The organism is Pseudoxanthomonas sp. SL93 (genome assembly GCF_026625825.1).
Classification (GTDB): Bacteria; Pseudomonadota; Gammaproteobacteria; order Xanthomonadales; family Xanthomonadaceae; genus Pseudoxanthomonas_A.
Map to the genome: position 1 here is coordinate 1,247,023 of NZ_CP113065.1, position 226,687 is coordinate 1,473,709.

Genomic DNA, 226,687 nt, shown 5'->3' on the forward strand with positions numbered 1-226,687 from the left:
GCGCACGACCAGGTTGAACAGTTTCTCGCTGTCCCCCGGCAGGATGTTGGCGTTGTCCATCAGCACGGCCACGCCCAGTTCACCGGCGCGGCGCACCAGCGTTTCCACGCGCGGATCGGCGACGTCGAAGCCCTGCGTGTGGGCATGGATCTTCATGACTTTCACGCCCGCCGCGGCCACGCGGGCCAGTTCGGCCAGGGCGGCGTCGCCGTCGTACGGGTGCACGGTGGCGATGGGCAGCACGTCGGGATTGGCGGCGGCCAGGGCGATGACGCGGTCATTGCCGGCGCGGATCTTCGCCAGGTCGCCCTGCCTGGCCTGGTGTGGGCCACCGAACCACATCACGCCCATGCCGGACAGTTCCAGGCCGGCTTCGCGGACGGTCTCGCGGTATTCCCGCAGGGACGTTTCGCCGTCACGCAGGTGGACGTGCACGTCGAACACGGGGTTGGCGGCGATGGCGGTACCGGCGAACAGGCATGACGACAGGATCAGCGCACGCAGCATGCGTCTTCTCACAGAACAGAGGAGGCGCGATGGTGCCACGTATGCGCCGGCGATGCCCGCCTGCGCGTTCGCGTGAGGGGTGCCGATATCCATCAAAGCCCGCGCCGGATGACGCCGCCGTCATGGAGAAAGCACGCAACCCCACGACCATCCCGACGAGCGGCGGTTGACACATTTCGACGTTTAGCTAACTATCGCACCATGAGCCAGGTCTTCCGCGCCCTTTCCGATCCCACCCGCCGCCAGGTGCTGCAGTTGCTGCGCAAGGGGCCGATGAGTGCGGGCGAATTGAGCGACCAGTTCGACGTGTCCAAGCCGACCATGTCGGCGCATTTCGCGGTGCTGAAAGAAGCCGACCTGGTGCATGCGGAAAAGGTCGGCAAGTCCGTGATCTATCACCTGAAGCTGTCGGTGCTGGAAGACGCACTGCTTGGCTTCGTCCACTCCTTCGGTGCGGGCAGTGCCGCACCGAAGCCAAAGAAAGGGGCTGCGCGATGAACAGAGAAGTGCTTTCCAGTCTGGCGTGGGGCATCGGCATCGTGGTGCTGGCGCTGTGCGCGACCTTCGCCCGTTCGCAGGGCTACATCGACAGCGAGATGGTCGACCGCATCGTGATGGGCGCCATCGGGTTGATGGTGGCGTGGTTCGGCAACCAGATGCCCAAGCGCTTCGTGCCCACTGCGCGGGCGCGGCAGGCCACGCGGGTCGCCGGCTGGTCGATGGCGCTCAGCGGGCTGGCCTATGCGGGCTTCTGGATCGCGGCACCGAAGGATGTCGCCGTGATCGGCGGCTCGCTGGCGGTGCTGCTGGGCATCGCGGTGACGGTGACCTACTGCCTGTCGCTGCGGAACAAGGCGCGGATGTCCGGCGCCTGAGGGAACACAGGTGTGATTCGCTCCCTTCTCCCCGTGCAACGGGGAGAAGGACAGAAGCGCGACTGCCTGCCCTTCCCTTCTCCCCGTGACACGGGGAGAAGGTGCCGAAGGCGGATGAGGGGCGCTTTACCATCCGTGCACGCGAAGCGCGGACGCGCACTGGACTGGCCTCACCACTCCCGATCCCCGGGTGCGCTGCGCTTACCCGGGCTACATGGCGGCATCAACCCGGTATCGCATCATCCCTTCGGCTGATCGATGTTTATGCCATCCCCGCCCTCACCGCGTCCGCCAGCCGCGGATACAGCGGATGGAAACCCAGGTCTTCGCGCAGGCGGCGGCCGTCCATGACGGCGGCGAATGCTTTCGCGCGCTCGGGATCGGTGCCGTCGGGCGGTGGCTGTCCCACCGAGGCGAACAGGGTCGCGAGGTCCGGCGCTTCGTCGTCCGCCACGTTGTAGAGGCGGTGCGCCGGGGACGGCGCTTCCAGCAGGCGGATCACGGCCTGCGCCACGTCCGCGTGGTGGCCAATCGACATGCGCTGCGCGGGCGGGAAGGTGCGCATGAACGGCACCACGTCCTCGATGTGCGGGTCGCCATCGCCGTAGACGAACGGCAGGCGCAGGATGCGCACGTCCAGGCCGTCGATGGCCAGCAGCAGGCGTTCGGCCGCGAGCTTGCTCTGCGGGTAGGCGTCGATCGGCGCGCACGCATCATCCTCGTGCGCGGGCACGCCGCCGTTGGGGCCGTAGACCAGGCCGGTGCTGGTGAAGACGAAGCGCCCCACCCCCGCCGCGCGTGCCGCCTGCGCCAGGTGCTGCGTGCCGTGGTTGTTCACCGCATGCGCTTCTTCCGGCGTGGCGCCGCGGAAGAAGGCGGCGCAATGCACGACGGCCTCAACGCCGTTGACCGCCCCACGCAGCGAGTCCGGCCGCATCAGGTCGCCGGTGATCAGGTGGATGCCGTGGCCCGACAGGTCGGTCGCACGGGCGGGGTCGCGCACCAGGGCACGCACGGTATGTCCGTGCTGCACCAGCCGCTGGGCGAGTCTGCTGCCTACTTTTCCGGTCGCGCCGGTCACGAGTATGTTCATGCGGACCACGATAGGCCGCGCGTGGCCATTCGCATTGGAAAAAACGGCCATCGCCGCGCAGGTTGCGGCGTGGCGGACGCGGCGACCACAATGCCGGCATGCGCCCTGCCGCCGCCCCCGCCCCTGATGCCGTGATGCCCCCCGTGGCCGCGCTGCGCCCGATCGTGGCGATGACGGCGCGTCATTTCGCGGATGACCTGCAGCGGGTGGCGATGCCGCAGGTGGAGGCGCAGCTGGTGGCGCGCTTCGGGCCGTCGTTTCCAGGCGGTGTCGATCTGCATGCGATGGGCCCGCGCACGCAGGTGCACCGCAAGTTCATCCGCGGTGGGCAGCGGGCGGTGCTGGCACGGTTGCAGCCGGGCATGTATCCGGCGACGTTGGGTGTTTCCGCGGCGGAACTGAAAGGCGCGCCGGTGCCGCTGGAGGATCTGTGGGGGCACGCACGGGTGCAGCGCTTGCGGGAGCAGTTGGCGACAGCGCCGGATGCGCCTGCGGCCGGCGTGTGGTTGGCGCGGGCGGTGTCGGAACGGGTGGCGCGAACGGGCGGCGTCGGCGCGATGCCGTCATTCCTGAATGCGGCGCTGGCGCAGTTGCCGGAGTCCAATGTGGGCGCGGTGGCGCGCGCGTTGGGCGTCAGCGAACGCCATCTGCGGCGTGTGCTCCAGGAGGCGTTGGGCCTCGGCCCGAAGACGTATTCGCGGTTGAAGCGGTTCGGCCAGGCGGTGCGGGCGGCGCAGGCCGGCGGTGAGGTCAACTGGTCGGCGATCGCGGCGGATGCGGGGTACTACGACCAGGCACACCTGATCGCGGAGTTCCAGGCGATCGGGGGCAGCACGCCGCGCGGCTTGCTGGCGGAGTTGCAGGAAGGCGCCATCGCGCCGTTGTCGTAACGCGCGCCGCGCGTCAGCGGCACACGAAGAAGCAGCCCAGCATCGACTTGTCCAGGGTCACCTGCAGGGTCTCGCCGTCTTTCCTGATGTGCACGGTCTTGGAAAAGGTGGCCGGCTTCTTGACGTCTTCGAACCACACGGACAGGTGGTCGTTGGAGCCGATGTACTGGTTGCCGGCATACACGTCCGTGCGCCCCACCACCTCGCTGCGCGTGACCGTCTCCTTGTAGGAGAAGTCGGCGATCAGCAGGTATTCGCCGGCCGGCATGTTGGTGAAGCGGAAGCTGCCCTGGTCATCCAGGATGGTTGTGACCATGAAGTGGCGGGCGATGCGCTCGGGGATCGCGTCGGGCATCTTCTGGCTCTGCTTGACCGTCTCGAACCACTGCTTGAACTCGTCGGTCATCCAGATCAGGCCGACGGCTTGGCTGCCCTTGGGCGGGTACTGCTTCCTGGCCAATACGGCGCCCTTGAAGAACGCGGTGCCGGTGATGGTGGACGTGCCCACCGGGCGGATTTCGGCGGTGGCCTCGGCCAGGCTCTTGCCGCCGGTGAAGCGCTTGCCGGCCAGGCAATCGAGCATGGCGCTGCGCGCCTGGTCCAGGCCGTCGTAGGACAGGCCGAACACGTCCACGCCGCCCACCCGCACTTTCATGTTGGTTTCCCTGGGGCGCATGGAGGCCATGGTCTGTTTCAGGTCGCCGACCGGCACCATCAGGAAACCGCCCGCGCCGCCGGCGCCGGGCATCAGTGCGCCGCGCATCGTGGCCGGCGGCAGGGATTCCTGCTGCACTTCGATGCTGACTTCCTGTGCGGACGGGGGCGTGGCGATGCGCGGGCCGTGCATGAGGATGGCGGCGGTGCTGGACTTGGCGCTGGGGCCAACCAGCGCCATCTCGGCACGCTCTTTTTTTGCGGAGGTGAAGCGGGCCACGCAGCCTTTACCGGGCGATCCCTCGGGCTGTTGCAGGAACCAGGCGCCATCGGCGTTGCGGGTGATCAGGCGGCCTTCGTCTTCCGTGCCGGGGGTGGCGGACTTTGCGGTGAAGCTGCCGGTGGCGGCCAGCAGTACGAGCAGCGCGGGGGTCAGGAAGCGAGGCGTCATCAAGGTCATTCCATGTCCAGGTCGGCAAAATTGTGACAATTTTCCGCGGGGTTAACGAGGGGTGTTGATCGCCTTGCGGATGTGAGGAAGGGGCTTGAACACCCTGCCCGGCTCCCGGGTTTGATCCTTTCAGGTGGAACGTTGGATGTTTTTCGCTCTCGCGTGGATGTTTTTCGGTGTCGCGAGACTCTTTTTGGGTGTCGCGAGGACCTAAATGAGAGAAGAGAGACCCTTTTTTGCTCTCGGTTGGACCTAAATGAGAGAAGAGAGGACCTTTTTCGGTCTCGGTTGGACCTAAATGAGAGAAGAGAGACCCTTTTTCGGTCTCGGTTGGACCTAAATGAGAGAAGAGAGACCCTTTTTTGCTCTCGGTTGGATCTAAATGAGAGAAGAGAGACCCTTCTTCGGTCTCGGTTGGATCTAAATGAGAGAAGAGAGAGATCCTTCGAGCGTGTCGCGACACCCTTCTTGGGGTCGCGCGAGAACCTTAGTTTGAGAAGAGAGGGGCGTGGCAGCGGACCGACCACCGTAGGCGGGCTCAAGCCCGCTTTCCGGGTTGAACGTCTGCGCCGCCCTCGCCGCCCGAAATTCATAGCAACGCAGATCGACGTGCTCGACAGCAACCAGCGGCGACGCGCCAGCAGTTTCGCAGTGGAAAGAAGGTGCCGCTTGGCACCCATACACGTCGGTAATTCGACATGCCGGCAGCACGCCGGAGCCTTCATTGGATCACCGTCGTCGCATGCCGCAAACACACGCCGGACAAATCCGACCCGTGCAAGCCAAAACTGGTGGATCAAGGCCCAACCTACGATAAGTTCACTCACTGCAGCGACCTGGCTATCGCGCTCAGGCGTAGGGCGGCTCAAAGTCCGCCTTACAGATTCCCTTATGAGTTACATCCAAATGGCCTGACCGAGAACATTTCTAACCTTTTTTATCATCGCCTTTCCAACACTCGGGACCTCATCGAGATCTTCGTCGGAGGCATCCACCAAATCACCAACGGTCAGAAAACCGTGAGCTTTTAATGCCTCAATCTTCTGGTCTGTTAAGCCATACGGATACGCTTGGGATTTCTTCAGCCGATCAAGCCCTTCGAAGAATATTGCCAATTCTTCTACATCAGGGGTGGCTGGAACTGAAATCTCTGAAAGTTTTGATCCCTTACTGAACTGAACAGCCTCGACACGTCCGTCAAGCATCCAACTCTCAAAGAGCCTCCTTGTTAGACGAGGCTTCACCGATGACTCCAGAAGGCTGCATAGATTCAGAGCATACCTGGCTCCACGCCCGCCACTTTTCAATGCGCGAGAAGCCTCTCGCCTAGAAACGAATCCAGCATACTCGAGTATCTGAAGGGGCTTGGCGAGACGCTCATCCACATCCCGATGAATGAGGGCATCACGCGGACTGTCGAACTTCTGCCCACACTCGACAAAAATTAGCTCAGCAACATCTCGAGCTATATCGACCATTGGCGTATACATGCCGAGCTTAGGCCTAATCTCATCAAGTAATGGCCAGTAATAGTTGCCAGCTAACTCGATCAGAGTTTCGCCAAGCTCAGTAAGACCAATACTCCTCCCATCGGAGCAGCGCTGCTGCAAAGCATTACAGGCAAAGATGAAGCCACGCATGTTGCCAAGGCAAGCTTGGGCCAAGAATGAGGCCACGTTCAATTTATCAAGAGATGAGCTAAATCTCTTGTCCCCAAATTCATCTCCATAACGCGCTTCTAGCACCTCAAGAAATGATTCTGCAAAATCTGGAATCTCCTCACTACGCAAAAGATCAATAACGGTAGCGTCGTTATATACGTCAAACCTAACACCAAATCTCGTTACTCCCGGATAGATTGACGCCTTGCAAGAAACAGAGCTACTGGAAAACATTCGATAGATATCGAAAAACTCTTCGAGACTTGCCTCTCGACCGAGATGTGCCGCGTCATCAAAGTAGAGAACAATGCGCTTACCTAATTTCGCCGCCAATGCCATCAGAGCGGCCTGAACACTCTCGACATCAGGCGTCGGATCAAAATCTTTAGCGCGAATCCCGAGCGCCCGCTTGACTTCCCTAACCACAATCTCACAAAGGATGCGCCCGTACTTTTCACCTGTACTTTTCAAGAGGGGAGCATGCCGCAAGCTCATGTAGATACCGACAGCCGAAGAACTTGGATCAGCCGGATCCAACTGGCGAGAAGCCGCGATCATTAGCGCACTCTTACCGCTCCCTCTCCCGCCCCGGAGAAGGACGGGCCCATGAGCAAGAAGGCTGGAGATTATTCTCCGATCACTTTTCGACGTAAACCGATGCAACTCCTCGAAGTGCGCAGGCTCGCAATCTTCCGCCGCAAGAACCAAGCGGCCGCTCAACTCATCCGTCATGTCAGACCTCATAGCCCTCTAGGGCAAGAATTGCATCGAGCGCCGATTCAACATCAAGTCGATAAGGAATATGCGCCAACATATTCGCCAATACACCAAACTCCGAAAGAGTTTGGATCACTCTCGACAACATTTGCCGAGATGTCTCCCTATCATATGTACTGGTAACAGGCACGACGTACTCGTGATGTATTGCCTTTGAGCTTTCCGAAAACATTGACGACAGCGCGCTTCTGCGGGTACCAATGAATGCATCCTCTCCTAACCCTTGGAGACTAGCTAGCCAAGCCCCTTTACCAGCCACTGAAACATCACAGAGCCTCTTTAACGCTGGTTTCCAGTACAGCGCGGCGTAATAGTCTCCAATAAGCGCCCGCGTCATTTCCTTGGGATTTGCCCCCTCATGCCATAGGGAGTTGACCTTGTCAGCTACCACGTCACCCTGCCAACGAATTGCGGTTTTCCATACGCGGTCTGGAGCGTACGCAGGCATCTCTTGTACGCGCTTAACGAAAAGGAGCCGCGTTGGATCCAATCTGCAAATAAGTGCGGTAACCCCCAGTTCGAGAACTGTCCTCGCAGTGAAAGGTGCGAACTTCGCGACTCTTCCCTTACTTTGCCTCATGATCCACGGGATATCATCCACATGAGATGTCAGTGCTGATCTTAAATAGCTCAGCACTTCCGCAACCTCGCACCCATTATCGGAAGACTCCTCTGGCCTCCCGCAAAGAAGTAGACACAACTGCTCAGATATCGCCATGCACCATCCCCGACCGATAGTCTTCCATTAGCTGCGCGCCGACCAGTACTCGCAGAAGATACGACAGTAGCCGTCGACCGTGCACTTCTTCCCAGAAAATCCCAACTTCAGAGCGCCGGGTTTTTTTGGGGGGGTAGCAGTGCACCTATACTTCAACTGAAGAATTCAATGTAGCTGCCCCATGAAGTCTCCCACCCCCGCCGCCCTCATCCCCACATGAGCGACGCGCCAAGCCGCCGGCGCGCGGCGTTGCCTGGCCCGCTGGACAGGGAAGACGTCTTCATCAGACAGAGGGACCGCCGGATCGCCGCCCTGGCGAGCCTGCTGGTGCACGTGCTGTTCGTGATGGCGTTGCTGTATTCCTCGAAGATCACCCTGTCCGACCCCGAGGGCGGCAGCACCGGCGGCGCCCGGGTCAAAGTGGACTTCATCGGCGAGACCGACCAGGACGACCAGCGCACCCCCGTGCCCCCCACCGGCGTCAAAGCCCCCAACGAACGCCCCCGCCCCCTCAAACCCCTTGTGACCACCCCGGTCACCTCGCCCGTCGACGCCACCCGAGTGACCGAGGCCGAGAACCCCGTGGCCCCCGACGAAGCCCAGCCCACGCCCACCTCGCCCGAACAGGCCCTCCCCCTGCCACAGACCCGGCCGCCCGCCAGCCAACCCGCCTGGCGCCGCTCCGCCCGCTGGGGCCAACCGCCCGGCATGCTGTCCCGCGAGACCGCCCCCGAGAACACCGGCCCCACCGTCGGCAGCGGCCGCAGTCAGGGCCAGGGCCCGGCCGACGCCGCCACCCCCAGCATGGACGTGGACGGCCACCAGATCTATTACGACCTGCGTAACGAACTGCGCGTGCAGGAATGGCAGGACCGCGGCATGACCGAAGTCTTCTTTCCCCTGCCCGGCCGCCGCGAATACATGGTCTGCCCGCTGGAGATCGTCGCCCGCCGCGGCTCCGGCGGCTGCCGCCTGGTGCAACCCGAAGACCCCGCCATCGCCACCATCGGCGACGCCCGCGACGTGGTCACCGTCGTACGCGTCTACCGCCGCGGCGAACTGGTGTGGCGCGGGCCGGGGGCGTACCGCTGAGGCGGAGCCACTGCATTCCCTTCTCCCCGTTCACGGGGAGAAGGTGCCCGGAGGGCGGATGAGGGGCCGGGCGCGGTGCCTCATCAGGCGCCGAAACACACCCCCTCCGTTCGCCCCTCACCCGCCTTCGGCACCCTCTCCCCGCTGCGCAGGGAGAGGGAACTTCTTCAGGTCCGCGCGACTGGCAGGCAGGCCCTTTCTTTCCCTTCTCCCCGATGCGGGAGGAGGGAACAAAAAACCCGCCTTCCGGCGGGTTTTCCTTTTCCACGACAGCGGCGGACTACATGTTCCGCCGGTACTCGCCACCCACGTCGTACAGCGCGTGGCTGATCTGGCCGAGGCTGTGCGTCTTGACCGCTTCGACCAGGGCGACGAACACGTTGCGGCGTTCGCGCGCGGCGCGCTGCAGGTAGGCCAGGCCGTGGCCGTCGTGCACTTCCGGCGCGGCGTGTTCTTCCAGCGCGGTGGCGTGGCTGTGGTCGGTCTCGCCTTCGGGTGCCAGGGCGTTGCGGCTGGCCTGCCAGGCGCGGACGTTGGCGATCTGCTGGGCCTTCTCTTCTTCCGTCGAACGGATCAGCTCGATCTCGGTGGCGATCTCGCCGCCGTGCTCGCGCGGCAGGAAGGTGTTCACGCCCACCAGCGGCAGGCTGCCGTCGTGCTTCTTGTGCTCGTAGTACAGCGACTCTTCCTGGATCTTGCCGCGCTGGTACATGGTGTCCATGGCGCCGAGCACGCCGCCGCGCTCGCTGATGGCCTCGAATTCCTTGTAGACCGCCTCTTCCACGATGTCCGTCAGCTCGTCGACGACGAAGCTGCCCTGCCAGGGGTTCTCGTTGAAGTTCAGCCCCAGCTCCTTGTTGATGATCATCTGGATGGCCACCGCGCGGCGCACGCTCTCTTCCGTCGGCGTGGTGATCGCCTCGTCATAGGCATTGGTGTGCAGGCTGTTGCAGTTGTCGAACAGCGCGTACAACGCCTGCAGCGTGGTGCGGATGTCGTTGAACTGGATCTCCTGCGCGTGCAGCGACCGGCCGGAGGTCTGGATGTGGTACTTCATCATCTGGCTGCGTTCGTTGGCGCCGTAGCGCTCGCGCATGGCGCGGGCCCAGATGCGGCGGGCGACGCGGCCGATGACGGTGTACTCCGGGTCCATGCCGTTGCTGAAGAAGAACGACAGGTTGGGCGCGAAGTCGTCGATCTTCATGCCGCGGGCCAGGTAGTACTCCACGATGGTGAAGCCGTTGGACAGCGTGAAAGCGAGCTGGCTGATCGGGTTAGCCCCGGCCTCGGCGATGTGGTAACCGCTGATGCTCACCGAATAGAAGTTGCGCACCGCGTTGTCGACGAAGTACTGCTGGATGTCGCCCATCATGCGCAGGGCGAACTCGGTGCTGAAGATGCAGGTGTTCTGCGCCTGGTCTTCCTTCAGGATGTCGGCCTGCACGGTGCCGCGCACCGTGGCCAGCGTCTGCGCCTTTATGCGGGCGTAGGTGTCTTCGTCCACCAGCTGGTCGCCGGTGATGCCCAGCAGGCCCAGGCCAAGCCCGTTGTTGGTCGGCGGCAGCTCGCCGTGGTACTGCGGACGCACGCGCCCCTCGAAGAACGCCTCGATCTTCTGCTGCGCCTCGGCCCAGCGCGCGTCGTCGGCCTTCAGGTATTTCTCCACCTGCTGGTCGATGGCGGTGTTCATGAACATGGCCAGGATGATCGGCGCCGGGCCATTGATGGTCATCGACACCGAGGTGGTGGGCGCGCACAGGTCGAAGCCGGAGTACAGCTTCTTCATGTCGTCCAGCGTGGGGATGTTGACGCCGGAGTTGCCGATCTTGCCGTAGATGTCCGGGCGCGGTGCCGGGTCTTCGCCGTACAGCGTGACGCTGTCGAAGGCGGTGGACAGGCGCGCGGCCGGCTGGCCGACGCTCAGGTAATGGAAGCGGCGGTTGGTGCGTTCGGGCGTGCCCTCGCCGGCGAACATGCGGATGGGGTCCTCGCCGGTGCGGCGGTACGGATACACGCCGCCGGTGTACGGATAGCTGCCGGGCAGGTTTTCCTTCTGCAGGAACGTCAGCTGTTCGCCCCAGCTGCGGTAGCGCGGCGGGGCAATCTTCGGGATCTGCTGGTGGCTGAGCGAGGTGGTGTAGTTGTCGATGCGGATGGTCTTGCCGCGCACCTCGTATTCGTTGACCGGGTCGGTGACGGCCTTGAGCCGCGACGGCCACTCGCGCAGCAGCTTCAGCGCCTCGGACGACAGCGACTGGATGGCGTCGTTGTAGCGCTGGCGGAGGGTGAGCAGGGAGCGGTCGACGGGGTGTGCTTCCGTGGCAGCGACGTGAGTCGCGACTGACGTCGCTCCCACGACCGCATCGGCCGGGTAAAGCTCCAACGCCTTCGGCAACGCCGGATCGTCCAGGTCCTTCAGCGCGTTCCAGTAGTGCTGGGCGCGGCTGGCGGTTTCGGCTTCGGTCTCGATGCGGCGGTTGATGCCGCGGCCCTGCTCGGCGATCTCGGCCAGGTAGCGCACGCGCGCGCCGGGGATCAGCACGGTGGCGCGCGGCTCCTTCAGCGTGGTGTCGAGGTCCGGCGTCCACTTCTCCGCCGGCAGCTGCAGCTTGTCGCGCAGCAGGCGGCACAGGTTGGCGAACATCCAGCTGACGCCAGGGTCGTTGAACTGGCTGGCGATCGTGGGGTACACCGGCACGTCGGCGTCCGGGGTCTGGAACGCCACGCGGTTGCGCTTCCACTGCTTGCGGACGTCGCGCAGGGCGTCCTCGGCGCCGCGCTTGTCGTACTTGTTCAGCACGATGAGCTCGGCGAAGTCGATCATGTCGATCTTTTCCAGCTGGCTGGCCGCGCCGTAGTCGCTGGTCATCACGTACATGGGGAAGTCGACCAGGTCGACGATCTCCGAATCGCTCTGGCCGATGCCGGCGGTCTCGACGATGACCAGGTCGAAGCCGAGCGACTTCAGGAACGCGATGCAGTCCTTCAAGACGGCATTCGTGGCCACGTGCTGGCGACGGGTGGCCATGGAGCGCATGTAGATGCGTTCGCTGCGCAGCGCGTTCATGCGGATGCGGTCGCCCAGCAGCGCGCCACCGGTGCGGCGGCGGGTGGGGTCGACCGAGATCACCGCGATGTGCATCTGCGGGAAGCTGGCCAGGAAGCGGTTCATCAGTTCATCGGTGACCGACGACTTGCCGGCGCCGCCGGTGCCGGTGATGCCGATGACGGGGGTGGCGCGGGCGGGGAACGGCGCATGCGGGCCCTTGGCCCACTGCGCGCGCAGCTTCTCCAGCTCGGACTCGGACAGCACGCCGTCCTCGATGGTGCTGAGCATGCGGCCGATGCCGGCCTCGTCGGTGAGCGCGGGCGCGACCGACGTGTTCCATTCGCGCTGGCCGTCGACCGGGTCGCGCGCATCCTCGGCGCGCTTGACCACGTCCTGGATCATCTCCACCAGGCCCATCTTCATGCCGTCGTTGGGGTGGTAGATGCGCTCCACGCCGTAGGCCTGCAGTTCGGCGATCTCTTCCGGCGTGATGGTGCCGCCGCCGCCACCGAACACGCGCACGTGGCCGGCGCCGCGCTCCTTCAGCATGTCGACCATGTACTTGAAGTACTCGACGTGGCCGCCCTGGTAGCTGGACAGCGCAATGCCGTCGGCGTCTTCCTGCAGGGCGGCGCGCACCACGTCCTCCACGCTGCGGTTGTGGCCCAGGTGGACCACTTCCGCGCCCTCGCCCTGGATCAGCCGACGCATGATGTTGATGGCCGCGTCGTGGCCGTCGAACAGGCTGGCGGCGGTGACGAAGCGCAGCGGCGTGGCGTCTGCCTGGGCTGCGGGGACATTGGAAGCCGGGATGCTCATGCGCGCCCTCACGTGCATGTGGAAAAGACCGCGATTGTACCGTTCCCGGCGTGAGCGGCGCCCATGCGGTAGCGGTCGGTTACGATGCGCGGCATGCCGGAACCCTCTTCCACCCCGTCCCAGGCGCCCGCATCCGATGCGTCGGGCGAGGCCGATCGCCTGTTCCGGCAAGCGGTTGCGCTGGTCGGCGCGCAGCGGCACGAAGAGGCGTTTCCGCTGCACCTGCGTGCGGCGCAAGCCGGCCACGGGCACGCGCAGCTGGAACTGGCGCGCATGCTGCTGCATGGCGTGGGCACGGCGACGGACATTCCTGCGGCACTGCACTGGCTGCATACGGCGGAGCATGGTGGCAGCGCGGTGGCGGGCTACCACCTGGCGCTGCTGGGCTGCGGCGACCACGCGGTGCCGTTCGACGGCCAGGTGGACGCGCGCCTGCTGGCGGCGGTGAATGCGGGATATCCGCCGGCGCTGCTGGCGGCCGCGGTGCATTTCGGCCGGAAGCCGCATGCCGACGACCAGCAGCTGTGCCTGGCGCTGCTGGACCGCGCCGCGCAGGCGGGCAGCGCGGTAGCCGCGCAGCTGCTGGCCGAACGGCTGGCCGCGGGCGAAGGCACCGACGCCGACATGACCGCGGCCGAGGCGTTGTGGAAACAGCTGGACGCGCACGGCGTGGCGCGACTGCCGCGCATTTCCGTGCCCATTCCTGCGGGCACCACCTCCACGCCGCGTGCGCTGGTGCTGCAGGAGCTGTTCTCGCCGCCCGCGCTGAAGACGCTCAGCGACGCACCGCGCGTGGCCATCATCGACCACCTGCTGTCGGCGGACGAATGCCGCCTGCTGATCGCCAGCAGTACGCAGCGGTTGAAGCGCTCGCGTGCGGTGGACCCGCGCACCGGCCTGCCGATGGAAGTGGAACTGCGCACCAGCAGCGATGCCACCTTCGACCCGGTGGTGCAGGACCTGGCGCTGCGGCTGGTGCAGGCACGCATGGCCGCTGCCGCCGGCAGCCGGCTGGTGGATGCCGAACAACTGACCGTGCTGCGCTACCTGCCAGGCGAGGAGTACCGGCCGCATCGCGACTACGTGCCACCGGGCTCGCTGGAACGCGATCACCCGCAGGCGGGCAATCGCGTGCGCACGATCTGCGCCTACCTCAACACGGTGCCGGAAGGCGGCGAGACCGAATTCCCGCACGCCTCGTTGAAGGTGGCGGCGGTGGCGGGCCGCGTGGTGGTGTTCGACAACCTGCACGCGGACGGGCGACCGGACCCGGACAGCCTGCATGCCGGGCTGCCGGTGGTACGCGGCGAGAAATGGCTGGCCACCCTGTGGCTGCGCCAGCGCCGGTACCGGGATTTCTGAGTTTCAGCAGACGCCGAACGGCAGCGCGGCGGTGGACACCACGCGCTGGCCGACGTGTTCGCCCGCGAAGAAGCGCAACGCCGCCTGCATTACTTCGGGAGCGTTGGCGATGCGGTGGTGGCCCAGTCCGGTGGTACTGAGCAGCGTGGCCTGCGGCCAGTAGCGCGCGTAGCGTTCGCCTTCCGCCCAGGGCACTTCGGCATCTTCGATGTCGTGCACCACCAACGCGGGACGCGCGATGTGCGGCGAGGTGGCCTGGGCCTGGAAATCCGCGACCGACTGCGCGGTCATCGCTTCGTAGTCCTCGAAGATGCGCCGCGTCAGGTGCTGCGCCAGCCCGATGAAGCCGCCGAACCGCTGCGCGGCCGCGAACGGATCGGCCGCCGGCGCCAGCAGCAGCACGCGTTCCGCCTGCATGCCCCGGCTGAGCGCGACCGCCACGGCCGCACCGCCCAGCGAGTGCCCCACCACCGCCGCCAGCGGCCCGTAATGCGCGGCGATGCACTGCACGCCTTCGGCGAACATCGGCAGCGTGGCGCGATAGCCGCTGCTGCGGCCATGCGCGGGCTGGTCGAACGCGATGACGGCATAGCCCGCGCGTCGCAGCGGTTCCACCCACGGCAGGAAACGCAGGCCGAAGCTGGACCAGCCGTGTGCCAGCAGTATCCGTGGCTGGGTGTCGGGATCGCCCCAGGTGTAGACGGTCAGTTGTTCGCGACCGAACGGCAGCGTGTGCACGTGGGCGCCGCCGGTATCGCTGAGGCGGGCTTTCTCGCGCGCGGCCGACAGCGGCGTACCGAACAGATGGAACGCGCGATGCAACGTGCCGGCCGGCGACAGCCAGCTGCCCAGGCGGAAACGGGTCCGCAGCAGGGCAAGCTTCATGTTTTTGCGAACGGTCGTGCTATTCGGAGGCGTGACGACGGCGGCCATGGGGCACTCCTGCAGGGTCAGGCGGTGGGGGAACGGAGCTCGGGGGTGGCGCCGTAGGACGCCAGCAGGCGGTCCAGCGCGCGGAGCGCCAGCGAATGAGCCTGCACGGGGTCATACAGGCGGGCGTTGTGCAGGCCTTCGGTGATGGCGAACAGTTCGAAGGCCAGCAGGGTCACGTCGGTGCCGCGCGGCAGTTCGCGCGTCTCCACGCACATGCCGATGGCCTTGGCCAGTTGCTGGCGCCACTGCTGCAGCCAGTCGATCACACGGTCGCGCATCAGGCCCGGACGGGCGTCGTACTCGTTGGCCGCCGCCTGGATGACGCAGCCATCCGGATTGGCTTCCACCCAGTGGAACCAGCCTTCCATGATGGCGCGCAGCCGGGCCAGGCCACGCGGCTGGCGCAGGGCGGGCACGATGACGGCCTGGGTGAAGCGCTGCGCCGTCCACTCCAGCACGGTGAGCTGCAGGTCTTCGCGCGAGCCGAAATGGGCGAACACACCACTCTTGGACATGCCGGCGGCCGTGGCCAATTCGCCGATGGAGAGGCCTTCCAGCCCATGCCGGCAGGCAATCGCATACGCCCGCTCGACGATCATCTCGCGGGTGGCATTGCCTTTGCTGGTGGCGGCCTGGGGTACCATGGCGACAGAAATAGCACGGTCGTTCGATTGTGACAAGCGGGGTCTGCGACCTCTCGTCGGCAGGCCGGTCCGGGGGCAAATCGGCCCGTCGCGGTCGATTGGATTAAACTGGCGCCCTGCGACGACCACGGCCGTGTTCCGGAAACGTCGCTTTTTTCTTTTCTGACAACCCGTTAGCCAAGCCACAGGCCAGCCCGCGCCGGTCCCCACCCGCGCACCGGAGCTCACCCATGATTTTCGAAACCCTTGAAACCTCCGGCCACGAACAGGTCGTCTTCTGCCACAACCCCGATGCGGGGCTGAAGGCCATCATCGCGATCCACAGTACCGTGCTGGGCCCGGCACTGGGCGGCGTACGCCTGCGTCCCTACGCGGACAGCGCGCTGGCACTGACCGATGCGCTGCGGCTGAGCCGCACGATGACCTACAAGAACGCGCTGGCCGGCCTGAATGTCGGCGGCGGCAAGGCGGTGATCATCGGCGACAGCAGCAAGGACAAGACCGAGGTGCTGTTCCGCTCGTTCGGCCGCTACGTGGACTCGCTGGGCGGCCGCTACATCACCGCCGAGGACGTCGGTACCGACGTCAACGACATGGAGAACGTGTACCGCGAGACCGAATACGTGGTCGGCGTTCACCAGGTGCACGGCGGTTCGGGCGACCCGGCGCCGTTCACCGCCTACGGCGCGCTGCAGGGCCTGATGGCCACGCTGAACCGCAAGTTCGGCAACGAGGAGATCGGCAAGTACAGCTTCGCCGTGCAGGGCCTGGGCCACATCGGCATGGAGTACGTGAAGCTGCTGAAGGAACGCGGCGCCAAGCTGTTCGTCACCGACCTCAATCCGGCGCTGGTCGAACACGCGGTGGAGGAATACGGCGCCGAGGCGGTCAAACCCGACGAGATCTACGACCTGCCGGTGGATGTGTTCAGCCCCTGCGCGCTGGAATACGCCATCAACGAACAGACCCTGCCCCGCCTGAAGGCGAAGGTGATCTGCGGCACCGCCAACAACCAGATGTCGCACGTGACCGGCGTGGAAGCGGCCAAGCGCGGCATCCTGTATGCGCCGGATTACGCGGTCAACGCCGGTGGCGTGATGAACGTGTCGCTGGAGATCGACGGCTACAACCGCGAACGCGCCATGCGCATGATGCGGACCATCTACCACACCGTCGGCAAGATCTTCGACCTGTCCGAGAAGGAAGGCATCGCGCCGCAGTACGCCGCCGACCGCATCGCCGAGGCCCGCATGACGTCCATCGGCAAGCTGAAGCTGCCGCTGGGCCGCACCGCGCCACGCTTCATGGGGCATCTGCGCGGCGAGCACTGACGCACCGACAAAATTTCGTTTGGCCGCAATAGGAGGGAGGACCGAATGCGACCTGGTTCAATCGGCGGATTTCCGCTGGGAGAGGACATCGACGCGCTGCGCGAGGCCGTGCAGCGTTTCGCCGACGCCGAAATCGCACCACGTGCGGCGCAGATCGACCACGACAATGCGTTTCCGCAGGACCTGTGGCCCAAGCTGGGCGAGATGGGCCTGCTGGGCATCACCGTGGACCCCGAGTTCGGCGGCAGCGGCCTGGGCTACCTGGCCCACCTGGTCGCGATGGAGGAGATCTCGCGTGCGTCGGGCTCGGTGGGCCTGAGCTACGGCGCGCATTCGAACCTCTGCGTCTCCAACCTGTACCTCAACGGCAACGCCGCGCAACGCGCGAAGTACCTGCCGAAGCTGTGCAGCGGCGAGTGGAAAGGCGCGCTTGCGATGAGCGAACCGGGCGCCGGCTCGGACGTGGTGGGCTCGATGAGCTGCCGCGCCGAGCTGCGCGATGGCGTCTGGGTCGCCAACGGCAACAAGATGTGGATCACCAACGGGCCGGAAGCCGACGTGCTGCTGGTCTACATGCGCACGGCCGGCAAGGACGCGGGCAGCAAGTGCATGACCGCCTTCATCGTCGAAAAGGGCATGAAGGGCTTCTCCACCGCACAGAAGCTGGACAAGCTGGGCATGCGCGGCAGCAACACCTGCGAACTGGTGTTCGAGAACTGCGAGATTCCGCAGGAAAACGTGCTGGGCGACGTGCACCAGGGCGTGCGCGTGCTGATGAGCGGCCTGAACACCGAGCGCCTGGTGCTGAGCGGCGGCCCGATCGGGCTGATGCAGGCGGCCCTGGACATCACCCTGCCCTACGTGCGGGAACGCAAGCAGTTCGACGCCGCCATCGGCACGTTCGGCCTGATGCAGGGCAAGCTGTCCGACATGTACACCGCGCTGCAGTCCAGCCGCGCTTTCGCTTACCAGGTGGCGCGTGATTTCGACGCCGGGCATGCGTCGCGCGCGGCGGCGGCGGGCTGCCTGCTGCATGCTTCGGAAGCGGCGGTGCAGGTGGCGCTGGAAGCGATCCAGTCGCTGGGCGGCAACGGCTACATCAACGAGTATCCGGCAGGCCGCCTGCTGCGCGACGCCAAGCTGTACGCCATCGGTGCCGGCACCAACGAGATCCGCCGCATGCTGATCGGCCGCGAACTGTTCGAAGGGCGGGGCTGACCCCCGCAACGCTGGCACGCACCGTTCCCCGACCTGTCCCAACGTCCGATTGCCGCACCCCGGGACAGGCCGGATAATCCCGATATCCCTGTATTACGTGAGGTTACCCATGTCCGACATCGTCATCGCCGCCGCCAAGCGCACCGCCATCGGCTCGTTCCTGGGCCAGTTCAATGGCGTCCCCACGCCGACGCTGGGTGCGGCCGCCATCGCCGCGGCGCTGGAGCAGTCGGGCATTCCCGCCGCCGACGTGTCCGAGGTCATCATGGGCTGCGTGCTGCCGGCCAACCTGGGCCAGGCGCCCGCGCGCCAGGCGTCGCGCGCGGCCGGCATCCCCGATGCCGCCGGTGCCACCACCATCAACAAGGTGTGCGGCTCGGGCATGAAGGCGATCATGCTGGGCCACGATCTGATCAAGGCCGGGTCGGCCACGGTGGTCATCGCCGGCGGCATGGAATCCATGAGCAACGCGCCGCACCTGATCCCCAACTCGCGCACCGGCAACCGGTACGGCAACTTCCAGGCAGTGGACCACATGGCGTGGGATGGCCTGACCAACCCTTATGACGGACAGGCCATGGGCGTGTTCGCCGAAGCCACGGTGGCCAAGTTCGGCTTCACCCGCGAGGAGCAGGACGCCTACGCGATCGAGTCGGTGACCCGCGCCCAGGCAGCACAGGCATCGGGTGCGTTCAACGACGAAATCGTCCCGGTCAAGGTCGCCACCCGCAAGGGCGAGGTCGAAGTCGCCACCGATGAGCAGCCGGGCAAGTCCGACATCGCCAAGATCCCCACGCTGAAGGCCGCCTTCAAGAAGGACGGCACGGTGACGGCCGCCAGCTCGTCCAGCATCTCCGACGGCGCCGCCGCCACGGTGCTGCTCAGCGCCGACGAAGCCGCCCGCCGCGGCATCCAGCCGCTGGCCAGGATCGTCGGCCACGCCACCTATTCCCAACAGCCGGAATGGTTCACCACGGCCCCGGTCAGCGCCATCGACAAGCTGCTCAAGCAGGTCGGCTGGACGGTGGACCAGGTGGACCTGTTCGAAGTCAACGAGGCTTTCGCCGTCGTCGCCATGGCGCCGATCAAGGAACTCGGCATCCCGCACACCAAGGTCAACGTCAATGGCGGTGCCTGCGCGCTGGGCCATCCGATCGGTGCATCGGGCGCCCGCCTGGTGGTCACCCTGATCAATGCCCTGCGCACGCGCGGCGGCAAGCGCGGTATCGCGACCCTCTGCATCGGGGGTGGCGAGGCCACCGCCATCGCGCTCGAACTGGTCTGAAGACAGTCGGCGGGGAAGAAGGAAAACGTTTTTTCTTGCGCAGTTCCGGGGTGGCAAGCGGCCGGCTTTGCCCCGCCCCATAAGGTTTAACAACGGATTGACAAAGATAACCGGCCAACCGCTTGACAGCCGTAATGGGCTTGTCATCATGTTGCAGGCGCGCAATTGCGCGTTGCCTAACTAAACGACGAGGAAATTCAAACATGACCATGAACAAGGCTCTGATCGCGCTGGCTCTGGGTTTCGCCCTGGCTGCGTGCTCGAACCAGGAACAGGCCGCCGACGCTGCTGCTGACGCCGCTGCCACCGCGACCGAAGCCCAGGCTGCTGCCGACGCCGCCACCGCCGCTGGCGAAGCCACCGCTGACGCCGCCCAGGCTTCGGCCGACGCCGCCACCGCCGCTGCTGACGCTGCTGCCACCGCCGCGACCGACGCTGCTGCCGCCACCACGACGGAAGCTGCTGACGCTGCTGCCGACACCGCTGCCCAGGCTGCCGACACCGCCGAAGCCGCGACCGACGCTGCCAAGGAAGCCACCAAGCAGTAATCTGCTGGTGACAACCTGATTTAGCGTTAAACTGAGAAAGCCGCCGGTTCATTGGCGGCTTTTTCTGTATCCCGGGTTCGGCCCCAGTGCGCTCCAGAGTTGCGGACGTTCGGGCTCGCCCACCCTGGCACCATCTTCCACACACACTACCGAATTGGGGATCCACCATGAAGATCAAGACCACCGTCCTGCTGGCCGCCGCCGTCCTGGCCCTGAGCGCCTGCACCAAGAGCGAAAACACCGACGCCGCCGCCGCTGACGCCGCTGCTTCGGCCGACCAGGCTGCCGCCGCTGCCGGTGACGCTGCCTCCGCTGCTGGCGACGCCGCTGCCGCTGCTGGCGATGCCGCTGTTGCCGCCACGGCCGACGCCGCTGCCGCTGCCACCGCTGCCGCTTCCGACGCCGCTGCCGCCACCGAAGCCGCTGCTTCGGACGCCACCGCCGCCACCGCCGGCGCCGTGGCCGATGCCGCCCAGGCGACCGCCGACAAGGCTGGCGAAGTTGCCGAGAAGGCCGACGCCAAGGCCGAAGAAGCCAAGAAGTAATCAGCTTCACCCCGTTGTACCGACAAGGCCCGCGCAAGCGGGCCTTGTTGTTTGCGCACTGCGGAAAGTTTGGCGGCCCGGCGCCTTTGTGGTCTGATGCCGCCTTTCCTGCCGCGTGTGCCGCATGTCCGCCATCACTTCGCAACTCGACCCTCGCTCGCCGGAGTTCACCGCCAACGTCGCCTACCATCGCGTGCTGGTCCAGGAACTGGATCGTCGCTTGGCCCGCGCGGCCGACGGCGGTGGCGAGAAGGCGCGCAACAAGCACACCGAGCGCGGCAAGCTGCTGGCGCGCGACCGCATCACCGCCCTGCTCGACCCCGGTTCGCCGTTCCTCGAGATCGCACCGCTCGCGGCCGAGGACATGTACGAAGGCGCGGCGCCGGCCGCGGGCATGGTCTGCGGCATCGGCCGCGTGATGGGCCACGAAATCGTCGTGGTGGCCAACGACGCCACGGTCAAGGGCGGCACCTACTTCCCGATGACGGTGAAGAAGCACCTGCGCGCGCAGGAGATCGCGCGCGAGAACCGCCTGCCCTGCGTCTATCTGGTCGACTCGGGCGGCGCCTTCCTGCCGCTGCAGGACGAGGTGTTCCCGGACAAGGAACACTTCGGCCGCATCTTCTACAACCAGGCGCGCCTGTCGGCCGAGAACCTCCCGCAGATCGCCGTGGTGATGGGCAGCTGCACCGCGGGCGGCGCGTACGTGCCGGCGATGTGCGACGAAAGCATCATCGTGCGCGAACAGGGCACCATCTTCCTGGGCGGCCCGCCGCTGGTGAAGGCGGCCACCGGCGAGATCGTCGATGCCGAGGCCCTGGGGGGTGCCGACGTGCACACCAGCGTGTCCGGTGTAGCCGACCACTTCGCCGAGGACGACCGCGATGCGCTGCAGATCGCGCGCCGGCTGGTGGGCAACCTCAACCGCCGCAAGGTGCTGCCCGTGGCGGTCCGCGAACCGCGTGATCCGCTGTATCCGGGCGAAGAGCTCTACGGCATCGTGCCGAGGGACACCCGCAGGCCGTTCGACATCCGCGAAGTCATCGCCCGCATCACCGACGGCAGCGAACTGGACGAGTTCAAGGCCCGCTACGGCAAGACGCTGGTGACCGGCTTCGCCCACCTGCACGGTTACCCGGTCGGCATCATCGCCAACAACGGCATCCTGTTCGCCGAAAGCGCGCTCAAGGGCGCCCACTTCATCGAGCTGTGCAACCAGCGCGGCATTCCGCTGGTGTTCCTGCAGAACATCACCGGCTTCATGGTCGGCCGGAAGTACGAGAACGCCGGCATCGCCAAGGACGGCGCCAAGATGGTCACGGCGGTGGCGTGCTCGTCGGTGCCCAAGTTCACGGTGGTGATCGGCGGCAGTTTCGGCGCGGGCAACTACGCCATGTGCGGCCGTGCCTACGGTGCCCGCTTCCTGTGGATGTGGCCCAACGCCCGCATCAGCGTGATGGGCGGCGAACAGGCCGCCAGCGTGCTGGCCACCGTCAAGCGCGACGGCATCGAGGCCGCCGGCAAGGTCTGGACACCGGAGGAAGAGGACGCCTTCAAGAGTCCCATCCGCGACCAGTACGAATCCCAGGGCAGCCCGTGGTACGCCACCGCGCGCCTGTGGGATGACGGCATCATCGATCCGGCGGACACCCGCCGCGTGCTGGGCCTGGGCATCTCGGCCTCGCTCAACGCCCCCATCGAGCCTGCGAAGTACGGCGTATTCCGCATGTGACGTGCACGCGTTAGCCCGCTTCAGCGACGTGATGATGGCGTGCACAAGCGTGGCTGGCAGGTGAACCGCAGGTCAGGCAGCGACAGCGTGCCGCCATTTGGCTGCGGCGGTCACACCCTTGCCGGCCGGGGACAGGCGATAGTCAGGCGCTACCCACCCGGAGTCGTCGCGACATGTCCATCTGGAAAGACCAAGGCCCCGCCAAGAAGGAGGCCGTTACGCTGCCGCCGGAATCCGCCCCCGTGACCGTACGGGAGACGCCGGCGGCTGCGGATTTTTCGCCTACCGTCAGTGCGCCCCCCGGTACGCGCGCCGCCGAGCGTACCGCGCCCGATACGGCCAAGGAGTCGCTGATCGCCGCGGACCTGACCATCGAGGGCAAGATCGAGGGCAGCGGGCATATCCGCATCGCCGGCAAGTTCAAGGGCGACGTCAACGTGCAGGGCGACCTGACCATCGAGACGGGCGCCAAGCTCAACGGCGGCGTGCGCGCGAAGAAGGTCATCATCGCGGGCGAGCTGGAGGGCAACATCGAATCCGCGTCGCGGGTGGAACTGCTGTCGTCCGGCGTGCTGATCGGCGACGTCAAGGCGGGCGCGCTGACTGTCGCGGCGGGTTCACGCATGCGCGGCCAGGCCGACTTCGGCTGGGATGAACCGGCTGCCAAGGGCGGCGGCAAGAACAACGGCGCGGAACCCGCAACGGGCGCATGAGCCAGCCGCGCCCCGGCAGTGCAGGTGCCACCCGCACCTGCCCGCACTGCAAGGCGACCATCCTGGAGAGTGCGGCAGTCTGCCCCGGCTGCCGCCACCACCTGCGTTTCGAGCCGGACGCGGGTTCTGCCGCCGCGCAGACGATGACGCCGCTGAAGGTGGAGGGCGCGATCCGCCATCCGGCGGAAGGCGAGCCGTGGGAGTACTGCGTGGTGCTGTCCGTCCGCAATGATCGTGGCGAGGAAATCACCCGCCAGGTCGTCAGCGTGGGCGCCATGCACGCCAACGAGCAGCGCAGCTTCGCACTGACCGTGGAAATGACGCCTGCCACGGGCAAGGGGCGCAAGACGCGGCACTGAGCCCCTCCCCGCAGCCCAGCCGGCCGGCTACACTTTGGCCGACAAGGATGCCAGCAGGGGGGCTGGATGATCGTCGGCATCGATCTGGGGACCACGCATTCGTTGATCGGCTACCACGGGCCCGACGGCCCGACGCTCATCCCGAACGCGCTGGGTGAATGGCTGACCCCGTCGGTGGTCAGCGTGGATGGGGACGAGACGCTCATCGTCGGTCGCGCCGCCGTGGACCGCCTGATCACCCACCCGCAGCGCACCGTCGCCAGCTTCAAGCGCTGGATGGGCACCAACCGCGTCACCCGCTTCGGGAGGCATGCGCTGCGCCCGGAAGAATTGTCGGCACTCGTCCTGCGTACGCTGATCGCCGATGCGGAAAGCCATTTCGGCAGGCCGGTCACCGAGGCCGTGATCAGCGTGCCCGCGTATTTCGGCGACGCACAGCGCAAGGCCACCCGCATCGCCGGCGAGTTGGCCGGCATCAAGGTCGAACGCCTCATCAACGAACCGACCGCCGCTGCCATGGCCTATGGGTTACAGCAGCGCGACGGCGGCGGACGCTTCCTGGTATTCGATCTCGGTGGCGGTACCTTCGATGTCTCGATCCTGGAGATGTTCGATGGCGTGATGGAAGTCCATGCCAGCGCCGGAGACAACTTCCTCGGAGGAGAGGATTTCCTGTCCGCGCTGCACGACGCGTGCCTGCGCGAGCTTAAAGTGGAAGCGAAAAGCCTGACAGCCAGCGAAGACGCCCAACTGAGGCGCCGACTGGAGTCGGCCAAACGCGAAATGTCGAACGCGTCTGGCGGCCCCGTCGACGTCGAGTTTCTGCTGGGCGGCGAGTCGCGGCGTTGGCAGATCGACGAAGCGGGATTCTCGCGCTTATGCGAGCCGCTGGTGCAGCGCATGCGCGCGCCGCTTGAGCGCGCCATGCGAGACGCCCGCCTGGCGCCGGACCAGCTGGACGACATCGTCCTGGTCGGTGGCGCATCGCGGATGCCGCTGACCGCACGGCTGGTCTCACGCATGTTCGGGCGGCTGCCATTGCGGCACATCAACCCGGACGAGGCAATCGCACTGGGCGCTGCGGTCGCGGCGGGCATGAAGGCACGCGACGAATCGCTGGAAGAGATCATCCTCACCGACGTCTGTCCCCACTCGCTCGGCGTGGACACCGCGCAGGACAATGGACACGGCCAGGTCACCACGGGCTTGTTCTCCCCGATCATCCACCGCAACGCGACCGTGCCGGTCAGTCGTGTTGAACGCTACCAGCCAATGCGCGACCAGCAGACGCAGGTGGAGTTCAACATCTACCAGGGCGAGAGCCCGCGCGTGGAGAACAACGTCAAGCTGGGCACCATCTCGGTGAAGGTCCCCGCACGCGCCGCGCACGAGAACCCCGTGGACATCCGCTTCACCTACGACGTCAACGGGCTGCTGCAGGTGGAAGCCACCATCGTGGCCACGGGCCAGACCCATGAAGTAGTGCTGCAGCAGAATCCCGGCGTGCTGACCGAGGACGAGATCCGCCAGCGCTTGGCCGCGCTGGCCGAACTGAAGGTGCATCCGCGCGACCAGCAGGAAAACCTTCTGGTCATCGCCCGTGCCGAGCGCCTGTATGAGGAATTGCTCTGGGCGCGTCGCGACCTGCAGGACGCGCTGGTGCGCTTTCGCACGGTTCTCGATGGCCAGGATTCCATGCAGATCCGCGAACACCGCGCGCATTTCGCTCAGCTGCTCGAGCACATCGAGTCGCAGGCGTGAGTACATGGCCTTTTGATGCGTTGAGCATCAATGACGATGCCGACGAACACACCATCAAGCGCGCCTATGCCCGCCTGCTGAAGCTTCACAGGCCAGACGATGATCCCGAGGGCTTCCAGCGCATCAACGATGCCTACCGACTCTGCCTCCTCCAATTGGATGGCGGCGGACGCGACGCAACGAAGGGCTTTAGCTTCGATGCGTTGGCCTTGCATCCTGCGGAGCCGGCGCCTGTCGCTGCTCCCAGGTTCGACATCGAAACTTTCGTCGCTGCGTTGCTTGACGTGTCACGAACGGCCAGCGGTCGCGAGGTCCTCGGATGGCTCCAAGCCCACCCGGCGTTCTATTCAATCGGCGCGCGCGAAACCTTTGCATACGGGATTGTCGACGCACTGCTGCGGGTGCCCGCATTGCCGCCGCGTCACGTGGCGGCGATCCTGCACTTCCTGGAACTGGATACGACGGGTCCCGCGCGCGCCCATCTCGAACCTTACGTCATTGCACTGGAACGATACGCACAAATGACGCTTGAGGATGCCGAAGCGATCCGGAAACCCTACTCGGAAGCGCCCTCTTCCTCGTCCTCTGGAGGCTTGGGCTGGTCCTTCGGCGCGGCTATCTGGATAGTCCTGCTCGCGATGGTGTCAGTGGCACGCTGTTCCGTTGGCGGACCATGAACGAGGCCTTTTCCCTCCTTGGCCTGCCGCCGGGCGCGGACGAACGCGCCATCAAGCGCGCATACGCCCGCCTGCTGAAGACCACGCGGCCGGACGAGGATCCGGCGGCGTTCCAGTGCTTGCACGAGGCCTATCAGGAAGCGCTGGCGCTGCAACGCGAACAGGTGCTTGAGGTGGCCGACGCGGACGCGCACATCCCCCATACCTCACGGGATGTACCTGCGCCGGAGGCGGCACCCTCAGCGCTGCACGCAGGACCTTCCGACATGCTCGCGCGGGAGCCTGCCATGCCACGCCTCGACGAGGCATCGTTGCGCATGGAGTTGATCGCCCATGCCGAGGGCGATCTGCCTTCGGCGTTCCGTCATTACCTTGAGTACCATCCCGCCTTGTACGGCCTGGACGTGAAACACCGCGTCGGCCAGGCGATCTTCGAGAGCATCGCCTACGAGGAACTGCAGGTGCGACCTGGGACCCTGGCCGTGCTGGCAGAGTTCTTCGGGTTCACCGCACCGGAATGGCTGGAACGACGACAGCAAGTGTTGCAGGCGGTATCCACTGAGAACACCGACGCCTTCGACGAGGATCGACCGCTGACCATCCGGCAGCTGAAACGCGCCTTTGGATGGCCGCTCGCGCTCGTCCTCGCCTGCGTGCCCGGCTTCGCATTCCGCGCGGCGCGCCTGTCTCGGCGGTTGAAGGCGGACTTCGGCGACGACGTGCCGGGCCTCGATGGCCGACAACAGGCCTTCTTCGAACGCATCGCCGACCCTTTCTATGCCGGCCCGTGGCGCTGGGCGACCGTCCTGCTCACGGCCACGATAGCGACGCTGGGCATCGCCGGCCTTTGTGCGGTGAGCGAGCTCACGCCCGAACGCCAGCAGCGCATGATGGGTCTGACCTTCGCCGCAGTGGCGGGCATGCTGTGCATCTGGCACGCGATGCGTGCCCTGTGGGCGCTGCGCGAACGACCTGCAACCATGCATTCGCCGTGGATCGCATTGATGCCGGCCTGGCTGGCCGTGGCCGGGTTGCTGGTGGCGTGGGGGTTGCCGCAACTGCCGGTACTGGCGTTCGCGCTCGTGCTTCCCGCGGCGCTGCTCCATTTCCGCCAGTTCTTCGATGCCCTGCGTTTCGCGATCGGCACCAGTTGGCTTGTGCGGGCATTGCCCATGCCCGACCTGCCCTCGCCCTGGTTGCTCGCGCTGGCGGGCGCCGCCATCGGCATGACCGTCTGCGACTGGGCCTACGCCAGGCGCCACCGGATCAGCATTGCGGACGCCGCCGGCAACAGCTGGACGACGATTGCCTCGTTCACTGTGTTCGTGGGACTCGGCATCGCGGGGTTGGCGATCCGTTACGGCTGAACCGCCCTCTCAACCACACCCATCGCAGCTGCCACAGTCCTTGCCGGCGAGCCGGCCGTTCACCAGGCTGCCAGCGGGTGCGATCAACCGACCCAGTACGTGCTGCCAGTTCGCCCTACCTTCGCGCAGAAGCGGCAGTGCGAGCGCGATCCGCGCCTTGCGCAGCGGTCCGGGAAACTGCTTCTTCAGCACCACCCACACGCTGGCCAGCACCAGGATCGCGATGACGGCGTATTGCAGGGTGAGCGAAGCGTCCATGGCTCAGCCGGCACCCAGGGCGCTGGCTACCTGGTATGTCACCAACGACGCCAGGTACGCCAGCGCGAACAGATAGAACGTCGCGAAGCCCATCTGCTTCCACGAGTTGGTCTCGCGCTTGATCGTGGCCAGCGTGGAGAGGCACATCGGCGCGTAGATGAACCAGACGAGCAATGACAGCGCGGTGGCCAGCGACCAGCCGTCGCTGATGACCGGCGTCAGCGCCTGGATGGCGGCATCGTCGTCGGCTGCGGACAGCGCGTAGATCGTCGCCAGCGAAGACACCGCCACTTCGCGCGCGGCCAGGCCGGGGATCAGCGCGATGCAGATCTGCCAGTTGAACCCCAGCGGCGAGAAGAAGACCGCCATGGCGTGCCCGATGCGACCGGCGAAGCTGTAGTCGATGGCAGGCCCCACCGCATCGACGGGCGCAGCGGGGAAATTGAGCAGGAACCACAGCAGGATGGTCAGCGCCAGGATGATGCCGCCGACGCGCTTCAGGAAGATCATCGCGCGCTCCCACAACCCGATCAGCAGGTCGCGGGGATGCGGAATGCGGTAGGAAGGGAGTTCCAGCAGCAGCGCGTGCTCGCTCTTGTCGCGCCGCCATTTCTTCATCACCCAGGACACGATCAGCGCACTGACGATACCGGCCGCATACAGGCCGAACAGCACCAGTCCCTGCTGGTTGAAGACGCCCCACACGGTCTTCTGCGGAATGAACGCACCGATCAGCAAGGCATACACCGGCAGGCGCGCCGAACAGGTCATCAGTGGCGCCACCAGGATCGTCGCCAGACGATCACGTGGATCCTGGATGCTGCGCGTGGCCATGATGCCGGGGATGGCGCAGGCGAAACTGGACAGCAGCGGGATGAAGGAGCGACCCGACAGGCCCGCCGATGCCATCAGGCGATCCAGCAGGAACGCAGCACGCGGCAGATAACCGCTCTCTTCCAGCGCCAGGATGAAGGCGAACAGGATGAGGATCTGCGGCAGGAACACCACCACGCCGCCAAGGCCGGCGATGATGCCGTCCACCAGCAGGCTGTTGAGCGGCCCTTCCGGCAACAGGCCGCCCGCCCATGCGCCCAGCGCGCCGGTGCCTGCTTCGATCAGGTCCATCAGCGGCGTAGCCCACGCATACACCGCCTGGAAGATCAGGAACATCACCACGGCCAGTGCCAGCAGGCCGACGACCGGATGCAGCAGCCAACGGTCCAGTGCGTCGTCGATCTTCGCCGTGCGGGTGGGCATGGTCACTGCCAGCGACAGCAGGCGACGGGTTTCGGCGTGCAGCGCCTGCGCCGGGTCCGCGCCCGGTGCGGCGGTATTGCCCAGCAACACCCTGGGTGCGTGTGGCTGCGTGGCCATGCGGTCGATCTGTTCGACCAGCCCGCGCGCGCCGTTGTGCTTGACCGCCACGGTCTCCACCACCGGCACGCCGAGTTCCTTTTCCAGCGCAGCCAGATCGATGGCGATGCCACGGCGCAGGGCCGCATCCATCATGTTGACCGCCAGGATCATCGGCTTGCCCAGCTCGCGTACTTCCAGCGCGAAACGCAGGTGCAGGCGCAGGTTGGTCGCATCGACCACGCACACCAGCACGTCGGGCGCGGGCTCGCCCGGATAGAAGCCGCGGCAAACGTCGCGCGTGACGGCCTCGTCCAGGCTGGCGGCGTGCAGGCTGTAGGCGCCCGGCAGGTCCAGCAAGGCATAGTGGCGGCCCGACGCGGCCGAGTGCAGCCGGCCTTCCTTGCGCTCGACCGTCACGCCGGCGTAGTTGGCGACCTTCTGCCGGCTGCCGGTCAGCTGGTTGAACAGCGCCGTCTTGCCGCAATTGGGGTTGCCCACCAGGGCCAGTCGCAACGGGGATGCCTCGGCACTCATGCAGCCGCTCCATCGGTCCGCAAACGCACGCGCGCGGCTTCGGCACGGCGCAGCGCGAAGCGGGTGAAACCCACCTGCACCAGCAGGGGCTCGGCGCCCACCGGGCCCTTGGCGACCACTTCCACTTCCTCGCCATTGACGAAGCCCAGCTCGCGAAGCCGGCGCGCGATGTTGTCCTGCGGACCGTGGTCCTCCACGGATTCCACGATGGCAGGCGTGCGCCAGGGCAATTCGGTCAGGATCACGGACGGCTCTCAAATGCGAACTATTCTCATTGTAGCATCGCCGCAGTGCACGACGGCCGCAACGCACTGTGCCGCTATCATTCAGCGACTTTGCAAGGAATGGCCGGAATGGCGGAATCACCGCAGGAACACCCCCTCGTGCTGGCCCGCACGGGCTCCGTGGCACGCATCCGCCTGGATCGCCCGGCACTCCACAATGCCTTCGACGCCGGCCTGATCGCCGCGCTGACCGCGGCGCTGGAGGCTATCGGGGCCGATCCCGGCGTGCGCGCCGTGGTGCTGGAGGGAAGTGGCGCTTCGTTTTCCGCCGGGGCTGACCTGAACTGGATGCGCGGCATGGCCCGCGCCAGCGAGGCGGAGAATCGCGACGACGCCCTCGCCCTCGCCCGCCTGATGCGGACGCTGGATGAATTGCCCAAGCCGACGGTGGCGCGCGTGCATGGCGCGGCTTTCGGCGGCGGCGTCGGCCTGGTGGCGTGCTGCGACATCGCCATCGGCGTGCCGGAAGCGAAGTTCGGCCTGACCGAAAGCAGGCTGGGACTGTTGCCGGCAGTGATCTCGCCGTACGTCATCGCCGCCATCGGTGCCCGGCAGGCACGGCGGTGGTTCGCCACGGCGGAGATCTTCGATGCGTCGACCGCCCTGCAGATCGGACTGCTGCACCAGGTGGTGCCGGCAGACCAGCTGGACGAGGCCGTGGAGCGCCAGCTCGCGCTGCTGCTGAAGGCCGGTCCGGTCGCCGCCGCGACCGCCAAGCAACTCGTTTCCCGCGTTGCCGCGCAGACGGACCGCGCGGCGATGGAGGCCGACAATGCGGCGCTGATCGCGGGGCTACGCGTTTCCGCCGAAGGCCAGGAAGGCCTGTCCGCCTTCCTCGACAAGCGGCCGCCCGCCTGGACCACCAAGGAGTAGCGACGTGATCGACCACCTGGGATTCGATGTCAGCGACTACGCCCGCAGCCGGGCGTTCTATTCGCACGTGCTGGCGCCGCTGGGCTATGGCGTGGTGATGGAAGTGACCCGCGAGATGACCGGCGGTTATGAGGGGTGTGGTTTCGGTCCGCCCAGCCGCCCCCACTTCTGGGTGGGCAAAGGCGGCGGCACGCCCGGGCGCGGGATGCACATCGCCTTCACCGCGCAGACGCGAGCCCAGGTGGATGCCTTCCATGCAGCCGCCCTCGCCGCCGGCGCACAGGACAACGGTGCGCCCGGCCTGCGGCCGCACTACCACCCCGACTACTACGGCGCCTTCGTCATCGATCCCGACGGCAACAACGTCGAAGCCGTGTGCCACCTTCCCGCGGATGCCCAGCCCTGATGTTCTCCAAGATCCTGATTGCCAACCGCGGCGAAATCGCCTGCCGCGTCATCCGCACCTGCCGTCGCCTGGGCATCCGCACGGTGGCGGTGTATTCCGAGGCCGATGCCGACGCCCAGCATGTGCGCCAGGCCGATGAGGCCTACCCGATCGGCGGTCCGCGACCGCAGGAAAGCTACCTGCGCGGCGATGCCATCCTGGCGGTGGCGAAACAGAGCGGCGCGCAGGCCATCCATCCCGGCTACGGCTTCCTGTCCGAGAACGCCGACTTCGCCGATGCCGTCGCTGCGGCCGGGCTCGCCTTCATCGGCCCCAGCGGCACCTCGATGCGCAAGATGGGCAGCAAGGCCGGCGCCAAGGACCTCATGGCCGCCGCCGGCGTGCCGGTGGTGCCGGGCTATACCGGCGACGACCAGTCGCCCAACACGCTGTCCCGCGAAGCGGCGCGCATCGGCTTCCCGCTGATGATCAAGGCCGCGCACGGCGGCGGCGGCAAGGGCATGCGCATCGTGCACCGGCTGGAGGAATTCATCGGGCAACTGGAAAGCTGCCAGCGCGAAGCCGCCAATGCCTTCGGCCGCGACCGCGTGCTGCTGGAACGTTACGTGCAGTCGCCGCGGCACATCGAGATCCAGGTGTTCGCGGACACGCAGGGCAACACGCTGCATCTCAACGAGCGGGAATGCTCGGCGCAGCGCCGCTACCAGAAGGTGCTGGAAGAATCGCCGTCGCCGTTCCTGACACCCGCGCTGCGCGCGGCCATGGGCGACGCCGCGGTGAAGGCGGCGCAGGCGATCGACTATGCCAATGCGGGCACGGTGGAGTTCATCGTCGACCCGGCCGGGCAGTTCTATTTCATGGAGATCAACACGCGCCTGCAGGTGGAACATCCGGTCACCGAACTGACCACCGGGCTGGACCTGGTGGAATGGCAACTGCGCGTGGCGGCGGGTGAACCGTTGCCGCTCGCGCAGGCCGACGTGCCGCAGCGCGGCCACGCCATCGAAGTGCGGCTGTACGCGGAAGACCCCGAGGCGGGCTTCCTGCCCGGTTCCGGCAGGCTCGACAGGCTGGCGCTGCCCTCGCCCTCCCCGCACGTGCGCATCGACTCCGGCGTGGTGGAAGGTGACACCGTGACCATCTTCTACGATCCGATGATCGCCAAGCTGATCGTGTGGGACGAGGATCGGCCGCGTGCGCTGGCGCGGTTGCGGGACGCGCTGGCCGCTTGCGACATCGCCGGTCCCAAGTCGAACATCGGTTTCCTGGAGCAGCTCGCCCGGCACCCCGCCATCGTCGACGGCACCATCGACACCGGCTACCTGGACCGTCATCTGGACGAGTTCATGCCATCGGACCAGGTCGACGCATCGCTGCTGGTGGCCGCGGCCGCGGCGGCGCTGCTCCAGCAGGAAACGGACGCCCGGCAACAGGCAGCCATGTCCCCCGACCCCACCTCGCCCTGGGCGATCGCCGACGGCTGGCGACTGGGCCACGCCGGCCAACGCCCGCTGGCATTCCAGCACCGCGGCGACACCGTGGCGGTGCAGGCCCAGGGCAGTGCCGGGCATTACACGCTCGAACTCGACGGCACGCGCCATGACGTGCGCGGCGCCAGGCTGACCGGCGACGTGCTCAGTTTGCGTATCAATGAACAGGCGCGGCAGTTCCGCGTCCAGCATCATGGTTCGCGCGTGGTGCTGCATGACGGGGAACGCCGGCTGACGGTGGAGAAAGTGCCGGTATACCGGCGCACCCACGGCAGTGAAGGGAGTGGCGACGGCCGCATCGTCGCACCCATGCCAGGACGCGTGGTGCTGGTGAAAGCGCGACCGGGCGATGGGGTGACCGCGGGACAGGAGCTGCTGGTGATGGAAGCGATGAAGATGGAGCTGGCCGTCAGGGCACCGCGCGATGGCGTGGTGGCCGACGTGCGCGCCAGCGCCGGCGACTTCGTCGAAGCCGATGCCATTCTGGTCACGCTGGAGTGAGGTCCGCCATGACGGCCCTGCCCCACGTCGCCTTACTGCTGCTGGCGATAGGATCGTTGACCGGCTGCGTGATGTTCGCCCAGCCCCCGGCGCCATTGACCTGCGACGCCGACCTGGTCGGACGCTGGATCCCCCTGCCGGACAGCCCGCAGGACAAGGTGCCGCTGGGCAAGGATGACCATGCGGACGTGGATGCGCAGTGCCACGTGCGCCTGCGGGACAGTGCCAAGACCGCGCAACCGGAATTCGATGCGCTCGGTTTCACGCTCGACGGCCAGCGGTACCTGGCGCTCGGTTTCAAGGAACTGGATGGCCTGTTCGCCGCCAGCGCGCAGACGCCACCCACCGCATCCAAGGGCATGCCCGCAAGCGCCGTCACCCTGATCAAGTACCGCATCCGCGGCGACGAGCTGGAAATCGCCATGCTCGATGTCGTGCAGGTCATGCAGCGCATCGAGCAGGGTACGCTGAAGGCGCGCGAGACGGACACCAGCACCTACCTGTTCGAAGGCGGCCCGAAGAAGCTGCAGGCGCTGCTGGCGGCCAATCCGGACCTGTTCGACGAGTTCGGCGGCAAGGACAAGACCCTGCGCATGCGGCGCGCGACCGCCGGGGAACTGCGATGAGCGCGCTCCTGTCGGCGGCCGATGGCGATTTCGTCCGCATCGTCGAGGTGGGCCCCCGCGACGGCCTGCAGAACGAGAAGACCCACGTCGGTACCGCCGACAAGGTCGCGCTGATCAATCGTCTCTCCGACACCGGACTGCTGAGCATCGAGGCGACCAGTTTCGTCAGCCCGGCATGGGTGCCGCAGCTGGCCGACGCCGCGGACGTGTTCGCGACGATCGACCGTCGGCCGGGAATCGCGTATCCGGTCCTGGTGCCCAACGAGAAAGGGTACGAGCGCGCACGCGCGGTGGGCGTGCAGGAAGTGGCGGTCTTCACGGCGGCCTCGGAAGCCTTCAACCGCAAGAACATCAACGCCGGCATCGACGAATCCATCGAACGCTTCCGCCCGGTGCTGGAGCGCGCCGCCGCCGACGGCGTCAAGGTGCGCGGCTACGTTTCCACCGTGCTGGGCTGCCCCTACCAGGGCGACGTGCCGGTGGCCGATGTGGTGCGCGTGGCGAAGACCCTGCACGCGATGGGCTGTTACGAGATCTCGCTGGGCGACACCATCGGCGTGGGCACGCCGCGCAAGGCCGCCGCCATGCTGCAGGCGGTCGCTGGCGAAGTCCCGCTGCCCGCCTTGGCGGTCCACTTCCACGACACCTACGGCCAAGCGCTGGCCAACCTGCTGGCCTGCCTGGAGGTGGGCGTGCGGGTGGTCGATTCGGCGGTATCCGGCGCGGGCGGCTGTCCCTATGCCAAGGGCGCCAGCGGCAACGTCGCCAGCGAGGACGTGGTGTACCTGCTGCACGGCCTGGGCATGCGGACCGGCGTGGACCTGCCTGCCCTTGCCGAGACCGGCCGCTGGCTCGCCGCGCGGCTCGGCAGGGAGACCGGTAGCCGCGTCGGCAAGGCGATGGCGACGACATGAACACGCGCAGCGCGCCTGATGACGGCATGGCAAACGGTCGCGACGCGACCGACGCCCCCGATCTGGCGACGCTGCTGGCCGCGCTCGAACGGAGCGCGCAGGACCCGTCCACGCCGCCGGCGCAACGCACCCTGCTGCTGCAGGCGCGCGATGCGCTGCTGGCCAAGCAGCACGAGGCCACCACCGAAGGCGAGCGCTACCGCAACCTGTTCGACGCCGTGCCCGACCCCGTCAGCATCATCGCCGAGGACGGCACGGTGCTGGATCTCAACAAGGCCGGCATGCAGGCCTATCGCCGGCCGCGCGACGAGATCGTCGGCAACAACATCAACGTCCTCAACCCCGACCTGCCGCGCGATCACCTGGTGCCGGTCTGGGAAACATTGAACCGCGGCGAGACCTACGTCATCGAGGTCACCAACATGCGTGGCGATGGCACGCGGTTCCCGGTGGAAGTGCACTCCGCCAACATCACCTTCGACGGACGCAAGAGCATCGTCGCGGTCGCACGCGACATCAGCAGTCGCCGCGAGGCCGAACTGCGCTACCGCGAACTGATGGAGACGCTGGACAAGGGCATCGTGGTGCACGACCGCGAGCTGGGCATCCAGTACTGCAACGGCGCGGCCATGCGCATCTTCGGCATCCGCGAGGACCAGCGCGTGGACCAGGAACTCGCGCTGGACCGCTGGCATATCGTCGACGAGGACGGACGCGAGATGGCCCGCCATGAACTGCCGGCGCAGCGGGCGCTGGACAGCGGCCACATGGTGGAAAGCGTGCTGCTGGGCATGTACCACCGCGAAAAGAAGCAGCTGATCTGGCTGACCGCCACCTCGGTGCCGCAGTTCGCGCCCGGCGCCAGCGTGCCTTCGCAGGTGACCACCCTCTTCAGCGACGTCACCGAACTCAAGCGCGACAGCGCGCTGTTCGACCGTGCGCAATCGCTGGCGCACATCGGCGGCTGGGAATGGGACATCGTGCGCGACCGCATGTACCTGACCGACGAGGCACAGCGCATCCTCGGCGCCGCGCGCCCGCTGGAAACGCTGGAGGCCGTGCTGCTCTGCCTGCGCGAACCGGATCGGCGCCGCCTGCGCACGGCCCTGCAGCTGGTCACTGCCGGCGGTACCGGGTTCGACCTGGAACTGCAGGGCAGCCAGGCCGACGGCCATGGGTTCTGGATCCGTGTGATCGGCGATGCCGAACCGGGCGACCCCGGCGCCTCGCGCATCACCGGCACCATGCAGGACATCTCGCAGGACAAGCAGGCCGAGGAAACCCTGCGCATCCAGGCGCGTACCGACCCGCTGACGGGCCTGATGAACCGCGATGCGGTGCTGACCGAGCTGGGCGCGCGCCTGGGCGACCCCGAGCGCGAACGCGTCGCCGTGCTCTACATCGACCTGGATCGCTTCAAGATGGTCAACGACGTGCTGGGCCACAACGCCGGGGACGAACTGCTGGTGCAGGCGTCGGACCGCATCCGTGGCGCGGTGGGCACCGAGGGCATGATCGCGCGCTTCGGCGGCGACGAGTTCCTGGTGATCTGCGACGCCGGGGATGATCCGCGCCGGCCGGAGGACCTTGCGCATGCGGTGCTGGGGGCCTTCGCTGATTCGTTCCGGTTCGGCAAGGACGAGTTCGCCATCACCGCCAGCATCGGCCTGGCCGTGGCGCCGCGCGACGGGCAGCGGCCGCAGCAGCTCATCCAGAACGCCGACATCGCGATGTACGACAGCAAGCACCGTGCGCGCAACGGCTGGCAGACCTTCAGCCAGGAACTGGCGCAGCGCCAGCAGGACCGCCTGCAGATCGAGACCCAGCTGCGCCGCGCGGTGGACAACGACGAATTCCGGCTGGTCTACCAGCCCCAGGTGGACCTTCGCAACGGCCGCGTGATCGCTGCCGAAGCGCTGATCCGCTGGCAGAACCACCAGCTGGGCGAACTGCGTCCGGATCTCTTCATCAGCCACGCGGAAACCACCGGCGACATCGTGCGCATCGGCAGCTGGGTGCTGCGCGAGGCCTGCCGGCAGGTGGCGGCGTGGCGCGACCTGGGGCTGGGCATCGTCCGCGTGGCGGTCAACGTGTCCTACCGCCAGTTCGCGGGGGACGACCTGGCCGACATGGTCCGTACGATCCTGGGCGAGTTCGACCTGCCCGGCAGCGCGCTGGAGCTGGAGTTCACCGAGCGGGTGCTGATCGAGGATGCGCCCGCCACCCTGCGCACGTTCGCCGACCTGCGCCAGCTGGGCGTGCTGCTGACCATCGACGATTTCGGCGAAGGCTACAGCGCGCTCAACTACCTGCGCCGCCTGCCCATCCACGGCTTGAAGCTCAGCCCGCTGTTCACCGAAGGCGTGCCGAACAATCGTTCCGATGTCGCGGTCTGTCAGGCCGTCTCCGCCATCGCGCGCAGCCTGGGCCTGGGGCTGGTCGCCGAGGGCGTGGAGTCGGAAGCGCAGCGCCAGTTCCTGCTGCAGCTGGGCGTGCCGGTGGGCCAGGGCTTCCTGTTCGCGCCGGGCCTGTCCCCCGATGAGTTCGCGCGCCGGCTGGCCGACACGCCGATGGAGCGCGTGCTGCACGCCTGATTCGTTGCCCCTTGTAGGAGCGACGTGAGTCGCGACCGCGCCGCGCTGAGCCCCGGGTGTGACGATGAAGAACGCGTCGCAACGCGCCGGCAAGGCGAACGAAGGGGTGTTGGAACAGCGGCCGGAGCCGGTCGCGACTCACGTCGCTCCTACAAGGGAAGCCATGGCGTCCTGCCCCCCGCCATCGCGTAAAATGCCCGCTTTCCCGCCGCAGGTTCACCGCATGCAGCTTTCCGATACCCGCGCCGTCATCACCGGCGGCGTTTCCGGCCTTGGCCTGGCCGTGGCCCAGCACCTCGTGGCCCATGGCGGCAAGGTCGCCCTGTTCGACGTCAACGACGACAAGGGTGCGGCGGCTGTTGCGGCACTTGGTGAAGGCCATGCCCGTTATTTCCGCACCGACGTGACCGACGAAGCCGGCGTGGCCGCCAACATGGCGGCGGCGCAGGCGTTCATGGGCGGCCTCAACGCGGCCATCAACTGCGCGGGCATCCTCGGCGCGGGTCGCGTACTGGGCAAGGAAGCACCGATGCCGCTGGCCACCTTCCAGACCACGGTGCTGGTCAACCTGGTGGGCAGCTTCAACGTGGCCAAGGCCGCGGCCGACCTCATGCAGCACAACGCGCCCAACGGCGCCGGCGAGCGCGGCGTGATCGTCAACACCGCCAGCGTGGCCGCATACGAAGGGCAGATCGGCCAGGCCGCGTATTCGGCCTCGAAGGGCGGCGTGGTCGGCATGACGCTGCCGATGGCGCGCGAACTGGCCCGCTTCGGCATCCGCGTGATGACCGTGGCGCCGGGCATCTTCTGGACGCCGATGGTCGACGGCATGCCGGAAGCCGTGCAGCAGTCGCTCAGCGCCTCCATCCCGTTCCCGTCCCGCCTGGGCAAGCCGGAGGAGTTCGCGGACCTGGTGGCCTACATCCTCGGCAATACCTACCTCAACGGCGAAACCATCCGCCTCGACGGCGCAGTGCGGCTCGCTCCCAAGTAACGCCGTGATTCGTCATTCGTGAGCGGTGATTCGCAAGAATCGCGTTCCCGGATGCTCACGCCACCCCACCCGATCACCACTCAGCCACCATCACCATGAAAGCTTTCGACATCAAGAAAGGCAACGTCGTCGAACACAACGGCAACGTGTACCAGATCCGCGACATCGAGCGCAGCTCGCCGCAGGGCCGCGGCGGCAACGTGCGTTTCCGCTTCATCATGTACAGCGTGCCGGGCGGCAACAAGCTGGACGCCAGCTTCGATGCCGACGACAACCTGCCGGAAGTCGAACTGCTGCGCCGGCAGGCGACGTTCTCGTACATGGACGGCGATGCGTTCGTCTTCCTCGACGACGAGGACTACACGCCCTACACGCTGGACGCCAACGTCATCGGCGACGACGCCGGCTACATCACCGAGGGCCTGACCGGCTGCTACGTACAGGTGATCGACGAAATGCCGGTGGCCCTGCAGCTGCCGCAGCACGTGACGCTGGAAGTGGTGGAGACGCCGCCGGAATTGAAGGGCGGCACCGCCACCAAGCGCCCGAAGCCGGCCAAGCTCAGCACCGGCATCGAGATCATGGTGCCGGAGTACATCACCAACGGCGAACGCATCCTGGTCAACACGACCACCGGCGAATTCGGCGGTCGTGCGGACTGATTCCGCTAGGACGCGCCTGCGGCGGCCAACGCCCGCAGGCGTGCTCCGATGGCATCGACATTCGCCTGGATGCCGCGCAGGGCATCTCGCTGGTCCCGCGGAAGCCAGCACTCCAGGCTCGCGCGCAGAGCAGCATCGTCCTGGCGCAGCCGCACTACCCTCGCCTGCGCGTCCGCGGCAATACGCTCGCGTTCCCCTGACTGCGGCAACCCGTAGCCTTCCGGTGCAAGTTCCGCGGGCCGGCTGACGAAGCTGGTATCACCCAGCCAAGCTCTCAACGCCTGCACGGCGTTCGCCGCCTCCTCGGGCACGTCGCGGCCCAGGTAGCGCCGCTTCAGTTCGTCGCGCAACAGCAGCTGCTGCCGGCGCAGGGCGGCGTTTTCCAGCACCAGCAAGGCCGCACTGGCCTTCAGGTCGGCATGCGCCAACCAGGTCGCGCGGGTTCCGGGTGGCAGTGCCAGCCAGGCCTGCGCGTCGCGCTGCGGCAAGGCCAGCGCGACGCGCGCGACCTCGAACAAGGCGTCGTACCGCGCGCTCATCGGCTCGAAGTAGTACCCGAGGCGACGGGCTTCGTCTGCATCCACCAGGGGGCTGCGGTCGGCGATACCTGCCTGTTCCAGGTTCCGCAACAGTCCCGTGGGCGTGATGCTTGCCAACGGCGCGCCTGCCAGCCGCGGCACGCCATCGTGCAGCAGCTTCCAGGTCTCCACGGCGCAGTTGTTGCTGATGAAGTAGTAGCGCCCGTCGTAGCTCCAGTGGAGTTGCGCGGCGCGCTCGAGCAGGGAAGCGATATCCTCGCGCTGCAGCTGCAAAGGAACGGACTGCAGGCCGCGCAGCTCGACCTTCGTGTACTCCTCGATCACCTGGTCCAGCGGCAGCAGGAACAATCTCGACGGGTATGAACCGGTCAATCCGCGCCAGCCGGAGATCTGCACGTCGCCGACGAACGCGCGGAACGACAGCACGCGATGGTGGGCGAGATCCAAGCGGCAGTCAGGGCCAGGGGGGCGTCCCGGCGCGCAGACCACCAGTCTCAGCATGCTGTGGCCCCAGCGGCTCATCGCCTGGGTGTTGCCTTCGGCCAGCAGGTAGTCCACCTGGTAGACGCGCGCCGGATCCAGCGCCAGCAGCGACGCATCGCCACGCGCGGCGTCGGCTTCCAGGAACGGCAGGCCGGGCGCGCATTCGGCGGCGATCGGTTCGTGGAAGTGCGCGGCGAAATGGCGGTGTAACGCTGGGCGCCGGCACGCGTAGTCGGCGTCGAGCACGTAATGCTCCAGGTTCACCGCGACGAATTCCGACGGACGCGCCAGTTCGTAGCGGTCGGGACTGCGGGTGCTGAAATCGTTGCGGCTTCGCCGGCCCGCCACGCGGAACACGCTGCGCTGCCAGCCGGCCAGGTCACGCAGGCGCGCATCGCCCGACAGCACATTGCCATGCGCACGGTCGTAGGCGTGCGCGAGTTCGTGGACCAGCGCCTTGCGGACCGCAAGCGCGCGCGTACCAGCCACCGCCGAGGGATCGACCGCCTGCCATTCGGCCAGCAAGGCACGATCGAGCAGTATCTGCCGCCCGACGCGGCGACCCTGCACGTCATGCGGGAGATCGGTCCAGTGCAGCACCAGATCGGGCGGCAGACCGTCGCGCCACACGCGCGGCAAGCGTGGCAGGACATCGTCGACCAGCGTGCGCGTGGCTGAGACCTGTTCCTCATCCAGCCCGGAGGCATCCACGCTGAGAGCACATGCCGGTATCGCATGGCCCAGCAGCAAGCATGCAAGGGCCACGCGCACGCGCCGGCTCCAGGGCCGACGCAGGAACATCAGCGCGCCAGGATGGCCTGTGCCAACTGCATGTCGGTGGCACGGCGCGCGGCCTCGTCGGTCTCGCGCAGGTGACGCAGCGCGGCTTCCAGCTGGGCACCGCGGATGCGGCCGTTGCTGGCGACAAAGCTGGCCGCGTCTTCGCGAGCCTGCAGCACGATCTTGTCGTCGCCGGAGGAACTGCCGGATGACGCGGACGAACCCGCGGACGACGCACCGGCCGAACTGCCGGCGAAACTGCCGGCAAGCGCCGGAACGGAGAGCGCCAGCAGGACGCCGGCAAGGATCAGACGGGGCATGATTGTTTCCATCGGGGGCGTGGACGCCGGTGGCCGGCGCGGTGCGCAAAGACTACCTGCAAACGCAGGCCGCAGGATGAACCTGCGTCACCCCTCAGGCATCGAACAGCTTGCCGGGATTCATCAGCCCGTTGGGGTCCAGCACCTGCTTGATGCCACGCATCACGGCGATCTCCTCGGCACTGCGGGTGCTTTCCAGATAGCCCTTCTTGACCAGGCCGATGCCATGCTCGGCGGAGATGCTGCCGCGGTGGCGCTGCAGCGACGCGGCCAGCAGCTTGGTCACCTGCTCGCACTGGGTGACGAAGTCGGCATCGCCCACGTCGTCGGGCTTCAACACGTTGATGTGCAGGTTGCCGTCGCCGATGTGGCCGAACCAGACCACGTCGAAATGCGGATACGCGTCCGCCAGCAGCGCCTGCGTTTCCGCCAGGAACGCCGGCATGGCGGAAATGCGCACCGACACGTCATTCTTGTAGGGCTTGTAGCGCGCCAGTGCCTCGGTGATGCCTTCGCGCAGGCGCCACAGTTGCGCGGCCTGGGCATCGGACTGGCTGATCACGCCGTCGCTGACCCAACCCTGCTCCATGCACGCTTCGAACGCCGCCATGGCGGCAGCCTCCTTCGCCTCGTCGCCGATCGCGAATTCGGTGACCACATAGTACGGGTGCACCTCGTCGAACGGCTTCTGCGCGCCGTGGGCCAGCACATGCTGCAGCGCGTGGTCGGTGAAGAATTCGAACGCCTCCAGCTGCAGCCGCTCGCGGAATGCCGCGAACACCTGCATCAGCACGTCGAACGACGGCAAGGCCAGCAACATGACGTTGGTCGGCGGCGGCGGATCGGTCAGGCGGACGGTGGCCTCGACCACGATCCCCAGCGTGCCTTCCGAGGCGATCAGCAGGTGGCGCAGGTCGTAGCCGCTGGAGTTCTTGATCAGGCCGCGGTTGAGCTCCAGCAACTCCCCGGTGCCCGTCACCACTTTCAGCCCGGCGATCCATTCGCGCGTGTTGCCGTACCGGATCACGCGGATGCCGCCGGCGTTGGTCGCGATGTTGCCACCGATGGAACACGACCCGCGCGCGGCGAAATCGACCGGATAGACCAGGCCGTGCTCGCGGGCCGCGTTGTGGACCGCTTCCAGCGGCATGCCGGCCTGCACGGTTAGCGTGCGGTCGACGGCACTGAAGTCGAGCGCCTGGTTCATCCGTTCCAGGCTCACCACCAGTTCGCCGTTCGCGGCCACCGCGCCTCCGGAAAGGCCGGTGCGGCCGCCGGAGGGCACGAGGGCCACCTGGTGCTGGTTGGCCCATCGCACCAGCGCCTGCACCTCCTCCACGCTGGCCGGCAACGCGATGGCCAGGGGCGCGGGCACCCAGCGCCGGGTCCAGTCGCGACCGTAGTGCTCCAGGTCGGCGGGATCGGTCTTCAGGCGCAGCGCGGGCACGGCGTGCAGCAGGGCATCCAGGCGCGGATCGGTCATGGGACGGGCGGATGGCGGGGGGCGCCCAGCGTGCCAGCGATGCTGCGCGGCGTCCAGAAGCCATGCCGGCGCAGCGGGACGGATTGCGGCTGCGCGTGGTCGATGGTTTCAGGCGCAACGGAGCGGACCCACAGCAACCCAGCTTTCCATTCCGCGCCGCAGCATCGGCACGCGCCATCTGGCATAGTGGCCGCCCCCACTTCCACTGCGCCCTTCTCCGCAATGTCGATCAAGAAGACCTCGTACCCGAAGCAGGACATCCGCGTGCTGTTGCTGGAGGGAGTCAGCCAGACCGCCGTGGAGACTTTCCGGGCCGCCGGCTATTCGCAGATCGAGTTCCACGAAAAGTCATTGCCCGAAGAGGAACTGAAGCGCCGCATCGCCGACGCGCACATCGTCGGCATCCGCTCGCGCACGCACCTGACCGACGACGTCCTGTCGCACGCGCGGCGCCTGATCGCGGTGGGCTGCTTCTGCATCGGCACCAACCAGGTGGACCTGGACGCGGCGGAACTGGCCGGCGTGCCGGTGTTCAACGCCCCCTACTCCAACACGCGCAGCGTGGCGGAGCTGGTGATCGCCGAGGCCATCATGCTGATGCGCGGCGTGCCGCAGAAGAGTGCCGAGTGCCATCGCGGCGGCTGGTCGAAGTCGGCCGCCGGCAGCCACGAGGCGCGCGGCAAGACACTGGGCATCATCGGTTATGGCCACATCGGCACGCAGGTCGGCGTGCTGGCGGAGGCCATCGGCATGCACGTGGTCTTCCACGACATCGAAACCAAGCTGTCGCTGGGCAATGCCCGCTCCGCCAGCAGCCTGGACGAGCTGCTGGAACTGAGCGACGTGGTGACCCTGCACGTGCCGGAGACGGCGGCCACCAAGGACATGTTCGGCGCGGCCCAGATCGCCCGGATGAAGCGCGGCGCGCACCTGATCAATGCGTCGCGCGGCACGGTGGTGGACATCGATGCGCTGGCTGATGCACTGGCGTCGGGCCAGGTCGGCGGCGCGGCCGTGGACGTGTTCCCGGTCGAGCCCAAGGGCAATGCCGATGCCTTCGAGTCGCGCCTGCGCGGCCTGGACAACGTCATCCTCACCCCGCACGTCGGCGGCAGCACGCTGGAGGCGCAGGACAACATCGGCGTGGAAGTGGCGGCCAAGCTGGTGCGCTACAGCGACAACGGCAGCACGCTGTCGGCGGTGAACTTCCCCGAAGTCACCCTGCCCGGCCACGAAGGCAGCCGCCGCATCCTGCACATCCACCGCAACGTGCCCGGCGTGCTGTCGCAGATCAACGACATCTTCCGCGACCTGGGCATCAACATCGATGGCCAGTTCCTGCGCACCGACGCCAAGGTCGGCTACGTGGTCATCGATGTCACCGCCGACGAGGAGCAGACCGCCAGCCTGCGTGAAGCGATGGCGGCGATCCCGGGCACGCTGCGGGTGCGCGTGCTTTACTGATCCGCCGGAGAAGGTGGGCCATGGCCCACCCTACGCATCGGCGTTCAGCGCCAGCCACTTGCGTGCCATGCGACTGAGCGATTCGTCGTCTTCCGCCGCGATCGGCGCGATCTCGCGCCAGGCCAGGTCCAGGGATTCCTCGCTGACCACGTAGGCCTCGCTGCCGGTCGCGTGCACGACGTAACGCACGTCGTAATGCCAGTGGCCGGGGACATCCTTGCGTTCCGGTATCCAGTGGCGGTCGAGGTCGAAGATCGCCTCCGCATCCACCCGCAGGTCGGCCAGGCCGGACTCTTCTTCCGCTTCCTTCAATGCCACGCGCGCCATGTCGGTGTCGCCATCGGCATGCCCGCCGAGCTGCAGCCAGCGGCCCAGCTTGCGATGGTGGGTCAGCAGCGTGCGCTTGCCGTCGGCACTGACCAGCCAGGCGCCGCCGGTCAGGTGGCCCGCCAGCCGCTCCCGCATGAACGGGTCGGCCGGGTCGTCCAGCAGGGCCGCGAACTGGTCCACCACGTCGGCTTCCCCGGGCCAGCGCCGGCGATAGCTGGCCAGTTGTTCCTGCAGGACGGGGGCGATGGCTGGCATGGGCGGGCGTTCCTGGTGCGTGCGAAAAGGTCCGCCATTATCCCGCGCCATGCTGCATACGCGCTTGTGCTCCTTGGCGCGCTTTGGCAAGGTACGGCCTTCCGTGGGGGCCATCCCCATGACAGTTTCCACCATTCGGCAGGGCTTTCCTGCCGGCAGCCAGTCTTCAAAGGGGATGCAGCGAATGCTCAAAGCTCTGTTCAGGGTCAAGCCGGTCGCGCCGGCTGGACACATCGATGCCGGTGAGCCCTTCGAGGGCAGCCTGGACGGCGAAGCCACCCTCAAACGGACTTTGACGGCAAGACAACTGGTACTGCTGGGCGTCGGCGCGGTGATCGGCGCCGGCATCTTCGTGCTCAGCGGCCACGCAGCGGCCGAGCATGCCGGGCCGGCGGTGATCCTGAGCTACATCCTGGCCGGCGTGGCCTGCGCGCTGGCGGGGCTCTGCTACGCCGAGTTCGCCGCGATGCTGCCGGTGTCCGGCAGCGCCTATTCCTATTCCTACGCGACCCTGGGCGAGTTCGTGGCCTGGTTCATCGGCTGGAACCTGGTGCTGGAGTACATGTTCGCCGCGGCCACCGTGGCCGTGGGCTGGTCCGGCTACCTCAACAGCTTCCTGACCAACTTCGGCATGGGCCTGCCGGTATCGCTGGCGGCCGCTCCCCTGAACGTGGTGGACGGCGCCCTGGTCTACACGGGCGGCCTGATCAACCTGCCGGCCGTGGCGATCATCGGGGCGGTCAGCGGCCTGTGCTACGTGGGCATCACCCAGTCCGCGTTCGTCAACTCGATCGTCGTGGCGATCAAGGTGACCGTGATCGTGCTGTTCGTGGCGTTCGCGGCCAAGTACGTGAACCCGGACAACTGGGTGCCGTTCATCCCTGAAAACCAGGGCCCCGGCAAGTTCGGCATGGACGGCGTGATGCGCGCCGCGGCCGTGGTGTTCTTCTCCTACATCGGCTTCGACGCGGTCTCCACCGCCGCGGGCGAGGCCAGGAACCCGCAGCGCGACATGCCCATCGGCATCCTCGGCTCGCTGGCCATCTGTACCGTCATCTACATCATCGTGTCCGCCGTGCTGACCGGCCTGCTGCCCTATCCGCAGCTGTCCACGCCCAAGCCCGTGGCGACCGCACTCGAGCAGTACGCCAGCCTCAACTGGCTGAAGTACGCGGTGGAAATCGGCGCCATCGCCGGCCTGACCTCGGTGATCCTGGTCATGCTGATGGCGCAACCGCGCATCTTCTATTCGATGTCCAAGGACGGCCTGCTGCCGCGCTTCCTGGCCAAGGTCCACCCGAAGTTCCAGACACCGTACGTGGGCACGATCATCGTCGGCGCGCTGGCCGCACTGCTGGCCGGCTTCCTGCCGATCGGCCTGCTCGGTGAGCTGGTGTCGATGGGCACGCTGCTGGCGTTCGCCACGGTCTGCGTGGGCATCGTGGTGCTGCGTCGCACCCGCCCTGACCTGCCGCGCCCGTTCCGCGTGCCGCTCTACTGGCTGATCGCACCGCTGGGCGCCGCCGCGTGTCTGTATCTGTTCTGGCAGCCCTTCCAGGAGCACTGGCACCTGATGGTGGGCTGGACCATCGTGGGCATGATCATCTACTTCGCCTACGGTTACCGGCACAGCAAACTGCGTCGGGTCTGACGCACCATCTGCAACGGCTGGCCCCTCGGCCAGCCGTTTTTCTTTGCCTTCCCGCACTCCGACGACTTCCAGGCAGTTCCCGATGACGACCGTCAATGTCCGCCAGATCGGCCCCGTCCTGGCTACCTTCGTGGTGGCCAACAACATGATCGGCTCGGGGTTCTTCCTGCTGCCCGCCACACTGGCCAAATCCGGCGGCATCACCGCGCTCAGCTGGCTGCTGGGCACCGTGCTGGCGGTGGTCCTGGGCAGTGCATTCGCACGCCTGGCACGCGACTACCCCAACCTGGAGTCGCCGGACGACTACGTGCGCCCGTCGCTCGGCCGTGACATGGGATTCCTGGCAACCACGATGTACTGGATCTCGTCGTGGATAGGCAACAACGCCATCGCGGTGGCGGCGTTCGGCTATCTGGTGATCCTGCTTCCCGTCGGCGACGGCCAGTGGACGCGCCTGGGCGGGCAGCTGGTCCTCATCTGGCTGATGTTCGCGCTGAACCTGATGGGCCCACGGCAGATCGCCCGCTTCCAGTCGCTGTGCGTGGTACTGGGCCTGCTGCCGGTGGCGGTTATCCTGATCTGGGGATGGGGCAGTTTCGATAGCGACCTGTATCGCGCGGCATGGAATGTCTCCGGGCAGTCCGACGCCTCGGTGGTATTCAGTTCGCTGGCGCCGATCTTCTGGGCCTTCGTGGGGCTGGAAACCGGCGCGATGGTCGCCGGCGTGGTGCGCAACCCCGCGCGCAACGTGCCCATCGCCACGCTGGGCGGCATCCTGATCGCGGGCGTGGTCTATCTGGTGTCCTCGGTGCTGATGATGGGCATCGTGCCGGTGGACCAGCTGGCCGCGTCCAGCGCACCCTTCGCCCTGGTGGCGGGGCAGATGTTCGGTGCCTGGGCGATCCCGATCATCGCGGCCGCGGCGGCGCTCAAGGCCACGGGCACGCTGGGTGGCTGGATGCTGGTCACCGGTGAATCCGGCGCACGTGCAGCCCATCGTGGCTATCTGCCCGCGATCTTCGGTCGCCTGCGGCAGAACGGGTCGGCCGGCTGGGGATTGTTCCTGGTCGCCCTGTCGATGACGGCACTGGCCATGCTGACGCTGTCGCCCACCGTATCCGGGCAGTTCGAGACGCTGATCCAGATGGTGGTGGTGCTGGTGGTCATGGCCTACGCCACCGCCGGCCTCAGCCTGCTGCTGGGCGCGCCGGGCCGGCCGGCCACCTCGCTCGACCGGATCATCGGCATGGGCGCGCTGGTGGCCTGCGGCCTGCTGGTTTACTCGACGCCGGTCGCCACCTTGGTGGGCGGGCTGATCATCGCCCTGCTGGCGCTGGCGGCCTACCGTGGTTTCTCGCGACGTCGAGGCGCGTGAAACCGCGTCTTGTTAAACTGCGCCCATGAGCGCACTGCCCTACGATTCCGAACGCCTCCAGCACCTCGCCGGCCTGCTGATCAGCAACATCCGCGAGCTTTCGCAGCTGGGCTGGACGCCCGCCACCAGCAGCAACTTCTCGCACCGGCTGGACGACGCGCATGCCGCCATCACCGTTTCCGGCCGCGACAAGGGCCGGCTGGTCGAAGGCGACATCATGGTGGTGAATTTCGACGGCAAGGCCGTCGGCAGCGACCACCGCCCGTCCGCCGAAACCCTGCTGCACACCCAGCTGTACCGGCGCTACCCGGACATCGGCTGCGTGCTGCACACGCATTCGCCCGTTCAGACCATCGCTTCGCGACTGTTCGCCGGCGCGGGCCACCTCCGGCTGGAAGGCTACGAGCTGCTGAAGGCGTTCCACGGCAACAGCACGCACGAGATGGCCATCGACGTGCCCGTGTTCGCCAACACCCAGGACATGCCGACCCTCGCCGCACAGGTGGACGCGCTGCTGGACCGGCAGCCGCTGTGGGGCTACCTGATCGACGGCCACGGCCTGTACGCGTGGGGCCGCGACATGGCCGAGGCGCGCCGCCATCTGGAAGCCTTCGAGTTCCTGTTCCACTGCGAACTCGAGCTGCGCAAGCTCGGCTGCCGTCGCTGACATCCGCGGGGCGGACCACAGCGTTCCGGCCCGGCAACGGGCGCGTGACGGCGTGCCTGCTACCCTACCCTCCCCACGCGCCGAGCCTGTCGCCATGAGCCGCCTCCGCATCTTCAACGAGACCGACCCCGCCACACCGGAATTCGCCAGTTACGATCCGGACTTCATCGCCACCGAACTGAAGAAGATCGGGGTGACGTTCGAGCGTTGGCACGCCACCCAGCCGATCGAACCCGGTGCTTCACCGGACGAGGTGATGAACGCCTACCGTGCCGACATCGACCGGCTGGTGGCCGAGCGCGGCTTCAAGACCGTCGACGTGGTCAGCATCGCGCCGGACAATCCGCAGCGCGAAGCGATGCGCGCGAAATTCCTGGACGAGCACTACCACAAGGAAGACGAAGTGCGCTTCTTCGTCGCCGGCTCGGGCCTGTTCACGCTGCACGTGGACGACAAGGTGTACGAAGTCGAGTGCGTGAAGGACGACCTGATCGCCGTGCCCGACAGCACCCTGCACTGGTTCGACATGGGGCCGGAGCCGCACTTCGTTGCGATCCGCTTCTTCACCGAGCCGGACGGCTGGGTCGGCCACTTCACCGGCACCACGCTTGCGCAGCAGTTTCCGCGCTACGACGGCCTGACGCAGCCGAATTGACATGGCGGGCGCCCTCTCGCGCCCCGCCCCAACGAACCCCTTTTGCCCATGCCCGTTTCCGCCATCCTGACCGACATCGAAGGCACCACCAGCAGCATCTCGTTCGTCAAGGATGAGCTGTTCCCGTATGCGCGCCGCGCGCTGCCCGGCTTCGTTCGCGAGCACGGGCACGAGCCCGAGGTGCGCCGTTGGCTGGACATGGTGGCCACCGAGCACGGCAGCATCTGCAGCGACGATGTCATCGTGGAGACCCTGCAGGGATGGATTGACCAGGACCGCAAGCACACCGCGCTGAAGGCGCTGCAGGGAATGATCTGGGAAGCGGGCTACCGCGAAGCGGACTTCACCGCCCACATCTATCCCGACGCGGCGCCGGCCCTGCGCGAGTGGCATGCCCGCGGCCTGCCGCTGTTCGTCTACTCGTCGGGCTCGGTGCCGGCGCAGAAGCTGTTCTTCGGCCACAGCGACGCCGGCGACCTCGCCCCGCTGTTCGCCGGCTGGTTCGACACCGAAGTCGGTGGCAAGCGCGATGCGGACAGCTACCGCCGCATCGCCGGGCAGACCGGCATCGCGCCTGAGCAGATCCTGTTCTTGTCGGACGTGGTGGAGGAACTTGATGCCGCGCGCGACGCCGGCATGTCCACGCGCCTGGTGGACCGGCTGCAGGACTATCCGGTGCCGCGCACCGGCGATGCTGCCCACGGCCATGCACGCGTGGCGACGTTCGCCGACGTCACGCTCGACACCTGATCCGCCGTGACGGCGCAACGCACGGCCACCTGGATCGGGCTGGCGGCCATCCTGCTGTGGTCCTCGCTCGCCGTCCTGACGACGGCAACCGAGGGCTTGCCGGCGTTCCAGGTACTGGCTATCGGCTTCGGCGTGGCGGCGCTCTTGGGGCTTGTCCGCACCGCACTGCAGGGACGCCCCGGCTGGCAGGCATTGCGGCAACCCTGGCTTGCGTTCGCATTGACCACCGCCGCGCTGTTCGGCTACCACGCGCTCTACTTCATCGCGCTCAAGCGCGCGCCGGCGGTGGAAGCCAACCTGATCAACTATCTCTGGCCGTTGTTGATCGTGGTCTTCGCCGGCCTGCTCGCGGGCGTGGAGGTGCGTGGCGGCCAGTGGCTGGGCACCGTCCTGGGCCTGGTAGCGGCCGCGTTGCTGGTCACCCGCGGCGAAAGCATCGACATCCGGCCGGAATTCATGCCGGGCTATCTGGCGGCGCTGGGTGCCGCGTTGATCTGGGCGCTGTACTCGGTGCTCAACCGGCGCTTCGCTGATGTACCCAGCGCGGCGATCACCGTCGCCTGCGCGGGCGTGGCCGTGCTCGGCGGCGTGGCGCATGGATTGTTCGAAACAACCGTGGCCCCCACCGCGTCGCAGTGGGTGGTGTTGCTGATCATGGGCACCGGGCCGGTGGGTGCCGCGTTCTGGCTGTGGGATCACGGCACCAAGCGCGGCGACATCGCGCTGCTCGGCAGCCTGTCCTACCTGGCGCCTCTGCTGTCCACCCTGTTGCTGGTGGCATCGGGCCGCGCGCAGGCGCACTGGATCCAGGCCGTCGCGATTGCCTTGCTGCTGGCCGGCGCATGGCTCAGCGTGCGCACGCCGCGCGCCCGATGAAAGCGATTCGCGTTTCCGCATGGCGGGAAACGAATCCCTAGACTACGCGCCACGCAGCCCGCCCGCCTCAGCGCCAGCAAGCCACGCGTTCCGCGCCAGCCCGCAATTTGCTAGCCAGCCCGGATCACCGCCTCACGTCGTGTGGATCTTCTCGCCACGCGCCAGCATGGCCACCAGCGTTTCGATCCGTGCCGCGCGTGTCTCCGGCTTGCGCGCGGTCTGCACGCGCCAGCACACGGCGTAACGGTTGGTCTTGTCGAGGGCTTCGAAGAAGCTGCGCGCCTTGCGGTTTTTCGCCAGCGCTTTTGCCAGTTCTTCCGGCACCTCCATCGAGGCGGCCCCACTGTACGCTGCCGCCCAACGCCCGTCGGCCTTCGCCGCCTCGACCTCGCGCAAGCCTGACGGCCGCAGGCGCCCGGCGGCCGCCAGCGCTTCGACCTTGGCGACATTGATCTTGGACCACAGGCTGCGGGGGCGGCGCGGCGTGAAGCGTTGCAGGAAGAACTGCGCATCGAGGCCCTTCTTCTGCCCATCGATCCAGCCATGGCACAGCGCCACGTCCAGCGCTTCGGCATACGTCACCGAGGCGATGCCGGCATCCTTCTTGGCGATCTTCAGCCAGACGCCGGCAGCGGCCGTCGACGCCGCAAGCCACTGCTCCCATGCCTGCGGGGTCTTGAAATGCAGGACGGGAAGTTCAGGGGCCGGCATGCGCTGATGATACCCAGCCCCGCACGGCGATGGTCAGCCGCGCGCAAGCCGGCGTGCCTGCCCCAGCACGCGACCCAGGCCATTCGCCATCGGCAGCATCTGCGCCTTCGCACGGTCCAGCAGCGGTGACGTGCCGACGGGGTCAGGCGACAGGCCCAGCGCGCCGCCCCACTTACGCCAGCGGTGGTTGAACCGCATCGCACTGGTCCAGCGGCGCGTTTCATCCGTCTGGAAGAAGAAGGACAGCGAGATGGAGACATCCTCGGACCCGTTCTTGACGTAATGGCCACTGATGTAGGGAATGTGCAACGCATCGCCCGGCATGAAGTCGAACTTGAGCGCATGCTGGTCCAGTTCGTCGCGCCAGAGCGACACGGAGCTTTCGCGATCCATGTAGGCCTCGCAGACGTCCTGGGCGACGATGTCATGGCGGAAGTTGGGGAACACCGCCACCTGCTTGCTGCCCCGGATCTGCATCAGCACGTTGGAATAGCGGTCGAAGTGGAACGGCGTGATGGCGTTGGGCGATGCGATGAACAGCCACATGCGCGGCTCGTAGATCGCGCGCGACTTGCCGCTTCCGCGCAGCAACGCGGTGACTTCGCTGCGCAGGTCCTCGTAGAGCCCGCGGAAGGCCGGATGGTCTTCCGGGTCGCGCACCGCGATGTAGGAGTTCGAGGTGCGGATCGTCTCTATCGTCTCGCGCAGGCTCAGGCCGTTGCCATGTTCGATGTGCGCCCGGTCGAAATTGACCGTCAGGTCCGACAGTCCCTTGGAATACGCGATGCGGTCGGCGGGCAGCTGCGGAAGGGATTCGGAGAGTCCTTCGATGCTCAGTGCAGGATGGCCGAGCAGCTGGTGCTTGAAAGTGAACGGCGCACGGTCGAACTGGCCTGCGGGCAGGCCCTCGGCAAAGCACTTGGACATTGGTATTCCCCCTGTATTAACCAAGCAAACGCCGAAAGCACCTCGACCCGGACAGGCCGCCCGCCAGCCGTGCCCCGGCCACGTGGCGGGAACCCACGCCGGGAGAAGGCGGGTGCCGCCTCAGGGCGACTGCAGGCGGTATCGGGTAGACGCGGTGCGCTCGCCCAGCCAGGCATCGAAGGCGCGCACGTCGACGGTATGGTCCCCGTCGGCCAGGTCGGTCGGCAACGCGCCCCGCCACAGGTGCGGCGAGGGCTCGGCTTCGGGCGAGCGGTCGTAACCGCGCAGGCGGTCGGCCAGGTCGTCGCGCATGTTCTCGACCAGCAGCCTGGGGTCGGGCTGCTCGACCCGCTTCATCGGCTTCCATTCGCCACCATCGACGCGGTACTCGACCCTGGTCCGCGCGTCGCCCATATAGACGTTGGCGTAGACGCCCCATGCCGGATACGCGCCTTTCCTCAGCACCCTGGGGGCGTGCAGGCCGATGCCGGTGTCATCCTCCGCGCGTGCCGCTTGCCATGACAGCGCGTAGTCGCCGCCCGCCAGCACGCGCAGGCGGGCGTACCCGTTCGGCGTACCGTCGGCCATCATCGTGTCGGGAATGCCCTGGGCGTCCTTCACCCCCGACCAATAGGCACCGCAGGCGGCGCCGACGTTGTATTCGTGCAGGGGCCGGATGCCGTGCCAGCCGGTGGTGGCGTCGTGGTGCCAGTGCCGTTGCGTGTGGGTGTGCCCGCTGAGCAGCAGCACATGCGGAAATCCTTCCAGCAACGCGAACAGGCGCTCGCGGTCGGCCGCACGGAATCCGCGCGGCCCTGCTTCGAAGAACGGGATGTGCACGCCGATCACCAGCAACCGGTCCTTGCGTACGGTCGGCAGGTAGGCCTGCAGGAACGCGAACTGGTCCTCGCGCAAACCACCGAAGTACGCGGGCGTCTTGCCGGGCTGGTAGATCACGTCGTCCAGCCCGATGAACGTCACCGCTTCCTCTTCCCACGCGAACGTGTCCGGTCCCAGGTGATGGCGGAACGTGCGCAGCGAGTCCTCATCCCCGGCAGCATCGAAGTCCAGATCGTGGTTGCCGGGAATGAACAGCCACGGCACCTGCAGGCTCATCGTCGTACGCAGGATCTGCGGATACAGCGACAGGTCGTCATTGGTCACATCGCCCAGGGTCAGACCCAGGGCGGCACCGTGTTTCCCGACGAGTGGCTGCACGATGTCGCGCCAATAGTAGTCAACGTCCTGCGCGGAGGACGTCTGGCTGTCGGCGAAGAGCAACACATCGAGCTCATCGTGCTTCGCCGCTGCTTGCGGCCGCAGACCGAAGTGCGTGCAATCGGGCTGGCGCTGCGGTATGCCGCCGTACTTCAGCACAGGGCCCGCGTGGTACTGCAGATTGCGCCAGCGCGCCGGCAAGCCATCCGGAAGCACGACCAGGTCATAACCCGCCGGCTTGATGATGAAGAGGGTGCGACCGTCCGCATACGGAAGGTTGTACTCGCCCTGCGCGTCGCTGACCGCGATGTCGATACCGTTGGACACCTTGATGCCCGGCAGGCCCGGTTCGCCCGCATCGCGGGTCGCGTTGCCGTTGCGATCCACATACACCTGGCCCCCGCTGCAGGGCGGCGGCAGCGCAAGGGCGGGGACCGCCGGCAACGCCAGGAGGAGAGCGATCAACGAAGCGCGCATGGCGACTCCAGCCGGAAAGACCGGAGGATTATGGCGCAGCAGTATTGCCGTTGTGGGAGCGACGCAAGTCGCGACGGTCATCGGCGCGGGCGATGTCGTGATGTCTGCGGAAAAAGCTCACGACTTGCGTCGCTCCCGCATCAGGCGGGCCACACCGAGTTCGCGGGAGCAGGCGTGCCCTGCGTGCCTTACGCAGCCGCGTGGCGTTGGCGCAGCACGGCGACGGCGTCCGCCAGCGACAGGCCACGTGCCCGCAGCAGGACGATCAGGTGGTACAGGAGGTCGGCGCTCTCGCCCAGCAGCGCGTTTTCGTCCTGCGCTACGGCCGCCAGCGCGGTCTCGACACCCTCCTCGCCCACCTTCTGGGCGATACGACGTACGCCCTCCTCGAACAGCCGGGTGGTGTAGCTGCCTTGCGGACGCGCGCGCTCGCGCTCCGCCACCAGCACGTCCAGTTCCGAAAGAAACGCGGCGGGCGCCTGGGGAAAACAACTGGCCCGCTGCAGGTGGCAGGTTGGCCCGTGGGGACGGGCCAGCACCAGCAGGGTGTCGTCGTCGCAGTCCGACGTGAGCGACACGAGTTCCAGTACGTGGCCGGAGCTTTCGCCCTTGGTCCAGAGGCGCTGCTTGCTGCGGCTGTAGAAGGTCACGCGGCCCCCCGCCAGTGTTGCCTGCAATGCCTCGCGGTTCATGTAGCCCAGCATCAGCACGCGCAGATTGTCGGCGTCCTGCACGATGACGGGCAGCAGGCCATCGCCCTTGCCCCAGTCCAGCCGCGACGCATCGAAGGCCGCCGTCTCGGTTTCATTCGCCACGCCGCACCTCGATGCCCTGCCCTGCCAACATGGTCTTCAATGCCGGGATCCCGACATGCCCGCTGTGGAACACGCTGGCCGCCAGCGCGCCATCCACGTCGGCCTGCCGGAACACCTCGGCAAAATGCTCCATCGCGCCAGCGCCGCCGGAGGCGACCAGCGGCACCGTGCAAAGCGCACGCACGGCCTGCAGCTGTGCGATGTCGTAGCCGCGCCGCACGCCGTCCTGGTCCATGCAGTTCAGCACGATCTCGCCCGCGCCCAACTGCTGCGCCTGCACCACCCAGTCCAGCGTACGCAGACCGGCGCCCCGTGTCTTGGCCGGATCGCCGGTGTAACGGCGCACGCGCCACTCGCCGTCCGCCTCCAGGATGGAGTCCACGCCGACGACCACGCATTGCACACCGAAAGCCTCGGCAAGTTCGCCGATCAGGCCGGGCCGCTCCAGCGCGGGCGTGTTCACCGACACCTTGTCGGCACCGCTGTGCAGCACGCGACGCGCCGTCTCGACATCACGGATGCCGCCAGCCACGCAGAACGGAATGTCCAGCAGGCGCGAGACACGCTCGATCCAGGCATAGTCCACCGAACGTCCTTCGGGACTGGCGCTGATGTCGTAGAACACCAGTTCATCGGCCCCTTCGTCGCGGTAGCGCAGCGCCAGTTCGGCGATGTCCCCCATGTCCACGTGGTCGCGGAACTTCACGCCCTTGACCACGCGGCCTTCGCGCACGTCCAGGCAGGGAATGATGCGGCGGCTCAACATGCCAGCGCCTCGGGGAGTTCGAACCTGCCCTCCAGCAAGGCCCGCCCGAGCACGATGCCGGCGCAGCCGGCGGCACGCGCGCCACTGACATCGACGACCGCGCTGACGCCACCGGAGGCCTGCACCTCCAGCGATGGCACGGCCTGCCGCAGATGTGCGTACAGGTCCAGGTTCGGCCCGGTCAGCATGCCATCGCGGGCGATGTCGGTGCACAGCAGGTGGCGCAGCCCGCCCTCGGCGTAGCGCGATGCGAGTTCGTCCAGGGTTTCCGATGCGGTCTCCGTCCAGCCATGCACCGGGAGGCGCCAGGCGCCATCGTCGTCCCGGCGCGTGTCCAGCGCGACCGTGATGCGCTCGCTGCCGAATTCCCGCAGCCACGCCAGCACCGTTTCGGGCTGACGCACGGCCAGCGAGCCGACCACGACGCGCTGCGCGCCGGCATCCAGGATGCGCGCGACGTCCTCGCGTTGACGGACGCCTCCCCCAGTCTGCACCTTCAGTGACGTGTGTTGCGCAAGCTCACCCAGCAGCGGTGCGAGGGTGTAGCCGCCCGCACGCGCCGCATCCAGGTCCACAAGGTGCAGCCATTCCGCACCTTGTGAGGCATAGCGCACGGCGACATCGAGTGGCGTGCCTTCGTAGCGCGTTTCGCGGGCGTAATCGCCCTGTGCCAGACGGACCACGCGGCCTTCGCGCACATCGATGGCGGGATAAATGGTGAATCCGTTCATTGCACACCGTATTTCAGGAAATTCTCCAGCAGGCGCGCGCCGACGTCGGCCGAGCGCTCGGGATGGAACTGCGCGCCGCCCACGTTGCCACGCTGCACGATCGCGGCGAAGGGCACGCCATGCTCGCTGGAGGCCACGCAATCGACCGTGACCGGCGCGGCATAGCTGTGGACGAAGTAGGCATGGCGTCCATCGTCGACATCGCGGGTCAACACGCTTTCGCGTTGGCGCACGAGTGTGTTCCACCCCATGTGGGGCACGCGGATGCCGGGCGTGACGGGCAGTTTGGCCACGCGGCCCGGCACCAGGCCCAGGCAGGGCGTGTCGTCCTCTTCGGAATGTTCGAACAGCAGCTGCATGCCCACGCAGACACCCAGCAAGGGCTTCTCCAAGGTGCGCAGCACCTCGACCAGCGCCCATTCGCGCAGCCCACCCATCACCTGTGCCGCGGTGCTGACGCCGGGCAGGATCACCCGGTCCGCCGCGCGGATCGCGTCCGCATCGGTGGTCAGCTCGGGCTCCACGCCCAGGCGGTTGAGCGCATACCGCACCGAGCCCAGGTTGGCGCCGCCGGCATCGATCATGGCGACGCGCATCAGAGCGCACCCTTGGTGGACGGCAGTTCCGCGCCCTCGCGCTTGACGGCCTGCCGCAAGGCACGCGCCAGCGCCTTGAACGAGGCTTCCACCTTGTGATGGTCGTTGTCGCCCTGCACGCTGAGGTTGAGGTTCAACCCGGAGGCATCGCAGAGCGAGCGGAAGAAATGCGGCACCAGTTCGGTCGGCAGATCACCGACGCGCTCGCGCCGGAAATCGCCGTTGAAGACGAAGTACGGGCGGCCACTGAAATCCAGCGCCGCGCTGGCCAGCGTCTCGTCCATCGGCAGCGTGAAGCCGTAGCGACCGATGCCGCGCTTGTCGCCCAGCGCCTCCTTCAGGGCCTGTCCCAACGCCAAGCCGGTGTCTTCCACCGTGTGGTGTTCGTCGATGTGCAGGTCGCCGTCCGCGCGCACGTCCAGCGCGAAGCCGCCGTGCTTGCCGATCTGCTCCAGCATGTGGTCGAAGAACGGAAGACCGGTCTTCGCGACGGGCTCCGCGATGCGGTCGAGATCCACTTCCACGCGGATCCTGGTCTCCTTGGTATTGCGCTGGACCACCGCACGACGTGGCGCGTCGGCCAACTCATGTGCAATGCCAGCCCAGTCCCACTCGCCGCCGAACTGCGTCGTCTTCAGCTGAAACCCGCGGATGCGCAGGTTGTCGGAGAACTCGATGTCCGTCGGCCTGTCGCCCACCATGGCCGAACGCGACCAGTCGATGCTTCGGTCCTGCAGGTAGGGCAGCATCAGGCCGATGCCCGGCTTGCGGGTGGGCTTGTTCTCGTGCGGCCAGCTCTCGTCGATCAAGACGTCGCGGAAACGGATGCCCTGGCTTTCGAACACCTGCATCATCAGCGCCTGCGGCCCGTCGAAACTGGCGCGCGGATACTGCTCGCTGCCCAGGCCGTCCTGGTTGCTGACGATGACGAACTGGTAACCGGCGTCGCGCAGCTTGAGCAGCGCGGGAATGACACCGGCCACGAAGCGCACCTTCTCGTAGGCATCGATCTGGAAGTCTTCCGGCTCCTCGATCAGGGTACCGTCGCGGTCGATGAAGAGGATCGCGGTCATGGCATGGTTTCCGTGGAACGCACTTCGGGCCGGACAGCGCCAACGGCAGGGGCCAAGGTGCCGTGCGGGACGCTCGAATCCCTGTTCAGCGCCGACAGCACGCGATCGTTCTGCTCCGGGGACCCGATGGTGATGCGCAGGGCGTCACCGAGTTGCGGCGCGGCGCGCTGGTCACGCACCACCACGCCGGCCGCGAGCAGGGCGTGGAAGGCGCCGTCGGCGTTGTCGAATCGCGCCAGCAGGTAATTGCCCTGGGAAGGATAGACGCGACGCACCCCGGGCACTCGACCCAAGGCATACAACAGCCGCTCGCGCTCGCGACGCACCATGGCCACCCGCTCCTGCGTCTGCGCGATCGCCGTGTCGGACAATCCCTCCAGTGCCAGGTCGGCGCAGGGCGTCGGCACCGGATACGGCGCCTGGCACCGCTGCAGCACGGTGATCAGGTCCGCATCGCCGACTACCACCCCGATGCGCGCGGCGGCCAGCGCGTGCGCTTTCGACAACGTCCGCAGCACGGCGATGTTGGCATGTGCTTCCAGCAGGGTGGCGGCGGATGCTCCGTCGGCGAACTCGCCGTAGGCCTCGTCCACCACCACCAGCGCGCGACCTTCCAGTGCGCGCGTCAATGCCGCGATGCCCTCCAGCGGAATCGCGGAGCCGGCCGGGTTGGAAGGCGAGCACAGGAACACCAGTTTCGCCCCCTGCGCCAGTGCCGCATCGCGGATCGCGTCCAGGTCGGCAGTGAGACCGGCCTCGTCATCCACCAGCGGAATCTCGACGATGCGCGCGCCTTGGAGGCGTGCGCAGACCACGTACATGCCGAACACCGGCGGCGTCACCACGATGGCGTCCTGCGCCGGCACGCACAGCGCCCGCACCAGCAGATCGATGGCTTCATCACTGCCGCGTCCGATGAGCAATTGATCCGGCTTCACGCCATAGAGCTGCGCAAGCCGCGCGCGCAGGGCCGGCGGCTGCGGATCCGGATAACGACGGCTGCGCCCCTGGCCATCTGCCGGGTTGGCCCATGCCGACTCGTTGGCGTTCAACCACACGTCGCCTTGCAGGGCTTCACTGCGCGCCGACCTGTAGCCGGCGAACCCGCGCAGATCGGGACGCACCAGGGAAACGACGTCGTTCATGCCGCCTCCCTGCCCAGGCGCAGCGCCACCGCATTGGCGTGGGCATCCAGCCCTTCCGCGCGCGCCAGCGTCAGCGCACAGCCGCCGATGGCATCGATGCCCGCGCGGCTGACCGCCTGCACGCTGACGAAATTCTGGAAGCTGGACACGCTGACCCCGCTGTAGGCGCGCGCCGCGCCACCGGTGGGAAGCACATGGTTGGTGCCGCTGCAGTAGTCGCCCAGGGCTTCGGGCGTGTAGTCGCCCAGGAACACCGAACCCGCCACCTCCACGCGGTCCAGCCAGGCGCGCGGATCGCGCAGCGCCAGGATCAGGTGTTCAGGCGCATACCGGTTGCTGATGGCGAATGCTTCCCGCAGATCCGGCACCCGCACCAGCCGCGAGGCGGACAGTGCGGTACGCGCGATGTCCTCGCGCGACAGCCGCGACAGCTGCGCGTCGATTTCGATCTGCACGCGGTCGATCAGCGCATCGTCGTCGGACAGCAGCAGGACCTGCGAGTCCGGTCCGTGTTCCGCCTGCGAGAGCAGGTCGGCGGCGACGAACGCCGCATCGGCACCGGCATCGGCGATCACCAGCACCTCGGACGGCCCGGCCGGCATGTCGATGGCGGCGCCGCCTCCCTGAGCGACCTGCTGCTTGGCTTCGGTGACATAGCTATTGCCCGGACCGAACAACTTGTCGCACTTGGGCACGCTGCCCGTGCCGTACGCCATCGCGGCGATCGCCTGTGCGCCTCCCAGCTTGAACACGCGGGTCACGCCGGTCAGCATCGCAGCCACCAGCACCGCCGGGTCCGCGGTGCCGTCCTTGCGCGGCGGCGTGCACAGCACGACTTCGCGACAGCCTGCCAGCCGGGACGGAATACCCAGCATCAATGCGGTGGACGGCAATGGCGCACTGCCCGCGGGCACATACAGACCGACGCGGGGAATCGGCCGGATCACGCGCTCGCAGACCACGCCCGGTGCGGTTTCCACCGCATACGGCGTGGCCATGCCGGCACGATGGAAGGCTTCGATGCGGGCAGCCGCCTCTTCCATCGCGGCCACGAGGTCGGCGGGAACCTGCTCACGGGCAGCCGCGAATTCCTGCGCATCCACTTCCAGCGCCGCGAGGTCAACACCATCGAACCGCGCCGTGATCTCCCGCAGCGCGTCGTCGCCACGCGCCTGGACATCCGCCAGCAAGGCGGCGACGGAATCGCGCGTGCGCTGGGCGACGATCTGCACGGGACGCGCGAGCAGCGCCGTTCGGGCGGCTTCGTCCAGCGAGTTCCAGTCGTAACGACGGGTGGAAGGCGTGCTCATGCCAGCGACCTCTCGACCGACAGCACCATCAGGCCTTGCGCACCCGCACGCTGCAGTTCTTCCAGGCGCTGCCAGGTCACCACGCCGTGGCACATGGCCTGCAGCGACAACGGACCATCACCCTCGCCGGGCAGGGTCACCAGGGCATCGGCATCGGGCAGCAGGCGCGAGAGCTCCGCCACCGTGTCGCGGTGTGCGCGGAACATCAGCAGCTTGCTGTCCTTGAGCTTGAGCACCCCATCCAGGCGCCGCAGCAGCATGTCGGCCAGGCCTGCGCGCGCGTCGTCGAACGACTTGGCGGGACCGGCCAGCACCGCTTCGCTGTCCAGCAGGGTCTGCACCGGCTTCAGCTGGTTGGCGGCCAGCGTGGCACCACTGGAAACCAGGTCGCAGATCAGGTCGGCGGTGCCCAGCTTGGGCGCGATCTCGACCGAACCGGACAGCTCCACCACCGCCGCGTCGATGCCTTCGGACTGCAGCCACTGGCGCAGGATCGCGGGATAACTGGTGGCGATGCGCAGGCCCTGCAGTTGCGCCGGACCCGTCCATTCCCAGCTCTCCGGCACGGCCAGCATCAGCCGGCAGGCACCGAATCCCAGCGGGCGCAGTTCGCGGTAGGCCTGCGGCAACCCGACCAGGGTGCGTTCACCGGCCTGTTCGTCGAGCTCGTTGCGGCCGACGATGCCGAAGTCGCAGACGCCATCGGCGATGAGGCCGGGAATGTCGTCGTCGCGCACCAGCAACAGGTCGACGGGGAGGGATTCGCCATAGCAGAAGAGCTTGTCGCGGCTTTCGCGCCAGCTGAGGCCGCAGGCGGCCAGCAGCGCACGTGCGGGCTCGGCCAGGCGGCCGCTCTTCTGGATGGCAATGCGCAGACGCTCACGCGTCGCGGAGGCAAGGGGCGGACTCATGGGGGGACTCAGTGGGATGCGGACGACGAGGCGGCCTGCTGGCTCTGGAACGCCGCGGCGTAACCGCCGGCGCCGCGCTCCAGGGTGCGGGCGACGCGCCCGATGGTGGTGACGCTGACCTGGGTCAGGTCGTGGATCTCGCGGTACGGCACACCCTTCAACAGCAGCGGCACGACGCGCCAGCGGTCGGCCATGGCTTCGAGCTCGGCGGGCGTGCACAGGTCCTCCAGGAACGCACGCACCGCCCCCGGGGTGTCCAGCGCGGCCAAGGCCTGCGCCAGCGCCGTCAGCGGGGCGGCGTCCTTGGGCTCTTCGATGGCGGGCCGGCGCTTCATGAGTCGGTGAACATTCCAATGTATTAACGTGTTAATACATTAATGCAATGCCGCAACATCGTCAACCCGCCTGCCCGCTCCCGCGGCCTGACTGCGTTGTAAAGGTCAGACCGCAAGGCTGGACGCGTCGCATGGACTGGAGATGCCCCGGACGATGAGTACACTGGCATGGAAGCCGCGCGAACCGGACCCTCCGTCCGGCGCACGCGACACCCTGGGGGGGACCGGGATGGGCAAGCGGAGCATGGGTTGGGTCTGGTGCTGGCTGGCGATCGTCCTGCTGGCATCCGCGACATGCCTGGCACAGGGCGTGCCGCCCCTGCAGATCGATGCGGGCGCGACGCATACACCCCTCGGCACCCACACCACCTATCTGCACGATGCAGGCGGCATCGCCAACCTGGACCAGGCGCGCCGGGCACTGGCGCAAGGACGTTTCAATCCCCTGCCCGATGGTGATGCCTCCTTCGGCTTCCAGACGGGCGCATTCTGGTTCCACACCCGCGTCGTCAACCACAACCCGCGTGAGCAACGCTGGCTGCTGGTACAGCAGTACGCACTGAGTGACCGCATCGACGTGTACCTCTCTTATCCCGATGGGCGCGAGGTGCATCACGCGGGTGGCGACACTTTCCCGTTCGAGCAGCGCAGCGTGCGCTACCGTCACCCGAACTTCTGGGTGGACCTGCCCACCGACACGCCGGTGGACATCCTGGTGCGCGTGCAGAGCCAGAGCTCGATGCAGGTGCCGCTGGCGCTCTACACGCCCGCGGCCTTCGCGGAACTGTCGCGCGATGGGCAACTGGGCATCGGCCTGTACTACGGCATCCTGCTCGCGCTGTTCTTCTACAACCTGGTGCTGTGGCTGGTACTGCGCGACGGCAGCTACTTCTGGTACCTGTTCCACATCAGCGCCTTCGGGCTGGTGCTGTTCACGCTGAACGGGCTCGGCTTCGAGTACCTGTGGCCGCATTCCACCTGGCTGGCCGACAAGGCGGTGCCGCTGTCGGTCTGCCTGGCGCAGATCGGCATGCAGCAGTTCGCGCGTACTTTCCTCAACCTGCGCGAGCGCTGGCGGACCGGCGACCGCATCAGCCGCGGCATCATCGCGTTCTTCGTGCTGCTGGGCATCGCGGCAACCCAGCTGCCGTACCACATCGCCACGCCGATCGCGTCGGCGGCCGTGTTCCCCAGCATCATCTGGATCGCCGCGGTGACGCTGGTGGTGGTGCGCACCGGCTACCGGCCGGCGAAGGTGTTCCTGCTGGCGTGGGGCATGTTCCTGCTGGGCACGGCGGTGTTCGTCGCGCTGGCCTTCGGCCTGCTGCCGAAGACCTTCCTGACCGAATACGGCGTGCAGATCGGCTCGGCGCTGGAGATGCTGCTGCTCTCGGTGGCGCTGGGCTACCGGTACGCCGCGCTGCGCAACGAGAACGAACGCATCGTGCGCGATGCCAAGAACCAGCTGGAACAGAAGGTCGAACTTCGCACGTCCGAACTGCGACAGGCGATGACGCAACTGGAGGATGCCCACCAGCGCCTGCACGAGTTCAGCCGCCACGACGGCCTGACCGATCTCTACAACCGCACGCATTTCCGCGAAGCCTTCGAACTGCTGCTGTCGCGGGCGCGCAACTCGCGCCAGCCGATCTCGCTGCTGATGATCGACCTGGACCATTTCAAGCGCATCAACGACACGTACGGCCATCTGGTCGGCGACGATTGCCTGCGCTGGACATCCAACACGATGGCCGAAGTCCTGCAGCCTTACGATGCACTGGTGGCGCGTTTCGGCGGGGAAGAATTCATCGCCGCCCTGCCCGGCATGGGCCTGGGTCATGCGAGTGCGGTGGCGGAAGAGCTGCGGCAGGCGCTGCGTGCGAATCCCTGCCGCAGTGGCGACCTGCAGATACCGGTCTCGGCCAGCATCGGCGTGCACTGCGTGGACCTGGAAGCCCGCAACAGCCTGGAATCCGCATTGCAGGTGGCGGACCAGGCGCTTTATGCCGCCAAGGCCGAAGGCCGCGACTGCGTGCGGACGCTGTGAGGCGCTTGCCGCACGCACGGTGGGAGCGACGTGAGTCGCGACAGCTGACGTGAGTAGCGACAGGTAACGCGCCGCGCGAACGTCAGGGTGTGACGTGCACAGCGGCCCCTCATGCAGTCGCGACTCACGTCGCTCCCACCCGGCATCGGATCAGAGGTTGCGCACCGCGGCCAGGATCTCACCCGACTCCACCAGCCGCACGGCGGCGGCCACTTCGCCATCCATCGCGCGGTCGCGGTCCAGGAATGGGATCGCCGCGCGGATCACTGCGTGGGCGACCGCCACGGCATGGCCGGGATGGAACTCGTCGGTGGCCGCCAGCGCGGCGCGCAACGCCTCCACCTCCTCGACGAACACCGCGCGTCCTGCACTCTCGGGCAACGGGCCACCGGCCACCTTGGTCGCCAATCGCTCGGCATCCGCGCGGCGGGCCAGGTCGCGCGCCGCATTGATCATGTCCCGGCGCAGGTCCAGCGCCTGTGCGGCGGTGTAGAGCTCGAGTGCCAACACCTTGCCCAGGTCCTGCACCATCGCCAGCACATGGCGGGCCTCGTTCGCGCCCATCGACACATGATCCTCGGCATTCGCGCTCGTCGGTACCGAGAATACGCTGGCGGGGTGCGCACGGCTCGCCAGGTCGTTGACGATGGCGGCCGCGGTGTACTGCACGATCATGTGGCCCGACTCGGTACCGTCCTCGTTGCCGATCAGGAACGCAGGCAGGCCGTCGTTGGTGGCGGGATCGACCAGCTTGTTCAGGCGACGCTCGGAGATGGAAGCCAGCGTCGGGATGGCGGCCTTCACGTAGCTCATCGCCAACGCCAGCGGCATGCCGTGGAAATGGCCGGCGGAAATCACCTGCTCCTCCACGTGCTCGGCCTGCCTGTCCGGGAACACCAGCGGATTGTCGGTCACCGCATTGAGCTCGATTTCCAGCACCCGCCTGGCCTGGGCCACCGCGTCGCGCACGGCGCCATGCACCTGCGGAATGCACCGCAGCGAATAGCTGTCCTGCGGCTGGTGCTTCTTGCCGCCACGGAAAGGCATGAAGCGCCGGTAGAACTTCTCGCGACCATGGCGCTGTTCCGTGGGCACCCATTCCCAACCGATGTCGAAACGCAGCTGCTGCGATTCGGGCCAGCCCATGTCCGGCACGTTCCAGCTTGACGGCAACCAGGAGCGGAACTTCGGCACCAGGTGGTAGGGAATGTCGGCCAGGGTGGAACCGTCCAGCAGTTCACGCAGGCGTGCCGCCACGTGCACCTGGCCGGGATGCGGGCGCAGGGCATGCACTTCTTCGGCGAACGCCCCCAGGCGACCGGCGAACGCGTCGATGGTCATGGCCGCGGCCAGGTCGGCCGTATCCAGCAGGTTGTCCAGGCGGTAGGTCGCCAGCACGCCCATCGCCAGCATCTGCGCGGTGCCGTTGTTCAGCGCCAGGCCTTCCTTGTACGACAGCGTGACCGGCGCCAGGCCGGCGCGAGCCAACGCTTCAGCGCCGGGAATGCGCTCGCCCTGGTAGAAGGCTTCGCCACCGCCCAGCAGCACGATGGCCAGGTGCGACAACGGTGCGAGATCGCCGGACGCACCCACCGAACCCAGCGACGGCACCACCGGCACGATGCCGGCATTGAGCATGGCAGCCAGCGCCTGCAGGGTTTCCACGCGGATGCCGGAATGTCCCTTCAGCAGCGTGTTGATGCGGATGCCCAGCATGGCGCGGACGATCTCCGGCGCCATCGGTTCGCCCACGCACACCGCGTGGGTGACGATCAGGTTGTGCTGCAGTTCTTCGTGCAGCGAACGGCCGGACCTGACGGCATTCGGCAGCTCGTCGCGCAACGGGTGCGCGCCCAGCAGCTTGTCGGCATTGCTGCCGAAACCGGTGGAAACGCCATAGATCGGCTCCTCGCGGCGCACCTGTTCGGCCAGGAAGTCGGCCGCGCGCGCGACCGCCTTCAATGCGGTAGCGTCCAGTGCCACGCTGGCACCGAACGCGATCTCAACCAGCCTGTCGCGGGTGAGGGACTGCCCATCCAGCAGGATCGGCTTCATCTCAACGCCCCGCCAACTTGCGCGCCTGCTCCAGCCGGGCCTGTTCAAGCTCGACCTGCAGGCTGCTGGCAAGTTCCTCCCGCTTCACTTCGAACTGCTGCTCGCGCAGCAGATCCTTCACCGTCACCACATTGCGCGCCAGTTCGTCCTCGCCCGCCAGCACCACGAAGCGGATGCCCGCGCGCGAGGCGTACTGGAACTGCTTGGCCAGCTTGCGTGATTCCATCTGCACTTCGGTGTTGATGCCGGCAACGCGGAGGCGACGGGCGATGTCGAGCGATTCCGCAAGCTGGCTGTCGTCCATCAATGCCACCATCGCCTGCACGCTGCTCTCGTCGACGCCTGCGATGAGGCCGGCCTCGCGCAGCTGCCAGAACAGGCGGGTCAGCCCGATCGAGATACCCACGCCGGGCAGCTTCGACTTGGTGTAGTGGCTGGCGAGGTCGTCGTAACGGCCACCGGAACAGATCGAACCGATCTGCTGGTAGTCATCCAGCTGCGTCTCGTAGACCGTGCCGGTGTAGTAATCCAGTCCGCGCGCGATCGAGAAATTGAGGCAGTAGTCGCTTTCCGGCACGCCCAGCGCATGGACGAGGTGCAGCACCTCGCGCAACTCGGCGATGCCCTGGTTGAAGGTATCGCTGCCCTGCCCCAGGGCATCCAGCCTGGCCAGTGCGTCCGCATGTCCGGTGGAGCGCACGGCGACGAAGTCGAGGATGCGCTGCACCGCATCGGCCGCCATGCCGAAACCTTCGCCCGTCAGGGTCTCACGCACGTAATCCGCGCCGCGCTTGTCCAGCTTGTCCACTTCGCGCAGCACCAGCGCCTGCTGCTCGCTGTCGGTCACGCCCTGCGCCTCGAAGAACCCGCGCATCAGCTTGCGGTTGTTCAACTGGATGGTGAACGCGCCGATGCCCAGGTCACTGAACACGGCATGGATCACCGCCAGGATCTCGGCGTCGAAACGCACGCCGAGCGCATCCTTGCCGATCACATCGATGTCGCACTGGTAGAACTCGCGGAACCGCCCGCGTTGCGCGCGCTCGCCGCGGTACACGCGCTGGATCTGGTAGCGCCGGAACGGGAAGGTCAGCTCGTGCTCGTGTTCGGCCACGTAGCGCGCCAGCGGCACGGTCAGGTCGAAGCGCAGCGCGAGTTCCGGCAAGCCTTCGCCCTCCTTTGCCAGCGCGCCGGTGGACTGCACGAAATACACCTGCCGCTCGGTCTCACCGCCGGACTTGGTAAGCAGCGTTTCCGACAGCTCGAACACCGGTGTTTCCACCGGCAGGAAACCGAAGCGCTCGTAGTTGCGGCGAATGGTGTCCAGCATGCGCTGGAAGGCGATCTGCTCGCGCGGAAGCAGTTCCATCACTCCGGGCGGCGTACGGGGCTTGATCAAGCGAAAAACTCCAGCGGACGGCAATGACACATTCTAAGTGGGAAGGCCGCGCATCGTCAGGAAAGCGCCCCGCCCTATTGCCGCCCACGCGGCGACTGCATACAATGCACGGCTCGCGGGGTGTAGCTCAGTCTGGTAGAGCGCTACGTTCGGGACGTAGAGGTCGCAGGTTCGAATCCTGTCTCCCCGACCATCACATGAAACCCGGGAAACGAAATGTTTCCCGGGTTTTTTGTTGTCCGCGTCAGGCGGCCACCCAACATTCGGCGCGCCGTCGCCAGCGGGCAGCCGATGGCGGCGCACCGGCATGCATGCGCCTTGCCGGAGACTGGCAGCCCAAAAAAGAGTGCTCTCCATCACATAAATATGACGTCGAGCGTCACTATTTGACCCCTGGCTGCGCGTGCCAGACCCGCTTCGGAAACATATCGATGTGCAACTCGAGCCTCATTGGCGGACGATATCGATGATTCCGAGCCAGTTTCATTCATCTATATTTACAAAAAATTAATATATTGGCGGCATGTTCGCCAGATTGTGAGAGTTGTGTGGGGTTTGGCAGGGTTTTTGCTTCAAACGCGCGGAATGACAACGCTCCCGCGCTCCCCCGCATTGGCAGGAACCTTGAATCTTCCGCTGCTCCCCCTTGCCCTGGCCTGCGCCACGGGCTCCTACCTGTACTCCACAAGCACCCACGCGAGCCCCGTCCCGGCAGCTCCCCCCGCTTCGCACCCGCAGGAACTGGACGAAGCGGCGCGCCTGCGCGACCAGCGCCAGTGGCTGGCGGCGTTGGCCATCTACGAGCGCCGGCTCGCGGACCATCCCGACGACGCGGACGCCTACCGGATGCGCGCCTTGACCCTGGCGGATCTGGGAAGTGCCGAACGCGCCTGGCAGCTCTACCGCGCGCGTCCGTCGGTATTTTCGGCTGACCAGATCCAGCGCCTTGAAAACGACCGCCTGGCGCGCAGGATCGTGTGGGGCGGCCTCTACGCGCAGGACACCGCTACGCGGCTGGATGAAATGAAGTACGCCGAGCGACTGATGGCGGAGCACCTGGCCAGCCTGACGCCGGAACAGCGCGCCGCCGCCCACCGTCCGCGACTGGATTCGCTGGTCATCCTCAACACGCTGGAAAAGCACGACGAGGTCGTGGCGGCGTACCGCTCGTTGCAGGCCGATGGCCTGCAGGTGCCCCCCTACGCACTGGCGAAGGTCGGCGACTCGCTGCTGGCCACGCGCCACCCCGAAGAAGCCGCCACCGCACTGGAAACCTCACTCGCAGCGATGCCGGGCGAGTTCGACATCCAGCTGTTGCTGGCTTACGCCTATCTGGAATCGGAACAGCACGCGCGCGCGCTGGCCACGCTGGATGCGCTGGTCAAGGCCAACGACCCGTGGCCGCGCGCACCGGGTGCGCGCCGGGGCCACCAGAACTGGCACCGCTTCGACGCGGATACCAACCGCGCCATGATGACCGCCTACGGCAACCGGTTGCAGGAGGCGCAGACGGCGCTGGAGGCGCTGGCATCCATCTCGCCCAACAACGCGGGGCTGCAGTCGCGCCTGGGCAATGTCTTCAGCATGCGCGGCTGGACCGCCCGCGCGCTGGAACGCCAGCGCATGGCCATGACGCTCGACCCGCGCAGCACGGAGGCACGTATCGGCGCGACCGAGTCCCTGCTCGCGCTCGACCGCGTCGGCGAAGCCCGCGTGCTGCACGACGAATTGCTGGAGCAGTTCCCGGGCAACACCCACGTGCAGCGACTGGACCGCTACTGGGACGCGCACCTGGGATGGCGCGGTCGCGCGTGGGCCGCCGGGGGTCGCAGCGACGCCGAAGGCAGCACATCAACCGCGTCGCCGCTGGGAAACCGCGATGGCGAGTACGGGGTCTACGTCGAGAGCCCGATGCTGGCCGACCGCTGGCGCCTGACCGCGCAGGCCAGCGATGGCTGGGCGGATTTCCAGGGCGAACGGGTGCACGCCCGCTACACCGGCATGGGTCTGCTCTACGCCCATGACCGGCTCTCGCTGGAAGCGCAGGCGTTGCGACCGAATGACCGCTACCTTGATGACACAGCCTTCGGGGTGCGTGCCGGGTGGCGCTTCGGGGACACCGTGTCCGCCAGCGCAGGCGCCTTCCACGCCGACCCGGAAGCATCGCTGCAGGCGCGCCGCAGCGGGGTCGGAGCCGACAGCTGGCAGGCCGGGCTGGTATGGACGCCCTCGGAACAGGGGCAACTCGGCGCACGCTACAAGCACTGGGACTATGACGACGGCAACGAACGCCAGGAACTGGGCGTGTACGGCCAGCGCAGGTGGATCACGCGACCGCACCTGCTGGTCGACATGATCGGCGATGCGTATGCATCGCGCGGCAGCCGCGACGACGCCCCCTATTTCAACCCGTCACAGGACCGTGCCTTCAACGGCGGCGTGCGCATCGACCACGTCGCCTGGCGTCGCTACGAACGCCACCTGCGGCAGCGGCTCGAACTCACTGCGGGCAGTTATTGGCAGGAAGGCTACGGCAGTGCATGGGTGCCGCGCGCCAGTTACCGGCATGAGTGGAAGCTGGGCATCGGCCACGTGCTGGACTACGGCATCGCCTGGTCCCGCCCCGTCTACGACGGCCAGCGCGAGCAGCGCGTGGCGCTGGATATCGAATACCGGTGGGGAGAATGAGCATGTCGAAGAATCTTTTTGACGTGATCCTGCGGGCGTGCCTCTCATTGTCCGCCCTGCTGCCTTTCGCGGCACTCGCCGGCGATGCGGTACCTGCCACCCGCGCCGTGCAGGTCGCCGGTGACCGCCTGCTCGTGCTCAGCTACCACGACATCCGCGACGATGTGGCCCGCAAGGGCGATCCGGATGGCTACGCGGTCAGTACGCAGAACTTCGCCGCGCACCTGGACTGGCTGTCGGGGCATGGCTACCAGCCGGTGAGCCTGGCCGACGTGATGGCGGCCTCGCGCGGCGAACGCGCGCTGCCGGACAAGGCCGTGCTGCTGACCTTCGACGACGGCCTGCGCAGCGTGTACACGCACGCGTTCCCGCTGCTGCGCGCCTATGGCTATCCCGCGCTGGTCGCGGTGGTGACCGACTGGGTGGAGCTGCCCGCGGGTCGGCAGGTCGACTACGGCCCGCGCATGTTCACGCATGACGACTTCCTGACGTGGGCACAACTGCGCGAGATGCAGGCCACCGGGCTGGTCGAAGTCGCTTCGCACAGCCATGACCTGCACCACGGCGTGCAGTCGAACCCGCAGGGCAACATGACCCCGGCTGCGATCACCCGCCGCTACGACGCGACGGCACGCCGTTACGAAACCGAAGCGGAGTATCGCGCGCGCATCCGCGCCGACCTGGAAGCCAGCGCCGACACACTCCAACGCGAACTCGGCGAGCGTCCGCGCGCCATCGTCTGGCCGTATGCGGCGTACAACAGCGTCAGCAACGGCATCGCCGAAACGCTGGGCATGTCGGTGTCGTTCGACCTCGAGGGACGTGAGCAGAAGGTCGGCCGCGACCTGCACGGGCTGGCACGCCTGCTGCTGAGCAACAACCCGAGCGTCGGCGACCTGGCCTACGAGCTGCGCCATGACGAGGATGTCGCCGGCGTGCGCGCCATGCAGGTCGATCTGGACTACGTGTACGACGCCGATCCCGCGCAGCTGGACCGCAACCTCGATGCGCTGCTGGAGCGGGTCAAGCGCATCGGCCCGACCCATGTGTTCCTGCAGGCCTTTGCCGATCCCGACGGCAACGGTTCCGCTGACGCACTGTACTTCCCCAACCGCCACCTGCCGGTGCGCGCGGACCTGTTCAACCGCGTGGCCTGGCAACTGCGCACGCGGGCGGGCGTGAAGGTGCTGGCGTGGCTGCCGGTGCTGGGCTTCGAACCGCCGGATGCGGCACAGCGCCAGGCGCTGGCCCTGCCGGAGCGCAAGGGCGACATCTTCCGGCTGGATCCCTCCGATCCGCGCGCGCGCGCCCTTGTCACCGACATCTACGAAGACCTGGCCATCGCCAGCTACTTCGAGGGCCTGCTGTTCCACGACGATGCCTACCTGCGCGACGACGAGCTTCCCCGCGTCGGCAGCGCCGAGGCGCGCGCGCAATTGCTGGTCGACTTCACCCATGGGTTGAAGCGCTCTGCCGAGCGCTGGCGCCCGAAGCTGCTGACGGTCCGCAACCTATATGCACGTACCGTGCTGGAACCCGAGAGCCAGCAGTGGTTCGGCCAGCGCCTGGACACCTTCCTCACGGCCTACGACTACACCGCCCTGATGGCGATGCCGTGGATGGAAGGCGAGCATCGCCGTCCGGAAGCATGGATGCGTGAGCTCGCCGATGCCGTGCGCGCGCACGACCCGGCGTTCAACAAGACACTGTTCGAACTGCAGACGCGCGACTGGCGCGCGGGCACGCCGATCCCCGGCGACACGCTGCAGGCCCTGGTGCGGCAGTTGCAGGCCGACGGCGTGCGGCACCTGGGCTGGTACCCGGACGACTTCATCGGCGACCAGCCGCGCCTCCCCGATGTGCGCGGCAGCCTGTCCGCGCGCAACTTCCCGTACGAGGAACGGTGATGGCCCGGCTGCTCGACGCGCTGTTCCAGTTCGCGTTCCTGTACCCCATCGTGATGTCCTTCTTCTGGATGTCCGGTGGGCTGTACTACTACTTCCGTCGCGAACGTCACGCGCGTGCGCGCAACGACCCGCCGTCCATGGCGGTGATGCCGTTCGCCACCCTGCTGATCCCGTGCCACAACGAGGGCGAGAACGTCGATGACACCATCGGCGCGGCGTTGGCGCAGCAGTATCCCGATTTCGAAGTCATCGCCATCAATGACGGCAGCCGGGACGATACCGCCGAGCGACTGAATGCCCTGGCGGCCATCCACCCGCGCCTGCGCGTGATCCATCTTGACCGCAACCTCGGCAAGGCGAATGCACTGCGCATGGGAGCCCTGGCCGCGCGCAGCGAATACCTGGTCTGCATCGATGGCGACGCATTGCTGGACGAGTACGCCACGCACTGGATGATCTGGCACCTAACCTCCGGCCCACGCGTGGGCGCGGTGACCGGCAACCCGCGCATCCGCAACCGCTCCACCCTGCTGGGGCGCCTGCAGGTGGGCGAGTTCTCCTCGATCATCGGCATGATCAAGCGCGCGCAGCGCGTGTACGGACGCATCTTCACCGTGTCGGGCGTGATCAGCGGCTTCCGCCGCACCGCGCTGCATCGCATCGGGTACTGGGCCGACGACATGGTGACCGAGGACATCGACATCAGCTGGCGCCTGCAGCTCGACCACTGGGACATCCGCTACGAGCCCAACGCACTGTGCTTCATCCTGATGCCGGAGACGCTGAAGGGACTGTGGCGCCAGCGGCTGCGATGGGCGCAGGGCGGCGTCGAGGTACTGATGCGCCACAGCGTGGACATGTTCACCTGGCGCAAGCGGCGCATGTGGGCGGTGCTGGTCGAGTACCTGCTGAGCGTGGTCTGGGCCTACACCATGCTGCTCATCATGGTGCTCTGGGCGCTGGGCAAGTTCATCACGCTGCCGCCGGCGCTGTACGTGCACACCCTGCTGCCTTCGTGGCACGGCGTGATCCTTGCGTTGATCTGCATGCTGCAGTTCGCCAGCAGCATCATCATCGACCGGCGCTACGAGACGGCCGTGGGACGCAATTACTTCTGGATGATCTGGTACCCGATGGCGTACTGGATGCTGAGCCTGTTCACCACCATGGTGGCCGTGCCGAAGACGCTGATGCGTCGCCGTCGCGGTCGCGCCACGTGGGTGAGCCCTGACAGGGGAATACGATGAAATTCGATTCGCGCTTGATCCGCAAGCCGATGAAGCAGCCGCGCCTGCAGCGCGCGGCCTGGGGCTTCGTCACGCTGGGTTTCTGGATGGTCTATGTCTACCTGTGGACGCCACTTGTCACGCTGCTGCTGTGGCTGCTGGGCATCCGCACGGCATTCTTCGAGCTCTACGTGCGCGAGCACGCCATCGAGCCATTCCTGCTGTTCTCGCTGCCGCTGCTGGCGCTGGCGTGCGCGCTGCTGCTGATCTCCTGGGCCGAGTACAACCGCCTGCGCTTCAGCCGGGCCGACCGCCGCAGCCAGCCGCGCAGTGCCACCCTGCCCGACGTGGCGGAGGCGCTGGGTACGCCGCCGGCCGTGGCCCGCGCGCTGGTGCTCGGCAAGGTCACGGTGCTGCACATGGGCGAGGATGCCCGTCCGCACGGATTCACTTCCCTGGCCGACCCGGCCTGACCGGCGGTCAGAGCAGGTCCGGATGCCGGACCTGCCCCTCGCCTCGCACGACGAAGCGCTCCACCGTCAGCGCTTCCAGCCCCATCGGGCCGTAGCTGTGCAGGCGGGTGGTCGAGATGCCGATTTCCGCGCCCAGGCCGAGTTCGCCGCCGTCGGAGAATCGGGAGGAGGCGTTGACCATCACCACGGCCGACCGCAGCGCGCTGAGGAACCGCTCCGCGTGTTCCGGATCGCGGGTGACGATGACCTCGGTGTGGTCCGACGTGTAGCGGCGCACATGGGCAATGGCGGCATCGATGTCATCCACCACAGCGATGGCGATCACCAGGTCAAGGAACTCGGCGGCGAAGTCGTCTTCGGTGGCCAGGTCCGCATCGGGCACGAACGCCTTCCCCGCTTCATCCACCCGCACGCTGACGCCACGCGCGCGCAGCGCCTGCACCGCACGCGGCAGGAATGCCGGGGCGATCTCCCTGTGCACCAGCAGCGTCTCCAGCGAATTGCAGGCGGATGGACGTGAAACCTTGCCGTCCAGCAGCAGGGCCAGGGCCAGGTCTTCATCCGCGCCGGCGTCCACGTACTGGTGGCAGACGCCCTTGTAGTGCTTGATGACCGGCACACGTGCGTGTTCGGCGACGAAGCGGATCAGGCCTTCCCCGCCCCGGGGAATGGCCAGGTCAATGATGTCGGCCAGCTGCAGCAGCGCCAGCACCGTCTCGCGCGACAGGTCGGTGACCAGGGTCAGCGCCGCCGCCGGCAGGCCCGCTTCGCGCAGGGCGCGCTGCAGGGCGTCGGCGATGGCGGTGTTCGAGTGCAATGCTTCCGAGCCACCGCGCAGGACCACGCCATTGCCGGCCTTGAGGCACAGCGCCGCCGCATCGGCGGTGACGTTGGGGCGCGCCTCGTAGATCATCGCGATGACACCCAAGGGCACGCGTACGCGCTGTACGCGGATGCCGTTGGGGCGGACTTCGGTGCGTGTCACCTGCCCCACCGGGTCAGGCAGGCCGGCGACCTCCCGCACGGCGGATGCGATGCCGTGCAGTCGCCCGGCGTCCAGCTTCAGCCGGTCCAGCATCGCGGCACCGATGCCCTTGGCGGCAGCGGCCTCCATGTCGCGCGCGTTGGCGGCCAGGATGATCGCCTGGTCCGCCAGCAGCGCATCGGCCATGGCCATCAGCAACGCATCCTTCGCCTCGGTGGACAATGCCGCAATGGCGACAGCAGCGTTGCGGCATTGCAGGGCCTGGGTCTTGATGTCGCTCATGCGGGCGTCCGTGTCGGGCAGGTTCACAGCAGCACCAGGTCGTCGCGATGCACGACATTCTCGCCGTAGGTGTAGCCGAGTATGCCTTCGATGTCGCGCGAGTGCCGGCGCGCGATGCGACGGATGTCGATGGCCGAATACTGGCTGACGCCACGCGCGATGCGCTGGTCGCCTTCGCCCGTGCGAAGCACCACCTCCACCATGTCCCCGCGCCGGAAGTCGCCTTCCGCGGTGGCCACACCGCCTGGCAGCAGCGAAGCGCCCTTGCCCGTCATCGCGCCGGCGGCGCCGGCATCGACGACGATGGCGCCAGCTTCCACCGGCACGTTGCGCAGCCAGTACTTGCGTGCCGCCAACCGGTTCTGCGCGGGTCGGAAGCGGGTGCCCAGCAACTGCCCGCGTGTCAACGCGGCCACGGTGTCGGCACGCGTCCCGTTGAACAGGAAGGTCTCGATGCCGGCGGCCGCGGCCTTGGCCGCGGCTTCCAGCTTGGTGCGCATGCCGCCCGTGCCGACACCACTGCCGGGATCGCCGGCCATCGCGTAGAACTCCGGCGTCAGCGCCTCCACGTCGAGGATCGGGCGTGCCTCGGGATTCACCCGGGGATTGGCGGAATAGAAACCGTCGATGTCCGTCGCGATGAACAACGCGTCTGCATCCACCAGCGCGGCCACCACCGCCGCCAGGTTGTCGTTGTCGCCCAGCTTGAGTTCGTCGACCGACACCGTGTCGTTTTCGTTCACCACCGGCAACGCGCCCAAGGCCAGCAGCTCCTGCAGCGTGGCACGCGCATTGAGGTAGCGGCGACGGTTGCGCAGGTCATCGTGGGTCAGCAGCACCTGTGCGACCGGGCGTTCGAAGAAGCGCTGCCACAGTGTAATCAGCTGCGCCTGACCCAGGGCCGCAAGCGCCTGGCGCTCGGCCATCGCCGTGCCGGCCTGCGGCTTGCGGTGCAACAGGCCGCGTCCGGCAGCGACGGCACCCGACGAGACGATGACGACCTCGCGACCGGCGGCGATGCTGGAGGAAACGAACTGCGCCAGGTTCAAGGCATGGCGGGGACTCAGCCCCTCGCCTTCCGCCGCCAGCAGGCTGCTGCCGACCTTCAGTACCGCGCGCCGCCAGCTGGGCAGCGATTGTTCGGTGAACGGCGGGGGCGTGGTGGCGGTCATCGCATCAGCTCAACGTGTATTCCATTCGTGGACGGTCAGCTCGGACGTGCCGGTGATCGCCAGAGGATCCCGTGCGGCGATGGCCTGCGCTTCCGCCAGCGACGCCACGTTGATCAGTACGTAGGCGCCGCCCGACTTGTCGCTGAAGCCGCCCGTCATCTCCAGTTGGCCCGCTTCGCGCAGCTGCTGCAGGAATTCCAGATGCGGCGCGATGACGCTTTCCTCGAAACGCGCCGTGCGCATCGCCAACACCAGATAGCGGGTCACAGGGCTTCCCATCGGGCAAGCAGTTCGGCCAGGCGCAGGTCGGCCGCGGAACCCGGCGACACCCGCGCCGCCAGGCTGCCCTCCGGCGTGCGGCCCTGCCCCGCGCTGTCCGCCGATGCCGCGGCGGCCTTGTAGGCCTCGCGGAACGGAACGCCGGCCACCGCCGCCTCCACCGCCACATCGGTGGCGTACATGCCCGAATCGATCGCCGCACGCAGGCGGTCTTCGCGCCACTCCAGGTTCGCCAGCAACGCCGGCAGTAGTGCCAGTGCCGGCAAGCCACGGCCGAAACCATGGAAGATCGCGCCCTTGCTGGCCTGCAGGTCGCGGTGATAACCGGAAGGCAGCGACAGCAGCTGTTCGATTTCCATGCGCGCCGCGGCCACGCTGGCGTGGGTGGCGCGCATCAGTTCGATCACGTCCGGGTTGCGCTTGTTCGGCATGATGGAACTGCCGGTGGTGTACTGCGAGGGAAGCGCGACAAAGCCGAACTCCGCGCTGGTGAACAGCGACAGGTCCCAGGCGATGCGCCGCAGGTCCAGCGTGGCGGCGCCCAGGGCCTCCAGCGCGGCCATTTCGAACTTCCCGCGCGACAGCTGCGCATAGATCGGGCTGACCTGCATGCGTGCGAAGCCCAGTGCTGCCGTGGTGTGTTCGCGGTCCAGCTTCAGGTTGACGCCGTAACCGGCGGCCGTGCCCAGTGGATTGGCGTCCACCAGCTTCAGCGTGTCGGCAGCACGGGTGGCGTTGTCGATGAAGGCCTCGGCCCACCCCGCCCACCACATGCCGGCCGACGACACGACGGCGCGCTGGATGTGCGTGTAGCCGGGGATCGGCAGGTCGCGCTCGGCCTGCGCCCGGTCCAGCGCGACCTTCGCGATCTCGCGCGACAGCGTGGCAACGCGCGCCAGCTTCTCCTTCAGCCAGAGGCGCGTCGCCACCAGGATCTGGTCGTTGCGGCTGCGGCCGGTGTGGATCTTTCGCCCGGCATCGCCCAGTCTTTCGGTCAGGCGGGCTTCGATGGCGGAATGGCCGTCCTCGAAGCGCTCATCCAGCACGAAAGCGCCCGCGCGGAAATCATCCGCCAGCAGCGCCAGCTCGCGCTTCAGTCCCGCCAGCTCGTCGCCCGACAGGATGCCGATGCGCTGCAGGCCTTCCGCGTGCGCGGTGCTGGCCTGGATGTCGTGCAGGAAGAACTCCCGGTCCAGCAGCACGTCGTCGCCCGCCAGGAACCGCTGGATCTCCGCATCCACCGCCACGCCGGGCTTCTGCCACAACAGGTCGCTCATGCCGTCGTCTCCTGCGGAATGCTTTCCAGTTCGTCGAATCCGAATGCCAGGTTGAGGTTCTGCATCGCCTGGGTCGCCGCCCCCTTGAGCAGGTTGTCCAGGGTGGCGACCACGACCAGGCGCTTGCCGCCGGGCGCCAGCGTGAAGCCGCCGATCTCGACATCGTGGCGGCCGGCGATGCGGCTGACCCACGGGGCTTCGTCCAGCACATGGACCAACGGCTCGTCCGCATAACATTCACGGTAGAGCGCGCGGATCTCTTCCACCTTGGCCGGCTGCTGCAGCCACAGGTTGACCGTCATGGTGATGCCGCGGAAATGCGGGGCCACGTGCGGCATGAACTCCACCGGCACGCCCAGCTGGCGGCTGACCTCGCGCTCGTGCATGTGGTCGGTCAGCGCGTACGGCATCAGGTTGTCGCGCAACAGCTCGGTATTGTTCTTGTCCGACGGCGTGGTGCCCGCGCCGGAGTAGCCGGAGACACCGAAACATTGCGGCGGCCCGGCCAGACGGTCCTGCAGCGGCGCGATGGCCAGCTGCATGGCGGTGGCGTAGCAGCCCGGATTGCTGATGCGGGTCTGGCCCGCGTAGTGCTGCCGGGTCAGCTCCGGCAGGCCGTAGTACCAGCGGTCGTCGAAGCGGTAGTCCGCCGACAGGTCCACGATGACCGTGGCGGGCGTCTGCGCATCGATCGCGGCCACCAGTTCGGCCGCCTTGCCGTTGGGCAGCGCCAGGATCACCGCGTCGGCGCCCTTCGCGCCGACCTGTTCATGGCTCAGGTTTTCGTAACGCAGATCGCCAGCAAAACCGTCGATGTGGTCGCTGACCTTCTGCCCGTCGAGTTCGCGCGAGGACACGAAGGCAAGTTCCAGATGCGGGTGGCGGGCGATCAGGCGGATCAGCTCCGCGCCGGTGTGGCCGCGTGCGCCGACGATGCCGACGGTCTTGGGGGTGCTCATGGGGATTCCTGTTCGTGCCGGGCGAGCTTCGCCAGCAGGTTGCGTTTCACCGCCGGCCATTCGCCGTCGATGATCGAGAAGATGACGGTGTCGCGCGGCGAGCCATCGGTGTGGCGCTTGTGGTTGCGGAGCACGCCGTCCTGCTTGGCGCCCAGCCGGGCGATCGCCGCACGCGAGCGGTGGTTGAACCAGCTGGTCTCGAAGACCACGCTGATGCAGCCGAGTGTTTCGAACGCGTGCGTGAGCAGCATCAACTTGGTTTCGGTATTGATGCCGGTCCGCTGCACGTCCGTCGCATACCAGGTGTATCCGATGCTGAGCCGGGGCACGTCCGCTTCCAGACCGTAGAACCGGGTACTGCCGACGACGCGGCCACCGGCATCCCGCACCACGAAGGGCAGCACGAGGCCTTCGGCCTGGGTCGCCAGTACGGAATCGACGTAGCCCAAAACGTCGGCCGCCTTCGGCACCTGCGTGAACCACAGGGCCGCCAGTTCATCGCCCGCCAGCGCGGCACGCAGGCCGTCGACATGCTCGCGCGACATCGGCTCGAGGCGGGCATGGCGACCCGCCAGGATCGGGACCTGCTGCCAGGCGATGGGGAGGGCGGCGGCCATGTCAGTCCTTCAGCGTGGGCAGGCGCGTACGGCAGTGCGCGACACAGCGTTCGATGTCGGCGAAATCCTCGATGCCGTACCAGAACACCTTCCACTTCTCCTGCTTGTAGCAGCCGTCGGATTCGGCGTAATAGAAGATGTTGACCTGGTTGTTGTGGCGCGAGCGCCAGAACAGTTGCGGATTCTCCTCGCGCATCACGTGCCAGACTGCGCGACCCAGACCCTCGCCCTGCGCGTCGTCCAGCACGGCGAACTTGTCCAGGTAGGCGAACCCTTCCTCCTGCGTGAGGATCAGCGCGGTGCGGTAGTTCTCGCTGATGTAGACGCGGTACGGCGTGGTGCGTTCGAAGTAGTCCGGCAGCAGCGTGCGGCCGAAGCTGGATTCGATCAGTGTCTTCAGGCGCGGCAGGTCCACGCCGGCCCAGCCGCCCTCGAAGCGCAGCACGCGCTCGCCACGGCGCACCAGCGTGCCGGAACCGCGATGGGTGAACAGTTCCTTGGCCAGCTCCGCCGGTTTGGTGATGGAGACCGAGGAGGTCAGAGGCAGACGGTCCAGCAGATCCTTGATCTGCTCGATCTTCACGCGCATGCCCCCGTTGATCCACGGCTGGGCCATCAGTTCGTCGTACTCGGTCGACAGGTTGATCGAATCGAGCACCCGGCCCTCCGCATCCAGCAGGCCGCCGGTGCCGGTGAGGAAGATGATCTTGTAAGGCTGCAGGACCTGCACCAGCTCGTTGGCGGCGAAGTCGGCGTTGATGTTGAGGATCTGCCCGCCCACGGTTTCGCCCATGCTGGCGATCACCGGGATGGAACCCGCCTTCAGGCTGGCCTCGATCGGCGCCTGGTTGATGCGGGTGACATCGCCCACCAGTCCGTAGGTGGCCTGGTCCTTGTACTCGGCCTCGAACACGCCAGAAACAATCGACGTGGCGCGCGCACCGACCTGCTGCAGCGCTTCCACCAGTGCCAGGTTCTGCTGCAGGAAGACCTTGCGCACGATCGCCAGCACCTCGGGCGTGGTGACACGCAGGCCATTGACGGTCTGCTTGGTGATGCCGGCAGCATTCATCTCCTCGTCCAGCTGCGGGCCGGCGCCGTGCACGACGATCGGTGTCAGGCCGACTTCCTGCAGGAACGTCAGCGACGACGTCAGCGCCTCGAGGTCGTCGCGCAGCACGGCGCCGCCGACCTTGACCACGGCGAAGCGCTTGGCATCCAGCTGCGAGAAACGCTTGACGTACTGCGAGATCTCCTTCGCGCTGGCCATGCTGGACAGCAGGCGGATGATGGTCTGGCGGGTTTGTTTGTTCGATTCCATGTCTTCTTGCTTTTCGTCGGGTGGGCCCTGGCCCACCACATCATGGGATGCGCACGGCGGGCCTGGGCCCGCCCTGCGACACTACTGGAGAATCCTTGCCACGCTATCCGCATACCGTTGCAGCTGTTCAAGCGCGACCCACTCGTCGGCGGTATGCGCCTGGGCGATGTCGCCGGGGCCGTAGACAAACGCGGTCAGGCCAGCGGCCGAGAACAGCGAGGCCTCCGTCCAGAAATCCACCGCATTGCCGATCGGCAGGCCCAGATCGTCGGCCAGGTCACGTGCGGCAAGCCGGCGCTCTTCGGCGCGCGCGACGTCGCCCGACGGCAACGATGGACCGCGGAAGGTCTCTTCGTATTCGGCCAGCGCCTCGGCATTGGCGAAGCTGCGGAAGGTCGCATGCAACCCGTCCATGTCCTGCGACGGCAGCGGCCGGAAACCGAAACGGACTTCGGCGCTGGGCGCGATCATGTTGGCCTTGATGCCGCCTTCGACCCGGCCGATGTTGAAGCGCAGGCCGGTCAGCCCGCCAAAACGCAGGTGGTGCTGGGTCTGCACGAAATCCAGCGCCGTGGTACCCCAACGCATGGCGTTGTGCAGGGCGCTGAGCGAAAGCGCGTTCTCTGCGGAAGCATGCCCGGCCTGTCCCTTGAACGCCATGCGGACGGCACTGATGCCGCGATGCGCCAGCACGGCCTCGCAGCGCGTCGGCTCAGCGATGATCGCCTCGCCGAAGCCATGGTCGCGCGCCAGGAAGGCGGCGATGCAGCGCGCATCGTTCGCTTCCTCGTCGGTCGTGAACAGGAAGGCTGCGTCGCCCTGGGTCACCTGCGCCGCGGCAACAAGTGCCGCAGCCGCACCCTTGATGTCGCAGGCGCCCAGGCCGATGGCGCGGTCGCCTTCGATGCGCAGCACATGCGGGCTCGCACTCCACGCGGGCGAGGACGGCACCGTGTCCAGGTGCACGTTGAACACGCGCTTCGGCTGTCCGCGCACCGCAAAGAACGACACCGCGCCGGCACCGTGATCGGTCACCTCGATGCGGAAGCCGGGCAGTTGCGCGCGCAGGTAGTCGAAGATCCCGTCCGTGCCGATGTCGCGCGGCGGATTGCGGGTATCGAACGACACCAGCGCTTCGAGGTGTTTGAGCGTGGTCGCGAGCAAGGTCATGCGGTTATGGTCTCGGCGTAGATGTCCGGCTTGGACACTTCCATCAGCGTCTGCGGCCTGGCCGGCGTGGCGAAGCCGTACTGCGTGTAAAGCCCGTGCGCATCGGACGTGGCCAGCATGAAACGGCGCAGCCCCTGCAACTGCGGGTGCGCCATCACCTCGGCGACCAGGGCCTTGCTGTAGCCACGGCCGCGGTGCTCAGGCAACACGAACACGTCGGCCAGGTAGGCGAACGTCGCGAAGTCGGAAACGACCCGCGCGAACGCCACCTGCCCTGCGCCGTCAACGTAGGCGCCGAAGCACAGCGAGCCCGCGACCGCGCGCACCACCGTGTCCTCCGGGATACCCTGGCTCCAGTAAGCCTGGGTCGAAAGGAAACGGTGGATCAGCGGCAGGTCCAGCTCCGCCTTGTCCGTGCTGATGCGCAGGGCACTCATCGGGACGCTGCGATCAGCGGTTGATCTCGGCCCAGAGGGTCGAGCTCATGCCGAACAGCTTGATGAAGCCTTCGGCCTCTTCGACACCCCAGTCCGCCGACTGCGCGTAGGTCGCACCCTTGGCGTTGAGGATGTGCGGGGACTTCACCGCCACCGCATCGACGCGGCCACCGCGGGTCTCCAACACCACCTCGCCGTTGACCGTGGCCTGCGAGGACTGCAGGAACGCCTCCAGATCGGCCTTCAGCGGGTCGTGGTAGAAGCCTTCGTACACCAGCTCGACCCACTTGCGCGCGATCTCGGGCTTGAAGCGGTTCTGCTGCTTGGTCAGCACGGTCTCTTCCAGCGCGCGGTGCGCGGCCAGCAGTGAGATCAGGCCCGGGGCCTCGTAGACGATGCGGCCCTTGAGCCCGATCACAGTGTCGCCGGTGTATACGCCGCGACCCACGCCGTAAGGCGCGAACAGCGCGTTCAACTTTGCCAGCAGCGCGGCGCCCGCGACGGGCTGGCCATCCAGGCTGACCGCTTCGCCGTTCTTGAAACCGACCGCGACGCGCAGTGGTTCCACCGGCCATTCGGCGCGCGGCGCGCACCAGCCGCGGGCGCCCTCACCGGGGGCCTCCCACTTGTCGATCTCGCCGCCGGACATGGTCAGGCCCAGCAGGTTCTCGTTGATGGTGTAGCTCTTCTGCTTGGCGCGCACGCCGAAGCCGCGCTCTTCCAGGTAGGCCTGTTCGTAGGCGCGGGTCTGGGTGTGTTCCTTCTGGATCTCGCGGATCGGCGCCACGATGCGGTAGTCGCCACTGGCCTTCACGGCGAGGTCGAAGCGCACCTGGTCGTTGCCCATGCCGGTGCAGCCGTGTGCGATCGCGTTCGTGCCCAGCTCGGCCGCGCGCTTCAGCGCGGCGTCGACGATCAGGTAGCGGTCGGACACCAGCAGTGGATACTGGCCCTGGTAGCCCTCGCCCGCCCACACGAACGGCTTGACGAAGCCCTCCCAGATCGCGGGGCCGCCATCGACGGTGACGTGGCTGGCGACGCCGAGGTCGGCGGCGCGCTGTTCGATGTAGGCGCGCTCTTCGGCATCCACGCCGCCGGTGTCGGCGAATACGGTGTGCACGTTCCAGCCGCGCTCCTTCAGGTAGGGCACGCAGAAACTGGTGTCGAGGCCGCCGGAGAAGGCGAGGACGATGTCCTTGGAGCCGTGATTGGTGATTGGTGTGTCGTGATTCGAAGAAGCGGGCTGGTGCGACATGCGTGGATACTCGGCAAGTGGGGGATCAGGAACGAGGTGATCGGCTTTTGCAGTTTTCAACACCAATGACGAATCACGAATCATGGCCGCCCACCAGGGCGGCCATGATCGCCTTCTGCACATGCAGGCGGTTCTCGGCTTCGTCGATGGCGATGCACTGCGGCGAATCCATCACGCCGTCGGTAGCCTTCACGTTGCGGCGCAACGGCAGGCAATGGCTGAAGACACCGTTGTTGGTGAGCGCCATCTTGGCTTCGTCGACGATGAAATGCTTGTACTGGTCGCGGATGGGCTTCTCGGGCTCCCAGTTGCCGAAGAACGGCAACGCACCCCAGCTCTTGGCGTAGACCACGTCGGCGCCACGGTAGGCACTGTCGATGTCATGGCTGACGCGCAGCGAGCCGCCGCTTTCGGCCACGTTCCGCTCGGCCCAGCCCATGTAGCGCTCGTCCAGCACGTAGTCCGGCGTCGGGCACAGCAGGGTCACGTCCATGCCCAGCCGCGTGGCGATGGTCAGCGCCGAGTTGGCCACCGCGGTGTTCAGCGGCTTGGGGTGGTAGGTCCAGGTGAGCACGTACTTCTTGCCGCGCAGGTCGGAGGTGCCGAAGTGTTCCTGCAGCGCCAGCGCATGGGCCAGCTCCTGGCAGGGATGGGTGATCGTCTCCATGTTGATCACCGGCACCGGCGAGTACTTGGCGAAGGACTTCAGCACGATGTCTTCGCGGTCGTAGGCCCAGTCGACGAACTTCGGGAACGCGCGCACGCCGATCAGGTCGACGTAGCGGCCCAGCACCTTGGCCACCTCGGCGATGTGTTCCTCGGTGTCGCCGTCCATCACCGTGCCCAGGTTGAACTCGATGGGCCATGCGTCCTTGCCAGGCTGCAGCACCACGGCATGGCCACCCAGCTGGAACGCGCCCAGCTCGAAGCTGGTGCGGGTGCGCATGGACGGGTTGAAGAACACCAGTGCGATCGACTTGCCCTTCAATGCATCGCCCAGCTTGTGCTGTTTGTACAGCGCGGCCTGCGTCAGCAGTGCGTCCAGCTCGGCGCGGCTCCAGTCCTGCGTGTTCAAGAAGTGCTTCATCAAGGCATCCTGGTTTCGGGTGTGGGCGAAATCGGTGGGACAGAAACGAAAAAACCCAGCCTCTGGCTGGGTTCCGGTTGGACAGGCGAAAACGTCCGGGTACCCAGCTAGATGCAGGATTCCGGTCGACGCGCACGCGAGGTCATGCCCGAGGCCTGGCGGGCCGCGCTGTCAGCATGGGCGTGTGCGTTCATCTTCATGGGCGCGAATGCTCGCATGTGCTGCGCCGCAGCGCAAGGCTTGTGCGGGCCTGTGCGGCTCACGGGTTGCTGGCCGCCTGCTGGGACGGGGCGACATAGGGCATCACCGACACGCGGATGCGCAGCCGGTTGCCCGGATCCTCGGCCAGCCGGGAGCGGTACTTCACGCCCTTGTAGATGTAGTCCACGTCATAGGCGATGGGGCGCTGGAACTCCCGTTCCACCGGCACCAGGCGGCAGTTGATCTTCATGGTGGGTGCCGCGGCGACGGCCTTGGCCGGCGGCTCCGGCTCGTCGCGGGTGAACACGCTGCGGACCGAATCCAGCATCTTCGACCAGCGGCTTTCCTCTTCCGGCGTGGTTTCGGGCGGGCGCGGCATGGGCACCTCGTCGCACTTCTGCTCGGTGCGGCTGGCGCGCAACGTCTGGTAGACGGGCTCCACGCCCAGCACCTGCGCATAGTCCAGGCGGACGTTCTCGGCCTGCACCACGCGTTCCTGCGACCACACCGGCATGGCGGGTATCCACAGCAGGACGAGCAGGACGAGGGAGGAGCGCAAGCGGTGCATGTGGCCTGATAGTGGTATCCCGGTGTCACAGTGTAGGCGGCGCGCCTTGAGTGGGGCTGAACACCGGGCGGCGATCACGTGGAGGGTCGGCCCTGTGCCCGTTGACCGCAGACGGTAGAATTGCCCGGCTCTCCCCTGCCCCATGCCCATGACCCTGCGCCTGCACAACAACCTCACCCGCCGAGTCGAGGCGTTCGAACCGCTTGGCCCCGCGCCCACCCTGTATGTGTGCGGGCCTACCGTCTACAACTACGTCCACATCGGCAATGCTCGCGGCCCGGTGGTGTTCGGTGTGCTGGCCGCGCTGTTGCGCCGTCGCTACGGACAGTTGCGCTATGCCCGCAACATCACCGACGTGGACGACAAGATCAACGCCGCGGCCAAGGAACTGGGCGTGGCGATCTCGGCCATCACCGACCGCTATGCCGACGCCTACCGGCAGGACATGGCAGGGCTTGGGGTCACCGGGGAGTTCGCTCCGGACATCGAACCCGCCGCCACGGCGCACATCCCGCAGATCGTCGCGATGATCGAGCGGCTGATCGAAGCCGGCCATGCCTACGCGGCCGAGGGGCATGTGCTGTTCGCGGTCAATACCTTCGCCGACTACGGCAAGCTCTCGCGCCGCGACCCCGACGAGATGCTGGCCGGCGCACGCGTGGAGGTGGCGCCGTACAAGCGCGATCCAGGCGACTTCGTGCTGTGGAAGCCCTCCACGCCCGACCTGCCGGGCTGGGACTCGCCCTGGGGCACGGGCCGCCCCGGCTGGCATATCGAATGCTCGGCGATGGCGGCCGCCCACCTGGGCGAGACCATCGACATCCATGCCGGCGGCGTGGACCTGCAGTTCCCGCACCACGAAAACGAGGTGGCGCAGAGCGAATGCGCGCATGGCGGCCGTACCTTCGCCCGTTTCTGGCTGCACAACGGCATGCTCAACTTCGGCGGCGCCAAGATGAGCAAGTCGCTGGGCAACATCGAGAAGGTCCACGACCTGCTGCAGCAGCATCCGCCGGAAGCCCTGCGTTATGCCTTGCTGTCCGCCCACTACCGGCAGCCGCTGGACTGGTCGGAAGCCCTGGTGGAACAGGCGAAGAACACGCTGGATCGCCTTTACGGCACCCTGCGTGACCTGGCCGACGTCTCGGCCACGCCGGTAACGCCCGGCGTGATCGAGGAAGCGCTGGACGACGATCTCAACACGCCGCAGGCGCTGGCCGAGATCGCCCGGATCGCGGCGGAAGCACGCAAGGCCACCACCGCTGACGCGCGCCAGCGCCTGAAGTCCGAACTGCTGGGTGCCGGCGTTGTCCTCGGCCTGCTGCAGCAGGAACCGGCCGCCTGGTTCGGGCGTGGCGCCTCGAACGACGACGATGCGCGCATCCAGTCGCTGATCGACGAACGTGCGGCTGCGAAGACGGCCCGCGATTTCGCGCGTTCCGATGCCATCCGCGATCAGCTGGCGGCCGAGGGCATCCTGCTGGAAGACACGCCGCAAGGCGTACGCTGGAAGCGGGCCTGATCCATCCCCATCAGGGAGCTGGCGACGCCACGCTCCTGGAATCCCCATGACCGACACGATTTTCCCGCTGGAACCCACCCCCGCCGAGGCGCAAGCCGCCATCAAGGAGGAATTCGCCTTCTTCGGCGACTGGTCAGAGCGTTACCAGTACCTGATCGACCTGGGCCGCAAGCTGCCTGCCTTCCCGGAGGAATGGAAGCGGGAGGAACACCGCCTGCTGGGTTGCCAGTCGATGGTCTGGATCGTGCCGCAGGGCAATGCGCAGAAGCTCGATTTCCATGCCGTCAGTGATTCGGCCATCGTCTCGGGACTGATCTTCCTAGCCCTGCGCGTGTATTCCGGCCGTTCCGCAGAGGAAATCCTGGCCGCCACGCCGGACTACATCGCCGATATCGGCCTGGCCAAGCACCTGTCGCCCACGCGCAGCAACGGTCTGGCCTCGCTGTTGGCCTTCATCCGCGAGACGGCCGCGAACGCTGCCCGGTGATGGCCGACGCACCCCCGTCCGCCCTCTCGCTGCTGCGCAACCGCGAGTTCGCGGCGGTCCTGTCGTACCGCATCCTGGCGTTGCTGTCGTACCAGATCGTCGCGGTGACCGTCGGCTGGCATGTCTACGAGCTGACCCGGGATCCGTTCTCGCTGGGCCTGGTCGGCCTGGCCGAGGTGCTGCCGTTCTTCTGCGTGGCGCCGTTCGCCGGCTACCTGGTCGACCACCTGCCCCGCCGGAAGCTCGGCATGGCGGCCTGCGCGGCATTGGCCACCACGGCGCTGATCCTGGTGGCCGTGGCCGCCGGCGCATTGCCGTTCAAAGGCACGTGGCCGATCTATGCGGCGATCGCGCTGACGGGCATGGCGCGTTCCTTCCTGAGCCCCGTCTACAACGCCCTGTTCGCGCGTGCGTTGCGGCGCGAGGATTTCGTGCGTGGCGCGGGGCTGGGCAGCGTGATCTTCCAGGCGGCACTGGTCACCGGTCCGGCGCTGGGCGGCCTGCTGGTCGGGTTTGGCGGCAAGGCACTCTCGTATGGCCTGGCCGCGTTTTTTGCGCTGCTGGCGGGGATCGTGCTGGCACGGCTGCGCGTGACGGAACCGGGACCTCCCGCGGTGAGCCTGCCGATCTTCGCCAGCATCGCGCAGGGCGCGCGCTTCGTGCTGGGCAACCAGATCATGCTGGGCGCGATGGCGCTGGACATGTTCTCGGTACTGCTGGGTGGCGTGGTGGCCATGTTACCGGCCTTCATCCACGACATCCTCCACTACGGGCCGGAAGGCCTGGGCATCCTGCGCGCGGCACCGGCGATGGGCTCCATCTGCGTCGGCGTGTGGCTGGCCAGGCGGCCCCTGCAGGAGCATGCCGGTCGCGTGCTGTTCTTCGCCGTCGCCGGATTCGGCCTCTGCGTCATCGCCTTCGGCCTGTCGCGGAATTTCTGGCTGTCGGCACTGATCCTGCTGGCCTACGGCATGTGCGACGGGGTTTCGGTCGTGGTGCGGTCCACCATCCTGCAACTGGCCACGCCGGACGACATGCGCGGCCGCGTGTCATCGATCAACGGCATCTTCGTCAGTTCGTCGAACGAACTGGGGGCGTTCTACGCCGGCACGATGGCCCGGCTGCTGGGGCTGGTACCGGCGGTGATCGTGGGCGGCTTCGCCATCCTGTCGGTGGCGGGGTTCACCGCGTGGAAAGCGCCGCGGCTGCGGCGGCTGGACCTGCGCGACCTGCAGTAGCGGAAGCAGCCGAGGCCCATCCGCCCGGCGCGGAGATCATTGCCCCCTGATCTCCGGCCCGAAAAAAAAACCCCGCCGGAGCGGGGTTTTTCATGAGGCTGGATGCTGGAATCAATCGCCCTGCTGCTTCTGCAGGTGTTCCCAGCGCTCCTGGGCATCGATGGTGCGTTCGGCGGTCAGGCGCGCTTCCAGGCGGTCCAGGCCGATTTCCTCACCGGTGTCGACGCAGTAGCCGTAGTCGCCGGCATCCAGGCGCTTGAGCGTGCTGTCGATCTTGCCGATCAGCTTGCGGTAGCGGTCGCGGGTACGCAGTTCCAGCGAGTTCTCGGTTTCGCGGGTGGCACGCTCGGCCTCGTCGCCGATGTCACGCACTTCGTCCTTGAGGTTCTCGATGGTCTGCTTGGATTCTTCCACCAGGTCGGCGCGCCAGTCCAGCAGGCGCTTGCGGAAGTACTCGAGCTGCAGGGGGCTCATGTACTCCTCATCCGGCGCGGGCTTGTACCCCTGCGGGATGATCGGACGACCCGTGGCTTCATCGGTCTTGTAGGGCACTTCTTTCACCTTGCCGCGCACGACCGGCGCCGCGGGACGCGCGGCCACGGCGACGGCCACCTTTCCGACGGGTCGGGGAGTGATGGCGGGACGGGTGGTCACGGGGGCTTCGGCGGAGGAAGAGGCTTTGGCGGTTTTCGTATTGGGTTTGGGGGGCACAGGCTTCGGGGGGGACGGAACCTTGGCAGCGGGCACGGGCGCCGCTGCAGCCTTGGGGGCTGCGGGAGGCGCGACGGGCTTGGTCGCGGCCGGGGCTGGGGCGGATTTCGCCGGAACCGGCTTCGGGGCCGGCTTCGGAACGGGTTTGGGAGCGGGTTTCGCGACCGGCTTGGTCACCGGCTTGGCGGGCGCCGCCTTCTTGGCGGGCACCTTGGCCGGTGCCTTGCTGGCCGGCGTGGATGCTGGCTTCTTGGCCGCTGCCGCCTTTGCCACCTTGGCGACCGCCTTCTTGGCCGGCACGGCCTTCTTCGCCACCGGCTTGGCAGCCGGCTTCTTCGCCGGAGCGGCCTTCTTGGCGACGGGCTTCTTGGCAGCAGGCTTGGGCGCCGCTTTCTTGGCCACCGGCTTGGGGGCCGGCTTCTTGGCGACAGCCTTCTTCACGACAGGCTTCTTGGCGACGGTCTGAGCGGGTTTCTTGGCGGCCTTGGCGGCCTTCTTAGCAGGTTTCTTTGCAGCCACGAACAGCGCTTCCTTGTTCTTCCCGAGCATCGGGAAAGCGCGCTTTTATAGCCTACCCGGCGGGCAGCGGCAACCCGACGGGGTATCATCGGTACATGTTCAGCCGCCTGCTCATCCTCCTGCTGAAGGGCTACAAGCGCTTCATCAGCCAGCTGCTGGGGCCCCGCTGCCGTTTCGTGCCGTCCTGTTCGGAATACGCGATGGAGGCCATCGGCCGGTTCGGCCCGATGAAAGGGGGCTGGCTGGCGATCCGCAGGATAGGCCGCTGCCATCCGCTGCACCCGGGCGGCCATGACCCCGTCCCGGCCCGCGCCACCCCTACCCCCGCCCAACCTCCAGGAACCCACTGATGCCCGCCACCGTCATCGTCAACGCCCGCCTGGTCAACGAAGGCCGCGTCACCGAGGGTGACCTGCGCATCGAGAACGGCCGCATCTCGCGCATCGCCGCGGAAATCCGCCCGCAGGGCGACGAGGCCGTGATCGATGCCGCCGGTCGCTGGTTGCTGCCGGGGATGATCGACGACCAGGTGCATTTCCGCGAACCCGGCATGCCGCACAAGGGCGACATGGCCACCGAATCGGCCGCGGCCGTCGCGGGCGGGCTGACCACCTTCATGGACATGCCCAACACCAGTCCGCCGACGCTGGACGCGGCCGCGCTGGAAGACAAGTACCAGCGCGCCAAGGGCCGCGCCTGGGGCAACTACGGCTTCTACATGGGCGCCAGCAACGACAACCTGGAGGCGATCCGCACGCTGGACCCGAAGACCGCCCCGGGCATCAAGGTGTTCATGGGCGCCTCCACCGGCAACATGCTGGTCGACAACCCGGACACGCTGGACGCGATCTTCCGCGAAGCGCCCACGCCGATCATCACCCACTGCGAAGACACCCCGACCATCGATGCCAACCTGGCGGCGTTCCAGGCCAGGTACGGCGATGCGCTCAGTGCCGAGCACCACCCGGACATCCGCAGCCGCGAGGCCTGCATCAAGTCCACCCGCCTGGCGATGTCGCTGGCGCGCAAGCACGGCACCCGCCTGCACGTGCTGCACATCTCCACCGCAGACGAGCTGGCGCTGTTCACGCCGGGGCCCCTCGTGCATGCGGATGGCGCGCGCAAGCGCATCACCGCCGAGACCTGCATCCACTTCCTGCGCTTCGACCGCGCGGACTACGCGGCGCTGGGCAACCTGATCAAGTGCAACCCTGCCATCAAGGATGCCAGCGACCGCGAAGCACTGATCAAGGCACTGGTGGACGACGTGATCGACGTGCTGGCCACCGACCATGCGCCGCATACGCTGGAAGAAAAAGAGAAGCCGTACGTGCAAGCCCCGTCCGGCCTGCCGCTGGTGCAGTACGCGCTGGTCGCCGCGCTGGAGCTGGTGCACGAGAAGCGCATGGACATCGCGCGGGTGGTGCAGAAGTTCGCGCACGCCCCTGCGCAGCTGTTCGACGTCAAGGAGCGCGGCTACCTGCGCGAAGGCTACTTCGCCGATCTCGTGCTGATCGACGACGAGCCCTTCACCGTGAAGCGCGAAGACGTGCTGTCCAAGGTGGGCTGGTCGCCGTTCGAGGGCCGCACGTTCCGCTCGCGCATCGGCGCCACCTGGGTCAACGGCCGCATGGTCTGGAACGGCGAACACCTGGTCGGCACGCCCAACGGCCAGCGCCTGGAATTCGCACGTTGAAGGTGATGGTGGCGGCCCTGCTGGCGGCCGTGTGCGTGGGCTGGATACCGTTGCTTTCCGCGCAGGAATCCGCGCCATCGTCCGTCGCGCCGGAAGAGCGCGTGTTTCCGGCCAGCGTCTCGCAGGGCGCACTGGTGTTCGGCAAGGTGCCGTCCGGCAGCGCAGTGCGCTACGGCGAGCGCCAGCTGCGCACGACGGCCTATGGCACCGTGGCGTTCGGCGTGGGCCGCGACGAACAGGGTCCATTGACCCTCACCGTGACCACGCCATCCGGGCGCAGCGAGGCGGTCACCATCACCGTGACCGCACGCGACTGGCCGGTGGAGCACGTCAATGGCGTGCCGCCCAAGACCGTCGATCCGCCGCCGGACATCGCCGAGCGCATCAAGCGCGAGCAGGCACAGGTGACGGCCGCGCGCGTGCGCGACGATGACCGCAGCGATTTCGCGCTGCCCTTCCAGTGGCCGGTGCAGGGACGCATCAGCGGACGTTTCGGCAACGCCCGCGTCTACAACGGCCAGCCTGGCGCGGGTCACTCCGGCATGGATATTGCCGCCCCCAACGGCACGCCTGTGAAGGCGCCCACCGGTGGCGTGGTGACCTTCGCCGCACCCGACTTCTACCTTACCGGCGGTACGCTGCTGCTGGACCATGGCCATGGCATCAGCTCCAACTTCCTGCACCTGTCCCGCATCGACGTGAAGGTGGGTGATCGGGTGGAGCCTGGCCAGGTGATCGGCGCCGTCGGTGCGACAGGGCGCGCCACCGGACCGCACCTGCATTGGGGAATGAACTGGTTCGACGTGCGCATCGACCCGCTGCTGGTGCTCGAACGCGGCAAGTAAGCGCCCATGCCTTGCCGCACGGGCGACAGCCTCAGCCGCCGCCCGGCGCCACGCCCGCGCTGGTTTACCGCTCCGCGCTGCCGTCAGCGGGCATTTCTGTCCACGGCTACTTGAGCTTCCCCAGGAACCGGCTGGCGATGCTGTCCGCAAGATCACGCGGGCGCACGAGTTTTGGATTGGGTCGCGGCGGCGTCCATGCTTCGGCCTTCAATGCGTTGGGCGCGTCGGCGACGTCCGCGTCCACGCCGAGCTGCGCTCTCAAGGCAGCGATGGCGTCGTCGAGCACCTGCTCATCCGCATCGAGGTCGACCGCCTCGCCAAGCTGTTCGCCCGCTTCGAAGGCCTTGTTGTCATGCGCCTTGAAGCCAAGGATTTCCCTCACTTCTTTCTGGAGTCCTGCGTAATCGATCTCCGGGAAAGGCAGGTCGCTGGGCTCGCCCATCGCGATGGGGCGGGCGAGTCGGCCGGGCGGGCTGACATCGCAATCGGCAAAGCTGCGGTAGGCGAATTCGCTGCACATCATCTTGCCCGGGTCCTGGCGGATGGCGTGCTCGGTGGCCTGGTGGATCACCCACCGCAGCCACGCAGGGAGATGCTGCGGCTTGCCACGCAATGCCACCAGAAAGCCCACCATCACCAGTTCATCCTGCGCGAATACCGTACCCAGCAGCGAGCGTGCGTGTCGCAGTACGGCCGCGCGGTCTTCGCCGGACAACGGCGAGCCGTCCGCCGCGAGCGAACGGTAGGCATCCACAAGGACCACGGGTCCGTTTTCGGCCAGCCGCTTCGACAGCGGGCTCTCTGCGGCAACGGGACGGATGGCTTCGATCAGCATTCCGTTCTCGGACACCATCGACACGTGGCTGTAACGGCTGTCGCCGAACCAGGCGATCAGTTTGGAGAGCTCGCTCTTGCCCAGCATCAACAGCAGATCGCCCACTTGCAGTTGATCCAGCGGGAAACCCACGGCGGTCGGTGGTGCCTGTTCCTGGTTCACTCACGCATCTCCTGTCTGAGGGAAAAGGTTGCCGGTCACACGGTCCCGACCGGCAGATTTGCTTGAATACAGCGCGGTATCCACGCGCTCCAGCAAGCGTTCGAACGTCTCGCCCGTGCCGAGCTGGGCGACACCCAGGCTGAGACTGGCGTCGATGACCCGGCCGTCGATGCTCAAGGGCCGGTTGTTGACCGCAGCACGGAGATGTTCGGCTACCGTCAGCGCGTCGGCCAACTCGGTGCCTGGCAGGATCACGAGCATCTCGTCGCCGCCGTAACGGCCCAGGAAGTCATCTTTGCGGAGCTTTCCGCGCGTGCGCACCGCGATCAGGCGCAGGCTCTGATCACCGACCAGGTGGCCATGCTCGTCATTGATCCGCTTGAAATGGTCGATGTCGAAGAACACCACCGACAGCGGCAGCCGCTGCGCATGCGCAAGCTGCACTTCGCGCTGCAGCTGTTCGATGATCGCGGTGCGCGACAACACTCCCGTCAACGTGTCCTGCGCGGCCTGCCTGCTGGCGCGGTCGCGGTCGCGCCGCAGCTGCTGCATCTTGTCCGCCAGGCCGACGGTCAGTACCAGGCCGGCCAACGCAAACCCCAGCGGGAAGGCGTGGACAAGCCACGGCGGCCCTACCCACCAACCCAACAGCTCGCCCACCCGCCCTGCTGTCAGCAGCATCATGGGCAGCCAGGACAGCAGCAGGAAGAACGCCTGCCGCTCGTTTCGCAACGTGCCGAGCACGGAGGCCAACAGCACGGTAAGGGTTGCCACCAGTAGCACCACGTTGCCCACGCGTGGAATCACCGTGTCCGTGCTGAACAGCGAGGCCAGCAGCAGTACCCCAAGCAGGGCGTTGCAGGTGCGGAGCACGCGCTTCAACAGCGGGCGCTTCCGCGAGAGCTCCAGGTAGAAGCCCAGGAACGTGTTGCTCGCGATCACCGCCAGCATGCCGGCAACCCGCGCCATGCGTGGATCGTCACCCAGCGCGTGGCCCAGGATTTCGATGCTGCGCAGCTCGCCCCCCGCCAGCGAGAGGAAAAGGGCTTGTGACAGCAGCGTCAGCGCGAGAAACCCGTAGCTGCGTTCACCCAGCCCTACCCAGAAGCCCAGTGCCAGTACCGCCAGCACTCCCATCGCGGTGAGCACCATCACGCGCCAGGCCACGTGTTCCAGATCCTGGCGGTGCACCCCATGCAGGGGCTGGATGGACACCGGCATCGGCGTGCCGCCCACCGATGCCACGCGCAGATACACCGGCTGGCCCGCACGCAGGCCACCAGGCAGGGCAAATACCAGTGCACGTGCCGAGAAGGCCATGTCGGCGTGTTCGCCGAACAGGGAGCGCGTCATCGGCGGAGCTCCGGGAACCCACAGCGTCATGGTGTTCTGGTACGGCGCCTGCACCACGAGGTGCGGCTGCAGGCTGGCAGGCACGTCAACATCGCTGACTACCCGCCACCACCGCGGTGCGGAATCCTGCTGGAAGATCACGCCCGCCTGCGGCGAGGGCGTGAAGTCGGCATCCCGTTGGCCGGACACGACATGCTCCGCCGGCGCGTCGTCGGCGAGCCGGGACAATGAAAGCGTCTGTGCAGTCGCGGGCAAAGCCCACCAGATCAGGCAGAGCCAGACAGGCCACCACCTGGCCCGGCGCCGTGGATTCCCCATATCCATTCCGCCGTCCGGTCAGCGCCTGAGCATAACGGATGCCAGGGGAAATGTGAGAACGGTGTCTCGCCCCGGCGGCGGGCAATGCAGACAGCGCGGGGTAGCCCCTCGAGGGCCGGCCGCGATCGATCAGTCGTTGCTGCCGCTCACGCGAGCCACCGCGTCGTGCGGGTGCAGGCTTTCGTAGTGGGCGACGGTGGCGTCGTAGCGGGCGATGCGGGCATCACCGGCGAGCACGGAAGCCACGCGACGGGCGGCGTCCTCGCAGAACATCAGGTTTTCCGCATTGAGGCGGGCGAAGGCCTGTTCGTCCACGCGCTTGACGGCCGTCTGCACCGGGGTGGCGAGCGCGGCTTCCAGGGCATCGATCAGCGGGACCAACGGCAGTTCGTCGAACTGCGGACGAAGCTCGACGCGCACCGATGCGCGGCTGCGCTGCGCATGGGGAGTGGCGGCCAGGCCGCGCTCGGAGGCGAGCCAGTCGTGCACCACGTTCACGGACAGCGGATGCGCGGCGGCGAAATCCTCGGCGAAGCGTTCGGCATTGGCCTGCCGCGACAGCGCGGCCGACGCCGGGCAGGTGCTGGAGTACTCCACGGCGAACGACAGCGCCAACTGCAGATGGCCGTCGACCAGCGTGGCGTCGATCTCGACGGGGTACCGCTTCCAGCCGGCGTAGTCGCTTTCCAGCGCCTTCCGCTGCAGCAGCGCTTCATAACGGATCTTCAGGCGCGCCTGCGTGGCCAGGCCGGCCTGCGAGGCGACGCTGTCCTGCAGCAGGTGCCGAAGGCCTGCGGGCGTGATGGCTTCGCGCGCCAGCCCGTCCTGCAACTGCAGGTACAGGCGCGACATGTGGATGCCGCGTGCATCGGCATTGGCCAGGTTCACCGACAGATCGATGCTGGCCGCCACCTGCAACTGCCCGCCCTGCCCATCGGTGATGCGGACCGGCAATGCGATGTTCTCCATGCCCACCCAGTCCAGTGGACGCGCCAGGGGCACGCGCTGGTGGGCGACATCGGGGAGGTCGGCGCGGGGCGCCTGGGGAAGCGAGGAAGACATCGTCATGCACGGGGGGAGTGGATGGTGTGCATTGTACGCCCTGCCCCGAATCACCAGATGAAACAGTCCGTTACGTCGGTTTGCGGCTACTATCGCAGCGATCCACGGCGCCTTCAGTCGCCGCGTGCGGCGCGCCATCCGGTGAACAGCAGGGCTGCCTGCGACGGCAGCGTGGAGGGTTCGCCCGCCTTGATGAAGCGGGCGAGCCGCGCCTGTGCGTACGCGCCGACGATGCGCCGCTCGCGTGCGCCCTGACGCGGACTGCCCCATCGTTGCTGCAGCATGCGGCCCCAGTGGCGGAGCAGCGCGTGTTCGCCCTGCCCCGCCTGCTGTGCAACGGCGACCGGTGCCACGGCGGGGCCGACATCGGCCAGCCGCCCCGCCAGCATCTGCGCGGCGATCGCCTGCGCCGGTACCGGGCGCCCCAATACGACAGCCTCGACGGCCGCCACGGCATCGGCGTGGGTGGCAAGGGCCGCGAACGCGGCCTCCGCATCCGCCGCCTGTGCACGTGCGGCCGGCAGGATGGGCAACGCGTCCGCCAGGCGCGTCCATGGCGCACGTACCGGTTCCAGCGTCCTTCCCAGCGGATGGCGCGAACGCTGGTTTGCCCACCCACGCAATTCCTCGCTCCACCACGCCAGTTTGGCGTCGGCAGGCAACGGATCACCGGCGATGTTCAGTGCGTCCTCGAACTCCTGCAGCAGCGCGAACCACGCCACCGCCCGCTCACGACGCTCGACCGGCACGAAGATCTCGGCCACCGACCACTCCGGCCAGCGGGCACGCCATTTTTCCAGGAAGCTGTCGAGGGCGGGGGAATCGGACATGGGGTTCGGCGGTGGGAGCGACGTCAGTCGCGACGGTGATGCAGGGAAAAGTTTCGCGATGGCATCGTGCTACACGACGCCTCCCGCCGTTCGCGACTTACGTCGCGCCCACGGGGCGTTGGACCACGGGCCACGCCGCCGGCTCGATCAGTATCTCAGGAAGCTCGACCATGACATCCGCCTGCCACTGCGCGGGCTCTTCATGCGCCTGCCGATAGCCCCACAACGCCGCGATTGACGACATGCCGGCGGCACGCGCCGACTGGATGTCGCGCTCGTCATCGCCGACGTACACGCACGCCGCGATGTCGATGCCGATGCGTTCGGCGGCCACCTGCAACGGCAAGGGATGCGGCTTCTTCTCGGCCAGCGTGTCGCCGCCGATCAGCACCGCGCAGCGCGTCTGCCATTGCAGTTGCGGCAGGATGTCACGCGCCAGGTATTCGGGCTTGTTGGTGACGATGCCCCACACGCTGCCGGCCCGCTCGAGTGCAGCCAGCATGTCCGCCACGCCGTCGAACAGCACGCTGTGGCGACCCAGTTCCTCCTGATAGACCGCCAGGAACTCCGGCACCATCGCTTCGCGTGGTTCCTGCGCGATGTCGGGAAACGCAGCGGCCAGCATGGCGCGCGCGCCCTTGGACACGTGCGGGCGCAGGGCCTCCAGCGTCATCGCGCCGATGCCGCGTGATGCGCGCATCCGGTTGGCCGTGGCCAGCATGTCCGGCGCGCTGTCCAGCAGCGTGCCATCCAGGTCGAACAGCGCCGCGCGCGGGAATGCCGCCGCGCTCATGCCTTCACCGCGCTGGCGAGGTAGTTGACGTCGGTGCGCGACGACAGCCGCGCCCGGTGGCGCCACGGCTCGTATGCCAGACCCGTCACGTCCTCCAGCTGGAATCCCGCCTCGCGCAGCCAGCCGGCCAGTTCGGAGGGGCGGATGAATTCCTGGTAGTGGTGCGTGCCCTTGGGCAGCAGGCGCGCGATGTATTCCGCGCCGACGATGGCCAGTGCGAAGGCGGCCGGTGTGCGGTTCAGCGTGGACAGGAAAAGCCGGCCACCGGGTTTCAGCAGCGTGTGGCAGGCACGGATGATGGAAGCCGGATCCGGCACGTGCTCCAGCATTTCCATGCAGGTGACCACGTCGAAACTGCCAGGACGCTCTTCTGCCAGCGATTCGACGGAACGCAGCTGGTAGTCCACCTGCACGCCCGACTCCAGCTTGTGCAGGCGGGCGATCTTGACCAGTTCGGGGGCCAGGTCGATGGCGGTGACCTGCGCACCTTCGCGCGCCAGCGCCTCGCTCAGCAACCCACCACCACAGCCCACATCCAGCGCGGCAACGCCGGACAGGCGGGCACGATCGCGCACGTACTGCAGTCGCACGGGATTGAGCGCATGCAGCGCCTTCTGCGGGCCATCGGTATCCCACCAGCGATGGGCGAGCGAACCGAACTTGTCGAGTTCTTCCTGGCGGAAGTTGCCTTCGTCGGGCGAGGTCGTGGTCGTCATGCCGCTATTGTAGGGCGACGCCGGCTTTACCGTCCTTCACCCGGGGTCTGTTTCCGGCAGTCCACGCCTCGCGGCGCGGCGCGAGACGGTGCAGAGGCCCGCAGACGTCAGGACAAGCGGATGCCGGCGATCCGTTCGCGCCACTGCCGTGCATTGGCGAGGACGCCCGCCATGTCGATGCCGACCAGTTCGCGCTGCGCCAGCTTCGGCTGTCCGGCGATCCACACGTCGGTGACCTGCTGGCGGCCGGTGGCGTAGATCAGCTGCGAGATCACGTGGTGCAGCGGCTGGGTTTCCAGCGCCGACAGGTCAACGCAGGCCAGGTCGGCCTGCTTGCCCGGCTCGATGGAGCCGACCAGATGGTCGAACCCGATCGCCTTGGCGCCGCCCAGCGTGGCCGCCCGCAGCGCGGTGGCGGCGTCGAAGCCGGCCGCGTCCTGCGCCACCGCCTTGGCGAGCAGGGCCGCGGTGCGGGTTTCGCTGAACATGTCCAGGTCGTTGTTGCTGGCGCAGCCGTCCGTACCGATGGCCACGTTCACCCCTGCGCGCTCCAGCGCGCAGGCGGGGCAGAAGCCCGATGCCAGTTTCAGGTTCGACTCCGGGCAATGCACCACGCTGACGCCGCGCTCGGCGCACAGGTGGATCTCGGCGTCGGTCAGCTGGGTCATGTGCACCGCGATCAGGCGGTCGTTGAACAGACCCAGCCGGTCGAGCCGCGCGATGGGGCGCTGGCCGTACTGTTCCTGCGACTGCTGCACTTCCTGCGCGGTCTCGTGCAGGTGCAGGTGCACCGGCAGGTCCAACTGGTCGGCCAGCATGCGGACGCGCTCGAAATTGGCATCGTTGACCGTGTACGGCGCATGCGGGGCGAAAGCGGTCGCGATGAGCGCGTCATCGCGCCACTGGTCGTGCACTTCGCCCGCGCGTTCGAAATACTCGTCGTCGCTCTTGGCCCACGCGGTTGGGAAATCGATCACCGGCAGGCCCACGCGCGCGCGGAAGCCGTGGCGCTTGTAGGTGGCGGCCTGCACGTCCGGGAAGAAGTAGTTCTCGTTGACGCAGGTGGTGCCCCCGCGCAGCATCTCGGCGATGGCCAAGCTGATGCCGTCGGCGACGAAATCCGGCGAGATCACCGCCGCTTCGATCGGCCAGATGTGCTGCTGCAGCCACACCTTCAACGGCAGGTCGTCGGCGACACCGCGCAGCAGCGTCATCGGGTTGTGGGTATGCGTGTTGACCAGCCCCGGGATCAGCGCCGCCTCGGGGCGGGAGACCACCTGGCGGGGCTGGAAGCGCGCGCGCGCTTCGCCGATGGGCAGCACCGCGACGATCCGGCCGTCGCGGACGGCGACGGCATGGTCTTCCAGCACCACCCCGTGCGGCACCACCGGCACCACGAAGCCGGCTTCGATCAACAGGTCGCAGGCGTCAAGGGTGCGGTCGCTCATGGTGCCTCGTGGTCAGAAACCCAGGGTATACGTCAGTCCGATGGCGCCGGCGCCGAACAGCAGCCAGCACAGCAGCATCAGGGCCAGCGCGCGGCCGTAGCCCAGCCGCGGCACGCTGGGAAAGAGCCGCGGCAGGGTCAGGTTCCAGCAGATCATCACGCCCAGGCCGGCGATCAGTACGCCGACAGCCCAGACGCCAAGATAAAGCGCAAGCTGTTCCATCACTTCACGCGGCTGACGTATTCGCCGGTACGGGTGTCGACCTTGATGATTTCTTCCTGGCCGACGAACAGCGGCACGCGCACGACCGCGCCCGTTTCCAGCGTGGCCGGCTTGCCACCGGTGCCGGCGGTATCGCCCTTGACGCCCGGGTCGGTCTCGGTGATCTGAAGCTCGACGAAGTTCGGCGGCGTCACCTGGATCGGGTTGCCGTTCCACAGCGTGACCACGCAGTCTTCCTCGCCCTTCAGCCACTTCTCGGCGCCGCCCATGCCGGCCTTGTCGGCTTGCACCTGCTCGAAGGTTTCCTGCTGCATGAAGTGCCAGTACTCGCCATCCGTGTACAGGTACTGCATGTCGGTATCCACCACGTCCGCGGCCTCGACCGAGTCGGTGCTCTTCATGGTGATTTCCTGCACGCGGCCGCTCTTGATCAGGCGGTACTTCACGCGGGTGAAGGCCTGGCCCTTGCCGGGCTTGACGTACTCGGTGTCGCTGATGATTGCCGGTTCGTTGTTGATCAGGATCTTCATCCCGTTCTTGACGTCGTTCATGCCGTAACTGGCCATGCTGGAACTCCTGGGGTGTGGCGAACCCGCCGCACAGGGCGGCCGGCCGGTTAGAATTGGGGACCCCGCCGCGACCGGCGGGTGTTTGTTTTCTGGCCCGACATGATAACCGCTGCCCCCAGCCCCCGACAGCCTGCCCCCCTGACGCCGCCCCGGTGGCAGCAGGCGTGGCGCGATGCCGTGCGCGATCCGCGCGAGCTGCTGGCGCTGCTGGGGCTGGAGGCACTGGCCGGACGCATTTCCGACGAGGCCGCCGCCCAGTTCCCGCTGCGGGTACCGCGGGGTTTCGTCGCCCGCATGCGGCACGGCGATGCCGCCGACCCATTACTGCGCCAGGTACTGCCGCTGGACGATGAAATGCGCCCGGTTCCCGGCTTTGGCCTGGACGCGGTGGGCGACGCAGCGGCAAAGAAGGCCACCGGCGTCATCCAGAAATACCAGGGCCGCGCGCTGCTGGTGGCCACCGGCAGTTGTGCGGTGAACTGCCGCTACTGCTTCCGCCGCCACTTCCCGTATGCCGAGGAAACCGCCGCGCGCGATGGCTGGCGCGACGCCGTTGCGCTGATCCGCGCCGACTCCGGCATCGACGAGGTGCTGCTGTCCGGCGGTGATCCGCTGTCGCTGGCCACGCCCAAGCTGGCCGAACTGACCGATGCGCTGGCCGGCATCCCGCACCTCAGGCGCCTGCGCATCCACAGCCGGCTGCCGGTGGTGCTGCCGGAGCGGATCGACGACGGGCTGCTGGCCTGGCTGTCCTCGCTGCCGTGGCCGGTTGCGCTGGTCATCCACGCCAACCACGCCAACGAGTTCGATGCCGGCGTCGATGCCGCCCTTGCCCGCCTGCGCCAGGCTGGCGTGCACCTGCTCAACCAGGCCGTGCTGCTGCGCGGCGTCAACGACAGCGTGGACGCGCTGGCGGCGCTGAGCGAGCGCTGCTTCGCCGCCGGCGTGCTGCCGTACTACCTGCATCAGCTGGACCGCGTGGCCGGCGTGGCGCATTTCGAAGTGGACGACGACCGCGCCCGCGACCTGCACGCCGCGCTGGCGGCCCGCCTGTCCGGCTACCTGGTGCCGCGGCTGGTCCGCGAGGTCCAGGGCGACACCGGCAAGCGCCCCCTGTAACCGGGCGCTTGCCGCCACGCGCGGGACTTTCCTGCGCTTCTGCGACCGCCGCATTGGACGCTTCACGTCCCTTTCGTGTATTAAACGCGCTCCCCAGGCGGACACGTTGCATGCAGATCGGCAAAGACACCACGCTACGACTGACCCTGGTTGACGACAGTGGCGAGGATGCGGAAGCCGTCGTCAGCGCCTTGCGCAACAGCGGCATCGCGGTCCGCCCGCTGCGCCCGCTGGACCCCGCCGAACTGCAGCAGATGGTCGCCGGCCAGCCGATGGACCTGGTCCTGGCGTCGCGCGCGGCCAAGGGCATCCCGCTGGCCTCTGTGCTGTCGCAGGTGGACGCCAGCGGCAAGGACATCCCGGTGATCGTGCTGGCCGATGCCGTGACCGAGGCCGACCTGCTGGCCGACCAGGCCGCCGGCGCCCGCGCGGTCGCCCTGCGCGGCAAGTTCGACCACCTGCTGGCCGTGCTTCGCCGCGAATGGTCCGACCTGGACGCGCGCCGCTCGCAGCGCCGCCTGGAAGGCCAGCTGCGCGAAACCGAGCGTCGATGCGACGCGCTGATCTCGTCCTCGCGCGACCCCATCGCCTACATCCACGAAGGCATGCACATCCGGGCCAACGACGCCTACCTTGAGATGTTCGGCTTCGAATCCTTCGAGGACGTGGAAGGCCTGTCGCTGCTGGACCTGATCGGCCCGCAGTACGTCAACGACTTCAAGGCCCTGCTGAAGAAGCTCAGCAAGGGCGAACCGCCGCCGCCGCGCTTCGAACTGGAAGCGCGCAGCATGGACGGCGACAGTTTCCCCGCCACGCTCGAGTTCGCCACCGCCACCTACGAAGGCGAGGCCTGCGTGCAGGTGGTGTTCCGCCGCCGCGAGGAGTTCGACCCCGAGCTGGCGCGCGAAGTGGAAGACCTGCGCCAGCGCGACATGGTCACTGGCCTGATGAACCGCCCCACGTTCCTGCGCGAACTGGAAACCGCGGTGGCGCAGGTCGCCCGGGGCGAAGACCAGTTCGCCCTGCTGCTGATCGAACCGGACCACTACCAGCGCCTGCTGCAGGACATCGGCATCGACTCGGCCGACGCCCTGGTGGCGGCACTGGCGGCACGCCTGTCGGAAAAACTGGAAGGCGCCACCACCGCCGCGCGTTTCGGCGAGCGCACCTTCGCCGTGCTGCTGCAGGGCAACCATGCGCACACGGCGGCCCTGGCCGAGAAACTGCGTGCCTCGTTCGCTTCCCACGTGTTCAACGTCGGCGAGCGCTCGGCGTCGGTGACGGCCAGCATCGGCGGCGTGCAGATCGGCGAGAAGATCGCCAGCGTCGGCCAGGTGCTGACGCGCGCCACGGATACCCTGCAGACCGCCACCAACCTGGGCGGCAACCGGTTCGAGATCTTCGACCCCGGCGCGGTCGACCGCGCCGAGGAAGAGCGCGTGCAGAGCTGGATCACCCGCCTGAAGGAAGCACTGGGCGATGGCAGTTTCCGCCTGCACTACCAGCCCGTGGTCAGCCTGCAGGGCGAGCCCGGCGAAGTGTACGAAGCACTGCTGCGCCTGGAATCCAACGGCGAACTGGTCGCGCCGCAGTCGTTCATCGGCATCGCCGAGGAACACGGCCTGCTGGACGCGATCGACCGCTGGGTGGTGAACCGCGCCATCGAAGTGCTCGCCGAACGCAAGCGCGCCGGTCACGACACGCGGCTGGTGGTGAAGGTCAGCCCGGCCTCGTTTGCCGACAACCGCCTGCTGCAGCTGATCGCGCAGCAGCTGGCGGCGCTGGACGTACCCGGCGAGCGCCTGTGGCTGCAGACGCCGGAGGCCAAGGTGTTCACCCACCTGCGGCAGGCGCAGGCCTTCCAGTCCGGCGCGGCCAAGCTCGGCTGCCGGGTAGGCCTGGAGCACTTCGGTGCGGGCCTGGACTCGTTCCAGCTGCTGTCGCACTTCGAACCGACCTTCCTCAAGATCGACCGCGTCTTCAGCGAGGAACTGGGCAAGACCCCGGAACACCAGCAGAAGATCCGCGAGATCACCGAACGCGCGCAGGCGCTGGGCATCATGACGGTGGCCGAACACGTGCAGGACGCGGCGACCATGGCGTTCCTGTTCACCTCCGGCGTGGACTACGTGGAAGGCAACTTCCTGGCTGCGCCCGGCCCGGCGATGAGCTACGACTTCAGCTGATCCGGCTGCTCCCTCCCCTCGCCTGCAGGGGAGGAAACAAGAAACCCGCCGGAAGGCGGGTTTCTCGTTCAAGACGGTTGGTTCGCATGGTAGCGCTCAGGCAAACGTGCCCTGCTGCGCGCGCAGCGTGGCGATGCGTTCTTCCAGCGGCGGATGGCTCAGGAACAGCTTCTTCAGGCCATGGCCGATGCCGCCGGCGATGCCGAAGGCTTCCACCTGCGCCGGCAGCGTGCTCGGGCGATGCTGCTGCGACAGGCGCTCCAGCGCGGCGATCATCTTCTGCCGGCCCGCCAGCGTGGCGCCACCATGGTCGGCGCGGAACTCGCGACGGCGCGAGAACCACATCGCGATCATCGTGGCGAACAGGCCGAACACCAGTTCCAGCACCATCACGATGATGTAGTAGGCGAAACCACGGCCCTCGCCTTCGCGATTGCCGGACAGGAAACCGTCCACGATGCCGCCGACCACGCGGGCCAGCACGATGACGAAGGTGTTCAGCACGCCCTGCAGCAGCGCCATGGTGACCATGTCGCCGTTGGCGACGTGACTGACCTCGTGGGCCAGCACGGCCTCGGCCTCGTCCTGGTTCATCGCACGCAGCAGGCCGGTGGACACCGCCACCAGCGCATTGTTGCGGTTGGCGCCGGTGGCGAAGGCGTTGATCTCCGGGGCGTCGTAGATGGCGACCTCCGGCATGCCGATGCCGGCCGCCTGCGCCTGCCGCTGCACGGTGGCCACCAGCCATCGTTCGGCGTCATTGCGCGGCTGGGTGATGACCTGCGCGCCGGTCGCGCGCTTGGCCATCCACTTGGACGTCAGCAGGGAAATCAGCGAGCCACCGAAGCCGAACACGGCCGCCATCACCAGCAGGCCGCCCATCTGGCTGGAATTGACGCCAAGCAACGACATGACGATACCCGCCAGCACCATCACGGCCAGGTTGGTGGCGAGGAACAGGGCGATGCGAGTGAACACGGGGATTCTCCGACGAACATTGGGGGAAGGACGTTGCAGCAGAACTGCGGTTGCGGCCGCTAGAATTCAAGGCGATCGCTGACCTGCATTCAGCTTCCCCCTTTGCTGACGAATGACCGGACCCGTCCCCTACCGCGGCCGCTTTGCGCCCTCACCCACCGGACGCCTGCATTTCGGCTCGCTGGTGGCGGCGCTGGGCAGCTGGCTGCTGGCGCGGCATCACCGCGGCGAGTGGCTGGTGCGGGTGGAAGACCTCGATCCGCCACGCGAAGTGGCGGGCGCCGCGCACGCGCAACTGGAAACCCTGGGCGCATTCGGCATGGTCTCCGATGGCCCGGTGCTGTGGCAGAGCCGGCGGCACGCGGCCTACCAGCAGGCCGTGGACCAGCTGCTCGACGGCGGCGCCGCGTTCTTCTGCCGCTGCAGCCGTTCCGACCTGGCGGCCGTGGACGGCATCCATCGGCGCTGCGTCGCCTCCGACAGCCGCCGCCTGCCCGCCATCCGGCTGCGGGTGGACGACGCGGCGCAGGTCGCGTTCGACGATGGCCTGCAAGGCCGCATCGTGCAGGACGTCGCCCGCGAGGTGGGCGATGTGGTGCTCCGCCGCGCGGATGGCTACTGGGCCTATCAGCTGGCCGTGGTGGTCGATGACCATGCGCAGGGCATCACCGACGTCGTGCGCGGCGCCGACCTGCTGGACTCCACGCCCCGGCAGATCCTGCTGCAGCAGGCACTCGGCCTGCCGACGCCCCGCTACCTGCACCTGCCGCTGATCGTGGATGCGCAGGGACAGAAACTGTCCAAGTCGATGGCCGCGCTGCCGGTCGACGACGATGCGCCGCTGTCCGCGCTGGCCGCGGCCTGGCAGGTGTTGGGACAGCGGCCCGGGGCGGTCGCCGGCCTCTCTTCCGTGTCGGGCTGGATGGCCGCCGCTTCGGCGAATTTCCAGCCGGAAACCCTGCCCAAAGTGACTTCCACGACTTTCGCTGCATTGCACAACACCGCTGTCGCACGCGCTGTCTAGAATCGGTTGGCCGTCGGCTTGGGCGGTATCCGGAGAATCATTGACATGACATCGCGCGTCGTCCTGGTCACCGGTGGCACCGGGGGTATCGGTACCGCCATCTGCAAGAAGCTGGCGGACATGGGCCACAAGGTCGCCACCAATTACCGCAACGAAGAAAAGGCCCGTGCCTGGCAGGCGCAGATGAAGACCGACGGCTACGACATCGCACTGGTCAAGGGCGACGTGACCTCGCCCGACGAAGCCGACGCCATGGTGAAGGAAGTCGAACGCACCCTGGGCCCGGTCGAAGTGCTGATCAACAACGCCGGCATCACGCGCGACGGCACCTTCCACAAGATGAGCGCCACGCAGTGGGGCGACGTCATCAACACCAACCTCAACTCGGTGTTCAACGTCACCCGCCCCGTCATCGACGGCATGCGCGAGCGCAAGTGGGGCCGCATCATCCAGATCAGTTCGATCAACGGCCTGAAGGGCCAGTACGGCCAGGCCAACTACGCCGCCGCCAAGGCCGGCATGCACGGCTTCACGATTTCGCTGGCGCGCGAGAACGCCAAGCTCGGCATCACCGTCAACACGGTCTCGCCCGGATACGTGGCCACCGACATGGTGATGGCGGTGCCGGAGGAAGTGCGCGCCAAGATCGCCGCCGACATCCCCACCGGCCGCCTGGGCAAGCCGGAAGAGATCGCCTACGCCGTCGCCTTCCTGGTCGACGAGCAGGCCGCGTGGATCACCGGGTCCAACCTGGACATCAACGGCGGCCACCACATGGGCTGGTAAAGCCATCCCGACGCGAGATGGAGTGACGGCAAGCCCCGCTTCCCGTCGCTCACATTCCAGCTCGCTGGCGTGCCTGCCCCACACTGCAACACCTGTCCTGCTTCCTGAACAGGGAGCCCCTGCCGTCCGCCAGTTGCAAGGGCTGTTGCGCTGCGTCATGCTGGCCCAATACGTGTTTAGAGTGAATGCTCAATGGCTGCGATCCGCATCATCAAGAAGTACCCCAACCGCCGTCTCTACGACACGGAGATCTCCAGCTACATCACCATTGAAGACGTCCGCCAGCTGATCGTCGACGGCGAGGATTTCGAGGTACGCGACGCCAAGAGCGGCGACGACCTGACCCGCACCGTACTGCTGCAGATCATCAGCGAACAGGAACAGGACGGCGAACCCGTGCTGTCCACGCAGCTGCTCAGCCAGATCATCCGTTTCTACGGCGACTCGCTGCAGGGCTTCATGGGCAATTACCTCGAGCGCAGCATGCAGCTGTTCATGGAGCAGCAGCAGCAGTTCCGCAGCCAGATGGGCAGCCTGCTGGGCCAGACCCCGTGGACCATGATGAACCAGCTGACCGAGCGCAACATGGAGCTGTGGCAGGAATTCCAGCGCAACCTGACCGGTGGCATGGGCCGCCCCACCACGGTCAAGCCCAAGGAAACCCCGCGCGAAACGCCGAAGACGCGCGCGCGCTGAACCCTCTCGTAGTGAAACCCGGCCCGCGCCCCGTAGCGCGGGCCTTTTTTTGACCCGCGTTCCGGCGCGCGAAGCAGCAAGGGATTCCCACATGACACAACGCATTGCCGTGGTGACCGGCGGACTGGGCGGGCTGGGCACGGAGATCTGCAAGGCCCTGGCCCTCGGCGGCCGCCGCGTCATCGCCGCCGACCTGCCGCCCAGCGCGGAACGCCTGGCCGCGTTCCAGCAGCACACCGATGGCCTGGACGTGCATTTCGCCGCCGCCGACGTCGGCGACTTCGACGCCTGCGCCGCGCTCGTGCAGGCGGTGCACGACCAGCACGGCGCCGTGGACATCCTGGTCAACAACGCCGGCATCACCCGCGACGCCACGCTGCGCAAGATGGAAAAAGCGCAGTGGGACGCGGTGCTGGGGGTGAACCTGGACAGCGTGTTCAACCTCTGCCGCCACGTGGTGGACGGCATGCAGGCGCGCGGCTTCGGGCGCGTGGTGAACATCAGTTCGGTCAGCGGCCAGACCGGCAACTTCGGCCAGACCAACTACGCCGCGGCCAAGGCCGGCCTGCACGGCTTCACCATGGCGCTGGCGCGGGAAGTGGCCAGCAAGGGCGTCACCGTCAACAGCGTCTCGCCCGGCTACGTGGAAACCCCGATGACCCAGGCCATGCCCAGCGACGTGCGCGCGCGCACCGTCGCCTCGGTGCCGGTGGGCCGCATCGGCCAGCCCGGCGACATCGCCCGCGCGGTGGCCTTCCTGTCCGCGGACGATGCCGGCTACATCACCGGCGCCAACCTGCCGGTCAATGGCGGGCTGTTCATGAGCTTCTGACCGGGCGGCGTGTCCGCCCTGCTTCCACCCACGCGAATCCGTACGCAATCTCCCCGAGGAATCACCATGAAACTGACCCCTCCCACCTTCGGCGTCTGGCTCATCGCCCTGCTGCTGGGCAGCGGCGGCATCGCCGCGAAGTTCGGCTACGTGCCGGTGCTGGCCCCGCACGCGTTCTGGCTGGTGGTGGCCGGGTTCGTGCTGCTGATCGCGGCGACGGTCTTCAGCAAACTCTGAGACCCCTGCGCTTGTCCGTGCGTGGCCAAGGCGATAACGTCGCCGGGCCACGCCACGTGGCGCGCCGGAGGGCAACGCATGCGCGGTTCCCGTTCGTTCGTTCTTCTGCTGATCGTGGTCCTGCCGGGTCTGGGGGGTTGCACCACGTCCGCTTCCGCGAGGCATGACGGCCCGCGCTGCGTGGAGGTAGGCTGCACCGAGAAGATCCCGCTCGCTGCCGCAGGCCCCGGCTCCAGCGTGGTGCTCGTCCAGTGCGAGGGGACCGTGCGGACGACGCGCCGTTACCAGCTCGACGCAGGTCGATGGACACTGCAGATGTACGAAACTGGCGCTTCCGAGCACTGCCCGACACCGGCGTCGGCGCGCTGACCGGCCGCCGGCCTTCGGGAGACCGTCATGGAGCTGGTTGCCTATCTGGTGAGCGCCCTGTGGGATGCGCCGCGGCTGGTCGTGCCACCCCTGCTCGGCATCGGCGCCGGCATTGCCCTTTATTTCATGACCGGCAGGGAGCCCTCGTCCGCCGCGATGGCCCTCGGCTGCATCCTGCTCGGCCTGGTTATCGGCTTCGTGCTGGAATACCTGCGCGAACCGCCGCGCGATACGGACTGACCACTACTCCATCTCGAAACGCTCGAACGCGATCTCCAGCGTTTCGAACAGCGTCTCCGCCACCGCCGCATCCATCGGCGAGGTGCGATATGCCGCCGGACGCGCCCGCAGGAAGCGCCAGCGCAGCACCGCACTGCCCTGCTCGTCCAGCAGCGTCACGCTGATGTCGCGTCGCGCATCCCCGCCGTCGCGCGCTTCGCTCCACCACTGGTACCACGACAGCGAACCGGTCACGCCACGGCGCAGCACCAGATCGTCGTAGTGCGTCAGCGTCGAAAGCTTCATCGATTCGCTGGCCTTGTCGTTGCCGTTGCGGTACTCGTTGAGCTGCAGGCGCGCCTCGGGGAACACCACCTCGGCTACCCCACTGCCGGGGCCGTCGTCACCCGTGCCGAGGTCGACGAGGAAGTTCATGCCGGGATAGGGACGTTCGCGCAGCTGGGCCATGGCAGGGTCCGTGTGGGAAGGGAATCAAGGCAGCGGATGCCGCCGATTTCCTCTTCCAACGCTCGCCGGGGTCATTGGCGGTCAGCGGACAGGCATCCGGCTGCAATGACGGCGCTGCAACACCCTGCCGCAGGGCGCAGATACCCTTCGATGGCTTTCGCAATGCCATCCCATCGCACTCCGAGAGCCATCTGCAAGGCTCAATGTGAGAAGTGCGGCGATCTGAACCCCATCGATGGGTTTCCGAATGCCATCCCATGGCTTTCCGAAAGCGATCTGCCAGGCTCAGTGTGAGAAGCACGGGGCTTGGAGCCCCATCAATGGGTTTCCGAATGCCATCCGCTCGCCTTCCGGAAGCCATCTGCAAGGCTCGATGTGAGAAGCACGGCACCGGGGAGCCCCATCGATGGCATTCGGAATGCCATCCGCGCCGCGCCGTGCAGCGTCGCATCGCGCCGGCAAGCAAGACGCACCGGGAGGCATCCCACCCGTGCAGCCCCGGGTGCGGCTTGCGGCCTTACCCGGGCTACGGGGACGCTGTCACGGCGTTGAGGACGCCTGCCCGATCCACAAGCGGTTGCCGTCCGGATCATCGATACGGAACTCGCGCATGCCGTAGAACGTGGTGTCCAGGTCGGGCGCGTCCAGGCCGTTCGCACGCGCCCGTGCATGGAAGGCCTCGAGGTCGTCGGGGTACAGGTACAGCACCGCGACACGCGGCGCATCGCTGGCCGCGTTGATCGACTGGTCCAGCATCACCCGGCAGTCACCCCAGCGCAGCTTCGCCCAGCCCCAGTCGTCGCGCCTGTCTTCCACCGCGAAGCCCAGCTGTTCGTAGAACGCGATCGCCCGCGGCAGGTGGCGGACGGGTTGCATGGGGATGATGTGGGACATGGACAACGACTCCGGGATGCGGCGGTGATCGTGCGAGGGAGATCTCGGCACGAAAGGAAAGTGTCTCCTACGAGTTTGCGATCATCTTCCAAAGGCACCTGGCGCCAACCAGGCCGCATAGCGAAGCGGCATCGTTGAATCGTTCACGGCCACCCGCCCGCGCGCTCAGCGCGCACCGGCCCGCTTGCGCAGATGCTCCGCCAGTCCGCCCAGCTGTTGTCCCTGCACCTTGTCCACGACCGGTGCGAATTTGCCCAGATCGTCCGGCGTGTAACCGCCGGCGCGGTACCACAGGGTGATGCGGGTGCCGTTGTTCTCTTCGACGAAGCGCCATTCCAGCGCACCATCCAGGCCCATGCCCTGCAGCGGGCCCAGGCCACCGGTCATGCGCAGCAGTTTGCCGGGGTCCACGAAGGTCACCGTCATGTGCCAGGCCTGCTGCGCGCCGTTGATCTCGCAGAAGCAGCCGCCGGCCTTGTCGCTGATGGAAAGCTTCGAGGCATCGCCCCACCAGCTGTGGTCGGCGGGCCACCACTGGCCCACGTCCTTCACCAGCGAGGCGTAGGCGGTCTGCGCGTCCACCGGCACCCATTGCGTATTCTCCAGGGTGAAGCCGTTGGGCTTCATGTCCTTGATCTCGGCCTGCGCGTGCGGCGCCAGCGCCATCGCGATGACCAGCAGGGGCAGGACCAGCGCCTTCATGGCGCACCCGGCTCGGTGCAGAACTTCTGGCGGTACGCCATCGCCTTGGGCATCAGCGCGGTCAGGTTCTGGATGCGGGTGCCCGGATTGGGATGCGTGGAAGAGAATTCCGGCGGTGCCTGCCCGCCGCTGGCTTCGCCCATGCGCTGCCACAGCGGCACGGCTTCCTGCGGATTGAAGCAGGCGGCCGCCGCCAGCATCAGGCCGACTTCATCGGCCTGCGTCTCGTGCGAACGCGCGTACGGCAGCAGGTAGCCGTAACCCATCGCGGCCATCACCATCTGTTGCTGCTGCGGGTCCATGCCGCTCATCGCGCCGGCCATCTGGCCGATCTGGGTGAGCTTCTGCTGCGACATGCGCTGCGCGCCATGGCGCAGCAATGCGTGGGCGATCTCGTGCCCCATCACCACCGCCACCGCATCGGCGTTCTGCGCGACCGGGATCAGGCCGGTGTAGACGGCCATCTTGCCGCCCGGCAGGCAGAAGGCGTTGGCCTGGTCGGACTGGATGACGTTGACGTCCCAGTCGAAGGACTTCCAGTGGCCGCTGGGCTGCAGGCCGTGCTCGGCGGCGATCTCGGCTTCCACCACGCCGATCTTGTTGATCAGCCGCTGGGCGATGCCGCGCACCTGCTGCGCGATCTGCGAGTTGGGGTCCACCGGCTGTTCCTGCGACAGGATTTCCTGGTAGGCCTGCAGGCCGAGGGCTTTTTCTTCCTCCACCCCGATGGAGCCGTCGATCAGCACCTTCTCGCCGGTGTAGGGGTCCTCCACGCGGTTGGAAAACCAGTAGAACGCCGCGTAGCCGGCAAAGCCGAGCAGGATCAGCCAGCGCACATTGCCGAACAGGCCACGCCGCTGCCCACCCTGCTGCCCGTAACCGGACCGTCCATAAGGATCTTGCCTCATCACCCTCTCCCTGGCGGCTAGATGCCGCGAACGACGCGGAAACCCACCCGCGCATTAGTCATATCCGAATCCGAGGACGAACGCCACGCCGCGCGCGCATGCGCCGGCGAACTGGCCCAGGAACCGCCGCGGACCACGCGCGAGCGGCAGCCGGGATTGAACCACGCCGCGCCGTCGGCCGGCGCGCGCCGGTAGCTGGCGTGCCAGCAGTCGGCGACCCACTCGCTGGTGTTGCCGCCCAGGTCCTTCAGGCCCCAGGCGTTGGCGCGGAAACGGCCGACCGGCGCCGGCCCCCAGTAGCCGTCGCCGTAACCGGTGAAGGCGTTGTTCCAGTGCCGCCCGCCGGGCGAGGTGTCGTTGCCGCCGGTGAGGTTGCCGAAGCCGCGCGGCGGCTGTGCGTTGCCCCACGGGTAGCGGCCCTGCTGGCCGGCACGCAGGGCATATTCGTACTCGGCCTCGCTGGGCAGGCGGTAGCTGTGCCCGGTCTGCCCGGCCAGCCATTCGGCGTAGGCTTCCGCGTCGTAGACGCTGACGTGCAACACCGGCATGTCGTCGCTGGCCGGCTCGCCGGCGTAGTCCGACCGCCAGTCCACGCCGCTGCGCCGCACGAAGTTGCCGCTGCGCTCGTCATAGACGATGGAGTGCCCGCGGCGCGTGGCGCGGGGTCGGTACTGGGTGGCTTCCACGAAGCGGCGGAACTCGCCCACCGTCACCGCATGGCGCGACATGGCGAAGCCGCGGTCGAAGCGGACGTAGTGCGCGGGTTTTTCGGCATCGGCGGCCTCCGGTTCGTCGTCGGCGGCGCCCATGCGGAAACCGCCATGCGGCACCACCACCATCTCCGGCCCGCGGCCACCGTGGTACAGCGCATCGGTGAACGCCTGGCCCGGGCGGAACAGACCGTAGTGGGTGGCCAGGTCGATGCGCTGGCGGAAATCCGCCGCCACGCGATTACCCGGTTCGGCGATGCGCAGCACTTCGGCCAGCTTGCCGCGCGCGTCCTTCAGGCCCGCTGCCGTGGTGACGTCGCGCAGGCCGCTGTCGCGCAGTTCGACGATGCGCGCAAGACGGATGGCCTCGACGCGCTGCCGCGCATCGGCCACCGTATCGGCGTCTTCGCGCACCTTCGCCGCATGGCCCAGCCAGCGACGTGCGGTGTCGAAATCGCTGGCCAGCGCCGCGTCTTCCGCGCGCCGGATCATCGCGCTTTCCACCGCGGCCACGCCTTGCCGTGCGCGGGGCTGTCCCGCTTTCCATTTCAGCACTTCACGGAACCCGGCGAGCGCACCACCGCCGTTTTCGCCCAGCCTGCCTTCGCGCAGGGCGCGCTCGCTGGCCAGGTTCAGCCGCGTGAGCTGCTCAACCTCGTCCACCCGCGCAAGATAGGCTTCCACCGCCTCGTCATCGGGCGACACGGTCCGCGCGACCGCGGCGATCTGGCGGGCACGGCGCAGCGATTCGGTGCGGTCTTCCGCCACCGCCAGTGCCTGCGCGCCCTGCGCCAGCAAGCGGTCCAGGCTGCGCTCCAGGCCCGCCTTTGCGCGGGCCTCGTCCGGCACCTGCCGCAACACGGCCAGGTAGAGCGGGATGGCATCGCCGGGAGTGTCGAACAGGCGCCCGTCGCGGAGGGCCTGGTCGGCGCGGCGCAGCGTGGCGGCGGTGGGCTCGTCCGCCAGGTCGACGGCGGGCGGCTGCCAGGTGAGTTCCTCGATACGGCTGTCGTCGCCACTGACGGTCACGCTGGGCATGCGTGCCGGCCCGTCGGGCGTGCTGTCGTCCGTGGTCGGCGCGGCGTCGCGCGAACAGGCGCACAGCAGCAGCGAGGACAGCACCAGCATGTTGAGGATCGCGCGCAAACAACCTCCGTGCGTCGGGCGGGCCATCGCCCGACCTGAACGGACAAAGTGGCCCGGCCGTGCGACGTTAGGCTATTGTCCCCTGCCTGAGCAAACGACGCACCTCGCGGAGATTTCGTGCCCCACTGGATAGACAACCCCACCGTGCTGGACGCGTACCTGCAGTCCCGCCCGGCCCGCATCGGCCTGGATACCGAATTCGTCCGCGAACGCACGTACTGGCCGCAGCTCGCACTGGTGCAGATCGCGGTGAACGACGAAGTGCTGCTGGTGGATCCGCTGGCGCCCGGCATGGCCGATGCCCTGCGGCCCTGGCTGACCGACACCAGCATCACCAAGGTCATGCACAGCGCCAGTGAAGACCTGGTGGCGTTCAAGTTCACCTGCGGCGTGCTGCCCACGCCGTTGTTCGACACGCAGATCGCCGCCGCCCTGGCCGGCGTGGCCGCGGGCATCGGCTATCAGAAACTGGTCGAACGCATCACCGGCGTCACCCTGCCAAAGGGCGAGACGCGCTCGGACTGGCTGCGCCGGCCGTTGAGCGAGTCGCAACTGCACTATGCCGCCGACGACGTGCGCTACCTGTTCGCCGTGCACGACGCGCTGGAGGCCCAGCTTCGCGACACCGGACGCCTGCAATGGCTGCAGGACGACTGCGCGCGCTTTGTCGAACTGGCTGCGCAGGACGACCTGGAACGCTGGCCGCACCTGTCCATGCGCAGCGCGCAGTTCCTCGACGCGGGCGCGCAACGCCGGCTGGTCCGCCTGCTGCGCTGGCGCGACGTGCAGGCACGCAGCAGCGACAAGCCGCGCAGCTGGATCCTGGACAACGAACTGGCGGTGGGACTGGCGCGCAATCCGCCCGAGGATCGCGCCGCGCTGCAGAAGGTGTTCGACGCGCAACCCAAGGCGCCGCGCAAGCTGGCCGATGCCGTCTGGACGGCGCTCACCACACCCTTGGCTGACGAAGACGACACGCCACTGGCCCGCAATGCCAGCGACGGCGACAAGGCGGCGCTGAAGCGCTTGCAGGATGCGGTGTCCCAGCGCAGTGCCGACCTTGGCCTGCCCGATGGCGTGCTGGCGTCGCGCCGGTACCTGGAAGCGCTGCTGGAATCCGGCGATTGGCCCGCGGCGCTTTCCGGCTGGCGCCGGGCCGAACTGGAGCCCGTGCTGGCGCCGTTGCTGAACCCGGCAGGCTTGGCATCGCCCACGCCTGCGGGCTAGAATCGCCGCGTCCATACCGGGGCCATAGCTCAGCTGGGAGAGCGCGTCGTTCGCAATGACGAGGTCGGGAGTTCGATCCTCCCTGGCTCCACCAAACATCAGAAAGGCCAGGCGAAAGCCTGGCCTTTTTTGTTGCCCGCGGTCCGCCGCCGGTACGGACAAAGAAAAGGCCCGCCGGCAGTACGCCGACGGGCCCGATCAAGTCCCGGGAGGAGGATCAGAACTTGTAGTTCACGCCCAGCAGGTAGGTACGACCCCACTCGATGTATTCCAGCGGACGGTCCTTCGTGCCGGCATAGGTCTGGTAAGCCTCATCGGTGAGGTTGCTCACCTGGAACAGGATGCTCAGCCCACCCAGTGCATGGCCGTCGGCGAACGAGTAGCTCACCTGCGCATCGGTGATGTCCTCGCCGACCACGTAGCGCAGCGTACGGTCGCCGTCGAAGTTGCCGATCTCACCGATGAAGTCCGAACGCTTGCGCTGGCTGACGCGCGCTTCGAATCCGTTGCGTTCGTAGTACGCGGTCAGGTTGTACACGCGCTCGGACAGGCCGGGCAGCATGATGTTCTCCGTACCCACGCTGTTCGTCGCGCCGGGGGGCGGCGGGATGGTGATGTCGCTGTCGTTGAAGCCGGCGCTGGCGATGACGCCGAAGCCCGCCAGCGTTTCGCTGAACAGGTCGAACGGAATCGACGCCGTCAGTTCCAGGCCTTTCAGCGTGCCACCCTCGCCGTTGTATGGCGACGTGAAACGACCGGTGGTCTGGGTCGGCGGCTCGCCCGGACCCGGCACGTAGTCCACCAGGAAATCGGTGAAGTCGTAGCCATCGCGCGACTCGGTGAAGATGTAGGTGCGCAGGTCCTTGTAGAAGAAGGCGGCCGAGATGTACGCCTTGGTGCCGAAGTACTTCTCGTACGACAGGTCGAAGGCATACGCACGCCACGGATCCAGTTCCGGGTTGCCGCCGCTGCCGCCGGGTTCACCGGTGGCGGTGTTGACGCCGAACTCCAGCGAGGCACGCAGCTCATCCACGCGGGGACGGGCCACCTGCTCGGCCAGGCCGACGCGCAGCGTCTGGTCGGCAGGCAGCGAGAATGCCAGGTTCAGGCTCGGCAGCACATCGGTGTAGGTCTTGCCGCGTTCGATCGGCTGCACTTCACTGCCGGCCGGCTGCGTGCTGTCCCAGTAGCGCGAGCTGGACGACTGGTCCACATGCTGGACCTGCACGCCGATATTGCCGCGCACCGGCACCGAACCCCATTCCGTGTCGATGTTGGCGCGCACGAAGCCGGTGGTGATTTCTTCGTTGACGTCCCACGCCTTCGGAATCAGGTACGACAGGTTGTCGACCGGATTGAAGGTCATGTAACGCGCGACAGCGGCCGGCACGTTCCAGGACGGGATGTAGCCGACGCCGGCAAAGTTCAGGTCGACCAGTCCGTACTGCAGGTCGGAACCGATCGGCGTGACACCCTGCGGGCCCAGGTTGATGTTGCCTTCCGGCTGGCGCTTCAGCTTGTGGCGGTCGGCGTAGTTGACGCCCACGTCGAAGTCGGCGAACCAGCCCAGCATTTCCGGCGCCGGCAGCGTGGCGGCCAGCTTGAAGGCCTTCAGTTCGTCTTCGACCTTGGGGGTCTTGCCGTAGCCCGAGCCATAGATGGTGTTGGCCAGGTACAGCGATTCGGGATTGGAATAGTCGAAGCCCGGATTCAGCTGCGAGAAGCCGCCGCTGCGGAAGGCCAGCGCCACCGAATCCAGTTGCGGCGCGGGCAGCAGCTGGGTGTTGTTCTCCAGGTTGATCTCGTCGCGCTTGGTCTTGGACCAGCTGAGGTCGGCGACGATCCTGGCCTGGCCCACGTTGAACTCGTTGTTCCAGCCGAACGCGTTGATCTCGTCTTCGCGGTAGTTGTACATGCCGCGCACCAGCGGGTACACGTTGTTGGCGGTGCCGCCGGTGAACGTGTTGTTGCCGTTGATGACGGGGTTGGTGACGTTCAGGCGGCCATAGCCACCGTTGTAGTCACCGATGTGCACTTCGAACTGGTTGGCCGTGTTGACCTGCTCGGCCTCGGAGTAGAACAGGTCCAGCGTGCTGGTCCAGGCATTGGACGGCCGGAACTGCAGGGTCGCCATCACGCCGTCGCGCTTGGTTTCGCCGGTGCGGCGCAGGGCCTTGATGCCGTCGGAGTAGAACGTGCCCGCGGGCACGCCGGGACGCCAGCCGTCACCGATGGCCTGCCACGGCTCGTAAAGGCCCACCTGGTTTTCCTGGATGGGCGTGGTGGAGTGCGAGTAGCCGATCGAGAAGCCGAAGGTGCGGGCTTCGTTCTGGGTGATATAGCTGGCGTTGATGCGTTCGCCATAGGCGGAGGCATCGGCGGCCGCGCCGAGGGAGTTGCGCTGGCCACGGAAGCCGATGGCACCCACCGGCGCGTCGAAGCTCAGCGGACGCACGGTCTGCATGTCCACCGTGCCCGACAGGCCCTGGCCGACCAGGCTGGCATCGGGCGTCTTGTACACGGTCACGCCGCTCACCAGCTCCGACGGATACTGGTCGAACTCGACGCTGCGGTTGTCGCCGGTGCTGACCATCTCGCGGCCGTTCAACAGCGTGGTGGAGAAGTCGGGGGACAGGCCGCGCACGCTGATGACCTGCGCGCGACCGGCGACGCGCTGCGCCGCCAGGCCCGGCAGGCGGGCCAGCGATTCGGCGATGCTGACGTCCGGCAGCTTGCCGATGTCTTCCGCCGAGATCGCCTCGACGATGGAGGTGGAATCACGCTTGACCGAGATGGCGCTCTCGATGCCGCGGCGGATGCCGGTCACCACGACGGTGTCCAGCTCGGTGGCATCCTGCGTCTGTGCCGGTGCCGGTTCGGCCGTCTGGGCCTGCACGCCGGTCGCGGTCAGCGTCATGGCAGACGCCAGCGCCGCGCTCAGCATATTGCGCTTGAGTTGCAACATATTCCCCTCTCCAAGGACGTTGTGTGCGGTGATCCGGGTGCGTCGCAGGATGCGATCGCCCGGGTCTGCTACGCCGGGGCGATGGGCCCCGGAACGTGCGGCAATGGTAGTCGCGGCCGCAGCTGCACAAATTCCCCTGCATACGTATTCATCAGGTTTTGCAAGGCTTTGCGTAACACCCGTTCCATACGGAAACCTGCCCGATGGCGCGCGGGTACCGGGTGTGTCCGTGCGCATTCAGGGTGAAAGCAGGAACACCAGCGGCACCTCGATGCGTTCCCGCCACGCCGCCTCGTTGTGTTCGGCGCCGGTGTATCGGCGCGTGATCCAGTCCTTGCCCGCGCGGTAACCCTTCGCCTGCATCAGCGGATCGACGCGTTGCTGGTAAGGCTCATAGGACGCGTCGATCGTGGCGGTGCCGTAGTCGAAGTACCAGCGGAGCGTTCCCGCCTGCGGCAGGTGCGCGGCCAGGTAATCCACGACGATGCCCTGCCCGGCCGGCCAGTGGGTCGACACACAGCCTGCGCGGCCGAAGATGTTCGGGTGTTCCGTCACGGCATAGGCCGAGATCAGCCCACCCAGGCTGGACCCCATCACCGCCGTGTCTTCCGGTCCGGTCAACGTGCGGTAGTGCGTATCCACGAACGGCTTGAGTTCTTCCACGAGGAATCGCAGGTACGCGTCGGATGAAAGATCGACGACCGGAAACGGCGGATCGCCGATGTTCGGCGTGAACGACGCCGCGGTGATGGGCTTGCGGGGCATGTACTCCTGCAGACGCCGCGGTGTGTTCCAGACAGCCACCACGATGGCTTCGCGCACTTGGCCAGTTGAGACCAGCCGCGTCATCGCCTCGTCCACAGCCCAGTCGATGCCGGTGTAGGACGTGGCGGGGTCGAAGACGTTCTGGCCGTCGTGCATGTACAGCACCGGGTAGCGCTGGTGATCGGATGAGGCGTAGCCGGGCGGAAGCCAGACATCGACATTCCGCGCCGGTACGTGGCCCGACGGAAAATCCCCATGCCGCTCCACGTGGCCGGTAATCCCATCGCCCGTCACGCGCTGCGGCGCGTCCCGCGCGAAGGCCGACACCGCCAGCCACATCATCAGCGCAGCGATCAACCCGACGTATCTGTTATGCATGTCAACCTCATCAGTGCGTGCGTCGCACGCCGTAGGCCCATTCAAGAAATAGAGGAAACATCCGTCGCCATGCAGCCTGCTCGTGCCGGCCACCGTCCAGGTGCCAGAGAACCACGTCGGCGGATGTGGCTGTCGGATCCACGGGATCCACCTCCACCACGAATCCGCGCTGGGCCAGGCCCGGCTGCACCCGCCGGTCACCATCGCGGTAACCAAGGACGAGGTCGCGCACATCGTCCATCGCGTCGTTCACGCCGTCGGCATCGCGGTCATCGGTTTCTTCCTGGGTGCCAACCGAAAACCACCAGCGCGTGCCGCGGGGTGCCGGCGTCGATGCGACCCGCTGCTGGGCAAGACGCGATGATTGAGGGGAACCGGCATCGGCGGGCAACCAGAATGACGGCGAGAATGCGCCCACGGTGCCGAACACGTCGGGATACTGCCACCCCATGTCGAACGCCTGCAGCGCGCCCAGCGACCAGCCGAGCACGGCGCGCCCCTGCGGTTCCGCCTGCGTGCGGTAGTGCCGGTCGATGTGGGGCACGAGCCGATGCGCCAGCCACTCCGCGTAGACGTGGGCGTTGGCGCCGATCGCACCATGGCGCGACTGCCCGGGCAGGCTGCGTCCGCCGGCGCGATCCGACAGGCCATAACCCGCCATGCGATCGGGTGGCATGTCGATGCTGACCACGATCACCGGCACGATGCGGCCTTCGCGATACAGGCGCTGCAGCGTGTCGTCCAGGCCGACGGCTTCGCGATCCTGGCCGTCGTTGACGTACAGCACCGGATAGCGGCGGCGGGCGTTCGCGTCGTAACCGGGAGGCAGATGGACCACATGGTGCAATGGCGCCGGGGCGATACCGGGCGCTTCCAGCGCACCGTCGACAGTGGTCGCAGGCGCATCACCGCGTACGGATGCGCACCCGGCCAGTGCCGTGCAGACCGCCATGCAGGCCCATGCCCTACTCCACCACATAGACCACCGCCGTCCGCGCGGGAACCGTGAAACGACCGTTGCGAGATTCGAACCGCGCATCACGCCGCGGCCGTGGATCGGCGGCGTCTTCATCGCGATGGACGGGATGGAGCACGTAGGCCTTTCCTGCCTGCGATGGCAGATCCAGCGTCTGCGCCTGCGGCGAGGCATTGACCAGATAGAGGATCTCGCGGAAGGCTTCGCCTTTACCCGCGTAGCCGGCATCGCCGCCCTGCAGGTGCCCCACGACGACCAGCGGGTTCTGCGTGCGGCCGCTGTTGGGGAAACCGAGTCGCCGTTCCACTTCATCGGCATGCTGCAAGCGGAACAGCCGCGAACTTGCGCGGATGCGCAGCAGGTCGCGGAACTGGTCGCGCGCGAACGCGATGTCCGACGGTCGCGGGCGGAGGGATGCATCCGCCAGCAACGGGCGCATCAGCTCCCAGTTGGCGGCGTTGTCCTTGGCGGGCGGCAGTCCGGTGCCGAAGTAGTTGTCCTGGTAGGTCCAGTCGAGCCGGTTGAACCAGTCGCCGGAGTCGAAGCTGTTCCGGTCCAGCGACTTGGATCGCAGTGTGTCGATGCCGGCGTGGAAGTACGCCACGCCCTGGCTGAAGGCGGTCACCGCGACCGCGAGCATCTGCACCCTTGCGCGATCTTCTTGCGACGTATCGCGGGGCAGCTTGAACACGTTGATGTCGAACAGCGTCTGGTTGTCGTGGTTCTCGGCGTAGTTCACCACTTCACCGGGCTGGCTGGCGTAGCCGGCCGGCTGTCCCTTGTAGTCGATCTGCCACAACGGCTTCGTGCTGCCGTCGTGCGTCGGCAGCGGATAGTCGCGCAAGGTGCCGGCGAGGCCGACGCGCACCAGGTCCGCTGCCTTCAGGAGATCGTCGCGCGGGCGAGACGGGTCGGCGTCGCTGTTGGGCGCGTACACCAGGCCGTTGAGCCAGCCCTGTTCCTTCGCCAGCGCCGCTCCGCTGTCCGACGGTCCACCCCCACGCAACGCGTCACGGGTGCGGTCGCTGAAGGTGCCGATGCCCGACCCGTTCAACGACAGCTGCGATGCCTGCACGAAACGTGCACCGTCGGCGACTTCGCCGAAGTTCCAGCCCTCGCCGATCAGGTGCACCTCGCGTCCGGTGGACGCATCCACACGCCGCTTCAGCACCTCCATCACCGCCCGCGGCTGGTGCCCCATCAGGTCGAAGCGGAACGAGTCGATGCGGTAGTGGCGTGCCCACAGCTCCGCCGAATCGATCATCAGGCGCGCCATCATGGCGTGCTCGGTGGCGGTGTTCTCGCAGCAGGTGGAACGCTCGACGCGGCCCTCCGCATCCCGACGGTGGTAGTAGCCCGGCACGATGCGGTCCAGCACCGAGGTGGGCGCCTGGCCGGATTCGGTGGTGTGGTTGTAGACCACGTCCATGCCCACCCGCAGCCCGATGCGGTGCAAGGCCATGACCATCTGCCGGAACTCGATGATGCGACGCGCGCCATCGGCGGCATCGCTGGCATAGCTGCCTTCGGCCGCATTGAAGTGGTACGGGTCGTAGCCCCAGTTGAAGCAGTCCCGTGCGGCGACGGCCGTGACCGCCGCCTGCTGCGCTTCGCTGTCGGCAGCCGCCTGCGGGAACTCCGGCGTGATGCATCCCGCTTCAGGGATGGTGGCGATGTCGTACACCGGCAGCAGGTGCACGTCGGTCAGGCCTGCCTGCGACAGGGCGCGCAGATGGCGCATCCCCGCCGACCCGGTGTCGGTGAACGCCAGGTACTTGCCGCGGTGCGCCGCCGGTACGCTGGCGTCACCGATGGAGAAGTCGCGCACATGCAACTCGTAGATCACCATGTCGGTCTGCGCCTTCACCCGTTGCGGCGACGGGACGTCGTCCCAGCCGGCAGGCTTCAGCGCGGGCGAATCGAGGTCGGCGAAGTAACTGCGGCGCGAGTCGATGCCCAGGCTGACCGAATACGGATCGGTCACGCGGTTGCGCACCAGGCCAGTCCCCGGCACATGCACGTCCACCAGGAAACGGTAGTAGCGGCCGGAAAGATCCTGCGGCGTGCGCCAGGACCAGTGGCCGGTCAGGTCGTCGCGCGCCAACGGTTGCACGGTGGATGCCGCGCCCGTGTCGTCGGGAAACACGCAGACGGATACCGCGCGCGCGGTCGGGGCCCAGACGCTCAGTGCCGACATGGATCCGGTGCGGTGCGGACCGAGCGGTGGCGAGGCGACGGCGGCGGCGTACAGGTCATCCAGCGCGCCGGCGTGCTGCAGCGCCGTCGCGGCCAGCACCCGGCCCGCACCGTCCTCGCGCACCAGCACCAGTTGCTGGCGGAGCAGCTCGCCCACCCGTGCCACATCGCCGGCATCCAGCTGCAGATCAGTGCCCGGCGCGACGAAACGGAACCGTTCCACGACATCGCGCGCAAGTTGCGTCCGGCGCGGCCTCAGATCCAGGTGGCCTTCGGCACCGCGCACCGGACCTCCGGGTTCGGCGACGACGGCGGCGGACGCCGAATGGTAAAGGCGATACCGGTCATCACCGGATGCACCCGGCCAGCGGATCGACTGCCGGTCGAACCAGTATGCGGCCGCCCGTGCATCCACGGCGGGCGACGCGCTGGGCCGGAGGACGACGCTGCCTTCCGCATCGCAATCGGCCAGCGTGGCCGCGGACGCGGGTGCGGACAGGCCCGCTGCCGCCAGCAGCATGACGACGATGATGGCGCTGGACCTCATTGCGCATGCGCCCGTGCCATGCCTGTTCTCCCGCATGGCGGCGTCGATCAGCCGATACGCCCGTAGAACACGCCGCGCGGTGGCAGCGACAGCATGCCGTCCTTCACCTGCGCGCCCGACAGGCCGTGGCCGTCGACGGGCTGCACCGGCAGAGCGCTCGGCAATTCCCATGTCAGCGCTTCCGCCGACAGGTTGAAGACGACCAGCATCGCCTGATCACCGGCCTCACGACGGAAGGCCAGTACGGGCTCCGGCGCATCGATGAAAGTGATGCTGCCGACCTGCAGCGCGGGCTGCGCGCGGCGCCACGCCAGGAAGCGACGCACGGCGTTGAGGACCGACCCTGCGTCCGCCTCCTGCAGCGCGACACTGATGGCGCGGTGTTCGGCGGGAATCGGCAGCCACGGGCGCCCTGCGCTGAAACCCGCCTCATCGCCGGCATTCCACGGCATGGGCGTCCGGCATCCATCGCGTCCCTTGAAGTTCGGCCAGAAGGTCTTGCCGTAGGGATCCTGCAAGGCCTCGAACGGTACGTCCGCTTCCGGCAGGCCGAGTTCCTCGCCCTGGTACAGGCAGACCGAACCGCGCAACGAGCACACCAGCGCCACCAGCTGCGCGGCCAGTGCCGGCGAGCGTTCGCCATCGCCCCAGCGCGTGACGGCGCGCTGCACGTCGTGGTTGGACACGGCCCAGCACGGCCAGCCTTCCGCCATCGCCGCTTCCAGCCGTTCGACCGTGCCGCGGATGTAGCCGGCACTGCCGTCGTCGGTCAGCAGCTCGAAGCTGTAACCCATGTGCAGGCGCTGGTCGGTGACGTACTCGGCGGTGGTGGCCAGCGAATCCTCGGAAGAGATTTCGCCCAAGGCGGCAGCATCGGGGTATTGGTCCAGCAGCGCGCGGAGCCGCTCCAGGAACGCGACGTTCTCCGGCTGCGTGTTGTTGTAGTAGTGGTACTGGTAGGCGTACGGGTTGTCCGGGCTGAAGCCGCGGCCGACGCGCTTCTCCTTCGGCTTGGGCGGGTTGTCGCGCAGCTGCGCGTCATGGAAGCAGAAGTTGATCGCATCCAGGCGCAGGCCATCGACGCCCCTGTCCAGCCAGAACTTGACGTTGTCCAGCGTGGCGGCCTGCACTTCCGGGTTGTGGAAGTTCAGGTCGGGCTGGCTGGAAAGGAAGTTGTGCAGATAGTACTGCTCCCGGCGCGGCTCCCAGCGCCAGGCCACGCCGCCGAACAGCGACATCCAGTTGTTCGGCGCGGTGCCGTCTTCCTTCGCATCCGCCCACACGTACCAGTCGGCCTTCGGGTTGTCGCGGCTTTCGCGGCTCTCCTTGAACCAGGCATGCTCGACGGAACAGTGGCTCAGCACCTGGTCGATCATCACCTTGATGCCCAGCTCATGGGCCTTGGCCAGCAGGCGATCGAAGTCGGCCAGCGTGCCGAACAACGGGTCGACGTCGCGATAGTCGGCGATGTCGTAACCGAAATCCGCCATCGGCGACTTGAAGAAGGGAGATATCCAGATGGCATCGACGCCCAGCCCGGCGATGTAGTCGAGTTTCTCGACGATGCCCGGCAGGTCCCCTACCCCGTCCCCGTTAGTGTCCAGGAAGCTGCGGGGGTAGATCTGGTAGATCACCGCACCGCGCCACCAATTGTTCTTGTCCATTGCAGCACCAGGTTGCTTGCGTCACGCACCACACCGGCGCGCACGGCGGGCGCCACTATTCCATGGCCGGCCGTCGGGCGTGAGAGCGGGTCGCCATGGCGCGCCATGAATACGTATGCAAACAAGGAACCGCCATCGCATGCATGCAGCCCGCAACGACGCCTGGCGCGCGTCGCCGATCAGGTCGAACCCCTGCTGCCACAAGGGTTTCCACGCACGCGGACACGCGCGCGCTTACCCGCATCCCCCTCATGCACGCGTCCGCGCGTGTTTGCAGTGCAGCATGGAATCGACAGCGCTTGCCTGCAAGATGCCGCCACGCCGCACGCTGCCTGCTTCCCTTGCAGGTGGATCGTCACCACGACTTCCCGACCGCCAGGACCCTGCCCGCATGACCCACAAGCCAACGTTGTCCTTCTGGCAGATCTGGAACATGTCGTTCGGCTTCCTGGGCATCCAGTTCGGTTTCGCGCTGCAGGGCGGCTTCATGTCGCGCATCTTCCAGACGCTCGGCGCGGAGAAGGATGCGCTGCCCCTGTTGTGGATCGCCGCACCGCTGACCGGCCTGCTGGTGCAGCCCATCATCGGTTACTTCAGCGACCGCACCTGGCACCCGGTGCTCGGACGCCGCCGCCCGTACTTCCTGGCGGGCGCCATCCTCAGTTCCATCGCGCTGATCTTCATGCCGCACTCGCCGACGCTGTGGGTCGCTGCCGGCCTGCTGTGGGTGCTGGATGCCAGCATCAACATCAGCATGGAACCCTTCCGTGCCCTCGTGGCCGACAAGCTGCCCGAGCAGCAGCGGTCCTACGGTTTCGTCCTGCAGACCCTGATCATCGGCATCGGCACCTGGGTCGCCAGCAACCTGCCCTGGTTCGTCGCCCGCATGGGCGTGCCCAACGAGGCCGGCCCCGGCGTGGTGCCGCCTTCGGTGAAGATCGCGTTCGCCATCGGTGCGTTCGTGTTCCTGGCCAGCATCCTGGTCACCGTGTTCACCACGCGCGAGTATCCGCCGGAAGACCTGGAGGCATTCCGCCGCGAAAAAGCGCGCCAGGGCAACTTCATCAGCGAGATCTTCAGGCACGTGGTACACATGCCCGCGCAGATGCGCAGCCTTGGCGTGGTGCAGTTCTTCAGCTGGCTGGCCTTCTTCGCGATGTGGAGCATGGCCACCCCCGGACTCACCGAGCACGTCTTCAAGGCGCCGGCCCCCGACCCGTCGACGTTCGACATGGCCGATGCCGCGCAGGCGGCGGCGTTCCAGACGGCCAATGGCGCATTCCAGAATGCCGCCGACCTGGTGGGCTCCTACATGGGCTATTACGGGCTGTCGTCGATGCTGGTGGCGCTGCTGCTGAGTTTCTATGCCGCGCGCTTCCCGCTGAACCGCAAGGCCGTGCATTTCGGCTCGCTGCTGCTGGGCGGCCTCGGCTTCCTGTCGATGTGGTTCGTGCCGCACCCCGCCTGGCTGATCGCGTCGTTCGCGCTGGTCGGCGTGTCGTGGGCCAGCATCCTGTCGATGCCTTATGCCCTGCTGTCCAGCCACGTGCCCGGCGAGAAGATGGGCATCTACATGGGCATCTTCAACATGTTCATCGTCATCCCGCAGATCGTGGCGGCAACCCTGCTGGGGCCGGTGCTGCGCAATTTCTTCGGCAACCACGCGATCTACGCGCTGGTCATCAGTGGCGCCAGCCTGATCGTGGCGGCGCTGTGCCTGTTCCGCGTGCGCGAGGCCGCACATGCCGATGCCACCTCCCCACAGATGCAGGTGCATTGATGATGCGCGCCACCCTGAAGCCGCTGCCCGTGCTGCTGTTGCTCGCGATGGCCGCGCCCCGCGCACTGGCCGCCGACGATTTCTACGGCACCAAAGAACCGTTCGCGAAAGAATCGGTTTACTTCGTGCTGACCGATCGCTTCGTCAACGGCGATCCGTCGAACGACCACCGGGACCAGGGGGGCGCGCACCGGACGTTCGACCTGCCGGTGCCCGGCGCACCCGAAGGGCAGTCGGACAACGTCGGCTACCTGGGCGGCGACTTCAGGGGCGTCGTGAACAATGCAGGCTACATCCGCGATCTGGGTTTCACTTCGGTGTGGGTCACGCCCATCGTCGACAATCCGGACCAGGCCTTCACCGGTGGTGAAGCGATCAAGTGGGGCGGCATGTTCACCGACCGCGGCAAGACCGGCTACCACGGCTATTGGGGCATCAACTTCTACAAGCTCGACGAGCACCTGCCCAGCGAGGGCCTGGACTTCGCCGGCTTCACCCGGGCGATGAAGGAACAGAAGCTCGACGTGGTGCTGGACATCGTCACCAACCACGGCTCGCCCGCCTATTCCATGCCGACGATGCAGCCGCAATACGGCAAGCTGTGGGACCGGGACGGAACGCTGGTGGCCGACCACCAGAACCTGGACCCGGACAGGCTGGACCCGCGCCGCAAGCGCCTGCATGCGTTCTACAACACCCAGGGCGGGCTGGCCCAGCTGTCGGACTTCAACGAGCACAATCCCGCCGTGCTGGAATACCTGGCAGGCGCCTATGAGCAATGGATCGACCAGGGTGCCGCGGCGTTCCGCGTGGATACCATCGCCTGGATGCCGCACGCGTTCTGGAAGCGGTTCGCCGACCGCATGCGCCAGAAAAGACCCGGCTTCTTCATGTTCGGCGAGAACTTCAACTACGACGCCGCCAGCATCGCCGGCCACACCTGGCAGCGCAACGGCGCGTACAGCGTGCTGGATTTCCCGCTGAAGGCGAAGCTGGTGGAGGTGTTCGAGAAGCCCGGCAGTGACTTCGCCGAACTCGGCAAGGCGCTCTACCTGGAGGATGGCCCGTACGCCAACCCGTACGACCTGATGACCTTCTATGACAACCACGACATGGCGCGCATGAACGCCAGTGACGAAGGTTTCATCGATGCGCACCACTGGCTGTTTACCGCGCGCGGCATTCCGGTGATCTATTACGGCTCGGAGACCGGTTTCATGCGCGGCACCGCCGAGCACGCAGGCAACCGCAACTACTTCGGCCAGGACCGCATCGATGCCGCGCCCGGCAGCCCGATCTTCGCGCCGCTCCGGCGCATCGCCCAGCTACGCCGCGACACCCCGGCGCTGCAGCGCGGCCTGCAGCTCAACGTGCGACTGAAGGGCGACCAGGCGGTGTTCTACCGCGTATTGCAGCACGAAGGAATCAACCAGACCGCGCTGGTGATGCTCAACAAGGGCGACAAGGCCACGCGCGTCTCCGTCAGCGACTACCTGCAGCAGGGCGAGTGGCGCGATGCCTTCACCGGCCGGGCGCAGCGCGTGCGCAACCGGCTGGAGGCCGACGTGCCGGCGCATGGCGTGCGTGTGTTCCTGCTGGACGCGCCCGTCACCCGAGCCGACACCCGCGCCCGCCTGGCCGAGTTGATGGAGCGCAAGTCGCCGAAGGCCGATTGAGCGTGAGGCACTTGTGGGAGCGACGTCAGTCGCGACCGCGCGCCCCGATGTGGCGCACAAAAGCGGACCGGTCTCCTTCCGCGGCGCTGCCGCGCGCTCATGCCATTGCGGGATGACGGGGCCTAGGGCGCGCCGTCGCGACTGACGTCGCTCCTACAGGGGTTTATGGGCGTCGGCCCACACGCTGTTCGGCTCGCCCGTGCGGGCGCGCTTCGCGGTCATCCGTGCCAGCCATGCAAACCCAAACGCCATCGCCACCGCTCCGGCATCAATGGCGAACAGCGCCGCATGGCCGGCGGCGGCGCTTTTCCATAGCCACCATCCCGTTGCGGCGCCATGCGCCACCGGCACCAGCGCCGTCACCAGCGCGGCCAGCCAGAGCAGTTCCTTCGCCGCGCGGACCGGCGGCCGCAGCACGGCCCACAACAGACAGGCGGCCCAGGTGGCAAAACAGGCCCACTTCACACCGGATTCCACGCTGATGCCCCAAGCGACGTGCCTGGCCTCCAGCACCTGCGACGCCACGAACGCTGCGGAGATCGCCACGCACACGCCGATGCAGAAACCGACGGTCGCCTTCGCCATGCCGACCTGCGCGCGGCCCTGCGCCTGCTGGCGGCGCTTGCGACGCGATTCGATCCACAGCAGGTTGCCCGAATAGAACAGGAAGGCGCCGCCGATGCCGAGCAGGAAGTACAGCCACTGGACCCAGGCGTTGCCGTATTCGCCGAAATGCAGCAGGTAGGCAATCGACAGCGTCGCGTGGTTGGCATCGCGCCTGCCGGGCAGCTGGCTTGCGACCAGCGCGCCGGTGTTCGCGTTCAGGGCTACCGCGCCCAGTGCGCCCAGCGTACGCGGCGCCTCGCCCGTGACCTCGACGATCGCATTGGCATCGCCGGCGTGGGTCAGCTTGAGGTAGGCGGGTTCGAATGCAGGCAGTCCCTGCTCGCGCGCGACCTGCTGCGAGCGCGCATGCCACATGGCCACGCTGCCCAGCGCCTGCGGCGTACCGGCCGGCGCCACCTGCGGCGCGGTATCCAGCGCGGCCGGCATGGCTTCCATCAGCTTGCCCCCGTAGATCAGCGGATTCAGCGCGAATGCCACCACCATCACCAGGCACAGCAACGCGCCGGTCACCGCGAACATCACGTGCACCGGCAGGCTGAGCACGCCGATGACGTTGTGGGCGTCCTGCCAGAAGCGCTTGAGGTTGCGGCCAGGCCGCAGCGCGAACAGGTCGTCGACCAGCTTCGGCAGGTGGATGACGATGCCCGAGACCAGCGCCACGCCGTACAGCAGGCTGACGATGCCCATCAGGTAGGTGCCGGCCACCGGAATGCCCAGCGAATAGTGCAAGGCGTTGACCAGCTCGGACAGCGCCGCCGCGGGCGGGTGCTGGCTGCCGGCCAGGTCGTCCGGCGTGGCAAAGAACCAGGTCCCCTTCGCGTCGGGCCAGTACACCACTGGCTGCGCGCTCTCGCCCCCGGGGAACATCATCCCCACCCACTTGCGTGCGTCAGGGTGGCGGGCGATCGTTTCGTCCAGCAGCTGCTGCGCATCCTGCAGCGTGCCGATCGGCTGCTCCACCGCGTGCGGCGACTGCCAGACCATCAGATCGTGGTGGAACACGGTGATGGCGCCCGCGTAGAACGCGACGAACAACGCGAAGCCCGCGACCAGGCCCACCCAGGTATGCACCGTGGTGAACGTGCGCAGCGTGTTGGAGCTCAGCTTGATGGCCATGGCCTCAGTGCACCCATTGCAGGTAACGCAGGCCCCACAGCAGCAGCAGGCCCAGGCCCGCCGCGCCGACATAGGCCAGCCACGCACGCTTGCCGTTGCGGAATGCGAACGCCAGCGCCATCACGCCCATCCAGACCGGGAAGAAGGCCAGTACGCCGCCGACCAGCGTGCCCTGCCACGGGCCCGGCAACAGCCAGCTGACCAGCCCGATCCCGGCAGCGGACACGAAGAAGCCGGGCACGATGCCCGCCGTCGCGCGGCCCCACATCAGGGCAGATCCTCACGCTGGCCAGCCAGCGCACCCGGCATGCCGGCCAGACAGGGCAACGCGATCATCGCCAGCATCCAGGTGCCGAGCATCGCGCAGAGACCGATGCCTACGCCCATCACGGCAATCCACAGGGCGAGCGAGACGACCGCAAGCGGTAGGCCCGCCCAGCGGCCCGCCACGCCCAGGCGTCGCCAAGACGCCCAGCGGCAATGGCGCGAACCGGCGTAGAGGGCCGCCGCCGACAGCACGGCGGCGGCAGAAGCGGCAATCAGGATCGGGGTCGGCATGGCGATGGCGTGCGCGGTCTGGCTAGCGGCTTACCACTGGTAGCGCGCGGTCGCGGTGACCGTGCGCTCGTAGCCGTAGTAGCACCAGTAGATCGCATTGCAGGCGCTGATGTATTCCTTGTCGGCCAGGTTCTGCACGTTCAGCTGCAGGCGCCAGTTGGCGATGTCGTAGTGCACGGCGGCATCGAACAGTGTGTAGGAAGGCGTTTCCCATTCGTTGCGCGCGTCGCCGAAATGCTCGCCTGTGTAGCGCACGCCCGCGCCGAAGCCGAGACCGGCCAGCGCCCCACCGGTGAAGGTGAAGTCCGCTCCCGCGGAAGCCGCATGTTTCGGCTGCAGGGCGATTTCCTTGCCCAGCGTGGCAGCATCATTGCTGCGGGTGACCTCCGAGTCGATGTAGGCGTAGGCGCCGTACACGCTCAGGCCGCTGCCGATGTTCCACCGCCCCTCCAGCTCGACGCCACGCACCTTGGTTTCGCCCTGCTGGATGGAGAACAGGGTGTGGTCCGGGTCGACGGTCAGCGTGTTCTGCTGGGTGATCTCGTACGCCGCCAGCGTGGCCAGGACCTTGCCGCTGGCGGGCTGGTATTTCAGGCCTGCCTCGATCTGTTCGCCCGTGGTGGGCACGAACGCATTGCCAAAGAAATCCGCACCGACGGTCGCCTGGAACGACTGCGACCAGCCCACGTAAGGCGCCAGACCGTTGTCGAAGACATAGTTGACGCCGACGCGCGCGGAGAACTTGTCGTCGCTCTGGTGGCCGCCGTTGCTGTCCGTACCCACCCAGTCCTGGCGACCGCCGACGGTGAAGACCCAGCGGTCGAGCTTGATCTGGTCCTGCACGTATACGCCCAGTTGGGATTGCGTCTGGCGCGTGCTGGCGGTGGTCGCCGGATCGAAGTCGGGGGCGAGGTCCGGCATGGTGCCGTAGACCGGGTTGAACACGTCCAGCCCGGTCGCCGCGAACACGAAGTTGGAATCGTAGCTGTAGCGCGAGCGGCGGTAATCCAGGCCGGTCAACAGCGTGTGCTCGGCACGACCGGCGCTGAATCGCCACTGCAGGTTGTTGTCGATGCCGAAGGTCTTCTCGTCTTCCTGCGTCGACCACAGGTAGCGGAACAGCGTGCGCTGATCAGCCAGCAGGCCGAACGCACCGACCGACACGCTGGGCTCCACTTCGGCATCGGTCACGCGCGCGCTCTGCTGGAACACCACGCCGCCGCCGAAGTCATGGCGGAACTCGTAGCCGAGCGAGGCGAGCGTCTTGACGTAATCGTTGGCGTTGGGCTCGCCGGTATACAGGCTGGAACGGATCCTGCCGTTCGGGTTGGGCAGCAGCGTGCCTTCCGCCGGCAGGAAGCCAGCGCCCGCCTTGGTGTCGGCCTTCTGGTAACGCGCCAGCACGGTCAGTTCGTTGGCTTCGTCGGGCTTCCAGGTGATCGCGGGCGCGAAGTAGTAACGGTCGTCGTGGATGAAGTCCACCGGCGTGTCGCTGTTGCGGCCCAGCCCGGTCAGGCGGTAGAGCAGCGTGCCGCTCTCGTTGAGCCTGCCGCCGAAATCGAAGGCCAGCTGCCTCATCTCGTCGCTGCCCACCTGCACTTCGATTTCGCGCAGCGTTTCGTCGGTGGGGCGCTTGCTGACGTAGTTGACCAGGCCGCCGGGCGGCATGGCGCCGTAGTTGACCGACGCCGGTCCCTTCAGCACTTCGATGCGCTCCAACCCGTACGGCTCGACGCGGGTGATGCCGGTGCCGGAACCTTCCGGCAGGGCCAGGCCATCCATGTAGCGCGCGGGCGTGAAGCCTCGCACCAGCAACCAGTCGCTGCGGCTGTCGCTGCCATAGGCGCCGCCCTGCGCGCCGGCGGTGAACCACACGGCTTCCTCGACCCCGTGGATGCCGCGGTCACGCATCTGCCTGTCGGTGACGACGGAGATGGACTGCGGGATTTCCTTCAGCGAGGTCGCGGTCTTGGTCGCGGTGCCGGTGCTCGGCGCGATGGGGGCCTGCACCTGCACGGCGTCCAGCGTGGTGGCGTCTGCCGCAGCGCTCTGACCGGATTGCGCGAGCGCGCCGAACGGCATCGCGAGAGCGGTCGCCACGGAAAGACTGAGGGAATGGAATGTCAGGGCGTTGCGACGGAACGGAACGGACATGGATAGCCTGGTTCGACGGTGGCCGGTGATCCGTCCATCCACCGCCTACCGGTGGACATCGCGGCGCGGCGCGGCGCCGACAGACGCCACCGCAACCAGCCAGAATAAGAATGATTCTTATTCTAGGTCGAACACCCTGTTCAGGCAACTGGCCGGCTCAGCCGGCACCAGTGGAGCGCCGCAGCGCCAGCGTCACCGGAATGGTCTGGCTCTCGACCGGCTCGTCGTGGATCAGCTTCAGCAGGCTTTCCACCAGGATCGCCCCTGCCCGCTTGGTGTCCTGCTGCACCGTGGACAGGCCGGGATTGGTGAAACTGGCCAGCGGGATGTCGTCGAAGCCGGCCACCGCCACATCCTCGGGCACCCGCAGTCCCTGTTCGTGCAGCGCCTTCATCGCCCCCACGGCGATCAGGTCGCTCGCCGCGAATATCGCGTCAAACGGCACGCCCCGCTGCAGCAGCTCGCGGGTGGCGGCATGGCCGGACTGCTCCGTGGTGATGGCATCGACCTGCAGGGCGGGATCCGCCGACAGGCCGGCCGCTTCCAAGGCACGCTGGTGTCCCAGGTAGCGCTCGAAGAACTCCGGGTAGTGATTGGAAGCGTGGCCGAGGAAGGCGATGCGCCGCCGCCCCTGCGCCAACAGATGCGCGGTGATGTCGTGCCCGCCCTGCGCGTTGTCGCAGCCGATGGAGATGCCGGGCGCATCCGGCAGCACCGCACCCCAGCGGACGAAATGCGTGCCCTGCTGCACCAGCCGCTCCAGCCGCGCCAGCGATTCCAGATAGTCGCCGTAGCCCAGCAGGATGATGCCGTCGGCCTTCTTGCTGTCCTCGTAGTCGGCCTGCCAGTCGCTGGAAAGCTGCTGGAAGGAGATCAGCAGGTCGTAGCCGTTCAGCGCGCAGGCACGGGTGATGCTGCCCAGCATGGACAGGAAGAACGGATTGATGGCCGATTCGTCCGGCGTGGGGTCTTCGAAAAACAGCAGCGCCAGCGTGCCGGAATGCTGCCGGCGCAGGTTGGAGGCGTTCTTGTCGACCTTGTAGTTGAGCTGCTCGGCGATGGCCAGGATGCGCTTGCGCGTCTCCTCGTTGACCATCGGGCTGCCGCGCAGGGCGCGCGACACGGTGGGCTGGGAAACCCCGGCCAGATGCGCGATGTCCAGCGAAGTGGCTTTACCCTTGATAGGCGCGATCACGGACGGCTTCGGGAGCGGACTGCAGGAGACAGGATCATGACACGCCTGCCAGCCGGGTTCGACCCCGGCCAGCCGCTGTAACCGCTCCCATCACCCTCAGGCCGAAGCTGCAGTGCGCGCGGCGCCGTGAAGCTGGACACCGTCGGCGTCGGTGATGCTGACCGACACGTCGATGCCTTCGCGCACGCTTTCGGTGACCACGCAGAAATTCTCGAACTGGGCCAGGATGCGCTCCAGCGATGCATGCGCCGCCCCGGCCTCCGCCAGCCGGATGTCGGCGTGGATATGGCCGACACGCAGTCGCCCCTGTTCATTCCGCACCAGCTCTGCCGTCGCCTGCGTGACAAGCTTGCCCGGCGAGTTCTTGAACTTGCGCAGCGCGAACAGCAGGCTCGCCGACAGGCAGTTGGCGACGGCCGACAGCAGCAGCCGGGTGGGATTGGGCCCCTCCCCCTTGCCCAGCGGCTCGGGCTCGTCGGTCAGCAGGTCGGGGATGTCGGTATCGTCGAAACGGATGCGGAAAGCGTAGTCGCTCTCCTGTTCCAGCGTCAGGCGCAGCGTCTGGATCTCGCTCATGGGTTACTCCTTTGGAAAATGGGGTCGGACGACGATTCTGATCATGGCACCACGCGACGATTCCAGGGCATCTGCGCGAGCAAGCGCGCCATACCGCAGAACCCGCTGACGCCCGCGAATACCAGCCCAGCGCCCACGAATCCGGACAGCAGCAGCCAGTACGGCGATGCCACCGCGCCCATCAATAGGCCGGCCAGCACCAGCGCGCCTGCCGCGATCTGCACCTGGCGCATGAGTTCGATCGGCTGGGCGCGATCAACATGAACTGGCAGGCCGACCCGTTTCCAGGCTTCGAGTCCTCCTTCCATCAGGAAGGCATCACACCCTACTGCCGCGACCGCCAGCTGCGCCGCGTTAGCCTGAGTACGCGCGCCGGAGCGGCAATGGAATATCACCGTCGGCGCCGCAATGTTCGGCAATGGCCGTCCCGATCGCGAGATCGGCCACGGAGTGGCGCCGGGAATATGTTCGCGCGCATGCTCGTCCGCGTCGCGTATATCCACCAGCATGGCGCCCTGGGCGCGCATGTCATGCGCTTGTCGAGGTGAAACGGAGGGAATGGTCATCGGCTTCCTCAGGGACAGTAGAGTTCTTTCAACATGGCGACGACCCGGCTCACACGCGGGTCGGCGATCCGGTAGTGCAACGTCTGCGCTTCACGCCGACTTTCCACCAGGCCCGCTTCGCGCATCCTTGCCAGGTGTTGCGACAGGGCGGACGCACTCAGCCCGACCTCTTGCGCCAGCATTCCCGCGCTGGACTCTCCTCGCGCGACCAGGGTGCAGGCCACCAGCAGACGGCCGTCGTGGGCCAATGCGCGCATCAGCGCGGCGGCTTCGGCCGCGCTGGCACGCATCTGTTCCAGTTCACGTTGCTTGAAGGGCATGGGACCAGCTTTACTTTAGAATGCTCTTAATTTAGTATTTCATAAATAAAAAAGCAACCTCTCAAGGAGGCTTCATGACGACCGTCGCGATTCATGCCCGGTTCGACCAGGCGACCAATACGGTCAGCTATCTGGCGTGGGACCCCGCCACGCGGCAAGCAGCCATCCTCGATCCCGTGCTGGACTACGACCATCGCACCGGCGCCGCCGGTTTGGTGTCGGCGGATGCGTTGCTTGACGTCGCGGCAGCCGAAGGCCTCGCGATCGCCTGGATACTGGAAACCCATGCCCATGCGGACCATCTTTCCGCCGCCCCCTACCTGAAGCAGAAGACGGGCGCGCGGATCGGCATCGGCGAGCACATCCGTGACGTGCAGCGCGTGTTCGCGCCCGTGTTCAACCTGTCTGGCGTGAGCGGCGACGGCAGCGAGTTCGACCAGCTCTTCGCCGATGGCGAATCCTTCGCACTGGGCGACCTGCGGGTGGATGTACTGCACACCCCGGGTCACACCCCTGCATGCGTGTCCTACCGCATCGGCGATGCGGTATTCGTCGGCGACACGCTGTTCATGCCGGACTACGGCACCGCGCGTGCCGATTTTCCGGGCGGCGATGCTCGCACGCTTTTCCGCTCCATCCAGAAACTGCTTGCGCTGCCGGACGAGACCCGGCTGTTCATGTGCCACGATTACAAGGCGCCCGGCCGCGACCATTACGCGTGGGAAACCACGGTGGCGGAACAGCGCGCGCGGAATGTCCACATCGGCGGTGGTACCGCCGAGGATGCGTTCGTCTCGATGCGCGAAGCGCGCGACGCCACCCTGCCCGCGCCCGCCTTGCTGCTGCCTTCGCTGCAGGTCAACATCCGGGCCGGCCGGCTGCCGGATCCGGAGCCCAACGGCACGCGCTACCTGCGGATCCCGCTGTCGGGGCCGATGGACTAGCGTCGCGCCTTCAGTGCCCGCCGGCGTGCACGGCGGCCTGCCCCTGCGTGGCCGCTCCCGTGCCGCAATCCGCGCTCAGCAACGGCGAGTGGCGCAGCCACTCGGGATCGGGGTAGTAGGCGAACACGAACGATCCACCGCGGATGGTGTCGATCAGCGGACGCGCCACCGCGGTACGCACCGCGGGGCATCCCAGGCTGCGGCCCAGCCGGCCCTGCGCGCGGATCAGGTCGTTGCTGACGTAGGGCGCGCCGTGGATGACGATGGCGCGTTCACGCGCCTTGTCGTTGACGCCGGGCTCCAGCCCGCGCAGGCGCAGGGAATACCCATTGCCACCCACGTACGACTCCTCCGTCTGGAAGGCGCCCAGGCTGGACATGTAGCTGCCGGTCGCATTGGAGAACCGCGTCGCCAGGTTCTCGCCGGTGTTGCGGCCATGCGCGACCCATTCCTCGAAGAGCAGGCGCTGCTTGTCCAGATCGAACACCCACAGCCGTGGCTGCGTGGACGGCCGCGAATAGTCGATCACGCTCAGCCGGTTGGCTGGCGTCGTATCGCCGCGGCGCAGTGAGCAGGTCATCGCCCGCGCCGCCATCGACAGCACCTTGCGGTCCAGCGCCGGGGCGGCCCGATGCAGGGCCTCCACCATGCGATCCGGCGCCCCGGCCGGTGGCGCAGCCTGGGTCGCGTTGGAGGCGCAGAGGGCCAGCAGGCCCGCGCAGGCGGTGGCAAGGGGGATCGTCTTCATCACGGATATCGGCAGGAAAGGGCACACCAGCATCCCGATTCCGTCCGCAAGGCTTAGTGCGGTTCCGTTATAGCGGTGGCCTGGTCCGATTCCAAGACGGGGGCGGATTGCTGTTCGGCTGGCGTTGCACGCACGCCCGGCAGGTCCGACAGCAGTACCGTGGTGCCTGGCGTCAGGATGCCGTACAGCCGGCGCGAGAACGCCTCCGGAATCCAGAACGACTGCATCAACGTGCGCAGCGGCGGCATGACGGCGTCCTGCGCACCGAGGATGCGGTGCGCGACCCAGCGATGTTCGCGCTGGGTGGGGTCAAGCAGGCTGGGGATGTCCTCCACGTCGGACGTCATCACCAGCAGCATCGTCCCGTTCAGCGCCACGTCGCGCACCACCTGCAGCGGTGCGGAGCCGATCAGCACGCCATTGCGCAGCACGGAGACACGGGCGTCGTGCAGGCTGACCAGGATGCTGACGGGGCCTTGCGGGGCTGCTTCCGGATTCCACTGCACTTCGTAGGGGCTGGCCGGCATCGGGACGGCCTGCCCACCGGCGGTCACCGGCGCGAGCACCGCCGGATGCACGACGCTGGCCGGGGATGCCTCCGCGTTGGCCACCACCACCGAATCGCCCCGCTGGGTGATGGCGAACAGCTTCTCCGCGAAGGCATGCGGCAGGCGCACGCAGCCATGCGAGGCGGGATACCCGGGCAGATTGCCGCCGTGCAGGGCGATGCCGTCCCAGGTGAGCCGCTGCATGTGCGGCATGGGCGCATTGTTGTAGAGGTTGGAGCGATGGTCCTTGTTCTTCTGCAGGATGGTGAACACGCCCGTCGGCGTGTCTTTCCCCGCCTTGCCCGAGCTGATCGTCGAGACGCCGATCGCGATGCCGTTGCGGTACACGTAAGCGCGTTGCTCATCCAGGCTGACCACCAGCACGATGGGGCCTTCGGGTGCGATCTGCGGATACCACAGGAATTCGCCCGGTTTGAGCGCGCGGGCATCGGTGGCGGGCTGGGCGAAGGCCGCAACGGGTGCCGCCCGCCCCGTCCAGGGCGTGGACGCGAATGCCAGCGCCACGAGCGCCAGCAGGCATCGGGACGCGATGCATTTCATGCCGCATCAGCCCGCCAGGATCGCGTGGCGCAGCGCCGCGTACTCGGCCGGCACCGGGTCCGCATGCGCCGGCCTGGCCAGCAGATCCGCCAGTGCAGGCGGAATCTCCACCTCACGACCGATCAGCGGCTCGACGACGCTTTCGAACTTGGCGGGGTGCGCGGTGGCGGCAACGGCCCAGTCCCCCGTCTCGCCCTGTGCGCGCAGGTCCTCCAGCACCTTCACCGCCGTGGCCGTGTGCGGGCAATGCACCTCGCCGTATTCGCGGTAGCGGCGCGCGATCACCTCGCGAATGGCCGCGTCATCGACACTGGCCGACGGGAACGCGTTCCGCAAGGCAGTGTCGTCGCCCCCGAACAACCAGCGCAGCCGCTCGAAGTTGCTTGGCGCACCGACATCCATCGCATTGGCCAGGGTCGCGACGCTGGCCCGCGGCGTGTAGCCGGCGCCGGCGAAGAACTCCGGCAGCACGCGATTGGCATTGGTCGCCAGCACGATACGCTCCAGCGGGACGCCCAGCGCACGCGCGAATATCGCCGCCAGGGCATTGCCCAGGTTGCCGGTCGGGATGACGAAGTTCAGCGATTGGCCGGTGCGTGCGCGGTGCGACAGCGCGGCGTGCGCGTAGTAGCTCATCTGCGGCAACAATCTGCCCAGGCTGATGCTGTTGGCCGAACTCAACGGTGCCTGCTGCTGCAGCCCGGCATCGTTCAACGCCTGCTTCACCAATGCCTGGCAGTCATCGAACGAACCCGCCACCCGCAGCGCAGTGATGTTGTCGCCGAAGCAACCCAACTGGTGCGCCTGCCGCGGCGACACCCGGCCATCGGGATACAGCACCACCACGCGCAGCCCGGGTTGACGATGGAACGCCGCGGCTACCGCCGCCCCCGTATCGCCGGACGTGGCGACCAGGATCGTCAATGGCGTGGCGGCGTCACGCCGCAGTCGCGCCAGGCTGGCGGCCAGGAAGCGCGCGCCCACGTCCTTGAACGCCGCCGTAGGTCCATGGAACAGCTCGAGGACATGATCGCCGGGCGTGGCCAGCGGACGCAGCGGCGCCGGGAAATCGAAGGCTTCGCGACAGATGGCGGCCAGTTCGGGCGCCAGCGTGTCGCCCTCGAAGAACGGCAGCAGCAATGCCGCCGCAGTCCCGGCCATGTCGCGACCCGGCGCCAGCACGCGTGCCGCGGGCAGCGTTTCGGGTACGTAGAGCCCACCATCCGGTGCAAGCCCGGCGGCGATCGCCTGGCTCAGCGTGGCGGGAGGGGATGCATGGCGGGTGGAAATGAAGTTCATCGTGCTCACGGGATGACGACGTCCAGGTCTTCGGGTGGGGGCAGTACTTCCGCGCCGGTGGCATTGATCGGCGACACCCAGGCCTGGCTGGTGAACCCCGCCTCGGCGAAGGCCTGCTGTACCCGCGGCGCGGCCGTCTCCGCGGCGGCGCGCGATTCGAACCAGGCGAACACGCTGGGGCCGGCGCCGGAAATGCTGGCGCCCATGGCCCCGGCATCAAGCGCGGCCTGCTTGGCGGCCTGGAAACCGACAATCAGCGGCGCACGGCGTGGCTCCACCAGCACGTCACGCAGCCCGTCACGCACCAGGGCCGCATCGCCGGCGTGGCAACCCGCCAGCACCAGCGCCAGATGGGCGCTCTGCGCGACGAATTCCTTCAGCTCGTAGCTGCCCTGCAACGCGGCGCGTGCGCGTCGCGTTTCCAGGATGGCATCGGGATGCACCAGCACGCTGTGCCAATGCTCCGGCACCGGAATGCGCACCAGCCGGTCGGCCGTCGACAGCACCAGGCCGCCGAGCAGCATCGGGCCGAGATTGTCGCCGTGCTTGCCGCCGCTCGCCACGGCCTCGCCCACCAGGGCATGCGGGTACAGCTGCTCGCGCGTGAGCGGCACGTCCAGCAGTTCGTTGGCAGCCACCAGGGCCGCCACACACGAGGCGGCCGAGCCGCCCATGCCGGAACCCAGCGGAATGCCCTTCTCGATCTTCACCTCGAAGCCGAACGGCAGCGCCAGCGCTTCGCGCAACGAGATCAGCGCCGCACCGGCAGTATTGGCCGGCGCATCGAGCGGCAGGTCGATGGTGGCCCCGCGGATCGCGGCGATGCGTACCCCGGCCTCCTCGATGCGCCGCACGGTGACGGTATCACCCACGCCTTCGATGACGTGGCCAAGAATGTCGAAACCGACCCCGACGTTGCCGACCGACGCAGGCGCGAATGCCGTCGCCTGCAGCTTCATGCCCGCTTCCCCAAACTGCCCTGCACCATCACTCCCCCCATGGTCTTCGCCTGCCTCACAGCCTGGCTCCCTGCCCTGCGGCCACCCGCAGCACGTCGGCGAAGACGCCTGCCGCGGTCACTTCCGGACCGGCGCCTGGCCCCTGCACGATCAGGGGATTGTCGCAGTAACGGCGCGTGCTGAACTGCACGATGTTGTCGGTCAGGCGCAGGTTGGCGAAGGCATGCGCCAGCGGCACCTCGACCAGGCCCACGCTGGCCTTGCCTTCCGCATCCAGCCGCGCGACATACCGCAGCACGTTGCCGGCGGCACGCGCCTTGGCCAGGCGTTCCGAGAACGCGGCATCCACTTCGCCCAGCCGCGCCATGAAATCCTCGACGCTGGCCTCGCGCAGCGAGGCAGGCACCAGGCTCTCCACCTGCACGTCATCCAGCGCCAGCTCGCGGCCGGCCTCACGCCCCAGGATCACCAGTTTGCGGGCCACGTCGGTACCGGACAGGTCATCGCGCGGGTCGGGCTCGGTGTAGCCCAGGCCACGGGCCTCGGTCACCAGCTGCGAGAACGGGACGCTGCCGTCGAACCGGTTGAACAGCCAGGCCAGCGTGCCCGAGAAGATCCCTTCCACCGACACCACGGAGTCGCCTGTATCGACCAGGTCGCGCAGCGTGGAGATCACCGGCAGGCCGGCGCCCACGGTGGCCTCGTAGCGGAAGCGCGCGCCGCTGGTGGCGGCCGACTCGCGGATGGCGTGGTAGCGCGCCAGCGGGCCGGCACCCGCCTGCTTGTTGGGCGTCACCACGTGGATGCCGGCCGCGAGCCAGTCGGCATACCGGTCGGCCACTTCCGGGCTGGCGCTGCAGTCGACAATCACGGCATGCGGCATGTGCGCGGCCAGCAGATGCTGGGTGAAGCGCTCCAGGTCCACCGGCTGAGGGCTGGCGGTGAAACGCTCGCGCCAGTCGCCCCCGATGCTGCGGTCGTCCAGCAGCATCCTTCGGCTGGACGCGATCGCGCGCAGGCGCAAATCCACGTTGGCCTTGCCGAGCAGTTGCGGTTGCGCGGCGCGCAGTTGTTCGATCAGGGTGGCACCCACGTTGCCGGGCCCGATCACGCCCACCGCGAACGTCTGCGGCGACAGCCAGAACCCCGCATGCGCGGCGCGCAGTGCCTTGGTGGCGTCGGCGCTGTCGATGGCGACGGAAATGTTGCGTTCCGAGGAGCCCTGCGCAATGGCGAGGATGTTGACCCGCGCGCGGCCCAGCGATTCGAACAGGCGCGCGGCGACACCCGGCTGGCCCGCCATGCCGTCGCCGACGGCGGCCAGCACGCTGACGCCTTCAGTCAGCTGCACGCGCTGCACCTGGCCGACGTTGAGTTCATGCGCGAACGCATTGAGCAGCGCACCCTGGGCCCGCCCCGCTTCGCTGCGCTTGACCACGCAGCAGATCGAGTGCTCCGAAGAACCCTGCGAGATCATCACCACCGACACCCGCGCGTCGCGCAGTGCGGCGAACACGCGCTCGGCGGTGCCGGGCACGCCGATCAGGCCGGTGCCTTCCAGGTTCAGCACCGCCAGGTCGGGGCTTAGTGTCAGGCCTTTCACCGGCCCGGACACATCGCGGTCGGCGGTGATGCGCGTGCCCGGATGCTCCGGGTGGAACGTATTGCGGATGATGATCGGCAGGCCGCGCTCGATGGCGGGCGACATGGTCTGCGGATGCACGACCTTGGCGCCGAAGTAGGCCAGTTCGCAGGCCTCGTCGTAGCTGAGCGTTTCCAGCTGCACGGCTTCCGGTACCACGCGCGGATCGGCGGACAGCACGCCGTCCACGTCGGTCCAGATGTGCAGCTCGGCCGCATCGTAGAGCGCCGCGAAGATGGCGCCGGAATAGTCGCTGCCGTTGCGGCCCAGCGTGGTGATGCGGTCGTTGCGGTCGCGCGCGACGAAGCCGGTGGCGACCACGCGGCGCTGCGGATGTATGGCTCGCCAGTCCGCCAGGCGCTGGGCGCTGATCGTCCAGTCGACGTCCACGCCCAGGTCGCTGCGGTCCACCACCAGCACGTCCCGCGCATCGAGCACGGAACAGTCTTCGCCCAGCGTGCGGAGGTAATCGCCCAGCAGGCGGGCCGAGAGCACTTCGCCCAGTCCCTGTACGCGGTCCAGGACTTCCCGCGGCAGCTCGCCGATCACGCCCAGCGCGGCCAGGATCTGCGCGAGCTGTTCGAAGCGTTCGTCCAGCCATTCCAGCGTGGCACCGGCATGCTCGCCCAGCAGGGACACCGCCGCACCGCGGTGGCGGGCCCGCAGTTCGTGCCAGCGTTCGCGCCACTCCTCCTGCCCACGCGAGGCCAGTTCGGCCAGTTCGATCAACGCGTCGGTGACACCCTTCATCGCCGAGACCACGGTGACCTGCACGTCCTCGTCACGCGCCTGCAGCAACCGCGCGACATGGCGGTACCGGTCCGCATCGGCCACGGACGTGCCGCCGAACTTGTGGACGACGGTGCGGAGCTTGGGTTGTTCGACTTCGGCGCTGCGGGACGACATGGGTCTGGAACCTCGAGTGGGAGGCCCGGCGCGCATCAGGAGTTGGGGTTGCCCTGCATCCTGATCCGGGTGCGGGGCCGTGGTCTGCGGATTACGCGAACACAACCAGCCGCACCCGACGAGTCAGGGTGGTAATGGTGGTGGTAATAAGCGCCGTGCACGCCGCCATGGCGTCGCCGGCCGGCCGGTTGGCCTGCACGGGGACGATCTTCGGGTGACGTGCGGAAAAGTGCATGCCCTAAGGGAAGCATGAAGCCCCGGGGGGCTGTCAAGCGCTGCAACGCAACAATCGCGGGTCGACCGATGGATGCATCTGAAACGATCACGTTGCCTGCTACAACGCACGCGTCATGAAGACGCTGTTGGGATCGTCCACGTAGTCGGCAAACGGCGTGCAGGCGACGAAACCCGCCCGGGCGTACATGGCGCGCGCGGGCGCAAAGTAATCCATCGAACCGGTCTCCAGGCTCACCCGCCGGTAGCCGCGCCGGATCGCTTCATCCACCAGATGGCCCAGCATGCGCGAGGCCACGCCCTGGCGAAGGTACGCCTGCGCGGTCCGCATGGACTTGATCTCGCCGTGCGCATCGTCGATATGCCGGAGCGCACCGCAGCCGGCCAGCGCATCACCGTCCCACAGGCTCCAGAAGCGGATGCCGGGCTGCCGAAGGCCGTCGAGGTCGAGCGCGTGCACGCTTTCCGGGGGCGATGTCCGGTGCATCCAGTCCAGATGCTCCTGCAGCAATGCGATGACGGCCGGGTGATGCAGCGTGTCGGCGCGAATTTCCACGGGTCCTCCGCGCGCGCGGCGCGACAGCAGGCAGGCGATGGAACGATGGTGACCCCGGCGCGATTCGAACGCACGACCTGTCCCTTAGGAGGGGACCGCTCTATCCAGCTGAGCTACGGGGCCATGCCGGGGATTCTCGCATGATCGCCGATGATGGCGAAGCCGTGCCGGAAGCCAGGGGCGCTTTCCCGGTGCTGCCCGGTGGGCCGGCGGGCCGGCGCGCTCTGCTAAAATCGGGGTTCCCCAGGGCGCCTGCGCGCCCGACACCGTCTTCTGGAGCACGCATGCCCACCGATCTTCTCAAGGCCCTCGGCCTTGGCAGCACCAATTCCGGCACCTACCTTGGCAGCGGCGAATGGTCCACGACCACCGATGCCGGCCTGCTGCAGTCGATCAACCCGACCACCAACGAAGTGATCGCCGAAGTCCACGCCAGCAGCCAGGCCGACTACGAAAAGATCGTCGAACGTGCCCAGGCCGCCTTCAAGGTGTGGCGCACCACCCCGGCGCCGCGCCGCGGCGAAGCCGTGCGCCTGTGCGGTGACGCACTGCGCCGGCACAAGGACGCACTGGGTTCGCTGGTCGCGCTGGAAATGGGCAAGAGCAAGCCCGAAGGCGATGGCGAAGTGCAGGAGATGATCGACATCGCCGACTTCGCCGTGGGCCAGAGCCGCATGCTGTACGGCTACACCATGCACTCCGAGCGCCCCGGCCACCGCATGTACGAGCAGTACCAGCCGCTGGGTCTGGTGGGCATCATCAGCGCGTTCAACTTCCCGGTCGCGGTGTGGGCGTGGAACTCGTTCCTGGCCGCCATCTGCGGCGACATCTGCATCTGGAAGCCGTCCAACAAGACGCCGCTCACCGCGATCGCCAGCATGAAGATCTGCAACGAGGCGCTGAAGGCCGGCGGATTCCCGGACATCTTCTTCCTGATCAACGACGCCGGCGTCGAGCTGGCGCAGCAGTTCGTCGACGACAAGCGCATCCCGCTGATCAGCTTCACCGGCTCCACCCAGGTCGGCCGCACCGTCGGCGAGCGCGTCGCCCGCCGCATGGGCCGCAGCCTGCTGGAACTGGGCGGCAACAACGCCATCATCCTCGACGAAACCGCCGACCTGAAGCTGGCCATTCCCGGCATCGTGTTCGGTGCCGTCGGCACCGCCGGCCAGCGCTGCACCACCACGCGCCGCCTGATCGTGCACGAATCCATCTACGACACCGTGCTGTCCACGCTGGTAAAGGCGTACAAGCAGGTGGAAGGCAAGATCGGCGATCCGCTGGACCCGGCCAACCTGATGGGCCCGTTGAACAGCCAGGCCGCCGTGCAGCAGTTCCTGGCGTCCATCGAGAAAGCCAAGGCCAGCGGCGGCACCGTCGAAACCGGCGGCACCGCCATCGACCGCCCGGGCAACTTCGTGCTGCCGGCCATCGTGACCGGCCTGAAGAATTCCGATGAAGTGGTGCAGCACGAGACCTTCGCGCCGATCCTGTACGTGATGAAGTACAGGACGCTGGACGAAGCCATCGACATGCAGAACGCCGTGCCGCAGGGCCTGTCGTCGTCGATCTTCACCCAGAACCTGAAGGCGGCCGAGCAGTTCCTGTCCGCGGCCGGGTCGGACTGCGGCATCGCCAACGTCAACATCGGCACCAGTGGCGCGGAGATCGGCGGCGCTTTCGGTGGCGAGAAGGAAACCGGCGGCGGTCGCGAGTCGGGCTCGGACGCATGGAAGGTCTACATGCGCCGGCAGACCAACACCATCAACTACTCCGACTCGCTGCCGCTGGCCCAGGGCATCAAGTTCGACCTGTAGTTTGTGCACGGCCGGCGCCACCCGGGCGCCGGCCGCAACGCCCTTACCGGAACACACAGGACCCCTGCCCTGTCCATGTATTCGCTCGCACGCCCCTTCCTCTTCGGCCTGGACGCCGAACATGCCCACGGACTGGGGCTCAAGGCCCTGGACCTGGCCTACCGCACCGGTACCAGCCCGCTGGTGGCACGCCCCATCACGCCCATGCCCACCAAGGTGATGGGCCTGACGTTCCCCAATCCGGTCGGCCTGGCCGCCGGTCTGGACAAGAACGGGGCGCACATCGATGCCTTGTTCGCGCTGGGCTTCGGTTTCGTCGAGATCGGTACGGTCACCCCCAAGCCCCAGCCCGGCAACCCCAAGCCGCGCATGTTCCGCCTGCCGCAGCACCAGGCGGTGATCAACCGCCTGGGTTTCAACAACGAAGGCGTCGACGCGCTGGTACGCAACGTGGAAGCCGCACGCCGCGAGCGCGGCCTGCTGGGCATCAACATCGGCAAGAACAAGGACACCGCCAACGAACGCGCGGCCGCCGACTACCTGTACTGCCTGGAGCGCGTCTATCCGCTGGCCGACTACATCACGGTCAACATCTCCTCGCCCAACACCGCCGGGCTGCGCGAGCTGCAGGAAGAGCAGGCCCTGCGCCAGTTGATCGGCACCCTGCGCGATGCGCAGGAAGACCTGGCCGCGCAGCACGGCAAGCGCGTACCCATGCTGGTCAAGATCGCACCCGACCTGTCCGACAGCGACATCGATGCGGTCGCGCGCGTGCTGGGCGACATGGCGGTCGATGGCGTCATCGCCACCAACACCACGGTCTCGCGCATCAGCGTGCAGGACCATCGCCACGCGCACGAAACCGGCGGCCTCTCCGGCGCACCGCTGATGGGCCAGGCCACGCTGGTGTTGCGCCGCATGCGCACCCGCCTGCCCGACCACATTCCGCTGATCGGCGTGGGCGGCATCATGTCCGGCGCCGATGCCGTGGCGAAGATGTCGGCCGGCGCATCGCTGGTGCAGTGCTATACCGGCCTGGTCTATCGCGGTCCTGAGCTGATCCGCGAATGCGTGGAGGCCATCCGCCGCCGCCGCGAAGCGCCAAGTCGCGGCGCCGTGGCGCCGGAATGAGCCCGCCCTGGCAGCTGCTGGAAAACGCGCCCCTGAAGGCGCGCAACACGTTCGGCATTGCCGCCACCGCGCCATGGCTGGTCGAGGTGCACGACAGCGCCGCCCTGCCGGACGTGCTGGCGTTGCCGCAGGTGGTACAGGCGCCGCCGCTGGTCATCGGGGGTGGCAGCAACCTGCTCTTCGCGGGGGATCCCGCGGGCGCGGTGATCTCGCTGGCGACGCGCGACGTCCGCGTGCTCTCGCAGGACGGCGACCATGCCATCGTGCGTGCCGATGCCGGCATGCCCTGGCATCCGCTGGTGATGTGGACGCTGGCGCAGGGCCTGTGCGGGCTGGAGAACCTGGCCCTGATCCCGGGCACCGCCGGCGCGTCGCCCATCCAGAACATCGGCGCGTATGGCACCGAAGTGGGCGAGTTCATCCACGTGGTGGAAGCGCTGGACCGCACCACCGGTGAACTGCAGCGCCTGGACCGCAGCGCCTGTGCCTTCGCCTACCGCGACAGCGTGTTCAAGCATCATCCCGACCGGTATCTCGTGACCGCCGTGGAGTTCGCGCTACCGCGCACGCCGGCGCTGCGCCTCGACTACGCCGGCATCCGCGAAGAACTGGGCGCGATGGGAATTTCCGCTCCCGGCGCGCGCGATGTCGCCGATGCCGTGGTGCGCATCCGCAGCCGCAAGCTGCCCGACCCCGCCGTGGTCGGCAATGCCGGCAGCTTCTTCAAGAATCCCATCGTCTCCCAGTCGCAGGCCGACGCATTGCAGGTGGACTATCCGACGCTGCCGGTGTTCCGTGGCGATGCTCCGCACAACCGCAAGCTGTCCGCGGCGTGGATGATCGAGGCATGCGGGTGGAAGGGCCATCGTGATGGAGACGCCGGTGTCTCGGCCGACCATGCGCTGGTGCTGGTCAACCATGGCAATGCGAGTGGCGGCCAGCTGCTGGCGCTGGCGCGCCGCATCGCCGCGTCGGTGCACGCACGCTTCGGCATCGCCATCGAGCCGGAACCGAAGGTCATCGGGGCCCACTGGTAGGCGCCCGGCAGCCCTCATGCCCGCCATTCCCGTCCACTTCCGCGCTGCGTTGCTGATGCTGGGCAGTACGGTGCTGTTCGCGCTGATGGTGGTGGCCATCCGGCTGGCCTCGGCCACGCTGCACACGTTCGAGATCGCGTTCTTCCGCAACTTCTTCGGCCTGGTCGCCGCCGCGCCGCTGCTGCTCAGGCACGGGCCGGGATTCCTGAAGACCGACCAGTTCCCGCGCTACCTGTTCCGCTGCGTGATCGGCATCTGTTCGATGCTGGCCGGTTTCTGGGCCATCGGCCACCTGCCCTTGGCGCAGGCGGTGTCGCTGTCGTATTCCACGCCGATCTTCGTCACCCTCGCCGCCGCCGCCCTGTTGAACGAGAAGGTCAGAGCGCGGCGCTGGACCGCGGTGATCCTGGGTTTCGTCGGCGTGCTGGTGATCGTGCGGCCGGGCTCGTCCGAGTTCACTGCCGATGCGCTGATCGCGGTGCTGGCCGCGGTGATGAGCGCCATCGTCGCCATCCAGATCAAGCAGCTGTCGCAGACCGAGCCCGCCGACCGCATCGTCATCTACACCACGCTGTTGTGGGTCCCCATGTCGCTGGTACCGGCGGTGGGTGTGTGGGAATGGCCCCAGGGCATCACCTGGGTCTGGGTGGTGGCGGCGGGATTCCTGGGCACCGGCGGGCACATGCTGTGGACGCGGGCGCTGAAACAGGGGGAAGTCTCCGCACTCACGCCCATCAGCTTCATGCAGTTGCCGGTGGTGGCGATCTTCGGCTGGTGGTTGTTCGATGAAGGCCTGGACCGCTGGACGCTGCTCGGCGCCGGCATCATCTTCGGTGCGAACGCCTACATCGCCCACCGCGAAGCCGTGCTGTCGCGTCGGTCTGCGTCCGAAGCGGCGAGTTCGGCGGCCAAGCCCGGCGAATGATCAGCCCTGGCTGCCGGGCCGCCTGCCTTCGCGGTAACGGCTGACGAATTCCGCCTCCGGCTCGTCGAGGTGCTTCGGATCCGCGGCCAGCAGGGGCGCCACGTAGCGCCGGTGCAACGCGTCCGCATCCGTGGGACGCCCGAGTTCGCGGTAGACGTCGATCAGGTTCCACGCCGCCGTCCGCGTCTCCACGTGCTCCTCGCCATACACCGTGCGGCGCAGTGCGAACAGTTCCAGGTATTGCGCCAGCGCAAGGTCCAGCCGCGCGGTCTTGCGCAGTGCTTCGGCACGGATGACCATCGCCATCTGCGCCTGCGGATGCTTGCCGCCCAACACCTTCAATGCGAGCGGCTGCGTATCGGCCAGCAATGCCAGGGCAGCCTCGGGCTGGCGGGCATTCAGCAGCGTGCCGGCGTGGTTGACCAGGATCGACAGCGTGTCGGGGTGGGTCGGGCCGAGCGTGCGGCTGCGGACGGCGATGACCTGCTCCTCGAGCGGCAGCGCCGACGCGTAGTCTTCAAGCCGCGCGAAGGCGGTGGCCAGGTTCAGGCGCGTGCGCACGGTCTGCGGATGATCGCGTCCCAGCACGCGCTCCCGCGCCGCCAGTACGTCCTTCATCATCGGCAATGCGGCTTCCGCCTCGCCGGAATCCACCATCATCGTCGCCAGCGTGCCGCGTGCCTGCAGTGCGACCGGATGCTCGCTGCCCAGCTTGCGGATGTAGATGGTGGTGAGCTGCTGCTGCATTTCGACGGCCGCCTCCTTCTCGCCGCCCATGATGCGCAGCACCGCCAGGTTGCCCATCGCGGACAGCGTCTCGTCATGGTCCGGGCCCAGCACCTCGGTGCGCAGGCGGACCACCTTCTCCATGTTGGCGCGGGCCTCGTCCAGCTCGCCCAGCGAGCGTTGCGTCGCCGACAGGTTGTTCAACGCCTCCAGCGTACCGGCATCGCGCTCGCCCACCGTGGCCAGCAGCCGGTCGTGCACCGCCTGCACCATGCCCTTGGCGCGGGGACGGTCGCCACGTGCGGAGATCACCTGCGCCTGCGCGAGCTCCAGCTTCACGCGCGTGCGGTCGTTGACCGGCAGCCCGAGCGCGCGCGGCAAAGCCGCACGCAGCAGGGTGTCGGCCTGGTCGATGTGCGCGCCCTCCAGCAAGGCCTGCACCTGCGCCTCGCGTGCCTGCAGCGTCGCCTGCGCGCCCTGCCCCATGGTGCGGCTGCGGTAATCCGCGACCTGCCCGAACTGCGCGGCCGCCTTGTCGTACAACCCGATCGCGGCGTAGACGCGCGCCACCGATTCGCGCAGGTTGGCCGCCACCGCGGGCTGATCGGCGAAATCGCGGGCGATGGCCTCTTCCGCGTTGGCCAGCAGCTGGCGATCCACCAGGCTGCGCGCCAGGTCCACCGTGCTGGTTTTCGCCAGCGTGCTGCCGAAGCCCTCGGCCGCCGACGGATCGACCGATGCCACCTGCCGGTAGAGTCCTTCGGACAGGCCGACGCCCATGGTCTCGATGTCGATGTCTTCCAGCATCGACTGCTGGAAGGCCGCGACTTTCTCCAGTTCCGCACTGCGCGCTTCCGCCACGGCCTTCTGCGTGCGCGCCTGTTGCAGCCCGTACAACGACAGCCCCAGGCCACCCAGCAGCGCCAGCAGCACCGCAAACCCAGCGGCGACGGCGGTGCGATGGCGGCGCACGAACTTGCCCCAGACGTATCCCCGGCGCGCCGGTGCGGCCTGCACGGGCTTGCCATCGAGATAGCGCTGCAGGTCTTCGCCCAGCGCAGCGGCGGATGCGTAGCGCGCCTCGCGTTCGTGCTGTAGCGCCTTGAGGACCACCCAGTCCAGGTCGCTGCGCAGCACCCGGTGCATGCCGGGAAGGCTGAGGCCGCGGCTGCCGGCAAGCTCGCGCGCCTGCGCCGGCGGCAATGCCGCCAGCCTGGCCGACGGCGCTGCCGCGACCAGCGTATCGGCCGACCAGGTTTCGCCGACGGCATCGGGCCGCACGCCGGTGATCAGTTCGTACAGCACCACGCCCAGCGAATAGACGTCGCTGCGCGTGTCCACCTTGGTGGCGTCTCCGCTGGCCTGTTCCGGGCTCATGTACTCGGGCGTGCCCGCGTGCTCGACCCCGGCATCCCCCTGCGCGAGCGTGGCCGCGGTAGCGATGCCGAAGTCGATGATCTTGGGCAATGGCCGGCCATCGATGGTATCCACCAGCAGGTTGGCCGGCTTCAGGTCGCGGTGCACGATGCCCTTGTGGTGCGCGTGCTGCACGCCCTCGCAGATGCGGATGAACAGCTCGATGCGCTGGCGCAGCGGCAGCTGCCGCTCATGACAGTAGCGTGTCAGCGGACTGCCTTCGATCAGCTCCATCGCGAAGAAGGGGAATCCGTCGCCGGTGGTGCCCGCGTCGTAGATCTGCGCGATGGCGGGGTGGCGCATCTGCGCCAGCAGCTGGCGCTCCACTTCGAAATAGGCCAGATGTCGCGCCTGCAACCGTTGCGATCGCAACAGCTTCAGCGCCACCGTGCGGCGCACCGGCTCCAGCTGCGCGGCCCGGTAGACCTCGCCCATACCGCCGCGCCCCAGCAGGCCTTCGATACGGTAGTGCCCCAGGCGTGCGCCGGGTGCCAGCGTGCCGTCGGCGGCCGCCGCGGCCTCGTCCACGCGCGTGGCCAGGCTCTCGGTGGGCGCAAGGTCGTCGTGCGGATGCTGCGTGCTCATGCCACTTCCCCCTGTGGAACGTGCATGGTAGCGGAACGCCCTGCGGGCACGCGCCGATGCGGCTAAACTCGGGGTCCGTCCGCCCTTTCCTCCCACGGCATGTCCACGGACAAGCAGGACCCCCACACCACCCTACGCACGGTATTGAGCGGCGGCCCGCGCCCGCTTTCGCCGCGCTCGGCGTGCGTGGTGGTGATCCAGGGCGAGGGCCTGGGCCGGCGTGCCGACGTGGACGACCGGCGGATCGTGGTGGGTCGCTCGCAGGAAGCCGACCTGCACATCCCGCACAACAGCGTCTCCCGCCGGCACTGCGAGATCTGGCGCGATGGCGATGCGTACCGGGTGCGCGACCTGGGCGCGACCAACGCCACGCGACTGAACGACACGCCGGTGCAGGAAGCCGCCCTCAACGACGGCGACCACCTGACGCTGGGCGAGAGCGTGCTGAAGTTCATCAGCCACAGCAGCGTGGAAGCGCACTACCACGAAGAGATCTACCAGCTGGCCACGCACGATGCGTTGACCGAGATGTACAACCGCCGGCATTTCATCGAGACCGTCGACCGGGAGATCGCCCGCGCCATGCGCCACCAGCGGCCGCTGACGATGTGCATCATCGATGTGGACCTGTTCAAGCCCATCAACGACCGGTACGGCCATATTTCCGGCGACAACGTGCTGAAGCAGATCGCCGGCCTGGTACGCCGGCATGTGCGCAACGACGATGCCGCGGCCCGCATCGGGGGCGAGGAGTTCGCCGTGCTGCTGCCGGAATGCAATGCGGAGGCCGCCTACGGGTTCGCCGAGCGCCTGCGCGAAGCGGTGGCCGGCGTGCTGTTCCGGCCCGGCGGGGAACCGCAGTCCATCACCGTCAGCATCGGCATCGCCGCACTGACGCCCGACCGCGACACCTGCGGCCGCATGATGGCCGCTGCCGACGCCGCGCTGTACCGCGCCAAGAGCGAAGGCCGCAACCGGGTGTGCATCGAGCACTAGCGGTCTGCAGTTCCTTCGGATGACACGGCAGGCCTGTCGATCAGGCTGACGCCCAGCCCCGCATCCCGCCACGCATCGATGCCGCCCCGCAGCGGCAGGACGTCGCGGTAGCCGGCCCGCCGCAGCTTGCCGGCCATCCAGGCCGCGGACACTTCATCGGGGCAGGCGCAGTAGATGACGATCTTCTGTTCGCGCGGATACGTGGTCAGGATGCCGTCCAGCTGGCGCTCGTCGGCGAAGACGGCGCCGGGGATGACGTACGGGTCCACGTCGCGGAAACCGGGGGCGCGGATGTCGAACACCACCGGCGCCGCGCCGTCGCGCAGCAGGCCGGCCAGTTCGTCCACCTCGATGCGCGCGGCCTCGAGCGAACGGAACAGGGCCCGGCGGCGCCACCAGCGCCAGCCGATGTAGGCCGCCAGCAGCACGCCGATCACCACGCCCGCGCCGGTCCCCAGTTGCGAGAGCGTATCGATGACCGTTTCCACCTGGTTGGAAAACACCACGCCCAGCCCGAGCCCCAGCCCGGCCCACAGGGCGGCACCCAGCCCGTCGTAACGCAGGAACGGCGGCAGCGACGCCTGCATGGCGCCCGCCATCGGCACCGACACCATCGACAGGCCGGGGACGAACTTGGCCACCGACAGCACGCGGATGCCGAAACGGCCATAGAAACGCTCGGTGCGCTTCATGCAGGTGTCGCGCGACAGCGACAGGCGGCACAGGGTCTGCAGGGTCCTGTTTCCGTAACGGCGCCCCGCGTAGAACCACACGCTGTCGCCGACCAGGCTGGCGGCCACCGATACCGCCAGCACGCCGAGCAGGGGCAACCACATCGTTTCCGGCTGCATGGCCAGGCCGGCGCCGACCAGGATCAGCGTGGGCATCGCGGGCACAGGAAGGCCCAGCGACAACGCCAGCACGTTGAAGAACACCAGCACCACGCCGTACTTGTCGATCAGGTCCTGCATCGGATTCCCCGGGGAGCGCACCGTCGCGCAGGAAGGGCGCGCGGTGCCCGATCATGTTCCGCCTGCCGCCGGGCGGCGGCAAGCGGCGTCCGCGCAACGATGCGTTACGGCCCTCTTTGCGCACTGGCATACCAGCCGGCGTGCCGGGCACACTGGCGACCGGACACGCGACGACGACGGAAGCATGAAGACACTCGGCATGATCGGCGGCATGAGCTGGGAATCCACCCTGCCCTACTACCGCGTGGTCAACGAAACGGTGCGCGCGCACCTGGGCGGACTGCATTCGGCGCGGCTGGTGCTTTACAGCGTGGACTTCGACGACATCGAACGCCTGCAGCGCACTGGCGACTGGTCGGCGGCAGGGGACGCGATGGCGGACGCCGCGCGCGCACTGCACGCCGCCGGCGCCGACCTGCTGATCCTCTGCACCAACACCATGCACAAGGTCGCCGGCGCCATCGAAGCGGCCACGCCGCTCCCGTTGCTGCACATCGCCGATGCCACGGCGGAGGCGATCCGCGCCGCGGGACTGAAGCGCGTGGGCCTGCTGGGCACGCGCTTCACCATGGAACAGGATTTCTACCAGGCCCGGCTGCGCGCACACGGCATCGAGGCGCAGGTGCCCGATACCGCGGACCGCGACGAGGTGCACCGCATCATCTACGAAGAACTCTGCCTCGGGCAGGTTCGCGACGCGTCCCGCCAGCGCTTCCGGGACACCATGGCGCGCCTGGTCGAATCCGGCGCGGAAGGCATCATCCTGGGCTGCACCGAGATCATGTTGCTCGTGCAGCCGGGCGACGTGGACGTACCCACCTTCGACACCGCCACCCTGCATGCACGCGCCGCCGCCCTGCGGTGCATTGCCGCCGATTGAGCAGCGCAGGGACGTGTTGCGGCGCATGATCCGCGTGCACGCGCGGCGGTCGCATGCAGCCCTCGAGGGGGCATAAGCGGTCACTCCGGGGGGTTTGCGCAGCCAAATCCGCCGTCGTCACGCGCGCTTAATTCCCTCTGCGGCATCACCTCGCACCCTACGGCGCTGTACGGAGCCGCAGGCGCCGCACGCACCGCGTTCATCCCGGTTGTACGTCCTCGTCATCTGGCCGCTACGGAGGGTTCGATCATGGTCACACCGTTCCGCCCCGCACGTTTCCCCGTCCTGGTCGCGGCTGCCGCCGTCACCGTCTTCGTCGCCGCGCCGCTCAAGGCGGAAGAGGGCGACTACAGCTTCTGGCAGACGCTGGTGAACCTGGTCTCGCCGCCCAAGGCGGACAACAAGGTCACGGCCGCGCAGCGCACGGGTGCGTATCCGCTGCTTTCCAATCCTTCCGGCTACAACGATGGCTTCCAGCCTGGTCGTTACAGCGAATGGCAGACCATCCAGCTGGCGCCGGAAACCGGCGCGGTCTGCGGCGACGGTTCGCCGTTCAAGTTCTTCGTCAACCGGGTGGCCGACACGCGCAACACCATCCTCTACATGGAAGGCGGCGGCGCGTGCTGGGACTACGCCAGTTGCAGCGGGCAGAGCGGCGTACGCGGCGCGCGCAACCCCAACGGCATCCCGGACGACTACATGAGCCTGCTGAATCCCGGCGCGAGCCTGGTCAGTCCTTTCGTCACCCGCGTGAGCCCGTTCGATGCGGTGAAGACGCAGCAGTGGAACATGGTCTACATCCCCTATTGCACGGGCGACATCTACAGCGGCGACCGCGTCGCCGTGTACAACGATCCCACCGGCCAGCAGTCGCCCCTGGTATGGCACCACAACGGCGTGCGCAACGTGCGGGCCGTGGTCAGCTGGCTGAAGGACAACCTGCCGCGGCCCACGCAGATGCTCTCGACCGGCTGCAGCGCCGGCGGTGCCGGCAGCCTGACCAGCTACCATCCGTTGCGGCGCGACCTGGCGCCCACGCGCGGTTTCCTGATCGACGACTCGGGCCCCATCTTCCCCACGCCGGTGAACGGCGACCCGGTGCAATACCCGTCGCAGCCGCTTATGGCGCTGATCCGCCAGGCCTGGGGCCTGGACCAGCCCAACGGCCCCTTGCCGTACCTGGCCAGCGGCATGCCCCAGTTCAACCTGGGTGAGCTGGGCAGCCTGTACCCCGCGCTGTCGGCCCGGTATCCGAACGACCGGCTGGGACACACGCACTTCTGGAAGGACCTGAACTACTCGTCGTATTCGTACGAGCGTTTCTACCCCGACATCGCCAACGCACCGGACCAGGCCACCAAGGAAGCCCGCATCCATGCCCGCTGGGATACGGATACCGCACGGCTGCGCGACCGGTTGAACACGCTGGACAACGTCGGCGGTTATTTCCCGCAGTACCGGGCGCTAAACGAGAGCCACTGCACCACCATCGTCGACTTCAAGAACGGCGACGTGCAGGCGCAGAACCTGCAGCTGAAGCAGTTCATCGACAGCGTGCTCGACGGCCAGGGCAAGGTGCTCGACGCCAGCGAGCAGGACGACAAGGCCGACAAGGCGAAGCCGTTCAACCCGCTGTACTGGCTGGTCGACCAGCTGCTGGGATGAGGTCCACGCCGGGACCGCCCTGTCGCGGCGGTCCCGGCATACAGGAACCGCGCATGAAGAAGGTGCTGATGCTGCTGATGCCATGCCTGGTCTTCGCCGCTGCCATGTTCTGGTGGAAGCGCGAGGACGCAGGCGTGGCGTCGCACGCGACGCGTCAATCCTCGACTGCCCTCGACAACCCCTCGCCAGCGCTGGCGTCACTGCAAGCGACGCCGCAAGCCAGGATGCACCGGGAGCGGCAACACTTCGAAGCCGACGCGAAGGATTTTTTCGCGCGCGCCGCCTCGATGCGTGCCGTGGAGCGCAGCGAACGTGCCGATGCGCTGTCGCGCCGGATCGACCACTACGAGGCCAACGGCGGCCTCTCCGCCGGCGAGGCCGTGCTGCTGCGGACCGCGCTGGTGCAGGCGACGGTGGAGGATCCTGCGCGACAGGCGGAAGCCGTCGCCGCCATCGCCGACCGCTACCGCGCGCATGCCGACCAGCGCATGGCCGCGTTCGCCGCGCAGCAACGCAACGACCCGCGCTTCCAGTCCTACAAGGCGCGCGAAGCCCAGGTGGTGTCCGAAGTGATGGCGATGACCTCGGTGCCGGCCGGGCTCACCCGCGACCAGTACCTGCGCCAACGGCTGCAGGAAGAGCGTGAGCGGGCCTACGCGCCGTGAAGCTGTTCCTGTAGGAGCGACGTGAGTCGCGACCGCACGGCTGGCAGTGCCCCGATGGCGCGATGGGCGCTGTGATGCCCAAACAGTGTTGATCCTTCGTCAAGGATCAGTGCCCATCATGGTTCCGGTCGCGACTCACGTCGCTCCTACAGAAGGTAGGACGCGCTACCGCACCTGCCACGGCCGCTCGCGGATGCGGAACAGCACCAGGTAGACGCCGGCGACCCAGGCCGTGCCGGCCGCCCAGCCGCCGAGGATGTCCGAGGGGTAATGCACGCCCAGGTAGATCCGGGATGCGCCGACGGCCAGGACGAACAGTCCCGCAAGCGCCACCACGCCCCAGCGGAAGCGCGTATGCCAGCACAGCAGGATCACCGCCATGGCGAGTGTCGCCGACCCCATCGCATGGCCGCTGGGGAAGCTGAAGGTGTGTTCCGGCGCGATCGACTCCCACAGCGAGGGACGGCCACGCTGGAAGAACTGCTTGGTGGCCAGGTTGAGCAGCGCGGAGCCGGCGAACGACACGCCGGCGAACATGGCCTCGCGCCAGCGGCGCGCGACCAGCAGGCCCAGCGTCAGGGCGATGTCCACCGGCACGACGCCCCACTGGTAGCCGATGGCCGACATGAAGACGAAGAAACGATCCAGTGCCGGCCCGGCGAGATCGTGCGCGCGCCACAGCAGCGGATCGTCGAAGTAGAAGGCTTCCAGTTCGTGGACTTCGTCGGCCAGTTCGACGAACGCCCACAACGGCAGCAGCAGGCCGACGAACAGCAAGACGATGCGCCAGCCATGCTGGCGGAACAGGCCTGCGATGAAGCGCAGGCCGCTGGCCAGCAGCTCAGCCGGCGCCACGCGCGTACTTGGTCGCAACGTAGTCGTCGATCAGGGTGACGAACTCCTGGGCGATGTTCTCGCCGCGCAGGGTGATCTTCTTCTCGCCATCGACGAACACCGGCGCCGCCGGTGCCTCGCCCGTGCCCGGCAGCGAGATGCCGATGTTGGCGTGGCGCGACTCGCCCGGCCCGTTCACCACGCAGCCCATCACCGCCAGCGTCATGTTCTCGGCCCCGGGATGGGTGACCTTCCACTCCGGCATCTTGCCGCGCACGTGCTCCTGCACGACCTTGGCCAGTTCCTGGAAGAATTCGGAGGTGGTGCGGCCGCAACCGGGGCACGCGGTGACCATCGGCGTGAACGCGCGCAGGCCGGTGGTCTGCAGCAGTTCCTGCGCGACGATGACTTCCTGCGTGCGCGACTGGCCGGGTTCGGGCGTCAGCGAGATGCGGATGGTGTCGCCGATGCCTTCCTGCAGCAGTACCGCCAGCGCGGCCGACGACGCCACGATGCCCTTGCTGCCGATGCCGGCCTCGGTCAGGCCCAGGTGCAGCGCAAAATCGGAGCGGCTGGCCATGTCGCGATACACGGCGATCAGTTCCTGCACGCCGCTGACCTTGGCCGACAGCACGATGCGGTCGCGCGGCAGGCCGATCTCGACGGCGCGTTCGGCCGAATCCACCGCCGAACGGATCAGCGCCTCGCGCAGCACGCGGCCGGCATCCCACGGGATCTCGCGCGCGTGGTTCTCGTCCATCAGCTGCGCGGCCAGCGCCTGGTCCAGCGAACCCCAGTTGGCGCCGATGCGCACCGGCTTGCCGTAGCGGATGGCGAATTCGATCAGCTGAGCGAACTGGGTGTCGCGCTTCTTGCCGAAGCCGACGTTGCCCGGGTTGATGCGGTACTTGGCCAGCGCCTCGGCGCAGGCCGGTTCGCCCGCCAGCAACTGGTGGCCGTTGTAGTGGAAGTCGCCGATCAGCGGCACCGACACGCCCATCATCGCCAGCTTGTCGCGGATGCGCGGAATGGCGGCGGCGGACTCCGGATTGTTGACGGTCAGGCGGACCATTTCCGAACCGGCGCGCCAGAGTTCGGCCACCTGCTTCACGCTGCCGGCGATGTCGGCGGTGTCGGTATTGGTCATGGACTGCACCACCACCGGCTGCCCGCCGCCCAGCGTCACCCCGCCGACCTGCACGGTGCGGGTGATGCGGCGGGGCCAGGGAGCAGCGTCGGTAGGGGGCGTGGGGCGGGTGACGGCGTCGTACATGGGCCAATTGTAGCGTGCGCGGTGCGGCCATCCACGAAGCCCCCTGCTCGGGGACGGGACGGGTGCGACCGGCCGTCGCAGGCCCGCCGCGCCTGCTTGCACTAGCATGTAGGCATGTCCACGGCCGTCCTGACGCCTTCTCCGTCGTTCCTGCGAACGTTGTGCAACCTGCGTTGGGTGGCCATCGTCGGCCAGGCCGTCACGGTGCTGGTCGCACTGGGGCCCTTGGGCATGCGGCTGCCGCAATGGCCGTTGTGGAGCGGCATCGCGGCGCTGGCGGTGTTCAACCTCTACGCCAGCTGGCGCAGCCGGCGGCCCCGGCAGGAAACGCCGGCGGAAGCCTTCACGCACATGCTGGTGGACGTGGCCGTGCTGGCCTGGCTGGTCGCCTGGAGTGGCGGCATCGGCAACCCGTTCAGTTCGATGTTCCTGCTGCTGATCGCGGTGTCCGCGCTGGTGCTGCCGTTGCGCTGGGTGCTGGCCACCGGCGTGGCCTGCCTGGTGGGCTATGTGCTGACGGCCTTGTTCGGCCGGCCGCTGCCGCACATGCATGGCAACAGCTTCAACGTGCACCTGTGGGGCATGGCGGTGAACTTCGTGCTGTCGGCCGGCGTGGTGCTGTATTTCTCGACGCGCCTGGTGGCGGCGCTGCGCCAGCGCGAGCAGGAACTCGCCAGGCTGCGCGAGCGGTTCGCGCGCAACGAAGGCATCGTGGCGCTGGCCACCCACGCCGCGGCAGTGGCGCACGAACTGAATACGCCGCTGGCCACCATGACGCTGCTGGCCGAAGACATCCGCGAACATGCGGCCGACGTCGAGACGCGCGAGGATGCCGCGACGATGCGCGAACTGATCGACCTGTGCCGCGATCGCGTGCGCGCCCTGGCGGCATCGGCCGACCTGGGCACGCCCGCCGCGGTCGACCTGGATGGCGTGGTGCAGCGTTGGCTGCTGGTACGGCCCACCATCGAACTGCGGCGCACCGGCGCCCTGCCCCCGTGGCTGGCGGTCGATGCCTCCACCGGCCACCTGTTGCAGGCCCTGCTGAACAATGCCGCCGACGCCAGCCGCCAGGCCGGCTCGCAGCGCGTGGACCTGGACCTGCGTTGTGAAGGCGACGAACTGGTCGGCACCGTGCGCGACTACGGCAACGGCTTCCACGAGTCGCTGCCGTTCCAGTCGGACCAGCTGTTCCGCACCAGCAAGCCCGACGGCATGGGCGTGGGGCTGGCGTTGTCGCACGCCACCCTTGAACGACTGGGAGGCCGCATGAGCATGCAGGCGGTGCAGCCCAAGGGCGTGCAGGTACAGTTCCGGCTGCCGGTCGCGCCCGCAAACGAGGAAACACCATGAAAGGCCTGCTGGTCGACGACGACGAGCTGTACGCACGCACCCTGCAGCGCAGCCTGGCGCGCAAGGGCATCGAGACCGAGATCGCCTTCGACGCCGCCACCGCGCTGGCGCTCGCGCGCGAACACGCGCCGGATTTCGCGCTGGTGGACCTGAAACTGGGCGCCGATTCCGGCCTGGCGCTGATCGAACCCCTGCGCAGCGTGCGCGCGGACATGCGCATCCTGCTGGTGACCGGTTATGCCAGCGTTGCCACCGCGGTGGAATCCATCAAGCGCGGCGCCGACGACTACCTGCCCAAGCCGGCGACGGTGCCGACCATCCTGCGCGCCCTGGGCCTGGAAGCACCCGCGGAGTCGTCCGGCACGCCTTCCGCCGACGACACCATGACGCCGCTCAGCCGGCTGGAGTGGGAGCACATCCAGCAGGCGCTGGCCGAAACCGACGGCAACATCTCCGCCGCCGCACGCCTGCTGGGCATGCACCGGCGTTCACTGCAGCGCAAGCTGGCCAAGCGACCGGGACCCGAGCGGCGTTGGGTGGACGAGTAGCCGCATCGGTCAGCGCATCCGCTTTCGACGTGCAGGGCATGCGCACCCTCGGGGAACGGATCGCTATTGCAGCCTCACCCGCGCACCGTGCAACTGCGGCGCGCCATCGGCCACATCGGTCCAGACCAGCCAAGCGGTGTCCGCGGTTGCCTGCAACCTGGGGATGCCGCTCGCACGGCCACGCGCGGCCAGCGTCGCCACCTCGGTACGTGCCGCATCGCCCCACGCCAGGTCGTAGCGGCCCAACACGAGACGCTGGCTGTCGTCGGCCGCCTGTTCCAGCCAGCTCACCAGCAATCCATCCCCGCTGCGCACCAGGCCCAGCCGCCCCAGCACCTGGGTTCCACTGGCCAGCGTGACCGGCGCGCCGAAGGCATCCCCGGCATTCTCCGACATCGCCGCCTTCACCTCCGGCACACCGCCGGCCTCGGTGTACCAGGCCACCCACACCCTGTTGCCATCGGCCACGACGACGGGACCATTGACCGGGCAGCCGGCGATCTTCCAGTCATCGGCGTGCACGTCACGCGGTGCAGTCCACGCAACACCATCGAAACGCACGATGCGGGTGTCGCGGATTTCATCTTGGGTGCGCCCGCGATACACCACTACCACGCCCCGGTCGGTCATCGCGGAGGACGTGGTGCAGCAGTCGCAGGTGGAGGCATCCAGCGGCCATTCGCCCTCCTGCGCAACCTGCGGATCGTACAACGCAGCGCGCAGCATCATGGCGGCACCACCGGCATGATCGTGGCCATCGTCATGACCTTCATGGCCACCGGCTGCCGCCTTCTGCCGGCTGTCCAGCCACGCGATGCCCAGCGTATCCGCGGACTGCGGCCAGAACGTCACGAAGCCATGGTCGCCCGGCGTCCCGGCGGGATGCACCAGCCGTGGCATGGTCCACGTGGCGCCTCCGTCGCCGGAACGGACCAGGTCCACGCCGTAATCCATCCGTCCGGGCCCGGTGCTGCGCAGCCAGTGCGCCCACAACGACCCGTCCTGCAACGCGTAGACATGCGGTGTATCGGCCCAGTTGCGGAAGAAGTCCTGGCGCTGTGCAATCGTAAGGGGCGCCGACCATGCGGCCGGCGGCGTACCGCCCGGATTGAATCGGCTGAATTGCAGGCGCAGGTCCTTCCCGCTGGAAGGCTCCAGCCAGCTCAGCAGCAGGTCCCCGTCGGCGGCCAGCGCCAGGTCAGGCTGTGCCGATCCCGCGGGCGCGGGCAGCGCCCACGCTTCCACGCGAGCCGCTTCCTTCGCGGTGGCGCCACTGCCGGCGGCCGGCGACTCGGCCGTCGGTGCACGACAGGCCGCCAGGCCCGCGAGCACCGCGCCCAGCATGATCGCTCTGCCCCATGGCCGCGCACTGCCTGTCGTCATCGCATCCGCCCTCGTAACCCAAGGCTATTCCAGCACACAAAGCGAAGCCATGGCCGCGACCGGGTGTCGCAGTCCTACACCGATTCCCGCGAAGGTGGGAGATTGGAAGCAGCGCCGGCCTGCGCTACGGTGCGCGCATGAGCGATCCGGCCCGCGACATCCTGACCCCCAGCCAGCTGAACACGCTGGCGCGCGACCTGCTGGAGAGTGCGTTCCCGCTGATCTGGGTGGAAGGCGAGCTGGGCAACGTCACCCGCCCGGCGTCCGGCCATCTGTACTTCACCCTGAAGGACGCGCGTGCGCAGGTGAAGTGCGCGATGTTCAAGCCCAAGAGCCAGTGGTTGAAGTTCGCGCCACGCGAAGGCCTGCGCGTGCTCGCGCGTGGACGGCTGACCCTTTACGAGGCGCGCGGCGACTACCAGCTGGTCATCGACCATCTGGAAGAGGCTGGCGAAGGGGCGCTGCGGCGCGCCTTCGACGAGCTCAAGGCGAAGCTGGCCGCCGAGGGCCTGTTCGATGCCGACCGCAAGCGTCCGCTGCCGTCGCATCTGCAGCGGCTGGGCGTGATCACCTCGCCGACCGGCGCGGCCGTGCGCGACGTGGTGAGCGTGCTGGAACGCCGCTTCCCGCTGCTGCAGGTGGACATACTGCCTGTGCAGGTACAGGGCGAAGCGGCGCCGGCGCAGATCGTCGACATGCTGCAGCACGCGGGCCGCAGCGGGCGCTACGACGCCCTGCTCGTCACCCGGGGTGGCGGTTCGCTGGAAGACCTGTGGGCCTTCAATGACGAACGGTTGGCCCGTGCCATCGCCGCGTCGCCGGTGCCGGTGGTGTCCGCCGTGGGCCACGAAACCGACTTCACGCTGGCCGATTTCGCCGCCGACCTTCGCGCGCCCACGCCCTCCGTCGCGGCGGAACTGCTGGTGCCCGACCGCCGCGACCTGCTGTCGCGCCTGCGCGTGCTGCAGCAACGCATGGTCACCACGCATGCGCATCGGCTGCGCCAGGCCATGCAGCGCGCTGATCGCGCCGCATTGCGGCTGCAGGCATTGCGTCCGCAGGCGCGGCTGGAGATGCTGCGCCGGCGCGAACAGGAGGCCGCGCGACGGTTGCATGCGCTCTGGCGCGACCAGCATGCCCGCCGGCTGGCGGCGCTGCGGCATGCCGCCGCCGTCCTGCGGGCGCACGCCCCGCAACGTCGGCTGGAACAACTGCGCGAGCGGCTGCTCGCGCTGGCCCCACGCCCGCAGGCGGCGGTCGTCCGTACCCTGCAGCGCGACGCCCTGCGCCTGCGCAGCCTGGCGCGTTCGCTGGAGGCTGTCAGTCCATTGGCGACCGTCGCGCGCGGCTACGCGCTGGTCACGCGCGAGGACGGCACGCTCATACGCTCGGTGGAACAGGTCCGCCCGGGCGATGCGGTCAGCGCGCGACTGAGCGACGGCACCCTGAAACTGCGGGTGGAGTGACCGCGCCGGCAGTGCATGCACTGCCGGTTCCCGCCTGCCTGCCCCATCCACACTTCGCAAGGACTACGACATGATCACCCGCGAACAGCTCGTCGACATGTTCGACAACATGGCCAGGGAAACCTCATGGGATCTCACCAAACCCATGGTATGGGGGTATTTCTTCACGAACGATGCGCGTGCCGAACTGGAGGCCGCTGCCGCCTTGCTGCAGGCGCAGGGTTACCGCGTCGTCGCCCTGTACCTGGATGACAAGGAACGCCCCCGGGATCCGGATCTGTGGTGGCTGCATGTCGAGAAGACCGAGGTGCACACGCCGGACAGCCTGGACCAGCGCAACCAGGCGCTGTACCGCTTTGCCGACGAGAACGACCTGGATGCGTACGACGGCATGGACGTGGGCGTGATCGAGTAGCAGCGCAGTCGAACGGTCCCTGAGAAGAGGGCCGCAGATCGTCCAACCCCACTGCCGCACATGGCGCGTTGAAAGCTCCGTCCCAACCACGGAGTTCCGCCATGTCGCACCGTCGCTACTGCCTCACCCTGCTGGCCGTCGCCGTCCTGGCCGGCTGCACCTCCAGCCCGACCACCAACCGGGTCACCCCGGCAAACGATGCGGCCGCCGCCGCCGGAGCGGCTGCCAGTGCCGCGGAGGCGGAAGCGGCACGCCACGACAGTACCCTCCAGGAAAGCGGCACCCTGGACAGCATCGTCGTCTCGGGCAGCCGCGTGCGGGCCGAGGCGAAGCAGGCCCTGGAGAATTTCGCCCACGCACCGCCGCCGCCCTCGCCCCCCGCGCCCGCGAGCATGGCCTACCGCAGCCTGGGCGTGGTCGCGGCACCGATGCCGTCGCTGCAAACCGCGCCGGCCAACACCGAGAAGTACGCCGCACGCGATGACAACCCTGTGCACCGTACGTCGGTGGAACCGGTATCGACCTTCTCCGTGGACGTGGACACCGGCAGCTACAGCAATGTGCGGCGCATGCTGCGCGAGGGCACGCGGCCGCCGGCCGATGCCGTGCGTGCCGAGGAGTTCATCAACTATTTCCGCTACGGCCATGCGGCGCCGACGGACCGCAGCCGCCCGTTCCGCGTGACCACCGAACTCGCCCCCGCACCCTGGAACGAGAAGCGCCAGCTGCTGATGATCGGCATCCGGGGCTATGACGTGCCCAAGGCGACGCTGCCGCCCGCCAACCTGGTGTTCCTGCTGGATACCTCCGGCTCGATGGAATCGCCCGACAAGCTGCCGCTGCTGAAGCAGTCGTTCGCGCAGCTGGTACCGCAGCTGCGCAGGCAGGACCGTGTCTCCATCGTGGTCTACGCCGGTTCGGCCGGTCTGGTGCTGCCACCGACACCCGGCGACCGCCACGACGAGATCCTCGCGTCCCTCGACCGCCTGCAGGCCGGTGGCAGCACCAATGGTGGCGACGGCATCCGGCTGGCCTATGCGATGGCGAAGCAGGCGTACGTACCGGATGGGGTCAACCGCGTGATCCTGGCCACGGACGGCGATTTCAATGTCGGCACGGTCAGCCAGGATGCGCTGGAAACGATGGTGGGCGACCAGCGCAAGTCCGGCATCGCGCTGACCACGCTGGGCTTCGGCACCGGCAACTACAACGATGCCATGGCCGAACGGTTGGCCGATGTCGGCGACGGCAACCACGCCTATATCGACACGCTGCAGGAGGGACGCAAGGTACTGGTGGAGGAGATGCAGTCCACGCTGCTGACCATTGCCCGCGACGTGAAGATCCAGGTCGAGTTCAATCCCGCGGTGGTGTCGGAGTACCGCCTGATCGGCTACGAGAACCGCGTGCTCAACAACGAGGACTTCGCCAACGACAAGGTCGACGCCGGCGACATCGGCGCGGGCCATGAAGTGACTGCCCTCTACGAGATCACGCCCGTCGGCTCGGATGCCACCCGCCTGCCGGTGCTGCGCTACGGCGACAAGGCCACCACGCCACCGGGCGGCGACACCGGCGAGGTCGCGCACCTGCGCCTGCGCTACAAGTTGCCGGGGGATGACGCGAGCAAGCTGATTGAAGCCCCCATCGCAACCGGCTCGCTCACACGCCAACCGAGCGAGGCCTTCCGCTTTGCCACCGCGGTGGCGGCCTATGCCGATCTGTTGCGGGGCGGCCAGCGCATCGAAAACTGGAGCTGGAATGACGTGACCCGCACCGCACGTGGCGCGTCCGGCAGCGATCCGCATGGCCTGCGCGCCGAGTTCATCGGCCTGCTTGACCAGGCGCGCCGGATGGCAGGCGTGCAGCAGGTGGACACGCCAGCGATCGCAGGCGAATGAGGACGCCGGCAGGGCGAGCCGTGGCGGCAGCGGCTCGCCCTGCCGCCACGACGCCCGCCGGTCAGGCCAGGTCGGCCGAGCCGCCCGTCATGCTCGCGGCGGGACGGCCCAGCAGGTAACCCTGGCCGAGCTCGCAACCCAGTTCCAGCAATGCGTGGCGCTGCTCGTCGGTCTCCACGCCTTCGGCGATCGTTTCGATCCCCAGCGTGCTGGCCAGCGCGAGGATCGCGCGCACCAGCGCCAGGCTTTCCGGACGCGCCTCCGACCCCAGCCCCGCGATGAAGCTGCGATCTATCTTGAGGACCGAAATGGGGAAGCGGTGCAGATACGACAGCGCCGAGAACCCGGTGCCGAAGTCGTCCAGCTGCGCCAGGATGCCGTGCTGCCGCAGGGTGCGCAGGATGCGCAGCGTGCGCGGCGCGTCGTCGAGCAGCGCGACCTCCGTGATCTCCACCCGCATCCGCGAGGGATCGGCACCGTGCGCTTCGAACATCGCCAGCAGGCGATCGGCGAAGTCCGGTGAACGGAAATGGCGCGGCGATACGTTGACCGAGATATAGCCTTCCACGCCCTGCGCGATCCGCCTGACCACCTGCTCGTACAGCAGCCAGTCGACCTGTTCGATCAGGCCACTGTCCTCGCCCAGCTCGATGAACTCCGACGGCAGCAGCAGGCCGCGCCGGTCATGCTGCCATCGCAGCAGGGCCTCGTGGCCGATGATGGTGCGGTCGTCGAGACGACGGATCGGCTGGTAGAACGGCAGGAAGTCATGGTGGTTGATCGCGCGGCGCAGGTCGGCTTCCAGGTCCAGGCTCTGCATGGCCGCTTCGCGCATGGCCTCGTCGAACATCGCGCAGCGGTCGCGACCCTGCTCCTTGGCGCGATACATGGCGGCGTCCGCGTCGCGCAGCAGTTCCTCGCCATTGCGGTAACGCGGGTGCCATATCGCGATGCCGAGGCTGGCCGAAGGAAACAGCTCGCGCCCCGCCACCCACATCGGGCGGCCGAGCACGGCCAGCAGGCGTTGTGCATGGTCGCGCACGTTCTCCACGCCGTCGGTGTATTCGACCAGGATCGCGAACTCGTCGCCGCCCAGGCGCGACACCATGTCGCTGCCGTGCATGCTCATGGTGATGCGGCGCGCCACTTCCACCAGCAGTTCGTCGCCGGCGGCGTGTCCCATGCTGTCGTTGACCAGCTTGAAGCGGTCCAGGTCCAGGAACAGCACCGCGAATGCCTGTCCGTCGCCGTGGCGTGCGCGTTCGATGGCGGCGGAGAGCCGGTCAAGCAGGTGCGGGCGGTTCGGCAGGCCCGTCAGGGCGTCGTGCGTGGCCTGGTAGGTCAGCTGCTGCTCCGCCCGCAGGCGTTCGCCGATCTGGGCCCGCAACTGGTGGTTGGCCTCGGCAAGTTCACGCGTGCGCTCGTCGACCCGGCGCTCCAGTTCCGCGTGCGCGCTGCGCAGGCGTTCCTGGGCGCGCTGGCGGTCAAGGCCATTGCCGATGTGGTGGGCAACGAAGGTCAGCAGGCTCTGGTCGTGCGCGCTGAAGGTCACGTCGGTCGAATAGCTCTGCACCACGACGGCACCCACGGCATCCTCGCCACGGAACAGCGGCACGCCCAGCCAGCTGAAAGCCGGCGGCCCATGCTGCAGCAGCTTGCCCTCCTCGGCCAGGCGATGGATCACCTCGCGGTCGGCCAACAGCGGCTTGCCGGTGGCGATGACGTATTCGGTCAGGCCGTTGGTCATCCGCCGCGACTTGCGCATCGGGTCGCGTTCGTCGATGGAATACGGGAACTGCAGCATGTCGCCGTCGTCGGAGACCAGCGCGATGTAGAAGTTGCGCGCATTGATCAGCTCGTCCACCACCACGTGCACGTCGGCGTAGAAACGCTCCAGGCTGTCCGAGGTGATGGCCAGGTCGGTGATGCGGAACAGCGCACGCTGCAGCTTCTCGGCGCGCTTGCGCTCCATCACCTCGGCCTGCAGCTCGCGGTTGGCCCGCTGCAGCTCATGCGTGCGGGCTTCCACGCGGTGTTCCAGTTCCACGTGCGCGTGCTTGCGGTCCAGTGCGGTCAGGATGTGCTGGGCCACGTAACCCAGCAGGGCGCGGTCCTCGTCGGCGTAGCTGGCCGGCGCGTCGTAGCTCTGCACCACGATGGCGCCACACACGCGGTCCTCGCGGCGCATCGGCACGCCCAGCCAATCGAGGCTGTCCGGGCCGTGCGACGGGTCGCGCATCACGCCCAGTTTCTGCCGGATCACCGCGGAGGGCCCCCGCAGCGGCTGGCCGTGGCGCAGCAGCGCGAAGGTCATGCTGTTGGCCATTTCCTCTTCGCTGAACTCGCGCTCCGGTTCGGCCACGTAGGGATCACGCTGGTCGGCGAAGTACAGGAAGCGCACGCTGCGGCGCTGGTCGTCGTACAGCACGATGTAGCAGTTTTCCGCGTACATCAGCGAGTTCACCACCGCGTGGATGCGGCGGAGCATCTCGGGCATCTCCAGGTCGGCGCCCGCCAGGTCGGCGATCTCGTACAGCGCCTGCTGCAGGCGCTTGGACTTTTCCAGCGACACGATGCGCGCCTGCGCACGCGCGGCGTCCAGCGACGTGACCAGCAGCGTGCGCGCCAGCAGCAGCCAGGGCTCCTCTTCGGCCGGTGGCAGCGGGTGCGGCAGCGACACCGCGACGGCGATGCGCGCATTGCCGTCGGCGTTGTCCCAGGCGTGTACGCGCAGCTCGGGGCTGTCGTGTTCGGCATGGGTGTCGGCCAGAGCCTGCTCCGCCCGCTTGCGCAGCACCGCGGTCGCGGACGGCGTGGCCGCCGCGCCGTTGCCGAGCGCCCAGTCCCGCCAGCACACCGCCAGTTCCGCACCGTCGGGCAGCATGCCGCGCAGCGTCGAGACGATCCTGTCGGCAGGCGACAAGGCGGACTCGGCAGCCGGGTTGTCGGCACTGACGGAGCGTGTGGACATGACCGGTTCCAATGGAGTCGGTGCGGTGCGGTTTCTGGATTTCCCCCGGGGCGAGCATACCGCCAGCGCCCCCCTGAACGGAAACGCCTGCGTCACAACCCCATGCGTGCCCCCGGGCCGTTACTGGACCTTGTGTTCCGCCAGCATGCCATCGCGTTCCCGCATTCCCCCGCCCCCACTCCCATGGATGGATGGCTGAACCACGCCGACGGAAGCGCGCGGGACGGCTTCACGGCCACGCACGGACGGCTTACGCTGGTGGCGGTGAACGACCTTGCAGAACCCGCCGACGAGACCCTGATGCTGGCCTACGCCGCCGGTGACGCGTCCGCCTTCGAATTGCTCTACGCCCGCCACCGCGGACCGCTCTACCGCTTCCTGCTGCGCCAGCTGCGCGACAGCGCACTGGCCGACGAGTTCTTCCAGGATGTGTGGCAGCGCGTGATCACCGCGCGCGCGGGCTGGAAACCGGAAGCGGCCTTCAGCACCTGGCTTTTCCGCATCGCGCACAATCGGCTCAACGACCATTGGCGCGGGCTGAAACATCGCCCGGCCGCCCCCGTGGATGCCGACGAACGCACCGCACGCGTGCCGGACCCGGATACGCCGGAGCGCCAGCTGTCGGACTTCGAACAGCGGCGGCGGTTGCAGGTGGCCATGGATGAACTGCCGGAGGAGCAGCGCGAAGTGCTGCAACTGCGGCTGGAACAGGAACTGACCCTGGAGGAGATCGGCGACATCACCGGCGTTGGCCGGGAGACGGTGAAATCGCGGTTGCGTTACGCGATGGACCGGTTGCGGACGAGGTTGAAAGAATGAAGAAACCCCACGAACCCCTGACGCCGGAAGAACGCGAGCTGGCCGCACAGCTGGCGAAGCTGGGCCCGCATGGTGGCCCGTCGCCGCAGCTGGACGCCCGTATCCTGTCAGCGGCGCGCACCGCCGTGCAGGGCCGCAGCGTGCCAGCAGCACGACGCGCCCGCTGGCCGCTGGGGCTCGGCGTGGCGGCGTCCGTCCTGCTGGCGGTGGGCGTGGCCTGGCAATTGCGTCCGTTGCAGGAAGTGCCGGTGGCCAGCGAAATCCCGGCGGAGGCCATGTCGGTTCCTGCGGCCCCGGAGACCGAAGAGTCGGTGGCCGCGGCCAGCGATGACGCGGCACCGCCGCCCAGTCGCGTCCTTGCCGAGCCTGCTCCCGCCGATCCGCTGCCACCCCCGTCCCGTCCCTCGAAACCGCTGAGCGACCCCGCACGCCAGAACGCCGAGGCCGCCGCGCGCAAGGAAGCCGTGCCGCGCCGCAATCCGCTGTCGGTCATTCCCTCGGTCCCGGGCTTGCCCCTGCCGGTCGAAGCCCCCGCGCCGCAGGCCTTCCCGCAGGCGACGCGTGCGCAGGAGGGCGTGGCTGCCGCCGACGCGGCAGCGGCACCGTCCGCCAGCATCACGACCGCTGCCGACCGCGAAGCGGCAGCCGTGCAGTTCCGCGAGGCGGAATCGCAGCGGCGCGAACAGGACCGGCGCGCCGCGGTCGAGCGCGAAACCGCCGAATCGAGGACCTTGGACAGCATCAGCGTGTCCGGTTCGCGTACACGCGCGAAGCGTACCGACACATACGCCCCGCCAACGCCAGCCGCCCCGCCCGCGCCGCCACCGCCACCCGCGCCGGCCGCCAGTGCCGGCAGCAGCGCCGAGCCCGGAGCCGCCCGCACGGCATTGCGCCGTACCGACCTGCAGGTGCCGGTAGACGAGGACACGAAACTGCCCGAAGACGAATGGCTGGACCGCATCCGCCTGCGCCGTGACCTGGGCGATGCCGCCAACGCCACCCGCAGCCTGCAGTTGTTCGTGCAGGAGCATCCCTTCCAGCGCATTCCCGACGACCTGCGTCCGCTGCTGGGCGACCCGTGACCGACACGCTGGCCGCGCCCGCCTCGCACCTGCTGGAGGCGAAGCACAGCCGTTTCCTGGCGCAGGCCGCTCCGGTCACGTCGCCGGAACAGGCCTTGGACTTCCTCCGCCAGGTCGGCGATCCCGACGCCACCCACAACTGCTGGGCCTACCGGATCGGTCCCGGATACCGGTCGAGTGACGATGGCGAGCCCGCCGGCACGGCCGGTCGTCCCATCCTGGCCGCCATCGACGGCCAGGGATATGACCAGGTCGTCGTGGTGGTGACCCGCTGGTACGGGGGCATCAAGCTGGGCGCTGGGGGACTGGTGCGGGCCTACGGCGGTGCGGCGGCCGAGTGCCTGCGGCTGGCGGCGCGACGGCCGCTGGTGATGCTGCGGACCGTGGAACTGGCGTGCCCGTTCGACGACCTGGGCCATGTGCACGCCGCCGTGCTCGCGCACAAGGCGGAGCGGCTGGAGGAAAGCTTCGACGAATCCGGCGCGCGCCTGACCTTGCAATTGCCGGTGGAGCGGGTGGACGCCTTGAAATCGCAGCTGCGCGACGCCACCCGTAACCGGGTGCGCTTCGTCGATCCGGGGTAGCGCCAGGACGGGACAGGTGTTTGTGGAAGGGGCTTCCGGCACGATGGGAGCGCAGCGGCCTGGTCGGGGCTGAAGCTCCTTCCACAACCGCTTTGACGATGGACACCCGATGACCCGTACGGTCGAAACGACAGACAGCACCTCCCCGCCGAAACCCAAGGCCAAGCTGGGCACGCTGCGCGCCCTGTGGCCTTTCGTGCGCCAGCATGCCGGGCTGTTTACCGCCTGGTTGCTGGCACTGGCGTTGGCGTCGGCGGCGACGTTGAGCCTGCCGGTCGCCTTCCGGCAGATGATCGACAACGGCTTCACCGATGGCGCCAACATCAACCGCGCGTTCCTGTTCCTGTTCGTGGTGGCGGTGGTGCTGGCACTGGCGAGCGCCGCGCGCTTCTACTTCGTTTCGCTGCTGGGCGAGAAGGTCGTCGCCGACCTGCGGGGCCAGTTGTACGGCCACCTGATCGGGCTGGATGCCGAATTCCACGACCGCAGCCGAAGCGGCGAACTGGTGTCGCGCCTGTCGGCCGACAGCGAACTGCTGCGTACCGTGGTGGCCACCAGCATGTCGGTCGCGCTGCGCAGCAGCGTCACCGTGATCGGCAGCCTGGCGATGTTGTTCGTCACCAGTCCGCGGTTGGCGGCGTTCGCGCTGATCGGCATCCCGTTGGCGGTGCTGCCCATCGTCCTGGGTGCACGGCGGCTGGAAAAGGCATCCCGTGCCAGCCAGGATCGCGTGGCCGACGCCAACACGCTCGCCAGCGAGACCCTGGGTGCGGTGCGTACCGTGCAGGCACACGCACGCGAACCCTACGAACGTGGCCGCTTCGGCGCCGCCGTCGCGACCGCCGTGGAAACCGCGCGCAAGCGCATCCGTGCGCAGGCCTGGGTGACCGCCGCCGCCATCACCCTGATCTTCGGTGCCATCACGCTGGTGCTGTGGTCTGGGGCGCACGACGTGATCGACGGCACCATGAGCGCGGGTACGCTGGGCCAGTTCGTGCTGTATGCGCTGATCGGCGGTGGTTCGGTCGGCGCGCTGGCCGAAGTATGGAACGAGCTGCAGCGTGCCGCGGGCGGGATGGGCCGCATCGCCGAGCTGCTGAATGAAACACCGGCCATCCGTGCACCGGCCGCGCCCCGCATCCTGCCGGCGCCGGTGAAGGGCGAGATCCGCTTCGACGATGTGTCGTTCCACTATCCGTCACGCCCGGACCTGCCAGCGCTGGACGATTTCACGCTGACGGTATCGCCCGGCGAAACCGTCGCGCTGGTCGGTCCGTCGGGCGCCGGCAAGAGCACGGTCTTCTCCATGCTGCTGCGGTTCCACGATGCGCAGACCGGCAGCGTGCGCATCGACGGCGTGGACCTGCGGGATCTGGACCCGGCGCAGCTGCGCGAACACATCGCGCTGGTACCGCAGCAACCGACCATCTTCGCGGCCAGCGCGGCGGAAAACATCCGCTACGGCAAGCTGGACGCCACCGACGCGGAACTGCAGGCGGCAGCCGAAGCGGCGGAAGCGGATGATTTCCTGCGCGAGCTGCCCGAAGGTTTCGACAGCCAGCTGGGCGAACGCGGCGCGCGCCTGTCAGGCGGCCAGCAGCAGCGCATCGCGATCGCCCGCGCCCTGCTGAAGGATGCCCCCATCCTGTTGCTGGACGAAGCCACCAGCGCGCTGGACGCGCAGAGCGAACGCGCCGTGCAGCATGCCCTGGAGCGACTGATGGAGGGCCGCACCACGCTGGTCATCGCGCATCGCCTGGCCACCGTATTGAAGGCCGACCGCATCGTGGTGATGGATCGTGGCCGCATCGTCGCGCAGGGTACCCATGAGGAACTGCTGGCGCAGGATGGCCTGTACGCGGAACTGGCGCGGCTGCAGTTCCTCGACTGAGCACGCATGCCGCCGCTTCTTTGACGCCGGCCCATCGGCATGGGCTAGCATGCGGCCTCCCGTCCGGCCTGGGAGCCACGCATGATCTCGGATTCGTTGCCGCCGCTGCTGCGCGGCCTGGGCACCACGCTGATCCTGTTGACCAGCGCCCTGGTGGTCAACGTGGAGCGCACCGGCACGCAGGCGGCCGAGCAGGCGGCATGGGCGCAGCTCGCGGTGAAGGCCGAGGAACTCGCGCGGCAGGACGCGACCGGCTTGGATGCATTGGCTGCCGAAGTAAGGCGGCTACGCCTGCAGCTTCAGGAAAACGACCTGGCTGACGAGGTGTTCGAGAACCCGTGGTTCCAGTGGTTTGGCCTGCTGGGTACCGGACTGATCGCCGCCTCGTTCTTCGTCGAGTGGCGACTCAAGCGCATCATCGCGCGCGCCGCACAGGCAGCCGCGCCGCCCGCCTAGCACAGCGAACGGGTCGGATCAGGCCGCGCTGCCCGCCTGCACCAGCGCCATCGCACGACGCGGCCGGCTGGGGAAAGCGTGCCGCAGGATGCGCCAGACCACCTGGCCGAACTGCCTCGGCAGCGTACCGGTGTTGTAGTGCTGGCCGTAGCGCGCGCAGATCTCGCGCACCTCGCGCGCCAGCTCCGCATACCGGTTGGCCGGGATGTCGGGATAGAAATGGTGCTCGATCTGGTGGCTCAGGTTGCCCGACAGCACGTTGATCAGGAAGCCGCCACGCAGGTTGGACGAGCCGCGCAGCTGGCGCAGGTACCAGTGCCCTCGGGATTCGTTCTTGATGCTTTCCTTCGGGAACGTCTCCGCGTCAGCGGTGAAGTGGCCGCAGAAGATGATCACGTACGTCCAGACATTGCGCAGCCCGTTGGCCACCAGGTTGCCCAGCAGCACCGGCAGGAAGAACGGGCCGGCCAATGCGGGGTAGATCACGTAATCCTTGGCCAGCTGGCGGCCCATCTTGCGCACGACCGGCGCGGACTTGCGACGCAGCTGCTGGGTGGTCATCTTGCCGTGCACCCAGCGCCCCAGCTTGAGGTCCTGGATCGCGATGCCCCACTGGAATAACAGTGCGAAGACGATCGCGACCAGCGGCTGCACCAGGTAGAACGGCTTCCACTTCTGCTCGGGGAAGATGCGCAGCAGGCCATAGCCGATGTCGTCGTCCATGCCCCGCACGTTGGTATAGGTGTGATGGCGGAAGTTGTGCGTATGGCGCCAGTTGTCGCTGGTGGCGACGATGTCCCAGTCGAAGGTCTTGCCGTTGAGCTGTGGATCGCCCATCCAGTCGTACTGGCCGTGGATGACGTTGTGGCCCAGCTCCATGTTGTCCATGATCTTGGCCAGGCCCAGCGCCAACGCGCCTGCGGCCCACAGCACCCAGAACAGCCAGCCCACGGCGCTGTCGGCCAGCCACAGGCCACCGGCGATGGCGGCAGCGAACAGCAGCACGCGGCCTGCCAGCCCGGTGTAGCGCACCACCTTCATGATGGTGCGGATGTAGCGGGCATCGCGCGCGCCCAGCGTCGCGACCGTGCGTGCGCGCAGCGCGTCCAGTTCCTGGCCGAAGCTGTCCAGCTCTTCGGCACTGAGTTTGCGGTTGCGGGTGGCCATCGTGGGGGATGTCATCAGAGATCCAGTTCCAGATCGGTGGCGGCGCTGTTGATGCACAGCTTCAGCGCCTGGGTGGTGTCGTGCGCCAGCGCGCCGCTGGGTAGGTGTCGGGTGCTGCCGGCGGACTTGCCGCAGGCGCAGGTGTTGCAGATGCCCATGCGGCACCCGGAGGCGGGCTTCAGCCCGTGGGCTTCGAGTGCGGTCAGCAGGGATTCGCCACGCGGGATGCGCAGGGTGCGGCCGCTGCGCAGCAGACGCACCTCCACCTCGCCTTCGTCGACGACGGTGACGGGCGCGGGCGTGAAGGCTTCGGCCTGGAACGCGGCGACGCGTCCGGCCAGCAGGCCACGCGCGTTTTCAACAAAGCCGCCCGGTCCGCAGGCCAGCACCTGCAACTCAGCCGGTTCACCCACGCAGGCGACCAAGGTCGCCTCGTCGAGGCGGCCTTCGCCCTCGTCGGCGGCAATCGCGCGCTCGCGCGTCAGCATCAACCGGAAGCGGAAACGCGGATGCCGCGCCGCCAGCGTGCGCAGTTCGTCCAGGAAACAGGCTTCGTCGCGCTGCCGTACCCAGTACACCAGCGACAGGTCGGCCGGCATGCCCTGCCCGGCCATCTGCCGCACCAGCGCCATCATCGGCGTGATGCCGCTGCCGGCAGCCAGCAGGCATACGGGCGAAGCGGGCGTGGCAGGCAGGGTCATGTCGCCGAACGCCTGGCCAAGCTCGAAGACCGTGCCTGGCCGTGCTTCGCCACAGAGGAAACGGCTGACGCGGCCACCCTCGATGCCCTTCACGGTGATGGCCAGCAGCCCGTCCTCGCGCGGCGGCGCCGTCAGGCTGTAGCTGCGGGTCACCCGCACGCCGTCGATCTCCACGCCCAGATTCACATGCTGGCCTGCCTGATGGCCCGCCCAGTGGGCATTGGGCTTCAGCAACAGGGTCACGGCGTCACGCGAAGCGGCTTCGCGACCGACCAGGCGCGCCAGCGGGCGCTCCCAGGACCAGCTGCGGTTGAGCCGGGAAGCCCAGAAATCAAAGATGTCTGGCCTTACCAGGGGCTGGACCAGCCGTTTCAGCGGACCGTGCCGGTGACGGGCAGAGGGGCGGACTTGGGCATTCATGGCCCTACTATACCCATGTGAAGACACTCGTGTATACACTTGTGCACTAATTACTGAGGCTATGATGGCTGCATTCATCCAAGACGCCCTCCGCGTGCCCCAAGCCTCCCAATCCCTGCCGCACGACGACCACGGCCCCGGCCGCAAGGCGACCATCTCCCGCGAGGACCTGCTGGCAGCCGCATTGAAGCTGCTGGGCCCGCATCGCAGCGTGTCCACCCTGAGCCTGCGCGAAGTCGCGCGCGAAGCCGGGATCGCGCCGAACAGTTTCTACCGCCAGTTCCGCGACATGGACGAACTGGCCGTGGCGCTGATCGACCTGGCCGGCCGCTCGCTGCGCAAGATCATCGGCGAGGCGCGTCACCGTGCAGCCAGCAGTGATCGCAGCGTGGTGCGCGGCTCGGTGGAAGCCTTCATCGAACAGCTGCGCGCCGACGACAAGCTGCTGCACGTGCTGCTGCGCGAAGGCAACGTGGGCTCGGATGCCTTCAAGCACGCCGTCGAACGCGAGCTGCAGTTCTTCGAAGAAGAACTCTGCATCGACCTGGTGCGGCTGGCCGCGCGCGACAATGCCAGCCTCTACGAACCCGCCCTGGTGTCCAAGGCCATCACCCGGCTGGTCTTCGCGATGGGTGCCACCGCCATGGACCTGCCGCCGGAGAAAGACGCCGAGCTGGTCAACCAGCTGTCGGAAATGGTGCGGATGATCATCACCGGCTCACGGGCGATCGCCCGCAGCTGAGGCGCCGCTTACGGCGCGATATGGATGGGCGTGCCGACCGGCACGCGACGCCATATCTCTTCCATCTCCGCGTTGGTCACCGCGATGCAGCCATCGGTCCAGTCGCCCGCACGGCCCGGCGGCGTCGCGCCATGGATCATGATGTCGCCGCCCGGGTCCACGCCACGCGCCCGTGCCTGCCGGCGATCGGCCTGGTCGGGATACGAGATGCGCAGTGACAGGTGATAGCGGCTGCGGTCATTGCGGTACGTGATGCGGTAATCGCCTTCCGGCGTGCGCTCATCGCCCTGCTGGCGCTTGTGCCCTACCGGTGCGTCGCCCAGTGCGACCCGATAACCGGCGATCACCCTGCCACCCCGCATGAGCTCCATGCGCCGCCGTGCCTTGAAGACGCGGATCGCGTCCGCCTGCTGTGCGGCGGCAACCAGGGGCGGTGGCCACGCCGCCCCTGGATCCGCCGCCGATGCGGTGGCAGCTGCGCCGACGCCGGCAATCGCAAGCCATGCGATCAGCCACGCGCGCCGGCGGGCGCGGTTCATGGGGGGAGCACCCTGTCCAGCACGCGCAAGATGTCCGGGCTGTCCGGCAGCGTTCCGAAAGCCAGGCCATGCTCACCGCCCAGTCGACTGCGCACGAACAGGGACGCCGCCGGACTGCCGGCGCGCAGCAGCACCGCCGCCTGCAGTGCCAACGCCAGCCGTTCGGTCAACAGACGCGCCCCGCCTTCGCTGGCCGACGACAGGTCGGCATGCAGGCGCGAGACGCAGGCATCGAAGCCGGCATCGTGGCCTTCCGCCGAAGCGAGTTCACGTCGCACCGCCTGGGCCGTTTCCGGTTCGCGCATGAGCGCGCGCAGGACATCCAGGCACTGGATGTTGCCGCTGCCCTCCCAGATGGAATTGAGCGGCGCCTGCCGGTAGAGCCGCGGCAGCATCGATTCCTCCACGTAACCGGCGCCGCCAAGACATTCCTGTGCCTCGTTGACGAAAGCGGGTGCACGCTTGCATATCCAGTACTTGCCCACGGCCGTGGCGATGCGGGCGAACGCGGCTTCGGACGGATCCGTCGGCGACGCATCCACCGCGCGCGCCACGCGCATGGAGAACGCCAAGGCCGCCTCCGCTTCCAGCGCCAGGTCGGCCAGCACATTGCGCATCAGGGCATGCGATGCCAGCGGTCTGCCGAAGGCCACGCGATGGCGCGCATGGTGCACGGCCTGCGCCAGCGCCATGCGCATCTGCGCCGCGGAACCCAGCATGCAGTCCAGACGCGTCAGCATCACCATCTGGATGATGGTGGCCACGCCACGACCTTCCTCGCCCACGCGATGCGCCTGCGCGCCGCAGAACTCGACTTCGCTGGAGGCATTGGACCAGTCGCCCAGCTTGTCCTTCAGGCGCATCAGCTGGAAAGCGTTCTTCCGCCCGTCCGGCAGACGCCGCGGCAACAGGAAACAGCTCAGGCCGCCCGGTGCCTGCGCCAGTACCAGGAAGCCATCGCTCATCGGCGCGGAGAAGAACCACTTGTGGCCGACCAACGCGTAGGTGCCGTCGTCGGCAGGCGTGGCCGTGGTGGCGTTCGTCCGCACATCCGAGCCGCCCTGCTTCTCGGTCATGCCCATGCCCAGGGTGATGCCGGCCTTCTCGGCGATGGGGATGTCGCGAGGGTCGTAGTGCGGTGCCGCCGCCTTGTCAGCCCACGCGCCGAGCACCGGTTCGCGCAGCAGCACGGGCACCGCGGCATGGGTCATGGTCAGTGGACAACTGGTGCCGGCTTCCACCTGGTGGTGCAGGTAACTCAGCGCGGCACGTGCGACCTGCGCACCCGCGGAAGGCGCATGCCATGACAGCCCAGCAACGCCATGCGTCTTGGCCGCTTCCATCAGCCGGTGGTAGGCCGGGTGGAACTCCACCGTATCGATGCGCTGGCCGAAGCGGTCATGCGTTTTCAGGCGCGGGCGGTCGCGGTTGGCATCGAAGCCGAGCCTGTACAGCTCATCGCCGGCAAGCGCCGCATAGGCGGCGAGGTGTTCCGTGAAGGCATCCGCGCCTTCGCGCTGCACTGCTTCGCGCAGCACCACGTCATCGGCCCACAGATCGCGCGGCTCGAACGGCGGCGGCTGATTGTCGACCACGTGGGTTTCAAAGGAGGGAAGGTCTTTCATCATCGGCTCCGTTGCCCCGATCCCGTTCTGGTGCCATTGCCGCTAGCGTGCGCCATCCGCGCGGGCGGCGTCCAATGCGACGGGTTCCGCTTTCCCCAACGCTGCCAGGAATTCCGGTTTCAACGGCAGCTTGCCGAGGAAACCGTGCTGCGTGCCGCTGAGCACGCGCAGCATGTGGCCGCGCCCGCCGGGCAACCTGCCCATCGGCAGGAACGCGATGTCCCGCGCCCGGGCGATCATGTCGCGGTCGGACTGGAAGATCGGCGTGAGCCAGCGACTCCAGAACTGGTAGACCCCCACATGCGCCTGGCGCTGCTGCTGGTACGCCTGCAGGGCCAGCGGCACCTCGGTGTGCGTGCGCAGCGCATCGCGCAATGCCAACGCGTCCATCAGCGCCATGTTCACGCCCTGCCCCAACTGCGGACTCATCGCATGCGCGGCGTCACCCAGCAGCACGAGCCGATCGCGGTGCCACTGCCGCACGCTGACGTCGCGATAGACGGCACGCGCAAGCTGCGCGGTATCGGTGATGCAGGCCAGCCGCTCGTGGGCATCTGGCCAGAGCTGCGCGATTTCCTCGCGCCATGGCGACAGGCCACGCGCATGCCAGTCGTCGAACTCCCCCACCGGCAGGCTCCAGAAGAAACTCAGCCGCGGGGTGTCATCGCCCGGCCGTGTGCCGACCGGCAGCATGCCGATCATCTTCCGTGCCGCCACGTAGCGCTGGCGAAGTTCATCCTGCCAGGCCCAGTCGTCCGCCGGCACCAGGCACCACAATGCGCCCCACGGGTAGACGGCTTCACCCCTCACCTGCCGCGTGGCACCGCGCAACTGCGAACCGGCGCCGTCGGCCGCGATCACCAGGTCGAAGGGACCGTGCCAGCGGCCATGCTGGTCGCGCATGCGCCGGGTGTCGTCATCCAGCGCGGTGATGGTGTGGCCGCGATGCACGTGCCGCGCATCGGGCCAGGCGTCCGCCAGCAGGGTGAACAGCGCGCCGCGCTGCATGCCCAGTCCGAAAAGATTGCCGCCCAGCCCCGCATAGCGCATGTCCATCACCGCGCGGCCGCACGGCGTCTCGCCATGCAGGCGATGCACGCGACGGCCATGCGCCAGCGCGGACTCCAGCAGACCCAGTTCCCACAGCACCTGCAGCCCCGTGGGTTGCAGCAGGAAACCGGCACCCACCGGACCGAGCTCCGCCGCGCGTTCGAACACCTCCACGCGATGGCCATCGCGAGCGAGCAGCAGCGCGGCCGTTTGTCCGGCGGTGCCGTAACCGATGATCGCGATGTGCAGGGCCGTCATGGCGTGCGGGGATCCTTTCCGGGCAAATGGCGCCGCGGTGCGTGTCGCTTGCCGACGGACGGCAGGCCGATTCCGTAGTAAACGGATGTACCTGCCAGTCGTGGAAGCACGGCGCCGGCCATTCCGTGCGAAAGGAAATCAGGGCGCGTAAAAAACCCCGCCGAAGCGGGGTTCAAGAAAATCGTCGTGGATCAGGCTGCCGGCGTGATGTTGGACGCCTGTGCGCCCTTCGGGCCCTGGGTCAGCTCATAGCTGACGCGCTGGCCTTCCTGCAGGCTGCGGAAGCCCTTGCTGTTGATCGCGGTGTGGTGTGCGAAGACATCGGCGCTGCCATCTTCTGGCGCGATGAATCCGAAGCCCTTGGCGTCGTTGAACCATTTCACGGTACCGTACGGCATAGCGCTTGCATTTCCTTTTCTGGATGCGGGTGGAATGTGTGACAGGCCGTCACACGCGCCGAGTATGCAAAGGCTGGCGCGAGTTGACAATCACCCTCTCGCCAGCGCGCCCACCAGGGCGGGGATCCCGGCCGAGGCCGCCGCCACGTTGGCGAGCACATCGTCCATGGTGATCTCCTCGTCGGTACCGCAGCCGGCCGCCCAGTTGGCGACGATGGCCAGGCAGGCATAGTCCAGGCCCAGCTCGCGTGCCAGGCCGGCTTCCGGCATGCCGGTCATGCCGACCAGGTCGCAGCCATCGCGTCGCAGGCGACGGATTTCAGCCCGCGTTTCCAGGCGCGGGCCCTGGGTCGCACCGTAGCAGCCACCGTCCACCAGCGACACGCCGGTGGCGGCCGCGGCGGCCAGGATCTGCCGGCGCAACGCGGGCGTGTACGGGTCGCCGAAATCCACGTGCAGCACCTCGCTGCCGGGCTCCTCGCACAGCGTGGAGATGCGTCCCCACGTGTAGTCGATCAGCTGGTCGGGGCAGGCCAGCACGCGCGGGCCGAAGGCATCGGTGATGCCGCCCACGGTATTGAGCGCCAGCACGCGGCCGGCACCGATGTCCTTCAGGACCTGCAGGTTGGCGCGGTAGTTGACCTGGTGTGGCGGCACGGAATGACCCTCGCCATGCCGCGCCAGGAACGCCACGCGTTGCCCGTGCAACGTGCCGATGCGCACCGGGCCGGAGGGCTGGCCGAAGCGGGTGTCCAGCGCGTGGGTTTCCACGTCCTGCAGGTCGGCAAGCCTGTAGACGCCGGTGCCGCCGATGACGGCGAGCGCAATGTCGGCCATCGTCATTCCTTCAATGCGTAGATACCCGGCAGGTTGCGGCCCTGCTCGTGGTAATCCATGCCGAAGCCGAACACGTAGCGGTCGGCCACCTGCAGGCCAACGTAGTCGGCGCAGATGCCGGCCACGCAGCGGTCGTGCTGCTTGGTGGTCAGCGCGGCGATGCGCACGTCGGTGGCCCCCTGCTCCAGGCACCACTGCTTGACGGCCAGCAGCGTGTGGCCCTCATCGAGGATGTCGTCCACCAGCAGCACGCGGCGACCATACAGCGCGGTCGCCGGCCGGTGCTTCCAGACCAGTTCGCCCCCGGTGGTCTCGCCGCGGTAGCGGGTCGCGTGCAGGTAATCGAACTCAAGATCCATGCCCAATGCGCCCAGCTCGAGCGACAGCTGCCCGGCGAAGGGCAAGGCGCCGTGCATGATGGTCAGGTAGACCGGTACTTCGCCTGCGTAGTCGGCCGCGATCGGCGCGGCCATGCGGGTGATGGCGGCATCCAGCGTGGCGCGGTCGACCAGCAGGTCGGCATTCGCCAGCGCATCGGCCAGCCGGGGGCGTGGCGTGCCCATCGTGTTCGTCATCATGCAACTCCCTGGGTGGCGCCGGTCAGGCGCGACTGTGCGTCGCCGTAGCGCTGGTCGGCCAGCAGTCCTTCCCAGCCGCGGGCGCCGCGACCGATCAGCCCCAGCACGGCGGCCGTGTTCAACGCGCGATCCTCGACCGCCTTCAATGATTCTTCCGCCAGCTTCGGCGAACACACCAGCACCACGTCGCAGCCCGCATCCAGGTGGTCGTGGATGCGCTGCTTCACGCCACCGGCGGAGAACGCGGCGGCCATGCCGATGTCGTCGGAGAACACCACACCGCGGAAACCCATTTCTTCGCGCAGGACGTTCTGGATCCAGAACGGCGAATAGCCGGCCGGCTCGGGCGCCACCGCCGGATACTTCACGTGACCCATCATCACGGCATCGGCGCCGGCCTCGATGCCCGCCACGAAAGGCACCAGGTCCTCGGCCCGCAGCACGTCCAGCGTGCGCGGATCGACCGCGTCGTCGAAGTGGGTGTCTTCCAGTACCGTGCCATGGCCGGGGAAATGCTTCAGCGTGGCCGCCATGCCCACGCTCTGCATGCCGCGCACGTAGGCGCGGGTGAATTCGGCGACGACCTGCGGATCGGCGTCGAAGGCGCGGTCGCCGATGGCCCGGTTGCCACGCGCCAGGTCCACGACCGGCGCGAAGCTCAGGTCCACGCCACTGGCGCGTACCTCGCTGGCCATCAGCCACGCATGCTCCTCGGCACGCTGCAGGGCGGCCTGCGGATCCTGTGCGTACAGCCTGCCGAATCCTTCGAGCGCAGGCAGCGCGCTGTAGCCGTCTCGGAAACGCTGCACGCGGCCGCCTTCCTGGTCCACGCAGACCAGCTGCGGGCGAGGTGCGGCTTCGCGGATGGCCTGCGACAGTTCGGCCACCTGCGTGCGCGAGGCGAAATTGCGGGTGAACAGGATCACGCCGGCCACAGCGTCGTGCTGCAGCCAGTCGCGCTCCTGCGCGGTGAGTTCGGTGCCGGCGATGCCGATGACAAGCATTTCAGGAAGTCCTCAGGGGATGTCGGTGGCGGCGCGCTCGTCGTCGGACCACTGCGAGTACGGGCGCGATGCCAGGGCCAGATTGTAATAGCGGGCGGCGTCGGTGACCTGCCTGCCCGCCCAGGCCGGCTTCACGAAGGCTTCATCGGCGTGTTCCAGTTCGATTTCCGCCACCACCAGGCCGGCGTTGTCGCCCAGGAACTCGTCCACTTCCCACAGGTGACCCTCGTGGTTCACGTAGTGGCGTCGCTTGTCGACCACGCCGCCGACGCACAGGGCCAGCAGCGCGCGCGCATCGGCCACGGGGATCTGGTAGTCGAATTCCTGTCGGGTATGGCCCAGCTCGCGCGATTTCAGGTTGAGGAAGGCGGCGTCGCCCTGGATGCGCACGCGTACCGAGGCTTTCTGCTCACCCCGGTCCATCGCGCCCATGTCGTTGATGTAGCCCTGCGCCATCGGCATGACCTGATGCGCCGCGGCACGCCAGCCATCGCCGGTGACCAGGAACTTGCGTTCGATTTCGAGAGGCATGTGATTGGTGATTGGTGGTTCGAGTGCGAAGGAAATCGAGCTTCGGATTTGGACAGTGCAGGATCGGCCTTACGAATCACCAATCACGAATCACCGCCTTTCAAACAGCGCGATCGATTCCACGTGCGCCGTATGCGGGAACATGTCCATCACGCCGGCCGACTTCAGCGTGTAGCCCTGCTCGTTGACCAGGAAGCCCGCATCGCGCGCCAGCGAGCCGGGATGGCAGCTGACGTAGACGATGCGGTCGAACTGTTTCAACGGCAGCTGCTGCAGCACCTCGATGGCGCCCGAACGTGGCGGATCGAGCAGCAGCTTGTCGAAGCCCTGCCGCATCCAGGCGGTGCCCCGCTGGTCCTGGGTCAGGTCGGCGGCATGGAACTGTGCGTTCGCCAGCCCGTTGCGCACCGCGTTTTCGCGTGCGCGCGCCACCAGCCCCGCCTCGCCTTCCACGCCGACCACTTCGCCTGCCAGGCGCGCCATCGGCAGGGTGAAATTGCCCAGCCCGCAGAAGAGGTCCAGCACGCGGTCCTGCGGTTTCGGGTCGAGCAGTTCGAACGTCCGCGCGATCATCTTCTCGTTGAGCGCGGCATTGACCTGGATGAAATCCAGCGGACGGAAGGCCAGCGACACATCCCACGGTGCCAGCGCGAACGCCAGCTGCGGCGCCTCCGGCCAGAGCGCGTGCACGCTGTCGATGCCGCCGGGTTGCAGGAACACGGCAAAGCGGCTGGCCTGTGCGAACGCCGCCAGTTTCACGCGATCGCCTTGGCTCAACGGCAGCAGATGGCGGAACACCAAGGCAATCCCATCGAAGTCGGCGCTTGCGTCGCCCGCGATGAATTCGATCTGCGGGATGTGCTCGCGCGCATCGAGACTTTCGACCAGCTCGGCGAGCGCGGTGATCTTCGTGCCGATACCCGGGATGACGGTATGGCATTCGGACAGGTCGGCGACGAAGCGCGGATCCTGTTCGCGGAAGCCGACCAGCGTCTTGTCCTTCTTGTTGACCCGCCGCACGGAGAACCGGCCCTTGCGGCGGTAGCCCCATGCCGCGCCGGTCAGCGGCGGCAAGACCGCCTGCGGCGTGACATGGCCAATGCGTTCCAGGTTGTCCAGCAGCACGCGCTGCTTGGCCTCGATCTGCCGATCCTCGTCCAGGTGCTGGAGCACGCAGCCGCCGCAGGTGCCGAAGTGCGGGCAGCGCGGCGCCACGCGATCAGGGGAGGCCTGCAGCACGTCCAGCGTGCGCGCTTCGTCGAAATGGCGGTTCTTGGCGGTCTGCTCCGCCATCACCTGCTCGCCGGGCAGTGCGCCGGCGACGAACACGGCCTTCCCGTCGCGGCGGGCCACGCCACGCCCGTCATGGGTCAGGTCGAGGATCTGGGCTTCAAACGGGGTCTTGTCGATGCGGGGGGAACGGGTTCGGGCCACGTGGCGAAGGCTGCGTGCGGAATGCGGGCGTGCATTGTCGCATGGGCCGTTGCGCGGACCGCCCGTGTGCGGCCGGGCGCGCACCGGTAAGATGCCGGGGAACCCGCAAGGCAGCGCCACGATGGAGGAGGAGGGCATGACGCCACGCCTGTTGTTGGTCGAGGACGACGCCATCAGCCGCGGCTTCCTGGCCGCCGCCCTGGAAGCCTTGCCGGTGCAGGTGGACAGCGTCGCCACCTGCGCGGAAGCGCTCGCGCTGCCTGCGCGCTTCGATCTTTGGCTGATCGACGCCAACCTGCCGGATGGCGACGGGGCGGGCCTGCTGCGCCGCCTGCGTGCCCGCTGGCCCGATACGCAGGCCGTGGCGCATACCGCCGACCCGTCGCCGTCCCTACGCGAGGACCTGTTGCGGGCGGGCTTTGTCGATGTGCTGGTGAAGCCGATGACCGCGGCCTGGCTTCAACAGCGGATGTGTGGACTGTTGGGGGCTGGTCCGGCGCGCGCCGATCACACGCCCGACGTCACCACGCCTGCTGCGCAAGACTGGGACGAGGACAGTGCACTGAAAGCGCTTGGCGGCAACGCAGCGCACGTGGCGCTGCTGCGGCAGCTCTTCCTCGATGAGCTGCCTGCGGCGCGTGCGCGGTGCCTCGACGCGTTCGACAGCGGTGATGACGCCGCGCTGCGGGCGGCGCTGCACAAGCTGCGGGCCAGCTGCGGGTTCGTCGGTGCGTCGCGCCTGGCCGATGTCGTGGGTCGTTGGCACGACGCTCCCCGTTCGCCGACGCTGCGCGAAACTTTCGTGCTCGCCACGGATGCCCTGCAACGCGGCTGACACCGCCCGTCGCGAGATCTACGTGGTCGTCGGCGGCCGGCGCGGCTTGAGCCGGTTGAGGTCGCCGATCATTTCCCAGGATTTGAGCCCGCGCGCGCCCAAGTGGTGCGACAGCACGCCGCGCAGCGCCAGGCGCAGGCTGGCCAGGTCATCCGGCGGCGGTGGCGCATCACTCGCCAGGGCAAGCAGCGCGCGGCCCGTGGCGGCGTGGCTGCGCTCGTCGTGGCCACGATCGCTCAACAGGCGTCGCGGCCCATGTTCCGGATCCAGCCGGTAACGCGCGGCGGGATCGATCGGCTGCCCATCGCCATCCTGGTCGAGGGCGAAACCGAAGCCGATGGCGTCCAGCAGGTCGCGTTCGAAACAGCGCAATGTCCATGCCAGGGCGTGGCCTGTGCGCAGGCCCTCGCGGGTGCGGGCGTACGCCTCGAACAGGTCGGGCAGCGGATCGTTGCGCGGCGCCAGGCGCAGCACCAGTTCGTTGAGATAGAACGCGGCCAGCATGGCATCGCCGGTCGGTTGCGGTGCCGCGTCGAGCGCCTCGGCGGCGACCAGCCGGCCCAGCTCGCCCCGTTGTTCGAAATCCAGCCGGATGCGCTGCAGGGGCTGCAGCGCGGCACGCAGCACGTGCCGCTTGGGCCCCTGCACGCCACGTGCGACCAGGCCGATGCGGCCGTACGTTTCGCCCATCACCTCGACCAGCAGGCTGGTTTCCCGCCACGGCCGGGTGTGCAGCACGAAGGCGTGTTCGTCGGTGATGCGCATCGGACGGATCAGGGCCGGTGGGCGTGGGTGGCGCGAGGTGCCGGCGGATCAGTCGCCGTAGCCGAAACCCTTCAGGGCGGTTTCGTCGTCGGACCAGCCTTCGCGCACGCGCACCCAGGTCTCCAGGAAGACCTTGCGGCCGAACAGATGTTCCATCTGCATGCGCGACTTGCTGCCGATGTCCTTCAGGCGCGCGCCACCCTTGCCGATCACGATGGCCTTCTGGCTTTCGCGCTCCACCCAGATCACCGCGCCGATGCGCAGCAGTTCTTCCTGCTTGGGCGTGATCTCTTCGGCGAAACGCTCGATTTCCACGGTGGTGGCATAAGGCAGTTCGGCACCGAGCTGGCGCATCAGCTGCTCGCGCACCAGCTCGCCAGCCAGGAAGCGTTCGCTGCGGTCGGTGATCTCGTCCTCGCCAAACATCGGCGGGGCTTCCGGTAGCAGGCCCATCACGTCCTTGACCAGCGCTTCCAGCCCGTTGCGCTTCAGCGCCGACACCGGGTGCACGGCAGCGAACTCGCGATCCTTGCCGACCTCGGCCAGGAACGGGAACAGCACGGTCTTGTCCTTCAGCCGGTCGATCTTGTTGACCACCAGCACCACCGGGATGCCGGCATCGCGCAGCACGTTGAAGGCCAGCGTGTCCTCTTCGTCCCAGCGGCCCGCCTCGATCACCATCAGCGCCGCATCGACATCCTCCAGCGCGCCCCGCGCGGCGCGGTTCATCACCCGGCTCATCGCCGAGGCGGAGAACTTGCCCTGCTGCTTGTGCAGGCCGGGCGTGTCCACCAGCACGATCTGCCCGGCCGGGCGGTCCTTGGCGGCGGCGAACGTCGCGATGCCCAGCAGGCGGTGGCGCGTGGTCTGCGGCCGGTTGGAGGTGATGCTGATCTTGGCGCCGACCAGTGCGTTGGTCAGCGTGGACTTGCCCACGTTGGGGCGCCCGATGACCGCGACGCTGCCGCTGCGATGGGAAGAGGTGTCGCTCACCGGGGTGTGCTCATTTCGATACGTCCAGTTTTTCGATCAGGGCGGCGGCGGCCGCCTGCTCGGCGATGCGGCGCGAGGTGCCCTCGCCTTCCGCCGTCAGGGGGGGATCCTGGGTACTGCAACGCACCAGGAACTGCTTGGCGTGGTCGTCGCCGCTTTCCGAGACCAGGTCATACAGCGGCAACGGCCGCTGGCGCGCCTGCAGCCATTCCTGCAAACGCGTCTTGGCATCCTTTTCCGGCCGCCCGACCGGCAACGCCGCGAGCGAATCCTCGAACCATGGCAGGACGACGCGCCGGCAGGCCTCGAAGCCCGCATCCAGATAGATGGCGGCGACCACGGCTTCCACCGCATCGGCCAGGATGGAATCGCGGCGGTGGCCGCCGGATTTCATTTCACCGGGCCCCATGGTCAGGCGGGCACCCAGCTCCAGTTGTCGCGCAATGGTAGCCAGGGCCGCTTCGCGTACCAGCTCGGCACGGGCGCGGGTGAGCGCGCCTTCATCGGCCTTAGGCCAGCGCTGGAACAGCGCTTCGGCGACCAGAAAATTCACCACGCTGTCGCCCAGGAACTCCAGACGCTCGTTGTGCGGCGCACCGGCGCTGCGATGGGTCAGGGCCTGCGCGAGCAGACCCTGATCGACGAACGCATGCCCGATGCGATCAACCGCCAACAGCCTTATTCCACGCCCTGACGGGTCAGGTCCTGCGCGATGTCGAACTTGCCGACCACGTCGAGGTTGCCGACCAGTTCACGACGCACTTCATAGTTGACCTTCATCTTCCAGCCACCATCCATGCGCTCGATCTTGATGTTCGCAGGCTTCACGTTCTGCGAGTAGTTGATGTACAGGCGGCGGAAGAACAGGTCCTGGAGCTTGGCCGGGTCCATGTCGGCCACACCCGCCTCGCCGGACAGACCCTTCAGCGAGGACTTGACCGCGTAATACTCCTGGTACATCGGGAACAACCGCATGGCGATGAAGGCGCCAAACCCCACCACCATCAGGACCAGCAGGAACCCCATCAACGTCATGCCACTCTGGTTGCGCTTCATTGCCATCCCCCTTGCGAAAATGCGGTGATCGTACGGTAGTCAGTCGATGCTGTTGCCGATGCGGGAACCGTCGAAGCTGTTCTTGCAGAACCAGCCCTCGCAGTTCAGCCAGACCAGGAACGCCTTGCCGCGGAGATTCTCCTCCGGCAGGAAATGGTAGTCCCAGAAACGCCCGTCCAGACTGTTGTCGCGGTTGTCGCCCATCACGAAATAGTGACCCGGCGGCACCACCCAGTCCCCCTCGCCACCCCCGGGCGGCGGGCTGTTGACCCATTCCAGCACGGTATGCGGCTTGCCGGGCAGGTCCTCGCGCAGCAGGGTGGCCCCGTGCATCTCGGTGCCCTCGCCCTTGCCGGCGTACTCGCCCAGGGACTGGTACTTCAGCGTCTGGCCGTTCAGGTAAACGGTGTCGCCATGGAAACCCACCTTGTCGCCCGGCAGGCCGATGACCCGCTTGATCCAGTTGTTCTGGGGGTCGTGCGGTGGCTTGAACACCACCACGTCGCCACGCGCCGGCTCGCCGATCGCCAGGAACTTCTGGTTGTTGATCGGCAGGCGCAGGCCGTAGGAGAACTTGTTGACCAGGATGAAATCGCCGATCAGCAGGTTGGGCATCATCGAGCTGGACGGGATCTTGTAGGGCTCGGCGATGAAGCTGCGCAGCACCAGCACCACGGCCAGCACCGGGAAGAACGCGCGCGAGTAGTCGACCAGCACCGGCTCCTCGGCCAGCAGTTCGCTGCGCGCGGCACGCCGCTTGGCGAAGAACAGCTTGTCCAGCAGCCACACCGCGCCGGTCAGCAGCGTCAGTACCACGAGGATAGTTTCAAACCAGACCATCTGTTTTCCTAGAGTCCGTGATTTGTGATTCGCGGGTCATGAGTCGGGAGGGCAGGATCGATTTCCACCAATCACCCGTCACGCACCACGAACCACGGCTTTGTTACTTGCTGTCCACCTGCAACACCGCGAGGAAGGCTTCCTGCGGAATCTCCACGCGGCCGACCTGCTTCATCCGCTTCTTGCCCTCTTTCTGCTTCTCGAGGAGCTTCTTCTTGCGGCTGATGTCGCCACCATAGCATTTGGCCAGCACGTTCTTGCGCATGGCCTTCACCGTGCTGCGCGAGATGATCTGCGCGCCCACGGCCGCCTGGATGGCCACGTCGAACATCTGGCGCGGGATCAGGTCCTTCATCTTCTCGCACAGTTCGCGGCCGCGGCGGTCGGCCTGGGCGCGGTGCACGATCAGCGACAGGGCATCGACCTTGTCACCATTGATCAGGGTGTCCAGGCGCACGAACGGTCCGGCCTGGAAGCGCAGGAAGTGGTAGTCCAGCGAGGCGTACCCGCGGCTCACCGACTTCAGCTTGTCGAAGAAATCCAGCACCACTTCGGCCATCGGCAGTTCATAGGCGATCTGCACCTGGCTGCCCATGTAGGTGATGCCGATCTGGCTGCCGCGCTTTTCCTCGCACAGCGTGATCACGCTGCCCACATAATCCGGCGGGGTCAGGATGTTGGCGCGGATGATCGGCTCGCGGACTTCTTCGATCTGGTTCACGGCCGGCAGCTTGGCCGGGTTGTCCAGGGTCAGGACAGTGCCATCGGTCTTGAGGACTTCATACACCACCGTTGGCGCGGTGGTGATCAGGTTGAGGTTGTATTCGCGTTCCAGGCGCTCCTGCACGATCTCCATGTGCAGCATGCCCAGGAAGCCGCAGCGGAAGCCGAAGCCCATGGCCTCGGAACTCTCCGGTTCGAAGCGCAGCGCGGCGTCGTTCAGGCGCAGCTTCTCCAGCGCTTCGCGCAGCGCCGGGTAGTCCTCGGCATCCACGGGAAACAGGCCGGCGAACACGCGCGGCTGCATTTCCTGGAAGCCCGGCAACGGCTTCGGCGCGGGGTCGGAGGCCAGGGTCAGGGTGTCGCCGACGGGCGCGCCGTGCACGTCCTTGATGGAAGCGTTGATCCAGCCCACTTCACCGGCGCCGAGCTTCTTCAGTTCCTTGCGCTTGGGGGTGAACACGCCGACCTTGTCGACCAGGTGCGTGCGGCCGGTGGACATGACCAGGATCTTGCTGCCCGGCACGATGTCGCCCTGCATCACGCGCACCAGCGAGACCACGCCCAGGTAGTTGTCGAACCACGAGTCGATGATCAGCGCCTGCAGCTTGTCGGTATCGCGCGGCACCGGCGGCGGAATGCGCTGCACGATGGCTTCCAGCACCAGGTCGACATTCAGGCCGGTCTTGGCGCTGACCGCCACGGCATCCTCGGCGTCGATGCCGATGACGGCCTCGATCTCGGCCTTGGCGCGCTCGATGTCGGCGGTGGGCAGGTCGATCTTGTTGAGCACCGGCACCACTTCCAGGCCCTGCTCCACCGCGGTGTAGCAGTTGGCCACGGACTGGGCTTCCACGCCCTGCGCGGCATCGACGACAAGCAGCGCGCCCTCGCAGGCGGCCAGCGAGCGGCTGACTTCATAGCTGAAGTCCACGTGGCCGGGGGTGTCGATGAAGTTGAGCTGGTAGACCTGCCCGTCCTTGGCCTTGTACGGCAGGGACACGGATTGGGCCTTGATGGTGATGCCGCGCTCGCGCTCGATGGGATTGGAGTCGAGCACCTGCGCTTCCATTTCACGGGCCTCGAGGCCGCCGCAAAGCTGGATGATGCGGTCGGCCAGGGTCGATTTGCCGTGGTCGACGTGCGCGATGATGGAGAAGTTGCGGATATTCCGCATGGAATCAGAGGACATGGGGGGCGGCGGCCTGTGCCGTCGTCAGGATAACGGCGCATTATCGCACGCCGGGGAGGCCGGCTTGCCCCTGATGGCCGATTAAGCGGAAACAGGGCGTTCCCGAGGCGCCAAACGGCAGCGCCCCGTGACCGGCACGGGGCGCTGGAGGACAACTTTCCTGGCGGGAAGGTCAGCCGGTCTTGTCAGCCGTCACCGCGAGGAAGCGGGTCACTCCACGATGGCGGACGAGCAGCATCACCGTATCGCCGGCCTTCACGCCGGCCAGCTGCTGGTCCAGTGCCTCCGGCGAGTTCACCTTGTTGCGACCCACCTGCAGCACCACCATGCCGGGCTGCAGGCCCGCCTCGCGCGCAGCAGCACTCTGGATGCTGCTAACCAGCACACCCGCCCCCGCATCCACACCCAACTGCTTGCGGGTATCGGCATTCAGGGGCTGGGTCAGGATGCCCAGTGGGTTGCGGCCGGTCGGCGCGGCCGGCTGGTCGGGCATGACCGGCGCCGTGCTGGCCACGCCCTGGCCTTCGTCCAATTCGCTCAGCGTCACCGGCACGTCCACCGATCTGCCATCACGCAGGACGCCCAGCGTGACCCGAGTGCCGGGCGCCATCGCGCCGATGACCGGCGGCAGGTCGCTGGAATCGTTGATCGCGCGCCCGTTGACCGAGCGGATGATGTCGCCCGGACCGATGCCCGCCTTCTGCGCCGGGCTGCCGCTGACCACGTCGTTGACCAGGGCGCCGCGCGTATCCGGTGCATTCAGGCCCTTGGCCTGCTGCGTATCCAGTGCACCCACCTGCACGCCCAACTGGCCGCGACTGACCTTGCCACTGCTCTTCAGCTGGTCGACCGCACCCATCGCCAGGTCGATCGGGATGGCGAAACTGATGCCCATGTAGCCACCGGACACCGAGAAGATCTGCGAGTTGATGCCGACCACTTCGCCGCGCGTGTTGAGCAGCGGGCCGCCGGAATTGCCCTGGTTGATCGCCACGTCGGTCTGGATGAAGGGCACGTAGCGCTGCTCGGGGGAGGCGCTGCGGCCCACCGCGCTGACGATGCCGGCGGTGACCGAGTGGTCCAGGCCCAGCGGCGAACCGATGGCGACCACCCACTGGCCCGGCTTCAGCGTGGACGAATTGCCCAGGCGCACCGTCGGCAGGCCCTTGGCGTCGAGCTTCAGCAGGGCGACGTCGTACTGCTGGTCGCTGCCGATGACCTTGGCGGTGAACTCGCGGCGATCCGGCAGGGTGACCTTCACTTCGTCCGCGCCGTCGATCACATGATGGTTGGTCAGCACATAGCCATCAGCGGAGATCACGAAACCCGACCCCATCGAGGTGCCACGACGCTGCGGCCCCTGCTGGCCCGGCCCCGGCATCTGGAAGCCCGGCGGCAGCATGCGTCGGAAGAACTCGGGGATCTCTTCGTCGTCCGCCTGCGCGGTGCGGCGCGACCCGATGTTGGCTTCGACGTTGACCACGCCCGGACCGACCTGTTCCACCAGCTGGGTGAAATCGGGCAGGCCGGTAACCAGCTGAGGGGCCGACGACTGCGCCACGGCAGGCGCGGCGGCGACGGTCGGCGCGGGCGAATCGGCCTGCTGCGCGCAGGCGGCCAGCGGCGTGGTCAGCATCAGCAGGGTCAATAGACTGTTACGGGCATTGGGAGTCATCGAATGCAGGCCTCGAAGAAGTGTGTCCAGTAATGGAGGGGGCCGGGACGCGCCCGGCGGCGCCAGGTCAGTCCCGGCGCGCGTCGTCCGGAGGCGCGACCGGCGGACTGGCCGGAAGGCGTGGCTCGAACGGGTAGAAGGTGCGGCTGGCGGAATCGGTGGCGTAGCCGGTGGTCAGTCCGCCTGCCGCCGGGTAGCCCGAGAGTGTGGAACGCGGCCACGGCCGTGCCTGGGGCACGGTTTCCTGCGGCCGGCTGGCGAACGGATTGGCAGGCACCACCAGGGTGGAAGACGCCAGCACCGTCGGCGCTGCCGGGGAACCGACGACAGCGCGCGCCGGTGCCTCGGCCCGGGCCACGCGGGCGGCCGCGCGGGCCGCCTGCTGGTTGCGGGTGGCGCTGCGACGGGCCGTTGTGTCCTGGCGGCGGGGCACGCTGGCGACGGCAACCGCCGCGGCCGCGTAGGCTTCGGCGTCCGGCGCGGCCGGCGCAGGTGTCTGCGGCGCGGATGGCGCCGGGGCCGCCTGGGTCTGTTGCGACGCGACCAGCGTACCTTCCGCCGGCGCCTCCTGCGGTGCCTGCTGGCGGGCCATGAACAAGGCCACCAGCGCCACCGATGCCGCCAGCGCGCCACCGCCCCAGCGGGACAGCAGACTGCGGTTGCGGCGTGATTCGGAGGTCATGGCGGCGGCAAGCGGTGCCTCCGCGGCCACGGCCTGGGCGATGCGCTCGGCGAAACCGGCCGGCGCAGGCGCCGTCGCCTGTCCGCGCAGCACGTCCCCGCACAGCTGCCAGCGCTCCCAGCAGCCGGTCAGTTCGCGGTCGTGTTGCAGGCGGCGCATCAGGAAGCGTGCCTCGTCGGCGGCCAGACCCCCGTCCATCAGCGCGGAGAGCTGCTGACGGTAATGGGTATCCAGCTTGTCGGTGGCGATGGAGTCAGGGCTGGCAGTCATGGGCGGGTACGCTCGCGGGTTGCACTTTCGGTATCCAACAGGGGACGCAGCTGCTCATCGATGGCCTCGCGGGCGCGGAAGATCCGCGAACGCACGGTGCCGATGGGGCAGTCCATCTTCTGCGCGATCTCCTCGTAACTCAGGCCTTCCACCTCGCGCAGGGTGATGGCGGCACGCAGTTCTTCCGGCAGGGCATCGACCGCCTTCATCACCGTCTGTTCCAGCTCCTGGCGCATCAGCTCGCGCTCGGGCGTGTCCGTGTCGCGCAGGCGCGCGCCGATGTCGAACTGTTCGGCATCGGCCGCATCCACGTCGCCCGTGGGTGGGCGGCGGTTGTTGGCGACCAGGTGGTTCTTGGCGGTGTTCACGGCGATACGGTGCAGCCATGTATAGAACTGGGAATCGCCCCGGAAATTCCCCAGCGCGCGATAAGCGCGCAGGAAGGTCTCCTGGGCCACGTCCTGGCACTCGCTCCAGTCATGGATGTACCGCCCGATCAGCGCCACCACGCGATGCTGGTACTTGCGCACCAGCAGGTCGAAGGCCGCGCTGTCGCCGCGTTGCACGCGTCTGACCAGCTCGAGGTCCAGCTCCTGGGTTGAATCTGCATCGGCCATGCCGGGCCGCACTCCTGTCAGCTCGGCCATGGCCGGGCACTGTGACCGCGCTCGCGGAGGAAAGTTCAACGCCACGCAACATTTGCTGGCGTATCAAGAATTTAACCGGCACCACGGGAACATCACCCCTGCCGCCGGTCACGCCCTGGACAGCGCCGCCATAGGGATATGCGGATTTGACGCGGGTTAAACAACCTCGGGATGATAGCGGCCTTCTCCATACGTGAACGGATGGTCCCTGCATGGCCGCAAACTTCGATGGGCTGCGATTCAGTCACTGGCAGACCGAGCTGCGCGAGGACGGCATCGTGGTGCTGGCCTTCGACCGCCAGGACGCCAGCGTCAACGCGTTCTCCCAGGACGTGCTGATCGAACTGGCCGACATCATCGAACGGTTGGCCATCGAGCCACCCAAGGGCGTGGTGCTGCGCTCGGCGAAAGCGTCGGGCTTCATCGCCGGTGCCGACCTGAAGGAATTCCAGGAATTCGACCGCAAGGGCACGGTCAACGACGCGATCCGCCGCGGCCAGGCCGTGTTCCAGAAACTGGCCGAACTGCCCTGCCCCACGGTGGCGGCGATCCACGGCTTCTGCATGGGGGGCGGCACCGAGATCTCGCTGGCCTGCGATTACCGCGTGGCCAGCAGCGATCCGTCCACCCGCATCGGCCTGCCCGAAGTGAAGCTGGGCATCTTCCCCGGCTGGGGCGGCAGCGCACGCCTGCCGCGCCTGGTGGGCGCGCCGAAGGCGATGGACATGATGCTCACCGGCCGCACGCTGTCGGCCAGTTCGGCCAAGACGATGGGGCTGGTCGACAAGATCGCCGAACCGGCCGTGCTGATCGACGCCGCGGTCGCGCTGATCGCCTCGCGCCCGCAACGCGCGTTCAAGCAGCGCTTCATCGGCTGGATCAGCAACAGCTGGCTCGCCCGCCAGCTGCTGGCGCCGCAGATGCTCAAGCAGGTCGCGCGCAAGGCGCCGAAGGCGCACTACCCCGCGCCGTACGCGCTGGTCAACGTGTGGAAAACCGCCGGCGGCAAGGGCATCCAGGGCCGCCTCGACGCCGAGCGCAGGGCCGTGGTGAAGCTGGCCTCCACGCCGACCGCGCGCAACCTGGTGCGCATCTTCTTCCTGACCGAACGCCTCAAGGGGCTTGGCGGCAAGGAGCATGGCATCGCGAACGTGCACGTCGTCGGCGCCGGCGTGATGGGCGGCGACATCGCCGCGTGGTCCGCCTACAAGGGCTTCAACGTCACCCTGCAGGACCGCGAGCAGCGCTTCATCGATGGCGCGCTGGCGCGTGCGCAGGAACTGTTCGCCAAGAAGGTGAAGGACGAGAGCAAGCGCCCCGCCGTGGCCGCGCGCTTGAAGGGCGACCTGGCCGGCGACGGCGTGCCGCAGGCCGACCTGGTGATCGAGGCCATCATCGAAAACCCCGAAGCCAAGCGCGATCTCTACCAGACTGTCGAGCCGCGCCTGAAGGCCGACGCGCTGCTGACCACCAACACCTCGTCCATCCCGCTGACCGAACTGCGCGAGCACATCCAACGCCCGGCGCAGTTCGCCGGCCTGCACTACTTCAACCCGGTGGCGATGATGCCGCTGGTGGAGATCGTGCAGCACGACGCGCTCGACGACGCCAACGTCAGGCGCCTGGCCGCGTTCTGCAAGGCGCTGGACAAGTTCCCGGTGCCGGTCGCCGGCACGCCTGGCTTCCTGGTCAACCGTGTGCTGTTCCCGTACATGCTGGAAGCGGCGACGGCCTACGCCGAAGGCATCCCCGGCCCGGTGATCGACAAGGCCGCGGTGAAGTTCGGCATGCCGATGGGACCGATCGAACTGATCGACACGGTGGGCCTGGACGTTGCGCAGGGCGTGGGCGCTGAACTCTCGCCCTTCCTCGGCCTGCAGCTGCCTTCAGCGCTGGCGACGGTGGAACCGGGCAAGCGCGGCAAGAAAGACGGCCAGGGCCTGTACAAGTGGGAGAACGGCAAGGCGGTGAAACCGCAGGTCCCGCAGGATTACAAAGCGCCGGATGACCTCGAGGACCGCCTGATCCTGCCGCTGCTCAACGAAGCGGTCGCGTGCCTGCACGATGGCGTGGTCGCCGATGCCGACCTGCTGGATGCCGGCGTGATCTTCGGCACCGGCTTCGCGCCGTTCCGCGGCGGCCCCATCGAACACATCAAGGCCACCGGTCCGGACGTGCTGGTCGAAAAACTCAAGGCCCTGCAGGCGCGCCACGGAGAACGCTTCGCGCCGCGGCCGGGCTGGGACAACCCGCTGCTGCGCCAACCGACGGTATAGGTCGCAGCCTGAGGCCGACCGCGCCTGTGCGGCTCCGTCGGCCTATGAAATTCTTCCGCGAAGGTTACGGTGCGGTGGCACCCGATGACATCGCCGATGCCGGATCCCGCAGGCCCGCCCGGAATGTCGCGTCGCGCGCCATCGCATCCTCGCGCTTCGCGCGCGCGGCGACGATGTCGGCATCGTTGCCGGGCCCACCGGGCCCGGCCTGCAGCGGGGAGCGGGACCGGCTCCAAGCGATGCCGCACTTTCCAGCCTGCGCCTGCATCACGGGCGTGCCCTGCGCCATCGCGTGTTCGCCCTGGAACGTGAAGGCAACCGGCGTTGCCGCTTTCTGCATGGTCATGCCCACCGCCACGTGATGCGGCAAGGTGTCCCAGACGCGCACGTCGGCGTCGGGTTTCACCTGCCCGCCCATGCCGCCGGACACCAGTGTCACCAGCATGCCTGCGACCTGCAGCGGCAGGACGCCCGACTGGGTCATCAGGTAACCGACTTCGGCGGTGTTGCGCATGCCGTTCTGCAACGACGCCTTGCCGTCGAGGATGGCATCAAAGGCGCGGCCGCCCCGCGTGGTGGCCTGGAACGCCAGGTTGCTGTACTCGGACAACGCGAGCGACTGCCGGTTCTTCGCACTGCCGATGGACGCGCTGGCGGTTTCGTCGGCGCCATTGCCGTCGGCCTCCACGAACGTCAGCAGGCGGCCACTCATGCCACGGCCGAACTTCACCGGTCCACGTCCGAGGTCGGCGACCAGCAGCGTCGTCTCGGTGGTGGGCCGACGGATGGCAGGGTTCGCGCGCTCCGCCAGCGTGAAGGCCTCGTCCGCAAGGCCAGTATCGCCGGCACAGTAGGACGACCAACCCGCGAGGTAGTTCATCAGCGCGAAGTCGCCCTGGAACTCTTCTGCCTCCGACAGCGTGTCCTGGAACTCTCCCGCGGTGAATGCCGCGCGTGCGTTCTGGTAATCGCCTTCGCGCAGGTACAGCAGCCCGCGGTAGTAGTAGGCCATCACGCGTTCGTAGGGCTCGCCCTTGTAGTCCTTGATGCCTTCGCTGGTCCACTTCGAACGCGCCGCCTTGGCGGTGTCGGTGGTGCCGTAGAACGCCTCGATGCGCGCCAGCGACTGGTCGAAGGCCCACTCGGCTTCGCCATAGGCGCCTGCCTCCATCGCGGCCAGGCCCAGCCGCTGGAAGTTCAGCACGGCGTTGTGCTCGCCATCCAGGTACAGCGCTTCGTAGAAACCGCGCAACGCCTCGGGCTTGGCCTGCGCATAGGCGCGCGCCTCGTCCGTGCCCGCCGGCGTGAAGACCGGCGGCGCCTTCATCGTGGGCACGAAGGGTTTGTCCTTCCACGACTGTGCCAGCGCCAGCGTGGCGGGCTTGCCGGGTGCATCGAAGTAGGCGGCAACCTCGGGCGGCAGTCCTTTGTTGTCGCACTGCGCCATCACGGGCTTGGGCAGGATGAAGAACTTGTAGTTCGCCACTTCATCGATGTCCTGCGGGAAGATCTCGAAACGGTAGCGTCGCGTCTTGCCGGCCTGGATGGTGGTGATGCAGCGGTACTTGTTGCTGTAGGCGTAGAAGTCTCCGCCCTCCACTTCCCAGGTGCGGTTGCCCTTGCGATCCGTTTTTTCGTAGGTGACGTTGACCTGCACGCCGTTCACGGAGTCGGTCCACAGACCGAAGGTCAGCATCTCCTTCTCGTACATGTCCAGGTAGAAATACGCTACCGGGTGCGGTGCGGGCACGTACTTGAACGTCGATTCCTTGCGATAGCCGATTTTCGTGCCGTTATCCAGCGACAACCGGCCCTCGTAGGACTGGCCGTAGAAGACGGGAATGGCCGGCGCGTCGGCTTCCAGTTTCTTGGCGTCCCTCCAGTACAGGTTGGGATCGATCTGCGGCGGCGAGGACGCGGGGTCTGCCGGAACGGAGGTCGGGCTTTCCGGCACCTGCGCAGCGGCAGGCAGGCCGAACAGCAGGGCGAGGATGACGGCGAGGCGACAGCGGTGACTCATGCGGGTTGTCTCCGGAAACTCAGCGCCAGCGCGCGGCCAGCGCCTGCAATGTGGCGTGGGCGACGACGTCGCCGATGTCGGCCAGGGTGGGTTCCGGCGCGGCTTCGCGGACGAAGCCGCTGCTGCCGGCCACATAACGCCCAGGGCCCTTCGCCGGTGGCTTGCCGTCGCTGACCACGCTGGCGACCAGCGCGCCGGTGTTCACGTCCTTGATGTCGACGCGGAAGATCACTCCGAACGGCGCACGCGGGTCGGCGGTCTGCAGCACCTCGGCCAACAGCTCCGACTTGCCCTGCAGGGCCCTGATCTCCATCGCCTGCACGTCGCGGCGCTCATCGGCGCTGGTGCCGGCGGCCTGCGAACGCAGCGCCATCGTGCGGTCCACCAGTTGCACGCCTGCGCGCTGCAGGCGCGAACTGAACGCGCTGGCGATCGGCCACTCGCTGCGCTCGCTGAGCAGCGAACGTTCGGCACCGGCATCCGGCAACGCACGTTCGCCTTCGCGCACGGTGGCGATGGCGGCAGTCTGCTGCACGGTACCGACGGCGCGACCGGACGGGCTGATCTCGGTCACGCGGGCGGCGGCCGTCTGCACCGTGGCCTGCTGCACCTGGTCGTACTGCGTGCTCGTCGCATCGGTGAGCTGGCGATTCCAGAACACGGTGATGCGCGGGCTGCCGGCCTTGGCGTACGCCGCGCGGAACGCGGTGTCGTCGCGCATGGTGGCCTGGGGATCGTGCTTTGGCGCCGGCGTCAGCACCGGCGGTGTGCCGTCGCGGTACTGCGCCGCGGCCGGCAACGCAGCCAGCAGCAGCATGGAGGCCAGGGCGGACTTCATGGGCGTGGACATCATCATGGGCTCCGTGATCAGCGGCCGGGGGCCAGTTCGATGAGGTAGTACTGCACCTCGTCTCGGCCCATGGAGCGTTCGCGGTACGTGCCCGTGCCCTTCGGCGGGATGAACACCTGCGTCCACGCCGAGACCGGTTCGGTCGGCGCCTGGCTCACGTCCATGAAGGACGAGCGCGCCTGCACCTGCAGCGGCTTGTCGGTGCAGTTGACGAAGCGCGCGGTGACTTCCACGGTATCGGTTTCGGTACGGCGGGCAAACAGGCCTTCCACCAGCACCTGCCGGGTCAGCGGCTTGTCGGTGAACTGCACGGCGTTGAGGTCGATCGGCGTCATCGACTTCGGCACGTTCGCCACCAGCGCAGGGCCCGCGACCGGCGCGGCGCGGCGCGCCTGCCAGGTCTTGCACTTCACCACGTTGTTCTCCGCCGCAGCGGTGGTCGCCAGCAGCGAGCCCGCCAACGCTGCCAGCATCAGCGCGCTCTTCATGGCGTCACCTGCGATTTCACCGGCATCGGGTGGTTGGGCGCGGGCACCTGCGCGTTCGGGTCGACGGGACGCGGGGTCTTGGCAGCGCACGCGGCCAGCATCAGGCACAGCAGCGGCACGAACAGCCGCAGGACATTGGCTTTCATAGGAGTTCCCCTGGTGTTGCGCGCCACCTTCCCCGTGGCGCGCGGTGAGCGCGGCTCAGCGGTAGATCACGTCGTCGGTGGCCGCCCGCGCGATTTCATAGCTGTTGGACCATTCGATGGCACCCGATTCCAGGTCGACCATCTCGAAGACGATCTGCGTGTAGCGCTGCATGGTGCCCGTCTTGGGGTCGCGCGCTTCGGTGCTGGCGATGTTGCCGGTCAGGCGGTAATCGGCGCCGAACTGCGCGCGCGTCATGCCCACCGTGCCGGTGTCGGTCACGCCTTCGCGCTTGAGTTCGCGCTCGGCTTCGATCATCGCCGCGTTCTGCCGGGCCAGGAACACCATGCGGCCCTTGCTGGCGCGGTTGAGACCCACGCGCAGGCGGTCGGTGATCAGGTTCTTGTTGATCCGCTGCGTACTCTCGTTGGTGAAGAACGCACTGTCCACGATGATGCGCGGCGGCGTGGCGCGGTTGGCCAGCGTGGCGTTGCCCAGCATGTCGCGCACCATGCGGTCGGACATGGTCTGGATGTCATGCGCCTCGATGCCCAGGCCGCTGACCGGGCCCTTCTGGCTGGGATCCAGGTCCTGCGCGCCGCCCGCGTCGCGTGCCTGCACGGGTGACAGCATCACACCGGCGGCATACAGCGCCAAGACCAGACAACCCCATGGAATTTTCCGCATAGCCTCGTCTGCCCCCGAAGGGCCCCCTGTCAGAATGAGTTGGTAACGCAGTGACGCCGGCCGGATCCCCATCCGTCGCAAAACATGGCACGTGGTCTGCAGTCCAGCGCATTCCCGGGCCCGAGGGCCAAGTATCTGCGTGTACCTCGAGCGTAACAGGAATTCTGACGGAGTTCACACTCCGCAACCGGCGCACCGGAGCCTTCATTGGCTTAGCGGCCGGCCGGGACGGATCTTGAGGCGCGTGGTCGGCTACGCGGACGCGCTCCCGGACGCGGGCGGAGCGGCCTCATTCCACCGGCAGCGCCTGCGTCATCACCCAGTCTTCCTTCGGGTCGTCGCCCACGCGGTAGGTGGAACGCCCGACGATCTGGAAGCCGTGCTTGCGCCAGAATCGGATGGCTTGCCCGGCGTCCTGCCAGACCGTCAGCCAGACCGAACGCGAACCGCGCAGGCGGGCGGCTGCCAGAAGGTGCGATACCAGCGGCGCGGCGATGCCTTGTCCATGGAACTCGGCATCCAGGTAGATGCGCGCCAGTTCCACGGTCGGGCGCAGCGTGACCTCCGGCGGGGGCACCGTTCCCCAGCGCACCTGCGCATAGCCGGCCCACCGCCCGGACTGCTCGACGATCAGCGTCAGCGTGTCGGGATCGCGGATCTCCTGTGCCTGCCGCTCCGGGGTATACATCGCCTGCAGGTGCGCGGCGATGTTCTCGGGCGTGCTGCAATGGCCGTTCGCCGCGACGAAGGTGCGACGCATCATCGCGGCGAGGTCGGCGGCTTCGGCCAGCCGCGCGGGGCGGATCACGGTCCCGGCTTTCATGCAGTGCACGTCTTCCCTGCTGTCATGACCACGACAACGGCGGGAACGGGGGCGTCAGGTCAGCGCCGCGCGAACACCTGCGGCGGTGCGCGCACCGGACTGCGATCCGGCGGCAGGTCACTCATCATGCCCAGCTGCGCGGAGAAGTCGGCCAACCTCGACCACACGTAGGGCTGCAGGTCCTGCGGCGCCGGGTCGTAGACGTGGGCCCACAGCTCGTCCATGAACTGGCGCGGCGATTCGCGCACCGCGCCGCGCTCGATGCGCTCACCTGCAGCGGCCAGTACGGCCCGGATGTCGGCCAACGTGTCCATGGCCGCAGGGTAAAGGCGCCGGATGCCGGTTGTGTTACATGGGCACGGATCTTCCGACGACCGGCACGATTCTGTGACCGCGGTTACGCCTTCGTGCAGCCCACGCAGCGTCCACGGGCTGTTCCACCCCACTTTTTCAGCGGCCGCGTCTGCTGCCCAGAGGCCCTTGAACAATCCGCGCGGACACCCTGACGCCAGCGCCGGTCGAGGCGGCGCCAAAACAGGATGATCAAGATGGTTCATGTTCGATCCGCACGCTTGCGCCCCGGTTTACGGCCAGCGCCGCGACTCCAGGCCATCGGAACGGGAGCGGATTCTGGCGACCATCTGGCATGGCGACGCAGAGGCACGCCGCTACCAGGCACGGTGATGTTTTCTCGGCATGAGGCGATAACCAACGGTATCGCCGTGGCATGCGCACTTTTACCAGTGGCTAACGATGCGTTTGCCAACGTCGCAGCCGAATACGGAAAGGAAAACGCCATGCCATCGCCCCTCGCCAACACGCGCGCCGACCTCGATGCCATCGTCGAAGAGATCGACCGCAAGCTCGAACAGGTCTACCGCCTGTCGCCGGGCAAATCACGTGCCGAAGTGTGGGCGAGCCTGACCAGCGCCGCGCTGAAGCTCGCAGCCCCCGAAGACCAGGACTACCTGTACGAACGCCTCTACGCCATCTTCAAGGCCTCGCAGGCGCGGCCCTTGCTGGCAGTGTCCGACTGAGCGTACGCGCCTTGCCCTACTGACGATCAGGGGGCACCTGCACACGTTCCAACAGCGCTTGGCCTGGCGATCCCGCAGTTGAGGATGCTGGCCAGCGACCGTCATGGCAGCGTCATCTGGCCTCCCTACCCTGCGCGTTCTTCCGGGGTGGGACGTCATCGTGCCCGAGCACGCAAAACGGGGTTGGGCGCGCATGTTCGCGGAACATGGGCCGGTACTGCGCGGATTCTTCGTCAGGCGTGGCGCCAACGACGAGGCCGAGGACCTGGTACAGGAAACCTACCTGCGCCTGCTGCGCGCACACCAGCACCAGGGCGACGCCATCGCCAATCCCGAGGCCTACCTGTTCACCGTGGCGCTGAACCTGGCACGCGAACAGGCCGTACGTCGTCGCCGTCCGATGCTGCCCATCGAAGAATTGGAGAACATCACCACGCTGCTGGCCGCCGAGGAAAGTGTCGAGGACGCCGCCGAGCGTGCACAGCGGCGCCAGCGCCTGCAGGCGTTGCTGGGCACGCTGCCTGACCACACCCGCGCGGTGCTGGTCATGCAATACCGCGACGGCCTGAGCTACAAGCAGATCGCCGAGCGGCTGGGCGTGTCGTCGCACATGGTCAAGAAGCATGTGGTGCGTGGCCTGTCCGTGTGCCGGCGCGCCCTTGTCGATACCGCGGAGGCATGGTGAACGCCACGGCGCTGCCCACGCAGGTCACGCTGGAAGCTGCACGCTGGCATGCCCTGCAGCGCGAAGGTGGGCTCGACCGTGCACAGCAGGCCAGGTTCATGGACTGGCTGGTCGCCTCCCCCGCGCACCTGCGCGAGTACCTGGCAGTCGGCCGCGTGGCGGGGGAACTGGGTGACGCCATGCAGGCGATGGCGATCGACGTGGACGCCCTCATCGAGCGCACACCTGCGCCAGGCATGCCGGACAACGTGGTTGCACTGCCGCTGCGCCGTCCCGCACGGACCGCTTCCCGTGCGCCACCGCAACGCCGGTGGCTGCCGCGCACCGTCGCCGCGGCAGTCGCGATGCTGGCCATCGGCGTGATGGTGCACCTGGCGTGGCCACAGTCGCGCCACTACCTGGCCGCACATGGCGCCCCGCGCAGCGTGCAGCTGCCGGACCGCACCGTCGTGCACCTGAATGCCGAAAGCGAGCTCTCCATCCGCTACACGCTGTTCCAGCGCCGCGCGCAGCTGACCCGCGGGCAGGCCAGTTTCGTCGTCGCCAGCGGACGCAGGCCCTTCATCGTGCACGCGGCCGGGCTGCAGGTGCGCGACATCGGCACGACCTTCGACGTGTCGCTGCTGCGCGAACAGGCGCGCATCGGCGTGACCGAAGGACGCGTGCACGTCCTCGGCGACGACGGCGCGGGCCGCCTGCTGGCCGACCTGCGCGCGGGCCAGGCCGCGCGCGTGGACTACCGCGACCACACCGTCAGCATGAGCCGCGAGGATGTCGACACGATGACGGCCTGGTGGCAACGGCGCATCGTGTTCCGCGATACGCCATTGCGCGAAGTCGCCGACCAGTTCAATCGCCTGAACACCGTGCGCGTGCATGTGGACGATGCGGGCGCGGGCGCATTGCGCCTGACAGGCAACCTGCGCGGCGACGATGTCGAGTTGCTGCGTGCCTTCCTCGATGACCAGCCCACGCTGGAAACGACGCGCGAGACGAACCGCATCCTGGTACGCACCCGCGCGCATGACGCGGGCCGCGCAGTGCAGCGCTGAGCGAAAGCGCGACGACGCACCAGGCACTGTCAAAAAAAATTCATCGAAACAACGGTGCCCGATCGACGCTCCGCGCCGTCGTAGTCCAGGCATGCGCGAACACACCCGTGTCGCGACACCTTCTCCACCCCACTGGATGCCACGATGCGCCGAACCCTGTTCCTCTCCATCGCCCTTGCCCTGCAAGCGACCACCACCACCGTCGCCGTCGCGCAGGAAGCGCGCGTTGCGGCCGCGGCCATTCCCGCGCAGCCGCTGGACCGCGCCCTCAACGCATTCTCGCGCCAGACGGGCCTGCAGTTCGTCTACAACGCGCAGGCCGCCGGTAACCCGCAGACCCGTGCCATTCCCGCCGGACTGCCGCCGGAACAGGCGCTCACCCAGCTACTCGCCGGCACCGGCCTGCGTCACCGCTTCCTCAATGCCACCACAGTGACGCTGGAGGCCGACGGCGCTGCCGCCACCCAGGCGATGCCCGCCGCTGCGCCGCCTGCCGCGCTCGCCATGCCCGAGCCGTCCGCCGCGACCGCCCCGGAGGCGCAGCAGCTGGAAAGCGTCGTGGTGATGGGCAGCTACAGCCGCAGCCTGGAACAGGCGGTGGACATCAAGCGCGCCAACATCGGCTTTTCCGACTCCATCGTCGCCACCGACGTGGCCGATTTCCCGGAGCAGAACCTGGCCGAAGCGCTGCAGCGCATGCCGGGCGTGACCATCGAACGCAACAAGGGACTTGGCAGCAAGGTCAGCGTGCGCGGCCTGCCGTCCGAATATACCCACGTGTCGATCAACGACCTGGCGACGGCGTCCGGCAGCGGTGGCCGCGACGTGGAATTCGACATCTTCGCGTCCGAGATCATCCAGCAGGTGACGGTGCAGAAATCGCCGACCGCCGCCGACGAGGAAGGCGGCATCGCCGGGTCGGTGCAGATCTCCACCGCGCGTCCGTTCGACTACAGCGGCCGCAAGCTGGTGCTGTCGGCCGAAGGCGCGCACAACTCCATCTCCGAGGAGATCGACCCCAAGTTCTCGTTCCTGGCCAGCAACACCTGGGGTGACTGGGGCGCACTGGTCTCGTTCTCGCACGCCGAACGCACCAACCGCACCGACTCCACGTCCGGCATCAACTTCCGCCCCATGTCGCGCTTCCTCGGTGCGTCCGGCACGCGCGGCGCGCAGGCCGAAGCGGTGATCGAGCGCGATACCGGGCGCATCATCACCAACCGCGCCAACACCGCCGAATCCAACCTGATCGTGTTCCAGGACAAGGTGGGCGACCGCGTCTACCTCAACGACCAGGAAAAGTGGGGCGCCACCGCCTCGCTGCAGTACAGGCCCAGCAGCAACTTCAGCCTGACCTTCGATGCGATGCTCGGCGGCTACGACACCACCGAGGACGAGTACGACGCCGCGGCCTACTCGGCCTCCAGTCGCAGCACGCTGGAAACGATCCACGAGTATGACGACACCACCCTGGCCGACCACGGCATCCTGGTGCTGCGCGACGTGTCCTACACCGCCACCCAGCATGAGTTCCTCAGCAAGGAGCGCATCAACGAGACCGACTTCAGCCAGTACAGCCTGGCGATGGACTGGAAGGGCGACGGGTGGGACGTCGATGCGATGCTGGGTTACTCCGGCGCGGAGAAGACCTCCGACTTCGCCAACCTGAAGCATGTCGCCTATGCCCCCTCGCGCACACGCTGGACCGGCCGCAGCGGCGAGACCATCCCCAGCGCCAGTTCCTCCGGCTTCGACATGTACAACTCGCCCTCGCGCTACCTGTTCGAGGCGTACGAGACCACGCTTGAGCGTATCGCCGACGACAAGTACGCCGCACAGCTCGATTTCAGCAAGGCGCTCGACCTCGCCTTCCTGCCGGCGCTGCGCACCGTGCAGGTGGGCGCGCGCTATACCGACAAGTCGAAGGAACGCGACTACGGCGAGCTGAAGATCACCGGACCGGGCCCCGGCAACACGTCCTGGGTCAACACCCGCACGCTGGCCGACAGCCCGCTGCAACGGATCAGCGACATCGTCCCCGGCGGCGCCTACGGCATGAAGGGGCTGGACTGGCAGCAGGTCTCCAACGACTACGCACGCGGCTTCTTCCGCTATCCCGGCTTCGTCACGCCGTTCGATGACGGCCAGTACTACCGCGTGGACGAGGACGTGGCCAGCGTATACGCGATGGCCGACTTCGCCTTCGACCTGGGCCGCGTACCGGTGGCGGTGAATGCCGGCGCGCGCTACGTGGACACCTCGGTGCTCTCCTTCGGCTACCACCCGGTGCAGAACCCCGACGGCACCACCGGCTACACCGACACGCCCGTGTCGAAGAAGGGCAGCTACAAGGACGTGTTGCCCAGCCTCAATCTCACCGCCGAGCTGTCGCACGACCTGCTGCTGCGCGCGGCGGCGTCGGAAACGCTGATCCGCCCCGCGCTCACCGACGTCGCCTACAAGCGCACGGCCAGCTGGAGCTCGTTCCGCTTCACCGACGGCAACCCCGACCTGCAGCCCACGTACGCCAAGCAGTGGGAAATCGGCCTTGAGAAATACCTGGCCAACGGCGGCCTGCTGGCCGCGTCGTACTTCCACAAGAAGATCGACGGCGTGGTGGTCAACTCGCTGACCGGCGTGGTGCAGGACGTGGCGGTCTACAACGCCAACGGCACGCTCAACGGCTATTACGATTTCGACGTCTACCAGCCGGTGAACGCCAGCGGCTCGTACGACGTCGACGGTATCGAGCTGATCGCGCAGGTGCCGCTGGATGCACTGCACAGCGCACTGGAAGGCTTCGGCATCAACGCCAACTACACGATGCTGGACAGCTCGCTGGCCGGCGCCTCCGACCTGGGCATCCGCACGCCCATGCCCGGGTTGGCCGAGAAGACCTACAACGTCACCGTGTACTACGAGAACGACCGGTTCGATGCGCGCCTGTCCTACAACCACAAGGACGAGTACGTCGAGTCGATCGGCTACAACATGTATCCCATCTGGCGCGATGCGTACGGCCAGCTGGACGTGTCGATCGGTTACCGTCTGACCGACCACATCAAGCTGAGCCTGAAGGGCATCAACATGACGGACGAGGAAACCAGCGGCTACACCATGGACCCGTCGTTCCCGACCATGTACGAAAAGTCGGGCCGACGCATCAGCCTGGGCCTGCGCGCGGATTTCTGATCCGGCCCGGCTCGCACCGGATGCTTTCTCCCCGTCCAAGGGGAGAAGGCATCCACACTGCCCGCATTGCCCCCCACTTCGCACTGCGCCCCGGAACCTCTCTGCGCCCGAGGCGCGAGCGCGATACCGGCGCCCTCCCCGTACCCGGAAAAAAAGAAAGGACACCGACCATGCGCATTTTCCCGTGGCTGCCCATCGTCGCGCTGCTGGCCCTGCCGAGCGCGGCGCATGCCGCCGAGCCGGACGCCGGCCGTGCATGGCTGGCGGGCGACCACCACGTGCACAGCGAATGGAGCGTGGACTGGGACCGTTCCACCTCCCCGCCCACGCCGATCCGCGGTGGCGACTCGCCCTACACGCGCACGCGCAACGCGCAGCAGGCGCTGGCCAACGGCCTGCGCTGGATGGTGCACACCGACCACGGTGGCCCCGGCCATTCCGCGGTCACCCGCGACCACGCCTGGCCCGCACTGCAGGAAGCGCGGCGGCAGGTGCCGTCGCTGATCCAGTTCAACGGCATGGAGTTCGACGTGCCAGCCGCCGAACACGCATCGCTGATCATCGCGCCCGGCCCCGACGAGCGCGACCAGCTGGTCGCCCTGGAACGCGACTTCAGCCGCAACGAGCCGCTTCCGCCCGCAACCCGCGACGACGGCGCGCAGATGCTGGCGGCGCTTGCCTACATGCGTACCTTGCCTTCGCCGCCGCTGATGTTCATCAACCATCCTTCGCGCACGGCCACCGGCGTGGGCCAGTGGGGCGAGGTGGAACCGGCAGAGCTGCGTGCATGGCACGACGCCGCGCCGCAGGTGCTTGCCGGCATGGAAGGCGCACCCGGCCACCAGGCCGCGCCACAGCACCGCGGGCTTTACCGCAATGCGGCCGCGCCCACCTTCGGCGGCTTCGACCAGATGACGGCGCTGGTGGGCGGCGTGTGGGATGCGCTGCTGGCGGAAGGGCGGCGTTTCTGGATCACTGCGACCTCCGACTCGCACGTCAATGTTCGCGACGGCGGCCGCGACTTCGACCCGGGCGAATACAGCAAGACGTACGTCTGGGCGCGCCACGATGCCACCGACGTGATGGACGGCCTGCGCTACGGCCGGATGTTCGCCGTGACCGGCGACCTGATCGATGCGCTGGAGCTGCGGGTGCACACCGTCGGCCGCGCCCCCCGCAGCGCCGGCATGGGCGGCACGCTGTCGGTGCCGGCGGGAACGCCCGTGCGGGTGGAACTGCGCGTGCGCCAGCCCACGCATTCCAATGCCGCCGGCCAGCGGCCCGCGCTGCACCATGTCGACCTGATCGTCGGACAGCCGGGTGTGCGGGACGCGCCGCGCATGCAGGTGAAGCGGTTCACGCCGGAGGACTGGAAAACCGATGGCCCGTGGCGTTCCGTCAGCTGGCAGATGCAGGTGCCGGCTGACGGTATGTTCGTCCGCGCACGCGGCAGCAACACGCCCGATGCCACGCCCCCCGCCGACATCCCCGACGAAGACCCGTGGCAGGACCTGTGGTTCTACGCCAATCCGGTGTTCGTGGAGGTGCCGCGCTGAAGCCTAGCGCGCGACCACGCGCGCATCGGACAGCCACGCGATCATCGTTTCCAGCGGCGCCGGTCGTGCGATGTGGAAGCCCTGTACGCTGTCCACGCCATGGCGCGCCAGCCAAGCGAGTTCCTCTGCGTCCTCGACCCCTTCGGCCACGATGCCAAGGCCCAGGCCGTGACCCAGTGCGATCAGTGCCTGGCAGATCGACGCGTTGCGCCCGTCCCGGTGCACCTGGTGCACGAAGCTGCGGTCGATCTTCAGGCAGTCGACGGACAGGTCGCGCAGGTAGGTCATGCTGGAGAAACCGGTGCCGAAGTCGTCGATCGATATGCCCACCCCGTCCTGCTGCAGTTCCTCCATCGCCGCCCGCGCCATCTCCGGGCGGCGCAGCATCGCGCTCTCGGTCAACTCCACGTGCATGGCCCCCCTGGGCAGACCGTACCGCTGGTGGACGTCCCTCAGGATCCGGGGAATGGTGCCGCAGATGAACTGCACGGCGGAGACATTCACCGCGATGGCAATGCCGGGAAACCCTGCCGCCGCCAACGCCTGGTGCGCCTGCGCCGCCTTGTCGATCACCCACTCCCCGATGGGAACGATAAGGCCTGCCTCTTCGCTCAGCGGAATGAAGCTGGCCGGCGATACGTAGCCGTCCGCGGTACGCCACCGCAACAGCGCTTCCGCCGCGATGACCACATCGTCGCCCAGGCGCTGGATCGGCTGGAAGAACAGTTCGAACTCCCCGTCCGGCAGTGCGCGGCGCAGGCGGTTGATGGTGGCCAGCCTCGCACTGGCCCGCTCGGCCATGCTGTCCGAGTAATGCATCGTCCCGCTGTTCTCCGCGCGTGCCTGCAGGGCGGCGAGCGATGCATGGCCGACGACCTCCTCGGCGCTCTGCCCCGGGAACTGCTGGAAGGCGATGCCGATCCACGCCTCCACGCGGTGATTGCCGCTGTCCGATTCCACCGTCTCGGAGAAGGCGGCCAACAGTTCGTCGACCAGGTCATTCCAGTCTTCCGCGCGGCGCGTTGCGGTCACGAAGGCATCCGCCGGCACATATGCCAGCGGGCCATGCCGACGCGCCACGCCCGCCAGGCGCTGTGCGATGCCCTGGATCATCGCGTCCCGCGTCTGCCGCCCCAGGGTAGGCGAGACGAACTCGAGATCACGCAGCTGCACGTAGGCGACGGCATAGGTCACGTCGCCAACGGGCACCTCGGGTTGCGCGTCCATCTGTTCGGCAAAGGTACGAAGGTTGAGCAGGCCGGTCGTCTCGTCATGCGCCGCGCGCCATGCCAGTTCCCTTTCGTACGCCACGCGTTCGCTCACGTCCTCCGCCAGCACCAGCCGCGCATCGCGCCCGCTGAAGCGGATGCTGCTGCTGTGCACACGCACATGCATGCGCGTTCCATCGCGACGCACGTGCACCCAGACGCGCGACGCATCACGCGGTTCCTCGACCTGGTTGACGGCCTCCAGTACGGCTTGCACGTCATCGGCGGGGCGTATCTGCAGGATGGTCATCTGCAGGAATTCCTCGCGCGAGTAACCATAGCGATGGACCGCCGCCTTGTTGACCGCCATGAACCGCAGGGATTCGATGTCGAAGACCCAGAACGGCAGGGGATTCAGGTCGAACAACTCGCGGAACTGGGCCTCTGCCCCGGCCAACGCCTCCTGCCGTGCCATGCGCTCGGTAATGTCGACGATGGTGCCGGTCATCCGCGGCGCACCCTCGTCATCCTGCACCAATGCCCCCCGCGCGCTGATCCAGCGGCTTTCGCCGTCCGGCAGGGTGATGCGGTATTCCGAGTGGAAAGGCTGTCCGCTGGACCAGGCCTGCCCGAACTCGTGCTCCACCCGCGGCCTGTCCGACGGATGCATGCGCAGGAAGAACTCCGCCAGCGGCAGCATGCCCGCCACCGGTTCGAAACCGAACAGGTCGGCCGCATGCGCCGAGGCCCGGACATGCTGGGCACCCTGCTCCATCGCCCATACGCCCGCGCGGGACGCTTCCTGGGCCTTGCTGAGCCAGTCGGCGTGATGCCGCAGTTCGTCATGCGCCTTGCGGCGCGCGGCTTCGGCGAGCGACATCCGCCGCATCAGGTAGAACATGCCCAGCCAGTACAGCATCAGCAGGCACCCTGCGATGACGGCGTAACGCCACCAGGGCATCAATGCTTCCTGCTTGGAAAGGCCGGCGGCCACGATGAAGGGGTAGCGGCTGGTCGAGGTGAAGCTGGCGAAGCGTTCAATGCCATCCAGCCGGCTCACCAGCACCTGCTGCACCGTCGCGCCCTTCGCCAGGCCGGCGGGCAACGGCACCTGCCTGCCCACGTAGCCACCGCCGCTGCCCTCACGCGCCAGTACCACGCCCTCGCGGTCGAGGATGCCGGCGCTTCCCTGTTCACCAATGTCCAGCCCCCGCAGCATGCTTTGCAGCTCGGACGTGCGTAGCCGTGCCACCAGCCAGTTGCCTTCGGGCGTGCGCCACATCAGCGGGATGACCGGCTGCGCCCTCCCCTGTTGCTGCAGGCGACCGACCCTCAGCATGCCGGTGCCGGCCGTGTCGGGAGGGGCGAAGACCGCTTCGTCTTGCCCGCTGGTTCCCGTGCCACGATGCACCACGCTTCCATCGGCGTCGTACAGATCGATGTCCTGCAATTCGGCATGCCGCGAGACGACGCCGCGGATCGCGCCGGGCAGATCCCAGCGGCTGCTTCCGGGAAAGTCGGCCACGTAGCCATCCGCCTCCATCGCCATACCGCGCAGGGCGCGTTCGAGGTTGCGGATCTCGTAATGCAGCAGGCGGTCAACGCCGATCGCCACCGCCATGCTCTGGCGTTGTGCCGCCTCCATGCGCACGTTGCGGTCCTGGATGGTGGCCAGGATGAGGCCGACGCTGATGAACAGGCCCAGGCAGGTACCGATCCAGCGCACGGTGGCGGTGGAGGCGGCGGTGACCCGCGACAGGGTGGCTTTCATGAAGTGGTCATCCAACCCGTCCCCTGCATGCCACCGACCTGCCGAGTATGCGCAACCCGCCGCGACGACGCCATGAAGGCGCCTGGCGGCGCAGGGGCGCGCAACGCGCAGGTGCACACCGTGATCCGCTGGTCTTCATGCCGGCAGATCGCGTGAGGGCCGGGGCGCGGCGGCGGCCTGCGCAACGGCCAGGTGGAAGCGGTTGCGTCCCTGCTGTTTCGCGCGGTAGAGGGCTTCATCGGCCGTGGCAAGCAGGTCGTCCTCATCGACCGGCGACAGCGCGAAGGCGATGCCGATGCTCGTGGTGAGCAGCAGCGTGCTGGCACCGATGTTCATCGGTGCGTGGGTGGCTGCCAGGATGCGCTGCGCCAACTGCTCGATCGACGGCACCGAGAGATCGCCATCCAGGAGGATGACGAATTCGTCCCCGCCCAGGCGCACCACCAGTCCTTTCCCGTCCTCCGCCAGCTGCTGGAGTCGCTGCGCGAAGCATCGGATCACACCGTCGCCGGTTGCATGTCCATGCGTGTCGTTCACGTCCTTGAAATGATCCAGGTCGAGGAAGAACAGGGCGATCGCACCGCTGCCGCGCTTCAGGCGGGCAAGCGCGAGCGCGAGCCGCCGCTCCAGCTGGCGACGATTGGCCACGCCGGTCAGTGCATCGACCAGACTCAGGCGCTCCAGTTCAAGCCGGCTGGCCTCCAGCGCCTGCTCGGCGGCGACGCGCTTGCTGATGTTCCGGCCGGACAGGATGAGGTCGGCCGGCACGGAAGGATCGGCACCGGGCGCGGAGCGCATGACCACCTCCACCCACAGGTACTTGCCGTCGCGGTGCCGGATGCGGAAACGATGGGTCTGCGGAAGACCCGACGCCACCACTTCCAGCATGGCCTGTCGTTGCCCCTCGCGGTCGTCGGGATGCATCAGGTCCCAGCGCGAGCCAAGCATCTCGTCCGGCGACCAGCCCAGCATCTCGCGGGCGGATGGCGATACGTAGGTGCGTTCGCCCGACGGATTCAGGCGGACCACCAGGTCGCCTGAGAAATCCGCCAGCAGGCGATAGCGTTGTTCGCTGTCCCGCACACGCGCCGACAGCCGGTCGCGTTCAGCCATCGCCAGCACCACCGGGATGGTCAGCAAACATCCGCCCGCCAGATAGAGCTGCAGCAACACGATGGCCCACGCGTAGTGGGAGGCGGCAATCTCCGCAAGCGGTCCGCGCCCGGCCGTGGTGAACGCCACGCCGATCACCGCCAGCAGCGTCACGCCGACGGCAACACCGGCGAACCGGTGGCGGAACGCGCCCAGCAGCAAGGGCGGATAGGTCAGGAAAAGCAACGGGTACTGCATGCTGAAGACGGCCAGGCCCAGCATCGCGATGAGTCCCATGCCGAGGATGAAGCGGGTACGCCGCCCCTGGGGTGCCAGGGCGCGCAGTCCTTCGACGTGCAGCACGAGCGCGGCCGTGCCGACAATCACCATGCCGAGCACGTGCGCGCCATACCAGGTGGCAAACGCCATGCCGAACGCGGCATCCAGGACGTAGCGCGCCACCTGCGCGGCCAGCAACCCCGACACGCCGCAGGCGACCAGCGTGCTGGCCGTCGCCACGCCACCCAGGTGTATCCAGCGGCGCGGGTCGCGGATATTCGGAACCTCACGGCGTATGGAATACGCCACGACGAGCACCTCGATCAGGTGGCACACGGACAACGCCGTTGCGAGCGGGAGCGGCGTGCCGGCCACCCACTGCCCCGCCACGTCGGCGGCTGCGCCTACCGCGCAATACACACCCCAGGTGGCGGTGGGCCGCACGAGCAGCCATGCGCAGAGGATGCCGCCGGAAATCCACATCGCCGACAGTTCGCCCGGCCGCCCCGCCCACGAAATCGACAGCCATGCACCGGCTGCCACCAGGATGGCAACCAAGGCCAGATCCGCTCCCCTGCGCGCGTGCTCCTGCATGGACACATCCAGGTCCCGTCAGCGTCGTGCTCGGATGATAGTGAGGCGGGCGGTGTAAGTGCCACGTGCAGGCGCACACGCATGACCGACGCGCATCATGCTGCAGCGCAGCGTCAGACGAAGATGTCGCGCTTCACGCCCACGTTCGCACGTCGAACACGATGCAGTCAGCGATCAGCGGGAGGACACCCGCAACACCTCTGTTGCATGCACGTGCGCGCATGCTCCCGATCACTGCACGCTTCACGTGCGCCGCCAGAGGGGAACGCATGGCCGCCGACAGACCAGGCCATGGCGATTCACCGGCGATATCGACGTGGATACGCTTCTTGGATCAGATGTCCTGCCTGCCGCGCCGCGCCGCGGGGTGGAGTGAGCGCGCGCGATGGCGCGGCGTCTACTTCTTCAGGCCTGCGGCGACTTCCCGCACACTGAGTCCCAGTTCAAGCTGCAGGCGCACATATTCGCGCTCCTTGCGCGACAGCTTGCGACCCATCTGGATGCGTACATCCTCCGCCTCCAGGATGCGCAGGATCCTCGGCATGGCCGAGCCGATGGCGTCCGCGTCATACCCCGCCTCGCGCAGAGCGGCATCCAGAAGGGCTTCGGTATCCATGGTGCGTCCAGATCTGTTCGAGGTGCGGCATTGTGCACCAGCGGTACGCGGCAGGGTTGAACGACGTGAGGCCAGGCACCGCCAGCGTCGCGATGCATCCCTGGGCGCTTTGCAGCCTCATTCCTCCGCCAACCGACTCGGCCCGCTTCACACGGCGTGACTGCGTTTCCGGAACTGCGCCGCCTTATGCCGATTGCCGCATTGGGCCATGCTGCACCAGCGGCGCTTGTGCGACTTGGTGCGGTCGTAGAACCACAGGATGCAGTCCGGGTGTTCGCACTGCCTGACCAGGGCGAAGTCAGCCTCCACCAGCAGTCGGGCCGCGGCCTCCGCCACAGGTCCGAGCAGGGACGCGGCGCCATCGCCCCGTCCGACGCGGGTCAACAGGAGCCCGCCAGCGTCATCCCGCCGCAGAAGCGGGGACGTCGGGTAGGCCTGCAGATAGTGATTGAGGCCATCGACGGCCACCGGGCCGCCGGCCTTGCGTGTGGAGATCGCCTCCCTCACCGCGGCCCTCAGTTCGCGGCCACGCAACAGCAGATCCGTCGGAACCTCTCCACGCGCATGCCCGGTCACGACGCCCTGCCGCACCAGCCATTGGCGCACATCCTCGTCCGTGGCCCAGTAATCCACTGTCTGGCCGTGGTTCCGGGCCTCGGTATTGAGCAGGTCCAATGCCAGGTGGTCGCCCACCTGCGGGGCTTCGGACGTGCCGGCGCTTTCCCGCGGCGTCATGATGTTCATCAAAGTAACCACAAAAATAACTATTGACAGGTTATCACAGTCGGCGCAGACTGCGCCAACGTAACCTGTAATATCAATTTAAAAAGGTTACTCGTTTTGCGTTTCCCCCTACTGCGAGAACCCGTCATGAGCCTCAAAAGCCTTCTCCTCGCTGCCGCCACGCTGGGCAGCGCCCTCCCGGCAGTGGCCACCGAGCCCGCCACGCAGGTCCACTACCGCACCGCCGACATTCAGGGCGTCAGCGTCTTCTACCGCGAGGCGGGACCCGCCGACGCGCCCGCGGTCCTCCTGCTCCACGGCTTCGGTGCCTCCTCGCACATGTTCCGGGAGCTGATTCCCGTCCTTGCGCAGCGCTACCGCGTCATCGCCCCCGATCTGCCGGGCTTTGGCCAGACGACGGTCAAGCCGGGCGTCGCGTTCCGCTATACGTTCGACAACGTGGCCTCGGTCATCGACGCCTTCACGGTCGAAAAGGGCCTCGATCGCTATGCGATCTACGTGTTCGACTACGGCGCGCCCGTGGGCTGGCGCCTGGCCGTGGCGAACCCGCAGAAGATCACCGCCATCGTCAGCCAGAACGGCAATGCCTACGAAGAAGGCTTGAGCGAAGGCTGGGCCGACATGCGCAAGGCCTGGGCGGCCCCTACCGCCGAGAACCGCGAAGCGCTGCGCCGCTTCAACACGCCCGACATGATCAAGTGGCAGTACACCGAAGGTGTCAGTGACACGTCGCTGATCGCGCCCGAGAGCTACCAGCTGGCCTCGGCAGCCATCGCGCGGATCGGGGTGGAACCGCAGATGGACCTGCTGCTGGACTACGGCAGCAACGTCCGGCAATACCCGCAGCTGCATGCCTTCTTCCGGAAGCACCAGCCGCCTACGCTGGCGATCTGGGGCAGGAACGACCCGTTCTTCATTCCCGCGGGCGCGGAAGCCTACACGCGCGACAACCCGAATGCCGAAGTGCGCTTCCTGGATACGGGCCACTTCGCCATCGAAACCCATGGTGGCGAGATCGCGGCGCGCATGCTCGAGTTCCTGGATCGCAGCATCAAGCGCTGAGCGTGGTTCGCAAGGGCGGACGTCCGACACGGATGTCCGCTTCGGCCCGCGAACGCAACCTGGATGACGCCACGCGCCTCAACACCCCATGGGCGGCAGGAACACCACCGTCGTGGCCTCCACCCATTTCCCCTCGCGCAATACCTCCACCTTCACCCGCACCGCGCTGATCGCGACGAACGGCGATACCCCGGACATCGCCGGCGACATCTGGCCTGAGGAGGTATGCCGCAGGCCATCCAGCCAGCTGCGCGCCTGCGATGGATCGCCCAGCTTGCGGGCGTGGGCGTGTACCGCCTGCTCCAGTTCGGCCGGCGTGTATTTCGGGAAGCACGCATGCTGTTCCGGCGAGGGCGTCGGCAGCACGAACGACACCGCATCGATGGCCTCGGCATCTTCCCAATCCGACACGCAGTGCTTCCAGTCGGTGAGGTCCAGGTGCGGGCCTTCCGCGCTCAAGCCCAGGCTGGTTTCGTACTGCACGCGCACGCGATAGGTTTCGCCCGCCGTGGCCGGCTGCAACTGCAGCGTGGCGCCATACACCTCGTCACCGAGTTCCAGCGGCACCGGCAATGACGGCGGCACCGCGCCTTCGCTCTGCCAGCCCGAAAACGAATGGTCCGAATCCGCGTGCGGCAAGACACGCAGGCCCGATAGCGACTGTGCCTGCGCCAGCAGCGGTGCACACAACAGCACCCAGCCCAGCAGAACCCACGCACGTGGCGGCTGGTTTATGCGTGATCCTTTCATCCCCTGCCCCCGTGCCGGAACTCCGACCTTCCCCCGTCGATGTTAACGCGGCGGGCAGTGCCTGGCCGCAGATGCCCGGCTTTGCCGTGTGGTCAAGGACACCCGGCACCCGCGCGAGCGCGGCCCCATCCTTCGGCACGCGTGCGGACCGCATCAAAGGGGCATAACGGGTCCGGGCCGCCTGCATCCCCTTCCGCCACCCGAGGACACCATGAAAGCCGTCACCGTCCTGCTGGGTACCGTCGGGTTGCTTGTTCCTGCCATTGCATGCGCCGCCGAACCGGTGATCCGCCTCTATCCCGCCGGCCAGGTCTGGGCCTACGAGCTGGAAGCGGCGCGCGGCCTGCACAGCGCGGTCATCCAGAACACCGCCGTGATCAACCTGTCCGTCAACGACCTGACCGTGGAAACCGTGCGCTTCGACGTGCTGCGCGACCATGACGTGGTGCTGTCCCGGACACTGCACACGGCCGACCTGGACCGCGCGGCGAAGACCGGCAGTGCGCTGAAGGCGTCCGGCATGCTGGACGTGCTGGATTTCCAGTTCGCCCCGGCGAAACTGCTGGCCGGCGCGTCGGACCTGGCCCCCGCGCGCACGCTGGCGCCCGGGCAGGCGCTGTACATCCCGGTGCAGGTGCTCGCGTTCGCAGGCAAGCCGCAGCAGGTGCGGATCACCGTGGATTACGCCGGCACCGCCGCGGATACGCGCACCACGGTGCCGTTGCGGTTCGGTGCGGTGGAAGCCCGCTTCCTGCTGCCACTGCAGGGGCGTTGGGTGGCCGGTGCCGGCTCGACGCTGCACAGCCACCATCGCTGGGCCGTGCCGGAAGAGTTCGCGTTCGATTTCGTTCGCTATGGCGCCTCGGGCGGCACTTACGCGGGCGATGGCGCCAAGGTCACCGACTACTACGCGTACGGCGCGCCGGTGCTCGCCTCCGCCGATGGCGAGGTGGTGGCATCCGTGGACACGATGCCCGACAGCACCGACGCGATGCGCCGAGCCGGCGAGGCGCTGGTCGACTACCAGCAGCGGCTGGTCGCGCAACAGGGCGAACGGCTCGCGGCCGGCGCGGGAACACTGGCCGGCAATCACGTGGTCATCCGCCATGGCGAGGCGCTCTATTCGGTCTATGGCCACCTGAAGCCCGGCAGCGTGGGCGTGGCGGTGGGCCAGAAGGTGGTGGCAGGCCAAGCGATCGGTGCCGTCGGCACGTCGGGCAATTCGACGGAACCGCACCTGCACTTCCATGTATGCGATGCACCGGATCCGCTGAAGTGCGTGGGCATGCCGGTGCGGTTCGAGAACATCGAGATCCCGTTCTCGGAAACGCCGCGCCAGGTACAGAGCGGCGACATGATCGAAACGCTGCCGCCGCCGCGCTGAGCATGATCGATGGCACGCATGCCGATGCCGACGGTAAACGTCGGGAGAGGCAGCTGGCGTGACGAGGGCTGCTGGCCCGATGGCCCCGGAACTCCCGGGGCGGCGCTTACATGGTGTGCGTGGGCTTTTCGCCGCTGAGGCTGCCGGCCAGCAGGGTTTCGATCTTGTTCTTCACGGCTTCGCCTTCGCTGCTGTCGGCGAACTGCACGCCGATGCCGGCGGTACGGTTGCCCTGCGCGCCGACCGGCGTCACCCAGACCACCTTCCCGGCGACCGGCAGGCGTTCGCTGGAATCCGGCAGCGTCAGCAGCAGGAAGACCTCGTCACCCAGGAAATACCGCTTGGGCGTGGGCACGAAGATGCCGCCATTGCGCATGTAGGGCATGTAGGCGTTGTACAGCGCGGTCTTGTCCTTGACCGCCAGTGACAGGATGCCCTGCCGATTGCCTGCTGCTGCATTCATCCCGCATCTCCGATCAGTTGCGGCGCGCTCCGACAGCACGCCCGCGTTCCGCGCCGGCCCAGGCCAGCAACAGTTCCACCATGGCCAGGTCACCGCGCACCGTGGTCCGCATCAGGTCGCGGGTACGGTTGGCGGCATCGAACCAGGCGGCCAGCTTGTTCAATCGCGCCGGATCGGTCAAGCCGACCGTGCCGGCATGTGCCAGCACCACATCCGCAGCGTGACGCAGTCGTGCATCGGCCAGTTCGTCGTTGGCCCAGCGCTGCGCGGTTTCCACCACGCCGATCTCGCCCTTCTCCAGACGTTGCAAGTCGCGTGCCACGGCATCACGCAGTGCGAGCCCGTCGCTGCGCAGCCATTCGTCGGCCAGCCCCGGATGACCGCGCGCGGCCTCCAGCGCCTGCGCGGCATCGGCGGCGGCATGACCTTGCGCACGCAACCACGCCAGCGCCTCGTCATGCGGCGGCAGGCGGAACTCCAGCCGCTGGCAGCGGCTGCGGATGGTGGCCGGCAGCCGCGCGGGCTGTGCGCTGATCAGCCAGAGGTAACGGCCCGGCGATGGTTCTTCCAGCGTCTTCAGCAGGGCGTTGCAGGCAGACCGGTTGATGGCGTCGGCCGGATCGATGATGGCCACCTGCGCGCCGCCATACTGCGGCGTCAGTGAGAGCTTCTGCGACACCTCGCGGATCTGGTCGATGACGATCTCGGTGCGCAGCTTGCTGCCATCCTTGGTGGCGACGAAGGAGATGATCTGCAGGTCGGGATGCGTGCCGGCGTCGATCAGGTGCGTGCTGCGGTCACCCGGCGCGGGTTCGCCATGCGCATCGCGTTGCTGCGCCAGCACGCGGCGCGCCAGCCGGTCGGCGACCGCGCGCTTGCCCAGGCCGTCCGGCCCGCAGATCAGCAGGCCATGGCCGAGGCGGTCGGCCTCGAGCGCTGCCACCGCATGGTCATAGGCGCGTTGCTGCCACGGCGAGAACGGGGCGCTGCTCATGCCAGGTCGCTGTCGGTCAGCGTGCCGAGGTAGGCCGACAAGGCATCCGTCACCGCGGCGCCTACGGCCACCGGCGGCTGGCTGGCGTCGATCAGGCGGAAGCGTCCCGGTTCGGCCAGCGCGCGGGCGCGGAAACCGGCGCGCACGCGTTCGAAGAAATCATCCTGCTCGCTTTCGATGCGGTCCGGCCACAGGTCGCGGCCGGCGGTGCGTGCGCGGCCTTCGCGCACGTCCAGGTCAAGCAGCAGGGTCAGCCCGGGCTTCAGGCCCACGGCGCGACGCTCGAGTGCGGCGATCCATTCGGCATCCAGGCCGCGGCCATGCCCCTGGTAGGCATAGCTGGAATCGGTGAAGCGGTCGCTGACGACGAAGGCGCCGCGTTGCAGCGCCGGGCGCAAGACCTGCCGCACGTGCTGCGCGCGCGAGGCGAACATCAGCAGCAGTTCGGTTTCCGGTGCCAGCGCTTCATCCCGCGGATCGAGCAGCAACTCGCGGATGCGTTCGGCCAGTGGCGTGCCGCCGGGCTCGCGCGTCAGCGCGACGTCGTGGCCACGGGCCTGCAGCAGTTCGCGCACGGCCGTGATCGCGCTGGTCTTGCCGGCGCCCTCGCCGCCTTCCAGCGTGATCAGGCGCGGATGGGTGAGCAGGGCTTCGGTCATTGCCGTGCCGCCTTGTCCAGCGTCTGCCGGCGCGTCACCAGGTATTTCGCCACCGCGGCGTTGTGCTCGGCCAGCGTGGCGGAGAACAGGTGTCGGCCACTGCCGTCACCGACGGCGACGAAGTACAGCGCATCACCATCGGCAGGATTCACGGCCGCCTTCAACGCATCCACGCCGGGCATGGCGATGGGCGTGGGCGTCAGCCCCTTGCGGGTGTAGGTGTTGTACGGGGTGTCGGTGGTCAGGTCGCGGCGGCGGATGTTGCCGTCGTAGCTGCTGCCGATGCCGTAGATGACGGTGGGGTCGGTCTGCAGCGGCATGCCGATCTTGAGGCGGCGCGCAAACACGCCGGCGATGGCCGGGCGTTCTTCGGCGATGCCGGTCTCTTTCTCTATGATCGAGGCGAGGATCAGGGCTTCTTCCGCCGACTGCAGCGGAATGCCGGCCGCACGGTCTTCCCAGGCGGCGGTCATCGCCTTCTCCATCGCGGCATGGGCGCGCTTGAGCACGTCCAGGTCGGATTCGCTGCGCGTGTAGACATAGGTCTCGGGCAGGAAGCGGCCTTCCGGGTGCTGGCCGGGGTGGCCGAGTGCGGCCATCAGTTCGGCATCGCTCATCTGCGCGGTCTTCTGCTGCAGCGGCGTGGCATTGCGCAGCGCGACGCGCACCTGGCGGATGTTCCAGCCTTCGACCAGGGTGAAGCGGTACTGCAGCGTGCGGCCTTCGCGCATCCGCTGCAGCAGCTCGCGCGGCGTGAGCTCGGGAGCCAGCGCGTATTCACCGACCTTCAGCTGGCTGGCGGTGTTGGTCTCGCGGGCCAGCAGGCGCCATTGCAGATCGCTGCCGTGCGACACGCCCTGCTCGCGCAGCTTGCGCAGCACGGTGGGAAAGGCGTCGCCGCTGGCGACTTCCAGGGTGGCGTCGGCGCTGACGCCACCGATGGCGGTGTCGGCGAAGCCGCGATGACCCTGCCACAGCCAGAACGCCGCACCGGCCGCCAGGGCCAGTAGCAGGAAGAAGGTGATGACGATGAAGCGGCAACCGCGCTTGAGACCAGACGCCACGCAATCCTCGGTAGGTGAAGCAGGCCGTGCAGGATACCCGGTCGCCGTCTCAGGCTGTAGGCACGGCCGGCGGGCGGCGCGCGCCTTCGGCCTGGATCAGTCGGCCAGTGCCTTCAGCACCCCGCGGGCCTTGGCGCGGGTCTCGTCGAGTTCCTTGTCCGGCAGGGAGTCGGCGACGATGCCGGCCCCGGTACGGAAGCGGGCCACGCTGCCTGCCCCATCGGCCAGGACCTCGGCGCTGCGGATCAGGATGTTCAGGTCCAGGTCGCCATCGCGGTTCAGCCAGCCGAAGGCGCCGGTGTAGGCGCCGCGCGGAGTCCGTTCAAGCTCCGCGATGATCTGCATGCAGCGCACCTTGGGGCAGCCGGTGATGGTGCCGCCGGGGAACGTGGCGCGGATGACGTCACCGGGCGTGGCGTCGGCGCGCAGGTGGCCGCGCACGTTGCTGACGATGTGGTGCACGTGGGCGTAGCTTTCCACGGTCATCAGTTCATCCACCTGCACGCTGCCGGGCAGGCAGACGCGGCCGAGGTCGTTGCGCTCCAGGTCGATCAGCATGACGTGCTCGGCGCGCTCCTTCGGGTGGCCGACCAGCTCGCGGATGCGGGCGGCATCGTCGTCGCCTTCGAAACGGGGGCGCGTGCCGGCGATGGGCCGGGTCTCGACCACGTCCCCGCGCACCGATACCAGCCGCTCGGGTGAGGAACTGACCACGGTCCAGTCCGGCGTGGCGAACAGGCCGGCGAAAGGCGCGGGATTGGCGGTACGCAGGCGCGCGTACAGCGCGGCGGGATCCAGCGGCGAATCGAAGCGGGCGTGCCAGGCACGCGACAGGTTGACCTGGAAGATGTCGCCCGCGCGCAGGTACTCGAGGATGTGCTGTACGCCGTCGGTGAAGCGCTGCGGTTCGTCTTCATCGATGCGTGCCGGAGGCTGCCACGCGGGCAACGCCGGCTGCTGCGCGGCCTGCGCGACATGGTCCGCAATCCCGGCGATCAACGCACCCTGCCCTGCTTCCGCCACCACCACGCAGTCGCCGGTGCTGCGATCCCGCAGCACGGCGGCAGGACAGCGAAGGGCCAGCGCGACGGGTTGCGTGGCGGGGGCTTGCGGGAGTTGCAGGACCGGTTCGACCTGCTGCGCCAGTTCGTACGCCAGCAGCAGTGCCCAGCCGCCGCGGAACGGCCAGCGCGGTTCTTCGCGCGGCGTGCGCTGCGCCTGCCAGTGGCGATCGAGCACGGCGAGGAAATCGCCGGCTTCCACGTTGCCCTGCAGGTCGCGGGTGACACCGTCGGCATCCAGGCGCAGCCCGGTGCCATCGGCCACCAGCAGGAAATCCCACCGTCCCTGCGCGGTACCGGACGCGACGGATTCCAGCAGCACGGGATAGCGCTGCGGATCCCGTCGATGCAGGGCCAGCAGGTCGGTGTCGGAAGGCAGCGCGCGGGTTTCGATCATGGACTCGTCATCCCGGCGCAGGCCGGGACCCAGTGACGTGCTGTGCGGATGAAGCGTAAGACGCCGGGCCCCGGCTTGCGCCGGGGTGACGTCGATCCTGCAGATCCAAGGGATCAGATCCGCTTGAACACCAGCGTGCCGTTGGTGCCGCCGAAGCCGAAGCCGTTCGACACGGCCACGTCGATCTTCTTCTGGCGCGCGGTGTGCGGCACGTAGTCGAGGTCGCAGCCTTCGCCCGGTTCGTCCAGGTTGATGGTCGGCGGGATGATGCCGTGGTGGATGGCCAGCACGGAGAAGATGGCTTCCGCGCCGCCCGCCGCACCCAGCAGGTGGCCGGTCATCGACTTGGTGGAGCTGACCATGATCTTGTACGCGTGGTCGCCCAGCGCGCGCTTCATGGCCAGCGTCTCGGCCAGGTCGCCGAGCGGCGTGGACGTGCCGTGCGCGTTGAGGTATTCGACCTGGTCGGGATTGAGGCCGGCATCCTTCAACGCGGACACCAGGCAGCGGGCCGGCCCTTCGCCGTTTTCGCTGGGGGCGGTCATGTGGTGCGCATCGGAGCTGGAACCGAAGCCGGCCAGTTCCGCATAGATGCGCGCGCCACGCGCCTTGGCGTGTTCGTACTCTTCCAGGATCAGCACGCCGGCGCCATCGCCCAGCACGAAGCCGTCGCGGTCCTTGTCCCAGGGGCGCGAGGCCTTGGTCGGCGCGTCGTTGCGGGTGGACATGGCCTTCATCGAGCAGAAGCCGGCCATCGAGGTCGGCGACGAGCCCAGCTCGGCGCCGCCGGCGACCATAACGTCGGCATCGCCGTACTGGATGGCACGCATCGCGACGCCGATGGAATGGTTGGAGGTGGCACAGGCCGAGACCACGGAGAAGCTGGGGCCCTTGATGCCTTTCAGGATCGACAGCTGGCCGGGCAGCATGTTGATGATGGTGCTGGGCACATAGAACGGCGAGACCTTGCGCGGGCCGCCTTCGTGCAGCTTGATGGTCTGTTCTTCGATGCCATGGATGCCACCGATGCCCGAACCAACGATGGCACCGATGCGCTCGGCATTGGCTTCGGTGATCTCCAGGCCGGAATCGTCCAGCGCCATGAACGACGCGGCGATGCCGTAGTGGATGAACGGATCCATCTTCTTCGCGTCCTTCGGCGACACGAAGGTGGCGGGATCGAAGTTGCGGATCTCGCCCGCGATCTGGGTGGTGTACGCGGAGGCATCGAAGGACTCGACCGGACCGATGCCCGAGCGCCCGTTGACGATGCCGTCCCAACTGGTGGCCATGTCATTGCCCAGGGGCGAAACCAGCCCCATACCGGTAACGACGACGCGACGACGCTGGCTCATAGCGGACTCCTGTGGATCTTTGCTGCCGCCGTGCGCAGTACGCAGGCGGATGGGGGCCGAATACGCGCGGGGCCGCATGCGCGGCCCCGACACGGTTTACTGCAGTCGCCGGAATTACGCCTTGACGTGTGCCTTGACGTAGTCGATGGCCTGCTGCACCGAAGTGATCTTCTCGGCTTCCTCGTCCGGAATTTCGCACTCGAACTCTTCTTCCAGCGCCATCACCAGTTCAACGGTATCCAGCGAGTCGGCGCCCAGGTCATCGACGAACGATGCGCTGGTGGTGACTTCTTCTTCCTTAACGCCGAGTTGTTCGACGACGATTTTCTTGACGCGTTCTTCGATGCTGCTCATGGATTCGCTCCAGACGGAGATTGGGTGACTTGTAGGAGATTGCCACGGTGGATCAATGGCAAACCGGTGGATAGTGTAGTGGAAACCGCCGGTGACGGGCAGGCCTCGCCAATCACCATTGAATCAAAGACTTACAGCGGCTTCCTGATACGACTTGCTTACGGCATGTACATGCCGCCATTGACGTGCAGGGTTTCGCCGGTGATGTAGCTGGCGGCCGGGCTGGCCAGGAACGCCACCGCATGCGCGATGTCGGCCGGCTCGCCCAGGCGTCCCAGTGCGATCTGCTGTGCCAGCGCCTGCCTGGATTCTTCCGGCAGGTCCTTGGTCATGTCGGTGGCGATGAAGCCCGGCGCCACGACGTTCACGGTGACACCGCGGCTGCCGATTTCCTTCGCCAGCGACTTGGAGAACGCGATGATGCCGGCCTTGGCAGCCGCGTAGTTGGCCTGCCCCGCATTGCCGGTGACGCCAACGACCGAGGCGATGTTGATGATGCGCCCCTTGCGCGCCTTCATCATGCCGCGCATCACGGCCTTGGACGTGCGGAACACGCTGGTGAGGTTGGTGTCCAGGATGGCCTGCCAGTCCTCGTCCTTCATGCGCATCAGCAGGTTGTCGCGGGTGATGCCGGCATTGTTGACCAGGATGGAGATGGGGCCGAACTCCTTGGCGATGCTTTCGATCAGGGCGTCGACCGCGGCCGCATCGGTGACGTTGAGTTCGCGGCCATGGCCGCCGTTCGCCGCCAGGCGTTCACCGATGGCCTGCGCGCCGGAAGCGGTGGTCGCGGTGCCGATGACGATGGCGCCCTGGGCGGCCAGTTCGTCGGCGATGGCGGCTCCGATGCCGCGGCTGGCGCCGGTGACTAGCGCGATCTCGCCCTGCAGTGGCTTGCTCATGGAATGTCCTTCAAGGAGATGGGAATGGGGTGATGCCGCGACGTCAGGACCAGTCGGCGCGCGCGCCTTCGAAATCACCCACGCCGCCCAGCGCACGCGCATCCAGCGACTTGTCGATGCGCTTCACCAGGCCGGCGAGCACCTTGCCGGGGCCGCACTCGGCGATGCGCGTGGCACCGTTGCCGGCGAGCACCTGCACGCATTCTGTCCAGCGCACCGGCAGGTAGAGCTGGCGCACCAGTGCGTCACGGATGGCGTCGACGTCGCCGTGCACTTTCGCGTCGACATTCTGCACCACCGGCAACGAAGGGGCGCTCCACGACAGGCCGGCCATCACTTCGGCCAGGCGATTGGCCGCCTCGCGCATCAGCGGCGTATGCGACGGCACGCTGACGGCCAGTTTCACCACCTTGCGCACACCGCGTTCGGTGAGCAGCGCGATCGCGCGATCCACCGCCTCGGTGTCGCCACCGATGACGATCTGGCCGGGCGAATTGAAGTTGGCGGGAACCACGACCTTGCTGCCCGAGGCTTCCACGCACACGTCGGCGACGAGCGCGTCTTCGGCACCCAGCACGGCGGCCATCGCGCCGACGCCCTGTGGCGCGGCATCCTGCATCAGCTGGCCGCGCAAGCGGACCAGGTGCGCACCGTCCTTCAATGACAGGGCGCCTGCCGCGACCAGCGCGGTGTATTCGCCCAGGCTGTGGCCTGCCAGCTGCACGGGCTGCGCGCCACCCTGCTGTTGCCAGGCGCGCCACACGGCGATGCCGGCGGCGAGCAGCGCGGGCTGCGTGTATTCGGTGCGGTTGAGCATCTCTTCCGGACCGCCCTGCGACAGCGCCCACAGGTCGACGCCGGCACCCTCGGAGGCTTCCGCGAACGTGGCGCGCACGACCGGGTGCAGTTCAGACAGTTCGGCCAGCATGCCGACCGATTGCGAACCCTGGCCGGGGAAGACGAAGGCAAGTTGCGTGGCGGTCACTCGGATACCCGGCAAGAAAAACGAGCGGCGATGATACGGGCGAACATCCGGGATTGTCTGTACCGGGGCGTATGCCGCCGTGAACGCGGTGCGTGCCTGCGCATCACGCATGCCAATGGAATCCGTTGCACCGGAAACAGGAAAGGCGAGGCCTCCCGGCCCCGCCTTCCGCACATCGTCCTGCAGTGGATCGGCGATCAGTAACGCAGCAGCACCGAACCCCAGGTGAAACCGCCACCGAAAGCTTCCAGCAGCAGAAGTTGGCCGCGCTGTACGCGCCCGGAACGTACCGCGGTGTCCAGCGCCAGCGGCACCGAGCCGGATGACGTGTTGCCATGCTTGTCGACGGTGACGATCACCTGGTCCATCGACATGTCCAGCCGCTTGGCGGTGGCTTCGATGATGCGCAGGTTGGCCTGGTGCGGAATCAGCCAGTTGAGGTCGTGCTTGTCCAGCCCGTTGGCTTCGAGCGTTTCATCGACGACGGAGTCCAGCGCCTTGACGGCGTAC

General features: G+C 67.6%; 205 protein-coding genes, 3 tRNA genes and 1 pseudogene (2 of these 209 running past the window's edge). 85 read left to right on the forward strand and 124 right to left on the reverse strand.

Going from position 1 to position 226,687, the window contains the following annotated elements; translation table 11 throughout:
- Positions 1-507, reverse strand: the 5' portion of a protein-coding gene (locus tag OVA13_RS05785; protein ID WP_267792843.1) for an amidohydrolase family protein. 333 nt of this gene lie to the left of the window's left edge; the window shows 507 of its 840 coding nt (coding positions 1-507); its start codon is at positions 505-507; its stop codon lies beyond the left edge, outside the window.
- Positions 508-708: 201 nt separating this feature from the next.
- Between OVA13_RS05785 and OVA13_RS05790 the strand changes: the two genes are divergently transcribed.
- Together OVA13_RS05790 and OVA13_RS05795 are read left to right on the forward strand one after the other, a co-directional pair.
- Positions 709-1,005 (forward strand): autorepressor SdpR family transcription factor, encoded by a 297-nt coding sequence (locus tag OVA13_RS05790; RefSeq protein ID WP_267792844.1) that lies wholly within the window; start codon positions 709-711, stop codon positions 1,003-1,005.
- Entirely contained in the window at positions 1,002-1,382 is a 381-nt protein-coding gene (locus OVA13_RS05795) for a hypothetical protein (RefSeq protein WP_267792845.1), read from the forward strand. Before OVA13_RS05790 ends, OVA13_RS05795 begins: the two co-directional genes overlap by 4 nt.
- Positions 1,383-1,644: 262 nt before the next feature.
- On the opposite strand, the gene OVA13_RS05800 is transcribed toward OVA13_RS05795, so the two are convergent.
- Complete coding sequence (locus OVA13_RS05800; RefSeq protein WP_267792846.1) at positions 1,645-2,475, reverse strand: NAD-dependent epimerase/dehydratase family protein; 831 nt, start codon at positions 2,473-2,475, stop codon at positions 1,645-1,647.
- 98 nt (positions 2,476-2,573) lie between these two features.
- On the opposite strand from OVA13_RS05800, the gene OVA13_RS05805 reads away from it, so the two are divergent.
- Entirely contained in the window at positions 2,574-3,365 is a 792-nt protein-coding gene (locus OVA13_RS05805; protein ID WP_267792847.1) for a helix-turn-helix domain-containing protein, read from the forward strand.
- A 13-nt stretch (positions 3,366-3,378) separates the two neighbouring features.
- Here the strand turns inward: OVA13_RS05805 and OVA13_RS05810 are convergent, their stop codons facing one another.
- Both OVA13_RS05810 and OVA13_RS05815 read right to left on the reverse strand, forming a co-directional pair.
- Positions 3,379-4,470, reverse strand: a complete 1,092-nt coding sequence (locus tag OVA13_RS05810; RefSeq protein ID WP_267792848.1) for a carboxypeptidase-like regulatory domain-containing protein — start codon at positions 4,468-4,470, stop codon at positions 3,379-3,381.
- A gap of 896 nt (positions 4,471-5,366) precedes the next feature.
- Entirely contained in the window at positions 5,367-6,689 is a 1,323-nt protein-coding gene (locus tag OVA13_RS05815) for a DNA-directed RNA polymerase subunit alpha C-terminal domain-containing protein (protein WP_267792849.1), read from the reverse strand.
- Between the two features lie 48 nt (positions 6,690-6,737).
- Between OVA13_RS05815 and OVA13_RS05820 the strand changes: the two genes are divergently transcribed.
- Both OVA13_RS05820 and OVA13_RS05825 read left to right on the forward strand, forming a co-directional pair.
- A complete protein-coding gene (locus tag OVA13_RS05820; RefSeq protein WP_267792850.1) occupies positions 6,738-7,031 on the forward strand; it encodes a hypothetical protein in 294 nt (97 codons plus the stop codon).
- A gap of 811 nt (positions 7,032-7,842) precedes the next feature.
- Entirely contained in the window at positions 7,843-8,718 is an 876-nt protein-coding gene (locus OVA13_RS05825) for a type II toxin-antitoxin system RelE/ParE family toxin (RefSeq protein ID WP_267792851.1), read from the forward strand.
- Positions 8,719-8,998: 280 nt separating this feature from the next.
- Here the strand turns inward: OVA13_RS05825 and OVA13_RS05830 are convergent, their stop codons facing one another.
- Positions 8,999-12,586: a methylmalonyl-CoA mutase family protein gene (locus OVA13_RS05830; protein ID WP_267792852.1), complete on the reverse strand. Its 3,588-nt coding sequence runs from the start codon at positions 12,584-12,586 to the stop codon at positions 8,999-9,001.
- A 93-nt stretch (positions 12,587-12,679) separates the two neighbouring features.
- Between OVA13_RS05830 and OVA13_RS05835 the strand changes: the two genes are divergently transcribed.
- Positions 12,680-13,948 (forward strand): 2OG-Fe(II) oxygenase, encoded by a 1,269-nt coding sequence (locus tag OVA13_RS05835; protein ID WP_267792853.1) that lies wholly within the window; start codon positions 12,680-12,682, stop codon positions 13,946-13,948.
- A gap of 3 nt (positions 13,949-13,951) precedes the next feature.
- Here the strand turns inward: OVA13_RS05835 and OVA13_RS05840 are convergent, their stop codons facing one another.
- Positions 13,952-14,833, reverse strand: coding sequence for an alpha/beta hydrolase (locus OVA13_RS05840; protein WP_267792854.1), 882 nt, complete (start codon positions 14,831-14,833; stop codon positions 13,952-13,954).
- A 65-nt stretch (positions 14,834-14,898) separates the two neighbouring features.
- The gene (locus OVA13_RS05845) at positions 14,899-15,525 is read right to left on the reverse strand and encodes a TetR/AcrR family transcriptional regulator (protein ID WP_267792855.1); all 627 of its coding nucleotides are present in this window, start codon (positions 15,523-15,525) and stop codon (positions 14,899-14,901) included.
- A 230-nt stretch (positions 15,526-15,755) separates the two neighbouring features.
- Between OVA13_RS05845 and OVA13_RS05850 the strand changes: the two genes are divergently transcribed.
- The 11 genes from OVA13_RS05850 to OVA13_RS05900 all read left to right on the forward strand — a co-directional run bounded on the left by OVA13_RS05850 (position 15,756) and on the right by OVA13_RS05900 (position 27,061).
- The gene (locus OVA13_RS05850) at positions 15,756-16,856 is read left to right on the forward strand and encodes a Glu/Leu/Phe/Val dehydrogenase dimerization domain-containing protein (protein WP_267792856.1); all 1,101 of its coding nucleotides are present in this window, start codon (positions 15,756-15,758) and stop codon (positions 16,854-16,856) included.
- Between the two features lie 45 nt (positions 16,857-16,901).
- Entirely contained in the window at positions 16,902-18,074 is a 1,173-nt protein-coding gene (locus OVA13_RS05855) for an isovaleryl-CoA dehydrogenase (protein ID WP_267792857.1), read from the forward strand.
- 109 nt (positions 18,075-18,183) lie between these two features.
- Positions 18,184-19,359, forward strand: coding sequence for a thiolase family protein (locus OVA13_RS05860; RefSeq protein WP_267792858.1), 1,176 nt, complete (start codon positions 18,184-18,186; stop codon positions 19,357-19,359).
- A 203-nt stretch (positions 19,360-19,562) separates the two neighbouring features.
- Positions 19,563-19,907, forward strand: coding sequence for a hypothetical protein (locus OVA13_RS05865; protein ID WP_267792859.1), 345 nt, complete (start codon positions 19,563-19,565; stop codon positions 19,905-19,907).
- 167 nt (positions 19,908-20,074) lie between these two features.
- The gene (locus OVA13_RS05870) at positions 20,075-20,452 is read left to right on the forward strand and encodes a hypothetical protein (protein ID WP_267792860.1); all 378 of its coding nucleotides are present in this window, start codon (positions 20,075-20,077) and stop codon (positions 20,450-20,452) included.
- A 124-nt stretch (positions 20,453-20,576) separates the two neighbouring features.
- A complete protein-coding gene (locus OVA13_RS05875; protein ID WP_267792861.1) occupies positions 20,577-22,184 on the forward strand; it encodes a carboxyl transferase domain-containing protein in 1,608 nt (535 codons plus the stop codon).
- Positions 22,185-22,357: 173 nt separating this feature from the next.
- Entirely contained in the window at positions 22,358-22,897 is a 540-nt protein-coding gene (locus OVA13_RS05880; RefSeq protein WP_267792862.1) for a bactofilin family protein, read from the forward strand.
- On the forward strand, positions 22,894-23,256 hold the full coding sequence (locus OVA13_RS05885; RefSeq protein WP_267792863.1) for a hypothetical protein: 363 nt from the start codon (positions 22,894-22,896) through the stop codon (positions 23,254-23,256). Before OVA13_RS05880 ends, OVA13_RS05885 begins: the two co-directional genes overlap by 4 nt.
- A gap of 66 nt (positions 23,257-23,322) precedes the next feature.
- The gene (locus OVA13_RS05890; protein ID WP_267792864.1) at positions 23,323-25,017 is read left to right on the forward strand and encodes a molecular chaperone HscC; all 1,695 of its coding nucleotides are present in this window, start codon (positions 23,323-23,325) and stop codon (positions 25,015-25,017) included.
- Positions 25,014-25,694, forward strand: coding sequence for a J domain-containing protein (locus tag OVA13_RS05895; RefSeq protein WP_267792865.1), 681 nt, complete (start codon positions 25,014-25,016; stop codon positions 25,692-25,694). The genes OVA13_RS05890 and OVA13_RS05895 overlap by 4 nt, the downstream gene beginning before the upstream one ends.
- 287 nt (positions 25,695-25,981) lie before the next feature.
- On the forward strand, positions 25,982-27,061 hold the full coding sequence (locus OVA13_RS05900; protein WP_267792866.1) for a hypothetical protein: 1,080 nt from the start codon (positions 25,982-25,984) through the stop codon (positions 27,059-27,061).
- A gap of 9 nt (positions 27,062-27,070) precedes the next feature.
- On the opposite strand, the gene OVA13_RS05905 is transcribed toward OVA13_RS05900, so the two are convergent.
- Genes OVA13_RS05905 through OVA13_RS05915 form a run of 3 tightly spaced genes read right to left on the reverse strand, consistent with a single transcriptional unit; the run spans position 27,071 to position 29,454 of the window.
- Entirely contained in the window at positions 27,071-27,319 is a 249-nt protein-coding gene (locus tag OVA13_RS05905) for a DUF6587 family protein (protein ID WP_267792867.1), read from the reverse strand.
- A gap of 3 nt (positions 27,320-27,322) precedes the next feature.
- Positions 27,323-29,209 (reverse strand): ferrous iron transport protein B, encoded by a 1,887-nt coding sequence (gene feoB / locus OVA13_RS05910; protein WP_267792868.1) that lies wholly within the window; start codon positions 29,207-29,209, stop codon positions 27,323-27,325.
- Positions 29,206-29,454: a FeoA family protein gene (locus OVA13_RS05915; RefSeq protein ID WP_267792869.1), complete on the reverse strand. Its 249-nt coding sequence runs from the start codon at positions 29,452-29,454 to the stop codon at positions 29,206-29,208. Before OVA13_RS05915 ends, feoB begins: the two co-directional genes overlap by 4 nt.
- 108 nt (positions 29,455-29,562) lie before the next feature.
- Between OVA13_RS05915 and OVA13_RS05920 the strand changes: the two genes are divergently transcribed.
- The 8 genes from OVA13_RS05920 to yeiP all read left to right on the forward strand — a co-directional run bounded on the left by OVA13_RS05920 (position 29,563) and on the right by yeiP (position 38,553).
- Complete coding sequence (locus OVA13_RS05920; RefSeq protein ID WP_267792870.1) at positions 29,563-30,366, forward strand: enoyl-CoA hydratase-related protein; 804 nt, start codon at positions 29,563-29,565, stop codon at positions 30,364-30,366.
- A gap of 4 nt (positions 30,367-30,370) precedes the next feature.
- On the forward strand, positions 30,371-30,772 hold the full coding sequence (locus tag OVA13_RS05925; RefSeq protein ID WP_267792871.1) for a VOC family protein: 402 nt from the start codon (positions 30,371-30,373) through the stop codon (positions 30,770-30,772).
- Positions 30,772-32,763, forward strand: a complete 1,992-nt coding sequence (locus tag OVA13_RS05930) for an acetyl/propionyl/methylcrotonyl-CoA carboxylase subunit alpha (RefSeq protein WP_267792872.1) — start codon at positions 30,772-30,774, stop codon at positions 32,761-32,763. Before OVA13_RS05925 ends, OVA13_RS05930 begins: the two co-directional genes overlap by 1 nt.
- An 8-nt stretch (positions 32,764-32,771) precedes the next feature.
- The gene (locus OVA13_RS05935; RefSeq protein WP_267792873.1) at positions 32,772-33,389 is read left to right on the forward strand and encodes a hypothetical protein; all 618 of its coding nucleotides are present in this window, start codon (positions 32,772-32,774) and stop codon (positions 33,387-33,389) included.
- Positions 33,386-34,303 carry a hydroxymethylglutaryl-CoA lyase gene (locus OVA13_RS05940; protein WP_267792874.1) on the forward strand — a complete coding sequence of 306 codons (918 nt, stop codon included), beginning with the start codon at positions 33,386-33,388 and terminating at the stop codon, positions 34,301-34,303. The genes OVA13_RS05935 and OVA13_RS05940 overlap by 4 nt, the downstream gene beginning before the upstream one ends.
- Complete coding sequence (locus tag OVA13_RS05945; RefSeq protein WP_267792875.1) at positions 34,300-36,897, forward strand: sensor domain-containing protein; 2,598 nt, start codon at positions 34,300-34,302, stop codon at positions 36,895-36,897. Before OVA13_RS05940 ends, OVA13_RS05945 begins: the two co-directional genes overlap by 4 nt.
- 223 nt (positions 36,898-37,120) lie before the next feature.
- Positions 37,121-37,891 carry an SDR family NAD(P)-dependent oxidoreductase gene (locus tag OVA13_RS05950; protein ID WP_267792876.1) on the forward strand — a complete coding sequence of 257 codons (771 nt, stop codon included), beginning with the start codon at positions 37,121-37,123 and terminating at the stop codon, positions 37,889-37,891.
- Positions 37,892-37,986: 95 nt separating this feature from the next.
- Entirely contained in the window at positions 37,987-38,553 is a 567-nt protein-coding gene (yeiP, locus tag OVA13_RS05955) for an elongation factor P-like protein YeiP (protein WP_267792877.1), read from the forward strand.
- Positions 38,554-38,558: 5 nt separating this feature from the next.
- Here the strand turns inward: yeiP and OVA13_RS05960 are convergent, their stop codons facing one another.
- The 3 genes from OVA13_RS05960 to OVA13_RS05970 all read right to left on the reverse strand — a co-directional run bounded on the left by OVA13_RS05960 (position 38,559) and on the right by OVA13_RS05970 (position 42,158).
- Positions 38,559-40,340 carry a DUF7844 domain-containing protein gene (locus OVA13_RS05960; protein ID WP_267792878.1) on the reverse strand — a complete coding sequence of 594 codons (1,782 nt, stop codon included), beginning with the start codon at positions 40,338-40,340 and terminating at the stop codon, positions 38,559-38,561.
- A gap of 35 nt (positions 40,341-40,375) precedes the next feature.
- The gene (locus OVA13_RS05965; RefSeq protein WP_267792879.1) at positions 40,376-40,675 is read right to left on the reverse strand and encodes a DUF2388 domain-containing protein; all 300 of its coding nucleotides are present in this window, start codon (positions 40,673-40,675) and stop codon (positions 40,376-40,378) included.
- A gap of 94 nt (positions 40,676-40,769) precedes the next feature.
- A complete protein-coding gene (locus OVA13_RS05970; protein ID WP_267792880.1) occupies positions 40,770-42,158 on the reverse strand; it encodes a D-2-hydroxyglutarate dehydrogenase in 1,389 nt (462 codons plus the stop codon).
- A gap of 222 nt (positions 42,159-42,380) precedes the next feature.
- Between OVA13_RS05970 and serA the strand changes: the two genes are divergently transcribed.
- The gene (serA, locus tag OVA13_RS05975; protein ID WP_267792881.1) at positions 42,381-43,622 is read left to right on the forward strand and encodes a phosphoglycerate dehydrogenase; all 1,242 of its coding nucleotides are present in this window, start codon (positions 42,381-42,383) and stop codon (positions 43,620-43,622) included.
- Positions 43,623-43,652: 30 nt separating this feature from the next.
- Here the strand turns inward: serA and OVA13_RS05980 are convergent, their stop codons facing one another.
- Positions 43,653-44,207, reverse strand: a complete 555-nt coding sequence (locus tag OVA13_RS05980) for an NUDIX hydrolase (RefSeq protein ID WP_267792882.1) — start codon at positions 44,205-44,207, stop codon at positions 43,653-43,655.
- 184 nt (positions 44,208-44,391) lie between these two features.
- Here OVA13_RS05980 and OVA13_RS05985 point away from each other — a divergent pair, with 184 nt between their 5' ends.
- The 6 genes from OVA13_RS05985 to OVA13_RS06010 all read left to right on the forward strand — a co-directional run bounded on the left by OVA13_RS05985 (position 44,392) and on the right by OVA13_RS06010 (position 50,181).
- A complete protein-coding gene (locus tag OVA13_RS05985) occupies positions 44,392-45,858 on the forward strand; it encodes an amino acid permease (RefSeq protein WP_267792883.1) in 1,467 nt (488 codons plus the stop codon).
- Between the two features lie 82 nt (positions 45,859-45,940).
- Positions 45,941-47,233, forward strand: coding sequence for an amino acid permease (locus OVA13_RS05990; RefSeq protein ID WP_267792884.1), 1,293 nt, complete (start codon positions 45,941-45,943; stop codon positions 47,231-47,233).
- A gap of 25 nt (positions 47,234-47,258) precedes the next feature.
- Positions 47,259-47,900, forward strand: coding sequence for a methylthioribulose 1-phosphate dehydratase (locus OVA13_RS05995; RefSeq protein ID WP_267792885.1), 642 nt, complete (start codon positions 47,259-47,261; stop codon positions 47,898-47,900).
- Positions 47,901-47,994: 94 nt separating this feature from the next.
- Entirely contained in the window at positions 47,995-48,555 is a 561-nt protein-coding gene (locus tag OVA13_RS06000) for a 1,2-dihydroxy-3-keto-5-methylthiopentene dioxygenase (protein WP_267792886.1), read from the forward strand.
- A 48-nt stretch (positions 48,556-48,603) separates the two neighbouring features.
- Entirely contained in the window at positions 48,604-49,305 is a 702-nt protein-coding gene (gene mtnC / locus OVA13_RS06005; protein WP_267792887.1) for an acireductone synthase, read from the forward strand.
- Between the two features lie 6 nt (positions 49,306-49,311).
- Positions 49,312-50,181, forward strand: coding sequence for an aromatic amino acid exporter YddG (locus tag OVA13_RS06010; RefSeq protein ID WP_267792888.1), 870 nt, complete (start codon positions 49,312-49,314; stop codon positions 50,179-50,181).
- A 132-nt stretch (positions 50,182-50,313) separates the two neighbouring features.
- On the opposite strand, the gene OVA13_RS06015 is transcribed toward OVA13_RS06010, so the two are convergent.
- The 12 genes and pseudogenes from OVA13_RS06015 to OVA13_RS06070 form a co-directional block, all read right to left on the reverse strand.
- Positions 50,314-50,892, reverse strand: coding sequence for a YdeI/OmpD-associated family protein (locus OVA13_RS06015; protein WP_267792889.1), 579 nt, complete (start codon positions 50,890-50,892; stop codon positions 50,314-50,316).
- Between the two features lie 33 nt (positions 50,893-50,925).
- Positions 50,926-51,819, reverse strand: a complete 894-nt coding sequence (locus tag OVA13_RS06020; protein WP_267792890.1) for a cupin-like domain-containing protein — start codon at positions 51,817-51,819, stop codon at positions 50,926-50,928.
- Between the two features lie 120 nt (positions 51,820-51,939).
- Positions 51,940-53,514 carry a calcineurin-like phosphoesterase C-terminal domain-containing protein gene (locus tag OVA13_RS06025; RefSeq protein WP_267792891.1) on the reverse strand — a complete coding sequence of 525 codons (1,575 nt, stop codon included), beginning with the start codon at positions 53,512-53,514 and terminating at the stop codon, positions 51,940-51,942.
- A gap of 188 nt (positions 53,515-53,702) precedes the next feature.
- Positions 53,703-54,329 carry a bifunctional phosphoribosyl-AMP cyclohydrolase/phosphoribosyl-ATP diphosphatase HisIE gene (gene hisIE / locus OVA13_RS06030; RefSeq protein WP_267792892.1) on the reverse strand — a complete coding sequence of 209 codons (627 nt, stop codon included), beginning with the start codon at positions 54,327-54,329 and terminating at the stop codon, positions 53,703-53,705.
- Entirely contained in the window at positions 54,319-55,095 is a 777-nt protein-coding gene (gene hisF / locus OVA13_RS06035) for an imidazole glycerol phosphate synthase subunit HisF (protein ID WP_267792893.1), read from the reverse strand. The genes hisIE and hisF overlap by 11 nt, the downstream gene beginning before the upstream one ends.
- Positions 55,089-55,826 carry a 1-(5-phosphoribosyl)-5-[(5-phosphoribosylamino)methylideneamino]imidazole-4-carboxamide isomerase gene (gene hisA / locus OVA13_RS06040; RefSeq protein ID WP_267792894.1) on the reverse strand — a complete coding sequence of 246 codons (738 nt, stop codon included), beginning with the start codon at positions 55,824-55,826 and terminating at the stop codon, positions 55,089-55,091. Before hisA ends, hisF begins: the two co-directional genes overlap by 7 nt.
- Entirely contained in the window at positions 55,823-56,425 is a 603-nt protein-coding gene (gene hisH, locus OVA13_RS06045) for an imidazole glycerol phosphate synthase subunit HisH (protein WP_267793458.1), read from the reverse strand. The genes hisA and hisH overlap by 4 nt, the downstream gene beginning before the upstream one ends.
- Positions 56,422-57,495 carry a bifunctional histidinol-phosphatase/imidazoleglycerol-phosphate dehydratase HisB gene (gene hisB, locus OVA13_RS06050; protein ID WP_267792895.1) on the reverse strand — a complete coding sequence of 358 codons (1,074 nt, stop codon included), beginning with the start codon at positions 57,493-57,495 and terminating at the stop codon, positions 56,422-56,424. Before hisB ends, hisH begins: the two co-directional genes overlap by 4 nt.
- Positions 57,496-57,578: 83 nt before the next feature.
- Positions 57,579-58,640 (reverse strand): annotated as a pseudogene (gene hisC, locus OVA13_RS06055) (histidinol-phosphate transaminase); the annotation flags it as partial.
- Positions 58,637-59,950 carry a histidinol dehydrogenase gene (gene hisD / locus OVA13_RS06060; protein WP_267792896.1) on the reverse strand — a complete coding sequence of 438 codons (1,314 nt, stop codon included), beginning with the start codon at positions 59,948-59,950 and terminating at the stop codon, positions 58,637-58,639. The pseudogene hisC and the gene hisD, both read right to left, overlap by 4 nt.
- On the reverse strand, positions 59,947-60,861 hold the full coding sequence (hisG, locus tag OVA13_RS06065; protein ID WP_267792897.1) for an ATP phosphoribosyltransferase: 915 nt from the start codon (positions 60,859-60,861) through the stop codon (positions 59,947-59,949). The genes hisD and hisG overlap by 4 nt, the downstream gene beginning before the upstream one ends.
- An 8-nt stretch (positions 60,862-60,869) precedes the next feature.
- The gene (locus tag OVA13_RS06070) at positions 60,870-61,196 is read right to left on the reverse strand and encodes a YerC/YecD family TrpR-related protein (RefSeq protein WP_267792898.1); all 327 of its coding nucleotides are present in this window, start codon (positions 61,194-61,196) and stop codon (positions 60,870-60,872) included.
- A 154-nt stretch (positions 61,197-61,350) separates the two neighbouring features.
- Here OVA13_RS06070 and OVA13_RS06075 point away from each other — a divergent pair, with 154 nt between their 5' ends.
- Positions 61,351-63,243: a sensor domain-containing diguanylate cyclase gene (locus OVA13_RS06075; protein WP_267792899.1), complete on the forward strand. Its 1,893-nt coding sequence runs from the start codon at positions 61,351-61,353 to the stop codon at positions 63,241-63,243.
- Positions 63,244-63,393: 150 nt separating this feature from the next.
- Here OVA13_RS06075 and OVA13_RS06080 read toward each other — a convergent pair whose 3' ends face one another.
- Positions 63,394-65,298, reverse strand: a complete 1,905-nt coding sequence (locus OVA13_RS06080) for an HAL/PAL/TAL family ammonia-lyase (RefSeq protein ID WP_267792900.1) — start codon at positions 65,296-65,298, stop codon at positions 63,394-63,396.
- 1 nt (position 65,299) lies between these two features.
- On the reverse strand, positions 65,300-66,697 hold the full coding sequence (gene hisS / locus OVA13_RS06085) for a histidine--tRNA ligase (protein WP_267792901.1): 1,398 nt from the start codon (positions 66,695-66,697) through the stop codon (positions 65,300-65,302).
- Positions 66,698-66,813: 116 nt separating this feature from the next.
- Between hisS and OVA13_RS06090 the strand changes: the two genes are divergently transcribed.
- The 5 genes from OVA13_RS06090 to pgaD all read left to right on the forward strand — a co-directional run bounded on the left by OVA13_RS06090 (position 66,814) and on the right by pgaD (position 72,991).
- Positions 66,814-66,890, forward strand: a tRNA-Pro gene (locus OVA13_RS06090).
- A 431-nt stretch (positions 66,891-67,321) separates the two neighbouring features.
- On the forward strand, positions 67,322-69,385 hold the full coding sequence (gene pgaA / locus OVA13_RS06095; protein WP_267792902.1) for a poly-beta-1,6 N-acetyl-D-glucosamine export porin PgaA: 2,064 nt from the start codon (positions 67,322-67,324) through the stop codon (positions 69,383-69,385).
- Positions 69,386-69,387: 2 nt separating this feature from the next.
- Positions 69,388-71,292: a poly-beta-1,6-N-acetyl-D-glucosamine N-deacetylase PgaB gene (pgaB, locus tag OVA13_RS06100; RefSeq protein ID WP_267792903.1), complete on the forward strand. Its 1,905-nt coding sequence runs from the start codon at positions 69,388-69,390 to the stop codon at positions 71,290-71,292.
- Entirely contained in the window at positions 71,292-72,539 is a 1,248-nt protein-coding gene (gene pgaC / locus OVA13_RS06105) for a poly-beta-1,6-N-acetyl-D-glucosamine synthase (RefSeq protein WP_267792904.1), read from the forward strand. Before pgaB ends, pgaC begins: the two co-directional genes overlap by 1 nt.
- Positions 72,536-72,991, forward strand: coding sequence for a poly-beta-1,6-N-acetyl-D-glucosamine biosynthesis protein PgaD (gene pgaD / locus OVA13_RS06110; protein ID WP_267792905.1), 456 nt, complete (start codon positions 72,536-72,538; stop codon positions 72,989-72,991). Before pgaC ends, pgaD begins: the two co-directional genes overlap by 4 nt.
- Positions 72,992-72,998: 7 nt before the next feature.
- Here pgaD and OVA13_RS06115 read toward each other — a convergent pair whose 3' ends face one another.
- From OVA13_RS06115 to OVA13_RS06170, 12 genes are all read right to left on the reverse strand, one after another.
- Positions 72,999-74,279 carry a glutamate-5-semialdehyde dehydrogenase gene (locus OVA13_RS06115; protein ID WP_324288284.1) on the reverse strand — a complete coding sequence of 427 codons (1,281 nt, stop codon included), beginning with the start codon at positions 74,277-74,279 and terminating at the stop codon, positions 72,999-73,001.
- A 2-nt stretch (positions 74,280-74,281) separates the two neighbouring features.
- Complete coding sequence (proB, locus tag OVA13_RS06120) at positions 74,282-75,430, reverse strand: glutamate 5-kinase (protein ID WP_267792907.1); 1,149 nt, start codon at positions 75,428-75,430, stop codon at positions 74,282-74,284.
- Positions 75,431-75,439: 9 nt separating this feature from the next.
- Complete coding sequence (locus OVA13_RS06125) at positions 75,440-75,673, reverse strand: YciI family protein (protein ID WP_267793459.1); 234 nt, start codon at positions 75,671-75,673, stop codon at positions 75,440-75,442.
- A 20-nt stretch (positions 75,674-75,693) separates the two neighbouring features.
- Complete coding sequence (argH, locus tag OVA13_RS06130; protein ID WP_267792908.1) at positions 75,694-76,986, reverse strand: argininosuccinate lyase; 1,293 nt, start codon at positions 76,984-76,986, stop codon at positions 75,694-75,696.
- Positions 76,983-77,945 (reverse strand): N-acetyl-gamma-glutamyl-phosphate reductase, encoded by a 963-nt coding sequence (argC, locus tag OVA13_RS06135; RefSeq protein ID WP_267792909.1) that lies wholly within the window; start codon positions 77,943-77,945, stop codon positions 76,983-76,985. The genes argH and argC overlap by 4 nt, the downstream gene beginning before the upstream one ends.
- Positions 77,942-78,562: a GNAT family N-acetyltransferase gene (locus OVA13_RS06140; RefSeq protein WP_267792910.1), complete on the reverse strand. Its 621-nt coding sequence runs from the start codon at positions 78,560-78,562 to the stop codon at positions 77,942-77,944. The genes argC and OVA13_RS06140 overlap by 4 nt, the downstream gene beginning before the upstream one ends.
- A gap of 1 nt (position 78,563) precedes the next feature.
- Positions 78,564-79,883, reverse strand: coding sequence for an acetylglutamate kinase (locus OVA13_RS06145; RefSeq protein WP_267792911.1), 1,320 nt, complete (start codon positions 79,881-79,883; stop codon positions 78,564-78,566).
- Positions 79,884-79,964: 81 nt separating this feature from the next.
- Positions 79,965-81,053, reverse strand: coding sequence for an acetylornithine deacetylase (locus OVA13_RS06150; RefSeq protein ID WP_267792912.1), 1,089 nt, complete (start codon positions 81,051-81,053; stop codon positions 79,965-79,967).
- Complete coding sequence (locus OVA13_RS06155; protein ID WP_267792913.1) at positions 81,050-81,490, reverse strand: GNAT family N-acetyltransferase; 441 nt, start codon at positions 81,488-81,490, stop codon at positions 81,050-81,052. The genes OVA13_RS06150 and OVA13_RS06155 overlap by 4 nt, the downstream gene beginning before the upstream one ends.
- Positions 81,491-81,503: 13 nt before the next feature.
- A complete protein-coding gene (locus OVA13_RS06160) occupies positions 81,504-82,745 on the reverse strand; it encodes an argininosuccinate synthase (protein WP_267792914.1) in 1,242 nt (413 codons plus the stop codon).
- 73 nt (positions 82,746-82,818) lie between these two features.
- Complete coding sequence (locus tag OVA13_RS06165; protein ID WP_267792915.1) at positions 82,819-83,832, reverse strand: N-acetylornithine carbamoyltransferase; 1,014 nt, start codon at positions 83,830-83,832, stop codon at positions 82,819-82,821.
- A 259-nt stretch (positions 83,833-84,091) separates the two neighbouring features.
- Positions 84,092-84,601 carry a hypothetical protein gene (locus OVA13_RS06170; protein ID WP_267792916.1) on the reverse strand — a complete coding sequence of 170 codons (510 nt, stop codon included), beginning with the start codon at positions 84,599-84,601 and terminating at the stop codon, positions 84,092-84,094.
- 148 nt (positions 84,602-84,749) lie between these two features.
- Here OVA13_RS06170 and cysS point away from each other — a divergent pair, with 148 nt between their 5' ends.
- From cysS to OVA13_RS06185, 3 genes are read left to right on the forward strand one after another with little or no spacing between them, the layout of a single operon-like run.
- Positions 84,750-86,123 (forward strand): cysteine--tRNA ligase, encoded by a 1,374-nt coding sequence (gene cysS / locus OVA13_RS06175; protein ID WP_267793460.1) that lies wholly within the window; start codon positions 84,750-84,752, stop codon positions 86,121-86,123.
- A gap of 46 nt (positions 86,124-86,169) precedes the next feature.
- A complete protein-coding gene (locus OVA13_RS06180; protein WP_267792917.1) occupies positions 86,170-86,610 on the forward strand; it encodes a SufE family protein in 441 nt (146 codons plus the stop codon).
- On the forward strand, positions 86,610-87,848 hold the full coding sequence (locus OVA13_RS06185; RefSeq protein ID WP_267792918.1) for an MFS transporter: 1,239 nt from the start codon (positions 86,610-86,612) through the stop codon (positions 87,846-87,848). Before OVA13_RS06180 ends, OVA13_RS06185 begins: the two co-directional genes overlap by 1 nt.
- Before the next feature lie 111 nt (positions 87,849-87,959).
- Here OVA13_RS06185 and dksA read toward each other — a convergent pair whose 3' ends face one another.
- Positions 87,960-89,078 carry an RNA polymerase-binding protein DksA gene (dksA, locus tag OVA13_RS06190; protein WP_267793461.1) on the reverse strand — a complete coding sequence of 373 codons (1,119 nt, stop codon included), beginning with the start codon at positions 89,076-89,078 and terminating at the stop codon, positions 87,960-87,962.
- A 95-nt stretch (positions 89,079-89,173) separates the two neighbouring features.
- Here dksA and yidD point away from each other — a divergent pair, with 95 nt between their 5' ends.
- The 3 genes from yidD to OVA13_RS06205 are packed head-to-tail and all read left to right on the forward strand — an operon-like array spanning position 89,174 to position 91,619.
- Positions 89,174-89,428: a membrane protein insertion efficiency factor YidD gene (yidD, locus tag OVA13_RS06195; RefSeq protein WP_267792919.1), complete on the forward strand. Its 255-nt coding sequence runs from the start codon at positions 89,174-89,176 to the stop codon at positions 89,426-89,428.
- Entirely contained in the window at positions 89,428-90,774 is a 1,347-nt protein-coding gene (locus OVA13_RS06200) for a dihydroorotase (protein ID WP_267792920.1), read from the forward strand. Before yidD ends, OVA13_RS06200 begins: the two co-directional genes overlap by 1 nt.
- Positions 90,775-90,779: 5 nt before the next feature.
- Positions 90,780-91,619: a M23 family metallopeptidase gene (locus tag OVA13_RS06205; RefSeq protein WP_267793462.1), complete on the forward strand. Its 840-nt coding sequence runs from the start codon at positions 90,780-90,782 to the stop codon at positions 91,617-91,619.
- Positions 91,620-91,725: 106 nt separating this feature from the next.
- On the opposite strand, the gene OVA13_RS06210 is transcribed toward OVA13_RS06205, so the two are convergent.
- The 9 genes from OVA13_RS06210 to efp form a co-directional block, all read right to left on the reverse strand.
- Positions 91,726-92,559 carry a hypothetical protein gene (locus OVA13_RS06210; protein WP_267792921.1) on the reverse strand — a complete coding sequence of 278 codons (834 nt, stop codon included), beginning with the start codon at positions 92,557-92,559 and terminating at the stop codon, positions 91,726-91,728.
- Between the two features lie 57 nt (positions 92,560-92,616).
- Positions 92,617-94,158, reverse strand: coding sequence for a diguanylate cyclase (locus OVA13_RS06215; protein ID WP_324288277.1), 1,542 nt, complete (start codon positions 94,156-94,158; stop codon positions 92,617-92,619).
- A gap of 258 nt (positions 94,159-94,416) precedes the next feature.
- A complete protein-coding gene (gene folE2 / locus OVA13_RS06220) occupies positions 94,417-95,349 on the reverse strand; it encodes a GTP cyclohydrolase FolE2 (RefSeq protein WP_267792922.1) in 933 nt (310 codons plus the stop codon).
- A gap of 113 nt (positions 95,350-95,462) precedes the next feature.
- Positions 95,463-96,179, reverse strand: a complete 717-nt coding sequence (locus OVA13_RS06225; protein WP_267792923.1) for an isoprenoid biosynthesis enzyme family protein — start codon at positions 96,177-96,179, stop codon at positions 95,463-95,465.
- A gap of 97 nt (positions 96,180-96,276) precedes the next feature.
- Complete coding sequence (locus tag OVA13_RS06230; protein WP_267792924.1) at positions 96,277-96,972, reverse strand: phosphoglycolate phosphatase; 696 nt, start codon at positions 96,970-96,972, stop codon at positions 96,277-96,279.
- Positions 96,969-97,688, reverse strand: coding sequence for a bifunctional 2-polyprenyl-6-hydroxyphenol methylase/3-demethylubiquinol 3-O-methyltransferase UbiG (gene ubiG / locus OVA13_RS06235; RefSeq protein WP_267792925.1), 720 nt, complete (start codon positions 97,686-97,688; stop codon positions 96,969-96,971). The genes OVA13_RS06230 and ubiG overlap by 4 nt, the downstream gene beginning before the upstream one ends.
- 107 nt (positions 97,689-97,795) lie before the next feature.
- Positions 97,796-99,136 carry a TRZ/ATZ family hydrolase gene (locus OVA13_RS06240; protein ID WP_267792926.1) on the reverse strand — a complete coding sequence of 447 codons (1,341 nt, stop codon included), beginning with the start codon at positions 99,134-99,136 and terminating at the stop codon, positions 97,796-97,798.
- Positions 99,137-99,148: 12 nt separating this feature from the next.
- Entirely contained in the window at positions 99,149-99,358 is a 210-nt protein-coding gene (locus OVA13_RS06245; RefSeq protein WP_267792927.1) for a hypothetical protein, read from the reverse strand.
- Positions 99,358-99,924, reverse strand: coding sequence for an elongation factor P (gene efp / locus OVA13_RS06250; protein WP_267792928.1), 567 nt, complete (start codon positions 99,922-99,924; stop codon positions 99,358-99,360). The genes OVA13_RS06245 and efp overlap by 1 nt, the downstream gene beginning before the upstream one ends.
- A 102-nt stretch (positions 99,925-100,026) precedes the next feature.
- On the opposite strand from efp, the gene epmB reads away from it, so the two are divergent.
- Entirely contained in the window at positions 100,027-101,046 is a 1,020-nt protein-coding gene (epmB, locus tag OVA13_RS06255; protein ID WP_267792929.1) for an EF-P beta-lysylation protein EpmB, read from the forward strand.
- Positions 101,047-101,156: 110 nt separating this feature from the next.
- On the forward strand, positions 101,157-103,232 hold the full coding sequence (locus OVA13_RS06260; protein ID WP_267792930.1) for an EAL domain-containing response regulator: 2,076 nt from the start codon (positions 101,157-101,159) through the stop codon (positions 103,230-103,232).
- 96 nt (positions 103,233-103,328) lie between these two features.
- On the opposite strand, the gene htpX is transcribed toward OVA13_RS06260, so the two are convergent.
- The gene (htpX, locus tag OVA13_RS06265; protein ID WP_267792931.1) at positions 103,329-104,210 is read right to left on the reverse strand and encodes a protease HtpX; all 882 of its coding nucleotides are present in this window, start codon (positions 104,208-104,210) and stop codon (positions 103,329-103,331) included.
- A 112-nt stretch (positions 104,211-104,322) separates the two neighbouring features.
- Between htpX and gluQRS the strand changes: the two genes are divergently transcribed.
- The 6 genes from gluQRS to OVA13_RS06295 all read left to right on the forward strand — a co-directional run bounded on the left by gluQRS (position 104,323) and on the right by OVA13_RS06295 (position 108,394).
- The gene (gene gluQRS / locus OVA13_RS06270; protein ID WP_267792932.1) at positions 104,323-105,234 is read left to right on the forward strand and encodes a tRNA glutamyl-Q(34) synthetase GluQRS; all 912 of its coding nucleotides are present in this window, start codon (positions 104,323-104,325) and stop codon (positions 105,232-105,234) included.
- 45 nt (positions 105,235-105,279) lie between these two features.
- Positions 105,280-106,020, forward strand: coding sequence for an acetoacetyl-CoA reductase (phbB, locus tag OVA13_RS06275; protein WP_267792933.1), 741 nt, complete (start codon positions 105,280-105,282; stop codon positions 106,018-106,020).
- 192 nt (positions 106,021-106,212) lie between these two features.
- Complete coding sequence (gene phaR / locus OVA13_RS06280; RefSeq protein WP_267792934.1) at positions 106,213-106,716, forward strand: polyhydroxyalkanoate synthesis repressor PhaR; 504 nt, start codon at positions 106,213-106,215, stop codon at positions 106,714-106,716.
- Between the two features lie 91 nt (positions 106,717-106,807).
- Positions 106,808-107,548: an acetoacetyl-CoA reductase gene (phbB, locus tag OVA13_RS06285; protein WP_267792935.1), complete on the forward strand. Its 741-nt coding sequence runs from the start codon at positions 106,808-106,810 to the stop codon at positions 107,546-107,548.
- A gap of 66 nt (positions 107,549-107,614) precedes the next feature.
- Positions 107,615-107,785 carry a hypothetical protein gene (locus OVA13_RS06290; protein ID WP_267792936.1) on the forward strand — a complete coding sequence of 57 codons (171 nt, stop codon included), beginning with the start codon at positions 107,615-107,617 and terminating at the stop codon, positions 107,783-107,785.
- Between the two features lie 396 nt (positions 107,786-108,181).
- Positions 108,182-108,394: a hypothetical protein gene (locus tag OVA13_RS06295; RefSeq protein ID WP_267792937.1), complete on the forward strand. Its 213-nt coding sequence runs from the start codon at positions 108,182-108,184 to the stop codon at positions 108,392-108,394.
- A 3-nt stretch (positions 108,395-108,397) separates the two neighbouring features.
- On the opposite strand, the gene OVA13_RS06300 is transcribed toward OVA13_RS06295, so the two are convergent.
- The 5 genes from OVA13_RS06300 to OVA13_RS06320 form a co-directional block, all read right to left on the reverse strand.
- A complete protein-coding gene (locus OVA13_RS06300) occupies positions 108,398-108,841 on the reverse strand; it encodes a phage tail protein (RefSeq protein ID WP_267792938.1) in 444 nt (147 codons plus the stop codon).
- A 540-nt stretch (positions 108,842-109,381) separates the two neighbouring features.
- Positions 109,382-109,735: a VOC family protein gene (locus tag OVA13_RS06305; RefSeq protein ID WP_267792939.1), complete on the reverse strand. Its 354-nt coding sequence runs from the start codon at positions 109,733-109,735 to the stop codon at positions 109,382-109,384.
- Positions 109,736-109,900: 165 nt separating this feature from the next.
- Positions 109,901-110,437 (reverse strand): SRPBCC family protein, encoded by a 537-nt coding sequence (locus OVA13_RS06310; RefSeq protein WP_267792940.1) that lies wholly within the window; start codon positions 110,435-110,437, stop codon positions 109,901-109,903.
- Positions 110,434-111,345, reverse strand: a complete 912-nt coding sequence (locus OVA13_RS06315) for a M48 family metallopeptidase (protein ID WP_267792941.1) — start codon at positions 111,343-111,345, stop codon at positions 110,434-110,436. Before OVA13_RS06315 ends, OVA13_RS06310 begins: the two co-directional genes overlap by 4 nt.
- Before the next feature lie 17 nt (positions 111,346-111,362).
- On the reverse strand, positions 111,363-113,183 hold the full coding sequence (locus OVA13_RS06320; protein ID WP_267793464.1) for a formylglycine-generating enzyme family protein: 1,821 nt from the start codon (positions 113,181-113,183) through the stop codon (positions 111,363-111,365).
- Positions 113,184-113,318: 135 nt separating this feature from the next.
- Between OVA13_RS06320 and rnd the strand changes: the two genes are divergently transcribed.
- Together rnd and OVA13_RS06330 are read left to right on the forward strand one after the other, a co-directional pair.
- Positions 113,319-114,428 (forward strand): ribonuclease D, encoded by a 1,110-nt coding sequence (rnd, locus tag OVA13_RS06325; RefSeq protein WP_267792942.1) that lies wholly within the window; start codon positions 113,319-113,321, stop codon positions 114,426-114,428.
- 18 nt (positions 114,429-114,446) lie between these two features.
- Positions 114,447-114,522, forward strand: a tRNA-Ala gene (locus tag OVA13_RS06330).
- A gap of 123 nt (positions 114,523-114,645) precedes the next feature.
- On the opposite strand, the gene OVA13_RS06335 is transcribed toward OVA13_RS06330, so the two are convergent.
- The 5 genes from OVA13_RS06335 to OVA13_RS06355 all read right to left on the reverse strand — a co-directional run bounded on the left by OVA13_RS06335 (position 114,646) and on the right by OVA13_RS06355 (position 123,919).
- A complete protein-coding gene (locus OVA13_RS06335) occupies positions 114,646-117,393 on the reverse strand; it encodes a TonB-dependent receptor (protein WP_267792943.1) in 2,748 nt (915 codons plus the stop codon).
- Between the two features lie 237 nt (positions 117,394-117,630).
- On the reverse strand, positions 117,631-118,536 hold the full coding sequence (locus OVA13_RS06340; RefSeq protein WP_267792944.1) for an alpha/beta hydrolase: 906 nt from the start codon (positions 118,534-118,536) through the stop codon (positions 117,631-117,633).
- A 10-nt stretch (positions 118,537-118,546) separates the two neighbouring features.
- On the reverse strand, positions 118,547-119,488 hold the full coding sequence (locus OVA13_RS06345) for an alpha/beta hydrolase (RefSeq protein ID WP_267792945.1): 942 nt from the start codon (positions 119,486-119,488) through the stop codon (positions 118,547-118,549).
- 13 nt (positions 119,489-119,501) lie between these two features.
- Positions 119,502-122,255 carry an alpha-1,6-glucosidase domain-containing protein gene (locus OVA13_RS06350; RefSeq protein ID WP_267792946.1) on the reverse strand — a complete coding sequence of 918 codons (2,754 nt, stop codon included), beginning with the start codon at positions 122,253-122,255 and terminating at the stop codon, positions 119,502-119,504.
- Positions 122,256-122,302: 47 nt separating this feature from the next.
- Complete coding sequence (locus OVA13_RS06355) at positions 122,303-123,919, reverse strand: alpha-glucosidase family protein (protein ID WP_267792947.1); 1,617 nt, start codon at positions 123,917-123,919, stop codon at positions 122,303-122,305.
- Between the two features lie 391 nt (positions 123,920-124,310).
- Here OVA13_RS06355 and OVA13_RS06360 point away from each other — a divergent pair, with 391 nt between their 5' ends.
- Together OVA13_RS06360 and OVA13_RS06365 are read left to right on the forward strand one after the other, a co-directional pair.
- The gene (locus tag OVA13_RS06360) at positions 124,311-125,699 is read left to right on the forward strand and encodes an MFS transporter (RefSeq protein ID WP_267792948.1); all 1,389 of its coding nucleotides are present in this window, start codon (positions 124,311-124,313) and stop codon (positions 125,697-125,699) included.
- Entirely contained in the window at positions 125,699-127,375 is a 1,677-nt protein-coding gene (locus tag OVA13_RS06365; RefSeq protein ID WP_267792949.1) for an alpha-amylase family glycosyl hydrolase, read from the forward strand. Before OVA13_RS06360 ends, OVA13_RS06365 begins: the two co-directional genes overlap by 1 nt.
- Before the next feature lie 153 nt (positions 127,376-127,528).
- Here the strand turns inward: OVA13_RS06365 and OVA13_RS06370 are convergent, their stop codons facing one another.
- The 8 genes from OVA13_RS06370 to OVA13_RS06405 form a co-directional block, all read right to left on the reverse strand.
- A complete protein-coding gene (locus OVA13_RS06370) occupies positions 127,529-129,112 on the reverse strand; it encodes a PepSY-associated TM helix domain-containing protein (protein ID WP_267793465.1) in 1,584 nt (527 codons plus the stop codon).
- Positions 129,113-129,122: 10 nt separating this feature from the next.
- Positions 129,123-129,386: a hypothetical protein gene (locus tag OVA13_RS06375; protein ID WP_267792950.1), complete on the reverse strand. Its 264-nt coding sequence runs from the start codon at positions 129,384-129,386 to the stop codon at positions 129,123-129,125.
- Entirely contained in the window at positions 129,386-129,676 is a 291-nt protein-coding gene (locus tag OVA13_RS06380) for a hypothetical protein (RefSeq protein ID WP_267792951.1), read from the reverse strand. Before OVA13_RS06380 ends, OVA13_RS06375 begins: the two co-directional genes overlap by 1 nt.
- A 30-nt stretch (positions 129,677-129,706) precedes the next feature.
- A complete protein-coding gene (locus OVA13_RS06385) occupies positions 129,707-131,776 on the reverse strand; it encodes a TonB-dependent siderophore receptor (protein ID WP_324288278.1) in 2,070 nt (689 codons plus the stop codon).
- A 211-nt stretch (positions 131,777-131,987) separates the two neighbouring features.
- Complete coding sequence (locus OVA13_RS06390; protein ID WP_267792952.1) at positions 131,988-133,025, reverse strand: LacI family DNA-binding transcriptional regulator; 1,038 nt, start codon at positions 133,023-133,025, stop codon at positions 131,988-131,990.
- A 96-nt stretch (positions 133,026-133,121) separates the two neighbouring features.
- A complete protein-coding gene (locus OVA13_RS06395) occupies positions 133,122-133,601 on the reverse strand; it encodes an OsmC family protein (RefSeq protein WP_267792953.1) in 480 nt (159 codons plus the stop codon).
- A 41-nt stretch (positions 133,602-133,642) separates the two neighbouring features.
- On the reverse strand, positions 133,643-134,167 hold the full coding sequence (locus tag OVA13_RS06400; RefSeq protein ID WP_267792954.1) for a rhodanese family protein: 525 nt from the start codon (positions 134,165-134,167) through the stop codon (positions 133,643-133,645).
- Positions 134,168-134,175: 8 nt separating this feature from the next.
- Positions 134,176-134,487: an ArsR/SmtB family transcription factor gene (locus tag OVA13_RS06405; RefSeq protein WP_267792955.1), complete on the reverse strand. Its 312-nt coding sequence runs from the start codon at positions 134,485-134,487 to the stop codon at positions 134,176-134,178.
- 74 nt (positions 134,488-134,561) lie between these two features.
- On the opposite strand from OVA13_RS06405, the gene OVA13_RS06410 reads away from it, so the two are divergent.
- Positions 134,562-135,431 (forward strand): MBL fold metallo-hydrolase, encoded by an 870-nt coding sequence (locus tag OVA13_RS06410; protein ID WP_267792956.1) that lies wholly within the window; start codon positions 134,562-134,564, stop codon positions 135,429-135,431.
- A 10-nt stretch (positions 135,432-135,441) separates the two neighbouring features.
- Here the strand turns inward: OVA13_RS06410 and OVA13_RS06415 are convergent, their stop codons facing one another.
- From OVA13_RS06415 to OVA13_RS06445, 7 genes are all read right to left on the reverse strand, one after another.
- A complete protein-coding gene (locus tag OVA13_RS06415) occupies positions 135,442-136,179 on the reverse strand; it encodes a murein L,D-transpeptidase catalytic domain family protein (protein ID WP_324288279.1) in 738 nt (245 codons plus the stop codon).
- Between the two features lie 53 nt (positions 136,180-136,232).
- Positions 136,233-137,288, reverse strand: coding sequence for a L,D-transpeptidase (locus OVA13_RS06420; protein WP_267792957.1), 1,056 nt, complete (start codon positions 137,286-137,288; stop codon positions 136,233-136,235).
- A gap of 6 nt (positions 137,289-137,294) precedes the next feature.
- Positions 137,295-138,587 carry a threonine synthase gene (thrC, locus tag OVA13_RS06425; RefSeq protein WP_267793468.1) on the reverse strand — a complete coding sequence of 431 codons (1,293 nt, stop codon included), beginning with the start codon at positions 138,585-138,587 and terminating at the stop codon, positions 137,295-137,297.
- Positions 138,588-138,592: 5 nt separating this feature from the next.
- The gene (locus tag OVA13_RS06430) at positions 138,593-139,546 is read right to left on the reverse strand and encodes a homoserine kinase (protein ID WP_267792958.1); all 954 of its coding nucleotides are present in this window, start codon (positions 139,544-139,546) and stop codon (positions 138,593-138,595) included.
- Between the two features lie 55 nt (positions 139,547-139,601).
- Positions 139,602-142,094, reverse strand: coding sequence for a bifunctional aspartate kinase/homoserine dehydrogenase I (gene thrA, locus OVA13_RS06435; protein WP_267792959.1), 2,493 nt, complete (start codon positions 142,092-142,094; stop codon positions 139,602-139,604).
- Positions 142,095-142,428: 334 nt separating this feature from the next.
- A complete protein-coding gene (locus OVA13_RS06440; protein ID WP_267792960.1) occupies positions 142,429-142,884 on the reverse strand; it encodes a GNAT family N-acetyltransferase in 456 nt (151 codons plus the stop codon).
- Positions 142,885-142,930: 46 nt separating this feature from the next.
- Positions 142,931-143,007, reverse strand: a tRNA-Arg gene (locus tag OVA13_RS06445).
- Between the two features lie 161 nt (positions 143,008-143,168).
- On the opposite strand from OVA13_RS06445, the gene OVA13_RS06450 reads away from it, so the two are divergent.
- The 4 genes from OVA13_RS06450 (at position 143,169) to OVA13_RS06465 (ending at position 147,794) form a co-directional block, all read left to right on the forward strand.
- Positions 143,169-144,701, forward strand: a complete 1,533-nt coding sequence (locus tag OVA13_RS06450; protein WP_267792961.1) for an L-piperidine-6-carboxylate dehydrogenase — start codon at positions 143,169-143,171, stop codon at positions 144,699-144,701.
- A gap of 75 nt (positions 144,702-144,776) precedes the next feature.
- On the forward strand, positions 144,777-145,832 hold the full coding sequence (locus OVA13_RS06455; RefSeq protein ID WP_267792962.1) for a quinone-dependent dihydroorotate dehydrogenase: 1,056 nt from the start codon (positions 144,777-144,779) through the stop codon (positions 145,830-145,832).
- Positions 145,829-146,869 (forward strand): UDP-N-acetylmuramate dehydrogenase, encoded by a 1,041-nt coding sequence (gene murB / locus OVA13_RS06460; protein WP_267792964.1) that lies wholly within the window; start codon positions 145,829-145,831, stop codon positions 146,867-146,869. Before OVA13_RS06455 ends, murB begins: the two co-directional genes overlap by 4 nt.
- Positions 146,870-146,885: 16 nt before the next feature.
- Complete coding sequence (locus OVA13_RS06465; RefSeq protein ID WP_267792965.1) at positions 146,886-147,794, forward strand: DMT family transporter; 909 nt, start codon at positions 146,886-146,888, stop codon at positions 147,792-147,794.
- On the opposite strand, the gene OVA13_RS06470 is transcribed toward OVA13_RS06465, so the two are convergent.
- A complete protein-coding gene (locus OVA13_RS06470; RefSeq protein WP_267792966.1) occupies positions 147,795-150,521 on the reverse strand; it encodes a serine/threonine-protein kinase in 2,727 nt (908 codons plus the stop codon).
- Between the two features lie 99 nt (positions 150,522-150,620).
- Between OVA13_RS06470 and OVA13_RS06475 the strand changes: the two genes are divergently transcribed.
- The gene (locus OVA13_RS06475) at positions 150,621-151,517 is read left to right on the forward strand and encodes a GGDEF domain-containing protein (RefSeq protein WP_267792968.1); all 897 of its coding nucleotides are present in this window, start codon (positions 150,621-150,623) and stop codon (positions 151,515-151,517) included.
- Here OVA13_RS06475 and OVA13_RS06480 read toward each other — a convergent pair.
- On the reverse strand, positions 151,514-152,488 hold the full coding sequence (locus tag OVA13_RS06480; RefSeq protein WP_267792970.1) for a DedA family protein/thiosulfate sulfurtransferase GlpE: 975 nt from the start codon (positions 152,486-152,488) through the stop codon (positions 151,514-151,516). The two genes, OVA13_RS06475 and OVA13_RS06480, sit on opposite strands and share 4 nt — an antisense overlap.
- A gap of 184 nt (positions 152,489-152,672) precedes the next feature.
- Between OVA13_RS06480 and OVA13_RS06485 the strand changes: the two genes are divergently transcribed.
- The 3 genes from OVA13_RS06485 to OVA13_RS06495 all read left to right on the forward strand — a co-directional run bounded on the left by OVA13_RS06485 (position 152,673) and on the right by OVA13_RS06495 (position 155,698).
- Positions 152,673-153,368 (forward strand): aspartate/glutamate racemase family protein, encoded by a 696-nt coding sequence (locus OVA13_RS06485; protein ID WP_267792971.1) that lies wholly within the window; start codon positions 152,673-152,675, stop codon positions 153,366-153,368.
- A gap of 249 nt (positions 153,369-153,617) precedes the next feature.
- Complete coding sequence (locus tag OVA13_RS06490) at positions 153,618-155,033, forward strand: pectin acetylesterase-family hydrolase (protein ID WP_267792972.1); 1,416 nt, start codon at positions 153,618-153,620, stop codon at positions 155,031-155,033.
- A 53-nt stretch (positions 155,034-155,086) separates the two neighbouring features.
- Positions 155,087-155,698 carry a hypothetical protein gene (locus OVA13_RS06495; RefSeq protein WP_267792973.1) on the forward strand — a complete coding sequence of 204 codons (612 nt, stop codon included), beginning with the start codon at positions 155,087-155,089 and terminating at the stop codon, positions 155,696-155,698.
- A 165-nt stretch (positions 155,699-155,863) separates the two neighbouring features.
- Here OVA13_RS06495 and OVA13_RS06500 read toward each other — a convergent pair whose 3' ends face one another.
- Together OVA13_RS06500 and ispG are read right to left on the reverse strand one after the other, a co-directional pair.
- Positions 155,864-156,538 (reverse strand): phosphatase PAP2 family protein, encoded by a 675-nt coding sequence (locus OVA13_RS06500; RefSeq protein ID WP_267793469.1) that lies wholly within the window; start codon positions 156,536-156,538, stop codon positions 155,864-155,866.
- A gap of 1 nt (position 156,539) precedes the next feature.
- Complete coding sequence (ispG, locus tag OVA13_RS06505) at positions 156,540-157,805, reverse strand: flavodoxin-dependent (E)-4-hydroxy-3-methylbut-2-enyl-diphosphate synthase (protein WP_267792974.1); 1,266 nt, start codon at positions 157,803-157,805, stop codon at positions 156,540-156,542.
- Positions 157,806-157,919: 114 nt separating this feature from the next.
- Here ispG and OVA13_RS06510 point away from each other — a divergent pair, with 114 nt between their 5' ends.
- Positions 157,920-159,158 carry an ATP-binding protein gene (locus OVA13_RS06510; protein WP_267792975.1) on the forward strand — a complete coding sequence of 413 codons (1,239 nt, stop codon included), beginning with the start codon at positions 157,920-157,922 and terminating at the stop codon, positions 159,156-159,158.
- The gene (locus OVA13_RS06515) at positions 159,155-159,706 is read left to right on the forward strand and encodes a response regulator transcription factor (RefSeq protein ID WP_267792976.1); all 552 of its coding nucleotides are present in this window, start codon (positions 159,155-159,157) and stop codon (positions 159,704-159,706) included. The genes OVA13_RS06510 and OVA13_RS06515 overlap by 4 nt, the downstream gene beginning before the upstream one ends.
- A 63-nt stretch (positions 159,707-159,769) precedes the next feature.
- Here the strand turns inward: OVA13_RS06515 and OVA13_RS06520 are convergent, their stop codons facing one another.
- Positions 159,770-161,089, reverse strand: a complete 1,320-nt coding sequence (locus tag OVA13_RS06520; protein ID WP_267792977.1) for a hypothetical protein — start codon at positions 161,087-161,089, stop codon at positions 159,770-159,772.
- Positions 161,090-161,226: 137 nt separating this feature from the next.
- Here OVA13_RS06520 and xseA point away from each other — a divergent pair, with 137 nt between their 5' ends.
- The 3 genes from xseA to OVA13_RS06535 all read left to right on the forward strand — a co-directional run bounded on the left by xseA (position 161,227) and on the right by OVA13_RS06535 (position 164,871).
- Entirely contained in the window at positions 161,227-162,555 is a 1,329-nt protein-coding gene (gene xseA, locus OVA13_RS06525) for an exodeoxyribonuclease VII large subunit (protein WP_267792978.1), read from the forward strand.
- A 70-nt stretch (positions 162,556-162,625) separates the two neighbouring features.
- Positions 162,626-162,970 carry a ribonuclease E inhibitor RraB gene (locus tag OVA13_RS06530; protein WP_267792979.1) on the forward strand — a complete coding sequence of 115 codons (345 nt, stop codon included), beginning with the start codon at positions 162,626-162,628 and terminating at the stop codon, positions 162,968-162,970.
- 101 nt (positions 162,971-163,071) lie between these two features.
- Positions 163,072-164,871 carry a vWA domain-containing protein gene (locus OVA13_RS06535; protein ID WP_267792980.1) on the forward strand — a complete coding sequence of 600 codons (1,800 nt, stop codon included), beginning with the start codon at positions 163,072-163,074 and terminating at the stop codon, positions 164,869-164,871.
- Positions 164,872-164,932: 61 nt separating this feature from the next.
- On the opposite strand, the gene OVA13_RS06540 is transcribed toward OVA13_RS06535, so the two are convergent.
- Positions 164,933-167,842 (reverse strand): EAL domain-containing protein, encoded by a 2,910-nt coding sequence (locus OVA13_RS06540; RefSeq protein ID WP_267792981.1) that lies wholly within the window; start codon positions 167,840-167,842, stop codon positions 164,933-164,935.
- A gap of 264 nt (positions 167,843-168,106) precedes the next feature.
- Here OVA13_RS06540 and OVA13_RS06545 point away from each other — a divergent pair, with 264 nt between their 5' ends.
- The 5 genes from OVA13_RS06545 to OVA13_RS06565 all read left to right on the forward strand — a co-directional run bounded on the left by OVA13_RS06545 (position 168,107) and on the right by OVA13_RS06565 (position 172,674).
- Entirely contained in the window at positions 168,107-168,661 is a 555-nt protein-coding gene (locus tag OVA13_RS06545; protein WP_267793470.1) for an RNA polymerase sigma factor, read from the forward strand.
- Positions 168,658-169,743 carry a hypothetical protein gene (locus tag OVA13_RS06550; protein ID WP_267792982.1) on the forward strand — a complete coding sequence of 362 codons (1,086 nt, stop codon included), beginning with the start codon at positions 168,658-168,660 and terminating at the stop codon, positions 169,741-169,743. The genes OVA13_RS06545 and OVA13_RS06550 overlap by 4 nt, the downstream gene beginning before the upstream one ends.
- Positions 169,740-170,327, forward strand: a complete 588-nt coding sequence (locus OVA13_RS06555; RefSeq protein ID WP_267792983.1) for an IMPACT family protein — start codon at positions 169,740-169,742, stop codon at positions 170,325-170,327. The genes OVA13_RS06550 and OVA13_RS06555 overlap by 4 nt, the downstream gene beginning before the upstream one ends.
- Positions 170,328-170,436: 109 nt before the next feature.
- Positions 170,437-172,218, forward strand: coding sequence for an ABC transporter transmembrane domain-containing protein (locus OVA13_RS06560; RefSeq protein WP_267792984.1), 1,782 nt, complete (start codon positions 170,437-170,439; stop codon positions 172,216-172,218).
- 81 nt (positions 172,219-172,299) lie between these two features.
- Positions 172,300-172,674, forward strand: a complete 375-nt coding sequence (locus OVA13_RS06565; RefSeq protein WP_267792985.1) for a hypothetical protein — start codon at positions 172,300-172,302, stop codon at positions 172,672-172,674.
- An 18-nt stretch (positions 172,675-172,692) separates the two neighbouring features.
- On the opposite strand, the gene OVA13_RS06570 is transcribed toward OVA13_RS06565, so the two are convergent.
- Complete coding sequence (locus tag OVA13_RS06570; protein WP_267793471.1) at positions 172,693-173,841, reverse strand: fatty acid desaturase family protein; 1,149 nt, start codon at positions 173,839-173,841, stop codon at positions 172,693-172,695.
- Between the two features lie 14 nt (positions 173,842-173,855).
- Positions 173,856-174,962, reverse strand: coding sequence for a ferredoxin reductase (locus tag OVA13_RS06575; RefSeq protein WP_267792986.1), 1,107 nt, complete (start codon positions 174,960-174,962; stop codon positions 173,856-173,858).
- 64 nt (positions 174,963-175,026) lie between these two features.
- On the opposite strand from OVA13_RS06575, the gene fabR reads away from it, so the two are divergent.
- A complete protein-coding gene (gene fabR, locus OVA13_RS06580) occupies positions 175,027-175,704 on the forward strand; it encodes an HTH-type transcriptional repressor FabR (RefSeq protein WP_267792987.1) in 678 nt (225 codons plus the stop codon).
- An 8-nt stretch (positions 175,705-175,712) separates the two neighbouring features.
- Here fabR and OVA13_RS06585 read toward each other — a convergent pair whose 3' ends face one another.
- The 9 genes from OVA13_RS06585 to rlmD all read right to left on the reverse strand — a co-directional run bounded on the left by OVA13_RS06585 (position 175,713) and on the right by rlmD (position 183,958).
- Positions 175,713-176,243: a L,D-transpeptidase family protein gene (locus OVA13_RS06585; protein WP_267792988.1), complete on the reverse strand. Its 531-nt coding sequence runs from the start codon at positions 176,241-176,243 to the stop codon at positions 175,713-175,715.
- Complete coding sequence (locus OVA13_RS06590; RefSeq protein ID WP_267792989.1) at positions 176,240-177,871, reverse strand: acyl-CoA dehydrogenase family protein; 1,632 nt, start codon at positions 177,869-177,871, stop codon at positions 176,240-176,242. The genes OVA13_RS06585 and OVA13_RS06590 overlap by 4 nt, the downstream gene beginning before the upstream one ends.
- Before the next feature lie 39 nt (positions 177,872-177,910).
- The gene (locus OVA13_RS06595) at positions 177,911-179,176 is read right to left on the reverse strand and encodes an FAD-dependent oxidoreductase (protein WP_267792990.1); all 1,266 of its coding nucleotides are present in this window, start codon (positions 179,174-179,176) and stop codon (positions 177,911-177,913) included.
- 191 nt (positions 179,177-179,367) lie between these two features.
- The gene (locus OVA13_RS06600; RefSeq protein ID WP_055942196.1) at positions 179,368-179,574 is read right to left on the reverse strand and encodes a cold-shock protein; all 207 of its coding nucleotides are present in this window, start codon (positions 179,572-179,574) and stop codon (positions 179,368-179,370) included.
- A 90-nt stretch (positions 179,575-179,664) separates the two neighbouring features.
- Positions 179,665-180,417: an S-methyl-5'-thioinosine phosphorylase gene (locus OVA13_RS06605; protein WP_267792991.1), complete on the reverse strand. Its 753-nt coding sequence runs from the start codon at positions 180,415-180,417 to the stop codon at positions 179,665-179,667.
- Positions 180,414-180,974, reverse strand: a complete 561-nt coding sequence (locus OVA13_RS06610; RefSeq protein ID WP_267793472.1) for a hypoxanthine-guanine phosphoribosyltransferase — start codon at positions 180,972-180,974, stop codon at positions 180,414-180,416. The genes OVA13_RS06605 and OVA13_RS06610 overlap by 4 nt, the downstream gene beginning before the upstream one ends.
- Before the next feature lie 11 nt (positions 180,975-180,985).
- Positions 180,986-181,993, reverse strand: a complete 1,008-nt coding sequence (gene nagZ, locus OVA13_RS06615; protein ID WP_267792992.1) for a beta-N-acetylhexosaminidase — start codon at positions 181,991-181,993, stop codon at positions 180,986-180,988.
- A 12-nt stretch (positions 181,994-182,005) separates the two neighbouring features.
- Entirely contained in the window at positions 182,006-182,524 is a 519-nt protein-coding gene (locus tag OVA13_RS06620) for a CYTH domain-containing protein (protein WP_267792993.1), read from the reverse strand.
- A 90-nt stretch (positions 182,525-182,614) separates the two neighbouring features.
- Positions 182,615-183,958, reverse strand: a complete 1,344-nt coding sequence (gene rlmD, locus OVA13_RS06625; RefSeq protein WP_267792994.1) for a 23S rRNA (uracil(1939)-C(5))-methyltransferase RlmD — start codon at positions 183,956-183,958, stop codon at positions 182,615-182,617.
- A gap of 136 nt (positions 183,959-184,094) precedes the next feature.
- Here rlmD and OVA13_RS06630 point away from each other — a divergent pair, with 136 nt between their 5' ends.
- Positions 184,095-184,793 (forward strand): response regulator, encoded by a 699-nt coding sequence (locus tag OVA13_RS06630; protein WP_267792995.1) that lies wholly within the window; start codon positions 184,095-184,097, stop codon positions 184,791-184,793.
- 18 nt (positions 184,794-184,811) lie between these two features.
- On the opposite strand, the gene recO is transcribed toward OVA13_RS06630, so the two are convergent.
- From recO to rpoE, 9 genes are all read right to left on the reverse strand, one after another.
- Positions 184,812-185,558, reverse strand: coding sequence for a DNA repair protein RecO (gene recO / locus OVA13_RS06635; RefSeq protein ID WP_267792996.1), 747 nt, complete (start codon positions 185,556-185,558; stop codon positions 184,812-184,814).
- A 48-nt stretch (positions 185,559-185,606) separates the two neighbouring features.
- A complete protein-coding gene (gene era / locus OVA13_RS06640; RefSeq protein ID WP_267792997.1) occupies positions 185,607-186,551 on the reverse strand; it encodes a GTPase Era in 945 nt (314 codons plus the stop codon).
- A 10-nt stretch (positions 186,552-186,561) separates the two neighbouring features.
- Positions 186,562-187,233 (reverse strand): ribonuclease III, encoded by a 672-nt coding sequence (gene rnc, locus OVA13_RS06645; protein WP_267793473.1) that lies wholly within the window; start codon positions 187,231-187,233, stop codon positions 186,562-186,564.
- Complete coding sequence (locus OVA13_RS06650) at positions 187,230-187,607, reverse strand: DUF4845 domain-containing protein (protein ID WP_267792998.1); 378 nt, start codon at positions 187,605-187,607, stop codon at positions 187,230-187,232. The genes rnc and OVA13_RS06650 overlap by 4 nt, the downstream gene beginning before the upstream one ends.
- A 39-nt stretch (positions 187,608-187,646) precedes the next feature.
- Positions 187,647-188,447 carry a signal peptidase I gene (gene lepB, locus OVA13_RS06655; protein ID WP_267792999.1) on the reverse strand — a complete coding sequence of 267 codons (801 nt, stop codon included), beginning with the start codon at positions 188,445-188,447 and terminating at the stop codon, positions 187,647-187,649.
- Between the two features lie 103 nt (positions 188,448-188,550).
- A complete protein-coding gene (gene lepA, locus OVA13_RS06660) occupies positions 188,551-190,359 on the reverse strand; it encodes a translation elongation factor 4 (protein WP_267793000.1) in 1,809 nt (602 codons plus the stop codon).
- Positions 190,360-190,531: 172 nt separating this feature from the next.
- Positions 190,532-192,034: a DegQ family serine endoprotease gene (locus OVA13_RS06665; protein WP_267793001.1), complete on the reverse strand. Its 1,503-nt coding sequence runs from the start codon at positions 192,032-192,034 to the stop codon at positions 190,532-190,534.
- Between the two features lie 67 nt (positions 192,035-192,101).
- Positions 192,102-192,986 carry a sigma-E factor negative regulatory protein gene (locus OVA13_RS06670; protein ID WP_267793002.1) on the reverse strand — a complete coding sequence of 295 codons (885 nt, stop codon included), beginning with the start codon at positions 192,984-192,986 and terminating at the stop codon, positions 192,102-192,104.
- Positions 192,983-193,603, reverse strand: a complete 621-nt coding sequence (gene rpoE, locus OVA13_RS06675) for an RNA polymerase sigma factor RpoE (protein ID WP_267793003.1) — start codon at positions 193,601-193,603, stop codon at positions 192,983-192,985. The genes OVA13_RS06670 and rpoE overlap by 4 nt, the downstream gene beginning before the upstream one ends.
- A 242-nt stretch (positions 193,604-193,845) precedes the next feature.
- On the opposite strand from rpoE, the gene OVA13_RS06680 reads away from it, so the two are divergent.
- Positions 193,846-195,909: a 3-hydroxyacyl-CoA dehydrogenase NAD-binding domain-containing protein gene (locus tag OVA13_RS06680; RefSeq protein ID WP_267793004.1), complete on the forward strand. Its 2,064-nt coding sequence runs from the start codon at positions 193,846-193,848 to the stop codon at positions 195,907-195,909.
- Between the two features lie 64 nt (positions 195,910-195,973).
- On the opposite strand, the gene OVA13_RS06685 is transcribed toward OVA13_RS06680, so the two are convergent.
- From OVA13_RS06685 to OVA13_RS06715, 7 genes are all read right to left on the reverse strand, one after another.
- Positions 195,974-197,929, reverse strand: coding sequence for a COG3014 family protein (locus OVA13_RS06685; RefSeq protein ID WP_267793005.1), 1,956 nt, complete (start codon positions 197,927-197,929; stop codon positions 195,974-195,976).
- 19 nt (positions 197,930-197,948) lie between these two features.
- Positions 197,949-198,767: a hypothetical protein gene (locus OVA13_RS06690; protein WP_267793006.1), complete on the reverse strand. Its 819-nt coding sequence runs from the start codon at positions 198,765-198,767 to the stop codon at positions 197,949-197,951.
- 29 nt (positions 198,768-198,796) lie between these two features.
- A complete protein-coding gene (locus OVA13_RS06695) occupies positions 198,797-199,267 on the reverse strand; it encodes a putative periplasmic lipoprotein (protein WP_267793007.1) in 471 nt (156 codons plus the stop codon).
- Positions 199,264-199,413: a hypothetical protein gene (locus OVA13_RS06700; RefSeq protein ID WP_267793008.1), complete on the reverse strand. Its 150-nt coding sequence runs from the start codon at positions 199,411-199,413 to the stop codon at positions 199,264-199,266. Before OVA13_RS06700 ends, OVA13_RS06695 begins: the two co-directional genes overlap by 4 nt.
- A 55-nt stretch (positions 199,414-199,468) precedes the next feature.
- Entirely contained in the window at positions 199,469-200,068 is a 600-nt protein-coding gene (locus tag OVA13_RS06705; RefSeq protein ID WP_267793009.1) for an LpoB-related protein, read from the reverse strand.
- A gap of 319 nt (positions 200,069-200,387) precedes the next feature.
- On the reverse strand, positions 200,388-200,921 hold the full coding sequence (locus OVA13_RS06710) for a GNAT family N-acetyltransferase (RefSeq protein ID WP_267793010.1): 534 nt from the start codon (positions 200,919-200,921) through the stop codon (positions 200,388-200,390).
- A gap of 59 nt (positions 200,922-200,980) precedes the next feature.
- A complete protein-coding gene (locus tag OVA13_RS06715; RefSeq protein ID WP_267793011.1) occupies positions 200,981-201,235 on the reverse strand; it encodes a hypothetical protein in 255 nt (84 codons plus the stop codon).
- 483 nt (positions 201,236-201,718) lie between these two features.
- Between OVA13_RS06715 and OVA13_RS06720 the strand changes: the two genes are divergently transcribed.
- The 5 genes from OVA13_RS06720 to OVA13_RS06740 all read left to right on the forward strand — a co-directional run bounded on the left by OVA13_RS06720 (position 201,719) and on the right by OVA13_RS06740 (position 208,443).
- Positions 201,719-201,958 carry a hypothetical protein gene (locus OVA13_RS06720; protein WP_267793012.1) on the forward strand — a complete coding sequence of 80 codons (240 nt, stop codon included), beginning with the start codon at positions 201,719-201,721 and terminating at the stop codon, positions 201,956-201,958.
- Between the two features lie 160 nt (positions 201,959-202,118).
- Complete coding sequence (locus tag OVA13_RS06725; RefSeq protein ID WP_267793013.1) at positions 202,119-202,643, forward strand: RNA polymerase sigma factor; 525 nt, start codon at positions 202,119-202,121, stop codon at positions 202,641-202,643.
- A complete protein-coding gene (locus OVA13_RS06730) occupies positions 202,637-203,695 on the forward strand; it encodes a FecR family protein (RefSeq protein WP_267793014.1) in 1,059 nt (352 codons plus the stop codon). The genes OVA13_RS06725 and OVA13_RS06730 overlap by 7 nt, the downstream gene beginning before the upstream one ends.
- Before the next feature lie 144 nt (positions 203,696-203,839).
- Positions 203,840-206,887 (forward strand): TonB-dependent receptor, encoded by a 3,048-nt coding sequence (locus tag OVA13_RS06735; RefSeq protein WP_267793015.1) that lies wholly within the window; start codon positions 203,840-203,842, stop codon positions 206,885-206,887.
- Positions 206,888-207,057: 170 nt separating this feature from the next.
- Positions 207,058-208,443: a CehA/McbA family metallohydrolase domain-containing protein gene (locus OVA13_RS06740; RefSeq protein ID WP_267793016.1), complete on the forward strand. Its 1,386-nt coding sequence runs from the start codon at positions 207,058-207,060 to the stop codon at positions 208,441-208,443.
- Between the two features lie 3 nt (positions 208,444-208,446).
- Here OVA13_RS06740 and OVA13_RS06745 read toward each other — a convergent pair whose 3' ends face one another.
- From OVA13_RS06745 to OVA13_RS06760, 4 genes are all read right to left on the reverse strand, one after another.
- Entirely contained in the window at positions 208,447-211,422 is a 2,976-nt protein-coding gene (locus OVA13_RS06745; protein WP_267793017.1) for a bifunctional diguanylate cyclase/phosphodiesterase, read from the reverse strand.
- Between the two features lie 135 nt (positions 211,423-211,557).
- Entirely contained in the window at positions 211,558-213,351 is a 1,794-nt protein-coding gene (locus OVA13_RS06750) for a diguanylate cyclase domain-containing protein (RefSeq protein ID WP_267793018.1), read from the reverse strand.
- A gap of 433 nt (positions 213,352-213,784) precedes the next feature.
- Positions 213,785-214,003, reverse strand: coding sequence for a polyprenyl synthetase (locus OVA13_RS06755; protein ID WP_267793019.1), 219 nt, complete (start codon positions 214,001-214,003; stop codon positions 213,785-213,787).
- 147 nt (positions 214,004-214,150) lie between these two features.
- Positions 214,151-214,747 (reverse strand): CGNR zinc finger domain-containing protein, encoded by a 597-nt coding sequence (locus OVA13_RS06760; protein WP_267793020.1) that lies wholly within the window; start codon positions 214,745-214,747, stop codon positions 214,151-214,153.
- A 126-nt stretch (positions 214,748-214,873) separates the two neighbouring features.
- Between OVA13_RS06760 and OVA13_RS06765 the strand changes: the two genes are divergently transcribed.
- On the forward strand, positions 214,874-215,809 hold the full coding sequence (locus OVA13_RS06765; protein WP_267793021.1) for an alpha/beta fold hydrolase: 936 nt from the start codon (positions 214,874-214,876) through the stop codon (positions 215,807-215,809).
- Positions 215,810-215,887: 78 nt separating this feature from the next.
- On the opposite strand, the gene OVA13_RS06770 is transcribed toward OVA13_RS06765, so the two are convergent.
- Positions 215,888-216,559, reverse strand: a complete 672-nt coding sequence (locus OVA13_RS06770; RefSeq protein WP_267793022.1) for a hypothetical protein — start codon at positions 216,557-216,559, stop codon at positions 215,888-215,890.
- Between the two features lie 211 nt (positions 216,560-216,770).
- On the opposite strand from OVA13_RS06770, the gene OVA13_RS06775 reads away from it, so the two are divergent.
- Positions 216,771-217,943, forward strand: a complete 1,173-nt coding sequence (locus tag OVA13_RS06775; RefSeq protein WP_267793023.1) for a M23 family metallopeptidase — start codon at positions 216,771-216,773, stop codon at positions 217,941-217,943.
- Between the two features lie 106 nt (positions 217,944-218,049).
- On the opposite strand, the gene OVA13_RS06780 is transcribed toward OVA13_RS06775, so the two are convergent.
- The 10 genes from OVA13_RS06780 to OVA13_RS06825 all read right to left on the reverse strand — a co-directional run.
- Positions 218,050-218,406, reverse strand: a complete 357-nt coding sequence (locus OVA13_RS06780; protein ID WP_267793025.1) for a PilZ domain-containing protein — start codon at positions 218,404-218,406, stop codon at positions 218,050-218,052.
- A gap of 13 nt (positions 218,407-218,419) precedes the next feature.
- Positions 218,420-219,400: a DNA polymerase III subunit delta' gene (locus OVA13_RS06785; RefSeq protein WP_267793027.1), complete on the reverse strand. Its 981-nt coding sequence runs from the start codon at positions 219,398-219,400 to the stop codon at positions 218,420-218,422.
- Complete coding sequence (gene tmk, locus OVA13_RS06790) at positions 219,397-220,059, reverse strand: dTMP kinase (protein ID WP_267793029.1); 663 nt, start codon at positions 220,057-220,059, stop codon at positions 219,397-219,399. The genes OVA13_RS06785 and tmk overlap by 4 nt, the downstream gene beginning before the upstream one ends.
- On the reverse strand, positions 220,056-221,123 hold the full coding sequence (gene mltG / locus OVA13_RS06795; protein WP_267793030.1) for an endolytic transglycosylase MltG: 1,068 nt from the start codon (positions 221,121-221,123) through the stop codon (positions 220,056-220,058). Before mltG ends, tmk begins: the two co-directional genes overlap by 4 nt.
- A 96-nt stretch (positions 221,124-221,219) precedes the next feature.
- Entirely contained in the window at positions 221,220-222,581 is a 1,362-nt protein-coding gene (locus OVA13_RS06800; RefSeq protein WP_267793031.1) for an aminodeoxychorismate synthase component I, read from the reverse strand.
- 113 nt (positions 222,582-222,694) lie between these two features.
- Entirely contained in the window at positions 222,695-223,936 is a 1,242-nt protein-coding gene (gene fabF / locus OVA13_RS06805) for a beta-ketoacyl-ACP synthase II (protein ID WP_267793032.1), read from the reverse strand.
- Between the two features lie 114 nt (positions 223,937-224,050).
- Complete coding sequence (gene acpP, locus OVA13_RS06810; RefSeq protein WP_014161144.1) at positions 224,051-224,290, reverse strand: acyl carrier protein; 240 nt, start codon at positions 224,288-224,290, stop codon at positions 224,051-224,053.
- Between the two features lie 158 nt (positions 224,291-224,448).
- Complete coding sequence (gene fabG, locus OVA13_RS06815; RefSeq protein ID WP_267793034.1) at positions 224,449-225,192, reverse strand: 3-oxoacyl-ACP reductase FabG; 744 nt, start codon at positions 225,190-225,192, stop codon at positions 224,449-224,451.
- 43 nt (positions 225,193-225,235) lie between these two features.
- Positions 225,236-226,177 (reverse strand): ACP S-malonyltransferase, encoded by a 942-nt coding sequence (gene fabD / locus OVA13_RS06820; RefSeq protein WP_267793035.1) that lies wholly within the window; start codon positions 226,175-226,177, stop codon positions 225,236-225,238.
- Positions 226,178-226,374: 197 nt separating this feature from the next.
- Positions 226,375-226,687, reverse strand: partial view of a beta-ketoacyl-ACP synthase III gene (locus OVA13_RS06825; RefSeq protein ID WP_267793036.1) — the end only. The gene runs 683 nt beyond the window's last position; only the last 313 of its 996 coding nucleotides appear in the window; its start codon lies beyond the right edge, outside the window — the gene reads right to left on this strand; it ends in the stop codon at positions 226,375-226,377.

What these genes read in the sequence shown, in the direction of transcription:
- OVA13_RS05790 (WP_267792844.1), top strand. Translation starts at nt 709, where the DNA reads ATGAGCCAGGTCTTCCGCGCCCTTTCCGATCCCACCCGCCGCCAGGTG.
- OVA13_RS05795 (WP_267792845.1), top strand. Translation starts at nt 1,002, where the DNA reads ATGAACAGAGAAGTGCTTTCCAGTCTGGCGTGGGGCATCGGCATCGTG.
- OVA13_RS05800 (WP_267792846.1), bottom strand. Translation starts at nt 2,475, where the DNA reads ATGAACATACTCGTGACCGGCGCGACCGGAAAAGTAGGCAGCAGACTC.
- OVA13_RS05805 (WP_267792847.1), top strand. Translation starts at nt 2,574, where the DNA reads ATGCGCCCTGCCGCCGCCCCCGCCCCTGATGCCGTGATGCCCCCCGTG.
- OVA13_RS05810 (WP_267792848.1), bottom strand. Translation starts at nt 4,470, where the DNA reads ATGACGCCTCGCTTCCTGACCCCCGCGCTGCTCGTACTGCTGGCCGCC.
- OVA13_RS05815 (WP_267792849.1), bottom strand. Translation starts at nt 6,689, where the DNA reads ATGATCGCGGCTTCTCGCCAGTTGGATCCGGCTGATCCAAGTTCTTCG.
- OVA13_RS05820 (WP_267792850.1), top strand. Translation starts at nt 6,738, where the DNA reads ATGAGCAAGAAGGCTGGAGATTATTCTCCGATCACTTTTCGACGTAAA.
- OVA13_RS05825 (WP_267792851.1), top strand. Translation starts at nt 7,843, where the DNA reads ATGAGCGACGCGCCAAGCCGCCGGCGCGCGGCGTTGCCTGGCCCGCTG.
- OVA13_RS05830 (WP_267792852.1), bottom strand. Translation starts at nt 12,586, where the DNA reads ATGAGCATCCCGGCTTCCAATGTCCCCGCAGCCCAGGCAGACGCCACG.
- OVA13_RS05835 (WP_267792853.1), top strand. Translation starts at nt 12,680, where the DNA reads ATGCCGGAACCCTCTTCCACCCCGTCCCAGGCGCCCGCATCCGATGCG.
- OVA13_RS05840 (WP_267792854.1), bottom strand. Translation starts at nt 14,833, where the DNA reads ATGAAGCTTGCCCTGCTGCGGACCCGTTTCCGCCTGGGCAGCTGGCTG.
- OVA13_RS05845 (WP_267792855.1), bottom strand. Translation starts at nt 15,525, where the DNA reads ATGGTACCCCAGGCCGCCACCAGCAAAGGCAATGCCACCCGCGAGATG.
- OVA13_RS05850 (WP_267792856.1), top strand. Translation starts at nt 15,756, where the DNA reads ATGATTTTCGAAACCCTTGAAACCTCCGGCCACGAACAGGTCGTCTTC.
- OVA13_RS05855 (WP_267792857.1), top strand. Translation starts at nt 16,902, where the DNA reads ATGCGACCTGGTTCAATCGGCGGATTTCCGCTGGGAGAGGACATCGAC.
- OVA13_RS05860 (WP_267792858.1), top strand. Translation starts at nt 18,184, where the DNA reads ATGTCCGACATCGTCATCGCCGCCGCCAAGCGCACCGCCATCGGCTCG.
- OVA13_RS05865 (WP_267792859.1), top strand. Translation starts at nt 19,563, where the DNA reads ATGACCATGAACAAGGCTCTGATCGCGCTGGCTCTGGGTTTCGCCCTG.
- OVA13_RS05870 (WP_267792860.1), top strand. Translation starts at nt 20,075, where the DNA reads ATGAAGATCAAGACCACCGTCCTGCTGGCCGCCGCCGTCCTGGCCCTG.
- OVA13_RS05875 (WP_267792861.1), top strand. Translation starts at nt 20,577, where the DNA reads ATGTCCGCCATCACTTCGCAACTCGACCCTCGCTCGCCGGAGTTCACC.
- OVA13_RS05880 (WP_267792862.1), top strand. Translation starts at nt 22,358, where the DNA reads ATGTCCATCTGGAAAGACCAAGGCCCCGCCAAGAAGGAGGCCGTTACG.
- OVA13_RS05885 (WP_267792863.1), top strand. Translation starts at nt 22,894, where the DNA reads ATGAGCCAGCCGCGCCCCGGCAGTGCAGGTGCCACCCGCACCTGCCCG.
- OVA13_RS05890 (WP_267792864.1), top strand. Translation starts at nt 23,323, where the DNA reads ATGATCGTCGGCATCGATCTGGGGACCACGCATTCGTTGATCGGCTAC.
- OVA13_RS05900 (WP_267792866.1), top strand. Translation starts at nt 25,982, where the DNA reads ATGCCACGCCTCGACGAGGCATCGTTGCGCATGGAGTTGATCGCCCAT.
- OVA13_RS05905 (WP_267792867.1), bottom strand. Translation starts at nt 27,319, where the DNA reads ATGGACGCTTCGCTCACCCTGCAATACGCCGTCATCGCGATCCTGGTG.
- feoB (WP_267792868.1), bottom strand. Translation starts at nt 29,209, where the DNA reads ATGAGTGCCGAGGCATCCCCGTTGCGACTGGCCCTGGTGGGCAACCCC.
- OVA13_RS05920 (WP_267792870.1), top strand. Translation starts at nt 29,563, where the DNA reads ATGGCGGAATCACCGCAGGAACACCCCCTCGTGCTGGCCCGCACGGGC.
- OVA13_RS05930 (WP_267792872.1), top strand. Translation starts at nt 30,772, where the DNA reads ATGTTCTCCAAGATCCTGATTGCCAACCGCGGCGAAATCGCCTGCCGC.
- OVA13_RS05935 (WP_267792873.1), top strand. Translation starts at nt 32,772, where the DNA reads ATGACGGCCCTGCCCCACGTCGCCTTACTGCTGCTGGCGATAGGATCG.
- OVA13_RS05940 (WP_267792874.1), top strand. Translation starts at nt 33,386, where the DNA reads ATGAGCGCGCTCCTGTCGGCGGCCGATGGCGATTTCGTCCGCATCGTC.
- OVA13_RS05945 (WP_267792875.1), top strand. Translation starts at nt 34,300, where the DNA reads ATGAACACGCGCAGCGCGCCTGATGACGGCATGGCAAACGGTCGCGAC.
- OVA13_RS05950 (WP_267792876.1), top strand. Translation starts at nt 37,121, where the DNA reads ATGCAGCTTTCCGATACCCGCGCCGTCATCACCGGCGGCGTTTCCGGC.
- yeiP (WP_267792877.1), top strand. Translation starts at nt 37,987, where the DNA reads ATGAAAGCTTTCGACATCAAGAAAGGCAACGTCGTCGAACACAACGGC.
- OVA13_RS05965 (WP_267792879.1), bottom strand. Translation starts at nt 40,675, where the DNA reads ATGCCCCGTCTGATCCTTGCCGGCGTCCTGCTGGCGCTCTCCGTTCCG.
- OVA13_RS05970 (WP_267792880.1), bottom strand. Translation starts at nt 42,158, where the DNA reads ATGACCGATCCGCGCCTGGATGCCCTGCTGCACGCCGTGCCCGCGCTG.
- serA (WP_267792881.1), top strand. Translation starts at nt 42,381, where the DNA reads ATGTCGATCAAGAAGACCTCGTACCCGAAGCAGGACATCCGCGTGCTG.
- OVA13_RS05980 (WP_267792882.1), bottom strand. Translation starts at nt 44,207, where the DNA reads ATGCCAGCCATCGCCCCCGTCCTGCAGGAACAACTGGCCAGCTATCGC.
- OVA13_RS05985 (WP_267792883.1), top strand. Translation starts at nt 44,392, where the DNA reads ATGCTCAAAGCTCTGTTCAGGGTCAAGCCGGTCGCGCCGGCTGGACAC.
- OVA13_RS05990 (WP_267792884.1), top strand. Translation starts at nt 45,941, where the DNA reads ATGACGACCGTCAATGTCCGCCAGATCGGCCCCGTCCTGGCTACCTTC.
- OVA13_RS05995 (WP_267792885.1), top strand. Translation starts at nt 47,259, where the DNA reads ATGAGCGCACTGCCCTACGATTCCGAACGCCTCCAGCACCTCGCCGGC.
- OVA13_RS06000 (WP_267792886.1), top strand. Translation starts at nt 47,995, where the DNA reads ATGAGCCGCCTCCGCATCTTCAACGAGACCGACCCCGCCACACCGGAA.
- mtnC (WP_267792887.1), top strand. Translation starts at nt 48,604, where the DNA reads ATGCCCGTTTCCGCCATCCTGACCGACATCGAAGGCACCACCAGCAGC.
- OVA13_RS06015 (WP_267792889.1), bottom strand. Translation starts at nt 50,892, where the DNA reads ATGCCGGCCCCTGAACTTCCCGTCCTGCATTTCAAGACCCCGCAGGCA.
- OVA13_RS06020 (WP_267792890.1), bottom strand. Translation starts at nt 51,819, where the DNA reads ATGTCCAAGTGCTTTGCCGAGGGCCTGCCCGCAGGCCAGTTCGACCGT.
- OVA13_RS06025 (WP_267792891.1), bottom strand. Translation starts at nt 53,514, where the DNA reads ATGCGCGCTTCGTTGATCGCTCTCCTCCTGGCGTTGCCGGCGGTCCCC.
- hisF (WP_267792893.1), bottom strand. Translation starts at nt 55,095, where the DNA reads ATGTTGAGCCGCCGCATCATTCCCTGCCTGGACGTGCGCGAAGGCCGC.
- hisA (WP_267792894.1), bottom strand. Translation starts at nt 55,826, where the DNA reads ATGAACGGATTCACCATTTATCCCGCCATCGATGTGCGCGAAGGCCGC.
- hisB (WP_267792895.1), bottom strand. Translation starts at nt 57,495, where the DNA reads ATGACCGCGATCCTCTTCATCGACCGCGACGGTACCCTGATCGAGGAG.
- hisD (WP_267792896.1), bottom strand. Translation starts at nt 59,950, where the DNA reads ATGAGCACGCCTTCCACCCGTCGTTACGACTGGAACTCGCTGGACGAA.
- hisG (WP_267792897.1), bottom strand. Translation starts at nt 60,861, where the DNA reads ATGAGTCCGCCCCTTGCCTCCGCGACGCGTGAGCGTCTGCGCATTGCC.
- OVA13_RS06070 (WP_267792898.1), bottom strand. Translation starts at nt 61,196, where the DNA reads ATGAAGCGCCGGCCCGCCATCGAAGAGCCCAAGGACGCCGCCCCGCTG.
- OVA13_RS06075 (WP_267792899.1), top strand. Translation starts at nt 61,351, where the DNA reads ATGAGTACACTGGCATGGAAGCCGCGCGAACCGGACCCTCCGTCCGGC.
- OVA13_RS06080 (WP_267792900.1), bottom strand. Translation starts at nt 65,298, where the DNA reads ATGAAGCCGATCCTGCTGGATGGGCAGTCCCTCACCCGCGACAGGCTG.
- pgaB (WP_267792903.1), top strand. Translation starts at nt 69,388, where the DNA reads ATGTCGAAGAATCTTTTTGACGTGATCCTGCGGGCGTGCCTCTCATTG.
- pgaC (WP_267792904.1), top strand. Translation starts at nt 71,292, where the DNA reads ATGGCCCGGCTGCTCGACGCGCTGTTCCAGTTCGCGTTCCTGTACCCC.
- pgaD (WP_267792905.1), top strand. Translation starts at nt 72,536, where the DNA reads ATGAAATTCGATTCGCGCTTGATCCGCAAGCCGATGAAGCAGCCGCGC.
- proB (WP_267792907.1), bottom strand. Translation starts at nt 75,430, where the DNA reads ATGACCGCCACCACGCCCCCGCCGTTCACCGAACAATCGCTGCCCAGC.
- OVA13_RS06125 (WP_267793459.1), bottom strand. Translation starts at nt 75,673, where the DNA reads ATGCGCACGGCGCGTTTCGAGGAAAGCGTCATCGCGCCGCATCTGGAA.
- argH (WP_267792908.1), bottom strand. Translation starts at nt 76,986, where the DNA reads ATGAGCGACCTGTTGTGGCAGAAGCCCGGCGTGGCGGTGGATGCGGAG.
- argC (WP_267792909.1), bottom strand. Translation starts at nt 77,945, where the DNA reads ATGAGCACCCCCAAGACCGTCGGCATCGTCGGCGCACGCGGCCACACC.
- OVA13_RS06140 (WP_267792910.1), bottom strand. Translation starts at nt 78,562, where the DNA reads ATGGCCGCCGCCCTCCCCATCGCCTGGCAGCAGGTCCCGATCCTGGCG.
- OVA13_RS06145 (WP_267792911.1), bottom strand. Translation starts at nt 79,883, where the DNA reads ATGGAATCGAACAAACAAACCCGCCAGACCATCATCCGCCTGCTGTCC.
- OVA13_RS06150 (WP_267792912.1), bottom strand. Translation starts at nt 81,053, where the DNA reads ATGACCTTGCTCGCGACCACGCTCAAACACCTCGAAGCGCTGGTGTCG.
- OVA13_RS06155 (WP_267792913.1), bottom strand. Translation starts at nt 81,490, where the DNA reads ATGAGTGCCCTGCGCATCAGCACGGACAAGGCGGAGCTGGACCTGCCG.
- OVA13_RS06160 (WP_267792914.1), bottom strand. Translation starts at nt 82,745, where the DNA reads ATGTCGCACCAGCCCGCTTCTTCGAATCACGACACACCAATCACCAAT.
- OVA13_RS06165 (WP_267792915.1), bottom strand. Translation starts at nt 83,832, where the DNA reads ATGAAGCACTTCTTGAACACGCAGGACTGGAGCCGCGCCGAGCTGGAC.
- OVA13_RS06170 (WP_267792916.1), bottom strand. Translation starts at nt 84,601, where the DNA reads ATGCACCGCTTGCGCTCCTCCCTCGTCCTGCTCGTCCTGCTGTGGATA.
- cysS (WP_267793460.1), top strand. Translation starts at nt 84,750, where the DNA reads ATGACCCTGCGCCTGCACAACAACCTCACCCGCCGAGTCGAGGCGTTC.
- OVA13_RS06180 (WP_267792917.1), top strand. Translation starts at nt 86,170, where the DNA reads ATGACCGACACGATTTTCCCGCTGGAACCCACCCCCGCCGAGGCGCAA.
- OVA13_RS06185 (WP_267792918.1), top strand. Translation starts at nt 86,610, where the DNA reads ATGGCCGACGCACCCCCGTCCGCCCTCTCGCTGCTGCGCAACCGCGAG.
- yidD (WP_267792919.1), top strand. Translation starts at nt 89,174, where the DNA reads ATGTTCAGCCGCCTGCTCATCCTCCTGCTGAAGGGCTACAAGCGCTTC.
- OVA13_RS06200 (WP_267792920.1), top strand. Translation starts at nt 89,428, where the DNA reads ATGCCCGCCACCGTCATCGTCAACGCCCGCCTGGTCAACGAAGGCCGC.
- OVA13_RS06205 (WP_267793462.1), top strand. Translation starts at nt 90,780, where the DNA reads ATGGTGGCGGCCCTGCTGGCGGCCGTGTGCGTGGGCTGGATACCGTTG.
- folE2 (WP_267792922.1), bottom strand. Translation starts at nt 95,349, where the DNA reads ATGTCTTCCTCGCTTCCCCAGGCGCCCCGCGCCGACCTCCCCGATGTC.
- OVA13_RS06225 (WP_267792923.1), bottom strand. Translation starts at nt 96,179, where the DNA reads ATGTCCGATTCCCCCGCCCTCGACAGCTTCCTGGAAAAATGGCGTGCC.
- OVA13_RS06230 (WP_267792924.1), bottom strand. Translation starts at nt 96,972, where the DNA reads ATGAGCGCGGCGGCATTCCCGCGCGCGGCGCTGTTCGACCTGGATGGC.
- ubiG (WP_267792925.1), bottom strand. Translation starts at nt 97,688, where the DNA reads ATGACGACCACGACCTCGCCCGACGAAGGCAACTTCCGCCAGGAAGAA.
- OVA13_RS06240 (WP_267792926.1), bottom strand. Translation starts at nt 99,136, where the DNA reads ATGAGCGACCGCACCCTTGACGCCTGCGACCTGTTGATCGAAGCCGGC.
- OVA13_RS06245 (WP_267792927.1), bottom strand. Translation starts at nt 99,358, where the DNA reads ATGGAACAGCTTGCGCTTTATCTTGGCGTCTGGGCTGTCGGCGTACTG.
- efp (WP_267792928.1), bottom strand. Translation starts at nt 99,924, where the DNA reads ATGGCCAGTTACGGCATGAACGACGTCAAGAACGGGATGAAGATCCTG.
- epmB (WP_267792929.1), top strand. Translation starts at nt 100,027, where the DNA reads ATGATAACCGCTGCCCCCAGCCCCCGACAGCCTGCCCCCCTGACGCCG.
- OVA13_RS06260 (WP_267792930.1), top strand. Translation starts at nt 101,157, where the DNA reads ATGCAGATCGGCAAAGACACCACGCTACGACTGACCCTGGTTGACGAC.
- gluQRS (WP_267792932.1), top strand. Translation starts at nt 104,323, where the DNA reads ATGACCGGACCCGTCCCCTACCGCGGCCGCTTTGCGCCCTCACCCACC.
- phbB (WP_267792933.1), top strand. Translation starts at nt 105,280, where the DNA reads ATGACATCGCGCGTCGTCCTGGTCACCGGTGGCACCGGGGGTATCGGT.
- phaR (WP_267792934.1), top strand. Translation starts at nt 106,213, where the DNA reads ATGGCTGCGATCCGCATCATCAAGAAGTACCCCAACCGCCGTCTCTAC.
- phbB (WP_267792935.1), top strand. Translation starts at nt 106,808, where the DNA reads ATGACACAACGCATTGCCGTGGTGACCGGCGGACTGGGCGGGCTGGGC.
- OVA13_RS06290 (WP_267792936.1), top strand. Translation starts at nt 107,615, where the DNA reads ATGAAACTGACCCCTCCCACCTTCGGCGTCTGGCTCATCGCCCTGCTG.
- OVA13_RS06295 (WP_267792937.1), top strand. Translation starts at nt 108,182, where the DNA reads ATGGAGCTGGTTGCCTATCTGGTGAGCGCCCTGTGGGATGCGCCGCGG.
- OVA13_RS06300 (WP_267792938.1), bottom strand. Translation starts at nt 108,841, where the DNA reads ATGGCCCAGCTGCGCGAACGTCCCTATCCCGGCATGAACTTCCTCGTC.
- OVA13_RS06305 (WP_267792939.1), bottom strand. Translation starts at nt 109,735, where the DNA reads ATGTCCCACATCATCCCCATGCAACCCGTCCGCCACCTGCCGCGGGCG.
- OVA13_RS06310 (WP_267792940.1), bottom strand. Translation starts at nt 110,437, where the DNA reads ATGAAGGCGCTGGTCCTGCCCCTGCTGGTCATCGCGATGGCGCTGGCG.
- OVA13_RS06315 (WP_267792941.1), bottom strand. Translation starts at nt 111,345, where the DNA reads ATGAGGCAAGATCCTTATGGACGGTCCGGTTACGGGCAGCAGGGTGGG.
- OVA13_RS06320 (WP_267793464.1), bottom strand. Translation starts at nt 113,183, where the DNA reads ATGCTGGTGCTGTCCTCGCTGCTGCTGTGCGCCTGTTCGCGCGACGCC.
- OVA13_RS06335 (WP_267792943.1), bottom strand. Translation starts at nt 117,393, where the DNA reads ATGTTGCAACTCAAGCGCAATATGCTGAGCGCGGCGCTGGCGTCTGCC.
- OVA13_RS06340 (WP_267792944.1), bottom strand. Translation starts at nt 118,536, where the DNA reads ATGCATAACAGATACGTCGGGTTGATCGCTGCGCTGATGATGTGGCTG.
- OVA13_RS06345 (WP_267792945.1), bottom strand. Translation starts at nt 119,488, where the DNA reads ATGGCGGTCTGCACGGCACTGGCCGGGTGCGCATCCGTACGCGGTGAT.
- OVA13_RS06350 (WP_267792946.1), bottom strand. Translation starts at nt 122,255, where the DNA reads ATGAGGTCCAGCGCCATCATCGTCGTCATGCTGCTGGCGGCAGCGGGC.
- OVA13_RS06355 (WP_267792947.1), bottom strand. Translation starts at nt 123,919, where the DNA reads ATGGACAAGAACAATTGGTGGCGCGGTGCGGTGATCTACCAGATCTAC.
- OVA13_RS06360 (WP_267792948.1), top strand. Translation starts at nt 124,311, where the DNA reads ATGACCCACAAGCCAACGTTGTCCTTCTGGCAGATCTGGAACATGTCG.
- OVA13_RS06365 (WP_267792949.1), top strand. Translation starts at nt 125,699, where the DNA reads ATGATGCGCGCCACCCTGAAGCCGCTGCCCGTGCTGCTGTTGCTCGCG.
- OVA13_RS06375 (WP_267792950.1), bottom strand. Translation starts at nt 129,386, where the DNA reads ATGTGGGGCCGCGCGACGGCGGGCATCGTGCCCGGCTTCTTCGTGTCC.
- OVA13_RS06380 (WP_267792951.1), bottom strand. Translation starts at nt 129,676, where the DNA reads ATGCCGACCCCGATCCTGATTGCCGCTTCTGCCGCCGCCGTGCTGTCG.
- OVA13_RS06395 (WP_267792953.1), bottom strand. Translation starts at nt 133,601, where the DNA reads ATGAGCGAGATCCAGACGCTGCGCCTGACGCTGGAACAGGAGAGCGAC.
- OVA13_RS06400 (WP_267792954.1), bottom strand. Translation starts at nt 134,167, where the DNA reads ATGACCATTCCCTCCGTTTCACCTCGACAAGCGCATGACATGCGCGCC.
- OVA13_RS06405 (WP_267792955.1), bottom strand. Translation starts at nt 134,487, where the DNA reads ATGCCCTTCAAGCAACGTGAACTGGAACAGATGCGTGCCAGCGCGGCC.
- OVA13_RS06410 (WP_267792956.1), top strand. Translation starts at nt 134,562, where the DNA reads ATGACGACCGTCGCGATTCATGCCCGGTTCGACCAGGCGACCAATACG.
- OVA13_RS06415 (WP_324288279.1), bottom strand. Translation starts at nt 136,179, where the DNA reads ATGAAGACGATCCCCCTTGCCACCGCCTGCGCGGGCCTGCTGGCCCTC.
- OVA13_RS06420 (WP_267792957.1), bottom strand. Translation starts at nt 137,288, where the DNA reads ATGAAATGCATCGCGTCCCGATGCCTGCTGGCGCTCGTGGCGCTGGCA.
- thrC (WP_267793468.1), bottom strand. Translation starts at nt 138,587, where the DNA reads ATGAACTTCATTTCCACCCGCCATGCATCCCCTCCCGCCACGCTGAGC.
- OVA13_RS06430 (WP_267792958.1), bottom strand. Translation starts at nt 139,546, where the DNA reads ATGAAGCTGCAGGCGACGGCATTCGCGCCTGCGTCGGTCGGCAACGTC.
- thrA (WP_267792959.1), bottom strand. Translation starts at nt 142,094, where the DNA reads ATGTCGTCCCGCAGCGCCGAAGTCGAACAACCCAAGCTCCGCACCGTC.
- OVA13_RS06450 (WP_267792961.1), top strand. Translation starts at nt 143,169, where the DNA reads ATGCCCACCGATCTTCTCAAGGCCCTCGGCCTTGGCAGCACCAATTCC.
- OVA13_RS06455 (WP_267792962.1), top strand. Translation starts at nt 144,777, where the DNA reads ATGTATTCGCTCGCACGCCCCTTCCTCTTCGGCCTGGACGCCGAACAT.
- murB (WP_267792964.1), top strand. Translation starts at nt 145,829, where the DNA reads ATGAGCCCGCCCTGGCAGCTGCTGGAAAACGCGCCCCTGAAGGCGCGC.
- OVA13_RS06465 (WP_267792965.1), top strand. Translation starts at nt 146,886, where the DNA reads ATGCCCGCCATTCCCGTCCACTTCCGCGCTGCGTTGCTGATGCTGGGC.
- OVA13_RS06470 (WP_267792966.1), bottom strand. Translation starts at nt 150,521, where the DNA reads ATGAGCACGCAGCATCCGCACGACGACCTTGCGCCCACCGAGAGCCTG.
- OVA13_RS06475 (WP_267792968.1), top strand. Translation starts at nt 150,621, where the DNA reads ATGTCCACGGACAAGCAGGACCCCCACACCACCCTACGCACGGTATTG.
- OVA13_RS06480 (WP_267792970.1), bottom strand. Translation starts at nt 152,488, where the DNA reads ATGCAGGACCTGATCGACAAGTACGGCGTGGTGCTGGTGTTCTTCAAC.
- OVA13_RS06485 (WP_267792971.1), top strand. Translation starts at nt 152,673, where the DNA reads ATGAAGACACTCGGCATGATCGGCGGCATGAGCTGGGAATCCACCCTG.
- OVA13_RS06490 (WP_267792972.1), top strand. Translation starts at nt 153,618, where the DNA reads ATGGTCACACCGTTCCGCCCCGCACGTTTCCCCGTCCTGGTCGCGGCT.
- OVA13_RS06495 (WP_267792973.1), top strand. Translation starts at nt 155,087, where the DNA reads ATGAAGAAGGTGCTGATGCTGCTGATGCCATGCCTGGTCTTCGCCGCT.
- ispG (WP_267792974.1), bottom strand. Translation starts at nt 157,805, where the DNA reads ATGTACGACGCCGTCACCCGCCCCACGCCCCCTACCGACGCTGCTCCC.
- OVA13_RS06510 (WP_267792975.1), top strand. Translation starts at nt 157,920, where the DNA reads ATGTCCACGGCCGTCCTGACGCCTTCTCCGTCGTTCCTGCGAACGTTG.
- OVA13_RS06515 (WP_267792976.1), top strand. Translation starts at nt 159,155, where the DNA reads ATGAAAGGCCTGCTGGTCGACGACGACGAGCTGTACGCACGCACCCTG.
- OVA13_RS06520 (WP_267792977.1), bottom strand. Translation starts at nt 161,089, where the DNA reads ATGACGACAGGCAGTGCGCGGCCATGGGGCAGAGCGATCATGCTGGGC.
- xseA (WP_267792978.1), top strand. Translation starts at nt 161,227, where the DNA reads ATGAGCGATCCGGCCCGCGACATCCTGACCCCCAGCCAGCTGAACACG.
- OVA13_RS06530 (WP_267792979.1), top strand. Translation starts at nt 162,626, where the DNA reads ATGATCACCCGCGAACAGCTCGTCGACATGTTCGACAACATGGCCAGG.
- OVA13_RS06535 (WP_267792980.1), top strand. Translation starts at nt 163,072, where the DNA reads ATGTCGCACCGTCGCTACTGCCTCACCCTGCTGGCCGTCGCCGTCCTG.
- OVA13_RS06540 (WP_267792981.1), bottom strand. Translation starts at nt 167,842, where the DNA reads ATGTCCACACGCTCCGTCAGTGCCGACAACCCGGCTGCCGAGTCCGCC.
- OVA13_RS06550 (WP_267792982.1), top strand. Translation starts at nt 168,658, where the DNA reads ATGAAGAAACCCCACGAACCCCTGACGCCGGAAGAACGCGAGCTGGCC.
- OVA13_RS06560 (WP_267792984.1), top strand. Translation starts at nt 170,437, where the DNA reads ATGACCCGTACGGTCGAAACGACAGACAGCACCTCCCCGCCGAAACCC.
- OVA13_RS06565 (WP_267792985.1), top strand. Translation starts at nt 172,300, where the DNA reads ATGATCTCGGATTCGTTGCCGCCGCTGCTGCGCGGCCTGGGCACCACG.
- OVA13_RS06570 (WP_267793471.1), bottom strand. Translation starts at nt 173,841, where the DNA reads ATGGCCACCCGCAACCGCAAACTCAGTGCCGAAGAGCTGGACAGCTTC.
- OVA13_RS06575 (WP_267792986.1), bottom strand. Translation starts at nt 174,962, where the DNA reads ATGAATGCCCAAGTCCGCCCCTCTGCCCGTCACCGGCACGGTCCGCTG.
- fabR (WP_267792987.1), top strand. Translation starts at nt 175,027, where the DNA reads ATGGCTGCATTCATCCAAGACGCCCTCCGCGTGCCCCAAGCCTCCCAA.
- OVA13_RS06585 (WP_267792988.1), bottom strand. Translation starts at nt 176,243, where the DNA reads ATGAACCGCGCCCGCCGGCGCGCGTGGCTGATCGCATGGCTTGCGATT.
- OVA13_RS06590 (WP_267792989.1), bottom strand. Translation starts at nt 177,871, where the DNA reads ATGATGAAAGACCTTCCCTCCTTTGAAACCCACGTGGTCGACAATCAG.
- OVA13_RS06595 (WP_267792990.1), bottom strand. Translation starts at nt 179,176, where the DNA reads ATGACGGCCCTGCACATCGCGATCATCGGTTACGGCACCGCCGGACAA.
- OVA13_RS06600 (WP_055942196.1), bottom strand. Translation starts at nt 179,574, where the DNA reads ATGCCGTACGGTACCGTGAAATGGTTCAACGACGCCAAGGGCTTCGGA.
- OVA13_RS06605 (WP_267792991.1), bottom strand. Translation starts at nt 180,417, where the DNA reads ATGACGATGGCCGACATTGCGCTCGCCGTCATCGGCGGCACCGGCGTC.
- OVA13_RS06610 (WP_267793472.1), bottom strand. Translation starts at nt 180,974, where the DNA reads ATGGGCACGCCACGCCCCCGGCTGGCCGATGCGCTGGCGAATGCCGAC.
- nagZ (WP_267792992.1), bottom strand. Translation starts at nt 181,993, where the DNA reads ATGCTTGTCATCGGCATCGCCGGCACCGAACTCACCGCGCAGGAGCGC.
- OVA13_RS06620 (WP_267792993.1), bottom strand. Translation starts at nt 182,524, where the DNA reads ATGCCTCTCGAAATCGAACGCAAGTTCCTGGTCACCGGCGATGGCTGG.
- OVA13_RS06630 (WP_267792995.1), top strand. Translation starts at nt 184,095, where the DNA reads ATGACGCCACGCCTGTTGTTGGTCGAGGACGACGCCATCAGCCGCGGC.
- recO (WP_267792996.1), bottom strand. Translation starts at nt 185,558, where the DNA reads ATGCGCATCACCGACGAACACGCCTTCGTGCTGCACACCCGGCCGTGG.
- OVA13_RS06650 (WP_267792998.1), bottom strand. Translation starts at nt 187,607, where the DNA reads ATGAAGCGCAACCAGAGTGGCATGACGTTGATGGGGTTCCTGCTGGTC.
- lepB (WP_267792999.1), bottom strand. Translation starts at nt 188,447, where the DNA reads ATGGTCTGGTTTGAAACTATCCTCGTGGTACTGACGCTGCTGACCGGC.
- lepA (WP_267793000.1), bottom strand. Translation starts at nt 190,359, where the DNA reads ATGTCCTCTGATTCCATGCGGAATATCCGCAACTTCTCCATCATCGCG.
- OVA13_RS06665 (WP_267793001.1), bottom strand. Translation starts at nt 192,034, where the DNA reads ATGACTCCCAATGCCCGTAACAGTCTATTGACCCTGCTGATGCTGACC.
- OVA13_RS06670 (WP_267793002.1), bottom strand. Translation starts at nt 192,986, where the DNA reads ATGACTGCCAGCCCTGACTCCATCGCCACCGACAAGCTGGATACCCAT.
- rpoE (WP_267793003.1), bottom strand. Translation starts at nt 193,603, where the DNA reads ATGGCCGATGCAGATTCAACCCAGGAGCTGGACCTCGAGCTGGTCAGA.
- OVA13_RS06680 (WP_267793004.1), top strand. Translation starts at nt 193,846, where the DNA reads ATGGCCGCAAACTTCGATGGGCTGCGATTCAGTCACTGGCAGACCGAG.
- OVA13_RS06685 (WP_267793005.1), bottom strand. Translation starts at nt 197,929, where the DNA reads ATGAGTCACCGCTGTCGCCTCGCCGTCATCCTCGCCCTGCTGTTCGGC.
- OVA13_RS06690 (WP_267793006.1), bottom strand. Translation starts at nt 198,767, where the DNA reads ATGAAGTCCGCCCTGGCCTCCATGCTGCTGCTGGCTGCGTTGCCGGCC.
- OVA13_RS06695 (WP_267793007.1), bottom strand. Translation starts at nt 199,267, where the DNA reads ATGAAGAGCGCGCTGATGCTGGCAGCGTTGGCGGGCTCGCTGCTGGCG.
- OVA13_RS06700 (WP_267793008.1), bottom strand. Translation starts at nt 199,413, where the DNA reads ATGAAAGCCAATGTCCTGCGGCTGTTCGTGCCGCTGCTGTGCCTGATG.
- OVA13_RS06710 (WP_267793010.1), bottom strand. Translation starts at nt 200,921, where the DNA reads ATGAAAGCCGGGACCGTGATCCGCCCCGCGCGGCTGGCCGAAGCCGCC.
- OVA13_RS06715 (WP_267793011.1), bottom strand. Translation starts at nt 201,235, where the DNA reads ATGGACACGTTGGCCGACATCCGGGCCGTACTGGCCGCTGCAGGTGAG.
- OVA13_RS06720 (WP_267793012.1), top strand. Translation starts at nt 201,719, where the DNA reads ATGCCATCGCCCCTCGCCAACACGCGCGCCGACCTCGATGCCATCGTC.
- OVA13_RS06730 (WP_267793014.1), top strand. Translation starts at nt 202,637, where the DNA reads ATGGTGAACGCCACGGCGCTGCCCACGCAGGTCACGCTGGAAGCTGCA.
- OVA13_RS06735 (WP_267793015.1), top strand. Translation starts at nt 203,840, where the DNA reads ATGCGCCGAACCCTGTTCCTCTCCATCGCCCTTGCCCTGCAAGCGACC.
- OVA13_RS06740 (WP_267793016.1), top strand. Translation starts at nt 207,058, where the DNA reads ATGCGCATTTTCCCGTGGCTGCCCATCGTCGCGCTGCTGGCCCTGCCG.
- OVA13_RS06745 (WP_267793017.1), bottom strand. Translation starts at nt 211,422, where the DNA reads ATGAAAGCCACCCTGTCGCGGGTCACCGCCGCCTCCACCGCCACCGTG.
- OVA13_RS06755 (WP_267793019.1), bottom strand. Translation starts at nt 214,003, where the DNA reads ATGGATACCGAAGCCCTTCTGGATGCCGCTCTGCGCGAGGCGGGGTAT.
- OVA13_RS06760 (WP_267793020.1), bottom strand. Translation starts at nt 214,747, where the DNA reads ATGAACATCATGACGCCGCGGGAAAGCGCCGGCACGTCCGAAGCCCCG.
- OVA13_RS06765 (WP_267793021.1), top strand. Translation starts at nt 214,874, where the DNA reads ATGAGCCTCAAAAGCCTTCTCCTCGCTGCCGCCACGCTGGGCAGCGCC.
- OVA13_RS06770 (WP_267793022.1), bottom strand. Translation starts at nt 216,559, where the DNA reads ATGAAAGGATCACGCATAAACCAGCCGCCACGTGCGTGGGTTCTGCTG.
- OVA13_RS06775 (WP_267793023.1), top strand. Translation starts at nt 216,771, where the DNA reads ATGAAAGCCGTCACCGTCCTGCTGGGTACCGTCGGGTTGCTTGTTCCT.
- OVA13_RS06780 (WP_267793025.1), bottom strand. Translation starts at nt 218,406, where the DNA reads ATGAATGCAGCAGCAGGCAATCGGCAGGGCATCCTGTCACTGGCGGTC.
- OVA13_RS06785 (WP_267793027.1), bottom strand. Translation starts at nt 219,400, where the DNA reads ATGAGCAGCGCCCCGTTCTCGCCGTGGCAGCAACGCGCCTATGACCAT.
- tmk (WP_267793029.1), bottom strand. Translation starts at nt 220,059, where the DNA reads ATGACCGAAGCCCTGCTCACCCATCCGCGCCTGATCACGCTGGAAGGC.
- OVA13_RS06800 (WP_267793031.1), bottom strand. Translation starts at nt 222,581, where the DNA reads ATGATCGAAACCCGCGCGCTGCCTTCCGACACCGACCTGCTGGCCCTG.
- fabF (WP_267793032.1), bottom strand. Translation starts at nt 223,936, where the DNA reads ATGAGCCAGCGTCGTCGCGTCGTCGTTACCGGTATGGGGCTGGTTTCG.
- acpP (WP_014161144.1), bottom strand. Translation starts at nt 224,290, where the DNA reads ATGAGCAGCATCGAAGAACGCGTCAAGAAAATCGTCGTCGAACAACTC.
- fabG (WP_267793034.1), bottom strand. Translation starts at nt 225,192, where the DNA reads ATGAGCAAGCCACTGCAGGGCGAGATCGCGCTAGTCACCGGCGCCAGC.